This window comes from Duganella sp. OV510 (assembly GCF_900100205.1).
Lineage (GTDB): Bacteria > Pseudomonadota > Gammaproteobacteria > Burkholderiales > Burkholderiaceae_D > Rugamonas.
On record NZ_FNEQ01000004.1, the window covers coordinates 283,560 to 494,000 of the forward strand.

At 62.2% G+C, this 210,441-nt stretch carries 184 protein-coding genes, 2 tRNA genes and 2 pseudogenes (1 of these 188 cut by a window edge); 81 read left to right on the top strand and 107 right to left on the bottom strand.

The window, feature by feature from the left end:
* Window positions 1-1,443: the 5' portion of an alpha,alpha-trehalose-phosphate synthase (UDP-forming) gene (locus tag BLS51_RS13580; RefSeq protein WP_090189042.1), read on the bottom strand. The gene continues 825 nt to the left of window position 1, outside the view; the window shows 1,443 of its 2,268 coding nt (coding positions 1-1,443); the start codon lies at window positions 1,441-1,443; the stop codon falls past the left edge of the window.
* A gap of 211 nt (window positions 1,444-1,654) precedes the next feature.
* Here BLS51_RS13580 and BLS51_RS13585 point away from each other — a divergent pair, with 211 nt between their 5' ends.
* On the top strand, window positions 1,655-1,990 hold the full coding sequence (locus BLS51_RS13585) for a hypothetical protein (RefSeq protein WP_090189040.1): 336 nt from the start codon (window positions 1,655-1,657) through the stop codon (window positions 1,988-1,990).
* 53 nt (window positions 1,991-2,043) lie between these two features.
* Here BLS51_RS13585 and BLS51_RS13590 read toward each other — a convergent pair whose 3' ends face one another.
* A complete protein-coding gene (locus tag BLS51_RS13590; RefSeq protein WP_090189038.1) occupies window positions 2,044-3,111 on the bottom strand; it encodes an MBL fold metallo-hydrolase in 1,068 nt (355 codons plus the stop codon).
* A gap of 86 nt (window positions 3,112-3,197) precedes the next feature.
* On the opposite strand from BLS51_RS13590, the gene BLS51_RS13595 reads away from it, so the two are divergent.
* On the top strand, window positions 3,198-3,806 hold the full coding sequence (locus tag BLS51_RS13595; RefSeq protein ID WP_090189036.1) for a TetR/AcrR family transcriptional regulator: 609 nt from the start codon (window positions 3,198-3,200) through the stop codon (window positions 3,804-3,806).
* A gap of 7 nt (window positions 3,807-3,813) precedes the next feature.
* On the opposite strand, the gene BLS51_RS13600 is transcribed toward BLS51_RS13595, so the two are convergent.
* Together BLS51_RS13600 and BLS51_RS13605 are read right to left on the bottom strand one after the other, a co-directional pair.
* A complete protein-coding gene (locus BLS51_RS13600) occupies window positions 3,814-4,905 on the bottom strand; it encodes a WD40/YVTN/BNR-like repeat-containing protein (protein WP_090189034.1) in 1,092 nt (363 codons plus the stop codon).
* 2 nt (window positions 4,906-4,907) lie between these two features.
* Window positions 4,908-5,177, bottom strand: a complete 270-nt coding sequence (locus BLS51_RS13605) for a MoaD/ThiS family protein (protein WP_090189031.1) — start codon at window positions 5,175-5,177, stop codon at window positions 4,908-4,910.
* Window positions 5,178-5,238: 61 nt separating this feature from the next.
* Between BLS51_RS13605 and BLS51_RS13610 the strand changes: the two genes are divergently transcribed.
* On the top strand, window positions 5,239-5,544 hold the full coding sequence (locus BLS51_RS13610) for a hypothetical protein (protein ID WP_090189029.1): 306 nt from the start codon (window positions 5,239-5,241) through the stop codon (window positions 5,542-5,544).
* Here the strand turns inward: BLS51_RS13610 and BLS51_RS13615 are convergent.
* Window positions 5,541-6,077 (bottom strand): carboxymuconolactone decarboxylase family protein, encoded by a 537-nt coding sequence (locus tag BLS51_RS13615; protein WP_090189027.1) that lies wholly within the window; start codon window positions 6,075-6,077, stop codon window positions 5,541-5,543. The two genes, BLS51_RS13610 and BLS51_RS13615, sit on opposite strands and share 4 nt — an antisense overlap.
* 111 nt (window positions 6,078-6,188) lie before the next feature.
* On the opposite strand from BLS51_RS13615, the gene BLS51_RS13620 reads away from it, so the two are divergent.
* Both BLS51_RS13620 and BLS51_RS13625 read left to right on the top strand, forming a co-directional pair.
* Window positions 6,189-7,088, top strand: a complete 900-nt coding sequence (locus BLS51_RS13620; protein WP_090189024.1) for an AraC family transcriptional regulator — start codon at window positions 6,189-6,191, stop codon at window positions 7,086-7,088.
* Window positions 7,089-7,155: 67 nt separating this feature from the next.
* Complete coding sequence (locus BLS51_RS13625; RefSeq protein WP_090189021.1) at window positions 7,156-8,625, top strand: DUF4214 domain-containing protein; 1,470 nt, start codon at window positions 7,156-7,158, stop codon at window positions 8,623-8,625.
* On the opposite strand, the gene BLS51_RS13630 is transcribed toward BLS51_RS13625, so the two are convergent.
* Both BLS51_RS13630 and BLS51_RS13635 read right to left on the bottom strand, forming a co-directional pair.
* Window positions 8,622-8,909: a 2Fe-2S iron-sulfur cluster-binding protein gene (locus tag BLS51_RS13630; RefSeq protein ID WP_090189019.1), complete on the bottom strand. Its 288-nt coding sequence runs from the start codon at window positions 8,907-8,909 to the stop codon at window positions 8,622-8,624. The genes BLS51_RS13625 and BLS51_RS13630 overlap by 4 nt on opposite strands.
* Before the next feature lie 30 nt (window positions 8,910-8,939).
* Window positions 8,940-10,604, bottom strand: coding sequence for a methyl-accepting chemotaxis protein (locus BLS51_RS13635; RefSeq protein ID WP_090189016.1), 1,665 nt, complete (start codon window positions 10,602-10,604; stop codon window positions 8,940-8,942).
* Window positions 10,605-10,806: 202 nt separating this feature from the next.
* Between BLS51_RS13635 and BLS51_RS13640 the strand changes: the two genes are divergently transcribed.
* Together BLS51_RS13640 and BLS51_RS13645 are read left to right on the top strand one after the other, a co-directional pair.
* The gene (locus tag BLS51_RS13640) at window positions 10,807-11,658 is read left to right on the top strand and encodes an outer envelope protein (RefSeq protein WP_090189014.1); all 852 of its coding nucleotides are present in this window, start codon (window positions 10,807-10,809) and stop codon (window positions 11,656-11,658) included.
* Between the two features lie 112 nt (window positions 11,659-11,770).
* Entirely contained in the window at window positions 11,771-12,166 is a 396-nt protein-coding gene (locus tag BLS51_RS13645) for an EF-hand domain-containing protein (protein WP_229207694.1), read from the top strand.
* Here the strand turns inward: BLS51_RS13645 and BLS51_RS13650 are convergent.
* The 5 genes from BLS51_RS13650 to BLS51_RS13670 form a co-directional block, all read right to left on the bottom strand.
* Window positions 12,163-13,341 carry a hybrid sensor histidine kinase/response regulator gene (locus tag BLS51_RS13650; RefSeq protein ID WP_090189011.1) on the bottom strand — a complete coding sequence of 393 codons (1,179 nt, stop codon included), beginning with the start codon at window positions 13,339-13,341 and terminating at the stop codon, window positions 12,163-12,165. The genes BLS51_RS13645 and BLS51_RS13650 overlap by 4 nt on opposite strands.
* On the bottom strand, window positions 13,341-13,943 hold the full coding sequence (locus tag BLS51_RS13655) for a chemotaxis protein CheB (RefSeq protein WP_090189010.1): 603 nt from the start codon (window positions 13,941-13,943) through the stop codon (window positions 13,341-13,343). Before BLS51_RS13655 ends, BLS51_RS13650 begins: the two co-directional genes overlap by 1 nt.
* Before the next feature lie 2 nt (window positions 13,944-13,945).
* Entirely contained in the window at window positions 13,946-14,764 is an 819-nt protein-coding gene (locus tag BLS51_RS13660) for a CheR family methyltransferase (protein ID WP_090189009.1), read from the bottom strand.
* Between the two features lies 1 nt (window position 14,765).
* The gene (locus tag BLS51_RS13665) at window positions 14,766-18,269 is read right to left on the bottom strand and encodes a response regulator (protein ID WP_090189008.1); all 3,504 of its coding nucleotides are present in this window, start codon (window positions 18,267-18,269) and stop codon (window positions 14,766-14,768) included.
* Between the two features lie 113 nt (window positions 18,270-18,382).
* On the bottom strand, window positions 18,383-19,165 hold the full coding sequence (locus BLS51_RS13670; protein WP_090189007.1) for a TauD/TfdA dioxygenase family protein: 783 nt from the start codon (window positions 19,163-19,165) through the stop codon (window positions 18,383-18,385).
* A 102-nt stretch (window positions 19,166-19,267) separates the two neighbouring features.
* Between BLS51_RS13670 and BLS51_RS13675 the strand changes: the two genes are divergently transcribed.
* Window positions 19,268-20,221, top strand: a complete 954-nt coding sequence (locus tag BLS51_RS13675; RefSeq protein ID WP_090189006.1) for a LysR family transcriptional regulator — start codon at window positions 19,268-19,270, stop codon at window positions 20,219-20,221.
* A gap of 6 nt (window positions 20,222-20,227) precedes the next feature.
* Here BLS51_RS13675 and BLS51_RS13680 read toward each other — a convergent pair whose 3' ends face one another.
* From BLS51_RS13680 to BLS51_RS13715, 8 genes are all read right to left on the bottom strand, one after another.
* Window positions 20,228-21,574 (bottom strand): cytochrome c, encoded by a 1,347-nt coding sequence (locus tag BLS51_RS13680; RefSeq protein ID WP_090189005.1) that lies wholly within the window; start codon window positions 21,572-21,574, stop codon window positions 20,228-20,230.
* Between the two features lie 12 nt (window positions 21,575-21,586).
* Complete coding sequence (locus tag BLS51_RS13685) at window positions 21,587-23,362, bottom strand: GMC family oxidoreductase (protein WP_090189298.1); 1,776 nt, start codon at window positions 23,360-23,362, stop codon at window positions 21,587-21,589.
* Window positions 23,363-23,367: 5 nt separating this feature from the next.
* Entirely contained in the window at window positions 23,368-24,096 is a 729-nt protein-coding gene (locus BLS51_RS13690) for a gluconate 2-dehydrogenase subunit 3 family protein (protein WP_090189004.1), read from the bottom strand.
* 25 nt (window positions 24,097-24,121) lie between these two features.
* Window positions 24,122-24,802 carry a response regulator gene (locus BLS51_RS13695; RefSeq protein ID WP_090189003.1) on the bottom strand — a complete coding sequence of 227 codons (681 nt, stop codon included), beginning with the start codon at window positions 24,800-24,802 and terminating at the stop codon, window positions 24,122-24,124.
* Entirely contained in the window at window positions 24,802-26,208 is a 1,407-nt protein-coding gene (locus BLS51_RS13700; protein ID WP_090189002.1) for an ATP-binding protein, read from the bottom strand. The genes BLS51_RS13695 and BLS51_RS13700 overlap by 1 nt, the downstream gene beginning before the upstream one ends.
* Window positions 26,209-26,308: 100 nt before the next feature.
* Window positions 26,309-28,468, bottom strand: a complete 2,160-nt coding sequence (locus BLS51_RS13705) for an ATP-binding protein (protein WP_090189001.1) — start codon at window positions 28,466-28,468, stop codon at window positions 26,309-26,311.
* A 103-nt stretch (window positions 28,469-28,571) separates the two neighbouring features.
* Window positions 28,572-30,395, bottom strand: a complete 1,824-nt coding sequence (locus BLS51_RS13710) for a glycoside hydrolase family 28 protein (RefSeq protein WP_229207693.1) — start codon at window positions 30,393-30,395, stop codon at window positions 28,572-28,574.
* Between the two features lie 9 nt (window positions 30,396-30,404).
* Window positions 30,405-32,537 (bottom strand): glycoside hydrolase family 65 protein, encoded by a 2,133-nt coding sequence (locus tag BLS51_RS13715; RefSeq protein ID WP_217636479.1) that lies wholly within the window; start codon window positions 32,535-32,537, stop codon window positions 30,405-30,407.
* 185 nt (window positions 32,538-32,722) lie between these two features.
* On the opposite strand from BLS51_RS13715, the gene BLS51_RS13720 reads away from it, so the two are divergent.
* Window positions 32,723-35,788: a TonB-dependent receptor domain-containing protein gene (locus BLS51_RS13720; RefSeq protein ID WP_090188999.1), complete on the top strand. Its 3,066-nt coding sequence runs from the start codon at window positions 32,723-32,725 to the stop codon at window positions 35,786-35,788.
* Entirely contained in the window at window positions 35,785-37,422 is a 1,638-nt protein-coding gene (locus BLS51_RS13725; protein ID WP_090188998.1) for a glycoside hydrolase family 28 protein, read from the top strand. Before BLS51_RS13720 ends, BLS51_RS13725 begins: the two co-directional genes overlap by 4 nt.
* On the opposite strand, the gene BLS51_RS13730 is transcribed toward BLS51_RS13725, so the two are convergent.
* Both BLS51_RS13730 and BLS51_RS13735 read right to left on the bottom strand, forming a co-directional pair.
* Window positions 37,416-38,966, bottom strand: a complete 1,551-nt coding sequence (locus tag BLS51_RS13730; RefSeq protein WP_217636478.1) for a glycoside hydrolase family 43 protein — start codon at window positions 38,964-38,966, stop codon at window positions 37,416-37,418. The genes BLS51_RS13725 and BLS51_RS13730 overlap by 7 nt on opposite strands.
* A gap of 236 nt (window positions 38,967-39,202) precedes the next feature.
* Window positions 39,203-39,278, bottom strand: a tRNA-Arg gene (locus BLS51_RS13735).
* 203 nt (window positions 39,279-39,481) lie between these two features.
* Between BLS51_RS13735 and BLS51_RS13740 the strand changes: the two genes are divergently transcribed.
* Window positions 39,482-40,027, top strand: a complete 546-nt coding sequence (locus BLS51_RS13740) for a c-type cytochrome (RefSeq protein ID WP_090188995.1) — start codon at window positions 39,482-39,484, stop codon at window positions 40,025-40,027.
* A 49-nt stretch (window positions 40,028-40,076) separates the two neighbouring features.
* Here the strand turns inward: BLS51_RS13740 and BLS51_RS13745 are convergent, their stop codons facing one another.
* The 5 genes from BLS51_RS13745 to BLS51_RS13765 form a co-directional block, all read right to left on the bottom strand.
* Window positions 40,077-40,550, bottom strand: a complete 474-nt coding sequence (locus BLS51_RS13745; protein ID WP_229208063.1) for a hypothetical protein — start codon at window positions 40,548-40,550, stop codon at window positions 40,077-40,079.
* Window positions 40,551-40,738: 188 nt separating this feature from the next.
* Window positions 40,739-42,802 (bottom strand): M13 family metallopeptidase, encoded by a 2,064-nt coding sequence (locus BLS51_RS13750; protein ID WP_090188990.1) that lies wholly within the window; start codon window positions 42,800-42,802, stop codon window positions 40,739-40,741.
* Between the two features lie 66 nt (window positions 42,803-42,868).
* Window positions 42,869-44,890, bottom strand: a complete 2,022-nt coding sequence (locus BLS51_RS13755) for a M13 family metallopeptidase (RefSeq protein WP_090188987.1) — start codon at window positions 44,888-44,890, stop codon at window positions 42,869-42,871.
* A gap of 76 nt (window positions 44,891-44,966) precedes the next feature.
* Window positions 44,967-46,958 carry a M13 family metallopeptidase gene (locus tag BLS51_RS13760; protein WP_090189293.1) on the bottom strand — a complete coding sequence of 664 codons (1,992 nt, stop codon included), beginning with the start codon at window positions 46,956-46,958 and terminating at the stop codon, window positions 44,967-44,969.
* A 144-nt stretch (window positions 46,959-47,102) separates the two neighbouring features.
* Window positions 47,103-47,705, bottom strand: a complete 603-nt coding sequence (locus tag BLS51_RS13765; protein ID WP_090188985.1) for a hypothetical protein — start codon at window positions 47,703-47,705, stop codon at window positions 47,103-47,105.
* Window positions 47,706-48,049: 344 nt separating this feature from the next.
* Here BLS51_RS13765 and BLS51_RS13770 point away from each other — a divergent pair, with 344 nt between their 5' ends.
* The 4 genes from BLS51_RS13770 to BLS51_RS13785 all read left to right on the top strand — a co-directional run bounded on the left by BLS51_RS13770 (window position 48,050) and on the right by BLS51_RS13785 (window position 51,329).
* Entirely contained in the window at window positions 48,050-49,495 is a 1,446-nt protein-coding gene (locus BLS51_RS13770) for a S41 family peptidase (RefSeq protein WP_090188983.1), read from the top strand.
* Window positions 49,496-49,676: 181 nt separating this feature from the next.
* Window positions 49,677-50,798 (top strand): beta-ketoacyl-ACP synthase III, encoded by a 1,122-nt coding sequence (locus BLS51_RS13775; protein ID WP_090188980.1) that lies wholly within the window; start codon window positions 49,677-49,679, stop codon window positions 50,796-50,798.
* A gap of 10 nt (window positions 50,799-50,808) precedes the next feature.
* Window positions 50,809-51,045 (top strand): hypothetical protein, encoded by a 237-nt coding sequence (locus BLS51_RS13780; RefSeq protein ID WP_090188977.1) that lies wholly within the window; start codon window positions 50,809-50,811, stop codon window positions 51,043-51,045.
* Window positions 51,033-51,329 (top strand): type II toxin-antitoxin system RelE/ParE family toxin, encoded by a 297-nt coding sequence (locus BLS51_RS13785; RefSeq protein WP_229207691.1) that lies wholly within the window; start codon window positions 51,033-51,035, stop codon window positions 51,327-51,329. Before BLS51_RS13780 ends, BLS51_RS13785 begins: the two co-directional genes overlap by 13 nt.
* Here the strand turns inward: BLS51_RS13785 and BLS51_RS13790 are convergent.
* Together BLS51_RS13790 and BLS51_RS13795 are read right to left on the bottom strand one after the other, a co-directional pair.
* Complete coding sequence (locus tag BLS51_RS13790) at window positions 51,276-51,857, bottom strand: FMN-dependent NADH-azoreductase (RefSeq protein WP_090188975.1); 582 nt, start codon at window positions 51,855-51,857, stop codon at window positions 51,276-51,278. The genes BLS51_RS13785 and BLS51_RS13790 overlap by 54 nt on opposite strands.
* Window positions 51,854-52,273: a GNAT family N-acetyltransferase gene (locus tag BLS51_RS13795; RefSeq protein WP_229207690.1), complete on the bottom strand. Its 420-nt coding sequence runs from the start codon at window positions 52,271-52,273 to the stop codon at window positions 51,854-51,856. The genes BLS51_RS13790 and BLS51_RS13795 overlap by 4 nt, the downstream gene beginning before the upstream one ends.
* 80 nt (window positions 52,274-52,353) lie before the next feature.
* Between BLS51_RS13795 and BLS51_RS13800 the strand changes: the two genes are divergently transcribed.
* The 4 genes from BLS51_RS13800 to BLS51_RS13815 all read left to right on the top strand — a co-directional run bounded on the left by BLS51_RS13800 (window position 52,354) and on the right by BLS51_RS13815 (window position 56,855).
* Complete coding sequence (locus tag BLS51_RS13800) at window positions 52,354-53,757, top strand: MocR-like pyridoxine biosynthesis transcription factor PdxR (RefSeq protein WP_090188970.1); 1,404 nt, start codon at window positions 52,354-52,356, stop codon at window positions 53,755-53,757.
* A gap of 86 nt (window positions 53,758-53,843) precedes the next feature.
* On the top strand, window positions 53,844-54,293 hold the full coding sequence (locus BLS51_RS13805; RefSeq protein ID WP_090188968.1) for a carboxymuconolactone decarboxylase family protein: 450 nt from the start codon (window positions 53,844-53,846) through the stop codon (window positions 54,291-54,293).
* 70 nt (window positions 54,294-54,363) lie between these two features.
* Complete coding sequence (gene ybaL, locus BLS51_RS13810) at window positions 54,364-56,085, top strand: cation:proton antiporter domain-containing protein (protein WP_090188965.1); 1,722 nt, start codon at window positions 54,364-54,366, stop codon at window positions 56,083-56,085.
* Complete coding sequence (locus tag BLS51_RS13815) at window positions 56,085-56,855, top strand: substrate-binding periplasmic protein (RefSeq protein WP_090188963.1); 771 nt, start codon at window positions 56,085-56,087, stop codon at window positions 56,853-56,855. The genes ybaL and BLS51_RS13815 overlap by 1 nt, the downstream gene beginning before the upstream one ends.
* 3 nt (window positions 56,856-56,858) lie before the next feature.
* Here BLS51_RS13815 and BLS51_RS13820 read toward each other — a convergent pair whose 3' ends face one another.
* The gene (locus BLS51_RS13820; protein ID WP_090188960.1) at window positions 56,859-58,901 is read right to left on the bottom strand and encodes an NADPH-dependent 2,4-dienoyl-CoA reductase; all 2,043 of its coding nucleotides are present in this window, start codon (window positions 58,899-58,901) and stop codon (window positions 56,859-56,861) included.
* Between the two features lie 96 nt (window positions 58,902-58,997).
* On the opposite strand from BLS51_RS13820, the gene BLS51_RS13825 reads away from it, so the two are divergent.
* The gene (locus tag BLS51_RS13825; protein WP_307188152.1) at window positions 58,998-59,594 is read left to right on the top strand and encodes an SRPBCC family protein; all 597 of its coding nucleotides are present in this window, start codon (window positions 58,998-59,000) and stop codon (window positions 59,592-59,594) included.
* A 1-nt stretch (window position 59,595) separates the two neighbouring features.
* On the opposite strand, the gene BLS51_RS13830 is transcribed toward BLS51_RS13825, so the two are convergent.
* From BLS51_RS13830 to BLS51_RS13850, 5 genes are all read right to left on the bottom strand, one after another.
* Window positions 59,596-60,048, bottom strand: coding sequence for a hypothetical protein (locus tag BLS51_RS13830; RefSeq protein ID WP_090188955.1), 453 nt, complete (start codon window positions 60,046-60,048; stop codon window positions 59,596-59,598).
* Between the two features lie 21 nt (window positions 60,049-60,069).
* Window positions 60,070-60,510: a DUF2721 domain-containing protein gene (locus BLS51_RS13835; protein WP_090188952.1), complete on the bottom strand. Its 441-nt coding sequence runs from the start codon at window positions 60,508-60,510 to the stop codon at window positions 60,070-60,072.
* 70 nt (window positions 60,511-60,580) lie between these two features.
* Window positions 60,581-61,537: a prolyl aminopeptidase gene (gene pip, locus BLS51_RS13840; RefSeq protein ID WP_090188949.1), complete on the bottom strand. Its 957-nt coding sequence runs from the start codon at window positions 61,535-61,537 to the stop codon at window positions 60,581-60,583.
* 88 nt (window positions 61,538-61,625) lie between these two features.
* The gene (gene phbB, locus BLS51_RS13845; protein WP_090188946.1) at window positions 61,626-62,366 is read right to left on the bottom strand and encodes an acetoacetyl-CoA reductase; all 741 of its coding nucleotides are present in this window, start codon (window positions 62,364-62,366) and stop codon (window positions 61,626-61,628) included.
* A gap of 73 nt (window positions 62,367-62,439) precedes the next feature.
* Window positions 62,440-63,618: an acetyl-CoA C-acetyltransferase gene (locus BLS51_RS13850; RefSeq protein ID WP_090188943.1), complete on the bottom strand. Its 1,179-nt coding sequence runs from the start codon at window positions 63,616-63,618 to the stop codon at window positions 62,440-62,442.
* Window positions 63,619-63,653: 35 nt separating this feature from the next.
* Here BLS51_RS13850 and BLS51_RS29710 point away from each other — a divergent pair, with 35 nt between their 5' ends.
* Complete coding sequence (locus BLS51_RS29710) at window positions 63,654-63,812, top strand: hypothetical protein (protein ID WP_175472574.1); 159 nt, start codon at window positions 63,654-63,656, stop codon at window positions 63,810-63,812.
* Window positions 63,813-63,842: 30 nt separating this feature from the next.
* Here the strand turns inward: BLS51_RS29710 and BLS51_RS13860 are convergent, their stop codons facing one another.
* Window positions 63,843-64,751 carry a LysR family transcriptional regulator gene (locus BLS51_RS13860; protein WP_090188939.1) on the bottom strand — a complete coding sequence of 303 codons (909 nt, stop codon included), beginning with the start codon at window positions 64,749-64,751 and terminating at the stop codon, window positions 63,843-63,845.
* Window positions 64,752-64,999: 248 nt separating this feature from the next.
* Between BLS51_RS13860 and minC the strand changes: the two genes are divergently transcribed.
* The 3 genes from minC to minE are packed head-to-tail and all read left to right on the top strand — an operon-like array spanning window position 65,000 to window position 66,879.
* Window positions 65,000-65,782 (top strand): septum site-determining protein MinC, encoded by a 783-nt coding sequence (minC, locus tag BLS51_RS13865; RefSeq protein WP_090188937.1) that lies wholly within the window; start codon window positions 65,000-65,002, stop codon window positions 65,780-65,782.
* A 27-nt stretch (window positions 65,783-65,809) separates the two neighbouring features.
* Window positions 65,810-66,625, top strand: a complete 816-nt coding sequence (gene minD, locus BLS51_RS13870) for a septum site-determining protein MinD (RefSeq protein ID WP_090188934.1) — start codon at window positions 65,810-65,812, stop codon at window positions 66,623-66,625.
* Window positions 66,626-66,627: 2 nt separating this feature from the next.
* Complete coding sequence (gene minE / locus BLS51_RS13875; protein WP_072782712.1) at window positions 66,628-66,879, top strand: cell division topological specificity factor MinE; 252 nt, start codon at window positions 66,628-66,630, stop codon at window positions 66,877-66,879.
* Here the strand turns inward: minE and BLS51_RS13880 are convergent.
* Entirely contained in the window at window positions 66,876-67,397 is a 522-nt protein-coding gene (locus BLS51_RS13880) for a hypothetical protein (protein ID WP_090188932.1), read from the bottom strand. The genes minE and BLS51_RS13880 overlap by 4 nt on opposite strands.
* Window positions 67,398-67,634: 237 nt before the next feature.
* Here BLS51_RS13880 and BLS51_RS13885 point away from each other — a divergent pair, with 237 nt between their 5' ends.
* The 5 genes from BLS51_RS13885 to prmC all read left to right on the top strand — a co-directional run bounded on the left by BLS51_RS13885 (window position 67,635) and on the right by prmC (window position 72,210).
* A complete protein-coding gene (locus BLS51_RS13885) occupies window positions 67,635-68,324 on the top strand; it encodes a response regulator transcription factor (protein WP_090188929.1) in 690 nt (229 codons plus the stop codon).
* A 99-nt stretch (window positions 68,325-68,423) separates the two neighbouring features.
* A complete protein-coding gene (gene hemA, locus BLS51_RS13890; protein ID WP_090188927.1) occupies window positions 68,424-69,698 on the top strand; it encodes a glutamyl-tRNA reductase in 1,275 nt (424 codons plus the stop codon).
* An 84-nt stretch (window positions 69,699-69,782) separates the two neighbouring features.
* Window positions 69,783-70,859 (top strand): peptide chain release factor 1, encoded by a 1,077-nt coding sequence (gene prfA / locus BLS51_RS13895; protein WP_090188924.1) that lies wholly within the window; start codon window positions 69,783-69,785, stop codon window positions 70,857-70,859.
* 71 nt (window positions 70,860-70,930) lie between these two features.
* A complete protein-coding gene (locus BLS51_RS13900) occupies window positions 70,931-71,401 on the top strand; it encodes a disulfide bond formation protein B (protein WP_090188921.1) in 471 nt (156 codons plus the stop codon).
* Window positions 71,398-72,210 carry a peptide chain release factor N(5)-glutamine methyltransferase gene (prmC, locus tag BLS51_RS13905; RefSeq protein WP_090188918.1) on the top strand — a complete coding sequence of 271 codons (813 nt, stop codon included), beginning with the start codon at window positions 71,398-71,400 and terminating at the stop codon, window positions 72,208-72,210. The genes BLS51_RS13900 and prmC overlap by 4 nt, the downstream gene beginning before the upstream one ends.
* Here the strand turns inward: prmC and BLS51_RS13910 are convergent, their stop codons facing one another.
* The 3 genes from BLS51_RS13910 to BLS51_RS13920 form a co-directional block, all read right to left on the bottom strand.
* Window positions 72,211-73,128, bottom strand: a complete 918-nt coding sequence (locus BLS51_RS13910) for a histidine kinase (protein ID WP_090188916.1) — start codon at window positions 73,126-73,128, stop codon at window positions 72,211-72,213.
* On the bottom strand, window positions 73,125-73,910 hold the full coding sequence (locus tag BLS51_RS13915; protein WP_307188153.1) for a response regulator: 786 nt from the start codon (window positions 73,908-73,910) through the stop codon (window positions 73,125-73,127). Before BLS51_RS13915 ends, BLS51_RS13910 begins: the two co-directional genes overlap by 4 nt.
* A 117-nt stretch (window positions 73,911-74,027) precedes the next feature.
* Window positions 74,028-87,095 carry an Ig-like domain-containing protein gene (locus tag BLS51_RS13920; protein ID WP_175472575.1) on the bottom strand — a complete coding sequence of 4,356 codons (13,068 nt, stop codon included), beginning with the start codon at window positions 87,093-87,095 and terminating at the stop codon, window positions 74,028-74,030.
* 242 nt (window positions 87,096-87,337) lie between these two features.
* On the opposite strand from BLS51_RS13920, the gene gshA reads away from it, so the two are divergent.
* Window positions 87,338-88,939, top strand: a complete 1,602-nt coding sequence (gene gshA / locus BLS51_RS13925) for a glutamate--cysteine ligase (protein WP_090188905.1) — start codon at window positions 87,338-87,340, stop codon at window positions 88,937-88,939.
* A 14-nt stretch (window positions 88,940-88,953) separates the two neighbouring features.
* On the top strand, window positions 88,954-89,997 hold the full coding sequence (locus tag BLS51_RS13930; protein WP_090188901.1) for a histone deacetylase family protein: 1,044 nt from the start codon (window positions 88,954-88,956) through the stop codon (window positions 89,995-89,997).
* On the opposite strand, the gene BLS51_RS13935 is transcribed toward BLS51_RS13930, so the two are convergent.
* From BLS51_RS13935 to BLS51_RS13950, 4 genes are all read right to left on the bottom strand, one after another.
* Window positions 89,963-91,012 (bottom strand): serine hydrolase domain-containing protein, encoded by a 1,050-nt coding sequence (locus BLS51_RS13935; protein WP_217636477.1) that lies wholly within the window; start codon window positions 91,010-91,012, stop codon window positions 89,963-89,965. The two genes, BLS51_RS13930 and BLS51_RS13935, sit on opposite strands and share 35 nt — an antisense overlap.
* 72 nt (window positions 91,013-91,084) lie before the next feature.
* Window positions 91,085-93,484 (bottom strand): PepSY domain-containing protein, encoded by a 2,400-nt coding sequence (locus tag BLS51_RS13940; RefSeq protein ID WP_090188897.1) that lies wholly within the window; start codon window positions 93,482-93,484, stop codon window positions 91,085-91,087.
* On the bottom strand, window positions 93,481-95,571 hold the full coding sequence (locus BLS51_RS13945; protein ID WP_090189288.1) for a TonB-dependent siderophore receptor: 2,091 nt from the start codon (window positions 95,569-95,571) through the stop codon (window positions 93,481-93,483). The genes BLS51_RS13940 and BLS51_RS13945 overlap by 4 nt, the downstream gene beginning before the upstream one ends.
* Before the next feature lie 86 nt (window positions 95,572-95,657).
* Window positions 95,658-96,344 (bottom strand): hypothetical protein, encoded by a 687-nt coding sequence (locus BLS51_RS13950; protein ID WP_139168704.1) that lies wholly within the window; start codon window positions 96,342-96,344, stop codon window positions 95,658-95,660.
* Between the two features lie 39 nt (window positions 96,345-96,383).
* Here BLS51_RS13950 and BLS51_RS13955 point away from each other — a divergent pair, with 39 nt between their 5' ends.
* The gene (locus tag BLS51_RS13955) at window positions 96,384-96,809 is read left to right on the top strand and encodes an organic hydroperoxide resistance protein (RefSeq protein ID WP_090188889.1); all 426 of its coding nucleotides are present in this window, start codon (window positions 96,384-96,386) and stop codon (window positions 96,807-96,809) included.
* Window positions 96,810-96,899: 90 nt separating this feature from the next.
* The gene (locus BLS51_RS13960) at window positions 96,900-97,352 is read left to right on the top strand and encodes a GNAT family N-acetyltransferase (RefSeq protein WP_090188885.1); all 453 of its coding nucleotides are present in this window, start codon (window positions 96,900-96,902) and stop codon (window positions 97,350-97,352) included.
* Here BLS51_RS13960 and BLS51_RS13965 read toward each other — a convergent pair.
* Both BLS51_RS13965 and BLS51_RS13970 read right to left on the bottom strand, forming a co-directional pair.
* Window positions 97,349-98,575: a sensor histidine kinase gene (locus BLS51_RS13965; RefSeq protein ID WP_090188882.1), complete on the bottom strand. Its 1,227-nt coding sequence runs from the start codon at window positions 98,573-98,575 to the stop codon at window positions 97,349-97,351. The two genes, BLS51_RS13960 and BLS51_RS13965, sit on opposite strands and share 4 nt — an antisense overlap.
* Entirely contained in the window at window positions 98,565-99,935 is a 1,371-nt protein-coding gene (locus BLS51_RS13970) for a sigma-54-dependent transcriptional regulator (RefSeq protein ID WP_090188879.1), read from the bottom strand. Before BLS51_RS13970 ends, BLS51_RS13965 begins: the two co-directional genes overlap by 11 nt.
* Window positions 99,936-100,093: 158 nt before the next feature.
* Here BLS51_RS13970 and BLS51_RS13975 point away from each other — a divergent pair, with 158 nt between their 5' ends.
* Genes BLS51_RS13975 through BLS51_RS13985 form a run of 3 tightly spaced genes read left to right on the top strand, consistent with a single transcriptional unit; the run spans window position 100,094 to window position 104,516 of the window.
* Entirely contained in the window at window positions 100,094-101,398 is a 1,305-nt protein-coding gene (locus BLS51_RS13975) for an efflux RND transporter periplasmic adaptor subunit (RefSeq protein ID WP_229207689.1), read from the top strand.
* A gap of 32 nt (window positions 101,399-101,430) precedes the next feature.
* Window positions 101,431-102,111, top strand: a complete 681-nt coding sequence (locus tag BLS51_RS13980; RefSeq protein ID WP_090188875.1) for an ABC transporter ATP-binding protein — start codon at window positions 101,431-101,433, stop codon at window positions 102,109-102,111.
* The gene (locus tag BLS51_RS13985; RefSeq protein WP_229207688.1) at window positions 102,111-104,516 is read left to right on the top strand and encodes an ABC transporter permease; all 2,406 of its coding nucleotides are present in this window, start codon (window positions 102,111-102,113) and stop codon (window positions 104,514-104,516) included. The genes BLS51_RS13980 and BLS51_RS13985 overlap by 1 nt, the downstream gene beginning before the upstream one ends.
* A gap of 43 nt (window positions 104,517-104,559) precedes the next feature.
* Here the strand turns inward: BLS51_RS13985 and BLS51_RS13990 are convergent, their stop codons facing one another.
* Window positions 104,560-105,435 carry an FKBP-type peptidyl-prolyl cis-trans isomerase gene (locus BLS51_RS13990; RefSeq protein WP_229207687.1) on the bottom strand — a complete coding sequence of 292 codons (876 nt, stop codon included), beginning with the start codon at window positions 105,433-105,435 and terminating at the stop codon, window positions 104,560-104,562.
* A 113-nt stretch (window positions 105,436-105,548) separates the two neighbouring features.
* On the bottom strand, window positions 105,549-107,429 hold the full coding sequence (locus BLS51_RS13995) for a potassium transporter Kup (protein ID WP_090188866.1): 1,881 nt from the start codon (window positions 107,427-107,429) through the stop codon (window positions 105,549-105,551).
* Window positions 107,430-107,638: 209 nt separating this feature from the next.
* Here BLS51_RS13995 and rarD point away from each other — a divergent pair, with 209 nt between their 5' ends.
* From rarD to BLS51_RS14010, 3 genes are all read left to right on the top strand, one after another.
* Window positions 107,639-108,514, top strand: coding sequence for an EamA family transporter RarD (gene rarD / locus BLS51_RS14000; RefSeq protein WP_090189284.1), 876 nt, complete (start codon window positions 107,639-107,641; stop codon window positions 108,512-108,514).
* Window positions 108,515-108,588: 74 nt separating this feature from the next.
* Window positions 108,589-110,256 carry an energy-dependent translational throttle protein EttA gene (gene ettA / locus BLS51_RS14005; RefSeq protein ID WP_090188862.1) on the top strand — a complete coding sequence of 556 codons (1,668 nt, stop codon included), beginning with the start codon at window positions 108,589-108,591 and terminating at the stop codon, window positions 110,254-110,256.
* A gap of 4 nt (window positions 110,257-110,260) precedes the next feature.
* Window positions 110,261-110,788, top strand: coding sequence for a DUF2939 domain-containing protein (locus BLS51_RS14010; RefSeq protein ID WP_090188859.1), 528 nt, complete (start codon window positions 110,261-110,263; stop codon window positions 110,786-110,788).
* 50 nt (window positions 110,789-110,838) lie between these two features.
* Here BLS51_RS14010 and BLS51_RS14015 read toward each other — a convergent pair whose 3' ends face one another.
* From BLS51_RS14015 to BLS51_RS14025, 3 genes are all read right to left on the bottom strand, one after another.
* A complete protein-coding gene (locus BLS51_RS14015) occupies window positions 110,839-111,444 on the bottom strand; it encodes an outer membrane beta-barrel protein (RefSeq protein WP_090188856.1) in 606 nt (201 codons plus the stop codon).
* Window positions 111,445-111,632: 188 nt separating this feature from the next.
* Entirely contained in the window at window positions 111,633-113,318 is a 1,686-nt protein-coding gene (locus BLS51_RS30520; protein WP_304529051.1) for a methyl-accepting chemotaxis protein, read from the bottom strand.
* A gap of 74 nt (window positions 113,319-113,392) precedes the next feature.
* Entirely contained in the window at window positions 113,393-113,995 is a 603-nt protein-coding gene (locus BLS51_RS14025; protein WP_090188850.1) for an alpha-ketoglutarate-dependent dioxygenase AlkB family protein, read from the bottom strand.
* 43 nt (window positions 113,996-114,038) lie between these two features.
* Between BLS51_RS14025 and BLS51_RS14030 the strand changes: the two genes are divergently transcribed.
* The gene (locus tag BLS51_RS14030; RefSeq protein ID WP_090188848.1) at window positions 114,039-114,614 is read left to right on the top strand and encodes a putative pterin-binding protein; all 576 of its coding nucleotides are present in this window, start codon (window positions 114,039-114,041) and stop codon (window positions 114,612-114,614) included.
* A 100-nt stretch (window positions 114,615-114,714) separates the two neighbouring features.
* Here the strand turns inward: BLS51_RS14030 and BLS51_RS14035 are convergent, their stop codons facing one another.
* The 7 genes from BLS51_RS14035 to BLS51_RS14065 all read right to left on the bottom strand — a co-directional run bounded on the left by BLS51_RS14035 (window position 114,715) and on the right by BLS51_RS14065 (window position 120,339).
* A complete protein-coding gene (locus tag BLS51_RS14035; protein ID WP_090188843.1) occupies window positions 114,715-115,077 on the bottom strand; it encodes a hypothetical protein in 363 nt (120 codons plus the stop codon).
* A 227-nt stretch (window positions 115,078-115,304) separates the two neighbouring features.
* Window positions 115,305-116,132 (bottom strand): Rossmann-like and DUF2520 domain-containing protein, encoded by an 828-nt coding sequence (locus BLS51_RS14040; RefSeq protein ID WP_090188838.1) that lies wholly within the window; start codon window positions 116,130-116,132, stop codon window positions 115,305-115,307.
* Window positions 116,132-116,707, bottom strand: coding sequence for a DUF924 family protein (locus tag BLS51_RS14045; protein ID WP_090188835.1), 576 nt, complete (start codon window positions 116,705-116,707; stop codon window positions 116,132-116,134). Before BLS51_RS14045 ends, BLS51_RS14040 begins: the two co-directional genes overlap by 1 nt.
* A 1-nt stretch (window position 116,708) precedes the next feature.
* Window positions 116,709-117,455 (bottom strand): MgtC/SapB family protein, encoded by a 747-nt coding sequence (locus BLS51_RS14050; RefSeq protein ID WP_090188831.1) that lies wholly within the window; start codon window positions 117,453-117,455, stop codon window positions 116,709-116,711.
* Between the two features lie 9 nt (window positions 117,456-117,464).
* Window positions 117,465-117,716, bottom strand: a complete 252-nt coding sequence (locus BLS51_RS14055) for a hypothetical protein (RefSeq protein ID WP_090188827.1) — start codon at window positions 117,714-117,716, stop codon at window positions 117,465-117,467.
* Window positions 117,713-119,533 (bottom strand): aminopeptidase P family protein, encoded by a 1,821-nt coding sequence (locus BLS51_RS14060; RefSeq protein ID WP_175472582.1) that lies wholly within the window; start codon window positions 119,531-119,533, stop codon window positions 117,713-117,715. The genes BLS51_RS14055 and BLS51_RS14060 overlap by 4 nt, the downstream gene beginning before the upstream one ends.
* Window positions 119,534-119,562: 29 nt before the next feature.
* Complete coding sequence (locus tag BLS51_RS14065) at window positions 119,563-120,339, bottom strand: SDR family oxidoreductase (protein ID WP_090188819.1); 777 nt, start codon at window positions 120,337-120,339, stop codon at window positions 119,563-119,565.
* A gap of 104 nt (window positions 120,340-120,443) precedes the next feature.
* Between BLS51_RS14065 and BLS51_RS14070 the strand changes: the two genes are divergently transcribed.
* Window positions 120,444-121,346, top strand: a complete 903-nt coding sequence (locus BLS51_RS14070) for a LysR family transcriptional regulator (RefSeq protein WP_090188815.1) — start codon at window positions 120,444-120,446, stop codon at window positions 121,344-121,346.
* 25 nt (window positions 121,347-121,371) lie between these two features.
* On the opposite strand, the gene BLS51_RS14075 is transcribed toward BLS51_RS14070, so the two are convergent.
* Window positions 121,372-122,061 carry a Crp/Fnr family transcriptional regulator gene (locus tag BLS51_RS14075; protein ID WP_090188810.1) on the bottom strand — a complete coding sequence of 230 codons (690 nt, stop codon included), beginning with the start codon at window positions 122,059-122,061 and terminating at the stop codon, window positions 121,372-121,374.
* A gap of 110 nt (window positions 122,062-122,171) precedes the next feature.
* Between BLS51_RS14075 and BLS51_RS14080 the strand changes: the two genes are divergently transcribed.
* Genes BLS51_RS14080 through BLS51_RS14125 form a run of 10 tightly spaced genes read left to right on the top strand, consistent with a single transcriptional unit; the run spans window position 122,172 to window position 133,610 of the window.
* Complete coding sequence (locus BLS51_RS14080; RefSeq protein WP_373994354.1) at window positions 122,172-124,118, top strand: AMP-binding protein; 1,947 nt, start codon at window positions 122,172-122,174, stop codon at window positions 124,116-124,118.
* A gap of 14 nt (window positions 124,119-124,132) precedes the next feature.
* A complete protein-coding gene (locus BLS51_RS14085) occupies window positions 124,133-124,966 on the top strand; it encodes an ABC transporter ATP-binding protein (protein ID WP_229208064.1) in 834 nt (277 codons plus the stop codon).
* Entirely contained in the window at window positions 124,963-125,859 is an 897-nt protein-coding gene (locus BLS51_RS14090) for a branched-chain amino acid ABC transporter permease (RefSeq protein ID WP_175472576.1), read from the top strand. Before BLS51_RS14085 ends, BLS51_RS14090 begins: the two co-directional genes overlap by 4 nt.
* Window positions 125,859-126,917 (top strand): branched-chain amino acid ABC transporter permease, encoded by a 1,059-nt coding sequence (locus BLS51_RS14095; protein WP_090188800.1) that lies wholly within the window; start codon window positions 125,859-125,861, stop codon window positions 126,915-126,917. The genes BLS51_RS14090 and BLS51_RS14095 overlap by 1 nt, the downstream gene beginning before the upstream one ends.
* A gap of 19 nt (window positions 126,918-126,936) precedes the next feature.
* Window positions 126,937-128,241: an ABC transporter substrate-binding protein gene (locus tag BLS51_RS14100; RefSeq protein ID WP_090188796.1), complete on the top strand. Its 1,305-nt coding sequence runs from the start codon at window positions 126,937-126,939 to the stop codon at window positions 128,239-128,241.
* Window positions 128,238-129,050 carry an ABC transporter ATP-binding protein gene (locus tag BLS51_RS14105; protein ID WP_090188793.1) on the top strand — a complete coding sequence of 271 codons (813 nt, stop codon included), beginning with the start codon at window positions 128,238-128,240 and terminating at the stop codon, window positions 129,048-129,050. Before BLS51_RS14100 ends, BLS51_RS14105 begins: the two co-directional genes overlap by 4 nt.
* 8 nt (window positions 129,051-129,058) lie before the next feature.
* Window positions 129,059-130,312 carry a phenylacetate--CoA ligase family protein gene (locus BLS51_RS14110; protein ID WP_090188790.1) on the top strand — a complete coding sequence of 418 codons (1,254 nt, stop codon included), beginning with the start codon at window positions 129,059-129,061 and terminating at the stop codon, window positions 130,310-130,312.
* 44 nt (window positions 130,313-130,356) lie between these two features.
* Window positions 130,357-130,926, top strand: a complete 570-nt coding sequence (locus tag BLS51_RS14115) for a hypoxanthine-guanine phosphoribosyltransferase (RefSeq protein WP_090188787.1) — start codon at window positions 130,357-130,359, stop codon at window positions 130,924-130,926.
* 56 nt (window positions 130,927-130,982) lie between these two features.
* Complete coding sequence (locus BLS51_RS14120) at window positions 130,983-132,080, top strand: AraC family transcriptional regulator (protein WP_090188784.1); 1,098 nt, start codon at window positions 130,983-130,985, stop codon at window positions 132,078-132,080.
* Between the two features lie 60 nt (window positions 132,081-132,140).
* A complete protein-coding gene (locus tag BLS51_RS14125) occupies window positions 132,141-133,610 on the top strand; it encodes an amidohydrolase family protein (RefSeq protein ID WP_090188780.1) in 1,470 nt (489 codons plus the stop codon).
* On the opposite strand, the gene BLS51_RS14130 is transcribed toward BLS51_RS14125, so the two are convergent.
* From BLS51_RS14130 to BLS51_RS14140, 3 genes are all read right to left on the bottom strand, one after another.
* Window positions 133,607-134,560, bottom strand: a complete 954-nt coding sequence (locus BLS51_RS14130; protein ID WP_090188776.1) for an NAD(P)H-dependent flavin oxidoreductase — start codon at window positions 134,558-134,560, stop codon at window positions 133,607-133,609. The two genes, BLS51_RS14125 and BLS51_RS14130, sit on opposite strands and share 4 nt — an antisense overlap.
* Before the next feature lie 90 nt (window positions 134,561-134,650).
* A complete protein-coding gene (locus BLS51_RS14135; protein WP_090188773.1) occupies window positions 134,651-135,559 on the bottom strand; it encodes an MBL fold metallo-hydrolase in 909 nt (302 codons plus the stop codon).
* Complete coding sequence (locus BLS51_RS14140; protein WP_090188770.1) at window positions 135,556-135,771, bottom strand: DUF1289 domain-containing protein; 216 nt, start codon at window positions 135,769-135,771, stop codon at window positions 135,556-135,558. Before BLS51_RS14140 ends, BLS51_RS14135 begins: the two co-directional genes overlap by 4 nt.
* 87 nt (window positions 135,772-135,858) lie before the next feature.
* Here BLS51_RS14140 and BLS51_RS14145 point away from each other — a divergent pair, with 87 nt between their 5' ends.
* Window positions 135,859-136,248, top strand: coding sequence for a CopG family transcriptional regulator (locus tag BLS51_RS14145; RefSeq protein WP_090188767.1), 390 nt, complete (start codon window positions 135,859-135,861; stop codon window positions 136,246-136,248).
* Between the two features lie 9 nt (window positions 136,249-136,257).
* Window positions 136,258-137,322, top strand: a complete 1,065-nt coding sequence (locus BLS51_RS14150) for an extracellular catalytic domain type 1 short-chain-length polyhydroxyalkanoate depolymerase (RefSeq protein ID WP_090188764.1) — start codon at window positions 136,258-136,260, stop codon at window positions 137,320-137,322.
* A gap of 1 nt (window position 137,323) precedes the next feature.
* Here the strand turns inward: BLS51_RS14150 and BLS51_RS14155 are convergent, their stop codons facing one another.
* Window positions 137,324-137,659, bottom strand: a complete 336-nt coding sequence (locus tag BLS51_RS14155) for a hypothetical protein (RefSeq protein WP_090188759.1) — start codon at window positions 137,657-137,659, stop codon at window positions 137,324-137,326.
* Between the two features lie 21 nt (window positions 137,660-137,680).
* On the bottom strand, window positions 137,681-137,899 hold the full coding sequence (locus tag BLS51_RS30245; RefSeq protein WP_090188754.1) for a cysteine-rich CWC family protein: 219 nt from the start codon (window positions 137,897-137,899) through the stop codon (window positions 137,681-137,683).
* A gap of 113 nt (window positions 137,900-138,012) precedes the next feature.
* Here BLS51_RS30245 and argB point away from each other — a divergent pair, with 113 nt between their 5' ends.
* Both argB and BLS51_RS14170 read left to right on the top strand, forming a co-directional pair.
* On the top strand, window positions 138,013-138,939 hold the full coding sequence (gene argB / locus BLS51_RS14165) for an acetylglutamate kinase (RefSeq protein WP_090188749.1): 927 nt from the start codon (window positions 138,013-138,015) through the stop codon (window positions 138,937-138,939).
* Window positions 138,940-138,986: 47 nt separating this feature from the next.
* Window positions 138,987-139,061: transfer RNA gene (locus BLS51_RS14170), tRNA-Thr, on the top strand.
* Window positions 139,062-139,084: 23 nt separating this feature from the next.
* On the opposite strand, the gene BLS51_RS14175 is transcribed toward BLS51_RS14170, so the two are convergent.
* On the bottom strand, window positions 139,085-139,984 hold the full coding sequence (locus BLS51_RS14175; RefSeq protein ID WP_229207686.1) for a TraB/GumN family protein: 900 nt from the start codon (window positions 139,982-139,984) through the stop codon (window positions 139,085-139,087).
* Between the two features lie 35 nt (window positions 139,985-140,019).
* Here BLS51_RS14175 and BLS51_RS14180 point away from each other — a divergent pair, with 35 nt between their 5' ends.
* From BLS51_RS14180 to pabB, 3 genes are read left to right on the top strand one after another with little or no spacing between them, the layout of a single operon-like run.
* Complete coding sequence (locus BLS51_RS14180; RefSeq protein WP_229207685.1) at window positions 140,020-140,745, top strand: HAD-IA family hydrolase; 726 nt, start codon at window positions 140,020-140,022, stop codon at window positions 140,743-140,745.
* Between the two features lie 25 nt (window positions 140,746-140,770).
* A complete protein-coding gene (slmA, locus tag BLS51_RS14185; RefSeq protein ID WP_090188742.1) occupies window positions 140,771-141,346 on the top strand; it encodes a nucleoid occlusion factor SlmA in 576 nt (191 codons plus the stop codon).
* On the top strand, window positions 141,346-143,214 hold the full coding sequence (pabB, locus tag BLS51_RS14190; RefSeq protein ID WP_090188739.1) for an aminodeoxychorismate synthase component I: 1,869 nt from the start codon (window positions 141,346-141,348) through the stop codon (window positions 143,212-143,214). The genes slmA and pabB overlap by 1 nt, the downstream gene beginning before the upstream one ends.
* On the opposite strand, the gene BLS51_RS14195 is transcribed toward pabB, so the two are convergent.
* Entirely contained in the window at window positions 143,211-144,089 is an 879-nt protein-coding gene (locus tag BLS51_RS14195; protein WP_090188735.1) for an AraC family transcriptional regulator, read from the bottom strand. The two genes, pabB and BLS51_RS14195, sit on opposite strands and share 4 nt — an antisense overlap.
* Window positions 144,090-144,207: 118 nt before the next feature.
* Between BLS51_RS14195 and BLS51_RS14200 the strand changes: the two genes are divergently transcribed.
* Window positions 144,208-145,275 carry an aldo/keto reductase gene (locus BLS51_RS14200; RefSeq protein ID WP_090188732.1) on the top strand — a complete coding sequence of 356 codons (1,068 nt, stop codon included), beginning with the start codon at window positions 144,208-144,210 and terminating at the stop codon, window positions 145,273-145,275.
* Here the strand turns inward: BLS51_RS14200 and BLS51_RS14205 are convergent.
* Both BLS51_RS14205 and ftrA read right to left on the bottom strand, forming a co-directional pair.
* The gene (locus BLS51_RS14205) at window positions 145,270-145,629 is read right to left on the bottom strand and encodes a DUF1428 domain-containing protein (RefSeq protein ID WP_090188728.1); all 360 of its coding nucleotides are present in this window, start codon (window positions 145,627-145,629) and stop codon (window positions 145,270-145,272) included. The two genes, BLS51_RS14200 and BLS51_RS14205, sit on opposite strands and share 6 nt — an antisense overlap.
* Window positions 145,630-145,654: 25 nt before the next feature.
* Complete coding sequence (ftrA, locus tag BLS51_RS14210) at window positions 145,655-146,608, bottom strand: transcriptional regulator FtrA (RefSeq protein ID WP_090188723.1); 954 nt, start codon at window positions 146,606-146,608, stop codon at window positions 145,655-145,657.
* Window positions 146,609-146,699: 91 nt separating this feature from the next.
* On the opposite strand from ftrA, the gene BLS51_RS14215 reads away from it, so the two are divergent.
* Window positions 146,700-147,125 (top strand): rhodanese-like domain-containing protein, encoded by a 426-nt coding sequence (locus tag BLS51_RS14215; protein ID WP_090188720.1) that lies wholly within the window; start codon window positions 146,700-146,702, stop codon window positions 147,123-147,125.
* Window positions 147,126-147,161: 36 nt separating this feature from the next.
* Window positions 147,162-147,596 carry a hypothetical protein gene (locus BLS51_RS14220; protein ID WP_090188717.1) on the top strand — a complete coding sequence of 145 codons (435 nt, stop codon included), beginning with the start codon at window positions 147,162-147,164 and terminating at the stop codon, window positions 147,594-147,596.
* 1 nt (window position 147,597) lies between these two features.
* Here BLS51_RS14220 and BLS51_RS14225 read toward each other — a convergent pair whose 3' ends face one another.
* Window positions 147,598-148,203, bottom strand: a complete 606-nt coding sequence (locus tag BLS51_RS14225; protein WP_090188712.1) for a glutathione peroxidase — start codon at window positions 148,201-148,203, stop codon at window positions 147,598-147,600.
* Window positions 148,204-148,329: 126 nt separating this feature from the next.
* Between BLS51_RS14225 and BLS51_RS14230 the strand changes: the two genes are divergently transcribed.
* Window positions 148,330-149,367, top strand: a complete 1,038-nt coding sequence (locus BLS51_RS14230; protein WP_229207684.1) for an extracellular catalytic domain type 2 short-chain-length polyhydroxyalkanoate depolymerase — start codon at window positions 148,330-148,332, stop codon at window positions 149,365-149,367.
* On the opposite strand, the gene BLS51_RS14235 is transcribed toward BLS51_RS14230, so the two are convergent.
* The 4 genes from BLS51_RS14235 to BLS51_RS14250 are packed head-to-tail and all read right to left on the bottom strand — an operon-like array spanning window position 149,339 to window position 154,794.
* Window positions 149,339-150,793, bottom strand: coding sequence for an NAD-dependent succinate-semialdehyde dehydrogenase (locus tag BLS51_RS14235; RefSeq protein ID WP_090188708.1), 1,455 nt, complete (start codon window positions 150,791-150,793; stop codon window positions 149,339-149,341). The genes BLS51_RS14230 and BLS51_RS14235 overlap by 29 nt on opposite strands.
* 12 nt (window positions 150,794-150,805) lie before the next feature.
* Window positions 150,806-151,648 (bottom strand): polyphosphate kinase 2 family protein, encoded by an 843-nt coding sequence (locus BLS51_RS14240; protein WP_090188705.1) that lies wholly within the window; start codon window positions 151,646-151,648, stop codon window positions 150,806-150,808.
* A gap of 12 nt (window positions 151,649-151,660) precedes the next feature.
* The gene (locus tag BLS51_RS14245; RefSeq protein WP_090188700.1) at window positions 151,661-153,283 is read right to left on the bottom strand and encodes an NAD(P)-binding protein; all 1,623 of its coding nucleotides are present in this window, start codon (window positions 153,281-153,283) and stop codon (window positions 151,661-151,663) included.
* The gene (locus BLS51_RS14250) at window positions 153,283-154,794 is read right to left on the bottom strand and encodes a polyamine aminopropyltransferase (protein WP_090188695.1); all 1,512 of its coding nucleotides are present in this window, start codon (window positions 154,792-154,794) and stop codon (window positions 153,283-153,285) included. The genes BLS51_RS14245 and BLS51_RS14250 overlap by 1 nt, the downstream gene beginning before the upstream one ends.
* A 50-nt stretch (window positions 154,795-154,844) precedes the next feature.
* Here BLS51_RS14250 and BLS51_RS14255 point away from each other — a divergent pair, with 50 nt between their 5' ends.
* Genes BLS51_RS14255 through speD form a run of 5 tightly spaced genes read left to right on the top strand, consistent with a single transcriptional unit; the run spans window position 154,845 to window position 158,349 of the window.
* Window positions 154,845-155,231 (top strand): DUF350 domain-containing protein, encoded by a 387-nt coding sequence (locus BLS51_RS14255; protein WP_229207683.1) that lies wholly within the window; start codon window positions 154,845-154,847, stop codon window positions 155,229-155,231.
* Window positions 155,232-155,243: 12 nt separating this feature from the next.
* Complete coding sequence (locus BLS51_RS14260) at window positions 155,244-156,275, top strand: SPFH domain-containing protein (protein WP_090188692.1); 1,032 nt, start codon at window positions 155,244-155,246, stop codon at window positions 156,273-156,275.
* 6 nt (window positions 156,276-156,281) lie between these two features.
* Complete coding sequence (locus tag BLS51_RS14265) at window positions 156,282-157,751, top strand: DUF4178 domain-containing protein (protein ID WP_090188687.1); 1,470 nt, start codon at window positions 156,282-156,284, stop codon at window positions 157,749-157,751.
* Window positions 157,748-157,924 (top strand): hypothetical protein, encoded by a 177-nt coding sequence (locus BLS51_RS29715; protein ID WP_175472577.1) that lies wholly within the window; start codon window positions 157,748-157,750, stop codon window positions 157,922-157,924. The genes BLS51_RS14265 and BLS51_RS29715 overlap by 4 nt, the downstream gene beginning before the upstream one ends.
* On the top strand, window positions 157,921-158,349 hold the full coding sequence (speD, locus tag BLS51_RS14270) for an adenosylmethionine decarboxylase (protein WP_373994353.1): 429 nt from the start codon (window positions 157,921-157,923) through the stop codon (window positions 158,347-158,349). The genes BLS51_RS29715 and speD overlap by 4 nt, the downstream gene beginning before the upstream one ends.
* Here speD and BLS51_RS14275 read toward each other — a convergent pair.
* Window positions 158,282-158,989: a CPBP family intramembrane glutamic endopeptidase gene (locus BLS51_RS14275; RefSeq protein ID WP_090188682.1), complete on the bottom strand. Its 708-nt coding sequence runs from the start codon at window positions 158,987-158,989 to the stop codon at window positions 158,282-158,284. The genes speD and BLS51_RS14275 overlap by 68 nt on opposite strands.
* Window positions 158,986-159,612 carry a glutathione S-transferase family protein gene (locus tag BLS51_RS14280; RefSeq protein ID WP_090188679.1) on the bottom strand — a complete coding sequence of 209 codons (627 nt, stop codon included), beginning with the start codon at window positions 159,610-159,612 and terminating at the stop codon, window positions 158,986-158,988. Before BLS51_RS14280 ends, BLS51_RS14275 begins: the two co-directional genes overlap by 4 nt.
* Before the next feature lie 78 nt (window positions 159,613-159,690).
* Here BLS51_RS14280 and BLS51_RS14285 point away from each other — a divergent pair, with 78 nt between their 5' ends.
* Together BLS51_RS14285 and BLS51_RS14290 are read left to right on the top strand one after the other, a co-directional pair.
* Window positions 159,691-160,509 (top strand): AraC family transcriptional regulator, encoded by an 819-nt coding sequence (locus BLS51_RS14285; protein WP_090188675.1) that lies wholly within the window; start codon window positions 159,691-159,693, stop codon window positions 160,507-160,509.
* Entirely contained in the window at window positions 160,509-161,351 is an 843-nt protein-coding gene (locus BLS51_RS14290) for a PhzF family phenazine biosynthesis protein (RefSeq protein WP_090188670.1), read from the top strand. Before BLS51_RS14285 ends, BLS51_RS14290 begins: the two co-directional genes overlap by 1 nt.
* On the opposite strand, the pseudogene tet reads toward BLS51_RS14290, so the two are convergent.
* Window positions 161,340-162,521: pseudogene (tet, locus tag BLS51_RS14295) on the bottom strand (Tet(A)/Tet(B)/Tet(C) family tetracycline efflux MFS transporter); the annotation flags it as partial. The gene BLS51_RS14290 and the pseudogene tet sit on opposite strands and share 12 nt — an antisense overlap.
* A gap of 119 nt (window positions 162,522-162,640) precedes the next feature.
* Here tet and BLS51_RS14300 point away from each other — a divergent pair.
* Both BLS51_RS14300 and BLS51_RS30250 read left to right on the top strand, forming a co-directional pair.
* A complete protein-coding gene (locus BLS51_RS14300) occupies window positions 162,641-163,075 on the top strand; it encodes a helix-turn-helix domain-containing protein (protein ID WP_090188663.1) in 435 nt (144 codons plus the stop codon).
* Window position 163,076: 1 nt separating this feature from the next.
* Entirely contained in the window at window positions 163,077-163,505 is a 429-nt protein-coding gene (locus tag BLS51_RS30250) for a DUF433 domain-containing protein (protein WP_229207682.1), read from the top strand.
* Between the two features lie 47 nt (window positions 163,506-163,552).
* Here the strand turns inward: BLS51_RS30250 and BLS51_RS14310 are convergent, their stop codons facing one another.
* The 14 genes from BLS51_RS14310 to BLS51_RS14375 form a co-directional block, all read right to left on the bottom strand.
* Window positions 163,553-163,975: a F0F1 ATP synthase subunit epsilon gene (locus BLS51_RS14310; protein ID WP_090188658.1), complete on the bottom strand. Its 423-nt coding sequence runs from the start codon at window positions 163,973-163,975 to the stop codon at window positions 163,553-163,555.
* A gap of 58 nt (window positions 163,976-164,033) precedes the next feature.
* Window positions 164,034-165,434, bottom strand: a complete 1,401-nt coding sequence (atpD, locus tag BLS51_RS14315; RefSeq protein ID WP_090188654.1) for a F0F1 ATP synthase subunit beta — start codon at window positions 165,432-165,434, stop codon at window positions 164,034-164,036.
* Between the two features lie 30 nt (window positions 165,435-165,464).
* A complete protein-coding gene (atpG, locus tag BLS51_RS14320) occupies window positions 165,465-166,340 on the bottom strand; it encodes a F0F1 ATP synthase subunit gamma (RefSeq protein WP_090188650.1) in 876 nt (291 codons plus the stop codon).
* A 61-nt stretch (window positions 166,341-166,401) separates the two neighbouring features.
* Window positions 166,402-167,943: a F0F1 ATP synthase subunit alpha gene (gene atpA / locus BLS51_RS14325; protein WP_090188646.1), complete on the bottom strand. Its 1,542-nt coding sequence runs from the start codon at window positions 167,941-167,943 to the stop codon at window positions 166,402-166,404.
* A gap of 63 nt (window positions 167,944-168,006) precedes the next feature.
* A complete protein-coding gene (locus tag BLS51_RS14330) occupies window positions 168,007-168,552 on the bottom strand; it encodes a F0F1 ATP synthase subunit delta (protein ID WP_090188643.1) in 546 nt (181 codons plus the stop codon).
* A gap of 2 nt (window positions 168,553-168,554) precedes the next feature.
* Window positions 168,555-169,025 carry a F0F1 ATP synthase subunit B gene (locus BLS51_RS14335; RefSeq protein ID WP_090188640.1) on the bottom strand — a complete coding sequence of 157 codons (471 nt, stop codon included), beginning with the start codon at window positions 169,023-169,025 and terminating at the stop codon, window positions 168,555-168,557.
* A gap of 42 nt (window positions 169,026-169,067) precedes the next feature.
* Window positions 169,068-169,346, bottom strand: coding sequence for a F0F1 ATP synthase subunit C (gene atpE / locus BLS51_RS14340; protein ID WP_090188637.1), 279 nt, complete (start codon window positions 169,344-169,346; stop codon window positions 169,068-169,070).
* Between the two features lie 60 nt (window positions 169,347-169,406).
* A complete protein-coding gene (gene atpB / locus BLS51_RS14345; protein ID WP_090188634.1) occupies window positions 169,407-170,201 on the bottom strand; it encodes a F0F1 ATP synthase subunit A in 795 nt (264 codons plus the stop codon).
* A gap of 21 nt (window positions 170,202-170,222) precedes the next feature.
* A complete protein-coding gene (locus tag BLS51_RS14350; protein WP_090188630.1) occupies window positions 170,223-170,558 on the bottom strand; it encodes an ATP synthase subunit I in 336 nt (111 codons plus the stop codon).
* Between the two features lie 265 nt (window positions 170,559-170,823).
* Window positions 170,824-171,693 (bottom strand): ParB/RepB/Spo0J family partition protein, encoded by an 870-nt coding sequence (locus BLS51_RS14355; protein WP_090188626.1) that lies wholly within the window; start codon window positions 171,691-171,693, stop codon window positions 170,824-170,826.
* 9 nt (window positions 171,694-171,702) lie between these two features.
* Window positions 171,703-172,473: a ParA family protein gene (locus BLS51_RS14360; protein WP_090188621.1), complete on the bottom strand. Its 771-nt coding sequence runs from the start codon at window positions 172,471-172,473 to the stop codon at window positions 171,703-171,705.
* A 102-nt stretch (window positions 172,474-172,575) separates the two neighbouring features.
* Window positions 172,576-173,226, bottom strand: coding sequence for a 16S rRNA (guanine(527)-N(7))-methyltransferase RsmG (rsmG, locus tag BLS51_RS14365; protein WP_090188618.1), 651 nt, complete (start codon window positions 173,224-173,226; stop codon window positions 172,576-172,578).
* Window positions 173,223-175,148, bottom strand: a complete 1,926-nt coding sequence (gene mnmG / locus BLS51_RS14370) for a tRNA uridine-5-carboxymethylaminomethyl(34) synthesis enzyme MnmG (protein ID WP_090188614.1) — start codon at window positions 175,146-175,148, stop codon at window positions 173,223-173,225. Before mnmG ends, rsmG begins: the two co-directional genes overlap by 4 nt.
* Before the next feature lie 157 nt (window positions 175,149-175,305).
* On the bottom strand, window positions 175,306-176,070 hold the full coding sequence (locus BLS51_RS14375; protein ID WP_090188610.1) for a sulfite exporter TauE/SafE family protein: 765 nt from the start codon (window positions 176,068-176,070) through the stop codon (window positions 175,306-175,308).
* 124 nt (window positions 176,071-176,194) lie between these two features.
* Between BLS51_RS14375 and BLS51_RS14380 the strand changes: the two genes are divergently transcribed.
* Entirely contained in the window at window positions 176,195-177,361 is a 1,167-nt protein-coding gene (locus BLS51_RS14380) for an iron-containing alcohol dehydrogenase (protein ID WP_090188606.1), read from the top strand.
* Here the strand turns inward: BLS51_RS14380 and BLS51_RS14385 are convergent.
* The 8 genes from BLS51_RS14385 to BLS51_RS14420 form a co-directional block, all read right to left on the bottom strand.
* Complete coding sequence (locus tag BLS51_RS14385) at window positions 177,358-179,406, bottom strand: 3-hydroxybutyrate oligomer hydrolase family protein (RefSeq protein ID WP_090188600.1); 2,049 nt, start codon at window positions 179,404-179,406, stop codon at window positions 177,358-177,360. The genes BLS51_RS14380 and BLS51_RS14385 overlap by 4 nt on opposite strands.
* A gap of 7 nt (window positions 179,407-179,413) precedes the next feature.
* Window positions 179,414-180,388: a branched-chain amino acid ABC transporter permease gene (locus tag BLS51_RS14390; protein ID WP_090188596.1), complete on the bottom strand. Its 975-nt coding sequence runs from the start codon at window positions 180,386-180,388 to the stop codon at window positions 179,414-179,416.
* The gene (locus BLS51_RS14395; protein ID WP_090188592.1) at window positions 180,388-181,272 is read right to left on the bottom strand and encodes a branched-chain amino acid ABC transporter permease; all 885 of its coding nucleotides are present in this window, start codon (window positions 181,270-181,272) and stop codon (window positions 180,388-180,390) included. Before BLS51_RS14395 ends, BLS51_RS14390 begins: the two co-directional genes overlap by 1 nt.
* Window positions 181,273-181,328: 56 nt before the next feature.
* Window positions 181,329-182,525, bottom strand: a complete 1,197-nt coding sequence (locus BLS51_RS14400; RefSeq protein WP_090188587.1) for an ABC transporter substrate-binding protein — start codon at window positions 182,523-182,525, stop codon at window positions 181,329-181,331.
* Window positions 182,526-182,547: 22 nt separating this feature from the next.
* Window positions 182,548-183,255 (bottom strand): ABC transporter ATP-binding protein, encoded by a 708-nt coding sequence (locus tag BLS51_RS14405; RefSeq protein ID WP_090188581.1) that lies wholly within the window; start codon window positions 183,253-183,255, stop codon window positions 182,548-182,550.
* Window positions 183,255-184,025 carry an ABC transporter ATP-binding protein gene (locus tag BLS51_RS14410; RefSeq protein ID WP_090188577.1) on the bottom strand — a complete coding sequence of 257 codons (771 nt, stop codon included), beginning with the start codon at window positions 184,023-184,025 and terminating at the stop codon, window positions 183,255-183,257. Before BLS51_RS14410 ends, BLS51_RS14405 begins: the two co-directional genes overlap by 1 nt.
* A 106-nt stretch (window positions 184,026-184,131) precedes the next feature.
* Window positions 184,132-185,742, bottom strand: a complete 1,611-nt coding sequence (locus BLS51_RS14415) for a GMC family oxidoreductase (RefSeq protein WP_090188573.1) — start codon at window positions 185,740-185,742, stop codon at window positions 184,132-184,134.
* A gap of 14 nt (window positions 185,743-185,756) precedes the next feature.
* Complete coding sequence (locus tag BLS51_RS14420) at window positions 185,757-186,794, bottom strand: NAD(P)H-dependent flavin oxidoreductase (protein ID WP_090189273.1); 1,038 nt, start codon at window positions 186,792-186,794, stop codon at window positions 185,757-185,759.
* Window positions 186,795-187,197: 403 nt separating this feature from the next.
* On the opposite strand from BLS51_RS14420, the gene BLS51_RS14425 reads away from it, so the two are divergent.
* Together BLS51_RS14425 and BLS51_RS14430 are read left to right on the top strand one after the other, a co-directional pair.
* Window positions 187,198-189,783, top strand: a complete 2,586-nt coding sequence (locus BLS51_RS14425; RefSeq protein WP_229207681.1) for a bifunctional diguanylate cyclase/phosphodiesterase — start codon at window positions 187,198-187,200, stop codon at window positions 189,781-189,783.
* A 343-nt stretch (window positions 189,784-190,126) separates the two neighbouring features.
* Window positions 190,127-190,812, top strand: a pseudogene (locus BLS51_RS14430) (5'-methylthioadenosine/adenosylhomocysteine nucleosidase).
* Between the two features lie 34 nt (window positions 190,813-190,846).
* Here BLS51_RS14430 and putA read toward each other — a convergent pair.
* Window positions 190,847-194,500 carry a trifunctional transcriptional regulator/proline dehydrogenase/L-glutamate gamma-semialdehyde dehydrogenase gene (putA, locus tag BLS51_RS14435; RefSeq protein ID WP_090188570.1) on the bottom strand — a complete coding sequence of 1,218 codons (3,654 nt, stop codon included), beginning with the start codon at window positions 194,498-194,500 and terminating at the stop codon, window positions 190,847-190,849.
* A gap of 211 nt (window positions 194,501-194,711) precedes the next feature.
* Between putA and BLS51_RS14440 the strand changes: the two genes are divergently transcribed.
* Window positions 194,712-195,167: an Lrp/AsnC ligand binding domain-containing protein gene (locus BLS51_RS14440; protein WP_008443393.1), complete on the top strand. Its 456-nt coding sequence runs from the start codon at window positions 194,712-194,714 to the stop codon at window positions 195,165-195,167.
* 58 nt (window positions 195,168-195,225) lie between these two features.
* Window positions 195,226-196,779, top strand: a complete 1,554-nt coding sequence (locus tag BLS51_RS14445) for a methyl-accepting chemotaxis protein (protein ID WP_090188567.1) — start codon at window positions 195,226-195,228, stop codon at window positions 196,777-196,779.
* Here the strand turns inward: BLS51_RS14445 and BLS51_RS14450 are convergent.
* Window positions 196,776-197,756 (bottom strand): LysR family transcriptional regulator, encoded by a 981-nt coding sequence (locus BLS51_RS14450; protein WP_090188564.1) that lies wholly within the window; start codon window positions 197,754-197,756, stop codon window positions 196,776-196,778. The two genes, BLS51_RS14445 and BLS51_RS14450, sit on opposite strands and share 4 nt — an antisense overlap.
* Window positions 197,757-197,906: 150 nt before the next feature.
* Between BLS51_RS14450 and BLS51_RS14455 the strand changes: the two genes are divergently transcribed.
* Entirely contained in the window at window positions 197,907-198,092 is a 186-nt protein-coding gene (locus BLS51_RS14455; protein ID WP_090188560.1) for a hypothetical protein, read from the top strand.
* Between the two features lie 15 nt (window positions 198,093-198,107).
* On the opposite strand, the gene BLS51_RS14460 is transcribed toward BLS51_RS14455, so the two are convergent.
* The 5 genes from BLS51_RS14460 to BLS51_RS14480 all read right to left on the bottom strand — a co-directional run bounded on the left by BLS51_RS14460 (window position 198,108) and on the right by BLS51_RS14480 (window position 201,218).
* Window positions 198,108-198,698 (bottom strand): chalcone isomerase family protein, encoded by a 591-nt coding sequence (locus BLS51_RS14460; protein ID WP_090188556.1) that lies wholly within the window; start codon window positions 198,696-198,698, stop codon window positions 198,108-198,110.
* A 59-nt stretch (window positions 198,699-198,757) separates the two neighbouring features.
* Window positions 198,758-199,012 (bottom strand): YfhL family 4Fe-4S dicluster ferredoxin, encoded by a 255-nt coding sequence (locus tag BLS51_RS14465; RefSeq protein WP_090188553.1) that lies wholly within the window; start codon window positions 199,010-199,012, stop codon window positions 198,758-198,760.
* Between the two features lie 12 nt (window positions 199,013-199,024).
* The gene (coaD, locus tag BLS51_RS14470) at window positions 199,025-199,525 is read right to left on the bottom strand and encodes a pantetheine-phosphate adenylyltransferase (RefSeq protein ID WP_090188550.1); all 501 of its coding nucleotides are present in this window, start codon (window positions 199,523-199,525) and stop codon (window positions 199,025-199,027) included.
* Window positions 199,526-199,633: 108 nt separating this feature from the next.
* Window positions 199,634-200,284, bottom strand: coding sequence for a 16S rRNA (guanine(966)-N(2))-methyltransferase RsmD (rsmD, locus tag BLS51_RS14475; protein ID WP_090188547.1), 651 nt, complete (start codon window positions 200,282-200,284; stop codon window positions 199,634-199,636).
* Between the two features lie 52 nt (window positions 200,285-200,336).
* A complete protein-coding gene (locus tag BLS51_RS14480; protein WP_090188543.1) occupies window positions 200,337-201,218 on the bottom strand; it encodes a DUF6279 family lipoprotein in 882 nt (293 codons plus the stop codon).
* Window positions 201,219-201,261: 43 nt separating this feature from the next.
* On the opposite strand from BLS51_RS14480, the gene glmU reads away from it, so the two are divergent.
* The 3 genes from glmU (at window position 201,262) to BLS51_RS14495 (ending at window position 205,768) form a co-directional block, all read left to right on the top strand.
* Window positions 201,262-202,626, top strand: coding sequence for a bifunctional UDP-N-acetylglucosamine diphosphorylase/glucosamine-1-phosphate N-acetyltransferase GlmU (gene glmU / locus BLS51_RS14485; protein WP_090188539.1), 1,365 nt, complete (start codon window positions 201,262-201,264; stop codon window positions 202,624-202,626).
* A gap of 401 nt (window positions 202,627-203,027) precedes the next feature.
* Window positions 203,028-203,534, top strand: a complete 507-nt coding sequence (locus BLS51_RS14490) for a sigma-70 family RNA polymerase sigma factor (protein WP_229207680.1) — start codon at window positions 203,028-203,030, stop codon at window positions 203,532-203,534.
* A gap of 65 nt (window positions 203,535-203,599) precedes the next feature.
* Window positions 203,600-205,768 (top strand): TonB-dependent siderophore receptor, encoded by a 2,169-nt coding sequence (locus BLS51_RS14495; RefSeq protein WP_090188531.1) that lies wholly within the window; start codon window positions 203,600-203,602, stop codon window positions 205,766-205,768.
* Window positions 205,769-205,891: 123 nt separating this feature from the next.
* Here BLS51_RS14495 and BLS51_RS14500 read toward each other — a convergent pair whose 3' ends face one another.
* The gene (locus BLS51_RS14500) at window positions 205,892-206,344 is read right to left on the bottom strand and encodes an Lrp/AsnC family transcriptional regulator (protein ID WP_090188527.1); all 453 of its coding nucleotides are present in this window, start codon (window positions 206,342-206,344) and stop codon (window positions 205,892-205,894) included.
* A 131-nt stretch (window positions 206,345-206,475) separates the two neighbouring features.
* Here BLS51_RS14500 and glmS point away from each other — a divergent pair, with 131 nt between their 5' ends.
* Entirely contained in the window at window positions 206,476-208,305 is a 1,830-nt protein-coding gene (gene glmS, locus BLS51_RS14505; RefSeq protein ID WP_090188524.1) for a glutamine--fructose-6-phosphate transaminase (isomerizing), read from the top strand.
* Window positions 208,306-208,646: 341 nt separating this feature from the next.
* Here the strand turns inward: glmS and BLS51_RS14510 are convergent, their stop codons facing one another.
* Window positions 208,647-209,768, bottom strand: coding sequence for a protein kinase domain-containing protein (locus BLS51_RS14510; RefSeq protein WP_090188519.1), 1,122 nt, complete (start codon window positions 209,766-209,768; stop codon window positions 208,647-208,649).
* Window positions 209,769-210,441: the final 673 nt, after the last annotated feature.

The following is a 210,441-nucleotide window of genomic DNA, read 5'->3' on the forward strand; positions in this document are numbered from 1 at the left end:
CTCCAGGTAGCGGTCGACGGTGTCGAGGAAGTTCTTGCGGTGGAATGGGGTGTGGAAGCCGAGGATGGTGCTGCCCAGCATGCCGTCCAGGATCTCTTCGCGCCACGGGCAAATGCCGAACGATTCCGAGTTGGGCCAGGGAATGTGCCAGAAGGTGATGATGGTGGCTTTCGGCAGCGCTTCGCGCACCATGCGCGGCAGCAGGGCGAAGTGGTAGTCCTGCACCAGCACCACCGGGTTGTCGCTGCGCGCCTCGGCGATCACCGCGTCGGCGAAGCGACGGTTGACCTTGACGTATTCAGCCCAGTCGGCGCTGCGAAACACCGGCCGCACATGGGCGATATGGCACAGCGGCCACAATCCTTCGTTGGCGAAGCCATAGTAATAGCCCTGCTCTTCCTGCTTGGTCAGCCAGACGCGCCGCAGCGTGTAGCGCGGATTGTCCGGCGGCACCGGCACATGATCGTTGCGGTCGACGGTTTCCTTGTCGGCGCTGCCGGCGCCGTGGGCGATCCACGTGCCGGAGCAGGCCCGCATCACCGCTTCGACAGCGGTCACCAGGCCGCTGGCCGGACGGCGCACGCGGATGGTGCCGTCGGCTGCCGCGTCATGGATGTACGGTTCACGGTTGGATACCACCAGCACCTCATCGCCGGCCAGGTCTTGCTGCAGCAGCGACTTGAGTTTTTCCGGCGCCCAGTCGGCAGCACCGGACTCGCCGCTGCTGCGCTGGCGCTCCTCGTGATACTCCTCCATCAAGCCGCGCAGTTCGCCGATCAGCGGTTCCATCTCAGGCGACGGCGCAGCACTCGGCGCGCGCGCGCTGCGGCCCAGTTGGCCACGCAGCACATCCTTCACGCCAGCCAGCCAGCCGCGCCAGCTGAGATGCGACACCACCAGCGTCAGCACCGAGATGGCCACTGCCAGCAGCGCGAAAAAGCCCAGCACGTATTTCGTGGTTTCAGCGCTGCGGCGTTCGATGAAGCTCATATCGTGCACCAGGATCAGGCGGCCGAACACGCTGGCGTCGTCGCGGATTTGCGTTTCAGCCACATGCACCGGGCCGCGCGGCAAGCGCACCAGCGACCGGCGCTTGCTGCCGTCGGCCGGTTCGTTCCAGCAGCCCAGCGACGCCGGGTAGCTGGCGCTCTGGTACAGCAACTTCTCGTTGCTGTCGCAGTAGGCCAGTGCGAACAGGCGTTCGTCCTGGACCGCGCTGTCGAACAGACGCTTGATACGGACCCGGTCGTTGGCCTGCACGTATTCGCGCAGCGGCAGTTGCAGCGTGGATGCCAGCAACTGCGAGCGGTTGTCGAGGTCGCGCACCGACCAGCGCAGGGTCAGGCTGTCCATCAGTGGCACGAGGATGTAGGCGAACAGGCCGAGAAGAACGGCCAGTGGCAGGATGAAGCGGAGCGATAGTTTGAATGAGCGTGACAACATGACGGGCTTCCGTGACCTGGAAACCTTATTGTTTCATTCCAGGCACGTGCTTCAATGTTCGCCAACGCACGATGGCTGGCAATTTGCTGCATTGCAGCTAACTTTTATCGGTCGGCAATGCCCCAGCCCCGTGGTGAGCGCGCCGGCCTTGCGTTTTTTATTTTTATGGCCTAATCTGCAATAAATGCATCATCCTGCCTGAAGGATTGCCATGGCCACCTTGTCCGTCAACGCGTTGCAAGCATCGGTTGCACAAGCTGAAAGGCAGGTGCAGCAAGACCGTGTCCGCGTCAACCAGGATACCAGCCGGCTGGATGCCAGCCGCGATCAGCTGGCCAGGGACAAGCAAAAGCTGGCCGACAATCAGCGCGACAGCGACCAGGCCACCCAGGCGGCGGAAAAGCCACTGCCCACCGTCAACCTCAGCCGCGCGATCGAAAACCCGCCACGCGCGCAGCAGGTGCTGCCGGCCGATCTGACCGCGCCTAAGCCTCAGGTCAATACGCTGGGGCAGACCATCGGCAAGTTCATCAACGTTACCGCCTGAACCCACACCAACGTCATATAACGTGTGCTCACCAATTCAGCGTGGGTTCCTGCCTATGCGGGCACGACTGCGTCCTGGCCTACCAGCGCCTCCCACCATTTCACCTCCGCATGTGGCTGAAGAATATCCAGCGGCTGGCCGATTTCCGGCGTGGCGATCGGCAGGCGGCGCTCGGCCGCCAGCTGGGTGATGCGGTCGAACGGATCATGCCAGGCATGCAGCGACAAATCGAAGGTGCCGTTATGTATCGGTAGCAGTACCTTGCCGCGCAGGTCGATATGCGCCTGCAACGATTCTTCCGGCTGCATATGTACGTCCGGCCATTGCGGATCGTAGGCGCCGGTTTCCACCATGGTCAGGTCGAACGGGCCGTAGCGGCGGCCGATTTCCTTAAAGCCGTCGAAATAACCGCTATCTCCGCTGAAAAACAGCCGAACATCGCGGTCTTCTATGACAAACGACGCCCACAGCGTCTTGTTGCGGTCGCCCAGGCCACGGCCGGAGAAATGCTGCGCCGGCGTCGCCACCAGCTTCAGGCCTGCGACATAGGTCGATTGCCACCAGCCCAGCTGCTGCACCTTGGACGCCGGGATGCCCCAGGCAATCAGGCGGTCGCCGACGCCCAGCGTGGTGATGAAGTGCTCAGTCTTGGCCGCCAGCTTTTTCACGGCAGCGTAATCCAGGTGGTCGTAATGGTCGTGCGACAGGATCACGCCCTTGATCGGCGGCAGGTCGTCGATGCTGATCGGCGGCTGGTGGAAGCGCTGCGGACCGGCCCACTGCACCGGCGAGGCGCGCTCGGAAAATACCGGGTCGGTCAGCCAGAACTGGCCATTCAGTTTCAGCAGCACGGTCGAGTGGCCCAGGCGGAACAGGCTGCGATCCGGAGCATCCAATAACTGCTGCTGCGTGATCGCGTGAACGGGAATCGGGAGCGCCGGCACCGTGTCTTTCGGCTTGTCGAAAGCAAAGCGCAGCATGATGCCCAGCGTCTTGAAGAAGCCCATCTTGTGCATCCGCACCGGATTGCGGAAACGGCCATCGCGCGAGCGCGGCGCACTGGGGACGGACAAGCCGTCCAGGCTATCTACAGCAGACTCGGCGATAACAGATGGATTCATGGTGGCGCTCCAGTAATTTAAAATGTACACTACACAGTGTAGTTCTAATTTTTTGAAAAGTAAACTAGCCGGTGTAAAATAAAAGCATGAACGCGCCTATCAAACTGACCGACCGCAAGCGGCAAGCAATTGTCGAAGCCGCCATCGCCGAATTCCGCGCCAGCGGTTTCGAATCCACCAGCATGGACAAGATTGCCGCCACGGCCGGCGTTTCCAAGCGCACCGTCTACAACCATTTCCCAAGTAAAGACGAACTGTTCGCGCAAATATTGCATGAGCTGTGGTGCAGCATCGGCGCCATGCAGCCGCCGCCCTACGCGCCGGCGGTTCCGCTGCGCCAGCAATTGCTGGATTTACTGGGTAAAAAGATGGAGATGCTGCAGGATGGCTACTTCCTCGACCTGGCGCGCGTCGCCATTGCCGAGGCCATCCACTCACCCGAGCGGGCGCAGGAAATGGTAGCCCGCCTGAGCGTGAAGGAAGAAGCGGTCACCACCTGGCTGCGCGCCGCCCAGGCCGACGGCAAGCTGGTGCGCGCCGGTGATCCGGAACTGGCGTCGCAAATACTGCAAGGCCAGCTGAAAACCTTCGCCTTCTGGCCGCAAGTGACGATGAACCAGCCGCCGCTCAGCGCAGACATGCAGCGCAAGGTGGTGGAGGCGGCAGTCGAGATGTTCCTGGCCTACGCCGACTAGGCCGAACTCAGGCGAACGCCACCGCATAAATCGGCGGCAAGGTGGTGCTGATGGTCTGCCACTGGCCGCCGCCATCCTCCGACAGCCACGCCCCGCCGGTAGTCGAGCCCATCAGCAACACCTGGCCGTCATCGCTGACCGCCAGCCCATGCCGGTACACCAGGTCATAACAATGCTGATGCGGCAGGCCGCCGCGCCAGGCGACAAAGCTCTTGCCGCCATCGGTAGTGCGCGTCACCGCCAGCGAGGCGTGCGGCGGAATCCGCTTGCTGTCCGCCTCGGCCGGCACAAACCAGGCCGTCTCGCCATCCTGTGGATGCACGGCAGTGACAAAGCCGAAGTTGGGCACCGGCGCTGGCGGCCTCACCTCGGTCCACAGCGCGCCATTGTCGACGCTGCGCCAGATGCCGTTGTGATGCTGGCACCACAGCTTGTCCGGCTCGCCGGGACAGCGCACGATGCAATGCGGGTCCTGCACGGTTTCAGAACCGGCCAGTTCCGGCGGCATATAGGTAGCCAGCATGCCCTTGGCGCGCAAGGCCCAGCTGGCGCCGCCATCATTGGTCAGCCAGGCGCCGCCGCAGGAGATGCCCACCAACACCGAGTTGCTGTCGCGCGGATCGACGCAGATGCTATGGATGCCCGGCACATCATAGCCACCGCCCATCCACTGCGCGCGCTCCGGCACGTTCCACAAGGCCTCCACCAGCTGCCAGCTATCGCCGCGATCATCCGAGCGGAACAGGCCACCGGGCAAGGTGCCGGCCCACAGCACGCCCGGCTGGTCCGGGCCGCCTGCCGCCAGCGACCAGATCTGCCGCACCTTCCACTCCACCGGATCGTTGCTGTCTTCTGGCTTGAGCGGAAACGCCGGCGCCGCCACCTCCACCCAGTCCTTGCTACCGGCGTCGCGCCGGTGCAGCTTGGCGCCGAAGTGGCCGAGGTTCAGCGCCGCGTACAGCGTGCCGTCGCGCCGGTCCGGCAAGATCATCGACACCGGATCGCCCAGAAAATGTTGCCGGTCCAGCAGCCACGCCTCATGCGTGCGGGAGATTTCAAACAAACCTTTGCGCGTGGCGATATAGCCGCGATCGGACATGGTCAGCCTCCTGACAGAGCTTGCAAGATATACACCTGGGAATGGGGAGTGAGCGCATCATCAAGCCGCTGGCGTTCGCGGGTGCGCTGGCCATCGATGAAGATCACCACGTTCTCGCGCAGGTGTCCCTGCTCGTCGAGCACATAGCCGCGCAGCCGTGGATGATCGGCAAAGCACGCGTCCAGGGCAGCGCGTAGATCGGCCGCAGTGGTCTCCACCTGCGGCACGGTCATGAAGCGCCCTAATTGTTGTGTGAAGTTGAGCTGCGCCATGCGCACTGATTCTATGCCGATTAGCGCTAAAATGAAATCGCCTCAACCAACGGAGCCCTGCATGTCGATTACGCCGGAAGAACTGGAACTGCTGATGCAGGAAGTGGAGAAGGAAGACCCGATCGATTTCGCCGACCTGCCGTTTGACGAACACGATTTGCGCGGCCTGATCTCCAACCATCTGTGCGAGATGGCCGACGCCATGGAGAGCTTCAGCGAAGAAGACAAGCACCTGACGCTGCTGGCCGTGGCGGCCAAGCTGGTGCTGGAAAACATGGTGCTCAACATTCAGCTGCTGCGCCGCCATGGCGTGCCGCTGAGCGACACCACGGAGGCGCTGTTGCAGCGCCTCCGCAAGAAAGATTAGCCGGCGCGCGGGAAATCAATCTCGGTCACATTCACCCGGTTGAACAGATTGGTGAAGGTGATGGCGGTGATGGCCAGCAAAGTGTCGACGATCTGCGCGTCGCTGTAGCCGGCTTCCTTGACAGCAACCACCACATTGCCAGCGACATCGCCGCTGGTGGTGACCACGCTGTGCACAAACGCTGCCAGCGCATCCAGGCGTGCATCGCCACTCGGCTCGCCATGGCGCACGCCGAGGATGGCCTCACCGCTCAGCCCGGCCTTGCCGCCCATCAGCGTGTGCGCGGCCAGGCAATAATCACAGCCGGCATCCTGGCTGACGGCCAGCTTGACCACTTCGATTTCCTTGGCGCTCAAACTGCTTTTACGCAGCGCACCATCCAGATTCAGCGCGGCTTCCAGCGCCACCGGGCTGTTGCTGCCGATGCCCAGGTAGGCGTTCGGCACCTTGCCGATGGCGCCCTTGATGGCGGTGAACAGTTGGGCGGCGTGGCCGGTGGCTTCCGAAGCAGCTTGGGTGAATAAGCGGGACATGATCTGTTTCCTTTCAAAGTGAATTGGTATGGACACAGTGTAAGCAGCGCAGCTGCGATGGTGAATATCCCAAATGCTCTATAATTTGCTCTATCGTCTCATCTGCTGCTTATGGACCCGCTCAGCCACCTGCTCTCCCTGTATCCCGTGCGTACCGCGCTGGATGTCCGCTGCCACTTTGGCGCCCCCTGGGTACTCAACCACGCTGGCACGCCGCGCGGCGTCGCTCCCTACCACCTGATCGTGCGCGGCGAAGCCCAGGCCGACGGCCTGATGCTGCAAACCGGCGATATCATCGTCTTTCCGCATGGCGGCGCCCATCAGCTGCACATCGGCGACACGGCACACGCCACGCCGTCGCACAGCGCACCCGGCCTGCTGCGCCTGGAGACCAATGAAGGCGACGGCCCGCAGACCGACATCCTGTGCGGTGAATTCCATTTCGACGCTGACGGCAGCGCCGGCCTGCTGGCCGCCCTGCCGGAAGTGCTGGTGGTGCGCACCTCCGGCCGGCCGGACGCGCAAAGTCTGCGCTACTTGTTACGCATGCTGCAGGAAGAAGCGGAAACGCCGCGCGGCGGCTCGGAAGCCGTCATCCGCCAGCTCGCCTCGGCCCTGTTCACGCTATTGATACGCACCTGGCTGGAGCAAACGCTGGCGGTGCCCGGCCTGTTTGGCGTGCTGGCCGAACGCCGTCTGCAAGCGGCCATGAACGGCATGCTGACCGCGCCGGAAAAACCATGGACGCTGGAAGACCTGGCCGACACCAGCCACATGTCGCGCGCCACCTTCGCCCGCCTGTTCAAGCAGGCCGCCAACGCCACGCCGGCCGAGGTGCTGACGCAACTACGCATGGCGCGCGCCGCCCGCCTGCTGGACGACGGCCGCCAGGCCGGCGATGTGGCAGAAGCAGTCGGCTACCAGTCGGAAGCGGCGTTCAACCGCGCCTTCAAGCGCCTGTATGGGGTGGGGCCGGGAGCTTACAAACGCCACGCCAGACACAGTGGGTGACAATTGGTGATATTTACATAGGGTTACATATGTAAAAATTTAGCACCCTCATTCACCGCACCTCATCATGGCCATCATCGACATCAACCTCAGCAGCAAACTCGTCAACGGACTCGGCTCAAACAACGAACTGTCGACGACGATGGCTGAAGAGCTCGGCTTGTTTTTTCAGGCGGCCTATACTTTCTCGTCAACTCATCCCTACTATTCCACCTACTCGCTAGTGGGCAACAACCTGCGCTTGAACTATTCCGATGACGGATACAGCAGCTATAGCGGCGTTGCGTTAGCCGACCCGAATGCGCTTAGCGGCAGTGCTTCAGCGACCAACCTGGAACAATATTTCCCATCCTATTACCGTCTGACGGCAAGCGGCAATCTGAACTACCATTACGAGGCTACCGCCAACGGTCCCAACATACAGGGGACGGGCGGTACGCTGACAGCAGCCGCCATCCAGACCCTGCTCCCCTCCTACAGCCCCAATTACGACAGCAACCTTGGCAATGTAATCTTGGGGATACGCGGCAATGTCACGCTATCACCCAACAGTGACATCAGCGGCGTGGTCACCACACTGACCGGCTCTGCCGACCGACTACTGACATCGAGCACGCTGACCGGAAATTTCAACATCAGCGGCAACGCCACCAATATCGCCCAGAACCTTGGAACGCTGTCGGTGTCCGGCACCGCGACCTCGTACATCGAAAAATACGCCGACGGCAGCGGCGTCAGTCTGTCCAATATTGCGTTTGCAGTCACCGGCGACACCACCATCGATAACAAACTGCTGGCCAATCCAAACAATCTGCCAGCCGACGATGTCATCAACGTGACGCTGGGCGCAGCACCATTCAGCGCCTGGGTGATCGCCAGCGGCGCCGGCAACGATAAGATCAGCATCAAGGGCGGCGCGAGCAGCTTGTCGGTCAATGCTGGCACAGGCAACGATATGATCACGCTGGGCGACAGCAACCACGTCGTCGACGGCGGCGCCGGCACCGATACAGTGGTGTTCAACGGCGTCAGGTCCGCGTACAGTGTCAGCAAGACGGTCAATGGTTACGCGGTGCTCTCCAGCGGTGGCACCGACACGCTGAACGGCGTCGAGCGACTGCATTTCAGCGACACCACGCTTGCGCTGGACATCAACGGTAATGGCGGTCAAGTGTATCGCCTGTATCAGGCGGCCTTCAATCGAACGCCGGACAACGGCGGTCTGGGTTTTTGGATCAATGCCATGGACAGTGGGGCCACACTGAAAGACATCGCCCTTGAATTTACCAAGAGCGGCGAATTTCGATCCATGTACGGCGGCGCCAACCCAGACAATACGACCTTCCTGGACAAGCTGTACCACAACGTTCTGCATCGCGCCGGTGACCAGAGCGGCTTCGATTTCTGGCTGGGCCACCTGAACTCGGGCACGCTGACACAGGCAGCTGCGCTGGCGGAGTTTGGCGAAAGTGCGGAAAATCAAGCCACGCTGATCAGCGTGATCGGTAACGGCTTCACCTATACGCCTTACGGTTAAGCCAAGCTGGCAGCCGGTGCCTGCAGGATGAGGTCGGTCTCGGCAATGGCAACGCAGGGCAGGATGTAGCCTTCGCGCTTTTCGTCCGGGCTGAGGCCCGGCCAGTCGATCTGGTAGCGCACCGTGCCGCTGGTGGACAGGCAGATGCAGGTGCGGCAGGTGCCATTGCGGCAGGAGCTGGGCAGGCGGATGCCGGCCTTGTCGGCCGCCTGTAGCACCGTGTCCGGCGCCGTGGCGTCAAAACTCCATCCCTGCCCTGCCAGCGTTACCTTCATGCCCGCCATCCCATATTGCCTGTGAAAGGCAATATGATATCAATGCAGCTGCAATTGCGGCTTGCTGCTGACAGGCGGACGCGATGGCTGGCCGCCAACCGGGCGGTTGCGCAGCGCTGCGCTGGCGTTCTGCTGCAGCTTGAACACCGAAATCGCCTGGCACACAAAGCGCGCCTGCACCGCCAGGTTGCCAGCCGCTGCGGCGGCCTCCTCCACCAGCGCGGCGTTCTGCTGCGTGATGTCGTCGATCTTGATGACCGCCTCGTTGACCTGGCCGATGCCGTTGCTTTGCTCACGCGTCGAGTTGGAAATCTCCGTCATCACTTTCGACACGCGGCACACCGACTCGATCACCTCGTTCATGGTGACGCCAGCGCTGTTGGTCAGCGTGGTGCCGGCCTGCACCTTCTGGATCGAGGTGTCGATCAGTTCCTTGATTTCCTTGGCGGCCGTGGCAGAACGCTGCGCCAGCCCGCGCACCTCGGACGCCACCACCGCGAAGCCGCGTCCCTGCTCGCCGGCGCGCGCTGCTTCCACCGCCGCGTTCAAGGCCAGAATATTGGTCTGGAAGGCGATGCCGTCGATCAGGCCGATGATGTCCAGAATCTTGTTGGACGACGCGCTGATATCGCTCATCGTCGTCACCACCTGCGAGACAATGCTGCCACCTTGCGTCGCTACCTCGCGCGCGCGCTCGGCCAGTTCGTTGGCGCTGGCAACATTGGTGGCGCTCTGCTGCACTGTGGCCGTCAGCTGCTCCATGCTGGACGCGGTCTGCTGCAGGCTGGAGGCCTGCGATTCGGTGCGGCCTGACAAATCCATATTGCCATCGGCAATTTCATCGGTGGCCACCGAGATCTGGTCGAAGTTGGCGCGTACGTCGCCGATGATGCTGTGCAGGTTGATATTGGTCTGCCGCAGCGCCGCCAGCAGCTGGCCGACTTCATCGTCGCGCTGGATTTCAATCTTGGCGGTCAGGTCGCCGCCGGCCATCATGCGCGCTGCCTTGGTCGCCTGCCGCAACGGCAGCGCCACATTCACATACAGGTTGCGGCCAAACGCCAGCATGCCCAGCATGGCGACGATGGCGAGGCCGCCCAGCCAGTTGTGCGCCTTGGCCACGCTGGCATCGTCCATCAACATCAGCGCCAGCGCTACGACGGCGAGCACGCCGACCAGCAGCGTGGTGGCGGCGGCGATCTGCGTCGGCAGCGAGGTACGCGTCATTTCGCGGATGCGCGCCGGCAGGCCGGTTGACACCGCACGGCCCTTGACGATGCGCAGCTTGCGCGGATTGCCATTCTTGATTTCGCGATACACCGCATCGGTTTCGCGCACCTGCTCGCGTGACGGCTTGGTGCGCACCGACAGGTAGCCGACCGGCTTGCCGTTCTCGATCACCGGCGTCACATTCGCCAGCACCCAATAGAAATCACCGTTCTTGCAGCGATTCTTGACCAGGCCGGTCCACGGCATGCCGTCCTTGATGGTGCTCCACAAGTCCGCAAACGCTTCCACCGGCATGTCAGGATGGCGCACCACATTTTGCGGCGCGCCCATCAACTCTTCTTCAGTGAAGCCGCTGACTTCAATAAAGTAAGGATTGGCGTAATTGATGTTGCCCTGCAAATCAGTGGTGGAGACGATGGTCTTGCCATCCTCCATAATGTATTCATTCTGCGTGACCGGGGTGTTTACGCGCATGACCGCTCCTTTTTAACTGCTTACGGAAAGAGTAGGAGGCGAACCGGGGCTTTGGGGGCGCCACAGGCCGCAATGGCCTGTGTATGCAGAATAGGAGCAATACCGGTGAAAGATGTTCACCAATTGTCGCAACGCCGCAAATTTATCGAACTGATACAACAGCTATCCGGTCAGGTTTAGAATGCCGACAAAGGAGCCAGCCATGCCACGTTTCATCCGCCACACCAAGGTCTTCGTGGTCACCGTTGCCGCAGCTTGCAGCGCACAAGCCGCCGACTGGAGCGACACCGCGCTCAGCTACCGTTACGGCACCCGCTACGCCGAGCCTTTCAACAGCAAGGACATCGACAAGCACATCGTCAACCTCAGCTATGTGTCCGGCTACCAGTACGGGAAAAACTTCTTCAGCATCGACTGGCTGATGTCATCCACCGACGATCCCTCGTCGCCAAGCGGCGGCCGCGCGCGCGAAGCGTATGCGCTGTACCGCCACACGCTGGACCTGGGCAAGCTGACCGGCGCCAGCTACGCCTTCGGCCCGCTGCGCGGCATCGGCGTCACCGCCGGCTTCGACCTCAACCGCAAGAACGACGCCGGCTACAATTCACGCAAGCGCATGCTGGTGGCCGGCCCGACGCTGATGCTGGAGGTGCCCGGCTTCCTGGATATCAGCCTGCTGGCCATCTGGGAGTCCAACGCGCCGTACAACGACTTCACGCAACAGGGCACGGCGCGCTACCGTTACCGCACCCACCCGATGCTCAGCGCCGCCTGGTCGATTCCATTCACCGCCGGCCTGCCGCTGGAGTTCAATGGCTACGCCAACTACATCGCCGCCAAGGGACGCAACGAATTCGGCGGCGGCACCGCGCCGGAAACGAATATCGATGCGCAAGTCATGTACGACCTGAGCGCCCGCATCGGCGCACCGAAGAACCGCTTCAAGGTCGGCATCGCCTATCAGTACTGGCACAACAAGTTTGGCAATCCGACCAGAAACAATCCTGGCGCCACCGCCAGAACGCCGATGGTGCGCGCCGAATACCACTTCTGACGTTTCTGTGCGACAGCGCACGCAGCGCGCACCGAAGCCATTTGCCAAATCCGCGCATTCGCGGCAAAGTATCTCTCCACGCCATGCATCCTGCGATGCGGGGGAGACAATCATGAAGCTTTTGCAATGCGCCGTGATCGCCGCAGCTGGCGTGACGGCTTATGCCAGCGCGCAAACACCCGGCCAGGATCAAGGGGTGCCCACCGTGACGCGCGGCGCGCCCACCTATGAGCCGTATATCCCGCCGGCGCTGCGCAAGCCGCTGCGCGACGCCGGTGCCAGCGCGGTGCTGCTGCGCTACCAGCCGATGCAAAAGCTGAGGAAACGTTTTGACGCCGCCGACCTCGACGGTAACGGCATGCTGAGCCGCGACGAAGCGCGCAGCGCCGGCCTGGGCGTGGTCGACAAGAACTTCGACCACATCGACACCACCCGCCGAGGCAAAGTCAGCTTTGACGATTTACAGACCTACCTGATCCAGCGCCGCGAAGAAGCGCACTCGCGTTAAGCAGGCGGCGCGTCGCGTCGCGGCAGCGTCAGGCTGAACACCGCGCCCTCGCCCGGCGTGCTGTGCAGCGTCAGGCTGCCTTCGTGGACCTCCGCCAGCTGGCGCGAGATGTACAGGCCCAGGCCCAGACCGGCCGGCGCATCGCTGCCGACGCCGCGCTCGTACGGCTCAAAAATCTTCGCCTGGTTTTCCGGCGCGACACCGGGACCGCAATCGCGCACGTCCACGCGTGCCCAGTCCTGCTCCACCGTCAGGCTGACGCTGACCGGCTGCTGGCAGCCGTAGCGCATCGCATTGGTCAGCAGGTTGACCACGATCTGCTCGATACGGAACTCATCCCACCAGCCGCTGACCGGCGTGCTGGCCTCCAGCGTGATGCTGGTGCCGGCGGTGGTGGCTTGCGGCGTCAGATCATGCACCACCCGGCGCAACAGGCCGGACAGCTCCACCCAGCCCGGCCGCAGCGACAGCTTGCCGCTGCGGATGCGCGACACATCCAGCATGTCGTCGATCAGCCGGATGATGCTCTGGATCTGGCGGTCGTCACGCGCCACCATGCGCTGCAACTGTTCGGCGCCGAAGGCGGCCATATTGCCGCGCTCCAGCTGCATCTTGCGCAGCTGGGTTTCCAGGTACAGCGTATTCAGCGGCGTGCGCATCTCGTGCGACACCATCGACATGAATTCATCGCGCATCAGCAGCGCGCGCTCCAGCTGCGCCTGCATCTCGGCCTGCTGCTGGCGCGCCAGCTCCAGCGCCTCGACCTGGCGGCGCATCGCCTCGCGCGCCTCGTACAGCGCCACGAACACCTGCACCTTGCCCTTCACCGCACGTGGATCGAGCGGCTTGTACAGCACATCCACCGCGCCTGCCTCATAGCCCTTGAACGAATAGTTCAGCTCCTTGCCGGCCGCTGTTACGAAGACGATCGGGATCTGTCGTGTCTTCTCGGTGCCGCGCATCAGCTCGGCCAGCTCGAAACCATCCATGCCCGGCATCTGCACATCGAGGAAAGCCATGGCGAAGTCGTGTTGCAGCAACAGCGCCAGCGCCTCCTCGCCGGAGCCGGCCTGGAACACCTCGCGCCCGTCGCCGCGTATCAGGGCATTCAGCGCTTGCAGGTTCTCCGGCAGATCGTCGACGATCAGCAGTTTGGTGGGGGATGCGTCTTGCATTAATTGTTCTCCAGCATCATCAACAGGGTGTGTATCTCATCCAACGGCAAAATCAGGTCCGGCTGGCGCAGCCGGATGGCTTCCCGCGGCATGGTCGGCACTTCGGCCTCCTGCGGGTCCTGCACCACGGTCAGGCCGCCTGCCGCGCCAATCGCGGCCAGCCCGGCGGCGCCATCGTGATTGGCGCCAGTCAGCAGCACGCCGACCAGACCAGGGCCATAGGCATCGGCTGCGGATTCCATCAAATAGTCAATCGCCGGACGGGCAAAATGCAAGGGTGCTTCGCAGCTCAGCGAGAAACTGCGGTCGCGTTCCACCGACAGATGGTAGCCCGAACCAGCGAAGTATAGCGTTCCGGAAGACACTTCTTCCTTGTCGCGCGCTTCGCGTACAGGCAATTTCATGCGCTGCTGGAATACCCCGGCAAGGTGGCTCTGGCGTCCATCCGGAATGTGCAGCACCGCCACCATGGCGCAATGATAATCTGCCGGCAGGCCGGGCAGCAGGCGCAGCAGGGCGCCGACGCCGCCGGCCGAGGCGCCGATCACCACCGCCTCCACCTTGCGGTCTGCCAATGCTGCCTGGATATGCGAGGTGCTCATGATCAACGCTTGCGGAACAGGCGCTCGCGCTTGAGGACGGGCTCGAAGCTCGGTCCGTAGGCGGAAAAGTCGATGCTTTCCTTGCTGCCCAGGCCGAGGAAGCCGCGATGGCACAGCGATTCGTGGAACAGGCCGAAGGCGCGCTCCTGCAACTTCTTCTTGAAATAAATCATCACATTGCGGCAGCTGATCAGATGCGTTTCAGCAAACACCGCGTCGGTGGCCAGGCTGTGGTCGGCAAAGGTGACGTTCTCGCACAGCGCACTGTCGAACAGCGCGGCGTTGTAGGCGGCCGTGTAGTAGTCGGAAAAGCTGCGCGTGCCGCCGGCCTGCTGGTAGTTATGCGTGTACTCGCGCATCGCCTCCAGCGGAAACACGCCCTTGCGTGCCTTCTCCAGCGACTGCGGGTTGATGTCGGTGGCGTAGATCATGCTGCGTTCCAGCAGGCCTTCTTCCTTGAGCAGGATGGCCATCGAATACACTTCCTCGCCGGTGCTGCAGCCGGCGATCCAGATCTTCAGCGACGGATAGGTGCGCAACACCGGCACCACATGCTCGCGCAAGGCGGCAAAGTAGGTCGGGTCGCGGAACATCGAGGTTACCGGTATCGTCAGGTATTGCAGCAGCTGGCTGAAGGCGGCCGGTTCATGGATGATGCGCGCCTGGAGCGCCGAGATGCTGTCGCAGTCCATCTCGCGCATCGCGTGCAGCACGCGGCGCTTTTGCGAAGCGCCGGTGTAGTCGCGGAAATCGTAGCTGTACTTCATGTAGATCGCTTCGATCAACATCCTCAGCTCGATATCGGTGTCGCTGTGATGCATATCAGCTCCGTTCGGCGTTCGGCATCCAGACGCGCAGCAGCGAATACAGGCGTGACAGATCAATCGGCTTGGCCAGGTAGTCGCTGGCGCCGGCCGCCAGGCACTGCTCCTGGTCGTCCTTCATCGCCTTGGCGGTGATGGCGATCACCGGCAGGCGAGCGAAGCGCGGGTCGTCGCGCAGGCGGCGCGTGGCTTCCAGGCCGTCCATGCCCGGCATCATCACGTCCATCAGCACCAGGTCGATATCGGCCACGGTATCGAGTTTTTCCAGTGCTTCGTAACCGTTGCGGCCGACTTCCACCAGCGCACCTTTCTGTTCCAGCGCGCTGGTCAGGGCGAAGATGTTGCGCACATCGTCGTCCACCAGCAGGATGCGGCGGCCTTCAAATACGCGGTCGCGCGCACGCACCGTCTTCAGCATGCGCTGGCGTTCGCTGGACAGGTCGGCTTCCACCTTGTGCAGGAACAGCGTCACTTCATCCAGCAGGCGCTCCGGCGAACGGGCGCCCTTGATGATGATCGAGCGCGAGTATTTGTGCAGGTCGGCTTCCTCGGCGCGCGACAGGTTGCGGCCGGTGTAGACGATCACCGGCGGGAACGCCGCCAGCGATTCGCCCGCCATGCGTTGCAGCAGTTCGTTGCCCTGCATGTCCGGCAGCTTGAGGTCGATAATCATGCAGTCGTAGACGGTGGTGCGCAGCAGCGCCAGCGCTTCCTCGCCGCTGCCGACAGCGACGATTTCAACATCATCGTCAGAGATCAGCTGCACCACGCTGTCGCGCTGGCGGTCGTCATCTTCCACCAGCAGCACGCGCTTGATCTTCTGCGTCAGCTTGGTTTCGATGCGGCGGAACACTTCCATCAGCTGCTCGCGCGTGGTCGGCTTCAGCGCGTAGCCGATCGCGCCCAGGTGCAGCGCGGCTTCGCCGTTGTCGGAACCGGATACCACGTGCACCGGGATATGGCGGGTTTGCGCATCGTCCTTCAGCAGTTGCAGCACCGACAGGCCGGAGCGGTCCGGCAGGCGGATGTCCAGCATGATCGCGTCCGGCCGGTATTCGCGCGCCAGCGTCAGGCCTTCATCGGCGTCGAAAGCGACCAGGCAGAGGTACTGCTTCTCGTGCGCCAGGTCGTACAGGATGCGGGCAAACGTGGCGTCATCCTCCACTACCAATACCAGGCGGCCGCGCGGTTCTTCGCCGGCCTGCAACAGCAGGCGGTCATCGTCGAAGGCGCGCGGCACCGGCACGGTCGGCGCCGGCGTTGGCGCCGGGACGTCCGGCAGCGGCGCATGGATGATTTCCACTGCGGCGGCATTGTTGTCCGAGGTCGAACTGCCGGCACGCGGGCCCGGCTCCGGCGCGGTCCAAGCCAGCGGCAGCGTCAGCGTGAAGCAGCTGCCCTTGCCCGGCTCGCTGACCAGGCTGATGCTGCCGCCCAGCAGTTGCGCCAGGTCGCGCGAAATCGACAGGCCCAGGCCGGTGCCGCCATACTTGCGGCTGGTGGTGCCATCGGCCTGCTGGAAGGCGTTGAAGATGCCTTGCTGGTCTTCGGCACGGATGCCGATGCCGGTGTCCTGCACCGAAAACGCCACCTGGCCGGCGCCGGCCGGCTGCGCCGTCAGCGTGATCTGGCCGCTGCTGGTGAATTTCAGCGCGTTCGACAGCAGGTTTTTCAATATCTGCTCCAGGCGCTGGCGGTCGGTGACCATGTGCTCGTTCAGACCTTCGGCCACCTTCATCTGGAAGGCCAGCTTCTTTTGCTGCGCCAGCGGCTCGAACACCATGGCCATGCCTTCAACCACGTGGCGCACCGGCATATTCTCCGGCACCAGGTCCAGCTTGCCGGCTTCGACCTTGGAGATGTCGAGAATGTCGTTGATCAGGTTCAGCAGGTCGTTGCCGGCTGAATAGATGGTGTTGGCGAAGCGCACCTGTTCTTCGTTCAGGTTGCCCTGGCCGTTTTCCGCCAGCAGCTTGGCCAGGATCAGCGAGCTATTCAACGGCGTGCGCAGCTCGTGCGACATATTCGCCAGGAACTGCGATTTGTACTGGCTGGCGCGCTCCAGGTCGCGCGCGCGCTCTTCCAGGTCTTGCTGGGCCTTCAGCAGTTCGGCATTCTTCTGGTCCAGTGCCACGCCCTGCTCGTTCAGCTGTTCGTTGGTCTGCTCCAGTTCGGCCTTCTGGTTTTCCAGGCTGGCCTGGGATTCTTCCAGCACGCGCGACTGTTCTTCCAGCTCTTCGTTGGCGGTGCGCAGCTCTTCCTGCTGCACCTGCAATTCCTCGTTCAGCTGCTGGGTTTCGGCCAGCACTTCCTGCAGGCGCTGGCGCGAATGGCTGGCCTCGATGGCGCTGCCGATATTGCCTTTCACCAGCGTCAGCAGGTCGACATCGCGCTCGGTGATCGGGCGCAACAGGCCCAGCTCGATGACGCCGTTAATATCGCCATCGCTGTCGACCGGCGCCAGCAGCACGCTGGCCGGCGCGCCGCCGCCCAAGCCGGAGGCGACCTGGATGTAATCGGATGGCAGCGGCTCCAGGCGGATCACGCGGCGTTCCAGGGCCGCCTGTGCCACCAGGCTCTCGGCCGGCTTGAACTGCTGGTCGCGCTGCTCCCAGGCATCGCTGAAACCGTAGGACGCGACGCGGCGGAAGCTGCCGTCCGGCGCGCGCAGGTAGAGCGCACCGACCACCACGCCCATGTAGCGCGCCAGGAATTGCAGCAGCGTTTGCGACAGCTGCGGCAACGCCAGCTGGCCGATGCCCTGCTGCGCCAGCTCGCTCTGGCCGGTGCGCAGCCAGGCCTGCTGTTGCAACAGCTTGGCGTGCTCGGCGTGGTCGTCCAGCGCGCGCGTGTAGACGCGCGACAAGCCGGTCAGCTCGCGGCGGCCGAACCAGGCCAGCACGCCACCCACACCCAGCGTCAGCAGCAGATACACCACCGCCACCGTGGTGGTAACGGTACGCGATTCGTCATTGCGCTCCTGGCGCATGCGGACTTCGGTATTGACGAACAATTCCAGCTGGCGGCGGATCTCGTCAAACTGCGCCTTGCCGCGCGCGGTCTTGATCGGGCCGGTGACATCGCCGCTGGCGGCGCGCAAACGTATCATTTCCTGGGCATACAAGTCCCATTGCTGCTGCTGGTATTGAATCGTGCGCAGCCGGTCGACCTGGGTCGGATTGTCCTTGACCAGCACCATCAGGCCGTCGATATTGGCGGCCACACGCGGCTTGGAGACGATATACGGCTGCAGGAAGGACTCATCGCCGGCCAGCAGGTAGCCGCGCATGCCGGTTTCCATGTCGACCATTTCCTTGCCTATCTGATTGGCGTTGCCGATTACCCGTTCGCTGTGCTCGACCCAGTTCATCGTAGTTATCAGATAAGCAAGCAGGATAACAAACACGCCTGCGCTGACAACCCCTGCGGCCAGCGGCAAGGTAACGTTACGAACAAGGATGCGACGGAAACCGCGGTCGTCCATCATGGTGGAATTTGGCATGGTCTGGGCCAGATTAACTTGAGAATCGATAAGTTTATCTCAAACACAAGTCTTACCACGGCTGATTTCAATCGTGCGTGAGGGAAATAACATATCCCCCACGCAAATTTTCGCTAAGCGGCCTGTTTTTCACCGTTATCGTGCCAGATGACGCCGTCGGCACGGACGGTGGTGCGGTTGAGGATGCGGCGGGTGTTCGGCGTGATCGGCGTCGCCTTGTGAGCGACACGCAGGTTGTCGGCCACCACCACGTCGCCCGGCAGCCAGTGGTGGCGGTAAGTGGCGCCGTCACGCGAATAGTGCCGGTCGACCGCTTCCATCAGCGCGCGCGAGTGGTCGGGGCCGTGGCCCAGCACGCCGGCGGTGAGGCCGATGTTCAGGTACAGCGCCGGCACACCGGTTTTCGGATGCTTCAGCACCAGCGGATGCATCACGCCGTTGCGGTGCGCCGTGTGCAGGCCATCGAATTCCTGCTGGATGTCCGGCTGCAGCTCGGCATACGCCTGTTGCAAGTCGGTGAACAGCGTGTCGCCGCCCTCCTCGGACTGCACTTCCGAGTACCAGAAGCTGATCGGCGTCGGATCCTCGCGGAACGAACCATCCGAATGCCAGTAGCGGCCGACCTCGACGTGGCCATCCTCCGGACGGCTGGCGACGCGGAAGATCTCCGGCCAGCCCTGCAACTGGCCGCGCATCGTCGGGAAAGTCTCCAGGCTGCCAAACAGGCGGCTGGCAGCGATCTGTTCCGGCGGCGTGAACGACTGGTCGCGTATCACCAGCATGCCATATTGCAGTAGCGCGGCACGCAGCTGTTGCGCCATGCTGTCATCTGCCAAGCGCAAATCGGCACCGCTGATTTCAGCGCCAAAACCAACAGAAAGTGGGGTGATGTTCATACTAATCTCCTAAAGCATTTGAGTATGAAATGACTATAATCCCGCACCGATCTGCTGATAAGATAGTCAAATTCGCTTACACCTTTGCGCAGGACGCAACATATGGATAGATTCGCGGAATTGAAAGCTTTCTGTTTGGTCGCCAGCAATGGCGGCTTTTCGGCTGCCGCGCGCCAGCTGGGCGTGGCCACCTCGTCGGTGACGCGGCTGGTGGATGCGCTGGAACAGCGCCTCGATACGCCGCTGCTGAACCGCTCGACGCGCAGCATCACGCTGACCGACAGCGGCCGCAACTACTTCGATCACGCCACACACATCCTGGCGGCGCTGGACGAAGCCGATGACGCCGCCGCCGGCCGCGACGCCGAACCGGCCGGAACGTTGCGCATCGCCGCCCCGGTCACGCTGGCGATCCGCTACATCGCGCCCTTGCTGCCTGAACTGCGGCGCCTTTATCCACGGCTGGAACTTGATTTGCGCCTCAGCGACGCCATGAGCAATATGGTCGATGAGGCGATCGACGTCGCCATCCGTATCGGCAACCCGGAGCAGCAGCCCAACCTGATCGCCCGCAAGCTGGCAGGCCATAGGCGCCACATTGTCGCCAGCCCGGCCTACCTGGCGGAACACGGCGCGCCACCGGCGCCAGACGCGCTCAGCCAGCACAACTGCCTGCTGTTCGCCTACGGCGGCAATCGCGCCACCTGGCGCCTGCGCAATGCCGACCTGGCCACGGAGGTTGATGTCAGCGGCAGCCTGCAAGTCAACAATTCGGAGATGCTGCGACAGGCGGCGCTGGGAGGATTGGGCCTGGCACTGCTGCCGGGCTGGCTGGTGCAAGCCGACCTGGACGCCGGCAGGCTGGTGGCCGTGCTCGGCGAGTACCAGGCCAATCCTGGGGAGATGGATGTGGGAATTTATGCGGTGTACCCGGCCAACCGGCGTGGCGCATCGAAGATACGCGTGTTCACCGACCTGCTGGCCGAGTCCCTCAGCAACGCTCCCGCCCACGCGGGAGTCCATGCGGAGCATGGATTTCCGCGTGCGCCGGAATAACGGGCTTTAGTGCTTGCCCTCGGCGTCGATCTGCTTGCGGATCTTCGCTACCTGGCCGGCGTTGGCCGCCGATGCCTGGTTGCCCCAGTTTTGACGGACGAAGGTCACCAATTGCGCGGTTTCCTCATCCGACAAACGCCACGCGAAGCCCGGCATGCCCAGCTCCGACGGTGCGCCCTTGGTGGAAGGCAGCTTGCTGCCCGCCAGGATCAGGCGGATCAGCGAGGTCGGATCATCCGACAGCACTGATGGATTGCCCGCCAGCGCCGGGAACACCTTGGCGTTGGAGACAGCATCCGTGCGATGGCAGGCCGCGCAGTTGTCCAGATACAGCTGCGCCCCGCGATTTTCCTCGCGTCCGGCGCGCAGTGCCTTGGCGGTGACATCGCTAACCGCATAACGCGCCTTCTCGTCCGGTCCGGGCGTCAGCGACTTCAGGTAAGTCGCCATCGCCTTCAGATCCTCCGGCGTCATTGCCTGCGTGCTGTGCGCCACCACATCGGCCATCGGCGAACCGACCACGGCAGAGTGCGCGTTACGCGCCTTGCTCAGCGTATCGACGATATCCTGCTCGCTCCAGCGCCCCAGGCCACCGGCCGGATTGCCGCGCAGGTTGACCGCCAGCCAGCCATCGATGACCGGACCTCCGGACAGGAACAGCGGATTCGACTCGTCCTGCGCCAGTTCCTGCTGCGTCGCCGCGCGCGGCGTATGGCAAGCGCCACAGTGCCCCAGCGACTGCACCAGGTAAGCACCGCGCGCCAGTGCTTCGCTCTGGTACTTGCTCAGCACCAGCGGCTCGACAGCAGGTGCGTAGGTCTTGCGCCAGATCGCCAGCGGCCAGTTGATCGACAACGGCCAGGCAATCGCATGTCCCTTGTTGGCAGACGCTACCGGCTGCACGCCATGCATGAAGTAGGCGTAAAGCGCGCGCATGTCGTCATCGGTCACCTTGGCGTACGATGGATACGGCATGGCCGGATACAGCGTCGCCCCCGAAGGCGCAATGCCATGCCGCACGGCGCGGTCGAAGTCGTTCAGGCTGTAGTTGCCGATGCCGCTCGCCTTGTCCGGCGTGATGTTGGAACTGTAGATCGCGCCGATCGGCGTCGCCATCGACAGGCCACCGGCAAACTGCTTGCCGTTCGGCGCCGTGTGGCAGGCCACGCAGTCCGCCGCCACCGCCAGGTAACGGCCTTTCTCGATCAGCTGCGCATCCGGCGCCGATAGGTTGAACGTACCGGGGCCGATGTCCTTGGTGGCAGTTGCCTGCGAAGCGTAGATGAACGCACCCGCCACGCCAACCACCACCACACCGGCGACGACCAGCAAACCTTTTGTCATATTGTTCATGTCGTCGTCTCCTTACGCCTGCACCAGCGGGCCTGGGTTCTTCAGATACAGCTCGCGGACCGCCTTGGCGCACCAGTAGGTCAGCGCGCCAACCATGCCGGTCGGGTTGTAGCCGTTGTTTTGCGGGAAGGCGTTCGCGCCCGGTGCGAACACATTCGACACATCCCACGATTGCAGATAGCGGTTCAGCGCCGAGGTCTTCGGATCGCTGCCCATGATGGCGCCGCCGCAGGTGTGGGTCGACTGGTACTGCGTGACGTTGTAGTGGTCGCCGTCCTTCTTGGCGTCGCCCTTGATCGCTTTCGGGCCGAGCACCTTGCACATGTCCGACGCTTTCTCCACCAGGTACTGCGACGCCTTGATCTCGTTGTCATGCCAGTCGAAAGTCATGCGCAGCAGCGGACGGCCGAAGGCATCCTTGTAGGTCGGGTCCAGGCTCAGGTAGGCGTCCTGGTAGGCCATGCACGAACCCTGCACTTCGTAGTAGAACGAATGGCGGAAGGCTTCCTTGACGCCTTTCTTCCAGCCGCTGCCCCAGTTCGGCACGCCCGGCGCGGTGGCGATGCCACGCACCGGACCGCCGCCCGGCTGGCGTGCCCAGACGATGCCGCCGCCGATGAAGCCGGTCTTGGCGCTGTCGTTGCGGTTGCCGTTCAAATCGTCGATGGTGGTGCCGCCGCCGCCGATGCCCATGAACTGGTTGGCCTGCACGGTTTCATCGAAGAACAGCGAAACGCGGTTCAGGTTCTGGTACGAATAATTGCGGCCGATGGTGCCGGTGTTGCTGACCGGGTCATACGGCACGCCGATTCCCGACAACAGCATCAGGTGCACATTGAACAGCGAGAACGCACACAGCAGCACGATATCGGCCGGCTGCTCGGTTTCACGGCCCTGCGCGTCGAGGTAGGTAACGCCGGTGGCCTTCTTCTTGTCGGCGGTCAGGTTGACCTTCATCACTTGCGCCAGCGTGCGCAGCTCGAAGCCCTTGCGGCCACGCAGCACCGGCAGGATGCAGGCGTTCGGGCTGGCCTTCGAGTAGTTCAGGCAGCCATAGTCGGAACAGAAGCCGCAGAAATTACACGGCCCCATCTGGCAGCCGTACGGATTCACATACGGGCCGGATGCGTTCGACGCCGGAATCGGATACGGGTGATAGCCCATCTCGCGCGCCGCCTTGTAGAACAGTTCGCCACCGAGGTAATTTGGATTCGGCGGCAGCGCGAATTCACGTGCACGCGAACCTTCAAACGGATTGCCGCCTTCCACCACCTTGCCGTTGATGACGCCGGCCTTGCCCGAGGTGCCGCACACGTATTCAAAATGGTCGAAGTGCGGCTCCAGTTCTTCATAAGTGACCGGGAAGTCCTGGATGGTCATCTCTTTTGGAATGAACTTCTTGCCATAGCGCTGCTCGATATTGCTGCGCACCTTGAAGTCTTCCGGCAGTGCGCGGAAGTGGCAGCCGGACCAGTGGCTGCCGGCGCCGCCGACGCCGGTGCCGGGTTTGAACGAGCCCATCTGGCGATACGGCACGGCGGAGTCATTCACGCCATGACGGATGGTCACGGTTTCCTTGTTCAGCGATTGCAGGTATTTACGGTGCACCGAGCCTTCCAGCTCATCCACCACGCGCGGATAGGCGAAGTCCGGCTGCGTGTCGCGGTCCGGACCACGCTCCAGGCACACCACATTCAGGCCGGCGTCAGTCAGCTCCTTGGCCATGATGGCGCCAGTCCAGCCCATGCCGACAATCACGGCGTCTACTTTGTTTTTTACGATAGTCATAATCATTAACCCCTGCGTCCAGCCAGATCGACCGGGCCGATCGGATACGGTTTGTCACGAACTTCCACCCAGTCCAGATAGTCGGCGCGCATGCCGGGATAGCCGATCATCTTCCACGCGCCCATGTCCTTGTTGCCGCCGTGTTTAGGATCGGCGAAATAGCCGTTGCGCGTCTCGTTCAGCAGGTTGGTGAAGAACAGTTTGGCCGAAATATCTTCCAGCTTCAGCTTGCCGCCTTCGCAGCCCTTGAGGATTTCTTCCTGCTGCTTGCGGTCCAGGTCGGCAAACGCCTTGCCGCCGAACTGCGAGGCGCAATAGCCATCAACGTTCTTGATGCCGACGCGGAGGATGTCGCGCAGCGGCAGCTTGCCCTGGTAGCCGAACTCCGGCTTGGCGCTGACGTACGGGCCTTGCATATACCAGATATCGCCAGCCGCATAGGGCGTCTGCATATGGCGGTCGAGGAATTCCAGCACACCCAGCTCGATGGCGCCGGGACCGTGCTCGTCATGCGGAATCAAACGATCCACTGCGGCGCTGAGGAACTTCCACTCAGTTTGATTAAAGAACGCCGGCGTGTAAGTATTCGGCTTGCCCTCCGGTGCGTTGGCGTCGGCCGCCGTGGCCGGCTGCAGCGCGCGCACCACACCGGTGGCGGCAGCCGCGCCAATCGGCACGAACATCATGGTTTTGATCAGGCTCCGCCGCGACGGCGACTGTGTGTCGTCAGACATGTCTTTCTCCTCGGTTTATAAGACTTCAGGGTTGCTGCGCGCTGCGCGCTTCCCATCGGTAGCCGACCCCGTAGACGGCCGAAATCGCTTCGGCCAGGCCAGCTTCTTCCAGTTTCCGGCGCAGGTTCTTCACATGCGTATCGATCGTGCGGTCATGCACGATGCGCCGGTCCTCGTACACCCAGCTGCGCAAGTCATCACGTGACAAGGCCTTGCCGGGCGCATCGCGCAAACGTTTCAGCAAGCGCAGCTCCACCGGCGTCAGCGCCAGTTCCCTGCCATGCACGAAAGCGCGCATGCCCTGGTCGTCGATCTGCAAGCCCGGCTGCGGCGTGCCGGCCGGGCGGCGCCGCAGCACCGCCCTGACCCTGGCCACCACTTCGCGCGGGCTGAAGGGCTTGCAGATGTAATCGTCGGCGCCACTGTCGAGGCCGTCGAGACGGTCCTCTTCCTGCGCGCGCGCGGTCATCATGATGACCGGTATATCGCTGTTGGCGCGCAAGGCGCGGCACAGGCTCAGGCCATCCATGCCGGGCAGCATCCAGTCCAGCAGGATCAGGTCGACATCGCCGCCGGCCACCGTGGCCTGCACCGACAGGCCGTCGTGCAGGGCGCTGGCGCGATAGCCGGCCGCCTGCAAATAGCTGACCAGCAGGCGCGCCAGGCGCTGTTCATCTTCGACCACCAGTACGTGCTGCGGCTTCATCAGGATTCTCCCGCCAGCGGCAAGGTGATGCGGATCGACAGGCCGCGTGGCACGGCGGTGTGGGTATGCGTGGCGGTGATGCTGCCGCCATGCGCCTCGACGATGCTGCGGCAGATCGACAGGCCCAGGCCGCTGCCGCCGGTGGCGCGGCTGCGTGCGCGGTCGCCGCGCCAGAAGCGTTCGAACAGCATCGGCAGGCCGGCATCGCTGACGCCGACGCCGTTGTCGGACAAGGTCAGCACCGCCTGACTGCGCAAGGTGTGCAGACCGATGCCCAGCTGGGTGGCGCCATCGGCATGCCGCAGCGTGTTGTTGAACAGGTTGCGCAGCAGCTGGCGCAGGCGCACGGTATCGCCGTCGACCATCATCACCTCCGGGCTGTCGACGATGATTTCCATGCCGGCTTGCGCCAGCGGCTCGCCCCACTTGTGGATTTCATTGCGCAGCAGTGCGGCCAGGTCGAGCGGCTCGCGGCGGTAATTGAAGGCGCCCACTTCGGACAGCGTGATCTGGCGCATATCGTCCACCAGCCGGCTTAGTGTGGCGACCTCGTCCAACAATGCCTGCAGGCTGTCATTGTTGATCGGCTCGATGCCATCCTCCATCGCTTCCAGCTGCGCCTGCAAGACGGACAGCGGTGTGCGCAGCTCGTGCGAGATGTCGGCCATGAAGTGGCGGCGCAGCGCCTCGTTACTTTCCAGCGTGGCCACCATCAAATTGAAGTTGCGCGCCAGCGTGCCCAGCTCATCGCGTTGCGCGTGCGGCACACGCACGCCGTAATCGCCTTCGGCCACCTTCGACGCTGCGGCGATCAGGCGCCGCGTTGGCGCCACAAAGCTGCGCGCCAGCAGGATCGCTGCCAGCGCCGCCAGCACCAGTGTCGCCAGGCCGATGAACAGGCTGTCGCGCTGCTGCTGCGTCTGGAAAGTCAGTTCGGCTTCTTCCTGCAAGCCGCGTAGCGGCGCACCGGCCAGCGTGCCGACCGCCACGCCGTTGACCAGCACCGGCTGGTAGCGCAGGTCGTCGCCGGTTTGCAGGTTGCCGGCCAGATGGTTGCCCTGCATATCGTACAGACCCAAACGGCGCGGGGCTTTGTCGGGAACAGCGTAGTAGATGGAATCGCCGCCGGGACGCGGCGACGTCGCGCGCTCGCGGCCGATGGCGCCGGTGTAGCGCTCCCAGGCGGCGCGGTTGTGCCGGATGAAGTCCCAGTTGCCGTGCTCCTGGTAGGCCTGCGCGAACTCATAGGCCATCGCTTCCATGCGGCGCGCCTCGACTTCGTTCAGGTAACCCTGGAAGCCGCGCTTGAAACTCCAGCGCGTGCCCAGCCCTACCCCCACCGCCGTCAACACACTGACGATCAGCAAGGAAAGAAACAAGCGGGCAGTGATACCGATCTTGACCATCAGGCCATTTAGCCACGACGGCAGGCCGCCTTCAAGCGTGCTGGCGGAAACTACCGTAATTCTTCACAGAAACTCCACATTGTTGTGGAAGTGTATAGTGTCAGCCGCGCGGCAACGTTACAGCAAAGACAACGTGCGGCGCATCATAGCGGTAAACGATGTCGCCGCCGTGCTGCTGCACGATCTGCTGCGCGATGTGCAGGCCAAGACCCAGACCGCCACGGTTACGTACATTCCCGACCGAGGCGTGCTTTAGCGGACTGTACAGCGTGGGCAGCAGCTCGGCCGGTATCGCCGGCGCCACGTTGCGCACTTCCAGCAGTACCGCGTCGTCGCGCTCCGTCATCAGCACCTCGATCGTCTCGCCATGCGTGCCATGATGGCGGGCGTTGCTGACCAGGTTGCTCACCACCTGCATCATGCGGTCGCCGTCAACCTCGGCCACCAGCGCGGCCGGCAGGCTGGCGTCGATGCGCAATTCCGCGTAGGCGGTGCGCACTTCATCCAGCAAATCCTGCAGCAGCGGCACCAGGTCGACCTGGCTGCGCGCCAGGCCCAGGCCTAGGCCGCCGTTGATGCGGCTCATGTCCAGCACCTGGCTGATCAGGCGCTCCATGCGCGTGCTGGAGGCCTGGATGCGGCTGCTCATGGTGCTGGCGGCGCCGCCATGTTGCAGCACCGTGGCCGCCATATTGATCGAATGCAGCGGGCCGCGCAGGTCATGGCCCAGCATTGCCAGCAGCTGCGCGCGGGCGCGGTCCGTCTCTACATGTTTGGCGACGCTGGCGCGGTGCATCTCGCCCAGCAGCTGGCTGGCTGCCAGCTTTTCAGCTGCATCCCACGACACGGCGCGGCCACGCACCATTTCGCGCCACTCGTCGAAGGAACCGCGTGGCGTCAGGCGCGGGCCCAGCGGGCCGATGCGCACGACTTTTTCCGGACGACCGGCCCAGCAGATGGTGTGGATCTGTTCGCGGCGCAAAGCCAGCAACCAGCCCGAGGTGGCGGGATCGAAGCGCAATGCCAGCAAGCCGGCCCACGGCGCCAGCAGCGGCCGGATCTGCGGCGGCCAGTCACCAACGGCGGTGTACTCGACCAGGTCATGGCCCTCTGCCGGCAACGACGCCACGATGTGCGCGGCCAAATCAGCGCTGATATCGCCATGCACCACCAGCTTACCGTACTGGGTAACAATCAATGCCTCGGCCTGCAAGGACTCGCACAGCGCCGGCGCATGTTCCAGCAGCGCGCGGGCGGGCTCGTCGTGGTGCAGCAGGGTCTCCATGACGCGCGTGCGCACCTCGGCCGACCGCTCGACCAGCCTGGCATTCGCGCGCGCTTCCATCGACTGCACCAGCGAAGCAATCACCTGCGCCATCACATCGGCTGCCATGCGCACCGAGTACGGCACCTGCAACGGTGACATATGGTGACAGGCCAGCAAGCCCCACAGGCGACCAGCAACCACGATCGACACGCTCATCGATGCGCCTACGCCCATATTCTGCAAATACTCGATGTGGATCGGCGAGACGCTGCGCAGCACGCTATGGCTCAGGTCCAGCGGCACATCGCCGGGACGGCCCAGCAGCGGCGATGGCGTGTAGTTGATGTCGGCAATCAGCCGCAGCGTGTTGATGATGTACAGCCGACGCGCCTGCGCTGGAATGTCGCTGGCCGGATAGCGGCGGCCCAGGTAGGGTTCCAGGTCCTCGCGGCGCGACTCGGCAGTGACGTCGCCGCTGTCGTCCAGGTGGAAGCGGTAGGCCATCACGCGGTCGAAGCCGGTGATGGCGCGCACCTGGTCGGTTGCCAGCTGCAACAGCGCGTCGATGGATTTCTGTCGCTTCAAGCGATCGATGGCGGCGTGCGCCTTCAGTGCAAAGGCGGCGACGGTGTCGCTCGGCGTGTCGCGGCGCTCAAATTCGATGATCAGGCGGGCGTGGTAAACATGCACGATGCAATCAAACCGCACCGCGCCAACGCTGACTTCCAGCGCAGTGGCCGGCGCCTCGCCGTCCTCGACGCCATCCAGGCATTCGGCCACAGCCTGATGGACTTCGGCCGGCAGCGGCAGCGCAGCCAGTGGCGTGTTTAACACAAGTTTCAAATTCAACAACTGCGGGCTGTTGTCGCTCCAGCCCAACAGAATACCGTCGGCGTCGAAAGCCAGCAACGCGCCATGCGGCTGCACGCTGCCAGGAATGTGGATAGGCTCATCCGCACAATTGTCCAGCGTGACGGGATCGATCGCTTGCATTGCGCGGTATCGCTTTCAGAGGGTAGGACTATGATTTTATCACTCTGAAGTCAACACAGATAGGCCAACGCACGTTATGTTCGCTACCGTACTTATAGATGCTCTAGCGGGACAACGTAACATTGTAGGTTTTGCCGGAGATACGCACGTTCGACAGCTTCAGCCCTTGTACATTGTGGATGAACCATGGCTGGTTGCTGTTGCTCGGATCGCCGAAATCGCTGTCGCTGATGCTGACGTTGGTGATCGGCGCGATCGCCGCCTTGCCGGCGCCGTTGTAGCTGGTGGCCAGCGGTCCCAGTAGCACAAAGGCCTGGTAGCAAGAGTGCCGTGTGCCGCCCACTTGCACATTGGCAGCGCGGATGCCGCTGATGTGCACGTCCGACACTTGCGGTGGTCGGATGCGCATGACGTCATCCGCCGGCGCGTAATCGCAATCGAAGACAATCACCGCGCCGCCGCCAGCGGAAGCAATATCCGGCCCGACTTCGGAATCCGGCAGGCGCTTGCTGAACATCGGCTGCGTCTTCACGCCGTTCGGCAGCGTCAGCTTGCGCGCGTACAGATGGCGCAGATAGCCGCCACGGTTCATATTGGTCTTCAGCCGGATCGCCGACCACAGCGGATTGCTGGCCCAGTGCACGTTGCGGAACTCGACGTTCTGCACATACACGTTCTCGATGCCGGCCGCCATCTCGCTGCCCAGCGTGACGCCGCCGTGGCCGCTGTTCATCACGGAATCCTGGATGACGATGTTGCGGCTCGGGCCGAATTGCGTATCCAGGTTCTTGCCGGATTTGATAGCGATGCAGTCGTCGCCGGTGTTAAAGGTGCAGCCTTCGACCAGCACATGGTCGCAGCCATCCGGATCAAAGCCGTCGCTGTTCGGGCCGAGGCTGTTCATCTGCACATTGCGGAACCAGACATTGCGGCAGTTGACCGGATGATGCAGCCAGAACGGCGCGCCTTCCACGCGATAGCCCTGCAACTGCACGTTGGTGCAGCCGATGAACTGCACCATGCACGGCCGCAGGAAGTGGCCGATACCAAACACGCGCCGCGCCACCGGCACGCCCGCCTCCGACAGCGCCGGCAGGAAGTAGTGGTCCGAACGCCAGGTCTCGCGGCCACCTTCGATCTGCCGCCGCAGCGCCGGGTCCAGCGATGGCGCCAGCGCATCCAGCGTGGCCGGATTGCGCGGATTGACCACGCTCTGGCGATCATCGGGCGGTGCGCCGTCCGCCTTGTGGCCGGCCCAGCCCCACCAGCAATCCTTGCTGTCCTTGAACGGCACGCCGCCCATGCCATCGATGACGCTGCCTTCATCGCCAGTGAGGGCGATGTTCTGCTGGCCATACGCATAGACCAGCGGCGAATAGTTCAGGCAATCGTTGCTCTGCCAGCGCGAGATGGTCAGCTTGCCATTCGCTCCGCAATCGACGTCGCCATCGCGTGCGTAATCGAGCGGATTATTGTTGAAGTACAGATGTGCGCCAGCTGACAGGTGCACGTGCACATTCGAGCGCAGCACCATCGGGCCGCAGCACAGCCAGTTCCCCGCCGGGATCACCACCCTGCCGCCGCCCGCCGCATGACAGGCGTTGATGGCGGCCTTGATGGCGCTATGGCTGTCCGGCGCACCGTCCACCGGCGCGTTGACCTTGCCCGGCTTGCGATAGCCGGCAAAGCCGTCCACCTGCGCCACGTCGCAAGGCTTGGCGCCGTAAGCGGTGATGACAAAATCCTGCTGGAGGAAGGTGATCGGCTGCCTGCAGCGCGCGATGATCGCGTCTGCTTCGGCCCATGGATCACGCGCCGTGGTGGCAGCAGCCTGGACGACACCCAACGGCAAGCCGAAGCCGGCCATCACGCCGGCGCCTGCACGGACGAAATCACGCCGGCGCAGGTTGAAAACTGGTTCACGCAAGATAACTCCTTATGGCAATGGTTGTAAGCCTTCCGCCCGCACCGTCCAGCCCTGCTGCGGGAAACCGGGCGCTGGCAGCGATGGTGCGCCGTCCCAGCCGCCGGCCATCATGGCGACTGCGGCCAGCAGCGCGCCGTTACCGGGAAGGTAGACTGGCAGGCCGGTATTCGGATTATGCCCTGCGGCGGTGTAACTGTTGTTGGGACCGTCCGTCTTCAGCAGCACATCCACCGCCTGCTGCGGCGCGTCGAGGCGCGCGGCGGTCATCGCGATCATCGGATAGTCCCAGCCCCAGATTTTCTTGTGGAAGTCCCAGTCGCTCAGCACCGCATCCAGCGTGCGGCGCATGACGGCGCGGTCGACACCAGCGCCCGGCAACTGGCCAAGCGCCATCAGGAACGATGGATGATCGTGACGGCTTTCCACGTTATCCCAGGTATCCGGCGTGGACTCGATGGCGACATACTTGCCATCCTTCTGCGGCAAGGCGGACAGGTTCAGCCGCTGCTTTTCCCATTCCGCATCCAGCGGCAGGCCGAGGCGCACGCGCCATTGCTGCGCCAGCGCCAGGCCGGTGGCCCAGTAGCTCAACTCATAGCCGGGATTCATGCTAGTGGACTGGTCGTAGATTTCCTGCGCAATCCACAGTGGTGGCCCAAGCACATAACGCTGGCCGTCCCAGTGCAGCATCGACGACATGGCGTCGGCCGTGGCGAATACCAGTTCGCTATAGCGTTCCAGCGTGGCCCGCGATGGCGCGCCGCGATACAGCAGCTCGGCCAGGTGAATCATGTGCGGCTGGTTCCAGACGATCAGCGGATTGCCACCCGGGCTTTCACGGCCATAGGGGCCAGTCATCTTTGGCCAGCGCGCCCCCTTCAGGCCGCGTGACTGGGCGATCTGACGCGCCACCGGCAGCGTCTTCTGATACCAGCGCAGCGCGTTTTCCAGGTATTGCGGCCGGCCCCACAGCGCGAAGTGGGCGGTGTGCCACCAGATCATTTCGGTGTGGTGCTTGCCGAACCAGGTGGCGGTGGTCAAGCCGCTTTCCTGCGGCGGGAAGTCGCCGCCGAACTGGATCGCCGTCAGGTATTGCGACAGCACCACGCGCCGTTCCAGTTCGGCCGCGCGCGGATCGGTGCTGCCGCTGAAATCCACCGCCGCGCCGTTGCGCCAGAAGTCCTGCCAGTGTTGCGCACTTTGCGCGATGACGTCGCCCGTAGTGGCAGCCTTTGCCACGTCCAGTGCACCGCCCCCCGGCGCATAGCGCAAGGTGAAGTCCAGCGTCTCGCCTTGCACCGGCGCGATCTGGAAGGCATGCCGCGCCGGCAAAGTAATCCGCAGCGGCGCGGCGGCCTGCAAGCCCACCGCGTAGCGCGCAGCGTCGCGCGTGTGTTCCAGCACCAGCGAGCGCTCGCTCTGCGCCACCACGCGGGTGGTGTGCGATGCCGGCAACGTCCAGTCCAGCGGCGGATTGTGTTTCACTGTCAGGTCATAGCCGCGCGGCAGCGCCAGCCGCAGCGCCAGCTTGCCGCTGGCCAGTAGCGGCGACTGGATGCGCACCGCCAGCGTATCCTGCGCCGGACTCACCGCCGTCATCACACTGACCGGCTGGCCATCCACCGTGTAGCGGCTGATCAGCACGCCCTTCCACATATCCAGCTTCTGGTCGATATTGCGGATATCTGCCATGGACAAGGCTGAGCCATCGCCGCGCCGCAGACCGAGCTGGCCCAGCGGCCAGGCGTGCGGATTGGCGCGCAGCCAGAGTCCGGCCGGGCTGGTCGCCTGCGTCGGGTAGCCGACCGTCTTGCCATGCGCGGTGTAATCGCGGTTGGCGTCGGACAGCTTGTAGCCATGTGGATTGGCGTCCTCGTGCCAGGACCAGCGCGCCTGGGTTTCCAGCGCGATGCCTTTGCTGCCGTAGTGATCGGGGAAAGTCTGCAAGCCGGTGACGTCGGCGGTAAAACAGAACTGGCCGTTGCCTACGCTGAGCGGCGCCCAGGGATCTATCGCCTTCAACTGCGGATTGTGGCGCTGCACCAAAGCCGGCCTGTCGATCGGCGCCGCCAGCGCCACGCCGCTTGTCACGATGACTACCAGCGCCAGGATGCGCTTCGCATAGAGGTTCATATCGCTCATCAATCGCTCGGGAACGTCGATCATACCCACCAAACGCAACAGTTTTCGGCTCCAATTAATCAACTTGTTGACTATAGCGTTTTTTGTCGCGTGCAGGAATCGCCGGGCGATTGACGTGCGAATCGCAAGCTCCGACTATCGGCTGTGCCGCCTTGCGGTCACAACTAAAAACAGGAGACTCAATAATGAGAACGAAGCAAACCGCGATTACCCACGCCGTTCTGTTGTTTGTCACCAGCTTTGCCGCCAGCGCCCAGGAAGAGGCGCCTGTTCCACCACCACCGTCCGAAGAAAACAAGGTCGTCATCACCGGCTCGCGCCTGGTGAACCGCGGCTTCCTGGCGCCCACGCCCGTCACCGTGGTCGACGCCCAGGAGCTGAAAGTGTCCGGCACGCAGAATCTGGAAAATCTGCTGAACGACACGCCGCAGTTCACCGCCAACCAATTGAACAGCCCCACCGCCAACACCATGCAGGCGGGCCAGCCGTCCGGCACCTCGACGCTGAACTTGCGTAACCTGGGACCGACGCGCAACCTGGTGCTGGTCAACGGCCGCCGCTTCGCCATCACCGGGCCGGACTTCACCACCGACATCAACACCATCCCCACCGCGCTGGTGAAGCGGATTGAAACCGTCACCGGCGGCTCGTCCGCCGTCTACGGCTCGGACGCCATCTCCGGCGTGGTCAACTTCATCCTGCGCGATAACTTTGAAGGCGTGGAGATCGGTGTCCAGGGCAACTGGGACCAGCCGACACACACGCCGACCAAGAGCATCGACCTGACTGTCGGCGGCAACTTCGACAACAAAAAGGGCAACGCCGTCCTCTCCATCAACTACCAGGACCGCGAGGGAATGACGCGCGGCGACCTGGGTGGCTATTCGACACCGTCGCTGGGCGATGGCTGCGTCACCGCCGCCACGTGGTCGTCGACCCAGGCTGGCACGCCGCTCAGCGTGCCTTCCGGCCAGACCTGTCTGTCGGCCGGCGGCCGGCCGGGATTGGTGTACAGCGGCTCGTCCACCATTCCGAACGGCCGCATCGGCAACCTGCCGCTGTACGGTTCGTCCGGCTCCAACCCGGCACTCGATGCGGCCATGGCAGCCGCCGGGCTGCAAAGCATGAGCACATTGGGCGCGATGTTCGACGCCACCGGCAAGGTGATCCGCCCCTACACGACGGCGGACGCCTATGACCTCGCGCCGCTATCCTACATCGTCACGCCACAGAAGCGCTGGGTAGCCAACGGCTTCGCACACTACGACTTCAACGAACACGCCACCGGCTATACCGAAGTCCACTTCAGCACCAACACCGCCAATGTGCAGATCGCGCCCACCAGTGCCAGCGGCAACTTCCTGGTCAACACCAACAATCCCTACCTGAGCCCGCAGATGCAGGAGGTGCTGCGCCAGCTGGACCTGAAGGAATCCGGCACCACGCGCGTCACCAACGGCACGCAGACGCTGTCGACCACGGCAGGCGATGGCCTTGCGGTGCTGAACCTGAACCGCCGCCTGAACGATATCGGCACGCGCAGCGCTTCGACCGAACACCAGACCTTTCGCATCGCGCTCGGCGTCAAAGGTTATCTGAACGACCTGTCGGAAAAATACCTGACCGACCTGCGCTACGATGTCTACTACACCAACAGCCGCACCACCGAATCGCAATTCCAGGCCGGCTCGATTTCGCTGAGCCGCTTCCAGAATTCGATCCTGTCACAAAGTGGCGCGGCGCCGGTGCTGAATCCCTTCGGCCAGAACATCAACGAGACGGCGCGCAACGCGATTGCCATCTCGTCCAATTCCACCATCACCGCCGAGCAGCAAGGCCTGGCAGCCAACCTCTCCGGCAAGCTGCTGGAGCTGCCGATGGGGCCTGTGGACTTCTCCACTGGCGTCGAGCGCCGCCACGCGTACAGCCGCTACTCGCCTGACGCCTTCCTGTCGTCCGGCGACGTATCGGGCTGGAACGCAGCGCGGCCGACCGAAGGCGAATCGACCGTCAAGGAAATCTTCGGCGAGGCGCGCGTGCCGCTGCTGTCCAACCGTCCATTCGCCAAGAACCTCAGCCTGAGCGGCGCCTTCCGCCGCTCCGACTATGACATCGAATCGGTCGGCACCGTCTGGACCAATTCGGTCGGCACCGAATGGACGCCGGTGGAAAGCCTGACCTTCCGTGCGCAAAAGCAGAAATCGATCCGCGCGCCGAATGTCGGCGAACTGTTCGGCGGCCAGGGCACCAACGGCCCGACCGCCACCGATCCATGCTCCAGCCGCCAGCCCGCCGCGCAGCAGACCGCCGCCGTGCGCGCGCTGTGCCAGGCCACCGGCGTGCCGGCCAACCTGGTATTCGACCAGTCGGTGCAGCCGACCAACTTCATCACGCAAATCGTCGGCGGCAATCCGAATCTGAAAGCCGAAACTTCACACACCACCACCGTTGGCGCCGTATTCTCACCGCGCGTGGCGCCTGGTCTGCAAATGAGCCTGGACTACTACAAGATCACGCTGGACGATGCCATCTCGACGCTGGGCGGCGGTGGCATCCAGTCGGTGCTGAACCTGTGCTACAACACCATCCAGAACGCCAACAGCGTGTACTGCAAGGCCATCAACCGCGATCCGATCACTGGCCAGATCGCTGCGCCAACCTATGTGATGACCACGGCCGCCAACATCGGCGGCATCAAGACAGAGGGCTACGACTTTGCCGGCAACTACAACTTCAGGACCTCATGGGGCTTGATGGGCGGCGACACGCGCTGGAACTTCAGCACCAACTGGACTTATGTGAAAGAGCTGACCTTCACGCCGATCCAGGATCTGCCGAGCATTACCAACCAGTGCGTCGGCAGCTTCGGCCAGACTTGCGGCCAGCCGGTGCCGAAGTGGAAAGGCACTGCCCGCCTGACCATGAACACGGGCAAGCTGATGCTGTCGGCACGTGCGCGCTACATCGGCAATGTCACGGTGGATACCTATGTGCTGCCGCAAGGCCAGGGTGGAACGCCGCCGGCACTGGAGTCGCTGACCAATCCGAAGATCAAGGCGTACACCTATCTGGACCTGACGGCGGGCTGGGAGTTCAGCAAGAACGTCAATCTGACGGCCGGCATCCGTAACGTGCTGGACAAAGATCCGCCGGTGCTGGGTTCGTCGCAACTGCCGGCAAATAACACCATCGCCGCGACCTATGATCCGCTGGGGCGCAATCTGTTCTTCAGCCTGAACGTCAAGCTATGAGGGGCCGTGATCTGCAACGCCGGCGCGTGACGCTGGCACTGGGCGCCGGCCTACTCGGCGGCTGGGCTGCACAGCCAGCACGCGCGGCGCAGGCGTCCACCTCCTCAACCGCCAGCGCCGCGCCTGCCGCTGCCCCCGCGATGGCCGGCGCAGCGGCGGCTAGCGCAGCGGCGGCTAGCGCAGCGGCGGCTGGTGCAGCGGCGGCTGACGCTACTGCGGCCAGCGCCTGCCCCGCCGATGTTGGCTGGGCCGACACGCTGCGGCGCGACCTGGATGCCATGGCGACACAGCTGACGCAGACACTGACGCCGTGGCCGGTGCCGGCCCGCGTGTTCACCCCGGAGCAGCACGGCCTGGCGGCTGATGCACGTAGCGGTGCAGTCTCGCTGACTACCGCCGCCATCCAGCGCGCGGTGGACGCCTGCGCGGCAGCCGGCGGCGGCACCGTTCGACTATCGAAAGGCGACTACATCAGCGGCACCATCGTGCTGCGCTCCGGCGTCATGTTCGAAGTCGCCGAAGGCGCTCGCCTGCTGGCCAGCACCAATCTGAAGGACTATCCTGAACACCGCGCCAAGCGCCGCACGGTACAAGACACCAACATGGGCATGAACCAGTCGCTGATCTTCGCCGAAGGCTGCGAACGCATCGGCATCGGCGGCAAAGGCCTGATCGACGGACGCGGCACCAAGGCCAACTTCCCTGGCGAAGAAACCGTTGGCTCCACGCCGGGCCGGCCCTTCATCATCCGCATCATCGACTGCAAGCAGGTGGTGGTGCGCGATATCCACATGAAGGACTCCCCATGCTGGATGCAGAACTACCTGAACTGCGAAGACCTCATCGTTGACGGCATCCACGTCGAAAATCAGGCCAACCACAACAACGACGGTCTCGACATCGACAGCTGCCGCCGCGTTATCGTGCGCAATTGCTTCATCAACGCGCAGGACGATGCCATGTGCTTCAAGGGCGCAGGCCAGCGGCTGGCGGAAAACATCCTGATCGAGAATTGCCAGTTCTACAGCACCTGCAACGCGCTCAAGTTCGGCACCGACTCGCAGGATGTATTCCGCAATGTCCTGGTACGCAACATCACGCTGGGCGGGCCATCCGACGACATGCGCGCCATCAATCGCCGCAAGGCGGACGGTGGCATCTCATGGGAAATCGTCGACGGCGGCACGCTGGAACGCGTGCTGGTGCACGACGCCCGCATCGTCCGTGCTGAAAGTCCGCTGTTCCTGCGGCTGGGTGATCGCGGGCGCGTGCAGCCCGGCACGAAGCGTCCGGGACCGGGCGTGTTGCGCTACATAGTCTACGACCGCATCAGCGGCGATGACAACGGCGTCCGTGGCTCCTTCTTCACCGGCATCGAGCAAGCGCAGATCGAACACGTGCTGCTGCGTGATGTAGACCTGACCATGATGGCGACCAGCGAACCGGGCGCAGATCCTCGCACCATTCCCGATGCACCGGCCGAGTATCCCGATCCGCATATGTTTGAAAAAGTGATGCCGGCTTACGGACTGTGGGCGCGACACATCCGCCACCTGACCTTGCAACGGGTGCGCTTCCGCACCAGCGGCAAGGATGCGCGTCCGGAAGTGCTGGCGGCCGCCTGCCGTCAGTGAACGACGCGGAACCAGTCGACGTCGATATAGCCGGCCACATCGCCTTTCACATAAGTGAAAACGGCGGGCCGGCTGCCCTTCCACCATGAGAACTTCGCCAGCTCCGTGACCGGGCCGACCTTTGTGTACGGCCCTTGCTCATTCAGCGCGTAGGAGAACTGCACGGTCTGGTCCTCCCTGACCACAGCACGCAGGATCACGGCAGCCGCATCAATCTTCGCGCCGCGCGTTTCCACGCCGGCGTTGGAATACGTGATGTAGCTGGCACCAGCGTCGCGCACCACGCCGGCCCAGGGCACCTTCACGCCGAACAGCGCGAGGCCGGCGCGCTGCGTGTCCACCATGCTCCCCAGCTCGATGCGCGTGGTGATTTCCGATTGCGGCCCTTGTAGAATCTGCGTCAGCGTATTGCGCGCGCCAACCAGGTACTCTGACTTGCTGGCCTGGATGCGCATGAAGCCGGGCCGCTGCGTCAGGCTCCAACGCGCGTTGTCTGGATTGTGATTCCACGACCACTGCAATCCCAGCTGTGCAGACGAGAACTCATCGCTGTCCTGAAGCTTGTAGTCGCGCGACTGCTGCGTGGAGTCCGGATACGCGTGCGTCGACACCGGCACAGTCTCATTGCCCATGATCGGCCAGCCGTCCCGCCACACCACCGGCTGCAAATGCGTGATGCGGCCGAACGCGCCAGTGCTATTGAAATGCATGAACCAGCCCTGCCCCGACGGCGTCTCCACATATCCCCCCTGATGCGGCCCCTTCAAGCCATTGCCAGGCTTCAGCGCCAGGTGCATTTCAAACGGCCCCTCAATGCTGCGCGAACGCAGCACCGCCTGTGGCCCGGTGCCCACGCCACCGATCGGCGCGAATACGTAGTAGTAGCCGTTGCGCTTGTAGAGCTTGGGGCCTTCGAATACCGGCAGATTGACCTTGTCCTCAATGATGGTCTTGCCGGCGTCAAGCAAGGTCTTGCCGTCCGGGCTCATCGCGTGCAGGATGCCGGGGCCGGCGCCAACCTTCGAGTGAATCAGATAGGCCTTGCCGTCATCGTCCCAGAATGGACAGGGATCTTCATAGCCTGCTCCGGCCAGTACCATCACCGGCTCGCTCCACTGGCCGGCGGGATCGCCGGTGCTGCTCATGAAGATGCCCTCGTTTGGCGTGGCCCAGTAGACGTAGAACAGGCCCCTGTGAAAGCGGATCGCCGGGGCCCACACACCGCCGGCATAGCGCAAGCCATCACCGACCGGCTTCGACACCGCATCGGTCAGCGGATACGCAGGTGACATATCGTAGGAAGGATGGAAGCTCAGCCGGGGCAGCACATGGCCGATGATCTTCCAGTTCACCAGGTCCTTCGACTTCAGGATCGGAATGCCCGGCGAAAAGTGGAAGCTGGACGCTACCATGAAGTAATCGTTATCGACGCGGATCACATCGGGATCAGAATAGTCCGCATACAGAACCGGGTTGGCGTACTCCGCTGCACCCGCCGAGCTACCGATCAGCGCCAACGCCAGTATCACATTGCGTATCTTCACGAGCCATCTCCACCATTCCGATAGCTCCGCAGTAGACCACGAGCGCATCAGCGCAAGCAATCAACATGGTGAGCAAAGGCCGTCAAAAGTATCTCTAGCTTTTTTGATGCAAGTCAAAAATGTTGCAGAAAAATCAGATGGTGTTTTGACGCAGCGCAGCACGCGCCGCGCAAGCGCGCTTGCTGCTGCAACGCAGCATGAAAAATCAGCTAAGCGATTGATTTTATGGAAAAACTTGGTGCGGCTGGCGGGGATCGAACCCACGACCCTTGGCTTCGGAGGCCAATACTCTATCCACTGAGCTACAGCCGCGACAGGAGGATACGCGAACGCGTGCCGTAGGATACCGTTTTTATCGCTCCCCGTCCATGGGGCAGTGTCGTTTTCAACAAGTTTGCGTTTCCCTCGACGCATTGTTGTGTCTATAATCAGCCGTTTGGTGAAGGTTTTTACAAGGCAGCTGCTGATCAACTCTTCGCGCCACCCCGGCTTGAAATCAGTCTCTTAAGGAAATCATGAGCGACGCACACAACGAACACGAATCCGCAATCAGAACGCCCAAACAACTCGCCGTCGCCGTTATCGGCTTCTTCGTCGTAGTTATCTTTGGCATAGTCCTCCTGGTTAAGTTTGTCACCACCGATAAGTTGACCGGCGCCGGTTCCGGCAGCCAGGAGCCGGAAGCCATTGCCTCCCGCATCGCCCCTGTTGCTGACGACGGCTACACGCTGAAAGACGCCAGCGGCCCGAAAGTGCTGCAAACGGGCGAGGCCATCTACAACGTCACCTGCGCCGCCTGCCATGGCGCCGGCGTTGCGGGCGCACCGAAGTTCGGCGATGCCGGCTCGTGGAGCGGCCGTCTGGCACAAGGTTATGACACCGTTCTGAAGCACGCCGTGGAAGGCCTGCGTGCGATGCCTGCCAAAGGCGGCAATCCCGATCTGGACGATGTGGAAGTGGCGCGCGCCGTGGTCTACATGGCCAACGCTTCGGGCGGCAAGTTCAAGGAGCCGGAAGTGCCGGCGCCTGCCGCGCCTGCCGCTGCTGAGCCACCGAAGTAAACCGCCTGCGGGCGCACATGAAAACCGGCCTTCGTGGCCGGTTTTTTTATTAGCGGCACAGACCGTAGGCTTTACGGTCCGGGAAATAGCGGTAGGTGAAAGTGCGGACCGGGTATTTGTTCAGCGCGATCTCAAATGCCGGCGGGACGACATCGAAACGATCCGGCAGTTTCTGCGTGACGCGCAGGCGCACGCGCCAGATGGTTTCCGCGCCGGTGGCGCCGGCGATCAGCATATCCGGCACCTTAGGAATCGCCTCGACGATTTCAGCCGGCGAATTGGTGGTGCGCTGGTAGAACGTTACCAGCTCCGCCTTGGCGATGACCGGCCCTTGCGGCTCGGTGACGTGATAGTCGCGGGTAACAAACATCGCCCGCTCGCCGCGCGGCACCAGATACACAAAGGTGAACTCGGCACCGCCATCCGGCAGCGTGACCGGCGGCGTAGTCGAAATGCTCATCCCGCGCGGCAACTCAAAGCGCGAGCCCTCCTGCCAATCCTTGCACTCCGGCGTCTTCGCCATGTACACATCGACAGGCGTATAAGAATCGCCGCAAGCACTCAGCAGCAGTGGCAGAACAAAAGGAATGGAGTAACACAGACGCATGGCAATCGGACTTCAGGAAACCGGAAGCCCATAGTATAACCGGGGTCAGTTCTGCCAAACGTACATGAGTTCGTGTACGTTTGGCAGAACTGACCCCGGATTTATTACCACATGATTACGCGGTCTTTGGGGGCCAGGTACATCTTGTCGCCTGGCTTGATGCCGAAGGCGTCGTAGAAGCCTGGCTGGTTGCGCATCGGGCCGTTGGCGCGGAATTGGCCTGGCGAGTGCGGGTCGGTCTTGATCTGCTGGATCTGCGCCGCTTCACGCATCTTCATGCGCCATACTTGCGCGAAGCCCATGTAGAAGCGCTGGTCGCCGGTCAGGCCGTCCAGCACCGGGGCTTTCTTGCCTTTCAGCGACAGCTTGTAGGCTTTGTAGGCAATCGCTACGCCGCTGTTGTCGGCGATGTTTTCGCCCAGCGTCAGTTCGCCGTTGACGTGGTAGCCAGGCAGCGGGCTGAACTGGTTGTACTGCTCGACCAGCATCTTGGTTTTTGCCGAGAACGCTTTGTGGTCGGCGGCGGTCCACCAGTCACGCAGATTGCCATCGCCGTCGTACTGCGCACCCTGGTCGTCGAAGCCGTGGCTGATTTCGTGGCCGATCACGCCGCCGATGGCGCCGTAATTGACCGCGTCATCCGCATCGGCGTTGAAGAACGGCGCCTGCAGGATCGCTGCCGGGAAGACGATCTCGTTCATCTCCGGGTTGTAATAGGCGTTGACGGTTTGCGGCGTCATGCCCCATTCGTCGCGGTCGATCGGTTTGCCCAGCTTGTTCAGTTCCTTGTTGTAGTCGAACTGGCGCGAACGGATCACGTTGCCCACCAGGTCATCCTTGCTGATGGTCAGCGCGCTGTAGTCGCGCCATTTGTTCGGGTAGCCGATCTTGTAGGTGAACTTGGCCAGCTTGATTTGCGCCTGCTTCTTGGTCACCGGCGTCATCCAGTCCAGCTTGTCGATGCTGGTCTTGTACGAGGCCAGCAGGTTCTTCACCAGTTCTTCCATGCGTGCCTTGCGCTCGGCCGGGAAGTGTTCGCCGACGTACAGCTTGCCGACCGCTTCACCCAGCGCACCTTCGGTGACGGTGACGCCGCGCTTCCAGCGTGGGCGCTGCTCGGTCACGCCGCTCAGCACGGTGCCGTAGAAGGCGAAGTTTTCATCGACGAATTCTTTGCTCAGGTACGGCGCGTGCGCGCGCACCACTTGCCATTGGAAGTAGGCTTTCAGCGTTTCCAGCGGCGTGCTTTGCAGCAGCGCGGTCAGGCCTTTCAGGTAGCTCGGCTGGCTGACGATGACGTAGCTGACTTTGCCGGCAACGCCGGCGTCGCTCAGGTAGGCGTTCCAGTCGTAGCCTGGCGCCACCTCGCCCAGCTTGGCGATGTCGACCTTGTTGTAGGCCTTGATCGGGTCGCGCAACTCAACCTTGGTCCATTGCAGCTTGGCCAGTTCTTTCTCAAACTCGACCACCGCGTGCGCGGTGGTGGCGCCGTGCGCGTCACCAGCCATGGTCAGCATTTTGCCGACGTGCAGTTCATATTTGGCCAGCGTGTCGGCCAGTTTTTTGTCGTCCGCTTTCAGGTAGTAGTCGCGGTCCGGCAGGCCCAGGCCGTCCTGGTAGATGTCGGCCACGTACTTGGTCGAATCCTTGTTGTCCTGGTGCACAGCGTAGTTGTAAGGCACCGTGACGCCGATCTGGTTGAAGTGCGAAATCAGCGCCGGCAGCTGTTTCTTGTCACTCAGCGCGGCAACCTTGCCCAGCTCGGCTTTCAGCGGCGTAATGCCCAGTTGCTCCAGTTTGGCTTCATCCATGAAGCTGGCGTAGAAGTCGCCGATGCGCTGCGCTTCCGCACCGCCGGCCTTGTTGGCGGCCGCACCTTCGATAATCGCGCGCAGTTGCGGCTGGATGTCATCGCGCAGCTTGGCAAACGAGCCCCAGCTGGATTTGTCGGCCGGGATCTCGGTCGTCGCCAGCCACTTGCCGTTCATGTGGGTGAACAGGTCGTCCTGCACGCGCACCGCCGGATCGATGTATTCGACGGCGATGCCGGAGGTTGGCTTGCTTGCTACTTTAGCGCTGGCAGGAGCTGCGCTTTTGGCGCTGTCCGCGGCGCCGGCCAGGCCTGCGATCAGGCTCAGCATCAATGCACTTACGAGATGACGTTTCACGAGGATTTCCTTCTATGATTGAATAAAGGCCCATTGCTCACATGGGCCGTGCTGCTTTATATCACATCACCATATGATGACGCGGTCTTTGGGCGCAAGGTACATCTTGTCGCCCGGCTTGACGCCAAAGGCTTCGTAGAAGCCCGGCTGGTTGCGCACCGTGCCATTGGCACGGAACTGATCCGGTGAGTGCGGATCGGTTTTCAGATAAACGATTTGCTGCGCCTCACGGATCTTGGCGCGCCACACTTGGCCGAAGCCCATGTAGAAGCGCTGCTGCCCAGTCAGGCCATCGATCACCGGCGCCGGCTTGCCGTTCAGAGAGATCAGGTAGGCCTTGTAGGCAATCGCCGCACCGCTGTTGTCGGCGATGTTTTCGCCCAGCGTCAGTTCGCCGTTGACGAAGTAGCCCTTGAACGGACTGAAGGCGTTGTATTGCCTGACCAGTTGTTTGGTCTTGGCGGCAAAGGCTTTGTGGTCGGCCTTGGTCCACCAGTCGCGCAGATTGCCGTCACCGTCGTATTGCGCGCCCTGGTCGTCGAAGCCGTGGCTGATTTCGTGGCCGATCACCGCGCCGATAGCGCCGTAGTTGACCGCATCATCGGCGTCCGCATCGAAGAACGGCGGTTGCAGAATGGCGGCCGGGAACACGATCTCGTTCAGCTCCGGGTTGTAGTAGGCGTTGACGGTCTGCGGCGTCATGCCCCACTCGTCGCGGTCGATCGGCTTGCCGAGTTTGTTGACTTCCTTCTCGTAGGCAAAGGCCTGCGCGCGGCGCACGTTGCCGACCAGGTCACCCTTGCCCACCACCAGCGCGGAGTAATCGCGCCATTTGTTCGGATAGCCGATCTTGGTGGTGAATTTGGCCAGCTTTTCCTGCGCCTGCTTCTTGGTCTCCGGCCCCATCCAGTCCAGCGTGTTGATGCTTTCGCGGTAGGCTTCCAGCAGATTCTTCACCAGCGCTTCCATGCGCGCCTTGCGCTCCGGCGGGAAGTGCTGCTCGACGTACAGCTTGCCAAGCGCTTCGCCCAGCGCGTTATCGGTGGCGTTGACGCCGCGTTTCCAGCGCGGCTGCTGTTCATCGGTGCCGCTCAGCACCTTGCCGTAGAAGGCGAAGTTTTCCTGCACGAAGTCCCTGGACAGGTAAGGCGCGTTGGCATGCAATACCTGCCACTGGAAGTACACCTTCCATGTCGACAGCGGCGTCTTGTTCAGCAGCTTGTTGAAGCCGCTGATGTAGCTCGGCTGGCTGACGATCACGTAGTCGGTCTTGCCGCCAATGCCGGTGTCGTTGACCCAGGTGGTCCAGTCATAGCCCGCCGCCAGCTTCGGCAAGCGGTTCAGCGGCACCTTGTTGTACGCCTTGACCGGGTCGCGCAATTGCACCTTGGTCCATTGCAGCCTGGCCAGCTGGGTTTCCAGCGCCACGATGGCCTTGGCGTCGGCCGCCGGATGGGCGTTGCCGGCCAGCGTCAGCATCTTCGTCACGTGCTGCTCGTACTTGACCAGCGTGTCGGCCAGCTTCTTGTCCGACTTCTTCAGGTAGTAGTCGCGGTCGGGCAGGCTCAGGCCGTCCTGGTAGATGTCGGCCACATACCTGGTCGAATCCTTGTTGTCCTGGTGGATGACGAAGCCATACGGCGCGGTGTAGCCGTAGCGGTTGAAGTGGGCGATCAGGCCCGGTATCAGCTTCTTGTCATTGAGCGTGGCGATGCGGTCGAAGTCCTGCTTCAGCGGCAACAGGTGCAGTTCTTCCAGCCGCGCTTCATCCATATAGCTGGCGAAGAAATCGCCGATGCGCTGGCCTTCCGGGGCGCCGGATTTATTCGCTGCCGCCGCTTCGATAATCGCGCGCAGCTGCGGCTTGGTATCGTCATCCAGCTTCTCGAACGAGCCCCAGCTGGACTTGTCCGACGGGATCTCGGTCTTGGCCAGCCACTTGCCGTTCAGATGAAGGAAGAAGTCGTCCTGCAGCCGCACCGAGGGTTCGATGTTGGCCAGGTCCACGCCCGAGGTTTTCTGTTGTGCCTGCACGCCGGTGGACGCCAGCAACGCCGCCATCAGGGCGCTGAGCAGATATGCCTTCATATTGTTGTCTCTCCTATAATTCGAGCACAATAGCAAAAAAGCCACACGCGGTGGCTTTTTTGCTGGAGATAAACGCTTACCAGATGATGATGCGCTGTTCCGGCGCAACATACAGCTTGTCGCCCGGCTTGACGCCGAAGGCGTCGTAGAAGCCCGGCTGGTTCACCACCGGGCCGTTGGTGCGGTACTGGCCTGGCGAATGCGGGTCGGTCTTGATTTGCAGGATCTGCTGTTCTTCACGCATCTTCACGCGCCAGATCTGGCCAAAGCCCATGAAGAAGCGCTGGTCGCCGGTGAAGCCGTCAATCACCGGCGCCGGCTTGCCACCCAGCGACAGCTTGTAGGCCTTGTAGGCGATCGCCATGCCGCTGTTGTCAGCGATGTTCTCGCCCAGCGTCAGCGCACCGTTGACGTGGTAGCCAGGCAGCGGGCTGTAGCCGTCGTACTGCTTGACCAGCGCGTCGGCCTTGGCGCGGAAATTGGCCTTGTCTTCCTTGGTCCACCAGTCGCGCAGGTTGCCGTCGCCGTCGGACTGGCTGCCGCCGTCGTCGAAGCCGTGGCTGATCTCGTGGCCGATCACCGCGCCGATGGCGCCGTAGTTGACCGCGTCGTCGGCGCGCGCGTCAAAGAACGGCGGTTGCAGAATCGCCGCCGGGAAGACGATCTCGTTCATCGTCGAGCTGTAATAGGCGTTGATGGTTTGCGGCGTCATGCCCCATTCCTCGCGGTCGATCGGCTTGCCCAGCTTGGCAATCATGCGTGCGTGGCGGTAGTTCGAGGCACGCAGCACGTTGCCGATCAGGTCGCCCTTGATGACGGCCAGCGACGAGTAGTCGCGCCATTTGTTCGGGTAGCCGATCTTCGGCGTGAACTTGGCCAGCTTGGCCTGCGCTTCGATCTTGGTGGCCGGGCTCATCCAGTCCAGATTGTCGATGCTGGTCTTGTACGACGCCAGCAGGTTCTTCACCAGCTGGTCCATGCGCTCCTTGCGCTCAGGCGGGAAGTATTCGGCCACGTACAGCTTGCCGAGCGCTTCGCCCAGGCTGGCTTCCACCAGCGCCACACCAGTCTTCCAGCGCGGCGGCTTGACGGCCACGCCGGTCAGCACGGTGCTGTAGAAATCGAAATGCGCGTCAGCGAATTCTTTCGACAGGAACGGCGAGGCTTCACGCAGCAGTTGCCATTCCAGGTAGGCTTTCCAGGTCGCCAGGTCGGTCTTCTCCAGCACGCTGGCGAAGCCGGTCAGGTAGCTCGGCTGGTTGACGATCACATAGTCGACCTTGTTGGCGACGCCGGCCGAGGCCAGCGCATGGCCCCAGTCAAAGCCCGGCGCCACGTCGGCCAGCTGCTTGATCGGCATCTTGTTGTAGCGCTTGACCGGGTCGCGGTTCTGCACCTTGGTCCATTGCACTTCCGCCAGCTGGGTTTCCAGCGCGACGACTTTCCTGGCGTTGGCGGTGGCGTTGCGGTCGCCGGCCAGGCCGAGGATCTTGGCCACGTGCAGCTCATACTTGGCCAGCGCGGTAGCCAGCTTGGCGTCTTCTTTTTTCAGGTAGTAGTCGCGGTCCGGCAGGCCCAGGCCGCCCTGGCCGATATAGACCGCGTACTTGGTCGACTCGCGCGCATCCTGGCGCACGCTGACGCCGTAAGGCGCGCTGACGCCGATCTGGCCCAGGTGGGCAAACATCATCGGCAGGCCGTTCTTGTCCTTGATGGCGCGGATGCGGTTCAGTTCGCCGGTCAGCGGACGGATGCCGACCTCATTCAGCTTGGCCTCGTCCATGAAGCTGGCGTACAGGTCGGCGATTTTCTGCGCTTCGCTGCCGGCCTTGCGTTGCTTGTCGGCCTCGGCTTTTTCGATCAGGCCGCGCAGCTGCGGCAAGGTATCGTCGCGCAGCTTGGCGAAGGTGCCCCAGCTGGATTTGTCTGCCGGGATTTCGGTGGTCTTCAGCCAGCTGCCATTCAGGTAGGTGAAGAAGTCGTCTTGCGGACGCACGCTGGTGTCCATGTTGGGGAGGTCGATGCCGGAGATCGGCGCGGCATCGTGGGCCGAGGCAAAGGCGGTCATCAGGCTCAGGGTCAGAGCGGTCAGCAACAAGCGTTTTTTCACAGCGGGTCCTTATGGTGAGAACTTGGGTTTCCGAATTCTAACTTCAGGCCCGGCCACAGGGACGGTTGCCGTCCGCTTGTTACTTTACGATACACAAGATTGTCAGCCGCCACCACCCGGCAGGTTGACATTCAGACCACCGGCACCGACGCCGACGCCCATGCCGCCACCGCCCATGCCGCCGCGTCCGCCCTTGCCGCCGCGATGTTCGCCGCCCTCTTCCTTGCGTTCCGGACGCGCACCGCCACCGTTCTCCTGCACGCGCTGCAGTTGCTCGGCCAGCGTTTGCGCCACCGTCTGGCGCTGGCTTTCCGACAAGGCATCATTAACCGTCAACCACCATTCGCGCAGCAGTTTTTCTTCCCTGGCGCTGGCTTCGGATTCTTCATCGACCGCCTTGGCCAGCTCGCGCAGTTCGACATTCGCGGTTTGCGCGCCGGCCAGCGTGGCGGCTTGCAGCCGCTCGCGGCGTTCCTTGCGGGCGCGCAGCAGGTTGCGCGTCTTGCTTTCGGTCTGCGCCCACAGCGTCTGCTGGTTGGCGTTGAGGCTTAGCGATTTCTTCAGCTCGCCGGCCATCGGCAGATAGTCTTCAGCTTTCATCTCCATCAGCGGCAAGGCAAAAGCCGGCGACAGCAGGGCGGACAAGGCCAGCGCGGCACTGACGCGGCGCAAGACGGACGAGGATGAACGTGACAAGAATCGCATGAATGCTCCGTAGATAAAAAAAAGCCAGCGCTTGGGGCGCTGGCGAAAAACCACTTCAGGGTAGAGAGAAATACGAGCTCAGTGTAGGCTGCGAATTCGCGGCTTTCAGGGCTTCTTACAATTATTTACTGTCGTGAACGTCGGGGACACACTTCGTACAAAACAGTAAACTTGGTGTTTCGCCAAGCGGCGACTGGCGCGCTTTGAAAGTCAACGGCGAACGTTGTAAATCGACGTAAAGGTATAAATCAATTTCGCAAGGGCTACTACGTTTGCTCGAAATCAGGTTTATACTCGTTTCACGCAAGCTGCGATGTGCAGCGGCGAGCTTTGACAGGTGAAACATGGGCAAGAAATTAAAGAACACCGGCCTGATCGGTGTGGGTGTGGTGGCGGGCATCGCCATATCGCTGCAATTCTCCGCCATGGCGCAAAAGCCGATGGACCCGCCGCTGCCGCTGGAAGAATTGCGCCAGCTGGCCGATGTGTTCGGCCTGATCAAATCCGATTACGTCGAGCCGGTCGAGGACAAGAAGCTGCTGACCGAAGCCATCTCCGGCATGGTCGCCTCGCTTGACCCGCACTCCGCCTACCTGGACAAGAAAGCCTATGCCGAGCTGCGCGAAGGTTCGCAGGGCAAGTTCGTCGGCCTGGGCATCGAGATCGGCCAGAGCGAAGACGGCTACATCAAGATTGTTGCGCCGATCGAGGATTCGCCCGCCTGGCGCGCCGGCATCAAGCCCGGGGACCTGATCAGCCGGCTGGACAACCTGCAAGTCAAAGGCATGACGCTGGACGACTCGATCAAGAAGATGCGCGGCGAGCCCGGCAGCAGAGTCAGCATGACGATCCTGCGCAAGGGCGAGGACGAACCGCTGGTGTTCAACATCACGCGCGAAGAGATCCACCAGAAAAGCGTCAAGGGCAAGATCATCGAGCCGGGCTATGCCTGGTTGCGCATCTCGCAATTCCAGGAACCGACCGTGGATGACATGGCGGCCAAGATTATCGAACTGTACAAACAGGACCCGAACATCAAGGGCCTGGTGCTGGACCTGCGCAACGATCCGGGCGGCGTGCTGCAAGGCGCGATCGGCGTGGCTGCAGCCTTCCTGCCGAAGGATGCGCCGATCGTCTCGACCAACGGCCAGTTGCCGGACCAGAAGCAGATCTTCTACGGCCGTCCCGAATACTACGAGCTGCGCGCTGAAAGCGATGCGCTGGCCAAGCTGCCGGCCGCCATCAAGAAAGTGCCGATGGCGGTGCTGGTGAATACCGGCTCGGCGTCGGCCTCGGAAATCGTCGCCGGCGCGCTGCAGGATTACAAGCGCGCCGACATCATCGGCACGCAGACTTTCGGCAAGGGCTCGGTGCAGACCATCCGCCAGCTGACGGCCGATACCGCCGTCAAGCTGACCACGGCGCGCTACTACACGCCGAACGGCCGCTCGATCCAGGCCAAGGGCATCACGCCGGATGTGGCGGTGGATGAAAACGCCGACGGTGACGGCCTGAACGCGCTGCGCACCCGCGAAGCCGACCTCAGCAAGCACCTGAGCAACGACCGCGAGGCAGAGGGCGAAAAGAGCAAGCGTGACGAGCTGGAAGAACAGATCCGCATCCTGGCGCTGGAGAAAAACCGCAAGCCACTGGAATACGGTAGCGGCGAGGACTTCCAGCTGCAACAGGCGCTGAATCACCTGAAAGGCCTGCCGGTGCAACTGGCCAGGCCGGCCACCACGGTGGTGTCGACCGAAACCGGCCTGACGAAAGATCTGGCAAAAAAATAACCGGGGTCAGTTCTGCCAAACGTACACGAGCTCTACAGTAGTGGTCGCTACTGTAGAGCTCGTGTACGTTTGGCAGAACTGACCCCGGGGTTTCGAGGTTTTAGTTCGCCTAAGCAGCGGCCATTGTGTAGAATTTGCTTCATTATTGGCAGCTGCCATTGCTTAATTTGAAAGTTTAAACATGAAACAAGCCGTCATCAGCGCTACCGGCCTCTTTACGCCAGCGCAGTCGATCTCCAACGAAGAGCTGGTGGAGTGCTTTAATACCTACGTCGAACAGTTCAACGCCGACAATGCCGCCGCCATCGCGGAAGGCACGGTCACCGCGCTGGAAGCGTCCAGCGTGGCCTTCATTGAAAAAGCCTCCGGCATCAAGGCGCGCTATGTGATGGAGAAGGCAGGCATCCTCGATCCCAAACGCATGGTGTCGCACATCGCCGAGCGCGGCGACGAGGAACTGTCGCTGCAGGCGGAAATCGCTGTCGCTGCCGCCAAACAGGCGCTGGACCGCGCCGGAAAGACGCCGGCCGACATCGACATGGTGCTGGTGGCCTGCTCGAATATGCAGCGCGCCTATCCGGCCATGGCGGTTGAGGTGCAGGGCGCGCTGGGCATCGACGGCTATGGCTTCGACATGAACGTGGCCTGCTCGTCGGCTACCTTTGGCATCCAGCAGGCGGTGGCGGCGGTGCAAAGCGGCCAGGCGCGCGCGGTGCTGGTGCTGAATCCGGAAATCACCTCGGGCCACCTGAACTGGCGCGACCGCGACAGCCACTTCATCTTCGGCGACGCTTGCACCGCCATCGTGGTCGAAGCGAAAGACACCGCCACCAGCGCGCACCAGTGGGAAATCGTCGACAGCAAGGCCAAGACCAGCTTCTCCAACAACATCCGCAACAACTTCGGCTTCCTCAACCGCTTCGACGAAGACGGCGTCGGCCAGGCCGACAAGCTGTTCCGCCAGCAGGGCCGCAAGGTGTTCAAGGACGTGTGCCCGATGGCCGCCGAAATGATCAAGGACACCATCGCTGGCGCCGGCCTGGAAGTGCCGCAGGTGAAGCGCTACTGGCTGCACCAGGCCAACCTGAACATGAATCTGCTGATCAGCCGCCTGGTGCTGGGCCGCGACGCCGAACCGGGCGAAGCGCCGGTGATCCTGGACGAATACGCCAACACCTCGTCGGCCGGCTCGGTGATCGCCTTCCACAAGCACTCGGAAGACATGGCCAAGGGCGACCTCGGCGTCATCTGCTCCTTCGGCGCCGGCTACTCGATCGGCTGCGTGGTGGTAAAGCGCATCTAAGGATACAACCATGCTGACCGTGACCCTTCCTGATGAGCTTGAAGCAGAAATGCTGGCAGCGGCCAGCCGCAAGGGCTTGTCGGTTGAGGAGTATCTGGCGGTGATTTGCAAGGAAGCGCTGTCGCTGGAAGTAGATCGCGAACGCTTGCAGTCCTACCAGAGCGGCAGGCCAGGTGTGTCGCAGGATCGCGCCGACGCCTGGCTGTCAGATTTGGCAGCCGGGAAGTGGAGCGAATGCCCGCGTTAATCTGGCATCCGGATGCGTTGGCAGACGTTGCCAGGCTCCACCAATTCCTTGCTCAGAGCAGCCCAGCTGCTGCCCGCCGAGGCGCAGCAGCCATCATCAAGACTGCTAATAAAATCATTAAGCATCCCCATCTTGGCGCGCCGCACGCTGAATTCCGGAATGGCCGGCCAGATTTGGCAAGCGCGCGTATGTACTACGCTACTTCATCCTCGACAACGGTGATGTACTGCTTACCCGCGTTTGGCATAGTCGGGAGCAACGCTGATCGCAGTTCCCTCCAATGAGGTGAAGTGCAGGTCTTTCAGGCCGATGGTGGGCAGGATGGCGCGCAGGTAGGGCTCCAGGAAGTCCGGTTGGCGGGCGCGTTCGCCGGTGCGCCAGCCGCCGGAACTGACGGCGATGTAGACAGGGCGGTCAGCCAGCGTACCGATCTTGCCTTCGGGCGTGGCGTTGAAGGTGACGCCGATGCGCACCACGTGGTCCAGCCAGGCTTTCAGCACCGACGGCACCGTGAAGTTGTGCATCGGCGTGGCGATCACCACCGCGTCCGCCGCGCGCAGTTCTTCGATCAGCAGGTCCGACCACTCCAGCGACGACAGGCCGCGCGCATGCGGCGCCCCGCCCTGCTGGCGCGACAGCGCATTGGAATACTGGAAGTCCACGTGCGGCAGCGGCTCGGCCCACAAATCACGCGACACTAGCTGTGCATCCGGGTGCGCCTTGCGCAATTGCGCGATGACCTGCAGCGACAAGCGGTAGCTGGCGGAATCTTCGGCGCGCGAACTGGCGCTGATGTGCAAAATGTTTGTCATGTGAGGTTCTTCCCAAAACGTAAAGCGCCGGGCAGCAGCCCTTCGCGGAAATAGAAACGCTGCGCCAGTCCGTTGGTCAGCCCCGTGTCGAGCACCAGCCGCGCGCACTGCGCCTGCTCGGCAAACACCGTCAGCTTGCCCAGCAACAGCGCGCCCCAGCGACGGCTGCGATGCTGCTCCGCCGTCACCAGGTCGTCGACATAAAGGAAGCGCCCGTACACCGTGTTCTCCTGATAGCGATAGCCAGCCAGCGCCACTACCTCATCGCGCTCCCACACCGCGAGGAGGTGGTAATCCTGTTCGCGCTGGCGCAGCATCTGCGCCACAAACGCATCCTCCGACGCCAGGTGCGGACGCAGCTCCCTCATCACCGGATAGCAGGCACGCAGCTCCTGCTCCGTCTCCACGATTTTCATGGCATGTCCTTTCAAAGACGCCATCGTAGGCCGCCAATGGCATAATCCCCAGAGCCATAAACAGACATTTGGAGTAGGCCATGGATTTTCTCCAGCTGGACACCAGCGCCGCCGAGCCGCTATACCGGCAAATATACACGCGCTTCCGCAGCGCCATCGCTGAAGGCACCTTGCAGCCAGGCGACCGCATTCCCGCCGCCCGCGCGCTGGCGCTGGAACTGGGCCTGGCGCGCGGTACGGTGGAATCAGCCTACGCGCTGCTGACGGCGGAAGGCTATGTGGAAGCGCGCGGCCAGGCCGGCACTGTGGTCACGCCAGCGCTGGCGCGTCACGCGCCAGTGGCGCCGACGCCGCGCCGCGCCAGCACCCACGACAACCTGGGTGAGGCCGACTCCTCGACCCGGCCGTTCCAGATGGGCATACCGGCGCTGGATGCCTTCCCGCGCAAGGTGTGGGCGCGGCTGGCGGCACGCGCCGTGCGCGCCACGCAGCCGGCCGACATGATCTATCCGCCATGGGCCGGGCTGCCCGGGCTGCGCATCGCCATCGCCGCCTATCTGCAACTGTCGCGCGGCATTGAGTGCACGCCGTCGCAGGTGTTCATCACCAATGGCTACCGCAACTCGCTGGAACTGGTGACACGCGCGCTGCTGCAACCCGGCGACGGCGTGTGGGTTGAAGATCCCGGCTACCCGCCCACCAGCGCGCTGCTGGGCGACGCCGGCATGCGGGTGGCACCGGTGCAGGTGGATGGCGAAGGACTGATGGTGTCGCACGGTGTCGCCACCGCACCAGGTGCCAAAGCCGCCATCGTCACGCCGGCGCACCAAAGCCCGCTGTGCGTGTCGCTGTCGCTGCCGCGCCGGCTGGCATTGCTGGACTGGGCCGCCAGGGCCGGCGCCTGGATCGTCGAAGACGACTACGACGGCGAATACCGCTATGTCAGCCGCCCGCTGCCGGCACTGCAAAGCCTGGACCGCGACGGCCGCGTGCTGTACTCCGGCACCTTCAGCAAGGTACTGTTCCCGGCGATACGGCTGGCCTATCTGGTGGTGCCGCCGGCGCAGGTGGAGCGCTTTGAACACATCAGCCGCACCTTTGCCACCGGTGGCCCGACACTGATGCAAAGCGTGGTGGCCGACTTCATGAACGAAGGCCATTTCGCGCGCCACATCCAGCGCATGCGCCGCCTGTACGCCGAGCGCCGTGAATTCGCGGCGGATGGCTTGTCGTCGGTGCTGGGCAAGTATATGCAGGTGGAGCCGCAGCCAGGCGGCATGCACCTGGTGCTGCGCATGAAGGGCTATCACACCGACCGCGCGCTGGCGGCGCGCATGCGCGAAAACCGCATGTCGGCGCTGGCGCTGTCCGAGCGCGGCGTGCTGCCGCATATTCCGTCGGCGCTGCTGCTGGCCTTCACCAACATCGACACGCAGGCCAGAGCGCAGGAGCTGGGCAAACGCATACTGAAAATCATGGCCTAGTCCAAAGCGCTATTCTTGGCCCTTCAAGAATAGGCCATCGTGGCGCACAATGGCTTCATCGTCACCAACCAAACCAAGGAGTCATCATGAGCAAGCGTCTGGAAATCTTCAAATTCGCCCCTGTGGCCTACAAAGGCTTCGGCGCCGTCAAGGACTATGTCGCCGCCGCGCTGCCGGCCGAGCTGCTTGAACTGGTCTACCTGCGCATCTCGCTGATCAACGGCTGCGCCTATTGCATCGATATGCATACCCGCGACCTGCTGAAGCAAGGCGTACGCGCCGACAAGATCGCACTGGTGCCGGTGTGGGACGAAGCCGCCGCGCTGTTCAGCGACAAAGAACAGGCCGCGCTGGCCTGGGCCGAGGTGGTCACCCGCGTCGAACAGACCAAGGTGCCGGACGCCGATTATCAGGCCGCGCTGAAGGTACTGAGCGAGCAGGAACTGGCCGACATCACCGTCGCCGTCGCGCTGATGAACGCCTTCAACCGCTTTGGCGTCAGCATGCGCATGCAGCCGGCGGCCCTGTCGGTTTAAGCTGGTTTCAGTTGTGGGTGTGTTACGCTGAGGGTTTCCCGTAGTTTTTTTCTCAAGGAGCCCCCAACGCATGCCCCACAACATCAGCCTGATTACCACGATCGCCGCCGCACTGGGAGCTGGTCTCCTGTTCGGCTATATAGCAACGCGCCTCAAGCTGCCGGCGCTGGTGGGATATCTCGCTGCGGGCATTATTATCGGACCGGCGACGCCGGGCTATGTGGCGGATGCCGCGCTGGCCGGCCAGTTGGCTGAAATCGGCGTGATGCTGATGATGTTCGGTGTCGGCCTGCACTTCTCGCTGGAAGATCTGTGGGATGTGCGCAAGGTGGCGCTGCCAGGGGCGATCCTGCAGATCGCGGTCGCCACCGCGCTTGGCATGGCGCTGGCACACTACTGGGGCTGGACCATCGGCGGCGGGCTGGTGTTCGGCCTGGCGCTGTCGGTCGCCAGTACCGTGGTGCTGCTGCGCGCCCTTGAGGAACGCGGCATACTCGATAGCTTCAACGGCCGCATCGCGGTCGGCTGGCTGGTGGTGGAAGACCTGGTCACGGTGCTGATGCTGGTGCTGTTGCCGGCGCTGGCCAGCTCCCTTGGCGGTGCGCCGCTGGACGGAGCGCACGGCAGCGACGACGGAAATATCTGGCTGACGCTGGCGCTGACGCTGGGCCAGGTCGGCGCCTTCATCGTGCTGATGCTGGTGGTTGGCCGCAAGCTGTTCCCGTGGATTTTGTGGCAAGTGGCGCGCACCGGCTCGCGCGAGCTGTTCACGCTGTGCGTAATCGCCGCCGCCGTCGGTATCGCCTACGCTTCCACCCACTACTTCGGCGTGTCGTTCGCGCTGGGCTCCTTCTTTGCCGGCATGGTGCTGCGCGAATCGGCGCTGGCGCATCGCGCCGCCGAGGAATCGCTGCCGCTGCGCGATGCGTTCGCGGTGCTGTTCTTCGTTTCGGTCGGCATGCTGTTCGAACCGTCGGTGCTGACCGAACAGCCACTCAAGCTGCTGGCGGTGGTAGCGATCGTCGTAGTTGGTAAATCGGTGGCCGCCTTCCTGCTGGTGCTGCTGCTGCGCTACCCGGCCAAGACCGCGCTGATGGTCTCCGCCAGCCTGGCGCAGATCGGCGAGTTCTCCTTCATCCTGGCAGCGCTGGGCATATCGCTGAAACTGATGCCGGAAGAAGGCCAGAGCCTGATCCTGGCCGGCGCCATCATCTCGATCGCGCTCAATCCGGTGGTCTTCCTTGTCACCAAACCGCTGGAGCGCTGGCTGAGCAAGAACCTCGACCTGGCGGCCAGGTTCGACCGCTCGCCCGACCCGCTGGCGGAGCTGCCGATGACCACGCCGCACGAACATCTGCGCGGCCAGGTGGTGCTGGTCGGCTATGGCCGCGTGGGCCGCAAGATCGCTGCGGTGCTGAAGGAAAAAGGCATCTCCTACGTGGTGGCGGAGCAGAACCGCGAAGTGGTCGACCAGCTGCGCAAGGATGGCGTGCCAGCGGTGGCAGGCAATGCCGGCGAGCCGGCGGTGCTGATCCAGGCCCACATCGCCCATGCCGCCATGCTGGTCATCGCCACGCCGGACACCTTCCACGTGCGCGCCATGATCGAAACCGCACGCGCGCTGAACCCTGGCATCAAGACCGTGGTACGCACCCACAACGACGCCGAAGCCGACCTGCTGCGCAACGAGCGCGCCGGCGAAATCTTCATGGGCGAGCAGGAGCTGGCCAAGGGCATGACCGCCTATGTTCTGGATAACCTGGACAAGTCCCACAAGAGCCACGCACACTGATGATGAAACGTGCTTTCGCCGCCTGGACGCTGGCCATGCTGCTGCCGGCGGCGCCGATCCACGCCGCCGACAAGGATGAGGAAATCGCGGTGCTGATCGCCGAAGCGGTCGACGCGCGCGGCCACCCGCAGCCGACGCCGCCCATCATCGCCGCCGTCATCGGCCAGCTGGCGGCCGAGTCGGGCCTGAACCTGGTGGTGCATGCCTATCCGTGGCGGCGCGCACAGGTGATGGCGGAGAATGGCGAAGGCCTGCTGTACGGCGCTGCCATCACGCCGGAGCGGCTGCACGTGTTCAACTTCACCCGGCCGGTGTACGACGCCAATCAATGGCTGGTATCGTCGACGCAGGCGCCGTTGAAATTCCGCCGTTGGGCGGACCTGCGCGACAAGGTGATCTCGATCGCCGCCGGAGGCAAGTACGGCCCGGAATTCGAGACGCGGCGCGACCAGCTGTTCAAGGTTGAGGAGAACGCCGTCTCCACCGAAAGCCGCCTGAAGATGCTGAGCGCGCACCATGTGGACGCGGTGCTGATCGACAGCTTCCGCAATGCCCGGCAGCTCAGCGCCAGCCTGAATTGCCTGTTCCCCAGCGACCATTGGTCCGTTGCCGAAAAATCGGTCGGCTTCGAGCCGCTGCTGATCGCCGTGCCGAAAGGCGAGCCGCTGGGCAAAGTGCTGCCGGCGCTGAACCAGGCCATCGTCCGGCTGCACAAGTCGGGCCGCATACAGAAGGCGGTGGACAGCGTCGCCAACGTCTCCGGCTGCTGAAGACTACAGGCGCGCAGCCAGCTCCGCGCCTTCCTTGATGGCGCGCTTGGCGTCCAGCTCCGCCGCCAGCGCAGCGCCGCCGATCTTGTGGAAGCGCGGCATGCCTGCCGCCTTGGCTTCCTCCTCGGACGGCATCAACTCCACCAGGCTGTCCTGACCCGCGCAGATCACCACGTTATCGACCGACAGCAAGCGCTGTTCGCCACCGACGGTGATGTGCAGACCCTGGTCGTCGATGCGGTCGTACTGCACGCCGGCCAGCATCACCACGCCGTTGCGCGCCAATACCGCGCGATGCACCCAGCCCGAAGTCTTGCCCAGGCCAGCGCCAGGACGCGAGGTCTTGCGCTGCAACAGATAAAGCTGGCGCACCGGCTCCGCCGGTTCCGGCGGCACCAGGCCGCCCGGCGTCCCGACCTGCATGTCGACGCCCCATTCCCTGGCCCAGACATCCAGCGCCAGCGGCAAAGGATGGCGCGTGTCATGCAGCAGGAACTCGCCCATGTCGAAACCGATGCCGCCGGCGCCGATGATGGCCACGCGCTTGCCGACCGGCGCCTTGTCACGCAACACGTCCACATACGACAGCACCTTCGGATGACCGATGCCTTCGATTGGCGGCTTGCGCACCTTGATGCCGGTGGCGACGATCACGTCGTCATAACCATCCGCCAGCAGCTGCGCGCGCGTGACGCGCACATTCAATTGCAGCTTCACGCCGGTCAGGTCGATCTTGCGCGCGAAGTAGCGGATGGTCTCGGCGAATTCCTCCTTGCCCGGCACCTGCATGGCGATCTTGAACTGGCCGCCGATACTGTCCGACGCATCGAACAGCGTCACGTCGTGGCCGCATTCCGCCGCCACTGTCGCCGCCGACAAGCCGGCCGGCCCGGCGCCAACCACCGCCACGCGGCGTTGCTTCATCGTCGGCGCATACACCAGTTCCGTCTCATGGCAGGCGCGCGGATTCACCAGGCAGCTGGCGCGTTTATTCGAGAAGGTGTGATCCAGGCAGGCCTGATTGCAGCCGATGCAGGTATTGATTTCATCAGCGCGGCCGGCTGCCGCCTTGGCGACGAAATGCGCGTCGGCCAGGAAGGGACGCGCCATCGAAATCATGTCCGCCTCGCCGCGCTGAAGGATGCCTTCCGCCTCGGCCGGCATATTGATGCGGTTGGACGCCACCACCGGTATCGACACCTCCAGCCGCAGACGTCCGGCCAGCGACGCAAAGGCGGCGCGCGGCACCGAGGTGACGATGGTGGGCACGCGCGCCTCATGCCAGCCGTAGCCGGTGTTGAGGATGGTCACGCCAGCCTGCTGCAAGGCCTTGGCAACCGTCACCACCTCATCCCAGGTATTACCGCCTTCGACCAGGTCCAGCAGCGAGTGGCGATACATGATGATGAAGTCATTGCCCACTTCGGCGCGGATACGCTTGACGATTTCCAGCGACAGGCGCATGCGGTTCTCGATGCTGCCGCCCCACTGGTCGGTGCGCAGATTGGTGCGCGCGCACAGGAACTGGTTCAGCAGATAGCCTTCGCTGCCCATCACCTCGACGCCGTCATAGCCGGCGTCGCGCGCCAGTTTCGCACAGCGGGCGTAATCGCGGATAGTCTGCTCGATGCCGGCCTCGCTCAAGGCGCGTGGCTTGAACGGCGAGATCGGTGATTTCTTATCGGAGGCCGACACCACCAGCGGCTGATAGCCATAGCGGCCGGCATGCAGGATCTGCATCAGGATCTTGCCGCCCTCCTCGTGCACCGCGCTGGTGACGCGCCGGTGGTTGGCCACGTCGCCCTTGAAGTTGAGCGTCCCCCCAAAGGGTAACAGCCAGCCGGACCGGTTAGGAGAGATGCCGCCTGTAACAATTAAACCTACGCCACCACGCGCGCGTTCACGATAGAATGCGGCGAGCTTGCCGTAATTGTAGAAACGGTCTTCCAGGCCGGTGTGCATCGATCCCATGATGACGCGATTGCGCAGCGTCGTGTAACCGAGATCCAGGGGCGCCAGCAAGTGTGGGTATGGTGTAGTTTTCATAATGCCCGCATTTAATCCCAAATCTCTAGACCTGGGCTTCTAAAGTCCCCGCGTGCTGCTCTTGTATTCTGCCACCCTTTACCTTACGCTGGACAAATGATGCGATTCCTTGTGTTTTTGTTGTTGGGTGTAGGCGCCCCGCTGGCGACAGCGCAAGCACCCAAGGCTGAACTGCCGAAGCTGGAGGTGTCCGTCAACCGCGTGGACCAGGACTCCCAGCACATGTATGAAGTGGACGCCACCGGCTCGGTGAACGCGCCGTTGCCGAAGGTATGGCGCATCCTCACCAACTACGAGCGCATGACGGAGTTCGTGCCGGACATGGAGTCGTGCAAGGTCCTGTCCCGCAATGGGAATGAAGTGATCATCGAACAATTCGGCGTGGCCCGTTTCCTGTTCATGAACCGGACCATCCATTTGATTGTGCGCGCCACAGAGCAACCGATGTCGGCGATCGACATCGCACTGATTTCCGGCGACATGAAGCATTATGAATCGCGCTGGGAGCTGGTGCCGATCCCGGAAACGGGCGGCACCAAAATCATCTACCACGGCAAGCTGTTGCCGAGCTTCTACGTCCCCGGCCTGATTGGTTCCAAGATGATACGCAGCGACATCGAGCGCATGATGAGCGCCGTGCTGGCCCGCCTCGACCGCCGCGACGATGCGCGCGTCGAAGCTATCGCCAAATAATTCAGGCGAGGTAGGCGTCGCGCGAGCGCAGTTCGGCGAAGTTTTCCAGGCTGCCGATCTTGATCAGCACCGGATTCAGGCTCAGCTGCGCCTGCATCGCGCGCCAGGCGAATTGCCACTCCTGTTCCTGCGCTTCGGCCGCCGTCTTGGTGAAAGCCGCGCCCAAGGCGGCGCGCGTGCCGTATTCGACCGCGCCATCGATGCCGGCCCAGCTTGGCAGCGCGCGCTGCACGGCGCGGTGCACGCGCTCGCCGAATTCTTCGGAATTGTGGATGATCAGACAGGCGTCGGCGGCAAACAGTTCGAACAGGCTGCTGTCCCAGACCTGGGAAAAGCTCAGCGTCAGGCAGTTGGAGGCCGGACGCAGGATGAACTGGCCCTGGGTCAGCGCCAGTTCCAGATCTTCGCGCACGCCGTAGCGGTACAGGGTGGGCGGGCGTTGGTAGTCGTGCATGATGTTTCTCACATAAAAAGTTTAACGCTTGCGGCGGACATGGCGCTGGGAACGCATCCAGTTCGACGCAATATAGATTTCGCGCAGCAACGAGACAAAGCTGCCAACCAGACAGATCACCGCCACCACGAACATGCCGGCAATATACTTGTCCAGGCCAAGGTTGGTGATATCACCCAGGAACAGCATCGCCACGATCACGCAAACGAACAGGCCGCAGGCAGTCGACAGGAAGATCGACATATTGATCAGGTGCGAGCGGCGGTACAGCACATCCAGTTCATTCAGGTAGGGATCGCTGTAGGCGACGTCCAGCCGGTCTTCCAGCACGCGCGAGCGGTCGATGATGCGCGCCAGCCGGTTGGTCAGCACGATCAGGTTGGTGCAGACGCCCGACAGCAGGAATACCGGCGCAATCGCCAGCTGAATGATGTGACCGATGTCAGCGGTCTGCAAAGTCATGAGTGCCATTACGCTTTGTTCTTATCGATTAGTTCACAGTGTAGCAGCCCGCGTCTCCCACGGGCCTTTTTCAGGCAAACGCGCGGTTGCGCTTGAACTGCTCGGTGGCGGCGACCAGTGCCTGGGCGATACCTTTTTCCATCGCGCCATGGCCGGCGTCCGGAATCATTTGCAGCACCGAACCAGGCCAGGCCTGGTGCAGCCGCCAGGCCGATACCGGCGGGCAGATGACATCGTAGCGGCCCTGCACGATCACCGCCGGCAGGTGGGCGATGCGGCTGACCTCACGCACCAGCTGGTCGTCGCTGAAGAAGCCGAGCTTGGCCATGTAGTGCGATTCGAGACGGCCAACGCCCAGGTCCAGCGTATCCGACGGCGGGTCCTCGGCCTGCGGCAGCAGGAACACGCGGCGCCCTTCGAAGCGGCTCCAGGCGCGCACCGCAGGCCAGTGCACGTCCGGGTCGTCACTCATGATCCGTTGGACGTAGGCTTGCAGCAGGTCGCCGCGTTCTGCCTCGGGTATCGGTGCGATGAATTCCGCATGCACTTCAGGATGGAACCATTGGGCGCCATCGAGGAACCAGTCGATCTCCCTCTGCGTGCAGAGGAAAATGCCGCGCAGCACGAAGCCGAGGCAGCGTTCCGGATGCGCCTCGCCGTAGGCCAGCGCCAGCGTCGAGCCCCACGAGCCGCCAAACACCAGCCATTGCTCGATGCCGGCCATCACGCGCAGGCGCTCGATGTCTTCGATCAGCAGCTGGGTGGTGTTGTTGCGGCACTCGCCCAGCGGCGTCGACTTGCCGGCGCCGCGCTGGTCGAACAGGATCACGCGATATTGTTGCGGATCGAAGAAGCGGCGGTGCTGCGGCGACAGGCCGGCGCCAGGGCCGCCATGCAGAAAGATCACCGGGATGCCGTCCGGGTTGCCTACTTCCTCCCAGTAAATGGTGTGCAGCTCGTCCACCGCCAGCATGCCGTGGCGGGTGGGTACGATCGGTGGGAACAGGGGCGAGGCGGCATCGAACATGGCTATCCTTTGAGCATTGATAGCAGATTGTACGAAAAAAAAGCCGGGATCGCGAACGAACCCGGCTCTTGCGTGGCAGCGTTGCCGCTCAGGACATGTGCTGGCCGCCGTTGATGGCAATATTGGCGCCGGTAACAAATGCCGCTTCGTCGGACGCCAGGTAGGCCACCAGGCCCGCCACTTCGTCCGGCTTGCCCAGGCGGCCCATCGGGATTTGCGGAATGATTTTGCTATCCAGCACGTCCTGCGGGATCTCCATCACCATCTTGGTGCCGATGTAGCCCGGCGAGATGGTGTTGACGGTTACGCCCTTCTTCGCCACTTCCAGCGCCAGCGCCTTGGTGAAGCCGTGCATGCCGGCCTTGGCGGCCGAATAGTTGGTCTGGCCGAACGCGCCCTTCTGGCCGTTGACCGACGAGATATTGATGATGCGCCCCCAGCCGCGCTCGATCATGCCGTCGCACACCGGCTTGGTCATGTTGAACACCGAGTCCAGGTTGGTCTTCATGACCGCATCCCAGTTGACCTTGTCCATTTTCTTGAAGGTCATGTCGCGCGTGATGCCGGCGTTGTTGACCAGCACGTCCACCGGACCGATGTCTTTTTCGATGGCGGCGATGCAGGCCAGCGCCGAATCGTAGTCCGACACGTCGCAGGGGTAGGCGCGGAAGTTATAACCCTGGTCACGGGTCGTGGCCAGCCATTGTTCCACCTTGGGATTACCCGGCGAATACGTGGTGACCACGCAATAGCCCAGTGCGGACAGCTTGTAGCTGATCGCTTCGCCCAGACCACCCATGCCACCGGTTACCAATGCTACTCTTGCCATGTTCTTGTCTCCTTGCTGTTGATGCCAAAAATCGAAGTAGCCCGGCGATTAGCCAGGCCCTTGGTTTTATTGGTTATGCACGCTCAATCGCCAGCGCCACGCCCATGCCGCCGCCGATGCACAGCGAGGCCAGGCCTTTCTTGGCGTCACGACGGATCATTTCGTGGATCAGCGTCACCAGCACGCGGGCGCCGGATGCGCCGATCGGGTGACCGATGGCGATCGCGCCACCATTGACGTTGATCTTGCTGGTATCCCAGCCCATTTCCTTGTTGACCGCCACCGCCTGCGCGGCAAACGCTTCGTTGATTTCCAGCAGGTCCAGATCGTCAGGCGTCCAGCCGGCTTTTTTCAGGCACAGCCTGGTGGCCGAGACCGGGCCCATGCCCATATAGGCCGGGTCCAGGCCGGACGAGGCGTAGGCCTTGATCCTGGCCAGCACCGGCAGGCCCAGTTCCTTGGCTTTCGACGCGGTGGTCATGATGACGGCGGCGGCGCCATCGTTCAGGCCGGAGGCGTTGCCGGCGGTGACGGTGCCGTCCTTGGCGAAAGCTGGACGCAGGCCGGCCAGCGCTTCCAGGGTCGAGCCTGGTTTGACGTATTCATCGGTATCAAAGACGATGCTGCCCTTCTTCTGCACGATTTCCAGCGGCAGGATCTCGTCCTTGAACTTGCCGGCCTTTTGCGCAGCTTCGGCCTTCAGCTGCGACTGCAGCGCGAATTCGTCCTGCTCGGCGCGCGAGATCTCGTATTTCTTGGCGACGTTCTCGGCGGTGGTGCCCATATGGTACTGGTTATAGGCATCCCACAGGCCATCGACGATCATCGAATCGACCGCCTTGAAATCGCCCATGCGGAAGCCGTCGCGCGAGCCGTTGATCACGTGCGGCGAAGCGCTCATGTTTTCCTGGCCGCCGGCGATGACGATCTGCGCGTCGCCTGCCTTCAGCGCCTGCGCCGCCAGGTGGGTGGCTTTCAGGCCGGAACCGCAAACGTGGTTGATGGTGAAGCCGGGAATCGTGTTCGGCAGGCCGGACTTGATGACGGCTTGGCGCGCCGGGTTCTGGCCGACGCCGGCGGTCAGCACCTGGCCGAGGATGGCTTCGCTGATCAGGTTGGGATCGATGCCGATCTTGGCAATCAGGCCTTTGATGACATGGGCGCCCAGTTCCGACGCCGGCACTTTTGCCAGGCTGCCGCCGAATTTGCCCACACCGGTACGGCCGGCAGCAACGATAACTACATCATCCATTTGATTCTCCAATGCGCCAGCCGGAGCCGGCTAAGTTGAGCGACAACGCGAACTTTGATGATACGCCGTCCACCGGCATGCCGTGGCAGGTTTCAATGCTGCGCTGCCGCGAGAAATTCCCGCAGCGCCACCGTTGGGCACTCATCGTATGCGCCAGTTTCAGCGCACGCCTTGATATGCATCAAACCATCTAAGTTGTATTTTGAAGAAACAATAACTTTTTTTCAAGATAATAATTTGATACCGTCCAGTGAAGACGCGCATTGCTCGCGTATCACGTTGACGAAATCCAGCACATAGGCTTTGTGCTGCTGCGCCGGGGGCACCGAGACGTACAGTTCGCTCCACAGGCCGTGCTCGCCAACCGGGCGGGCGATCACGTAGTCGTACTCGATATAGTTCTTGATGGCCCAGTTGGGCAGCGCGGCAATGCCGCGCCGGCTGGCCACCAGCTGTAACACCGCCACCGTCAGCTCGGCGCTGCGGCGCTGGAAATGGATGTTGGCGGGCGCCAGCACTTCGCGGATCAGGTCGACGCGCTGCGCCGGCATCGGGTAGGTGATCAGGGTTTCGCCTTCGAAGTCGGCGGCCTGCAGGCGGCGCTGCGCGGCCAGCCGATGCTTTTGCGCCATCACCACCAGGGTTTCGTAGCGGAACAGCGGGAAGGTGGTGAAATCGGCGCCGCAGGACGCGCCGATCGCCAGGTCGGCTTCGCCGCTGCGCAGCAATTCTTCCGGTTCGCCATGGAAGCCGGACACCAGGTCGATCTCGACCTCCGGCCAGCGCTTGCGGAATTCGTCCAGCACCGGCATCAGCCAGTCGAAGCAGGTAGGGCATTCCAGCGCCACGCGCAGCTGGCCGGTGTCGCCCTGCGTCAGGCGCGCCACCTCGCGTTCGGCGGTTTCGATTTCCGGCAGCAGCAGGTCGGCCAGCTTGAGCAGCCGCGCGCCGGTGGCGGTAAACCCGATCGGCACCGATTTGCGCTCAAATAGCGGCCCGCCGTAGCGATCCTCCAGTAACTTGATCTGATGCGACAGGGCGGACTGTGTCAGGTTCAGCAGTTGCGCGGCGCGCACCAGGCTGCCGGCCGAGCGCAGTGCGCTCAAAGTGCGTAGATGGCGGATCTCAAGCATGGTCTATTACTTATATTACTTATTTTCACGTGAAGCAAAAAAGTCTTTCATTTTAATGATAGACCGGTTGCCGCACACTTTAGCGCACCAATATGAAATGCAGATGACAGCCGGAATCGCTGCAGGCCGCCTGGCAGGCCGCCAATTTACCGGGCCGCACGCTTGCCGGGCCTCCCCTTTCCTGATTTTCCACAGTAGAATGCTGGTGCCTGCGCATGCGCGCGAGGCTAACCCTGATACTGTCGCCCATGTCCAAGAGCCTGTTTCAAAAGCCCATAGAAATCAAGATTTCCACCGTCGTCGCCGTCTCCGCCATCCTGGCCACGGCCGACCGCATCGCTCTCGACGCCGCGCTGGCTGAAATGACCGGCGGCACCGCCGACTTTTTCGAAGACGATCTGACCGTGATCGATGTCGCCGCACTGCCGGCCAACTGCGAACCCGTCGACTGGGGCGGCCTGATCGCCCTGCTGAAAAAATACCGCCTGAACCCGGTCGCCGTGCGCAACGCGCCGCCGGAAATGGCGGCCGACATCGCCGCCCACGGCCTCAGCCTGGAAACCGCCAGCGCCAAGCCGAAGGAAGAGACACCGGCCGAGCCTAGGCCAACCGCAGCGCCGGCGCCAACGCCGGTGGCGGTGGCCGCCGCACAATCGCAGCCGCCGGCCGCCGCCAGCAACGGCACCGACGTGATGATCATCGACACGCCGGTGCGCGCCGGCCAGCGCATCTACGCGCGCGGCTGCGACCTGGTGGTGACCGCCGTGGTCAACAACGGCGCCGAAATCATCGCCGACGGCAGCATCCACGTGTACAACACGCTCAACGGCCGCGCGCTGGCGGGCGCCTCCGGCAATGCCCAGGCACGCATTTTTGCCTTGAACATGGCGCCGGAACTGGTCTCCATCGCCGGCGTCTACAGCACGTTCGAAGACGGCTTCCCGACCGAATATGCACGCGCGCCGACGCAAATTCGCCTGGTTGGTGACAGAATCGATATATCATCTGTCAATACGGCCAACCGCGCTTAAAGCACACCACTCTGAAAAGGATTATTCGTGGCAAGAATTATTGTTGTAACGTCCGGCAAGGGCGGTGTAGGTAAAACCACCTCCAGCGCCAGCTTCTCCACTGGCCTGGCCATGCGCGGCCACAAGACCGCCGTAATCGACTTCGACGTCGGCCTGCGTAACCTCGACCTGATCATGGGCTGCGAACGCCGCGTGGTGTACGACCTGATCAATGTCATCAACAAGGAAGCAACGCTGACCCAGGCGCTGATCAAGGACAAGCATTGCGACAACCTGTTCATCCTGCCGGCCTCGCAGACGCGCGATAAGGATGCGCTGTCCGAAGACGGCGTGGAAGTAGTGCTGCACGAACTGATCAACATGGGCTTCGAGTTCATCATCTGCGATTCGCCGGCCGGCATCGAGCACGGCGCGCTGATGGCGCTGACCTTTGCCGATGAAGCGATCATCGTCACCAACCCGGAAGTATCGTCGGTGCGCGATTCCGACCGCATTCTCGGCATCATCCAGGCCAAGTCGCGCCGCGCCCAGACCGGCGGCGAACCGGTCAAGGAGCACCTGCTGATCACCCGTTACTCGCCGAAGCGCGTGGAAGCGGACGAGATGCTGTCGTATGAAGACGTGAAAGAGATTTTGCGCATTCCTCTGATCGGCATCATCCCGGAATCGGAATCGGTGCTGCATGCTTCGAACCAGGGTAATCCGGCAATTCACTTCAAGGGCACCGATGTGGCGGAAGCCTATGAAGACGTGGTGTCGCGCTTCCTCGGCCAGGACCTGCCACTGCGCTTTACCAACTATGAAAAGCCTGGCCTGTTGCAGCGTATCTTCGGGAGCAAGTAATCATGGCCCTGCTGTCCTTCCTGTTTCCACCCAAGCCGAAAACCGCGACTGCGGCCAAGGAACGCTTGCAGATCATCATCGCGCGCGAGCGCAGCGGCCGCGCCGGCCCGGACTTCCTGCCGGCGCTGCATAAAGAGCTGATCGAAGTGATCTCCAAGTACACCAAGGTCAACGCCGACGACATCAAGATCTCGCTGGACCGCCAGGGCAACCTGGAAGTGCTCGACGTCAACGTCGTCCTGCCGGACGCCTAAGCTGACGCCGGCTGGCGGTGCACGCCAGCCGCCAGCAGTTCCTGCGCCACCCTGGCGCAGGCGTCCACATGCTGGTAGCCGATCTGGCGGAAGGCGTAGAAGCCGATGCCGGCCGACGCCAGCTGACCGGCCAGCGGCACCAGCTTGCTGGCCTGCTGCGCCACCGTCTTGAAACCGGTCTTGCGCAACACCTGCTTCACCACTTCCCGCGTCACCAGTTTCCCCACCAGCATGCCGCCGACGCCGATCGCCGCTTCATAGGCGATCAGCCGGAACTTCGGCTGCAGGCGCTCGATTTGCTGTTCGGACAGACCGAATTCCTGATTGATATCGTCAATTAACAACGAAAACAGGCGCAGATCGGAGACGATGTCGAGCCCCGGAACCGGCACCGCAGCCATGCCGGCAGACACCATCGCACGCCGCCGCACCAGCTGCCGGCAGCGTTCCCTCACTATGGAAATATCGCTTTGCGACGCTGGCAGCAGCGTCCAATTTGTGTCTTTTTTGCTGCGCATGCGCCCTCCTCAACCGCGTAGTACGTTCTTGCCATTTTTCAACTTCTGCATTGAATTTGACATTTTTCCAGTGTACCGTGTAATGCAAATGCGGCCTGCCACGATGAAAAACAAGCATTGCCATAAAATCATTGATAGTGTCCTTAGAAAATATTTTTAGCCTTTTTGCTAATTTAATTGTAAATCTCTGTTATATTTGGCGTGACTTCTCTTTAACATTTCCCAGCAGGCAACAGCATGAGAATTGCCGTACTCGACAATGACCGCAGCCAGGCAGAACTGATTTGCCAGGTGCTGACCTCGGCAGGCCACATCTGCCATAGCTTCCAGACCGCCAAGGATGTGCTGGCACAGCTGCGCAAAGACAGTTACGACATGCTGATACTCGACTGGCAGGTGGTCGACCTGGGCGGCGCCGAAGTACTGCGCCGCGCCCGCGAAAAGCTGCCGGACAACGCTCCGGTACTGTTCCTCACCACCAGTTCCGGCGAGGACGACATCGTTGCCGGCCTGACAGCAGGCGCCGACGACTACATGATCAAGCCGCTGCGCCGCAGCGAGATGGTGGCGCGCGTGCAGGCGTTGCTGCGGCGTGCCTATCCGGCGCAGAACGGCGCCGAATCGCTGCAATTCGGCCAATATGTGTTTGAAACCCGCCCTGGCCGGCTGCTGATGGACGGCATCGTGCTGGACGTCACGCACAAGGAGTTCTACCTGGCGCTGCTGTTTTTCCGCAACATCGGCCGTCCGCTGTCGCGCGCCTACATCCACGAAGCGGTGTGGATACGCGAAACCGTGGTGCCTTCGCGTACCATGGACACCCACGTCTCGCGCGTGCGCAACAAATTGCAATTAAAGCCAGAAAACGGCTTCCGCCTGGTGCCGGTCTACAGCTACGGCTACCGCCTGGAAAAACTCGGCGCCTGATCCAGGGCAAGGCAACTGCTCATGCTTTGGGCAGTCCTGCGGGCAACATACTGGCAGTAGGGGTATAATGTCCGCATATATTATCTGTCTGGACCCGAAATGCAGCTGCTTGCCGTCGGCCTCAATCACACCACCGCACCGGTCTCGCTTCGCGAGCAGCTGGCGTTCGCCCCTGACCAGCTCGGCCAGGCGGTGATGGCGGCGCGTTCGTGGTTCGAGCGCATCGACCACCGTGGCGGCGATGAGGCGGCCATCCTGTCGACCTGCAACCGCACCGAGTTGTATGCCGCCAGCACCGTGCCCGACCCGCTCGACGCCGGCGCGCATTTCCTCGCCGACTTCCACCAGCTGAACTACAGCGAACTGCGCCCGCACCTGTACATGCTGCCGCAGCATGACGCCGTCCGCCACACCTTCCGCGTCGCCTCCGGGCTTGATTCGATGGTGCTGGGCGAAACCCAGATCCTCGGCCAGATCAAGGACGCCATCCGCACCGCCGATGAAGCAGGCGGCCTCGGCACCTATCTGCACCAGCTGTTCCAGCGTTCGTTCTCGGTGGCCAAGGAAGTGCGCAGCACCACCGAAATCGGCGCCCACAGCGTGTCGATGGCGGCTGCCGCCGTGCGCCTGTCGCAGCGCATCTTCGACAAGATCTCCGAGCAGAACGTGCTGTTCATCGGCGCCGGCGAGATGATCGAGCTGTGCGCCACGCACTTCGCGGCGCAGAATCCGAAAACCATCACCATCGCCAACCGCACGCTGGAACGCGGCGAACTGCTGGCGCACCGCTACGGCGGCCGCGCCATCCGCCTGGCTGATTTGCAGGACAAGCTGCACCAGTACGACATCGTGATTTCCTGCACCGCCTCGTCGCTGCCGCTGATCGGCCTCGGCATGGTGGAGCGCGCCATCAAGGCCCGTCGCCACAAGCCGATGTTCATGGTCGACCTGGCGGTGCCGCGCGATATCGAGCCGGAAGTGGCGCGCCTGAACGACGCCTTCCTGTACACCGTCGACGACCTCGGCAAGGTGGTGCAGACCGGCCTGGAAAACCGCCAGGCGGCCGTGGCACAGGCTGAGGCCATCATCGAAACCCGCGTGCAGTCGTTTATGCACTGGATCGACGACCGCGCCGTGGTGCCGGTGATCCAGAGCCTGCAGGAAAACAGCGAGGCGCTGCGCCTGATGGAACTGGAACGCGCACGCAAGATGCTGGCCAAGGGCGAAGATATCGACACCGTGCTGGAAGCGCTGTCGAAGGGACTGACCGCCAAGTTCATGCACGGTCCGCAACAAGCGCTGCGCCACGCCCACGGCGACGAACGCGCGCAACTGGCAGAAATCCTGCCGCAGATGTTCCGCGGCCGCCGTTAGCGCCCCCCGCTGGCGGCCCACAGCGCCGCCGCCCTCTCCTCGCCGCCACTGCGCGGCGCCTGCTTTACTCTCTAAGAATACGCTATGAAACCATCCATGCTGGGCAAGCTCGATCAACTGGCAAACCGCCTGGTCGAACTCGATGAATTGCTGATGTCCGAAGGCGCCACCGACAATATGGACGCCTACCGCAAGATGACCCGCGAGCACGCCGAAATCGGCCCGCTGGTGGCGGTCTACAAGTCCTACCAGGAAGCGCTGGGCGACATCGCCGCCGCCGAGGACATGCTGGCCGATCCGGACATGAAGGAATTCGCCCAGGAGGAAATCGAAGCAGCCAAGGTGCGCACCGCCGAGCTGGACCTCGAACTGCAAAAAATGCTGCTGCCGAAGGACGCCAACGACGAGCGCAACATCTTCCTGGAAATCCGCGCCGGCACCGGTGGCGACGAGTCGGCGCTGTTTGCCGGCGACCTGCTGCGCATGTACACCCGCTACGCCGAACGCAACCGCTGGCAGGTGGAGATGGTGTCGGAATCCGCGTCCGACCTGGGCGGCTACCGCGAGGTCATCGTGCGCCTGGTCGGCAACGGCGTCTACTCGAAGCTGAAGTTCGAATCCGGCGGCCACCGCGTGCAGCGCGTGCCAGCCACCGAAACCCAGGGCCGCATCCACACCTCGGCCTGCACGGTGGCGGTGATGCCGGAGGCGGACGAGGTCGAAGACGTCAACATCAATCCATCCGAGCTGCGCATCGACACCTACCGCGCGTCCGGCGCCGGCGGCCAGCACATCAACAAGACCGATTCCGCCGTCCGCATCACCCACCTGCCGACCGGCATCGTGGTCGAGTGCCAGGACGACCGCTCCCAACACAAGAACAAGGCGCAGGCGATGAAGGTGCTGGCCACCCGCATCAAGGACGTGCAGCTGCGCGAGGCGCAGGCCAAGGAAGCGGCTACCCGCAAGAGCCTGATCGGTTCCGGCGACCGCAGCGAGCGCATCCGCACCTACAACTACCCGCAAGGGCGCATGACCGACCACCGCATCAACCTGACCTTGTACAAGCTGGACTTCATCATGGACGGCGATCTGAACGAACTGGTCAACGCGCTGGTGGCCGAGCACCAGGCCGAGCTGCTGGCCGCGCTGGGTGATTAAGAACGGGCTAAGGCTGAAATAGCAACTTTGTGCGAAAATCAGCCGCTATACCTCACTCACCGGACCACCCCATGCTACATACCCGCTCCCTGCTATTGTCCATCGCTGTCGGCGCTTTCGGCCTGATCGGCGTCGCCCTGTACCTGCAGCACGGGCTGGACATGCTGCCCTGCCCGCTGTGCGTGATCCAGCGCTACCTGTTCCTCGCCGTCGGCATCCTGGCGCTGATCGGCGCCTACACCAGCCAGCCCAAGGCCTTCGCCGGCCTCGGCCTGCTGGCCGCGCTGGGCGGCCTCGGCACCGCCGGCAAGCACCTGTGGGTGCTGGCCCATCCCGGCCTGTCGTGCGGCATCGACCCGATGGAGACCTTCCTCAACAAGATCCCCACTGCCACTTACCTGCCGTTCCTGTTCAAGGCCGACGGCCTGTGCGAGGACGCGCTGGCGCCATGGTTCGGCCTGTCGATTCCGCAGTGGTCGTTCCTGTGGTTCGGCCTGTTCTCGCTGTCGCTGGCCTGGCTGCTGATCCGCCGCACCAAATGAGCCAGACCATCGCCGCCCTGCAACGGCAGTCCGCACTGGACGCGCTGGATAACCGCGTGCTGCTGTGCCACGCACTGGGCGTCAACCGCATCGCCCTGATCACCCAGTCGGAACGCGTGCTGAGCGACGCAGAAATGCAGCGCTACAGCGCCCTGGTGCAGCGCCGCCTCGATGGCGAGCCGATCGCCTACATCGTCGGCCAGCGCGAATTCTTCGGCCTGCCGTTTGAAGTCAGCAACGCGGTGCTGATACCGCGTCCCGACACCGAGCTGCTGGTCGAGCTGACGCTGGACCGCCTGCCGCGCGACGGCCGCGTGCTGGACATGGGCACCGGCAGCGGCGCCATCGCCGTCTCGCTGGCGCACACCCGCAAGGACGCCGACGTCACCGCGCTGGACGTCAGCGCCGACGCGCTGGCCATCGCCCGCCGCAACGCCGACAGCAACGGCGCGCGCGTCACCTTCCTGCAAAGCGACTGGTATGCCGCGCTGCAAGACGCGCCGCGCTTCGATGTGATTGCCTCCAATCCGCCCTACATCGCCAGCGGCGACCGCCACCTGTCCGAAGGCGACCTGCGCTTCGAGCCAAGCGGCGCGCTGACCGACCACGCCGACGGCCTGTCGGCGCTGCGCACCATCATCGCCGGCGCGCCGCAACACCTGCACCCGCAAGGCTGGCTGCTGATGGAACACGGCTACGATCAGGCGCAAGCGGTGCGCGCGCTGCTCAGCGCAGCCGGCTATACGGAAGTGCAAAGCTGGCGCGACCTGGCCGATATCGAACGCGTCAGCGGCGGCCGGATCGGCTGATCACAGCCGGATTTCCAGCCGCCGGCGCAAGGCCGACAGCAGCATCGCCGGCGGCGCCGGCTTGTACAGCACCTCGATAAAATCGTCCGGCCGCGCCGGTGGCAGCAGCGCGTGCAGCAGCACCGGCGGCGCCTCCTCGCGCGGCCAGATGTCCCACACGCTCTCGTCGGCGCACAGGATCAGCGCCGGCGCCCGGTCTTCCGGCGCGTACTGCACATCGAACTCGGCGCTCTCCAGGATCTCGCTCAGGTAATCCTGCATCGGCTGGTGCGGCTCCAGCAGCAGGACGGCGTGGCCGGCGCCAAACGGTTCCGGCCAGTCGAAATGCGGCGTCGGCGGCATGGCGTCCTGTTCGGCCGCCAGCGCCACGCGGATGTCAAAGCGCAAGCCGCCACCGCTCTGCTGCAAACTGCCACCCATGGCACGCACCAGGTGCGCCGCCACCATCAGCCCCGGCAAGATGCGTTCATCGGCCAGCGAGCCTGCAACGTCGTGCCACAGGCCATCCGGCTCACCGGCGGCGAATTGCAATCGCACCTCGTCATCCACACACTGCGCCTGTACCGCCAGCAGGCCGCCGCTGTGGGCGCGCAGCCGCGCCAGCACCTGCGTCAGCCGGCGCGCATCCAGCACGGCCAGCGCCGGCAGTTCGCCGCCGTCGTAACGCAGATGGCGCATCAGCGCGTGCAGATAGGCCGGCGCCACCGCCAGCTCGGGCGGCTGCAACTCGAAACGCGCGCATTCCTGCAAGTCGGACAGCCACTCCAGCTGGCGCCGCACTTCACCTTCCAGCATCGCCAGATCGGCCCAGCCGCTGCCCACCTGCGTGGCGATGCGCGCCAGCGGCGCGCGCAGGTCATGGTTGAGTGCCGCCAGCAGGCGGGCACGGATGCGGGCGGCGTCCGGCGCGCCGCTCACGACAGCGCGCCCTGCCGGCGCATCGCCTGGCGGTAGGCGGTGGGCGTGGTGTCGGTCTGCTCACGGAAGGCGGTGGCGAAGTTGGCTGCGCTGCTGAAGCCGGTCTGCTCGGCGATCTGCTGCACGGTCAGGTCGGTATCACTCAACAGCTGGCGGCCGCGGCGGATGCGCGCCTCGCCCAGGTAGCCGAACACGGTGACGCCTGCATGCCGGCGGAAGACCTGCGACAGCCTTTTTTCATAGGTGCCCAGCGAACGGGCGATGCTGGCCAGCGTCAGCGCTGCGCCCAGGTTGTCGTCGATCAGGCGCATGGCGGCGTTGGCCACCACCTCGTCAGGATCATGCGGCGCCGGCATGACAGGCAAACTGGGCGGGGCTTGGGCGCGACGCAAGCCGGCCAGTTCCAGGTGGATGCGCACCCGCGCAAACACCTCGGCCGGATGGTAGGGCTTGGCCACGAAGTCGACTCCGCCCATGGCCAGGCCGGCCACGCGCTCGTCCGGTTCGTCCAGCGCGCTGAGGAAAATCACCGGAATATGCCGGGTGACCGGATTGGCCTTCAGCAGACGGCAGGCGGCAAAGCCGTCCAGGCCGGGCATGCGCACGTCAAGCAGGATCAGGTCGGGAGGCGAGGCCAGCGCCGCCTGGTAGCCTTCCATGCCGTCGCAGGCGGTGCGTACATGGTAGAGCTGGCGGCGCAGCAAATCAGTCAAAAAGCGCAACTCCTCCCGCTCGTCGTCGACGATCAGGATACCCGGCCGTGCTTGCTCGGTTGTGGTCAAGGCGAGGATGGCGCACTCCTTTTCAGGAACATCGCGAACGATTATGCGCGCATTTTCTTTCCCGTTGTCACCTCCGCCATCTGGCAAAAGCTTTTTCTCTTTTGCCATAATGGCATGTTACAAGCTACCGATGAGGCTCAGGCTGCCACTGTCATACTGGCTACCCACCAGCGTGACATCGGTGGCCAGCTGCACCACCAGGTCGGCGCGGCTGTGCGTATCAAGATAGGCGTCCCACTGCGCCAGCGTGCCGGCCGACGGCGCCTGTGCCAGCGTGTGCTGGTACAGCATGGTGATGAATTCGGCGTCACCCAGGCCGTTGTACTGCTGCTGGAACTCCGCTGCGGCCATGAAGCTGCTGGCCAACGCGCTGCCGTGCAGGCCGCTGTTGACCCAGAACTGGAAGCCGGGGAAGTCGCCCGAGCGGCCCAGCGTCAGGTGGTACAGCATGCCGATTTCCTGCAAGGTGGCCGCACCGGCCTGGGTGAAGCCGAGGTCCAGCGTGACGCCGTTGAACTCGCCCCGCTCGATTTGCAGGATGGTGTCCAATGCGCCGTCCGGCTCGCCGATCATCACCTCGCCGTTGGTGTTCAGCGCCAGCTTGTAGCCGGCCGCCGCGCCGCTGTAGATCACGGTATCGATGCCGTCGCCGCCCACCAGCCGGTCGGAGCCGGCGCCACCGTCCAGGCGATCATCGCCGGAATTGCCGATCCAGCCCTGCTCCTGGTTCAGCAGTTCGCCGCCCAGCGCCATGCCGTCGCTGCCGCTGGTCCAGGCGGCGCGGTGCTCGCTGGTGACGGCGATCTCGGCCAGCACGCCGGCGCGCGCCGACAGGTCGCCCGGCGCCGCCGCGTCCAGCTTGGCCACCCATGCGCTCAACGCCGATTCGGCCGGCTTGACGCCCAGCGCATTCTCCAGCAGCGTCGCCACATAGTCGTGGTTGCTCATCTTCATCAGTCCCTGGGCGGCTTCCGGCACCACCAGGAAGCCGGCCGCCAGTTGCTGCGTGCTCAGTTGCGTCAGGCCAGCCCAGAAGTTCAGGCCGACCAAGTCCGGCGCGCGCTCGAAGGCGGCGTGGTACAGCAGCGACAGCGTCTCCAGCCGCGCCGTATCGGTGGCGGCAAACTTCAGGATCGCCTCACTGCCATTCAGTTCGGCAGCGGTGACGGTTTCCATCACCGTGGCGCCAGCCAGCGCCAGCTGGTGCTGCGCTACCACCTTGCCATCCTTGAGGAAGAACTGCCACTGGCCGACATCGCTGCGACCGCCTTGCAGCACATCGTTGCCGGCGCCGCCCAGCAGCTGGTCGTTGCCGCCGCCGCCGGCCAGCCAGTCAAGGCCATCACCGCCGTTCAGGTAATCGTTGCCGCCGGCCGTGCCGAGGATGTCGTCGCCGCCGTTGCCGTACAGCGTGTCGTTGTCGGCGCCGGTGCTCAGCACGATGCGCTGCGCCTCGCCGTCGCCGATGACAAAGTTCTCGCCGGCGCCACCCTGCACGCTGGCGGCGCCGATGATGGCGGCGAAATGCACATCGTCCAGTTGCAGGCCGATGCCTTGCGGCAGCGTGCTGGCGTCGATCACCAGTGCGATGGCGGTATCGTCGCCCGGCACGGTGTCGTGCTGGGTGTTGCCGCCACCAGTGCCTCCCTCGGTCAGCATGTCGGCACCATCGACCATCACCACCGCATTGGCGGTGCCGGTCACGCCGTTCAATTTCAGCGTGGCGTGCTGCAGCTGGACGTCGCTGTCCAGCCCGGCCAGGAATTCGCGCGCCTGTGCTTCCATGGCCGCGCGGGTGGCCTGGCCGGCCGCCGTATGGTCGTCGATGCGGCCGATCAGGTCGGTCAGGGCCATGGCGCCGCTAAGCAGCGACGCCGGCCCGCTGGCCTCGAAGCCGACGCCGACCGGCACGCTGACCACCAGGCTGGTGCCCGGATTGCCGCCGCTGGCAGCAATGCCGATCGGGATGTCGGCCAGATTGGCGTGCTCGGTATTGCTGTCTTCCGGCCGGCTGCTGGTCACGGTCGGCACGCTGACCGTGCGCATGGCCAGGCCGGTGCTGGCATCGACCCAGGTTTGTGTCTGCACCTGCACGCCGTCCACCGTCGATGGCGTGCCAGGATTGGCCGGCACCGCATTGGTATTCACCGGCACCGTCAGCGTCGCGTTGCTGGTATTGGTGTTGCCGGCGGCGTCACTGAACAAGCCGCTGCCCAGCACCACCGTGATCGGCGTGGTGCTGTTGGCGGGCGGCGTCACCTTCAGCGTGTAGGTGGTGCCGCTGCCGCTGAAACCGCTCACGGTGCCGCCGCTGACGATCAGGTCGGCCAACGTCAGCGCCGCCGCATCGCTCAGCGTCAGCGTGATGGTGGCGACGCCCCCCTGGCCGACTGTGCCGACATTGCTGCTGAAGCTGGCTGTCGGCGGCGTGGTGTCGATGGTGTACGGCGCCGAATAGGCGGTGCTGAAATTGCCGGCAGCGTCGGCCACCCGCACCACCACGCGGCTGCTGCCGCTGAGCGTCTTGGTCACGCTCCAGCTGCTGTCGCCGATATTGCTTGACAGGTTCTGCCAGGTCACACCATTGTCGACCGAAATCTGCACCACGTCGCCGGCGGCCAGCGGCGCACTCAGGTTGCCGCTCAAGAGCTGCGTCCCGGTGTTGGTGATCAGGTCGCCCCCGGTGCCGTTATCGGCGGAGAACGTCACACCGCCGGCGGCGGCGCTTGGCGCCAAGGTATCGATCTGCAGCGACGGGATGGCGCCACTATTGCCAGTGTTGTCGGCCTTGTCGCGGTAGTTAGCCACGTTGATCGAGGCGTTGCCGGACGCCACGCCGGTGGTCGGCGTGAAGTAGGCGGTAAACACCTTCGGATCGTTGGTGGCGGTCACCGGCCCCAGCGTTCCGCCACCAACGTTGACATGAGTATTGTCGAACGCGGCCGGCGCTTCCGAGAAGGTAAAGGTGATCAGCGTCGGCGCCGTTCCGTTCGCCACCGTGACTGCGCCGCTGCTGACGGTCACCGACGGCGGCGACTGGTCCAGCGTATACGGTGTAAAGGTCTCGGCGCTGTGATTGCCGGCCGTATCGGCCACGCGCACGCGCAGCACGCCGCTGCCCAACAGCGTTTTCGCGATGCTCCAGCTGTTGCCGGTCACGGTCGCCTGGCTCCAGGTAGCACCATCGTCAAACGACACCTGGACCATCTCATTGCCGCCCAGCGTTGCCGACAGCGTGCCGGTGACCACCTGCGAGGGATTGGACGTGATCAGGTCGCCAATGACGCCGCTGTCGTTGGAGAACGACGGCGTGCCGGTGGCCATTGGAACGGGGATTTGCGTGGCCAGCGAGATGGCCGCCATGGTGCCGCCCAGGCCGCCGTTACCGGCCAGGTCGCTGTACAGATTGGGCGCCACGCTGATGCTGGCGGTGCCGCTGGCGACGCCCGAAGTCGGCGTGAATACGGCGCTGTAAACCAGCGGGTTGGCGGTCTGGCCAAAGGCGCTCAGCGTGCCGCCCGAGACGCTGACGTCGCCGACCGCAAAGCCCACCGGCGCTTCGCTGAAAGTGAAGCTAATCAGCGCGGTCTCGCCCACCTTCAGCATGGGAACGCTGCTGTTGATGAGCAATGACGGCGGCAGCGCATCGATATTCGCCGCCACCACCACTGCACCACTGACACCGAGGTTGCCTGCCAGGTCGTTATAGCTGGTGCCGGCCAAGGTCACCGTGCCCTGCCCGGTGTAGCCCGGCTGCGGCGTAAACGTCGCGGTGTAAACCAGGGGATTGGCGGTCTGGACGAGGCCGCTGACGCTGCCGCCGGTCACTGCCACGTCGCCGGCGACGAAGTTGTAAGGCACTTCGCTGAAAGTGAACGTCAGCGTGGCGGTATCGGCGGCCTTCATGCTGGCGCCGGCGTTGGAGGTGATGGACACCGTCGGCGGCGTCAGGTCCAGCACATAGGCGGTGGCGCTGGCGGGACCATGATTGCCGGCGCCGTCGACCACGCGTACCTGCAGCACGCCGCTGCCGCCCAGCGGCGTCAGGCCGATCGACCAGGCATCGCTGCCAGGTGAAGCGGCGGCAGGGAGCCAGCTAAGGCCATTGTCCAGCGACACCTCAACCGTTTCGGCCCCCTGCAGGTTGGCGGTCAGCGTACCGCTGATGGTCTGCAGCGCAGAATTGACCACCAGGTTGTGGTCTGGATCGTTGGAGAACACAACAGTGGCGCCGGTGGTGCCGGGCGCCTGGGTGCTGTAGCCGATCGGCGTCAGCGGCGTGACGGTGCCGGCGTTGCCAGCCGAGTCGGAGAAGCTGCCGGGCGCCACCGTGATGACGCCGCTGCCCGACAGCACCCCGGCCGTCGGCGTAAACACCGCCGTGTAGACCAGCGGATTGGCGGTCTGGCCGAAGCCGCTCAGCGTGCCGCCGCTGATGCTGATGTCGCCCAGCGTAAAGCCAACCGGCAGTTCACTGAAGCTGAAGGTGATGGTGGCCGATTCGCCGATCTTCAGCGCCGGGCTGCTGCTGGTGATGGTCAGCGCCGGTACCGACGTGTCGATGATGATCAGCGGCGAACTGACCGCCGCGCCCGGGTTGCCGGCAATATCGGTGTAGCGGCCGGCTACCATGCTGACACCGGCGCCGACGCCGGACAGGCTGGCGGTTGGCGTCAGCACCACCGTGTAGACCAGCGCGCTGACCTTGGTAAAGCTGCTCAGCGCGCCATTCACCGGGCTCAGGTCGTTCAAGGCGAAGCCATCCGGCTCCTCGCTGAAGGTAAAGGTCAGCGTCGCCGTTTCGCCAGCCTTCAGCGTGGTGGCGCTGCTGCTGACGCTCAGCGTCGGCGCCACCAGGTCCAGCACATATCCCTTCGAAAATGCCGGCCCGGCATTGCCGGCATCGTCGACCACGCGCACCTGCAACGTGCCGCTGCCGGCCAGCGCCTGCGGTGTGAGTGCCCAGGAACTGGCACCGGTCGCCAGTGCGGTGAGCCAGGTGGCGCCGTTGTTCAGTGAAACCTGCACCGTTTCCCCCAGCACCAGCGGGGCATCCAGCGTGCCACTGATCAGTTGCGTCGCGGCATTGGTCACCAGGTCGACCTGGCTGGCGCCATTGTCCGCCGAGAAGCTGACGGAGGCGCCGGTGGTGGTTGGCGCCAGCGTGTCGATGCTGATCGCCGGGCTGCTGGCGTTGCTGCCCGCATTGCCGGCCAGGTCGGCGTACACAGTGCCGTTCACGCTGATCAGGCCGCTGACATTCTCGACGCCTGCGGTGGGCGTGAAGGTGGCGGTGTACACCAGCGGATTGCTGGTGACGCTCAGCCCGCTTAGCGTGCCGTTGGCGGCACTGATATCGCCCAGCGCAAAGCTGGATGGCGCATCGCTGAAGGTGAAGGTGATGGTGGCGCTGCCGCCGGTTGTCAGTGCATTGGTGCTGCTGGTGATCTGCAGCGTCGGCGCCAGCGTGTCGATGGAGATCGATGGCGAGCTGCCGCCGCTGCCGCTGTTGCCCGCCACATCGGTGTACAGATTATTCAGCAGCGTGACGCTGGCGCTGCCGTTGAGACCCGGCGTCGGTGTCAGCACCACCGTGTAGACCAGCGGGTTGGCAGTGCTGGCAAAGCCGCTCAGCGTGCCGCCGCTGGCAGTCAGGTCGCCGATGGAGAAACCGGACACCGACTCGCTGAAGGTGAAGCTGATGATGGCGCTCTGGCCGGCGCGCAGCGTGCTGCTGTCGCTGCTGATGCTGACGGTCGGCGCCGTGGTGTCCAGCACATAGCCGAAGCTGGCGACCGCGCCATGGTTGCCAGCGCCATCGGTGACGCGCACCTGTACCATCTTGCCGCTACCGGCGCTCAGCGTCTGATTGCTCAGGCTCCAGCTGTTGCCGCCAACCGAGGTGCTGGCGCTGACCCAGGTGACGCCGTTGTTGAGCGACACCTCGACCACGTCGCCAGACACCAGCGTGCCGCCGTTCAGCGTGCCGGTGATCAGTTGCGTGGCGGTCCTGGTCATCAGGTCGGTGCTGCTGCTGCCGGTATCGGCGCTGAACAACACGGCGCCGCCGATCAGCGCCGGCGCCAGCGTATCGACATTGATCGATGGGCCGGCGGCGCCGCCGCCGCCGTTGCCGGCCGCATCGGCATAGGCGCCGGCCGCCACGCTGACCACCGCTGTGCCGCTTGTCACGTTGGCGGCTGGCGTCAGCACCGCCGTGTACACCAGCGGATTGGCGGTTTGCACCAGATTGCTGATGGTGCCGTTGCTGGCGCTGATGTCGCCCAGCGTGAACACCGGCGGCGCTTCGCTGAAGCTGAAGGTGATCAGCGCCGTACCGCTGCTGTTGAGCGAGGTGACGTTGCTGGTGATGCTCAGCGTCGGCGCCAGCGTGTCGATCGCGATGGCGGCCATGACGCCGCCCACGCCGGGGTTGTTCGAAACATCGTGGAAGGAACCGCTGGCGACGCTGATGGTGCCGCTGCCACTGGCGATGCCATTGCTGGCGGTAAATACTGCCGTGTAGATCAGCGGATTGGCGGAAACGGCCAGGCCCGACAGCACGCCACCGCTGAAGCTGATGTCGCTCATGTCGAAATCGGTCGGTTCGCTGCTGAACTTGAAGGTGATGTTGGCGACGTCGCCCGCTTTCAAGGTGCTGATATCGCTGGTGATCGACACGCCCGGCGCCACCGTCGCATAGGTGATGGTGGGCACGGCCGCGCCCGCGCCATTGTTGCCGGCCAGGTCGGTATAAGCGCCCGGTGCCACCGAGATCGCACCGATGCCAGCCACCTGCCCGGCCGTCGGCGTAAACACTGCGGTGTACACCAGCGGATTGGCGGTGGCGCTAAACCCGCTCAGCGTACCGCCGCTGGCGCTGATGCTGCTGCCGCTGAAGCCGACCGGCGCTTCGCTGAAGGTGAAGGTGATCAGCGGCGTGTCGGCACTGTTGAGCGCCGCCTTGCTGGAGCTGATCACCAGTGTCGGCGGCGTCTGATCCAGCGTGTAGGCGGCGCTGTAAACGCTGCCGTGATTGCCGGCGTCGTCGCTGACGCGCACCTGCACGCTGCGGCCGGCGCCGCTGGACAGCGTCTGCCCGTTCAGCGACCAGCTATCCGCGCCGGTCAGCGTCGCGCTGACCCAGGTCGTGCCATTGTTGAGCGAGACTTCCACTGTCTCGCCGGGCTGCAGATTGGCGCTGAGGGTGCCGCTGATGTTTTGCGCGGCAACATTGGTCACCAGGTCGGCGGCGCCGCTGTCGCTGGAGAAAATGACGGAATCGCCGCTGTTGGCGGGCGCCTGGGTGTCGACCTGGATGCCGGGCGAGCTGGCGTTGCTGCCGCTGTTGCCGGCCTTGTCGATAAAGCCGCTGCCGGTGACGCTGATGTTGTCGCCGACGTTGTCGACGCCGTCGTTTGGCGTGTACAGCGCGGTGTACACCAGCGGATTGGCGGTTGCCACCAGGTTGCTCAGCGCGCCGCTGCCGGCGCTGATATCGCTCAGATCGAAGCCAGCCACCGCCTCGCTGAAGACGAAGCTGATGATGGCCGTCTCGCCAGCCTTGAGCGCGTTGACGTTGCTGCTGATGACGACCGTCGGCGCCGTGCTGTCCAGCACATAGCTGGTCGCATACACCGGGCCAAAATTGCCGGCACTATCGCCGACGCGCACTTTCAGCGTGTCGCTGGCGCTCAGCGTCACGCCTGACAGGCTCCAGCCGTTACCGGAGCCTACGGCGGTACTCCAGTTCAGACCGTTATCCAGCGACACCTGCACGAATTCACCGTTGCCCAGCGGCGTGGCCAGCGTGCCGGTGATATCCTGGATGGTGAGGCTGGTCACCAGGTCGGTGGCGCTGACCCCGTTGTCATGCGAGAAGCTGACCGTGTTGGCGACGGCGGCTGGCGGCTGCGTGTCGATGCTGATCGGCGGCGTCGGCGTGGCGCCGGCATTGGCATTGCCGGCGGCATCAGTGAAGGCGCCGGCGCCGATGGTGATGCTGGCATTGCTGCCCTGGATGCCGGCGGTCGGCGTAAAGGTGGCGGTGTACACCAGCGGATTGGCGCTCTGCACCAGGCCGTTCAGCGTGCCGCCGGTGGTGACCACGTCGCTGGCGGTGAAGCCGGTCGGCGCTTCGCTGAAGGTGAAGGTGATCAGCGCCGTTTCGCCGGCCTTGACCGCCGTCACATTGCTGTTGATTGTCACGCTCGGCGCCAGCGTGTCGATGCTGATGGTGGGGCCGCTGGCGCCACCGCCGGGATTGCCGAAGGCGTCGGCATACGCGCCGGCGGCGACGCTGATGCCGGTGCTACCGGCGCCCAGCCCGGCGGTCGGCGTGAACTGCGCCGTGTATACCAGCGGATTGGCGGTGACGGCAAAGCCGCTCAGCGTGCCGTTGCTGTAGCTGATGTCGGCGGCGGTGAAGTCGGTCGGCGGCGTGGTGAAGGTGAACGTCAGGTGGGCCACCTCGCCGGCCTTCAGCGCGGTGTCATCGGCGCTGATGACCAGCGATGGCAAGCTGGTGTTGATGACGATCGGCGTGGCCAGGCTGGCCTGGCCGGCATTGCCGGCGGTGTCGATGTAACCATTGGCCTTGACCTGCACGGTGGCGGTCACGCCGGTCTGGCCGGTGGCTGGCGTGAACACCGCCGTATAGACCAATGGATTGGCGGTGGCCGCCAGCGCGCTGACGCTGCCACCGGTGACAGTCAGCGACGCGGCGCTGAAGTTGCTTGGCGCTTCGCTGAAGGTGAAGGTCAGGTTGGCCGTTTCGCCAGCCTTGAGCGCGCCCAGGTTGCTGCCGACCACCACGGTTGGCGCGGTGGTGTCCAGCACATAGGCCGCGCTGAAGGCGCTGCCGTGATTGCCGACGACATCGTTGACGCGTACCTGCAAGGTGTCGCTGGCGGTCAGCGTGCGGCCGTTCAAGGTCCAGCTGGCGCTGCCGGCACTGGCGCTGGCGTTCAACCAGGTACTGCCATTGTCCAGCGATACCTGCACGGTTTCGCCACTGACCAGCGCCGCGCTCAGCGTGCCGCTGATATTTTGCGCGGCGGTTTTGGTAATCAGGTCGGTGCTGCTGGCGCCGGTATCGGCCGAGAAGCTGAATGTGGCACCGGTGGTGGTGGGCGCCACGGTATCGATGCTGACCGAAGGCGAAGTACCGGCGCCGCCGTTGTTGCCGGCCTGATCAGTATAGGCGCCGCCGGCCACGGTGATGCTGACCGAACCGCTGGCCACGCCCGGAGCCGGCGTCAGCGTCGCTGTATACACCAGCGGATTGACGGTAGCAGTCAAGCCGCTGAGTGTGCCATTGGTGACCACCACATCGGTATCGATGAAGCCCAGCGGCGCTTCGCTGAAGGTGAAGGTGACCGTGGCGCTGTCGCCAATCTTCAGCGACGACAGGTTGCTGGTAATCGCCAGCGTCGGCGCCTTGGTATCGACCAGGATCACCGGCGAGACGCCGGCACCGCCGAGGCCGTTGCCATCGTAGTAGCTGCCGCCGGTCACCGTGATCGAGGCTGCACCGGTCACGTTGGCGCCGGGGGTGAACAACGCCGTATAAATGCCGCTGCCCTGGTTGGTCAGGCCGGTGAGAACGCCACCGCTGGTGACGATGTCGGCAGCGGTGAAATCACTGGGCACGGAACTGAAGGTGAAGGTGATATTTGCCGTTTCGCCGCCTTTCAGCGTGGCGGTATCACTGGTGATCACTACGCTCGGCCCGCGCGTGTTGATGGTGATGGCGGCGGAACTGGCGCCGCCGCCGTTGTTGCCGGCCAGGTCGGTGTAGCTGTTGGCCGCCAGCGAGACGCCGCCCACCAGGCCGAGCACGCCGCTATCCGGCGTGAATTGCACCGTGTAGACGCGCGGATTGGCAGTTGCCACCAGGTTGCCCAAGGTGCCGCCGATTGCGCTCAGGTCGGTCAGCGTCAGGCCATCCACCGCTTCGCTGAAGGTCAGCGTGATGGTGGCGGCTTCGCCGCTCTTCAATATGCTGACATTGCTGCTCAGCGAGGCGGTCGGGCCGGTGGTGTCCAGCACATAGGCGCTGCTGCTGGCCGCGCCGATATTGCCGGCGGTATCGACCACCCGCACCTGCAAGGTGTTGCTCCCGGTCAGGGTCTGGCTGGACAGCGACCAGTTGGCGCTGCCGGCGCTGGTATTGGCGGTCACCCAGGTGCTGCCGTTGTTGAGCGACACTTCGACCCGCTCATCGGACGCCAGTGCCGTGGTCAGCGTGCCGGAGATGGTGTTCTGCGCGGCGGTCCTGGTGATCAGGTCGGTCGAGCTGGCGCCGGTGTCGGCCGAGAACGACACGGTGCTGCCGGTGTTGGTCGGCAGGCTGGTGTCGAGCGTGTAACTGAGACTCAGCGGCGTGCTGCTGCCGCCGGGATTGCTGACGCGCACCTGCACAACATCGCTGCCGGTCAGCGTTTGTCCGGCCAGCGTCCAGTTGCTGCTGCCGGTGCTGGCGGTGGCGGTGGCCCAGCTGTTGCCGTTGTCCAGCGACACTTCCACCTTCTCGCCGCTGGCCAGGCCGGCGCTCAGCGTGCCGCTGATGGTCTGGGCGGCGGTCTTGGTAATCAGGTCGGTGCTGCTGATGCCGGTATCGGCCGAGAACTTCACCGTCAGCGCGGTGGTACTGCTTGGCGTCGCCGACACCACCGTGGTGGCGCTGTTGCTGACGATGACGCTGCCATCGTTGATGCTGATGGTAAACGTGGTGGTGGCGCTCATGCCGGCCGTGCTCTGGAACACCAGTTGCTGCAACGCCGCCTGCGCCGCGCCGGGGGCGGCCGCCGACAGCGTATAGGTAACACCGCCGTCGATGGTAACGAAGCCGGACGCGCTCAGCGAAGCCGGCGTGAACCCGCCCTTGGTCGAACTGTCCGGCGTGACCGTGACAATGACCTGGGCGCCAACATCGGGATCGCTCAGCGTGATGGCGGAGAACGGATGCAGCGTACCGCCGGCCGTGACGTTCTGCGCTGCCGCCGTGCCGGTCAGCACCGGCGCATCATTGACCGAGGTGGCGGTGATGACGGTCGAGGTATTGGTGGTGCTGGCGCCGTTGGCGTCGGTCGCGGTCAGCGTGAAGGTGGTGTTGATGCCAACGCCTACGGCCGCCTGGTTGCTGGTTGGCGTGAAGGTCAGCGCCTTCAGCGCCGTGGTCAGCGCAGCCGGCGTGACCGCGCTCAGCGTGTAGCTGCCATTGCTGCCGGACAAGCCGGTGCCGCTCAGCGTGCCATTGGCGCTGTTGAAGGCGATCGTCATGCTGACGTTGTCGCCGTTGATGTCGGCCACGGTCACATTGGCAAACGGCTTGACGGTGGCGTTGTCGTTGACGCCACCGGTGGCGGCGCCGGTAATGGTCGGCGCGCTGTTGCTGGTGTTGTTCACCACCAACAGTGCGGCGCTGACCGAGGTGTTGGCATTACCGATGACACTGTTCCAGTCATCCAGCGCCGACAGCGCATACGTGGTGCCGCCGGCCGAGGTGGTGCCGTTCTTGTTCAGCAAGGCCTCGACCGCCGCAATGTCGGCACCCGACAAGGTCACCGAGAACGAGGTCGCGCTGGTCACCTCGACGTTGCCGCTGGTGCTCAGCTGGCGCGTGACGCCGCCCTCGCCCTTCAGTCCCAGCTTGGCCACCGTGACGTCGTTGCCGGCGCCGGAAACACTGACCAGGTTGGTGCCGGTGACGGTCAGCACATGGGTGGTGGCGTTGTAGCTGGCCGAGGTGATGGTTGGCAGCTGCACATTGCTGACCGTAATCGGCGTGCTGGCGTCAACACCGTTGCTGAGATTGGCATTCCAGTTGGCGGCGGCAGCAATATTGAACGTGGTGCCGTCAACGCTGGCTGCGCCGTTGTTGTTCAGCAAGCCACTGATGGCCAGTTTGTCGGCCGCGTTCAGCGTGATCGACGCCGCCGTGGTACTGCTGGCACTGCCGGTCGGCGTGGTCAGCGTGTACGTGACGCCATTGGCGCCCTTGATGGTCAGCTTGGTCGGATCGATGGCGTCGCCGGCGCGGATGCCCACCGCAGTCAGGTTCAGCACGCCGCTGTTGGCGTTATAGGCAGCCGAACTGATGCTGTGCGCGGCACGCGAATTGGCGATGGTGAAATCGTCGATGGCCACCTCGAAGCCGAGCGGGTTGACGATACGGATGCCGTAGATGCCCTTGAAGTCCGCCATCGCGGCGAAATTCAGCAAGCCATATTCATTGATGATCAGGCTGGTCAGCGAGACGCCGACGCCGGTCGGCTGGTAATTGGCGTCCAGCGCATACACGGTGTAGATGACCGTACCCAGCAGGTTGCCCAACAGGCTGCCGCTGCCAAGATTGATGCTGACAGCGTCGAACACGCCGCTGTTGGCACGCAGGTCGACATAGCTGACCGGCGACAGCAGCGAGCCGTTGACGGTCAGACGGTCGTCGCTGAGCGGAATGCCGATCAGGTTGCTGCCGTTGACATTCACCACCTGCACGCCGCCGCCGTTGGTGCTCTGGGTGTACAGATCCAGCCCGGTGCCGAGGATGTTGGTGGCGCTGACAATGGCGCCGGCGGCCAGGCCGCTGCTGTTAATCAGCGTGACATTGGCATTGGTGGAAAAGGTCAGCGTGCCATTGGCGCCGGCGTTGACCAGCGCCAGCGTGTCCGCATACGCTTCCTGTGCCTGCGCCGACAGCAGGCTGGCAGCCTCGATGCTGCCGGTGCTTTGCTCCAGGTCCCAGTTGGCGCCCAGCAGCGTGCTGCCGGTAGTGTCGGTGGAGGCAGCCACGTCGGCGCTGGTGGCCAGCGCCAGATTGTCGATGAAGGACAGGCCGGTATTGCCGGCGGCAACGTCGCAACCGTACAACAGCAGGTCGCCGCTATCGCTCAGCGCGGCGCCCCACTCATGCAGCGCGTCAAGATAAGCATCCAGATTGGCGGCGCTCAGCACGGTGTTGCCCAGTTGCAGCTGGCCCTGCGCGCCGTGCGACACAATCTGCACGCTGTCCAGATCCTGATGCTGGCGCAGCACGGTGGCGATCTGTTCCACGCCGTCGCGCCATGAAACCAGTTTCACCACCAATACATCATCGCCCGCGCCAGCTACGAGTGCGGCGGCGTTGGCCACGCCAGCATCAATGAACAGAACCGAACGGTAGGTATGCAATTGCTTATTCATGTTGCTGCTCCGCATCTTTACGGGGGGTTTCCCGATTATGAGTAGCTTCAAAAGGAACGCAAAATTTTCCCGTTTGCCAAACGTTCTGTACCGGATAGCAAATGCCGGAGTCCGCTGCCGCACGCAGGAAAACCGCCGGCATTTGTTAAAATGCTCTTCTTGCCGCCCTTTCGGCGAGTTCAGCCAATTTCGGTTACTCTCTGCACCAATAATTTATTTGCTGCACCAGAAAGGATTTAAAATTGCCAACTCTTTTGACACGACGCCTGGCCTTGCTGGCCGAAGAAAAACACCGCGCCGTGCTGGCTGGCGGGCTGCGAGGCATTGAGCGGGAGACGCTGCGCGTAGACGGTGCGGGTCATCTGGCGCACACGCCGCACCCGGCTGCCATGGGTTCGGCGCTGACGCATCCACAAATCACCACCGACTACGCTGAGACGCTGCTGGAGTTCATCACGCCGGCCGAGCAGGATATCGCCACCACCCTTGCCAAGCTGGATGGCATCCACCGCTACGCCTACAGCAAGCTGGGCAACGAGCTGCTGTGGAGCCAGTCGATGCCATGTCAGCTGCCAGCCGAAGAAGACATCGAGATCGCCTGGTATGGCACCTCCAACCTGGGCACGCTGAAGCATGTCTATCGTCGCGGCCTGGCGCTGCGTTATGGCAAGGCCATGCAATGCATCGCCGGCATCCACTACAACTACTCGCTGGACGAGCGCCTGTGGCGTGTGCTGGCCGAGCAGGAGCCCGGCGATAAACGCCTGACCGCGCGCTCCTACCAGTCGGAAGCCTACCTGGCCACCATCCGCAATTTCCGCCGCTACAGCTGGCTGCTGATGTATCTGTTCGGCGCCTCGCCGGTGCTGTCGTCCGGCTTCCTGCGCGGCCGTCCGCACAAGTTGCAAACGCTGTCGGCCGACACGCTGTACCTGCCTTACGCCACCAGTCTGCGCATGAGCGACCTGGGCTACCAGAACGATGCCCAGTCCGGCCTGAGTCCGCATGAAAACTGTCTCGACAGCTACGTCGCGGCGCTGACCCGCGCGGTCAACCAGCCTTATGCGCCGTATGCCGAACTGGGCACCAAGCGCGATGGCGAATGGATACAGCTGAGCACCAATGTGCTGCAGATCGAAAACGAGTACTACTCGACCATCCGTCCGAAACGCGTGATCCAGACCGGCGAGCGGCCGATCCAGGCGCTGTGCGCGCGCGGCGTGCAGTACATCGAAGTGCGCTGCATGGACGTCGACCCATTCGAGCCGGTCGGCATCAGCGAGCAGGCCGGCCGTTTCCTCGACGCCTTCCTGCTGTTCTGCGCGCTGGAAGACAGCCCGCAGATCACGCCGGAACACAGCGCGCGCTACACCGAAAACTTCGCGCGCACCGTCAAGGAAGGCCGCCGTCCGGGCCTGACGCTGCACAACGGCGACGCCGAAGTGCCGTTGCCGGCCTGGGGCGCCGAACTGCTGGAGCGCATCCGCCCGGTGGCCGAGCTGCTGGATACACTGCGCGGCGACACGGCGCACGGCAACGCACTGGCAGCACAGTCGCTAAAGCTACAGGACGCCACGCTGACGCCGTCGGCCCAGGTGCTGCGTGCACTGGAAGCACATGGCAATTCGTTCAGCGCCTTCGCGCTGGCGCAAAGCGAGCAGCACGCGGCCTACTTCCGCAGCCATCCGCCGACTGCCGAAGAAGCAAGCTACTTCGATGCCCTGGCCGCCACCTCGCTGGCCGAGCAAGGCGAGATGGAAGCGGCGCCGCAGTCGAACTTTGACGATTACGTCGCCGCCTACCGCGCCAGCAACCTGTGCCAGTCGCGCCAGGACTGCGATTAAGTACCATCAAGCCAATGCTCACCTTCTACAACGAACTGCACGCGCAGCACAAAGGCCGCCACGAATTCTTCCGTGGCGAGCTGGTGCCCTGCTTTGAAAAGCCGGAGCGTGCGGATTCGGTGCTGGCGGAGCTGGGGCGGCGCGGCCTGGGCCGCATTGTCACACCGCATGGCGTGCCGCTGATGTCGCTGGAGCGCGTCCACACGCCGCGCTATCTGCACTTCCTGCGCAACGCCTGGAGCGAATGGGTGGCGCTGGACCCGGCCAATGCGAAGAAGGACGCCTTGCCGTCGGTATGGCCGGTGCGCACGCTGCGCAGCGATATCGAGCCGGAGGATTTCTCCGCCCGCATGGGACTGTACTCGATGGACAGCGGCACGCCGCTGACCGCCGGCACCTGGACCGCCGCCAAGACCGGCGCCGATTGCGCCGTCAACGCCGCGCACGCGCTGCGCCTCGGCGAACGCGGCGCTTTTGTGCTGAGCCGCCCGCCCGGCCACCATGCCGGCGCCGATTTCTTTGGCGGCTACTGCTTCCTCAACAATGCCGCGCTGGCGGCGCAGCACATGCTGGATGATGGCGCGCGCAAGGTCGCCATCATCGACATCGACTACCACCACGGCAACGGCACGCAAAGCATCTTCTACCAGCGCGACGATGTGCTGTTCATCTCCATCCACGCCGACCCGCGCAGCGAATACCCGTTCTATCTGGGCCACGCCGACGAGCGCGGCGAAGGTGCAGGCCACGGTTTCAATCTGAACTTGCCGCTGGCGGCCGGCAGCAGCCCGCAGGCCTGGTTCTCGGCGCTGGAAACCGCCTGCATCCGCATCGGCAGCTTCGCGCCGGATGCGCTGGTGGTGTCGCTCGGCGTCGATACCTTTGCCGGCGATCCGCTGTCGCGCTTTGCGCTACAAAGCGCGGACTACCTGAAGATCGGCGAACGCCTCGCCTGGCTCAACCTGCCCACCGCCTTCATCTTCGAAGGCGGCTACGCGGTCAAGGAATTGGGCGTCAATGTGGTCAACGTGCTTGAGGGCTTCGAGACAGCGCTGTAAACACGTAATCGGTCAGCAGCTTCTCGCTGATCGCATGCGGCTGGCGCACCTGGAAGTTGGTGGTGGTGATGACCACCACCGCGCGCAGTTCAGGTATCAGCACCACCTTGTTGCCGCCGCTGCCCGACATCATCGCCACACTGATAGTCTGGTCGCCCTGTTTAAATTTTTTCAACCACCACAGATAGCCGTACCCGGTGTTCTCATCGACCTGCGCGTGCGGCGACAACGATTGCTTGACCCAGTTGGCCGACACCACGCGCTTGCCCTGCCATGCGCCGCCGTTCAGGTATAGCTCGCCCAGCTTCAGCAGGTCGAGGCTGCGCAAGGCGACCCCGCCGCCGGTCATCGCAGGGCCGGTGGGCGTGTACTGCCACTTCACTTTCGTGATGCCTATTGGTCCGAACAGGGAGCGTGCCGCAAACTGATCGATTTTTTCGCCGGTGGCGCGTTCCAGCACAGGCCCCAGCATGGTCGGACCGGCGGTGCAGTAGGAGAACGCGCGGCCATATGGCGAATCCTGCGGCTTGGGCACCCAGTCGGCAAAACCGCGCACTGGCAAGTCGAGCGCGAACTGCGTCCAGTCCTCGACCAGGTACATCGATTCCTCGTTGCCGCGCGAGATCTGGTTCTGGTCATCGCACTCCAGCAGAGAACTCATGGTGAGGAAATCCTCGACGCTGATCTTTTCCTTGCGCGGGTCCGGGTAGCGTACCGGATGCTTCTCGGGGAAGAAGGGGAACACTGGCGTGGCTGCCGTCAGCTTGCCCTGGTCGATGGCGATCCCGACCAGCATGCCGGTGATGCTCTTGCCGACCGAGCGCGTGTTGCGCAAGCTTTCGGCGCCGTCCTTGTCGTAATACGCCTCGTGTACCAGCTTGCCGTCCTGCGCAACCAGGACGCTGGTGATCTGTTTGAAATCGCCTTTGCGGATGGCTGCGTCCATGTCTGCCAGCGGGGATGCGGCAGCGATGCAGCTTGAGGCGAACAACAACAGGAATAAAGTACGTTTCATATAGCGCTCCGTGGTGAAGGACAGCACTCATGATATGCCAGCGTCAGGCCGCTGGTCTTGTACGCAGCAAACCTAGTAGACGTCGCGCCGGTAGCGGCCCTCCTCCGCCAGTTGATCCAGCTGCGTGCGGCCGATGATGTCGGCCAGCGCCGCGTCGACGCCGCCGGCCATGCCTTGCAGGCTGCCGCAGACGAAGATCACCGCGCCGTCGTTGATCCAGGCGCGCAGTTCGGCGGCGCGTTCGCGCATCACGTCCTGCACATAGCCGCCGCCGGTGATGTCGCGCGAGTAGACCAGGTCCAGCTCAGGCAGATAACCGTCGCCACGCAGTGTCTGGATCTCTGTGGCGCAGATGGCGTCATGTTCCTGCTGGCGCTCCCCGAAGATCAGCCAGTTGCGCTGCGCGCCTTCCAGCACGCGGTCACGCAGATGCGAGCGCAGGCCAGCCAGGCCGGAGCCGTTGCCGATATAGATGGCCGGCGCCGGGAACTGGTAGGCGTCAAACGATGGGTTGGCGATCAGGCGCACGCGCACCTCGTCACCGATCGCCGCCTGCCCGGTCAGCCAGCCGGACGCCAGGCCCAGGCCTTTCTCGTCACGCACCTGGCGCACGATCAGCTGCATGCTGCCATCCTGCGGCACCGAGGCCAGCGAGTAGCGGCGCGGTGCGGCGTCGATGCCGTAATGGCCCGGCCAGATATCCACCAGCGCGCCCGGACGCCAGCCGGCGCCGATATCGCCGCCCAGCGTAATCTCGTACAACGGGAAGCCGATGCTGCCCGGATTCAGCAGCACGCGTTTCTCCAGGCGCCAGCTGGCATAGTCTTCGTCGCCGGCGGCAGCAGTCAGCGACACCTCGGCCGCATCGGCGGCGCCGTCGCCCATCAGGCCGCGCAGCGCATTGCCCCAGCGCGCCAGCGCGCCGGTGTCACCATTATCGACTTCAATCACCGGATGCAGCGGCTGCGCCCCCATGAAGGCCAGGCGCTGATCCAGCGTGTGGCCAAAGCCGCAGAACTGCGCATAATTGCGATCGCCCAGCGCCAGCACCGCGTACTGCACGTGCTTGAGTTCTTCCTTGGCGGCGTTCAGCAGACGCGCAAAACGGCGTGCGCTGTCCGGCGGTTCGCCTTCACCAAAGCTGCTGGCAACGAACAAGGCGCGACGGTATTTACCCAGCTGCGGCGGCGTCAGTTTTTCCAGCGAATGCACGTGCACCGCCACGCCGGCCTTTTGCAGCGCGGCCGCGCTTTGAAGTGCCAGGCGTTCAGCCTGGCCGGTCTGGCTGGCGTAGGCCATCAGCACCGGATCGTCTGCCGCCCCCACTGGCAACGCGCCAGCGGCAAACTGTGCGCGCTCGGCGCGGGCGATGCGTTTCTGCTTGCGGCGGTCCAGGTAAAGCATCCAGCCGGTGATGCCGAAGCCCGGCAGCGCCAGCGCGGCAATGAAGACGATGATCTGGCCCACCACGCCGAAGTAGGTGCCGATATGCAGCGGATAAATGGTCGACTGGATGCGCGCGCCAACCGGCTTGTCGGCATACAGTTCGTTCTTCACCAGCTCACCGGTCTGCTGGTTGATGGTCATGCTGCTGCGCGCGCGCACGTGCGGCGCATCCTTGGCTACCCACAGGATCGGTAGCGGTGCGCTGGCGCGCTCCGGCGGACGCAGGAAAGCCATCTGCCAGTTCGGTGCGTTCTTCTGGAAGGTTTCCCAGCTGGCGGTCAGGTCGGCCGGTGCGGATTTCGGCGGCTTGGCGCCTTTTGGTTTTGGCGCCGCCGCTTCGCGCGGTGGACGCAGGGTACCCATCCAGCCGTCCGCCATGTTGCGGATCGGGTCAAACGCCCAGTACACGCCGGATAGCGTGAACATCACGAACACCACCATCACCCAGGTGCCAACCACCGAATGCAAGCCCCACAGGAAGGAGCGGCCTTTCATGCGCGTGTCGAAGGTCAGCCAAGTGCGCCAGTCCCACACGCGGCGCGGCCAGCGCAGGTACAGGCCGGTCAGCGTCAGGCCCAATAGCATGAAGGCCAGCGTGCCGCTGAACATCTTGCCAGTATCACGCTCCATCAGCAGGAAGCGGTGCATGCGCTCGTTCCATTCGAAGAAGCCCTCGTATTCCAGCTCCGGCAGCAGCGCGCCGGTGTAGGGATTCAAATAGATCGTTTCGCCGCGACGCTCGCCCGGTGCCGGCGCCAGGCCGATGCGCGCGCTGGAACCCGGCGTGTCATACAGGATGATGCTGGTGACGCGTTCGTGCGGCTTGACCAGCCGCGCGGCCTCGGCAAACCGCTGCGGCGACAGCACCGGCGCGTTCTGCACGGCGACATTGCGCACGCCTGGATTCAGCGCATCGAGTATCTGCTCGCGGAAAGCGAGGATGGCGCCGGTCAGGCCGATCACCATCAGCACGGTGCCGGCGGTGATGCCGACAAACCAATGCAGCTGGAACCAGAGCTTTTTCACAGGTCCACCTTCACGCTCAGTTTAATCAGGCGCGGCGCGCCGGAAGCCAAGCGGGTGCCGGCGCCGGCCCAGTATTGCTTGTCGGCCGCGTTGTCGATGTTCGCCTGCCACACGGTGTTCTTGCCCATGATGGCGGTGGCGTAGCGCGCACCGGCGCTGAACAGCGTAACGCCGCCAAGGAAGGCCTGATTCAGATCGTTGACCGGACGGCGGCCGGTGTAGTACGCGCCGCCGTTGAACGACAGGCCAGGCACGCCATCCAGTTCATACGACAGGAAGGTGCTGGCGGTCTGCTTCGAGGCGTTCTCCGGCAGCTTGCCGTTGTAGTCGGCATTGATGTGGCGGAATTCAGGGTCCAGCAACTGCGCCGACGATTGCCACGACAACTGGCGCGTCAGCTTGCCCTGCGCCGACAGTTCCAGGCCGCGATAGCGCTGCTGGCCATCGGCGGTGAAAATGTTGGCGGTGTTGGTGTAATAGCCAGGGCGGCTGATATCGAACAGCGCCGCCTGCAGCAGTGTGCCGCCTGGCACACGCCAGCGTGCGCCCAGTTCCTTCTGGCGGCTGACGCCCGGCGCCATGCGCGTGCCAACGTTGGCGCTGCCGGTCGGTGCGGTCTCGCCTTCCTCCAGGCCCTGCGACGACGAGGCGTAGAACGACATATCGTTACTGACCTTGTAGATCAGCGCCGCCATCGGCGTCGTCTTGCTGACGTCATAGTGGCTGGCGCCCTGGTCGCTGCGGTACTGCACATGGCGCACGCCGGCCACGGCTTGCCAGTGCTGCGAGAACGTCAAACGATCCAGCGCATACACGCCCGAATCGCGCGAATCCAGCGCCGCCGTGGTCGGCGAGGTTGGCGTCGGGTTGATGGTGTAGCTGGTGATCGGCACCGGGTTGTACAGGTTCTGCGACGCGATGGTGTAGTTGGTCTGGTAGATCGGGTCCTGGCCCTTGTCGGTGCGCGTGACGCCGAGCGTCAGCTCGTGCTGGACCGGACCGGTCATCACCGTGCCGGCCAGCTCGGCGCGCAGCATGTCGGAATCGACTACGCTGTGTTGAAGGTTGCCGGTGATGCGGCCGGCGCCAGTCAGCAGCGCCGCCGCATTGTTCAAGCGGAAGATGGCCAGCGAGCGGTCGCGCGCGGTTTCCGAATGGCCGGCTTCCACCGTCAGCGCCCAGTCATCGCCCAGTGCGTAGTCGGCGCGCAGCAGGACATTTTTGGTTTCCGCTTCAAAGCGCGCCCAGTCCGGGCCGATCAGACGCTTTGGATCAACCGCCGGCGGCAGCGTGATCGCGCCATTCACTGCGGTCGGCAACTGGATGCCCGCCTGCTCGGTGACGCGGCGCTTGTCGTATTCCAGATCGGCCTTCAGCAGCAGGCGCGAATTGACGCGCCAGTCCAGCGCCGCCGAAGCGAACTTGCGGTTGCCATTGCCCACATCGTCCATGAAGGACCCGAGCGTGCCGCCAGCCAGGTTGACGCGCACGCCCACCTGCTGCGTCTCGCCGAAGCGGCGCGCCACATCGGCGGTGGCGACCGCCGTGCCATTCTGATCGACCGTCATGCCCACCGTGCTGACCGGCGTGGCGCCGGCACGCTTGGTGACGAAGTTGACCACGCCGGCGGGCGACGTAAAGCCGTAGTACAGGGCAGTGGCGCCTTTCAGCACTTCCACGCGTTCCTTGTCTTCCATCGGCACCTGCGAGAAGTTCATGATCGGCAGCGAGCCGTTCAGGCGATAGTTGGTGCGGTTCTCGACAGCGATGCCACGGATGACCAGCTGGTCCCAGGTCTCGCCGCCGTTCTGCTGGCGCGTAACGCCGGCGGTATTGCGCACCGCGTCGTACAAGCCACCGGCAGCCTGCAACTCCAGCACCTCACGCGTGATGACGTTGACCGTGGCTGGCACGTCCATGATGTCGGCGCCACGGAAGCTGCCCGCCTCCACCGTTTTCGGCGCGAAGCCGTCCGCCCGCGCAGCGGTCACTTTGACGGCTTGCAGGACTTGGTCATCGGTCTGCTCGGCATAAGCATCAGCAGGGAATACGGCGGCGAGCGCCAGATAGACAGGAAGGAGACGCATTGGAATGGGCAAATTAAAGAATGCGAACATTCTATACGTAATGGGAATCATTATCAATTACGTGTTTGCCACAGGTAGCAGGATTCCTATCGCACCTTTTTTTTGCTTGCTCTAAATTTTTCTTGAGCTTTGCCCACCCATAAGAGGAATACATAAAGCGCGATAAATCCGAAGGTGTAGCTGACCACATGATGTTCCACAGAGCGCTGCGGGACGCTTACCGTCTCGTTTCCGGGAAGATAGGTGATGAAGACCTGCTCGCCAACCTTCAGATTCCCACAAGCCTGGTTGCCTTTCCCAAGGCGGCCAGAGCCAAGAAATTTCTTCTCGCCCACGAGGAAGTCATAATCGACGTACTGCTTGTTTTTCACTTCGCAGTGGATGTTGGTCACTACACCTGTCTGCTGCGCCCCGCGTTTGGAAAGCAAATAGTCTTGTCGAATCGACGGGAGAAATAAGAGAACTGCCAGCGCTACGATGAGAAGGGCAATAAGCGGACGATAGGATCCCTTGATCGGAATCGCAATATAAGCCAACAAAATTATTGGAAGACTGATCAACGGTAGCATAGAAGCGCAGACGTGACGTAGAGATGCTTCGGATGAGGTCCAGTATAGATTGATTTGACCTGGATACATTTTCTTACAAATATAGCTTGCTATTGTATCGCGCACTATGTATAGTACGTACATGGGCGCTGCAAACAGCGCAAGTTGTAGTAGATTAGCAAGCTGTTCTCCCAACAGGTAGATAGTAAGCGATTGAATAGACAACTAAACTTTTGAAGTATTCACTCACTGAAAGGAATCATCATGTCGCTCGATAAAGTTCTGTACACCGCACACGCTAAAACCACCGGCGGCCGCGAAGGCCAATCCGCTTCGACCGACGGCAAACTGACCGTCAAGCTGAGCACCCCGAAAGAACTGGGCGGCGCCGGCGGCGATGGCACCAACCCTGAACAACTGTTCGCTTCGGGCTACGCAGCCTGCTTCATCGGCGCGATGAAATTCGTCGGCGGCCGCGACAAGATCGCCGTGCCGGCTGATCTGTCGGTGGAAACCTCGGTCGGTATCGGCCCGGTCCCAACCGGCTTCGCCATCCAGGTTGAGCACAAAATCTCGCTGCCAGGCCTGGACCGCGAAACCGCGCAGAAACTGGTCGATGCAGCGCACATCGTGTGCCCATACTCGAACGCCACGCGTGGCAACATCGACGTGACCCTGACCATCGTGTAAACCAGTCAGCTGAGTCCAAGGCCGGCCCCTCTCTGAGGCGCCGGCCTTTTTCACATACAATCAATGTTTTGATCCTGAACGAGACAAGCAATGATTGAGTGGCACTGGCTGGCTTTTGACGATATTCCGCGCGCGGACTGGTATGAGGTGCTGCGCCAGCGGCAGGCGGTCTTCATCCTGGAACAAACCTGTTTGTATCCGGACATTGACGGCGCCGATCCGCTGTGCCATCACCTGATGGGCTGGAGCGAGGTCGATGGCCAGCGCACGCTAATCGCTTATCTGCGCTGCGTGCCGCCGGGCGTGAAGTTTGACGAGATGTCGCTGGGCCGCGTGCTGACCACGCCGGCTGGCCGTGGCACCGGCGTCGGCCGCGAACTGCTGGCCAAGGCGATTCCACTGGCGGAGAAGCTGCACCCTGGCCAGCGCTTCCGCATCGGCGCGCAAGCCCACCTGGAAAAATTCTACGGCAGCTTCGGCTTCCAGACCGTGACCGAGCCGTATGACGAAGACGGCATCATGCACGTTGATATGGTGCGTTAAAAAGTCAGGATGAAGCGCGCGCCGGCGCCGACCGGACGCGCGTAGCGCACCGTGCCGCCGTTGGCGTGCACCAGGTGCCGCACCATCGCCAGGCCGATGCCCCTGCCCTGCTTCTTGGTCGAGAAAAATGGCGTGAAGATGTGTGCGGCAAGCGCTTCCGGCACGCCAGGCCCATTGTCCGATACTTCGATGCGCAGGCGGCCGCCCCGGCTCAGGCGCGCACTGACTTGCGCTTGCGTGCCCGCTTCCCCCGCGTTCTTCAACAGATTAATCAGCGCCTGTTCCAGCTGGCCCGGATCGACCATCACTTCCAGCGATGCCGGTTCGACCGAGAACGCCAGCCTGCCTTGCCATTGCGGTTCCAGCAGAGCCGCCAGGCGTTCAAACAACGCTTCCAGCAGCACGCGCTGCGGCTGCGCCTGCGGCACGGTCGACAGGCTACGGTAGCTGCCGACAAAGTCGACCAGGCTGGCGGCGCGACGGGCAATGGCGTCCAGCGCGGTGTTCAGATCCGCGTGGATGTCGGCCGGGAGGTCGTGCTGCGCTTCTTCCAGCAGGCCGCAGGCGGTGCGCGATAGCGAGGCCACCGGCGTCAGGGAATTCATGATTTCGTGGGTGAGTACCTGCACCAGTTCGCGCCAGGCGTTGAGGGCTTCGGCTTCCAGTTCGCTTTCCACCGGCATCAGCGCGGCCAGGCGCTGTGCGGCGCCTTGTACGGTGAGCGCTGAGATGGCGACCATTGCGCGTTCGGCACCGCGTTCGGTGTTGAAACTGACCAGTTGGCGTTGGCCTACCGCTTGCGCGGCCAGCAGTTGATGCAGTTCCTGCGGCGCGATGGCGCGGCCTGGCGCCAGCAGGCGGCGTGCACTGGCGTTTAGTGGCGCGACTGCGCCGACGCCGGCCGCGTGCTCGATGCGGAACAGCGCAATGGGGGCGTGTTCAAGGCGGGCTTCCAGCATGAGGATGGTGTCGTTGAGCGCTTGCGGCGGTGCGTCTGCCGTAGCGGGTGGCGAAAGACTGGCTTGCTCCATGCGCGGTATGCGAGGCACGAGGCGGCGCAAGCATTGCCACAGCAGGCTTGCAGGCAAGAAGGCGAGCAAGGCGCACAGCACGATGCGGCGTGGCTCCGGTGTCGGCGAAAGCCCATCCGCAGCGATGGCAAGCGCTATCAGGCCCGCTGCGCCTGCGGCCACACCGAGCTTGAGCACGCGCTCAGATGCCATGCTTGCCCAGCTTGCGATACAGCGCGGCGCGGCTGATGCCCAGCGTCTTGGCGGCGTGGCTGATGTTGCCGTTGAATTGCGCCAGCGTCGATGCGATCGCCGCGCGTTCAATGGCGTCCAGCGTAGTGTCGCTGACAGTTGCTGCGGCAGCCAGCGCGGAAACTGGCGATATGCCTGCAGCCGATGTCGTAGTTGCGACGCCTGGGCTGGTGGCGAGGCCGAAATCGGCGACCGCGTATTCCACGCCCTGGCCAAGGATGACCGCGCGCTCGCAGGCGTGGCGCAAGGCGCGTACGTTGCCCGGCCAGTCGTGCCGCACCAATGTATCCAATGCACTGGCGGCGACGTTACGCACCGGCCGCTGATACTGCGCCTCATACATCGTCAGATAATGCCGCAACAGCAGCGGCACATCCTCACGCCGCTCACGTAATGATGGCACCCGCAGCACGATGGTATTCAGCCGGAACAGCAAGTCCGCGCGAAACACCGATGGATCGAACAGCCGCGCCTCATCCAGATTGGTCGCGCTGATGATGCGCACATCGATCGCCTCCGGCTTGTCGGCGCCAATCGGCGTCACTTCACGCCGTTCGAGCGCGGTCAACAACTTGGCCTGTGCCGCCAACGGCATATTGCCTATCTCATCGAGGAACAGTGAGCCTCCACGCGCCGCCTGGAAGCGCCCTGCCCGATCCGCCTTCGCATCGGTGAACGAACCTTTGCGATGGCCGAACAACTCGCTTTCAAACGTCGATTCCGGCAGCGCTCCCATATCCACCGCCAGCAACGTACCCGCCGCACGGCGCGACGCCGCATGGATCGCACGCGCCACCAACTCCTTGCCGACGCCGTTCTCGCCCAACACCATCACGTTGGCCTCAGTCGGCGCCACGCTGGCAATCAAGGCTTTCAACTCGCGCATGGCCTGCGACTCGCCCATCAGCTCGGGCGAGCCGGCGCCGCCGCCACGTGCCACCGCGCGTCGCGCTAACGCCTGATCCACTGCGGCGACCAGACGCGCGTTATCCCATGGCTTGGTGATGAAATCATTGGCACCGCGCTTCAGCGCCTCCACCGCCAACGGCACGTCGGCATACGCGGTCATCGCAATCACTGCCGGTGGCTGCGCCTGCGCACGCAGCAAGTCCAGCAGCGCCAGCCCTTCCGCACCATTGATGCGGCCCGGCGTGAAGTTCAGGTCCAGCAGCACCACATCCGGCACGCCACGCACCAGCAGCGCTGGCAAGCCAGCCGGGTCGTTCAGCGTCGCCACCTGTCCATGACGGCGGCGCAGCAGCAACTGCGCGGCGGTGGCGACATCGGCATCGTCATCAAGAATCAGGATATAAGCGGACATGCAAACATTCTAACAGCCGTTTTAGCGCTGTAAACGGTCGCTTCCAAAGGCTGTCCACTTGCGAACAGCGACCACTGTCCGGAAATGAACACCTGGTGCTCGATGCAGACCAAAAACCGCGATTTCCGGCATGGCACAACCTTTGCAGTAAGGCCGCTATGCACATCAAAAAAAAATTTGAAGCAGCCGCGCCGCAGCTACCCGCCAGCGGTGCAGCGATGGACAGCGTGGTGCCACGCCGGCGCGGAAAACGCATCGCCATCATCGCCGGTGTGGTGCTGGCGGTCGCTATGGCGATGTACGCACTATGGACGTGGATGCCGCGCGGCCTGCAAATCGACGGCGCCGACCTGCGCATCGGCCACGCTGCGCGCGGCGTCTTTGTCGATGAAGTGATCGTACGCGCCAGCGCCGAGCCGCTGAATTCCGTCATCCTCGACGCGGTCGAATCCGGCCGGGTCGAAGAAATATTCGCTGCCGACGGCGCGCTGGTGAAAAAAGGCCAACTGCTATTCCGTATCTCCAACCCGCAGCGCAATCTGGAACTGCTGGCACGCCAGTACGAACACTCGGTCAGCATCTTCAACCTGTCGAATCTGCGCGTATCGCAGCAGGCCAGTGCCAGCGACCACCAGCGCCGCCTGGACGACCTGCAATTCGCGCTCGACCAGGCACGCAAGCAGCATGCACGTAGCGCCAGGCTGGCGGCGCAAGGCTTCATCTCTGCCGTGGCGCTGGAAGAATCCGCAGACCGTCTCGCGCAGCAGGAGCGTGCGTTCACGCAGGAACAGCGGGCCAACGCTGCCGAAGCCCAGGTGCGGCAAAGCGCTGAACAGCAGCTGGAAAGCTCGATTCAGGGACTAAACTCGGGCCTCAAGCTGGTCTCCGCCACAGTCGATGCGCTGGCTGTGCGCGCGCCAGTCGAAGGACGGCTGACCAACTTCCGCCTGCAAATCGGCGAATCCATCGCCACCGGCAAGAACATCGGCCGCATTGACGATCCGTCGCGCTTCAAGCTCACCGCCAGCGTCGACGAGTATTACCTGAACCGCATGGCGGTCGGCCGCCACGGCAGCGTGAAACAGGATGAGCGCAACTATGCCGCCGATATCAGCATCATCTACCCGCAGATCAAGGATGGCCGCTTCACCGTCGAAATGGTGTTCACCAGGGAGCAGCCGCCGGTGCTCAATCCCGGCCAGAGCCTGGACGCGCGCATCACGCTGGGCGAGCCATCCAGCGCGCTGCTGCTGCCGAACGGCGCCTTCATCAACGACAGCGGTGGCGCCTGGGTGTATGTGCTGGATGACGGCGGCCAGGGCGCCCTGCGTCGCGCAGTGCGCACCGGCCGCCGCAACAACAGCCAGATCGAAGTGCTGGAAGGCCTGAAGGCCGGCGACAAGGTGATCCTGTCCAGCTACGCCGCCTACGGAAATTCACCACGGCTGCACATTACGCAGTAACCTCTTATCCATTCCACATAAGGCACACGCATATGCTCAAACTCGTCGGCGTCAGCAAAGTTCACCAAGCGGGAGAAATCCAGACCACGGCCCTGGACCGCATCGACCTGGAAATCGAGGCGGGCGAGTATGTCGCCATCACCGGCCCTTCCGGCTGCGGCAAGTCGACCATGCTCGGCATCCTCGGCCTGCTGGATGTGCCGACGCGCGGCGAATACTGGTTTGAAGGACAAAACATCGCTGGCTGGAGCGAAGCGCAATTGAACAAGCTGCGGCGCGGCCGCATCGGCTTCATCTTCCAGAGCTTCAACCTGATCGAAGAACTGACGGTGTTCGAGAATGTGGAACTGGCGCTGGAGTACAATGGCACGCCGACGCGAGAGCGGCGCGAGCGTGTGACGGCGATGCTGAACAAGCTGGGTGTCGGCCACCGCGCCAGCCATCGCCCTTCGCAGCTGTCCGGCGGCCAGCAGCAGCGCGTGGCGATCGCCCGTGCGCTGGTTTCCGGCCCCGCCATGCTGCTGGCCGACGAACCAACCGGCAACCTGGATAGCGCCCATGGCGATGAAGTCATGCGCCTGCTGCGCGACATCAACGCCGAGGGCACCACGGTAGTCATGGTCACCCACTCGCCCGATCATGCGGCGCAAGCGTCGCGCACCCTGAACCTGCTGGACGGCCGCATCATGGTGGATGCGTTGCAGGCTGCCTGATGCTGCGCGATTTCCGTATTGCCTGGCGCCTGCTGCTGCGCCATCCGCTGAACACCGCAGTCGAATTGCTTGGCCTGGCGTTCGGCTTCGCGGTGTGTTTCCTGCTGATCGGTTTCGTTCACTACTCGTTCAGCTACGACGACGACGTACCGCAACGCGAGCAGGTCTATCTGATCAAGCATCGCTTGAATTTCATCCCGCAGCCGCAGTGGATGGAGTACACGCCGTTTGCGCTGCGCGAGGTTGCCCTGCAAAGTGGCCTGCCGTTGCAGGCCAGCGTCTGGTGGCCAAGCAAGGCGATGCTGAATCAGAACGGCATGCTGCGCGAGATCGACATCACCGCAGTCGATCCATCGTTTGAGCAGATCGCCGGCCTGCAAGCGCTGCGCGGGGATCTGCATCAGGCGCTTGTTCTGCCTGATGGACTGGCTCTGACGCAACAGGCGGCGAAGCAACTGTTCGGCACCGGGGAGGCGCTGGGCCGCACGCTCGTCGTCAATCAACAAACGCTGCAAGTGCGCGCGGTGCTGCCGGACCGGCCATCCAACAGCACGCTGCAATTCGGTGTGCTGGTTGGCATCGGCAGCACCTTGTGGACGGAGCAGGAACGCCAGCAGGTGCTGTCCAACTGGATGGGCATCGCCGGACGCATTTACGTGAAGACCAGCGCCAGCCCACAAACGCTGCAAAACACGCTGCAAGACGTGATCGACAAGGCGCCGTGGGCCAGCCTGGCCACACCGGAAATGAAGGCCGCGCTGAGCGGCCGCAAAATGGTGGACGTGGCACTCGGCCCGCTGGCCGACGCTTACTTCGACCTCACAGTGGCCAACACCATGGGTGTCGGCCAGCGCGGCGACATGCGCATGGTGCTGGCGCTCGGCGCGGCCGGCCTGCTGATACTGCTGCTGGCGGTGGTCAACTACATTAACCTTTCGACGATACGTGCGCTGCGCCGTCAGCGCGAAATCGCCGTGCGCCGCGTGATGGGTGCTGGCACGCGCCAGCTACTGGCGCAGTTCATGAGCGAAGCGATGCTGCTGTCGCTGAGCGCAGCTGCGTTGGGCGTATTGCTGGCATGGCTGTTGCTGCCGCTGACGTCCGAATTGCTGCAACGCCGCTTGGACAATGTGTTCACGCCGCTGTCGGTGACCGGCTGCCTGGCGTTCGGCGCGCTGGTGGGCGCGCTGGCCGGCATCTATCCCGGCTGGCTGGCGCGCGGCGTCGACATGCGCGCCACGCTGTCGCAGCGTAGCGGCGAGACGCCCGGCGGCGCGTGGTTGCGGCGCGCTTTGACAGCGGTACAGTTCAGCGCTGCCATCGGTATGGGCAGCGTAGCGCTGGCGATCCTGTGGCAAACGCAGTTTGCCTCCGCCGCGCCGCCCGGCTTCGATCCCGCGCCGCTGCTGGCGGTGGAGGTGCAAACGCTGATCGACCCATCGCGCGCGGATGCGCTGCATGACGCGGTGGCGCAGTTGCCCGGCGTAGCTGGCGTCACCTGGAGCCGCAAGATCCCAGGCCGTGACGACCACACCGGCACGCGCGGCAGCACCACCGTCCAGCGCAATGACGGTAGCAGCGTGGCGCTGGCGGTACAGATGGTGGGGCGGGACTTCTTCAAGGTTTATGGCGTGCAGGCGCTGGCCGGCAGGATCTTCGACGTGCGTGAGCATCAGGCGGCGGAAGGCGAGCAAAGCGTGATGCTCAACCAGGCGGCTGTCAAGGCGCTGGGATGGACTTCGGCGCAGCAGGCGCTGGGCCAGCGCATCAACGGCAGCCAGTTGCGCGTGGTGGGCGTGGCCCCGGACCTGCGCTGGGAAACACTGCGCGATCCGGTGCGGCCAATGATGTATCAACTGCTAAACGACAGCGGCCTGATGACAGTGCGCCTGGACGGCGCCCGCGCAAGGGCCGAGGTGGAAGCAGCCATCGCCGCCATCTGGCAGCGATACTATCCGGCGCAGCCGGTAGCGATACAGCCACTGGCCAGCTATTACGCGCAAGCCTATGCCGACGATATGCGCCTGGCGCGCTTGCTGGCTTGCGCCACGGCGATGGTGCTGGTGCTGGCCTCGTTCGGCATCTATGTACTGGCGGCGCATAGCGTGCAACGCCGTGCGCGCGAAATCGTGCTGCGCAAGCTGCACGGCGCCGGCCGCGCCGCGATCGGGCTGCTGGTCGGCCGTGAATTCGTGCTGCTGGCTGGCGTGGCCGCCTTGATCGCGCTGCCACCGGCCTGGCTGGCGATCGCGCGCTACCTGGCGCCATTTGCCGAGCGCTCGCCATTGGGCGTGTGGGCGCCGCTGGCGGCGCTGGCGCTGGCCCTGCTGGTAGTCATCGCCGCCAGCGCGCGCCATACCTGGTCGGCGATGCGCATCGCGCCAGTGCGCGCGCTACGGGAATAAAAAAAGGCAGCCCGCAGGCTGCCTTCTGTTACGTCTGCCGCGCTTACTTCACTGCGGTCAGCGCCACGTCGAACACCAGGGTGGAGTTCGCAGGGATCTTGACGTTGCCGTTGGCGTCGTACTGGGCAGAGGCACCGTAAGCCAGATCAGGCGGAATGGTCAGGGTGCGGACACCGCCAACTTTCATGTCCACCAGGCCCTGGTCCCAGCCCTTGATGACCGTGCCGGCGCCCAGCGTGAAGGTGTAGGTGCCGCTTTCCTTCAGCGCGCTGCGCAGCGTTACCGAACCAGCATCGTACACGTACAGGCTGTAGGCCACGGTCAGCGACTTGCCTGCAACGGCGGTATCGCCGGTGCCAACGGTGCTGTCCTTGATCACCAGCGTGGTCGGCGGCGGCACTGGCGTCACCACGACAGCCTTGGTGATGTTGACCATTTCAAAGTCGAACACCATCGGCGAGTTGGCCGGGATAGCCGGATATGTGATGCTGTCGACTTTGAACTCCTTGTACGCGGTGCTGCCCAGCGCCAGGCTGGCCGGCAGGATCGCGGTACGGGTGCCGCCGACACGCATGCCGACCAGCGCAACGTCCCAGCCAGGGCCAAGGGTAGACATGCCCGGTGCAGCCCCCGCCACGCCCACGCCCACGGTAAAGGTGAAGGTGGTGTTGCTGTCGTAGGTACTGCGCACCTTGGTGCCACGGTAGCCATTGGCGGCGGCGTTGCCGTCGTACAGATAGCCGTTGTACTTGATGGTCACGGTGTCGCCGGCGACGGCCACCAGGTCACCGGTGCCGACCTTGGTCTCGGTCAGCTTGTAGTCCGGCTGTACCACGACCACTTCCTTCGGAGTTTTATCGCCGCCGCCACAGGCGACCAGGGTTACTGCGCAAGCCGCAGCAACGATAAGTTGCAACATCGCTTTCATATTTACCTTTGATGAGTATTCGTATTCGGTAGTCCCGGCGCAGAAGTTTAGCAGACGTGCACGTTTCCGCTCCCGGCACTACATTCAGTTACATATTTTTGTCTTCAAATTTCCACTTGCGTACCAAGTTCGATCACACGGTTGGGCGGAATCTGGTAGTAGTCGGCGGCGCCGCGCGCATTGCGCGACATCGCCACAAACAGGTGCTCGCGCCAGGTCGCCATGCCCTGCCCCGGCGCCGAGATCACTGTCTGGCGGGCGATGAAGAACGAAGTCTCCATCATCTCGAACGGCAGTCCCAGGCATTCGCATTGCTGCAGCGCGCGCGGGATGTCCGGTTCATCCTTGAAACCATAGTAGATGTTCAGCTGGTAGCACTGGTGGCCCAGGTCGGTGACCTTGACCTGCTCGGCCGCCGCCACATACGGTTCCTCGACAATGTGCACGGTGACGAACACCACCCGCTCGTGCAGCACCTTGTTGTGCGACAGATTATGCAGCAGCGCGTGCGGCACGCCATCGCTCTCGCCGCGCATGAAGATGGCGGTGCCGTAGACTCGGGTCGGCGGTGCCACGAACAGCGAGGACAGGAACTCTTCCAGTGGAATCGCGTGCTTCTGCAAATTCTCGAACACCAGCTGGCGGCCGCGCTTCCAGGTCAGCATGACGGTAAACAGCACCACGCCCAGCAGCAGCGGGAACCAGCCGCCGTGGAACAGCTTCAGCGTGCTGGCCGAGAACAGCGCGATGTCCAGCGTCAGGAACAGGCCGGTGGCGCCGATGCACAGCGCAAGCGGCAGGTGCCAGCGGTAGCGGATCACGAAGAAGGTCAGCACAGTGGTGGCCAGCATGGTGGCAGTAACGGCGATGCCGTAAGCGCCAGCCAGCTTGTCGGACGAACCGAAGCCGATCACCGCCAGCAGCACCACAATCAGCTGCAGCCAGTTGACCGCCGGGATGTAGATCTGGCCGATTTCAGTGACCGACGTGTGCAGAATACGCATGCGCGGTAGCAGGCCCAGTGCGATGGCCTGCTTGGTCATCGAGAAGGTGCCGGAAATAGTGGCTTGCGAGGCGATCACCGCCGCCGCAGTCGACAGCACCACCAGCGGGTAGACCGCCCACTCGCCCAGCTGGTGGAAAAAGGGATTGTCCACCGTGTCCGGGTGCATCAGCAGCAGCGCGCCCTGGCCCAGATAGTTCAGCGCCAGCGCCGGGAAGACGATCATGAACCAGGCGGCGCGGATCGGTTTCTTGCCGAAGTGGCCCATGTCGGCGTACAGCGCCTCGGCGCCGGTCAGCGCCAGCACCACGGCACCCAGCGCGACGAAGGCGATCATGCGGTTTTCGTACATGAAGCGCAGCGCGTGGAGGGGATTCAGCGCGGCCAGGATCTGCGGCGCCTCGACGATGTTGATCACGCCCATGATAGCCAGCGCGGCAAACCACAGCACCATCACCGGCCCGAAGAAACGGCCGATGCCGGCGGTGCCATGGCGCTGCATCGCATACAGCGAAATCAGCACGATGATGGTCAGCGGCACGATCCACTGTTCCAGGCCCGGCGCAGCCACTTCCAGGCCCTCGATCGCGCCCAGCACCGAAATGGCCGGGGTGATGACGCTATCGCCATAGAACATGGTGGCGCCGAACACGCCCAGCAGCATCAGCGGGAAGTGCCAGCGCGGCGCCGCCTTGGACACCGAATTCAGCGCCAGCGCCATCAGCGCCATGATGCCGCCTTCGCCGCGATTGTCGGCGCGCAGCACCAGCGTCACGTACTTGAGGGAGACGATGATGGTCAGCCCCCAGAAAATCAGCGAAATGATGCCCAGCAGGTTGGCTTCGCTCAGCGCCAGGCCGTGCTCGGGGTCGAAGATGGTTTTGAGAGTATAGAGGGGGCTGGTACCGATGTCGCCATAGACGATGCCGACAGCCGCCAGCGTCAACGCCGCGAGACTGCTTTTCTTGTGTTGCTCGGTCAAGATTGCACCTGTTGTTGTTTTGGTGCATTGCACAATAGGTGATGTTTATGCAAAAGGCAAGGATATTTTGGCATTGTGGATGCGGTCCAAACTGTCAATAAACGAGAGTGTACGCCGCCAGCCCCACCAGCGCGAGCACCGCCGCAAGCGGAGTGTGCACGGATGAGAGATAATGTCAGACCGTCCATATCTTTTTGCAGATCTTCCCGATGAATTCCGGTATTTTGTACGCCACGCTGGCCTTCCTGTGCTGGGGCTTGTTCCCCTTGTATTTCCACGCCATCAAGGAAGTGCCGCCGCAGGAAATCCTGGCGCACCGGATGCTGTGGTCGCTGCTGTTCCTGGTGGTGGTGCTGACGGTGCGACAGCAATGGAAATGGTTCCCCAAAGTGTTGCGGCAACCGCGCGTGCTGGCCAGCTTTGTCGCCAGTGCATTGCTGCTGACGGCAAACTGGGGCGTGTATATCTGGGCGGTCAACAATGGCCACGTCATCGACGGCAGCCTGGGCTATTTCATCAACCCGCTGGTCAACGTGCTGCTGGGCGTGGTGGTGCTGAATGAGCGATTGCGCCGTGGCCAGTGGATCGCCATCGCCGTGGCCGCCAGCGGCGTCGCCTGGCTGACCTGGCAAGCCGGCCACCTGCCGTGGATTGCCTTAATTTTAGGCATCACCTTCGGCGGCTACGGCCTGCTGCGCAAGACCGCCGCGCTGGCGGCGCTGGAGGGCCTGTCGCTGGAAACCATGATTTTGTTCCCGCTGGCGCTGGCCTATGTCGGCTGGTTGACCTGGCACGGCCACAACACCTTCCTCAACACGCCCTACGACAGCACCCGCTGGCTGCTGGCGGCGGCCGGCCCGATCACCGCGATTCCGCTGCTGCTGTTTGCCGCCGGCGCGCGCAAGATCCCGATGGCGGTGCTGGGACTGATCCAATACCTGTCGCCGACCATGCAGGCGATGCTGGGCGTCTGGTTCTTCCACGAAGCATTCCCTGCGGAAAGGCTGACCGGCTTCCTGATCATCTGGTCGGCACTGATCCTGTTCGTCGCCGAGGGCCTGTGGGTAAGCCGGCGCGCTAAATAGTGGGAAGATGGCAGGATTTATCGTATCCTGTCGTCCTTCCCTGCATTTCTACCAATAATTCACAGAGATTCTCAATGGCAAATTACGTCTACACCATGAACCGCGTGGGCAAAATCGTCCCGCCCAAGCGCCAGATCCTGAAAGATATTTCGCTGTCCTTCTTCCCGGGCGCAAAGATCGGCGTGCTGGGCCTGAACGGCTCCGGTAAGTCGACCTTGCTGAAAATTATGGCAGGCATCGATACCGACATCCAGGGCGAAGCGCGCCCGATGCCGGGCCTGAACATCGGCTACCTGCCGCAGGAACCGCAGCTGGACCCGGAAAAAACCGTGCGCCAGGAAGTTGAATCCGGCCTCGGCGAAGCCTTTGAGGCACAAGCCAAGCTGGACGCCGTGTACGCCGCCTACGCCGAGGAAGACGCCGACTTCGACGCGCTGGCCGCCGAACAGGCGCGCCTGGAAGCGATCATCTCGTCGTCCGACGGCGGCAACCTGAACCTGCAACTGGAAATGGCCGCCGACGCGCTGCGCCTGCCGCCATGGGACGCCAAGATCGGCGTGCTGTCCGGCGGCGAGAAGCGCCGCGTGGCGCTGTGCAAGCTGCTGCTGTCCAAGCCGGACATGCTGCTGCTCGATGAACCAACCAATCACCTGGACGCGGAATCGGTCGAGTGGCTGGAGCAGTTCCTGCTGCGCTTCCCAGGCACCGTGGTCGGCATCACCCACGATCGCTACTTCCTCGACAACGCCGCCGAGTGGATCCTGGAACTGGACCGTGGCCATGGCATTCCATGGAAAGGCAATTACTCGTCGTGGCTGGACCAGAAGCAGGACCGCCTGAAGCAGGAAGAAGCTACCGAATCGGCCCGCCAGCGCGCGCTGCAAAAAGAACTGGAATGGTCGCGTCAGAATCCGAAGGCCCGTCAGGCCAAGTCGAAAGCCCGCCTGGCCCGCTTCAACGAGCTGAGCGAGTACGAATACCAGAAACGCAACGAGACCCAGGAGATCTTCATCCCTGTGGCCGAGCGTCTGGGCAATGAAGTGATCGAATTCAAGAACGTGTCGAAAGGCTTCGGCGACCGCCTGCTGCTGGACAACGTCTCCTTCACGATTCCACCGGGCGCCATCGTCGGCATCATCGGTCCGAACGGCGCCGGTAAATCGACGCTGTTCAAGATGATCGCCGGCATCGACCAGCCGGACAGCGGCGAAGTAGTGATCGGCAAGACCGCGCGCATTTCGCTGGTCGATCAAAGCCGCGATGCCCTGGCCGACAGCAAGACCGTCTTCGAAGACGTATCGGGCGGCGCCGACGTACTGAGCGTGGGCCGCTTCGAAATGCCATCGCGCGCCTACCTGGGCCGTTTCAACTTCAAGGGCGGCGACCAGCAGAAGATCGTCGGCAACCTGTCCGGTGGTGAACGCGGCCGCCTGCACCTGGCCAAAACGCTGCTCAAGGGCGGCAACGTGCTGCTGCTGGATGAACCGTCAAACGATCTGGACGTGGAAACCCTGCGCGCGCTGGAAGATGCGCTGCTGGAGTTCGCCGGCTCGGTGATGGTGATCTCGCACGATCGCTGGTTCCTCGACCGTATCGCCACCCACATCCTGGCATTCGAAGGCAACTCGCAAGTCACCTTCTTCGACGGTAACTACCAGGAGTACGAAGCCGACAAGAAGAAACGCCTGGGTGAAGAAGGCGCCAAGCCAAAACGCATCCGCTACAAGCCGCTGACCAACTGACCGGATGAACAGGAACCGGCTTTACGTTGCGCTGATCCTGTCGGCAGTCGCCGGCTACTGGTACTTCTCGCCGTATCTGACGGTGTACCAGTTGCAGGCGGCGGCGCAAGCGGGCGATGCAGCGGCCTTCAACAAGCATGTCGATTATCCGCAGCTGCGCGACAGCGTGAAGCAGCAGCTGGTCGCCATGACCACCGGCCCATCTGCCAGCGAAGACAGCCTGGCCGCCAAGCTGGGGCAGCTTGTGATCGACAAACTGGTGAATGCCTTCGTGCGGCCAGAAGCTGTCATGCTGGCGATGCAGAAAGGCGTGTTCAAGCCGCAGCAAAAACACGCCGGCGTGCCGGACCAGACAGCGGCGCAAAAGCCGCAGTGGACCTCATCGCATGACGGTGTCAATCGCTTCATCGTGCAGGCCAGCGATGCCAAAGGCGGCGCCAGCCAGACGCTGGCGCTGGTGCTGGAACGGAATGGATTCGCCGATTGGAAGCTAGCGGAAATACGCTTGCCCGCCGATGTCCGCCAGCCATAAAAAAGGGCCGGGCCTGCGTTAGCAGACCCGGCCCTTTCTACATGCTGCGCTTAGAAGTTGTAGCGCAGGCCAGCGGTGACGGCGCCAGCTTTACGGCCGGTGTCGATATCGCTCTTGCCGTAGTTTTCATACTCCAGCGACACTTTCACGTTCTTGTTGATGGCGTACTCGCCACCCACCGACGCGTACAGCGCGGTTTTGTTTTCGCTGCCGTAAGCGGTGGCGATGCCGGTGGTGTTCACTTCATTGTGGTTGCGTGCCACGCCCAGCTTGCCGAACAACGCGAAGTCCCGCGCCACTGGCCAGGTGCCTTTACCGGCAACATAGTACGAGTGCGCGTCGGTGTTGATGCCGCCGGCGGCGCCGCCTTGGGTGTAGTTATAGCTGCGTTTGCCGAAGTCGGTATAACCGGCCTCTACCGCCCAGGTGCTGTCAATATTGTAGCCACCGTAGATTTTGCCAGCGGCCTTGGTGCCGCTCTTGTTGTCGCTGCTCAGCGAGCCGGCGCCAGCGTTGTCGAAGTCATAGCGGCTGCCCACGACACCCGCACCGATGTAACCGGTGCCGGCGGCGTCTTGCGTGTTCGATTGGGCATAAGCGGCGGTACCGCTCAGGGCGGCTGCGGAAGCAACTAAGGCAAAGATAATTTTTTTCATGATTTTGATCTTTCAGCAAATGGTTATACAAGTGGTCTTGCTTGGGATCGCAGTTACTATTGAATTGCGATGAGTTCAAGATAGCACTCCAACCATCACCCGTCACGACCGAATTAGTAAGAAGTGTGACGAGATGTAAGCCAAACGATCATTGGCAAATTTCAAGATGCGCCAAACTTAAGAGCAGCTTAAAATTCCTCCCAGTCCGTTGCCGATTCTTTAACGGATACCTTGCGCGCCGCCGGCTTGGGCAATTTCGGCGCCGGTTTTGGCGTGATTTTCGGCGCCGCGCGCATTGCTGGCGCAACGACAATAGCCTTCGTCCCCTGCTCTACACGGAACACGCTGACGATTTCCGCCAGCTTGCGCGCCTGATCCTGCATCGCTTCCGACGCCGCCGCCGATTCCTCCACCAGCGCGGCATTCTGCTGCGTCACCTGATCCATCTGCACGATGGCCTGGTTGATCTGCTCGATGCCGGTGGTCTGTTCGCCGCTGGCCGCCTGGATATCCGCCATGATGTCGGCCACGCGCTGGATGCTGGTGACGATTTCACGCATTGTCACGCCGGCCTCGTCCACCTGGCGCGCGCCGGCGCCCACTTTGTCGACCGACTCATCGATCAGCTGCTTGATTTCCTTGGCTGCCGTTGCCGAGCGCTGCGCCAGCGTCCGCACTTCAGACGCCACCACGGCGAAGCCGCGTCCCTGCTCGCCGGCGCGGGCCGCTTCCACCGCAGCGTTCAGCGCCAGGATGTTGGTCTGGAAAGCGATGCCGTCGATCACGCCGATGATGTCGGCGATCTTGCTGGACGAGGCGTTGATCGCGCCCATGGTGCCGATCACCTCCTCCACCACCGCACCGCCCTTCTGCGCCACCGTCGATGCGGAGCGGGCCAGCTCGTTGGCCTGGCGCGCGTGATCGGCGTTGGCTTTCACGGTCGAGGTCAGCTCCTCCATCGACGATGCGGTTTCCTCCAGCGCACCAGCCTGCTGTTCGGTGCGCGCTGACAGGTCCTGCGTGCCGCTGGCGATCTGCGCCGATGCGGTGGCGATGGTGTCGGTGCCGCTGCGGACCTGGCCGACGATGCCGCCCAGGCTGTCGCGCATCGACTTCATCGCGAACAGCACGCTGCGGTTGTCGTTGTGGCGCAGGTCGACGTCCACCGTCAGATCGCCATCGGCGATCTTGCCGGCCACCTGGGCCACCTCGGCCGGTTCGCCGCCCAGCTGGCGCGTCAGCGCGCGGGTAATCAGTACGCCCAGCGCCAGCCCGGCCGCCAGGCTGCCCAGCACCAGCGCGATCATCAGCGTCAGGCTGAAGTGGTACAGCTGTGCGGTGTCGTGCGCCTTGCCGGCGGCGAGCGTTTCCTTCAGCTCGGTCAGCGCATCGAGCCGCTTGTCGAGGTCGTCCGCCTGGGTACGGGCCAGCAGGTGCGCGCGGTTGGTTTCCTCCGAGCGCTGCACCAGCGGCTCCTTGCCGGTGGCGTCCAGTGCCGCAGCGATCACGCGCCGGTATTCATTGGCCGGCGCCACGTAGTCGTTCAGCAATTGCTTGCCGCGCTCGGTGACAAACAGCGGTCTGGCCTTGGCCAGGTAGTCGTCCATGGCGTCGAGGTATTTGCTGACATCGCCCTGGATCCTGGCGCGTTCCTCGGCCGAGGTGGCGGCCAGGAAGGTGGTGCGCGAACGGCCGGCGTAGATCAGGTTGATGTTGGCTTCCTTGATGTAGGAAACGCCCAGCAGGTCTTCCTCGTACATCGATTCCGCCGCGCTGTTGAGCTTGCTCATGCTGACGATGCCGATACAGGCAACGATGGCGCCGACCACCGCCACAAAGCTGAAGCCACTGATGAGTTTGGTACCGACTTTCATGTTGCTAAACATATGTCCTCCCATGGTGAGAAGACTACGATAGCAGCACGCGCCGCATGGCGGCGTGGCGTAGTTCACACAATCAGGCGGAAGGTCAGGTTGATGCGCGGTCCGCGCGGCGTGCGTTCCTTGTTGATGCCGTGCAGCCAATGCTGCTGCAAGGCGCCGGCCATCAGCAGCAGGCAACCGTCACCCAGCGCCAGCTTGATGGTCTTGGGCAAAGTGCGATGCTTGAAGATAAAAGTGCGCGGTGCGCCGAAGCTGACCGAGGCGATGGCTGGCTCCGGTCCCAGCTCGCGCTCATCGTCGGCATGGAAGCCCATGCTGTCGCGCTCGTCGCGGTAGTAGTTGAGCAGCACGCTGTTGAAGCGGCGGCCGGTGGCCTGCTCCACCGCCTGCTTGATGTGGCGCTGCAAGGCGGTGAACGGCGCCGGATGAAAAGTCTTGCCCGAGTAACGATAGCTGGCCTCGCCATGCCAGGCCGACAGGCGCGGCTGCCTATGCAGTTTTCCCCAGACCTGGATTTCTTCGTGGCGCCAGCCGGTTTCCTCCAGCAGACGACGCATCACTTCGTCCGGCCGCAGGTCAAGCGCCAGCCGCTGCTGGAACCACAGTTCGCCGTCTTCAATCAGTATCGGCTTCAAAGCGGTGGCGGTGTCGTCGGCAAATAAGTCCATGCGCGGTATGATACCGCCACGACGAAATGGAGGAGTATCCCGCATGAAGAAACGCCAGTTCCTGGGCACGGCCGCATTGGCTGGCCTGTCTGCAGCGCTGCCGGCCCACGCCGCAGCGCCAGCCGGCCCGGCCTTGCTGACCGTCACCGGCGCGATCAACAAGCCCAACCGTGGCAAGTTCGATGCAACGCGCGATGTGATGATGTCCAAGCAGAAGATCAGCTTTGAGCAGGCGCATGCGTTTGATTACGCCACGCTGGCGGCGCTGCCGGCGGTCACCATCCGGCCGACGCTGGAATACGATGCGCAACCGCATACGCTGCGCGGCCCGCTACTGCTGGACGTGGTGCAGGCGGCCGGCGCGCAACTGCGCGATGACACCAAGCTAATCTTGCGTGCGGTGGATGGCTATGCGGCTGCGGTCACGGTAGCGCAAGCGCGCACGCAGCGCTGGATCGTCGCCACGCAGATGGATGGGGCGGCGATGGCGCTGGGCGGACTCGGCCCGTTATGGGCGCTGTGCGATGCGGACAAAGTGCCCGAGCTGGCCGCCATCCCGCTGGCGGGACGGTTCGGCGGCGCGCCGTGGGCGTTGTACCACATCGAGGTGAGGGCTTAGAGCTTGCTTCAAAATGGCCGCAGCGAGGCGCGGCGACGAAGACAGTGCACCTGCACGGCAAGGAGCCGAAACGACGCCGCAGTCTCTTCGAAGCGGCCTTTTAGGCGTAAGCTTCGGCCAGGCTCATTACACGTGGCGCGATGGTGATGCCGATGCCGCTGAACAGCGCGGTGATGGCCGCCATATTGGCTTCCTGCTCTTCAGCCTTCCAGCCTTCGAACAGGTCGGTGCCGGCTTTCTGGAAGTGCAGGTCCAGCACCTTGCCGCGGTCCTTGTGGGTGTAGCCGCCGCTGTAGGTCTGCTTGAAACCGAGTGCGGCCAGCTGGGCCAGCACGTCGGTTGGAGGATTGTCTGGATCGGTGGCCAGGAACACGCCGAACGTCTTCCCTGGCGGTTTGGCTGCGATGTCCACGTCGTAAATGCCAGGCGCTTTCGTGACGGTCGTACTCTTCAGAAATAACATGTTCTTACCCCTACTAAATTTGGCGCCGGTTAGCTTGCAGATTGATTCTTATAGAAAACATTCTAAGAAACAAGCTTATTGCTAATTCCGGGGTTTGTCGACTAATCCCGTACTTATTTTGTGAATTCGTCGCATTACAACTGCAAAGTGTTGTCCCGGACAAGCACTACTTCTACTTAAAATATAGTTGTTAAGTAGTAATTTGCAAGGAGATAAGCGCTGAAGGGCTATTTCTGCTGTTTGCGCTGGGCCAGCGCTGCCGTCGGTGCGACAAGCGCCTGATACAACGCTCCGCTGTCCGCATCCCATTCTGTCACCGCCTGCTGCTGGCGCGCCACGGTGGCCATGTCACCACGCGCGATAGGCCCACTGAGCGCGGCGGCCGCGCCAAGACGAAACACATTCGCCATCGATTCGCTCGCCAGCGGTTGCGCCAGCTGGCGCGCTACCGGTTCCGGAATGCCCGCAGCCTGGTAGGCGCGCAGCGCGGCGTCCAGGACGGTCACCAGGTAGTTGCTGGCGAAGACCGCCGCCGCGTGGTACACCGTTTTGGCAGCGGCGTTGATCGGCACCGGCTGCGCGCCGATCGCCTGCAAGGCCGGCGTCAGCACCGCCAGCGCGCCAGCATCGCCTTCGATGCCGCAGAAAGTGCCTGTAAATTGTGCAGCCACCGCCGCCGGATCGGCAAAGCTGCGGATCGGGTGAACGCTGGCCACCAGCGCCCCGGCATCGCGCACCGCCTGCAAACGGTCCGACGCGAGCGCGCCACTGCAATGGAAAACGATGCTGTCCTTCAGCGGCAAGGTACGCGCCAGCGCCTCGCTGGCCGCGCCGATCTGATCGTCGCCAACCGCCAGCATGTACACCGCCGCCGGCTGCAATGCTTCGTAGGCCGTGGCCACGCCGCCGGCGCCGATGAAGTCTACCGCCTGCTGTGCGCTGCCGGCGGACCGCGTCAGCACCTGCTGGATCGTGAAAACGCCCGTCTGCGCAAACAAGCGGCCAAGAACGCGGCCCACATGGCCGGCGCCGATCAGGTTCATTGAAGCGGCCATCAGAACTTCGATCCCGGCTGCTTGAGGAATTCCAGCTCGGCCGCCGTCGAGGCGCGCTGCAGAATCGCGTTACGGTGCGGGAAGCGGCCGAAACGCTCGATCACATCGCGATGGCGTTTGGCGTAATCCAGCATGCCGGCCAGGCCCTGATTATCCGGCTGCGCTTCTGCCAGGCGCGTGAACAGGGTAACCGCCTGCTGCTGCATCGCCAGATCTTCCGCGTGCTCCAGTGGCAGGTAGACGAAGGCGCGCTGGAACGGCGCCAGCTTCTGGTCTTCGCCGGCGTCGAGCATGTCCAGTGCCGCCGACAGCGCCTGATGGTCGCCGGCAAACGCCAGCGGCGTGTCGCGGTAAACATTGCGGCAGAACTGGTCCAGCACCAGGATGCGCGCCAGCGCCGCCTGCGGGCCTTCCGCATCCCACGCATGCAGGCCGCCTTCCAGCGCCAGCTCTATCTGCGCGCCGAAGCGCTGCGCGATGTCCTGGTCGAAGGCCTCGCTCTTCTGGAACCACTCCTTGCGCGGCAACTCGCCGCCGAACCAGAAATCCAGTATTGCCTGTGCTTGTGCATTCATATCAGTTACGTGCGTGTGTCAGTTGGAAGCTGTGGATGCCCTCGAATTCGGCCAGCTCCGCCGACAGCACCGACATCGGCGCGCCGCTGCGCTTGCTGAAGGCGATGGCGACAAAACGCCACTCCTGCATGCCGCCATCGCTGCCGATCATCAGCGAGCCGCCGGCGATTTCATAGCCGCGCTGCGCCGCCATGGTTCTTAGCGCCTGTTCCTGCGGCTTGTAGCCGGCCTTGAAGCGCATGGTGATGGCGATCGCATGGCGCGACGGCAGCCAGGCTTCCACCTTGGTCAGGAAAATCATCGAGCTGGCGCACAGCAGGGCCAGACCCATCGCGCCGAGGTAGAAGCCAACGCCCACCATCACGCCGATCACCGACGAGGCCCAGATCGACGCGGCCGTGGTCAGGCCGCTGATGTTGAAGCCCTCGCGCATAATGACGCCGGCGCCAAGGAAACCGATGCCGGTGACGATGCCCTGCACGATGCGCGTCGGATCGGAGTTCACCAGATAAGTCGACACATGACCGCCAAACCAGTGGCCCGGATAGCCGCCGATCACCGTCAGCGCAGCGGACGCCATGCATACCAGCCCATAGGTGCGCATGCCGGCCGCGCGGCCGTGATAGGAACGCTCGTAGCCGACCAACAGCCCCAGTAGCAAGGCGCCCAGCAGATTCAGCAAGATCACCGCATTGGTGGCCAGTTCGGAATGCGACCAATAGGCCTGCAGGAATTCAATCGCGGGCATAACGACCCTTTATTTTTTAGTGAGCTGCTTTTCGAAGGCGATATCCAGTTTGCTGACCCGCTTCGGTGCGGGCGGCGCGATGCTGTTGACGAAGGCGACGAATTCGTCGAGTTCCATCGGCGCGTTCAGCGGCGGATTGCCGGCGCCTTCGGACAAGAAGAAATGGCCGCTGCCGGTCACCGACATCGAGTATTTCTGATTGCCGGTGCGGTTCTTCAGGCGATCAATCGCCGTGGTGGCGCGGGTGGCGCGTCCGCTCATAAAGCCTCCGTTCGTTGGTGCAGCCAGGCCAGCGCAGCGCCGCTCAATAGCGGCGACAGGCGCTTGCGCACGGTCGCGTGATAGTCGTTGAGCCAGCGCTTCTCATCGTCGCGCAGCAGCGTAGGTTCGATGCAGCGCGTGTCGATCGGGCACATGGTCAGGGTTTCAAAATTGAGGAACTCGCCGAACTCGGTCTGGCCGGCGGCGCGGTTCAGCACCAGGTTTTCGATGCGGATGCCCCAGCGGCCGGTGCGGTACAGGCCCGGTTCGATCGAGGTGATCATGCCCGGCTCCATGGCCGTCTGCGGCTCCGGCATGGCCGACGGCGAAATCGACTGCGGCCCTTCGTGCACATTCAGGAAGTAGCCGACGCCGTGGCCTGTGCCGTGGCCAAAGTCCAGGCCCTCGGCCCACAGCGGTGCGCGGGCGATGGCGTCCAGCATCGGCGACCTGGTCCCGCGCGGGAAGCGGGTGGCCGACAAGGCGATCATCCCTTTCAGCACCAGCGTGAAATCGCGGCGATGCTCATCAGTGATGCGGCCGACTGCCACCACGCGCGTGATGTCGGTGGTGCCGCCGAGGTACTGGCCGCCCGAGTCGATCAGCAGCAGGCCATTGCCTTCAATGGTGGCGTGGCGCGCGGCGGTGGCGCGGTAATGCATGATCGCGCCGTTGGCGCCGAAGCCGGCAATCGTCGCGAAGCTGGGGCTGATGAAGCCGGGGCGGCGCGCGCGGACGACGGTGATCTGCTGGTCGATATCGACTTCGGTGAGCGGCGTGCGGTCGGCGTCGGCCAGCGTCTGTTCCAGCCAGGTGAAGAATTCGCACAGCGCGGCGCCATCCTGGTCCATCGTGGCGCGTACGTGGATGGCATCCTGCTCGCTCTTGCGCGACTTGGCCAGCGTGGTCGGATTGATCGCCTCGATGACCTTGACCTTGGCCGGTATCCACTGGCGGGTGCCGTGGGTGATGCGGCGCGGGTCGAGCAGCAAGGTGGTGTCGGCCGGTAGCGCGTTGAGTGCGGCGGCGGCGGTGTTGTAGGGCGCGACATCAATACCTTCATCGGCCAGCGCAGAACGCAGGTCGGCCGAGATTTTGCCGTCGGCGACGTAAATCGTCGCGCGCGTAGGCGTGATCAACGCATGCGACAGGAAAATCGGATTGAAGTTGACGTCGGCGCCGCGCAGATTGAACAGATAGGCAATGTCGTCCAGCGTCGACATCAGGTGGCGGCTGGCGCCGGCCTGCTGCATCGCCGAGCGCAGATCGGCCAGCTTGCCGCTGCGGCTTTTCGACGCATAGGGCGGCAGATGCTCGTAGATCGGCGCATCCGGCAGCGCTGGACGGTCTTGCCACACCTGCTCCAGCAGGTCGAGGCCGGTGTTCAGCTTGACGTCCTTGGCATCCAGCGCGGTCTGCAACAGGCGGGCGATGGCCAGGCCCAGCACCGCACCATCGACGGCCAGCGTCTGGCCCGATTTCAGGTGGCTGGCCAGCCAGTCGACATATTGCACGCTGGCGCCGGAAGTCAGCTTCATCAGCTGGATGCCGGTTTCGGCCAGTTGCTGCTCCGCCTGTATCCAGTAGCGGGCATCGGTCCACAGGCCGGCGAATTCCGGCGTGATGATGAACGTGCCGACCGAGCCGGTGAATCCAGACGCCCAGACGCGGCCTTGCCAGCGTTCCGGCAGGTATTCGGACAGGTGCGGATCGGCGGACGGTATCATCAGTGCGTCGATGTGATGCTGACGCATCGCCGTCCGAAGCAGCGCCAGGCGCTCGGCGACTTGGGATGGGGTGGGAGTATCCATATGAATATGATACCCCGATTACCCATGATTACCCACTAAGCCACAGGGATCGTCCCCCCATCGATGATGTATTCCTGGCCGGTCAGCCCGGAGGCCTGGGAAGATGCCAGGAAGGCGATCAGGTCGGCGACTTCGCGCGGCTTGGCGGGGCGGCCAAGCGGGATGCCGCCCAGCGCCTGCATCACGCTCTGGCGCGCCTCTTCGTAGCCGGTGCCGGCCTTGGCTGCCAGGTCGTTGACGAAAGCAGTGGCCGCATCCGTCTCGATCCAGCCGGGCGACACGCGCACCACCCGCACGCCCTGCGGGCTGACTTCTTTCGACAGGCTTTTGCTGTAGGTCGACAGCGCCGCCTTGGCTGCGGCGTAGGCGGTGGTCGAAGCCGGCAGCGGCAAACGGCTCTGGATCGACGTTACATGAATGATAACACCCGCGCCCTGCGCCAGCATCCCCGGCAACAGCGCGCGGTCCAGCCGCACCGATGGCATCAGGTTGAAATTCAACGCGCGCTCCCATTCCTCGTCGTTCAGCGCCGCAAAGCCGCCGGCCGGCGCCTGCGAACCGCCGGCCACGTGTACGATCACGTCGATGCCGCCCAGTTGTTGATGCACGGCTTCGGCCACCGTCGCGCAACCTGCCGCCGTGGTCAGGTCGGAAGCAACAAAGATCACCTCCGCCGGCAATGCCTCGACCAGGCTGCGCGCCGTGGTCAGCACGCGTGCGCCTGCTTCATGCAAACGCGCGACCACTTCGCGCCCCACGCCCTTGGTGCCGCCGGTAACCAGCACCCGCTTGCCTTGGAATTCATTCGACATATCGTCCTCCGTTGATGAAAAAGCCCATCTTACGGCGCTTGATTGTGATCTTAAATAGCCATAACTGATATGCTCTGTGAATTATTAGTTCACAATAAACTGCAATGAAAACTGCTTCCCTCGATGGCGTGCGCACCTTTCTGGCGGTGGCCGAACAGCGCAGCTTCAGTGCTGCTGCTGCGCAATTAGGCATGACCACGACCGCCGCCAGCAAAGCGATCAAGATGCTGGAGCAGCGGCACGGCGTTATTTTGTTCAAAAGAACTACGCGCAGCGTGGCGTTGACCGAAGCCGGCGCGGAGTTATTTGCGCAATTACGTTCAGCAACGTCGCAAATAGACGACGCTTTTTCCGCATTGGCCGCCCACCGCGACCGGCCGATGGGTACGCTGCGATTAACCGCGCCCCGAGCTTTAGGCGGTTTGCTATTAAAAAAATTTATTCCGCAGTTTCACCGCCAATATCCCGATATAACCATTGATATCTCCCTCGACGATGGCGCCATCGATCTGGTGGCGTCCGGATTTGACGCCGGCATCCGCCTGGGACAAGCGGTTGCCGAAGATATGGTCATGGTGAAATTGACGCCTGAATTAATCTGGCATGTCGTCGGTGCTCCGGCTTATCTTTCCCGCGCCGGCCGGCCAATAACACCTGATGAATTAATTCATCATCAAACCATCCGTTATCGCTTTTCCAGTTCAGGCGCGTTGCATCGGTGGCGGTTTAATGACTGTGAAGTAGAAACCAAAGGCGGATTAATCGTCAACGACACCACTTTGATAGCCGAATTCGCCCGTCAGGAACAAGGCCTGGCATATCTACCTGAAATAGAAATCAAAGATGATTTGGCCCAGGGCCGATTGGAGGCCGTCCTATCGGATTATGTGCCCCGCACTTCGGGACTATATCTGTACTTCCCGGCGCGCACCCAGCAGCAGCCCAAGCTACGCGTGCTGATCGATGCAGCACGCGCCGGAAATTGGCTGGAACATGCTGATAATTAGCATAATCCAGACGAAAAAAAGCCCGCTAAGCCTCATATCGCCGTAAACCATCCAGATCCAGGATGCGGATGCCGCCGTAATCCAGGGTGAGCAAGCCCTGCTTCTCCAGCAGATGCAAAGCCTGGTTTGCGCGCTGGCGGGAGGCGCCGGATAATAATCCCAATTCCTCCTGCGAGATATGCACGATTTTCTCCAGGCTAGGATATAAATGCGAATGGTATAAAGAAGCCAGGCAACGTGCCACGCGCGTATCGGGATTCAATAGGCGGTCATTTTCCACTGTGCCGATAAACTGTCCAAGGCGCTCATTCAATTGCATCAGCAAAAACCGGCTGAATGGCAGGCTATTATCCAGCAGCCACATAAACGTGGCGGCTGGCATGCGCGCGATGCGGCTATCGCGCAAAGCCATTGCATCATATTTAAGAATCTCGTTTTTTAAAACCGTACCCTCGCCAAACCAGCCACCGGACGGCACGCCGGTAAAAGTCACGCTTTTACCACTGGAAGAGAAATTATTCATCTTCACCATGCCGTCGATAATGCCCAGCCAATTCTCCACCATCTCGCCCTTGCGGCAGACATAAGCGCCTTTCGGCACGAAGGTTTCAAAGGTATCAGCCTCCACGCGGGCCATTTGCTCCGCCGTCAGGTCTTTAGCCCAAATCGCCGAACGCAATGCTTCCTTCAAAGTAATTTGATCTCGATCAGACATTTTTGCGATGCACCATAGAAAAGTCAGTCAATTGTCATCGAAAAGACAACCTGCGCTCGCGCGGCACGCTAATATCATCACACAAAAAAACAAAACAGCAACAGGAGACACTGGTGCAAAAAGAACACGAGACTTTTCCTCGGCGGCTGCTCGCGCATGGTCAGGTCAGGCCGGGCAAAACCGCGTTTCGCGAAAAGTATCTGGGCATCTGGCAAAGCTGGAACTGGGCCCAGGTCAACGACGAAGTGCGGGCCCTCGCCTGCGGCCTGGCCGCGCTCGGCTTCCAGCGCGGCATGAACCTGGCCATCATCGGCGACAACCGCCCGCGCCTGTACTGGTCCATGCTGGCCGCGCAATGCCTGGGCGGCGTGCCGGTGCCGCTATATCAGGACGCTCCCGCCGCCGACATGGCCTATGTGCTGGAAAACGCCGACATCCAGTTCGCCATCGTCGAAGACCAGGAACAGGTCGACAAGTTGCTCGAATTGCAATCGCTCTACCCGCATGTCCGTCACATCGCCTACGACGACGAGCGCGGCATGCGCCATTATCGCCAGCAAGGTTTGCTGTCCTTCGCCAGCTTGCAGCAAATGGGCCGCGCCTGGGACCAGGCCCATCCCGGCTTCTTCGACGCCCAGCTGGCCGAAGGGCGCGGCAGCGATAACGCCATCATCCTCTACACCTCCGGCACCACCGGCAAGCCCAAGGGCGTGTGCCAGACCCACGCCGCATTGCTGGCGGCCGGCGACGGCGGTGCCGGCTTCGAACAGCTGACCGACAGGGAAGACATCCTGTCCTACCTGCCGATGGCCTGGGTCGGCGACTGCCTGTTCTCCTTCGCGCAGGCGATGAGCGCCGGTTTCACCGTCAACTGCCCGGAATCCGGCGAAACCGTGATGACCGACATGCGCGAAATCGGCCCGACCTATTATTTCGCCCCGCCACGCGTGTTCGAGAACATGCTGACCACCGTGATGATACGAATGGAAGACGCCAGCGCCATCAAGCGCCGCCTGTTCCACTGCTTCATGGACGTGGCGCGACGCTGCGGTGCTCAAATTTTAGACAACAAGCCAGTGCCGCTGGCCGACCGCCTGCGTTACGCCGCTGGCAAGCTGCTGGTGTATGGGCCACTGAAAAATGTGCTGGGCATGTCGCGCATCCGTGTCGCCTACACCGCAGGCGCCGCGATAGGACCGGACCTGTTCCGCTTCTACCGCTCCATCGGCGTCAATCTGAAGCAGTTCTACGGCTCGACCGAAACCTGCGCCTATATCTGTTTGCAGCCGGATGGCCAGATCAAGTTCGACAGCGTCGGCCTGCCGGCGCCCGGCGTCGAGGTCAAGCTGGCCGACAACGGCGAAGTGCTGGTGAAATCGCCAACGCTGATGGACTGCTACTACAAGCGTCCCGACGCCACCAGCGAAGCGATCGATGCGCAAGGCTATTTCCACACCGGCGACGCCGGCCTGTTCGATGCGGACGGCCACCTGAAGATCATTGACCGCGCTGCTGATGTCGGCCGCATGAACAGCGGCGCCATCTTCGCGCCCAACTACATCGAGAACAAGCTGAAGTTCTTCCCCTTCATCAAGGAAGCGGTGGTGTTCGGCCATCAGCGCGACGAGGTATGCGCCTTCATCAACATCGACATGGAAGCGGTGGGCAACTGGGCGGAACGGCGCAGCATCGCCTATTCCGGCTACACCGACCTGGCCGCACATCCCGCCGTGTATGGCCTGGTGCGTGACTGCATTGAGCAGGTCAACGCCGACCTGGCCGCCGAACCGGCGATGAGCGATACACAGATCCACCGCTACCTGGTGCTGCACAAGGAACTCGATCCGGACGACGATGAACTGACCCGCACGCGCAAGGTGCGCCGCAAGTTCATCGCCGAAAAGTACGCCGTGCTGATTGCGGCGCTCTACGAAGGCAAGGCCTCGCAGTACATCGAAACGCAGGTGAAGTTTGAGGATGGCCGCAGCGGCGTGGTGGCCGCCGATCTGAAAATTGAGGCTTGCAAGACTTACCCTGCCGTGCAGGCAGCGGCATGACGGAGGATGCGCAGATGCAGATGAATGAACCGGAAGCGCATTTCGGCGCGGTGTCGACAGATGGCCGGCGGCCTACGGGGCCGGTCATCCTCGATCTGAAGAACATCTCCTTGTCCTTCGGCGGCGTGCGCGCGCTGACCGACATTTCCTTCGACGTGCGCCAGCACGAAATTCGCGCCATCATCGGCCCGAACGGCGCCGGCAAAAGCTCGATGCTCAACGTGATCAACGGCGTCTACCGCCCGCAGCAAGGGCAGATCGCCTATCGCGGCGAAGTGCGCAAGAATATGGACTGCCACGCCGCCGCCAAATCCGGCATCGCCCGCACCTTCCAGAACATCGCGCTGTTCAAGGGTATGACGGTACTGGACAACATCATGACCGGCCGTAACCTCAAGATGAAATCCAATTTCCTGATGCAGGCCTTGTACTGGGGACCAGCACGGCGCGAGGAAATCGCTCACCGCATCAAGGCCGAGGAAATCATCGACTTCCTGGAAATACAGGCAATCCGCAAGACGCCGGTGGGCCGCCTGCCCTACGGCCTGCAAAAGCGCGTGGAACTGGGCCGTGCACTGGCCGCCGAGCCGGAGATCCTGCTGCTGGACGAGCCCATGGCCGGTATGAACGTCGAGGAAAAACAGGACATGTGCCGCTTCATCCTCGACGTCAACGACCAATTCGGCACAACGATCGTGCTGATCGAGCATGACATGGGCGTGGTGATGGACATCTCCGATCGCGTGGTGGTACTCGACTATGGCAAGAAGATCGGCGATGGCACGCCGGACGAAGTGCGCTGCAATCAGGACGTGATCAACGCCTACCTCGGAGTGGCCTGCGCATGAACTTCTTCTTCGAAGTGCTGATAGGCGGCCTGCTGTCGGGTGTGATGTACGCGCTGGTGGCAATTGGCTTTGTGCTGATCTACAAGGCGTCCGGCGTATTCAATTTCGCCCAGGGAGCGATGGTGTACTTCGCCGCGCTGACCTGCGTGGGCGTGATGGACAAGCTGGGCGTGTCGCTGTGGATCGCGCTGCCGATCACCGTGGCGGTGATGATCGTGCTGGGGCTGGCGATAGAGCGCGTCGTGCTGCGCCCGCTGGTCAACCAGCCGGAGATTACGCTGTTCATGGCGACCATCGGTCTGGCCTTCTTCATCGAGGGCCTGGCGCAGCTGATGTTCGGCGCGCAGGTGCGCAAGCTGGAACTGCCGATCGAGGACGTGCCTTCGCAGTACCTGATGGACAACTACAACATCCTCGTCTCGCAATTCGACATCATGGCCGCAGCGGTATGCGGCCTGCTGGTCACCACGCTGGCCCTGCTGTTCTCGAAAACGCGCGTGGGCCGGGCGCTGCGCGCCGTCGCTGACGATCACCAGGCCGCGCTGGCGGTCGGCATTCCCTTGCAGCGCATCTGGGCCGTGTTGTGGGCAGTGGCCGGCATCGTCGCGCTGGTGGCAGGCCTGTTGTGGGGCGCCCGCAATGGCGTGCAGTTCGCGCTGACCTTTGTGGCGCTGAAGGCGCTGCCGGTGCTGATACTGGGCGGCTTCACCTCCATGCCGGGCGCGATTGTCGGCGGCCTGGTGATAGGCGCATCGGAAAAACTGGCCGAGGTGTATATCGGCCCGCTGGTCGGCGGCGGCATCGAAGGCTGGTTCCCTTACGTGCTGGCCCTGCTGTTCCTGCTGGTGCGGCCGGAAGGGCTGTTCGGCGAAAAAATCATCCGGAGAATCTGATGCTCTACCGCGAAGCAGGACAGTTCAAGACCAGCTACCAGGCCGACGGCCAGATATTCCCCATCCTGCAGGACCGTATCGCCCTGCTGGCGATGCTGGCTGTCGCGGTGGTCGCCGTGCCGCTGCTGGCATCGCCCTACGTGCTGTCGGCGATCCTGATCCCGTTCCTGATTTTTTCACTGGCCGCGCTGGGCCTGAATATCCTGACCGGCTATGCCGGCCAGCTGTCGCTCGGTACCGCCGCTTTCATGGCGGTTGGTGCGTTCGCCTCGTATAACTTCATCCTGCGCATTCCCGGCTTGCCGGTACTACTGGCGTTTGTGCTGGGCGGCTTGAGCGCGGCGCTGGTGGGTATCGCCTTCGGCCTGCCGTCGCTGCGCATCCGTGGTTTCTATCTCGCCGCAGCCACGCTAGCGACGCAGTTCTTCGTCGTCTGGTGCCTGACCAAGATTCCCTACCTGACCAACTACAGCACTTCCGGCGTCATCACCGCGCAGCCCATCGTCATTCTCGGCTACGCCTTCGACACACCGGACCGCAAATACCTGCTGGTGCTGGCCGTGGTGGCCGTCATGGCGCTGCTGGCCAAGAACATGATCCGCTCCAACGTTGGCCGCTCGTGGATGGCGGTGCGCGACATGGACGTAGCGGCCGAAGTGATCGGCTTCCGCCTGATGCGCACCAAGCTGCTGGCGTTTGCCGTCAGTTCCTTCTATTGCGGCGTGGCCGGCGCGCTGTATGCGTATGCCTATCTGGGCACAGTGGAGCCGGAGGCGTATAACCTCGACCTGTCGTTCCGCATCCTGTTCATGATTATCATCGGTGGCGTCGGCTCGGTGCTGGGCTCCTTCCTCGGCGCGGCCTTCATTGTGCTGCTGCCGGTGCTGTTGAACGTGGTGGCGCACAGCCTTGCGTTGCCAACCAGCGTAGCGTCCAACCTGGAGCTGATGGTGTTTGGCGCGCTGATTATATTTTTCCTGATCGTCGAGCCTCACGGCCTGGCGCGCCTGTGGCAAATTGGTAAAGAGAAGTTGCGTCTGTGGCCGTTCCCCCATTAAAAAACAGAGGAGACACCCTATGAAACGCTTAGCATCCATCATCGCCTGCATCACCCTGGCCGCCAGCGGCGCTGCCATCGCACAGCCTGCGGACCAGTACATCGCCCTGCCCTCATATCGCGTCGGCCCTTACGCGGCCGGCGGTTCCGGCTTTTATGGCGGAATTATCGACTACTTCAACCTGGTGAATCTGTCCGGCGGCGTCAATGGCGTGAAGATTTCGTGGGAAGAGTGCGAAACCGAATACAACCCGTCGCGCGGCGTCGAATGCTACGAGCGCCTGAAGACCAAAAATGGCGGCGCCACACTGGTCGAGCCGCTATCCACCGGCGTCGCCTATGGCATCCTGGACCGCCTGGCAGTCGATAAAATCCCGATGACGATGATCGGCTACGGCCGTTCGGACGCCGCCAACGGCAAGGTCTTCCCCTACGTTTTCCCGCTGATTACCAGCTACTGGAACCAGGCCGCCGCCATGATCAAATACCTCGGCGACAAGGAAGGCGGCATGGCCAAGCTGAAAGGCAAGAAGATCGTCCACCTGTACCACGACTCGGCGTTCGGCAAGGAACCCTTGCCAGTGCTGGAGGCGCTGGCCAAGCAGCATGGTTTTGAACTGATCAAGATTCCGGTCACGCCGCCGGGCAGCGAGCAGCAGTCGCAATGGCTGCAGATCCGCCAGGCGCGTCCCGACCATGTGATCCTGTGGGGCTGGGGCTCGATGAACGCGGTGGCCATCAAGACCGCCCAGCGCAACGGCTTCCCGCGCGAGAAAATCCTCGGCGTCTGGTGGGCTGGCTCGGAGGAAGACACCGTGCCAACCGGCGATGCGGCCAAAGGCTACAGCGCGATGACCTTCAACACGCCCGGTAACTACCCGGTGCTGGATGAGATTCGCAAAAAACTTTATGACGCCGGCAAAGGCAATATGTCTGATCCGGCGCGCATCGGCAGCGTGTACCACATGCGTGGCGTCAGCGCGGCCATTCTGTGGGTGGAAGCGATCCGCACCGCGCAGGAGAAATTCGGCAAAGGCAAACGTATCACCGGCGAGCAAATGCGCTGGGGCCTGGAGAACCTGGATGTTGACGAAGCGCGGCAAAAAACCATCGGCGCCTTCGGCATGCTGCCGATGGTGAAGACCAGTTGTGACGACCACGAAGGTTCCGGCGCGGTGAAAGTCCAGCAATGGGATGGCAAGAAATGGAATGCCATCACGCCGAACTGGATCGTCGGCGACAAGGCATTGACCCGCAAGCTGCTGGAAGAAAGTTCCGCTGCCTATGCGGCCGAGAAGAAAATCACACCGGCGTGCGCGAAATGACAGCCACCGCTCCTTACCTGTCTGTGAATAACGTCGAAGTGATCTACGACCATGTGATCCTGGTGCTGAAAGGCGTGTCGCTGCAAGTCCCGCAGGGGAAAATCGTCGCCCTGCTGGGCGCCAACGGCGCGGGCAAATCAACCACGCTGAAGACCATCTCCACGCTGCTGCGCGGTGAGCGCGGTGACGTCACCAAAGGCGAAGTCCAGTTCAAGGGCGAACGCATCGACCAGCTGACGCCCAATGAACTGGTGCGGCGCGGCCTGTCGCAAGTGATGGAAGGCCGTCACTGCTTCGGCCACCTGACCATCGAGGAAAACCTGCTCACCGGCGCCTACACACGCAGCGCCTCGCGGGCGGAGCTGAAGGAATCGCTGGACAAGGTCTATCACTACTTCCCGCGCCTGAAAGAACGGCGTGCCAGCCAGGCCGGCTATACCTCGGGCGGCGAACAACAGATGTGCGCCATCGGCCGTGCGTTGATGGCGCGGCCATCGATGATTTTGCTGGACGAGCCATCGATGGGGATCGCACCGCAAATCGTCGAAGAGATCTTCGGCATCGTCAAAGATTTGAACAGCAGGGAAAACGTCTCTTTCCTGCTGGCGGAGCAAAACACCAGCATCGCCCTGCGCTACGCGGACTTTGGCTACATTCTTGAAAATGGCCGCGTGGTGATGGAAGGTGCGGCCAGCGAACTAGCGTGCAATGAAGACGTCAAAGAGTTCTACCTCGGCGTCTCCGGCGCAGGCCGCAAAAGCTTCCGTGACATGAAATTCTACCGCCGCCGCAAGCGCTGGCTGGCATAAGGACGACGATGGCCGATACACTGGACAGCCTGGAAACCCGCCCGGCAGAACAACGCGAACGCGAACTGATGGCACGCCTGCCGCAGTTGATCGCGCGCGCCAAGGCCGCCGCCGGATGGTCGCGCATCCTCGCCGACGTCAACGCCACCAGCATCAACAGCCGCGCGGCGCTGGCCACGCTGCCGGTGACGCGCAAGTCCGACCTGCATGCGCTACAAACGCAGCAAACGCCGTTTGGCGGCTTGAACACCACGCCGGTCGGTCAGCTGGCGCGCGTGTACATGTCACCCGGTCCCATCTTCGATCCCGAAGGACGCGGCCAGGACTGGTGGCGTTTCGCCCGTCCGATGTACGCGGCAGGCGTGCGTGCCGGCGGCTTGCTGCAAAACTGCTTCGCTTATCACTTTACGCCGGCCGCCTTCATGGTCGAAGGCGGTGCCGCGTGCATTGGCTGCGCGGTGATCCCGGCCGGCAGCGGCCAGACCGAGATGCAGGTGCAGGCCATCCACGCACTGCGGCCGGACACCTATATCGGCACGCCGTCCTTCCTGAAGATCATCATCGAGAAAGCGCAGGAGATGGGTGTGGATATCAGCAGCATCCAGCGCGCGCTGGTCAGCGCCGAGGCGCTGCCGGAATCGCTGCGCGCCTGGTTCGGCGAACATGGCGTGCCGTCGGTGTTGCAGGTGTATGCGTCCGCCGATATCGGCAACATCGCCTACGAAACCCGCAGCGGCGCGGTACGCGATCCGGGCATGGTGCTGGACGAGGAGGTGATACTGGAAATCGTCCGCCCCGGCAGCGGCGAACCGGTGCCGGCGGGTGAAGTGGGCGAGGTGGTGGTCACCGTGTTCAATCCTGACTATCCGCTGATCCGTTTTGCTACCGGCGATCTGTCGGCGGTGCTGACCGACGCGCCGCCGTCGCCATGCGGCCGCACCAACACTCGCATCAAAGGCTGGCTGGGACGCGCCGACCAGACTACCAAGATACGCGGCATGTTCGTCCATCCATCGCAGGTGCATGACATCGCGCGCCGTCATCCGCACATCCTGAAGGCGCGGCTGGTGGTGTCTGGCCGCATCGCGCAGGAGATCATGACGCTGCATTGCGAGGTTGCCGATCCCGCCAGCGCTCAAGGCGCCGACATCATCGAGTCGATCCGCACGCTGACCAAGCTGCGCGGCGAGGTGCTGTTTGTCGCCGCCGGCAGCCTGCCGAACGATGGCAAGGTGATCGCAGACGTGCGCGACTATCAATAATTGGGGATAATATCGTCCTTCACACGTTTGCTTATAAAAAGATCATGCAAGACTTCCACCACAACCGCGCCCGCGCCCTGATGAAGAGCGCCGAAGAACTCTACTCCAAGCAGGACGTCGACACCGCCGTCACCGCCATGGCCAACACCATCAACGCTCGCTTCGATCAGCCGGACAGCGAAGAATTCCCGCTGGTGCTGGGCGTGATGGGCGGCGCCGTGGTCTTCACCGGCAACCTGCTGCCGCAACTGACCTTTCCGCTCGAATTCGACTACATCCACGTCAGCCGCTATGGCGACGAAGACCGTGGCGGCGAAGTGGTATGGAAAGTGGTGCCGCGCTCGAACGTCAGCGGCCGCGTTGTGATCGTACTGGACGACATCCTGGACGAAGGCGAAACGCTGGCCCACGTCAAGCAACGCCTGCTGGACATGGGCGCCAAGGAAGTCATCCTGGCCGTGTTCTGCGACAAGGCAATCGGCAAGGCCAAGCCGGTGCAGGCGGACATCGTCGGCATCACCATCCCGAACCGCTTCGTGGTCGGCTTCGGCATGGACGCCTACGGCTACTGGCGCAACCTGCCGGGCCTGTGGGCGATTAACACCGAGAACTGATGTTGGCAGCTTCCGCCGCGATTGCCATCTGCGGCGGATGATGGCAGGATGGACTGATGATTAACACGATCATCTCCTGGCTCTTTCTTGCCGCCATCGCGCAAGCGGTGTTCCTCAGCATCGCCTTGCTGAACCCTCGTCAGCCGGAGATGCGCACCGCCAACCGGCTGCTGTCCGCACTGCTGCTCATTTTTTCAGCAATCATCGGCCATGCCTGGCTGGGGCTGAATCATCTGTACCAGGCTTATCCACATAGCGCGCTGGCGATTGTCACGCTTGGGCTGGCGGTGGGGCCGCTGCTTTATCTCTACCTGCACGCCATGCTGTCGGACCAGCCGCTGGGCCGGGGCGCCACGCTGCATTTCCTGCCATTTGCCGTCGCCACACTCGCGATGCTGCCGTTCTACTTGCGCCCGGCAGACGAAAAACTGGCCTGGATGCGCGCCTATGACGGCTGGCCTTGGTATCTGGCCTTGTTCGCGGTGGTCAAAATGGCCATCCTCTTCTTTTACCTGCGCGCCAGCCACCGGCTGGTGCAACGCGTACCGAGCGATTCCGCACTGGTGACCGATCTGCGCCGGCTGATGCGCATCTGGCTGTTCAGCGCCGGTCTCAGCGTGCTGGCGGTGGCCATGGCGGCTGTCGATGCCGACTTGCCGCTGTCGGTGGAAGCGGTGGACGGCGGCGCGCTGATGCTGTTCGTCTTCGCCACCGCCTACACGGCGATGCGCCTGCCGCTGGGCTATCGTCCTCAAACTTTGCCGCCGCCCAAGCCACGCTACGCCGACAAGCAGCTATCCACCACTGACCTCGACGCCTTTCTGGCACGACTTGGCACTTGCATGGAACAGGAACAGCCTTATCGCAATGGCGAACTCAAGCTGGAAGATCTGGCGGTGCAGGTAGCGATGACGCCACATGAACTATCGCAGCTGCTGAACCAGCATTGCGGCGCCAATTTCACCGATTTCCTCAATCGCTACCGTGTCGATGCGCTGAAAACCGCTCTCCACGACCCGCAACAAGCCAGCGTCAGCATTCTCGACCTGTCTTTGATCGCGGGATTTAATAGCAAAAGCGCGATGAACCGCGCATTTAAAAAATATACAGGCCTGACGCCGGGCGAATTTCGCGTAGCACGTGCCAAATCATGATGTGAGACGCCAAACGCGTCCCGCATCGCCACACTGGCTCCATCACCACACGGAGCCGCCATGAAAATTGCCCAATTTATCGCCAGCTTGCTGGTTTGCGCACCAGCCATTGCTGGCCAGACCTGGATCACCAACGTCAAGCTGGTATCGCCAGAAAAAATCGATCGCATTGAAACCGGCAGCGTGCTGATCGACAATGAGCGCATCGTCCGGGTCGAACGTGGCTTGGGTAGCAAAGCGCCAGCCGGCGCCACCCGCGTCGACGGCAAAGGCTATTACCTGACGCCCGGCCTGATTGACTCCCACGTACACTTGTTCGCCGTGCCGGGCATGAGTTTCGCACAATCCGCGCAGATGACGGCGATGGCGGATGCGTACTTCGCGCAAATGCCGCGATCTTACCTCTATTACGGCTATACAACAGTGATTGATCTGGCTGCCGGCAGCCGCGAATTCATCGACCGCGTGAAAGCCATGCCGCTGCATCCGGACATTTATGATTGCGGCGCACCGCTGGTGATCGCAAACGGTTACCCGTCTGCCTTCATTGCGCCGGAAAAGCGTTTTCAGATGTTCTCCAACTTCATTTATGATCCGGCGCAAAAGGACCGCATCCCGGCCAAGTACAAAGCGGAAGACTATACCGTTGCGAAAGGCGTGGCGCGGGTCAAGGCCGACCATGCGATCTGCCTCAAGACCCATTACGAGCGCGGCTTCGGCAACCAGCGCAACCTGCCGGTGATGAGCACGGCAATGTATGGAGAAGTGCGTCAGCTGTCCAGGCAGGCCAACCTGGTGCTGGTCACCCATGGCAATTCGCTGGAATCGCAGACTTTTGCCGTCAACGGTGGTGCTGATGTACTGGCGCACGGCATGTGGCACTGGGGAGCGCTGAATAATTCGAAGGAGTTGCCCGACGAAGTGCGGCAGTTGCTCGACAAAGTCGTCGACAACAACATCGGCTACCAGCCGACCATGCAAGTGCTGTTTGGTCTGCGCGCCTACGTCGATCCTGACTACCTGAATACTCCGGCGCTGGCAAAACTGCTGCCACCAGCCATGCTGGCCTGGCTGAAAACGCCGGAAGGCAACTGGTTCAAGGAAGAAGTAGCGGAAGAGGGAGAAACCGACGAAGCCGTGCGCCAAGGCATGGAAGCGCCGCTACGCCGCCAGCGCCAGGTAGTTGCCTATCTGGCGAGCAGAAACGCCAACTTCCTGTTCGGCACCGACACACCATCGTCGCCCACCTACGGCAACATACCCGGCTTGAACGGCTACCTGGAAATGCAAAACCTGCGCAACGCCGGCCTGTCGCTGGAACAGATCTTCAAGGCCGCCACCATCAACAACGCGCGCGCCTTCCATCTGGACAAGGACCTGGGCACCATCGAACCGGGCAAAGTGGCCAACCTCGTGCTGATGAAAGAATCGCCCCTAAAAGACATCCGCGCCTACGACACGGTAGACACCATCTGGATACGCGGCAAGCCAGCGCCGCGCGCCACCCTGGCAGTGGACCGCAGTAATTAAAGCGCCAGGCGCGCGCGAGCGGCGTCGTATTCGCGTTTCAGGCGCTCGACCATCTCTGCGGTGGTTGGGATGTCGTTCATCAGGCCGACGCCTTGGCCGGCGCCCCAGATGTCGCGCCAGGCTTTGGCGCTGCTGGAGCCGAAGTTCATTGCGGTCTTGTCGGCAGTTGGCAGCGCGTCCGGGTCCAGGCCGGCGGCGACAATCGATTTCTTCAGGTAGTTACCGTGAACGCCGGTGAACAGGTTGGAATACACAATATCCGCCGCAGTCGATTCCACGATCGCTTCACGGTAACCGTCACTGACATTGGATTCCTGCGTCGCCAGCCAGCGCGAGCCGATGTAGGCGAAGTCGGCCCCCATCGCTTGCGCCGCCAGAATCGCATCACCGGTGGCGATCGAGCCCGACAGGGCAATCGGTCCCTTGAAGAACTTGCGCACCTCGCCCACCAGTGCAAACGGCGACAGCGGGCCGGCATGTCCGCCAGCACCGGCAGCCACCAGGATCAGGCCGTCCACGCCAGCTTCCAGCGCCTTCTCAGCGTGACGGATGGAAATCACATCGTGCAGCACGATGCCGCCGTAGCTGTGGATGGCGTCCAGCATCTCTTTCGGCGGCGCACGCAGCGAGGAAATGATGATCGGAATCTGGTGTTTGACGCACACTTCGACGTCATGCGCCAGGCGGTCGTTCGACTGGTGGACGATCTGGTTGACGGCGATCGGGCCGACGCGCTTGTCCGGGTTGGCCGCCTGGAAGTCTGCCAGTTCCTTCTGCAAATCGGTCAGCCACACATCCAGCAACTCGGCCGGGCGCGCGTTCAGCGCCGGGAAGGAGCCGACGATGCCAGCCTTGCACTGGGCCGCCACCAGCTTGGGACCGCTGGCAATAAACATCGGCGAAGCGATGACGGGAAGGGTGAGGTTTTGCAGGACTGCAGGCAAGGTCATGGCGTGCTCGCTGACGTGAGTTGATCGGTTCAACCGATTATAGATCGAAAATAGTACGACCGTGCCAGAACTAGGGCAATCCCTCTACAATTACTCGTTAAGTAAGTACTCACCCTCGATGCGTGCAGCGGCCGCACGTACCAGCTGGCTGCTGGCCCAACGTCCCAGTTCTTCCGGCGACTGCTTCAGATAGTTGTTGTTAGCCGCCGCAAACACCGGCATTGAGGTCAACAACGCCGGCACATCCGCCAGGGCGATACGCTGGCGTTCCAGCAACAGAAACTTGAGCAGCACCTTCAATGCGTTCTGCGCGTTGCGTACCGGATCGGCGGACAGGTAGTCCAGTCGTGACCGCGCACGGGCCAGCGCGCCGGCCACATCGGTGAACGGCGCGCCGTGACCAGGAATGACGACCTCCACATCCAGCCCTGCGATCAGGTCCAGCGTGGCGCGTTCCTCGGCAAAACCGGACTGGCCGTCCAGCTCGGGGAAGATCACGCCAAAGCCGTTTTCCCACAAAGCGTCGGCGGAAAGCAACACCTTTACTTCAGGACAGTAAAACATCACGGAATGCGGATCATGGCCGGGAGCGCCCAGCGCCTGCCATTCCATGTCCGCCAGCCGCAACACGTCGCCGGGCGACACGGTGGCGTCAAAGGTGAAGCGGTCGCAACGCTGGCCGGTGGCCTTGAAACTGAGCGCATCCACGTCCCAATGCCGCACCTTGTCGGCCTCGGCCACCGGGATCGAGGTCTGGCAGCCGAAGTGGGCCTGCAATATGGCGTTGCCGCCGCAATGGTCGGAATGCAGGTGCGTGTTGAGTATCTGGTCCAGGTGGCGGCCATGCAACACATGGCGCACCAGCGCCAGCGTCTGCGGCGCGTGGCTGACATAGCCGGTATCGATAATAGCCGTGTCATGGCGGCCCAGCAGCATGATGTTGTTGGATGACAACCAACCGCGCTCAAGCACCTGTATCGTATCCGGCAGCAGGCTCATCGTTCCTCGTCGTCGAAGTGGATGGTTGCACGCCGCTGCGGCAACTCGGCCCAGACGGCGCGTTTGTAATCATCGTTGGCCTTGCCCCAGGCGACGATTTCCTCGATGGTGCGCAGGCAGCCCATGCAATAGCGCCGCTCCATGTCCATCTTGCACAGGCTGACGCACGGCGATGGCACCGGCGACGGCAGTATGTTAGTTACTTCGCTCATGACGCTATTATGCCGCGAAGTCCCTTGACTTGCTTCGATTCAGTTCTAAACTACCATCCATACAGATGGTTATCAGATGGGGAATCCATGGCGGCCGAATCAGAAAAAATTACCATCAATCTTGGTCCTATCGATTTAGGCCAGATTGACTTGCTGGTGCAGGAAGGGTTTTACTCTAACCGTACCGATTTGATACGCACGGCGATCCGCAATCAGCTGAACCTGCATGCCGATGTGGTGCGGCAGACTGTGGCGCGCAAAAGCCTGGTGCTAGGCATGCAACATTATTCGCGCGCCGACCTGGAAGCGTTGCAGACAGCCGGCCAGCGGCTGCAAATCCAGGTGCTCGGCATGGCCAGCATCGCCAGCGATGTATCGGTGGAACTGGCGCTGGCCACCATCGAATCCATCGTTGTACTCGGTACGCTGCACGCCAGCGCCGTCCTCAAGGCGGCATTGGCGCCGCGCATCCATTAAAGGAATGCCATGAAACTCAATTTTCTAAAGCAGATGCGCGAGGCGGCGCAGCATTTTATCGACAAGAATATGCATCTCCAGAAGCACGCGCAGCAGCAGGTGCAGCGGCCGGAGGAATTTGCCCAGGACATGCTGAACCGCATGGGCATCAAGCTCGATTTGCAGGCCAACCTGGACCGGGCCATCGACATCGGCTCGGTGCTGCATCCGGCGCCGGCGCATCCGCTGCCGGCCGGTGCGCAGTTTGTCGCCGGCAGCTATAGCAACCATGCGGGCACGCGCAACTACAAGCTGTACATTCCGGCCAGCTATCACGGCCAGGCGATGCCGCTGCTGGTGATGCTGCACGGCTGCACGCAGAATCCGGACGATTTCGCCGCCGGCACGCAGATGAATCAGCTGGCGGAGGAAATGGGCTGGCTGGTGGTGTATCCGGAACAGACCGCGCAGGCCAACCATTCGAAGTGCTGGAACTGGTTCAATGCGATCGATCAGCAGCGCGGCCAGGGCGAGCCGTCCATCATTGCCGGCATTGCGCGGCAGGTGATCGACGAATATCCGGTGATTGAGCGGCAGGTGTATGTGGCGGGCTTGTCGGCAGGCGGCGCGATGGCGGTGATAGCCGGCACGCTGTATCCGGAACTGTTTGCGGCAGTGGGCGTGCATTCGGGCTTGCCGTTTGCGTCGGCGCAGGATTTGCCGTCGGCCTTGTCGGCGATGAAGCGTGGTGTGAATACGGCGGCCAAGGCGGGCAATGGTTCGCAGCCCATTATCGTATTCCATGGCGATAGCGATACGACGGTGAATCCGCGCAATGGCGAGCAGGTGATGGCGCAGCGGCTGCATCACCATCGCGGCGTGCGGCCGAAGGTGCAATCCGGCGCGGTGCCGAACGGCTATCGCTACACGCAGACCACGCATACCACGGCGGATGGCGCACCGGTGGGCGAGCATTGGGTGGTGCACGGCGCCGGCCACGCCTGGTCCGGCGGCAGCGAACTCGGCACCTACACCGACGCCAAAGGGCCGGACGCCAGCCGTGAAATGCTGCGCTTCTTCCGCACGGTGAGCTGAGCTAGATCGCGCCAGCCACTCTCAGGATCAAGCCGATCATTGTCAGCAGATTGGTGATCGTCAGGCCGGCCATCCAGTACACCAGTCTGTCGATGCGCTTGTCCAGACGCTCTTCCGCGCGGTCCTGCCGATCGATCAGGTAGCGCTGGACGTCATCGATCTTGTTGCGCAGCGATTCGAATCCAGCCAGCATCGCCTGGTGATGCATTTCTTGCGTGCGCTGCAGGGCCAGCAGCGCACCGGCAACGTTATCCATTTGAGTCTCCAGCCGCACGATGCGAACGATGTGGTCATCGTCCGCCGCGCCGCTTTGCTTGTCAAGCGAGGTCGGGTGCATTTCAGCGCTCCCAGCGATGGGTTATGCGCTATTGTCGGGCGGTGTATTGGCTGCCGTTTGAGGATGGTCAATGATGTGCTGCGTCAGGCACGCCGGGCACCAGCAGCTGGCGCCGGCGACGGACGGGACCGGCAGCGCGGGCGGCAAAAACGTGCACCAGCACGGCTCTGCCGGAGCGGCCGGATCGGCGTCCTTCATTGCGCAGGAGAACTGCGTGCCGCAGCGGGAACAGGTACTCATCGCCGCAGCGTATCGGAGCTTCCGGGAAAATACAACCGGATGGCCCTATAATGCGTGCTTGAGTGCAGCCACAGGCTGTAAAATGCGCCCAAAATCTTTCTACCGGAATCGCCATGACCCAACTGACCAATCTGAACCTAGGCAATGACGCCGACGACCTGACTTCCGTTGAACCACGGATCAAGGCGCAAATTCTGGCTGAAGCGCTCCCCTACATCCGTAATTACCACGGCAAAACCATCGTCATCAAATACGGCGGCAACGCCATGACCGACGAACGCCTGAAACACGGCTTCGCCCGCGATGTCATTTTGCTCAAACTGGTTGGCATGAACCCGGTAGTCGTGCACGGCGGCGGTCCGCAGATCGACAACGCGCTGAAGAAAATCGGCAAGCAAGGCACTTTCGTGCAAGGCATGCGCATCACCGACGAAGAAACCATGGAAGTCGTCGAATGGGTGCTGGGCGGCGAAGTCCAGCAGGACATCGTGATGTTGATCAATCACTACGGTGGCCAGGCAGTCGGCCTGACCGGCAAGGACGGCGGCCTGATCCGCGCCCGCAAGATGGCCATGCCGGACAAGGAAAATCCAGGCCGGACGCTGGACATCGGCTTCGTCGGCGAAATCGAAGCGATCAATCCGGCCGTGGTTAAAGCACTGCAGGACGACGCCTTCATCCCGATCATCTCGCCAATCGGCTTTGGCCAGGATGGCCAGGCCTACAATATCAACGCCGACGTGGTGGCCGGCAAGATCGCCGAAATCCTCAAAGCCGAAAAGCTGATCATGATGACCAACATCGCCGGCGTGCAGGACAAGCAGGGCAATCTGGTGACCGACCTGTCGGCGCGCGAGATCGACGAGATGTTCGCAGACGGCACGATTTCCGGCGGCATGCTGCCTAAAATCTCATCAGCCCTGGATGCAGCAAAGTCCGGCGTCAACACGGTGCACATCATCGATGGCCGGATTGAGCATTCTTTGTTGCTCGAAGTCTTGACCGAACAAGCTTTTGGCACTATGATCCGGTCTCACTGAAAAAAAGGCGGTATCGCCGGACATCGGTGAAACCGCCACATTTGTATGCCCTTTTAGCTCAGTGGTAGAGCACTCCCTTGGTAAGGGAGAGGCCACGTGTTCAATCCACGTAAAGGGCACCACTTCTCGCAGCACCCTCCCCCACTTAGTAAATTCGTTCGACAGTCAGCCCGCGTTTGCGCAGCAGCTCCGGTACGCTTGTTTTGCCCACCAGGTGCAGCACGCCGATCGCCGCCACACTGTTGTTGGCACGCGCCATCAGCTTGACCATGCCATCGGCCAGCGCCGGATTGCGGCCATCCAGCAACACCTTCTGCACGAAGCGGCCGGAGAAGGTGTCGTCCTGCTCCGCCTTCAGCGCCAATGCCTCCAGCGCCTTCGCGTCGGCGGTGCGCCAGGCATCGGCGATCTCGCGCGCCTGCGCGCTCTGCTCCTTGTCCTCGATGCCGTTGATGGCCTCCTGCAGGAAGGTCAGTTGCTCGGCCGGCGTCATCTTGTCGAACAGTGCCATCTGACCATCGGCCGATTCCAGTTCGAGGATTTTCTGGCCGGCGGCATGCGCCTGTTTCGACAGGTGCGCATCCACCGCCAGACCAGCCTCATAGCCTTGCGCGGCAAATTCGCTCACCGTCAGCAGGCTGGCCAGCAGCCAGGGCTTCATCATCGCCACCGACTCCGGCTCGATGTTGTACTGCTTGAGCAAGCGATCAAGGCGCTGGCGCCAGGCGGGCGTCAGGCCGGTGATGCCCTTGCTGTTCAAGCCGTGCTTCTGCACCGCGCGCGCCAGCTTTTGCGGATCGCCAAGCGGATCGATTTCCAGCGCCAGCACCGGCGCCTGTTGCAGCAGGCCGGCCAGGCGCGGCTCCAGCGGATAGAAATCCTTGGAGCCGACGTGGATGGTGCCGAACAAATACAGCGTATGGCCGTTCTGCTGCACCTTGAACAGCGCGCCGCGATTCGGCGCCGCAGCCGGCTCCGCCGCCCAGGCGGGACCGAAGGCAAACAAGAACAAACTGCAGAACATCACTATAATCTGGCGCTGCATGATTTCCTTTATTGGTAGAGATGACGTGAACTGACGTGAATATTACCCGCTCCTCGCCCGTGTGGCTGTTTGATCTCGATAACACGCTGCACAACGCCTCGCACGCCATCTTCCCCGCGATCATGGCTGGCATGAACACCTATCTCGCGCGCCTGCTGGGAGACGGCGTCACGCCCGCCAGCGACGAACTGGTGAACGCGACGCGCACGCTGTACTGGCAGCGCTACGGCGCCACCACACTGGGCGTGGTCAAGCACCATGGCGTCAAGGCCGCGCACTTTCTTGATGAAACCCACCGCTTCGACGACCTGCATGCGATGATCCGCGCCGAGCGCGGACTGCGCCAGCTGCTGCGCCGCCTGCCCGGCCGCAAAATCCTGCTGACCAATGCGCCACACCGCTACTCGACACAAGTGCTGAAGCACCTGGGCTTGCAGCGCCACTTCCACCAGCACATCGCGGTGGAAGCGATGACGGTGCACCGCCACATGCGTCCCAAGCCATCGAAGCTGATGCTGCGCAAGCTGATGCGCCGCCACCAGCTGACGCCGGCCCGCTGTGTGCTGGTCGAAGACACGCTGGCCAACCTGCGCAGCGCGCGCCAGCTCGGCATGCGCACCGCCTGGGTCACGCAGTACCTGACCATCGGCGACACCGCCGGCCTGGCGCATCCGCAAAAAAGGCTGATTCGCCCCGCTTATGTCGATGTCAAAGTAAAATCTGTCAGGAACCTGCCGTCACGCCTGCACCAGCTGCGCTGACCAACACTTTTAATCGCGAGATCATATGGCAAGCACACCGCCAGGCCAGCGCCGTTTGCAGATACTGCAGGCGCTGGCGGAGATGCTGGAACAACCCAAGGGCGACAAGATCACCACCGCTGCGCTGGCGCGCAAGCTGGAGTTTTCCGAAGCCGCGCTGTACCGGCACTTCGCCAGCAAGGCGCAGATGTTCGAGGGACTGATCGAGTTCATCGAATCGACGGTGTTCGGCCTGATTAACCAGATCGCCGAGCGCCAGAGCGACGGCCTGGCGCAGACACGCGATATCGTCGGCATGCTGCTCAACTTCGCCAGCCAGAATCCCGGCATGGCGCGGGTGCTGATCGGCGACGCGCTGGTCAACGAGGACGAGCGCCTGCAACTGCGCATGAACCAGTTTTATGACCGCGTCGAGCTGGCGCTGAAACAGGCCTTGCGCCTGGCCGCCAGCGAAGGGCAGGCACACGAAGCGGATAGCACCGCGCGCGCGGCGATGCTGACCAGCTTCGTCATCGGCCGCTGGCACCGTTATGCCAAGAGCGGCTTCAAGCACAATCCGTCGCAGGACGCGGCGCTGCACATCACGTTACTGCTCTCGTAATGAACACCGAAGTCTTCGCCCTGCTGGACGACGCCAGCCCGGAAGCCGCGCTGTCAGGCGGCCGTTCGCGCCTGTACACCGGCCACACCGGCACGCTGCGCTGCGACGACATCGCCGCCTGGCCGCAACTGCTGGAGCAGATGCAGGCGGCATTGGCGCGCGGCGAATACGCGGTCACCGTGTGCGCGTACGAACTTGGCGAAGCGCTGCTGGCACTGACACCGCCAGCCGCCGCGCCGCGCAGCGCATCAGCGCCCGCCAGTGCGCCGATGCCACCGCTGGCGCGGGTGCTGCTGTTCCGCGACTGCGCGCTGCTGTCGTCCACCGAAGTCGGCGACTGGCTGGCCGCCCGCTCCTTCCCGATCGACCGGCCGGCCGGTGTGGCCAACATTCAGCCGAACATCGATCAGGAAGCGTTTAGCGCCGCCCTGGCGCGCATCCACGACTACATTGCGGCTGGCGACACCTACCAGGTCAATTACACCTTCAGGCTGCGTTTTGACACGTTTGGCGGCATCCATGCCTTGTATGCCCGCTTGCGTGGCCGCCAGCCGGTCCCTTACGGCGCGCTGATCGCGCTGGACGACGGCAGCGCCGTGCTGTCGCTGTCGCCCGAGCTGTTCGTGCGCCATGCAGACGGTGAACTGACCGCGCGCCCGATGAAAGGCACAGCCCCGGCCGCGCCGCCGAAGCAGCAGGCGGAAAACATCCTGCGCGCCACCAACCTCGCCGCCGATCCCAAGAACCGCGCCGAGAACCTGATGATCGTCGACCTGCTGCGCAACGACATCGCCCGCGTCGCCGTCACCGGCAGCGTCGACGTGCCCGCGCTGTTCGAGGTGCACCGCTATGCCAGCGTGCTGCAGATGACCTCCACCATCACCGCGCGGCAGCGCGACGACGTCACACTGGCCGACATCTTCGATGCGCTCTACCCGTGCGGCTCAATCACCGGCGCACCGAAACGCCGCACCATGGAAATCATCCGCGAGCTGGAACCGGATGCGCGCGGCATCTACACCGGCGCCATCGGCTGGTTCGATCCACGCGCTGATGGCAAGGTTGGTAACTTCTGCATGTCGGTGCCGATCCGCACGCTGACCTTGCAGCCTCCCGGCGCGGACGGCGTGCAGCGCGGCGAGATGGGCGTCGGCGCCGGCATCGTCTTCGACAGCGACGCCAGCGCCGAATACGCCGAGTGCCAGCTCAAGGCGCGCTTCCTCACCGGCCTGCAACACGATTTTGAACTCTTCGAAACGATGCGCGCCACGCCGGCCGGCGGCGTGCGCCATCGCGCGCGCCACCTGAAACGGCTGGCGGCATCAGCGGCCTACTTCGGCTTCCCCTGGGATGAGAACGCTGCTGCTGCTTATCTGGACACCGCCTGCGCCATGCTGGAGCCGCAGCACGCCGCCTACCGCCTGCGGCTCGCACTCAGCGACGCCGGCGCGTTCTCGGTGCAGCACGCGCCGCTGACGCCATTGGCCGAGCCGGTACGCGTGCTGCTGGCCGAAGACCACAGCAGCAGCGCCGACCTGTTCCTGCGTCACAAAACCAGCATTCGCCAGCGCTACGACGCCGCCTGGCGCGACGCCGAAGCGCAAGGCGCGTTCGACACCCTGTTCTTCAATGAACGCGGTGAATTGACCGAGGGCGGCCGCAGCAACGTCTTCGTCCGCATCAACGGCCAATGGCTTACGCCACCGCTGAGCGCCGGCGTGCTGCCGGGCGTGATGCGCGGCGTGCTGCTGGACGATCCGGACTGGCACGCCAGCGAAGCCGTCATCACCCGCGCGATGCTGGACAGCGCCGACGAGATCATCCTCTGCAACGCGCTGCGCGGCGCGCTGCGGGCGACGCTCGCCTAACTGGCCAGGCGCAGCCGGCTGGCATCCTTTGCCGGCGATGCGCCGAACAGGCGCGAATAGTCACGGCTGAACTGCGACGGACTATCGTAACCAACGTGATAGCCGGCGTTGGCGGCATCCAGACCATCGCTGACCATCAACCGGCGCGCTTCCTGCATCCGCAGCTGGGTGCGGAATTCCAGCGGACTCATTGCCGTCATGGCCTTGAAGTGTTCATGGAATGCCGACCGGCTCATGCCGGCGATGCCGGCCAGGTCATCAATGCGCCAGCCATCCTTGAAGTGCGCGCGTATCCACAGGATGGCGCGGGCGATCTGGCTCTGGCGGCTATCGGCCTGCGTCAGCGCGTAGATCGCGCCGCCATTCGGACCGGTCAGCAGCCGGTAGAGGATTTCGCGCACCGCCAGCGGCGCCAGTGCGGCAATATCGTCCGGCGTATCCAGCAGCCCGACCAGCCGCGTGGCCGCATCCAACAGTCCAGGCGTCATCTGATTCAGCGTCAGGCCGGCCGCCGGCACGCTTTCCGCAGGCTGTGGATAGTTAAGCGCCAGCTCCCCGAGGTCGGCCGCATCGAGATCCAGCTGGATGCTCATGTAGGGATGCGTCACGCTGGCCTCGATCACCGTGCCCATGACAGGCAGGCCGACCGACGCCACCAGATAGCTGCTCGGATCGTAATGGAATACGCTGGCGCCCAGCGTGGCGCGCTTGCGGCCCTGCGCCACAAAGCAGGCAGTCGGTTCGTACACCACCGGCATCGGCAAGGTCGGCGCGGAGCATCGGATAAGCTTCAGGCCGGGAATGGCGCAGGCAAACGTGCCATCCTCCGGCGCGTGCCGGGCAATTGCGTCGCGGAATGATGGAAGTTGGGTCATCCGCCATTATGTGCACGTGCGGAGGATCGTGCAAGCTTTGCGGAAGATCCTGCTACCGCTGCCAGGCCCGCAAGCACGAAAATGGTCGTCATCAACACCCACCCTGAGGAGATTTCTGATGACGACCAAACTTGACCAATACCGCCTGCTCGGCCGTTCCGGCCTGCGTGTTTCGCCGCTGTCGCTGGGCACCATGACCTTCGGCTCCGACTGGGGCTGGGGCGCCGATGACGCCGAAGCGCGGCGCATCTTCGATGCCTATGTCGACCGTGGCGGCAACTTCATCGACACGTCGGTCAACTACACCAATGGCGCCTCCGAGCGGATACTCGGCAGCTTTGTCAAAGACCAGCGGGACCGCCTGGTGCTGGCCACCAAGTTCACCATGGCGCGTGATCCGTCCAACATCAACTCCGGCGGCAATCATCGTTACAACATGGTGCGCTCGGTGGAAACCAGCCTGCGCCAGCTGGACACCGACCGCATCGACCTGCTGTATGTGCACGCATGGGATTTCACCACCCGTCCCGATGAAGTGATGCGCGCACTGGATGATCTGGTACGCGCCGGCAAAGTGCTGTATCTGGGCATCTGCAACACGCCGGCGTGGCGCGTGGCCGAGCTGCAAACGCTGGCGGACCTGCGTGGCTGGTCACCTCTGGTGGCGCTGCAAATCGAATACAGCCTGGTCGAACGCACGGTCGAACATGAGCTGCTACCGATGGCGCAGTCCATGGGTCTCGGTGTGTTGCCGTGGTCGCCATTGGGCGGCGGCATCCTGACCGGCAAGTACAGCCGCAAGGATCTGTCCGATGACAACGGTGCCGATGTCGCCAATGACCGCAAGGGCGTGATTGCCTCCACCGGCCATCTGAACCAGCGCTCGCTGGATATCGCCGAGGTGGTGGGCCAGGTCGCCGCAGAGCTGGGCGTTTCGCCCTCGCAGGTCGCCATCGCCTGGACGCTGACGCATCCGGCCATCGTCTCGCCGCTGATCGGCGCCCGCACGGTTGCCCAGGCCGAAGACAATCTCGGCGCGCTGGACGTGGTGCTCAGCGAAGACCAGCTGGCGCGCCTGAACGCCGCCAGCGCACCGGCGCCGATCTTCCCGGACCGCTTCATCGGCCGCCCGATGGCGCAGCAGCTGATCTTTGGCACGTCCCAGGTAAGCCAGCGCCGCCTATAAGTCGACGATCATCTCGAAACCGCCGTAAATCATGCGCTTGCCGTCGAAGGGCATGTTGGCGGGATCCATGAAGGCAAGGACGCGTGGATCTTTCATGACCTTGTCGTTGATTTCGTCCCGCTTGGCGCGTGATTCGTAAGTGATCCAGGAGAACACCACCAGCTCGCCTTCCTGCAGCTGCACGCTGAGCGGGAAGGATGTCAGCTTGCCGGGCGGAACGTCGTCGCCGATAGTTTCGCGGAATTCCAGCGCGCCGTATTCCTTCCACACCGGGCCGCATGCAAGCGACATTTTCTTGTACGCCTCAAGCTTATCCTTGGGTACCGGAACCACAAACCCGTCTACGTATGCCATGGCCGTCTCCTTGATGGTGAGGCGCCTAGCGTAGCACGAAGCGTTTCCGGTAAGCGCCCGGTGTGGTGGCGGTGAGACGACGGAAATGGTGGCGCAGCGTTTCCTCGGAGCCGAAGCCGGCACGCTCGGCAATCTGCGCCAGCGGCACATCCGGTTCCTCCAGCAAATCCTTGACGATGGCCACGCGCTCGCGGATCAGCCACTCTACCGGGCCGAGGCCGGTGGCCTGCTGGAACTGGCGCTGCAAGGTGCGCGGACTCATCGCCGCGCGTTCGGCCATGCTGGCCACCGTATGCGGCTGCGCCGGATGGCTGCGCAGCCAGTCCATCAGGCGCGACAGCCGGCCCTGCTCGCCCTGCGCCATCGGACGCGGCAGGAATTGCGCCTGGCCGCCCTCACGATGTGGCGCCACGACCAGCCGTTGCGCCACCAGGTTGCCGATCCTGGCGCCATGGTCGCGCCGCACCAGATGCAGCAGCATATCCAGTCCGGCGGCCGAGCCGGCGGCGGTGATAACTTGTCCGTTATCCACATACAGATGGTCGGGCTGTACCTCGATGTGCGGATAACGTTGCGCCAGGCGTTCGGCATAGCGCCAGTGGGTGGTGGCACGCTGGCCGTCCAGCACGCCGGCGGCAGCCAGCACGAACACGCCCGAGCAAATCGAACACAGCCGCGTGCCGCGTGCGTGGGCAGCGCGTAACCACGCCAGCAATTGCGGCGGCGGTGCTTCATCCGCATCGCGCCAGCCGGGGATGACGATGGTGTCGGCGCGCGCCAGCAAATCCGGCGCGTAAGGCGCCTGCACAGTGATGCCGCCGGCCGCACGGATCGGACCTTCCTCCACCGCGCAGACCGCAAATTCGTACCAATCCACGCCCAGCTCCGGACGCTCCAGCGCGAACAGTTCGACCGTGCAGCCGAACTCGAAAGTGCACAGACGGTCGTAGGCTAGCGCCACAACGAGATGTTTTTTCATGGCGCAATCTTACCGTAGATTGGCATTCGCGCCACTTCTTGCCATGAAGGGGCGGCAGCACAATGAGCGCTCAACCTCAAAGGAGTATCCGATGTCACTCGTTACCACCATTACTGCCGCCGACAGCGCCGCCGCGCTGGCCCATTTTGAAGCCAGCTTCCGCTACGAAACCGATTGCTGGGACGTGCACGACGCCCTGCATAACGGCCAGCAGGATTTTGTGCTGCTCGATGTGCGTGGAACGGAAAAATACGCCGCCGGCCACGTGCCCGGCGCGCTGGATCTGGCGCATCGCAAGATTATCGGCTCGAAGATCGCCGAATTTCCAGCCGACACGCTGTTCGTGGTGTACTGCGCCGGCCCGCATTGCAATGGCGCCGCACGCGCCGCCGTCCGGCTGGCGCAGCTGGGACGCCCGGTCAAGGTCATGCCGGGTGGAATTACCGGCTGGCTGGATGAAGGCTTTGCCCTGAGCGCCCCGGCAAACGGGCGCGACAATCAGACTGCGGCGCTATAGACTGCGGCTGTTTGTCACCGAAGGGAAGGATACGCAATGCAAAAGATACGTCACCGATGGACCGCCTTCGCCATGCTGATGGCCATGGCCGGCATCGCCGCAGCCAGTGCCGACACGACGCCCAAGCCGGGCGGTGTGTATCGACTGAAGCCTGGCATCTATGTCGCGGAAGGTTCGGAATGCAGCGCCCCGGCCAACGCCGCCATCCGCCGCTACGACGGCAAGGGGATCTCGACTGCGCATACCCACGCCTGCAAGGCCAGGGTGAGCAAGCGCCGGGGCAATCAATATACGGTGGATCAGTCCTGCATCGATGCTGGCACCGGCACAGCGCCGCGCCAGATCCAGCATCAACAGGTGACGGTGGAAAATGCGCTGACCTTCAAGCAAAACATCGCCGGCAATGTCACCTCCTATCGCTACTGCCCGATCAGGGAGTTGCCGGCCGACTTGCGCAAGGCCGCGCGCTGAATCAGGAGCCCAGCGCTTTTTCGATGGCGCCAACCAGCTGCTTGTCGTTTGGCGTGACCTTGCTGCCGAAGTTGTTGACCACATTGCCATGGCGGTCGATCAGGTATTTATGGAAGTTCCAGGCCGGCGCCTTGCCGGTCACCTTGATCAGGTTGGCGAACAGCGGATTAGGCTCCTTGCCCGACACCACCGACTTGGCAAACATCGGGAACTTCACGCCGTAGGTGTTGTAGCAGAAATCGGCGATTTCCTTGCTGCTGCCTGGCTCCTGCTGGCCGAAATCGTTCGATGGGAAGCCCAGCACCACCAGGCCCTTGCCGCTGTACTTGGCGTACAGGCTTTCCAGACCCTCGTACTGGTTGGTGAAACCGCAGTAGCTGGCGGTGTTAACCACCAGAATCACCTTGCCCGAGTACTGGCACAGGTCTTGCGGCGCATCGTCCTGCAAACGCTTGAAATTTTGCTTGAGGATGGCCGGGCAGCTTGCTGGCGCCGACGTCGCCGCAGCGGCAGCCGGCGTGGCGGCTGGGGCTTGCGCGAACGCCGAGGCGCTGGCCAGCATGGTCAGCGAGGAAACGAAGCACAGTTGGGCGAAGGTCTTGGACATGGTGTCGGGCCAGAAAGAATAGGAAAAAAACCATTCTAGTCCAATTTAGTTCCCCTCGCACGATTGATCCAGATTAAGCAAAATGCGCGGCTGCGCGATATCGTCATCCCACGTCGCGGAGGCGGTATGCGTATCCTGTTGTCTTGGCTGTTGCTATGGTTCACCGGCGTCGCGCAGGCGCAGGTGATCCCCTTGCCGGCGCTGCGTGCCGGGCAGGTCAGCGTGTCCGGGCTGTCCTCCGGCGCCTATATGGCGGTGCAATTCCAGGTGGCGTTCTCGCGCACGGTCATCGGCGCCGGCATCGTCGCTGGCGGGCCTTACTTTTGCGCGCAAGGAAACGCCCTGATCGCCACCACAGTTTGCAGCTGCAGCGAAGGCCTCCCCTGCCGCGTGCGTCCCGGCGGCACCGGCGTGCCGGCGCTGATCGCCCTCACCGACTGGTTTGCCGCCTCGCGCACCATCGATCCCCCCAGCGCGCTGGGGGGCCACCGCATCTGGATGTTTTCCGGCAGCCTGGACACTGTCGTGCCGCAAGCAGTCAGCAACGACCTGCTGAGCTACTACCGCCATTACATCGACGCCAGCCGCATCGCCTACAAGCGCAACCTCGCCGCCGAACATGCGATCCCCACCGACAGCTACGGCAATGCCTGTTCAGCGCTTGGCACGCCCTACATCAACAACTGCAACTACGACGCGGCCGGCGAAATGCTGAACTGGATCTATGGCCCGCTGGCGGCGCGCAGCAGCACGCTGTCCGGCCGTTTCATCGCCTTCGACCAGTCGGAATTCATCGCCGTGCCGGCGTGGCACGGCATGGCGGACGTCGGCTACCTGTACATCCCGCCATCCTGTGAAAGCGGCGGATGCCGGCTACATGTGGCTTTCCACGGCTGCCAGCAAAGCCCGGCCAATATCGGCACACTGTTCGTGCGCCACGCCGGTTACAACGCCTGGGCCGACAACAATCGGTTGCTGGTGCTGTATCCGCAAACCTCGGCCACCGCCGCCAATCCCAAGGCATGCTGGGACTGGTGGGGGCATGACGACACGCGCTACGCGCAAAAAAATGGCCGCCAGATGGCAGCCATCAAACACATGGTGGACCGCCTGACCGGCAGCCCCGCCCTCGTGCTTATATGCCGCCGAGGCAGATGTACTTGACCACCAGGTAGTCTTCGATGCCCAGGTGCGAACCTTCGCGCCCCAGGCCCGACTGCTTGACGCCGCCGAACGGCGCCACCTCGGTGGAAATCAGGCCGGTGTTGACGCCCACCATGCCGCTCTCCAGTCCTTCCGCCACGCGCCAGATGCGGCCGACGTCGCGCGAATAAAAATAGCTGGCCAGGCCAAACTCGGTGTTATTGGCCAGCGCGATGGCTTCCTCATCGGTCTTGAAGCGGAACAGCGGCGCCAGCGGGCCAAAGGTTTCTTCTTTCGCCACCAGCATGTCATCATTGATATCGGCGATCACGGTCGGCTGGAAGAAGCTGTGCCCCAGCGCGTGACGCTTGCCGCCCAACAGCAGCCGGCCGCCCTTGGACAGCGCATCGGCAACATGCTGCTCGACTTTCTTCACCGCCTTCTCGTCGATCAGCGGACCTTGCGTGACGCCCTCCTCCACGCCGTTGCCGACCTTGAGTTTTTCCACCGCCGCCACCAGCTTTTGCGCAAACACTTCGTACACGCCATACTGCACATAGATACGGTTGGCGCACACGCAGGTCTGGCCGGCGTTGCGGTACTTGGAGGCGATCGCCCCCTCCACCGCCGCATCGAGATCGGCGTCATCAAACACAATGAACGGCGCATTGCCGCCCAGCTCCAGCGACAGTTTCTTGATGGTCGGCGCGCTCTGCGCCATCAACAGCCGGCCCACCTCGGTGGAGCCGGTGAAACTCAGCTTGCGCACGAGCGGATTGGAAGTCATCTCGCCGCCGATGTCCTTCGACTTCCCGGTCAGCACGCTGAACACGCCCGGCGGCACGCCGGCACGTTCAGCCAATACCGCCAGCGCCAGCGCGCAGTACGGCGTGGCCTCGGCCGGCTTCAACACCATCGGACAGCCCGCCGCCAGCGCAGGGCCGGCCTTGCGGGTAATCATCGCAATCGGGAAGTTCCATGGCGTGATGGCAGCGCACACGCCGATCGGCTCCTTGCTGACCAGGATGCGGCGGTCCTGCCATGGCGACGCCAGCGACTCGCCGGCCACCCGCTTGGCTTCCTCGCCGAACCATTCGATGAAGGAAGCGCCATACGCCACCTCGCCGCGCGACTCGCTCAGCGGCTTGCCCTGCTCCGCCGTCATCAGCAGCGCCAGGTCGTCGGTGTTTTCCAGGATCAGATCATTCCACTTGCGCAGGATCAGCGCGCGCTCCCTGGCGGTCTTCTTGCGCCATGCCGGCCAGGCGGCGTTGGCGGCGTCGATGGCGCGCCTGGTCTCGGCGACGCCCATCACCGGCACGGTGCCGATTTGCTCGCCGGTGGCAGGATTGGTGACGGCCAGCGTGGTGCCGCTGTCAGCGTCGGTCCACTCGCCGTTGATGTAGGCCTGCTGGCGCAGCAGGCTGGGATCTTTCAGTTGCAGCATAAGGCATCCTCCTTACTCCACGGTGAAGGACGACAGGTCGGGATGCGGTGGCGGATAGTGCAAGTCCATGCCTTCCAGCGTCTCCAGCAGCAGGCTGGCGATCACCAGGTTGCGATGGGTCTTGGAATTGGCCGGCACCACATACCACGGCGCGTGCGGCGCATCCGTTTCGCGGATCGCCTTTTCATAGGCACGCTGATAGTCGTCCCATTTTTCACGTTGCTTGATATCTTCCGGATTGAACTTCCACTGCTTGTCCGGATCGTCCAGTCGTTCCTGCAAGCGCTCGCGCTGTTCTTCCTTCGAGATATGCAGGAACACCTTGATGATGACCGTGCCGGTTTCCGCCAGCATGCGCTCGAAATCGCGGATCTGTGCGTAGCGGCGCTTACACTCGTCGTCATCGATCCAGCCCTGTACCTTGGTGATCAGCACATCTTCGTAGTGGCTGCGATTGAAGATGGCGATTTCGCCCAGCACAGGCACATGCTGATGCACGCGCCACAGATAGTCGTGCGCCAGTTCGTTGTCGGTCGGTCCCTTGAAGGACACGGCGCGCAGCCCCATCGGATTGATGCCCTTGAATAGCGCGCGCACCGTGCCGTCCTTGCCGCCCGTATCTGTGGCCTGCAAGACCAGCAGCACTTTCTGCTTGCGCTGCGCGTACAGCTTGTCCTGTAGCGCAGCGATGCGCTCGATCAGCGCTGCGGTGCGTTCCAGATCCAGCGTCTTGGCGCGCGACTTGCCAAGCTTGGGATTGGCGGCGCGCGTCGAAAAGGTGGTGTCGTCGGCATCCTTGTCGCGCAGCTTGAGTTTTGGAGTGGCGCGGAAGCGCTCGCGGGCATTATGGGTCATGGTTTTAGCATATCACTTTGCCGCCAGCTGTGCCGCGCGGATGCCCCACCAGGCAGCTTCCTCGAATACCGAGAAGCCGGACAGGTCGGCGTGCGCGAACAGGATCGGCCCATCCACTTCGCGCAGCGCTTTCATGCCGGCGTTGCTGCGGAAGTTAGGCCAGGGGACGGCCATCGCGTGGCCGCGCAGCGTGATGTCGACGCGCTCGACGCATGATGCGAACTGGCCGCCGTAGGCGCTCTTCAAATCAGCGCTGGCCAGCGCCAGCAACTCCTCCGGCTTGGCCGACGCCATCCAGCCACGCGCGCTGCTAGCCTTCCGGTCCGACAGCGCGACGTAGGCGCTGAACACCGTCTTGGCCGGCGGCTGCACGCGAATATCCTGGTGCGTGGAGACGACATAACCCAGCCCCGGCTCGCCATACACCACGTTATCCCATGACAGCGGCTGCGGGTTGGCACCGCCCTGCAATTCTTCCGGGAAGCGCTTGAGCAGGAAATTCGCCACCATCCATGGCGCATATTCGGGCGCATGCTTCGCCGCGTCGAAACCGTATTCGCTGATGTTATCCACAACGCGCGCAGCAACGTAAGTCGGCATCGCGCAAATGGCTTTGCGGGCGCGTACCAGATACGTGCCTGGCTTGCCATTCGTCAGCGTGAAGCACAGCGCCTCGACGCCGTCCTCCGTCTTCTTCAGCGACACCGCCGTGCCAGCCATGCGCTTGACCGCCGCCAGCTTCTCGATGCCAGAGGCAAGTGGCTGCAAGCCGCCCGGCCATGTCAGCCAGGCGCCGTCGCCAGAGTTGGCCGCCTGCCCCCAGCGGCTGCAATAATAGTGCAGGCCTGCCCACGCGGACACCTTGTCGTAGCGCGTGCCGTAGTCATCGCGGCAGCAGTAGTTCAGATACCAGTGCAGCGTCGGCGACTTGTAGCCGTTCTGCTCCATCCACTGCTTCAGCGTGATGCGATCCAGCGCCTGCCACTCAGGATCTTCCGACGACATCACCGTCGGGAAAACAAAGACGCGGCGCCCATCCTTGCCATGCAACTGCCGCAACCGGCGCACCTCATCAAAGAAGCGCTTGTGCTCAGCCAGTTCCCATTGCGGCACGCCGTCGGTGGGAATGAAGCCCTCCTGCCACTGGCCGTTGTACAGCAGGCGTTCTTCCGGCGCGTGCAGGATGAAACGCTCGTCGTAGTAAGGCTTCTCGCCATACGGATCTTTCTGGATGATGCCCAGGTCCGCCAGGATTTCACGCACATGCGTCGACTCCGGCGACGGCAGCGGCAGATAGTGGGCACCGGTCGGATACTCGTACTCGCCGAAAGCGCCACCTGCCGCGTTACCGTAAGGTTGCGGGCCATCGATCATCAGCACATCGGTCTTGCCCAGCTTTTTCAGCTTCCACGCGGCGGTGAGGCCGGCCGCGCCCGAGCCCAGTATCACGACATCGGTGTGGATAACTTGCGATGGCGGCGGCAGCGCACGCTTGTCGCGCAAGAAGTGGCCTTCATCGCGGCCGACATAATGCAAGGTCGGCGTAATCTCCTGCCAGCGCTGGAACGCCAGCCCGCTGCCGGCGGCAGTCACGCCGGTGGCCCCGGCCCAGACGAGGAAAGAGCGGCGCAGCATCAGCGTATCACCCGGCGCCAGTCCTGCTCGAATTCATGCACGAGCGACTGGGTATTGAGACGGTTTGGTTCCATCGGCAGCGGCTTCATATCCGGCGGGAAGATGAACATTTCGCGCGTGGTGTCGGCGTTCAGATAACGCATCGGCAAACGGTAGCTGGTCGGCGGCGTGTACGCTGCCTGTGGCGACGCCAGGATAAAGCCCCATTCGCCAAACGATGGCACATAGGCGTGATACGGCCAGGTCTTCATGCCGACATCGCGCAGCGTGGCGTCGATGGTCCAGTAGGCGTGCGGCGCAAAGAACGGCGATGTCGATTGCACCGTCATCAGCCCGTTCGCCGCCAGGTGCTTGCGCACCATGCCGTAGAACGGTACCGAGTACAGCTTGCCCAGCGCGAAGCTCGAAGGATCGGGGAAGTCGACAATCACTGCATCGAACATATCGTCGTTATGCTGCAGCCAGATGGCCGCATCGGCGTTGATCACGCGCACGCGCTTGTCGCTGAACGACGCATTATTCAGCTTGACCAGTTCCGCGCGCTGCGTGAAGGCGGTGGTCATGGCCGGGTCCAGGTCGACCAGCGTGACATGCTCGATGTTCTTGTAGCGCAGGATCTCGCGCAGCGCCAGGCCATCGCCGCCGCCCAGTACCAGCACGCGTTTGGCCCACGGCAGCGCCTCCAGCACCGGATGCACCAGCGCTTCGTGATAGCGGTACTCGTCGCGCGACGAGAATTGCAGGTTGCCGTTGATGTACAGGCGCGTATCGTCCTTCCAGCGCGTGATGACCAGGCGCTGATACGGCGTGGTGGTGGCATAGACGATTTCATCGCCAAACAGGCCATGCTCGCCCCAGTGCGTCAGCTTGTCGGCAAAGGCAAAGCCAAACACCAGCACGCACATCACGGCGCTGGCGCGCAGCATGCGGCCGGTGACGTTTTTCAGCTCTGTGCGAAACACGCTGATTGTCCACAGGGCCACGCCCACATTCAGCATGCCGAACATGAAGCCGGTACGCACCAGCCCCAGGTACGGCGCCAGCACCAGCGGGAACAGCACCGACACCGCCAGCGCCCCCAGATAGTCGAAGGTCAGCACCTTGCTGACCAGTTCATTGAATTCCGTCTGGCGCGCATTCAGCGCGCGCATCACCAGCGGCACCTCCATGCCGACAAAAGCGCCGACCAGGAACACCATCGTGTACAGCATGGTGCGGAACGGCGCTGTCATCCACGTGAAGGTCAGGAACAGCACCGCCGCCGAAATACCGCCGATCAGGCCGACCGCCAGTTCGATATCGACAAAGCGCGCCAGCACGTCTTCATCTTTCACGTACTTGGAAAAGTGCGCGCCCACGCCCATCGCAAACAGGTAGCATCCAATAATCGTGGAGAATTGCAGCACCGAATCGCCCAGCAGATAGCTGGACAAGGCGCCGGCGATCAGCTCATACGCCAGGCCGCAGGACGCCACCACGAAGACGGACAGTATCAGAATCTTTTTGTTCATTGAGCTCGTTTGCATTATTATCAAGTAATAACTTTACCTGAAGGTGCGCCGTGCCCGCCATCCTAAACTATCTGATCCACCTGCTGCTGGCAGCAGTGTTGTTGGCCGCGTTCTTCAAAGCCTACACCTGGATGACGCCGTTCGACGAGGTGAAGCTGATACGCGAAGGGAATCAGGCCGCCGCGCTATCGCTGGGCGGGGCGCTGATAGGTTTTTCCATCACTATCGGTTCCGCGCTGATGCATACTCTCGATTACCAGCAGTTTTTCGCCTGGGCCTTCGGCGCCATGGTGATTCAGGGACTGGCGTATGCGATCGCCACGCGCGTGCTGAATATGTCCAAAGACCAGATTGAAGCGAACAACACCGCTTTCGGCGGCCTGCTGGGCGCGATTTCCATTTCCATCGGCGTCATCAACGGCGCCTGCATTTCCTAAGCGAGGACCATCATGGGTATCGGCAGCTTTATCAAGAAGCAGTTTATCGATGTACTGCAATGGAACGAGGACACCGAAGGCGTGCTGGCCTGGCGCTATCCGATGGCCGACCAGGAGATCCAGAACGGCGGCCAGCTGGTGGTGCGCGAATCGCAGGTGGCGGTGTTCGTCAACGAAGGCCAGGTGGCCGACGTGTTCGGCCCCGGCACCCACACGCTGACCACGCGCACGCTGCCGGTGCTGACCAACCTGAAAAACTGGGACAAGCTGTTTGATTCGCCGTTCAAGTCGGACGTGTACTTCTTCAGCACCCGCGTGCAGACCGGCCGCAAATGGGGCACGGCGCAGCCGATCACCATCCGCGACAAGGATTTCGACATGGTGCGCGTGCGCGCCTTCGGCATGTATTCGTATCGCGTGACCAATGCGCACGCCTTCTTCACCGAAATCAGCGGCACGCGCGAGATCTACACCCGCGACGAGGTGGAAGACCAGCTGCGCGGCATCCTGATGGCGACCATGGCCAGTTCGCTGGGTGCATCGCAAGTGCCCTTCCTCGACATGGCGGCCAACCAGGCGCTGATGGCGCAGCAGGTCAAGGGCGACCTGACCACCGCCTTCGCCCGCTACGGTATCGCGCTGGATGAATTCAACGTCGCCAGCGTCAGCCTGCCGGAAGAACTGCAAGCGGCGCTGGACGAGCGCATCTCGGCCGGCATGAAAGGCGGCATGAGCGCGGACAAGATGGCCGGCTTCACCAAATATCAGGTGGCCAGCGCGATTCCGCTGGCAGCCGGCAATGAAGGCGGCCTGGCCGGCATCGGCGCTGGCCTGGGCGCCGGCATGACGGTGGGCCAGGTGATCGGCCAGACGCTGGGCAGCACGCTGGCGCCACAAGCTGCGGCCCCTGCCGCCGCCGCACCGGCCGAAGACTCCATCGAAGCGCGCCTGGAAAAACTCAAAGGCCTGCTGGACAAAGGCCTGATCTCGGCCGCCGACTACGACAGCAGCAAGGCCGAACTCCTGAAAAAACTGATCGGCTAACACTGCATGCAAATTGTTTCCTGTCCCAGCTGCGGCGCGGAAGTCAAATTCCGCTCGCACGCCTCGGTCATGGCGGTCTGCGAATACTGCAGCACGCGCGTGCTCAAGGACGCCGACGCCGTCAAGGACCTGGGCAAGATGTCGTCCGTGCTGGAGGACTACTCGCCAATCCAGATCGGCACCGCCGGCGTGCTGGGTGGCCGCCCGTTCACGGTGGTCGGCCGCATCCAGCTGCGCTATTCGGCTGGCATGTGGAACGAGTGGTTCCTGTTCTTTGACGACGGCAAAACCTCATGGCTGGGCGATTCGTCCGGCATGTACACCATCACCGCCGAATACCAGGGCGAGACGCACACGCAGGCCTTCGAGGACCTGACGCCCGGCCGCAACCACCAGATCGGCAATGGAATGTACACGGCCGCCGAGGTGCGCGTGGCCGATTGCGTCGGCGGCCAGGGCGAACTGCCGTTCAAGGTGGGCGATGGCTACCAGGCGCGCGTGGCGGATTTCCGCCGCGGCGCCGAATTCATCACGCTGGATTACTCGGACGGCCCGCAGCCGGTGGTCTACACCGGCATCGCAGTCACGCTGGACAGCCTGCAATGCCAGCTGCTGCGCGACGACGACACCATCCAGCGCGCCGCCGGCCGCTATCGTGGCAAGCTTGACGCACTGGATTGCCCATCCTGCGGCAGCCCGATCAAATACCTGCCCGGCGTGACGGCCAACCTGGTGTGCCCGGCCTGCGCCACGCAGATCGACGCCGCCAGCCCAGAAGCGCTGGTGGTGGCCGCCGGCGAGCGCGTGGCGGCCGTGCCGCTGACGCTGGAGCTGGGCGCCACGGCCAAAATCAACAATCAGGACTTCACCATCATCGGCATGATGCGCCGCGCCGACGACGAAGGCACGCAGTGGAACGAATACCTGATGTACGGCCCGCGCGCCGGTTTCTCATGGCTGGTGGAGACGGATGAAGGCTGGTCCGGCGCCAATGTGCTGGCCGAATGGCCGCTGAACTACACACCGGGTGCCGCCAAGGTGCTTGTGGATAAAGTCAGTTTTTCCCGCCTGTACGATTACGGCGCAGTAGTGACGTATGCGGTGGGCGCCTTCAACTGGCGCGTTAGCGTCGGCGACAAGACGCAGGTGGAGGAATTCCAGGCCGGCCAGTTGCGGCTGTCGTCCGAAACCACCGCGCAAGAGATGACATGGTCGCGCTCCGCGCCGGTATCGGCCGACCAGCTGGCGTTGTGGTTTGGCAGCGCCTTCAAGGGCCGCGTGAAATCGCCGTCCAAGACCAAGCCGTTTGCCAACAACCGCCATCGCACCACGGCCAAATACATCATCTGGTTCATGCTGGCGGTGAATGCGATACCGTTGCTGTCCAACTTTGGCGACACCTGGTTCCTCAGCGCGATTGCCGCGCTGGCGATCTACCTGCCGGCGACCTTCCTCGATAATAATGACCAAGCATGAGTAAATTCTTCATCTACGCGATCATCGTGGTGCTGTTCAGCGCCGGCAGCAGCTGGAGCCGGATGGGCGGTGGTTCCGGCACCGGCGCCGCGCGTGGCAGCGCCTGGAGTTCGCACACCGGCGGCGGTGGCGGCAGCTGGGGCGGTGGTTCCGGCGGCGGAGGCCACAAGTGAAGCGCGAGACGCTGCCATCGATGGCGCCTGGCGCTGCAAGCAGCCCGCCCGCGACCGTCGCGGCGCTGGCACATGCGCCAACCGGCACGCATGTACTGGCCGACCTGAATGGTATCGCTGCCGAAAAATTAAGCAACTGTGCGGCGCTGGAAACGCTGCTGCGCGGCGCCGCCGAAGCGGCCGGCGCACGTGTGCTGTTCAGCCATTTCCACGCTTTCGGCGAAGGCCAGGGCGTGACCGGCGTGGTGCTGCTGGCGGAATCGCACATTACCATCCACACCTGGCCGGAATGCGGCTTTGCCGCCGCCGACATCTTCATGTGCGGCAAATCTCAACCGGAGTTAGCGCTCGCTCTCATCAAGAAGGCTTTGCAGCCTCGGTCTGCTCACGTTCATACCGCGCGGCGCGGGCCGCCAGTTTTTTAAGCAGCGCCGGCAGGAAGATGATCAGCGAGTCGATCAATACGTGGGCGATCATGCAGGCGATCAGGTCGCGCTGCCACAGGTAAAGGCCGGTCAGCAGCCCACCGCCGAACAACACGCCCACCAGATGTCCCCAAGACCAGCCGCCCAGGTGGGCCAGCGTGAACACCGTCAACGGGACCAGCGCGGCAATCCACAGGCTGCCAGTCAATTCGTACAGGCGCTCGATCGGATAGCCGCGAAACATGATTTCCTCGGTAATGCCGGCGGTAATGACCACCGCCCAGCGGAACCACGCCGGCGTGGCGACCAGCCGGTTCAAGCCCTCTGCGGAATCCTCCGGCAGCGCCGCCTTGCCGCCTTTGCTGGCCTGGATCACCGAAATCACCGACGTCGTCAGGATAGTCAGCCCCAGCGCGGCGCCGATCATCCAGGCCAGGTAATTGCCTGGCACGATGCCGATGCTGGCCAGTGTGCGCTGTTCCCACAGCAGCAATACCGCCAGCACGGCCAGGCAGGCGCCCCAGGTCTTGGCCAGGTGAGGCCACTGTTCGATCGGGCCGCTTTTATCGCCATGCTTGAGAAAGGCAAACAGCGACGGCAAGCCCATCGCCAATATCAAGCCGACGATGGTTGCTGTCATGCGGCCTGATCCGCAGCCAATGCCTCGTCTTTCTCACGGGCGGCGATGGCAGCCGGACGGCTGTTCACGCGTTCCACATACTGTTCGATAACCGGCAGCTTGGGCACGATGCCAAACATCAGCATCCAGCCGAAGGCCGTGCCCCACAGCACATCCAGCGCGCTGAACTGCTCGCCCAGCAGGTAAGGGCCTTTGCCCAGCTGCTCGACCAGCGTGTTGAACATGGTGTCGAAATCGCCGTAGTGGCAGGCCTGCTTGTCGGCCGGCTTGTTCTTCATCCACTGGTCGACGATGGCCGGCTCGAAGCAGCTGCCATAGAAAGCCATCCAGCGCAGATAAGGGCCACGCAGCGGATCGCCCAGCGGCGGCGCCATGTTCGCTTGCGGGAACAGGTCGGCCAGGTACAAATAGATGGCCACTTGCTCGGTGACGACAGCGTCGCCATGGCGGATCGCCGGCACCTTGCCCATCGGATTGACGGCCAGATAAGCGGCTTCGCGGTTCTCGCCCTTCCTCATGTTCATCACATGCAATTCGTAAGGTGCGTGCAGTTCCTCCAGCAAGGTCAGCACGCCGGTCGAGCGCGAGTGCGGGCAATGGAACAAAGTCAGTTGCTGATTCATGCGTTTCTCCTGGATAGTGGTGGAAAACTCACGATAACGCTTGATAAGATGAGGGTCTTGTAAAAACGCGAACGCCTTATGACAACGCTGCAAAGTGTACCCCGTCCTACCCGTGGTGTGGTGAATCCGGCGGCTGGGGAGAAGATATTCCGGCTGGAACGCTATCTGCCGGAAGCCGATCTCGCTCCTTTTGTAGAGCACTTCTGGCTGGTGGCGTGGACGCTGCCGGAAGGCGTGGTGCATGTGCAGCGCACCCTGCCCTCGCCGTGCATCCACGTGGTGTTTGATGCCGGCCGCACGGCAGTGTTCGGCGTGATGACCGGCGCGTTTGAGTACACGCTGCGCGGCACCGGCCGCGTGCTGGGCCTGCGTTTCCGGCCGGGCGCGTTTCGTGGTTTCCTGCGGCAGCCGGTGCAATCGGCAACCGACCGCGAGCTGCCGTTATCCGCCGTGTTTGCTTGCGATGACGCCGAGGCCGAACAGCGCGTGCTCGGCGCGATGGATGACGCCGCCATGGTGGCTGCCGCCAGCGCCATCATCCGCACAGCCCTGCCGCCGGTAGATCCGGTGACTGCGCGCATTGCCGAGATTCTGCAAGCCATCGAGCACAACGCCGACATCACCCAGGTGCAGCAGCTGGCAGACCATGTCGGCATCAGCGTGCGCAAGTTGCAGATGCTGTTCAAGGACTACGTCGGCGCCACGCCGAAATGGGTCATCCGCCGCAACCGCCTGCTGGACGCCTCCGACCTGCTCGCCAAAGGCAGCGAGGTCGACCTCGCCGCGCTAGCGCAACAACTGGGCTACTACGACCAATCCCACTTCACCACCGACTTCGAAAAGCTGGTCGGCAAACCACCCGCCGACTATCGCCGCAGCTGCAAGGAACCGACATAATGCGCCGCTTCAAACAAACAGATGTTTTTACCTCCACACCATTCAAGGGCAATCCGCTGGCCGTGATCCTCGATAGCGAGGGCTTGGACAGTACGCAGATGCAGGCCATCGCCCGCTGGACCAATCTGTCGGAGACCACCTTTGTATTCCCAGCCACCGATCCCGCTGCCGATTACCGCGTGCGCATCTTCACCACGCAGGAGGAATTTCCGTTCGCTGGCCATCCGACGCTGGGCACCGCCCATGCGCTGCTGGAAGCCGGCCTGCAACCGAAAACGCCGGGCGTGCTGGTGCAGGAATGCGGCATCGGCCTGGTGACGGTGCGAATCGCGGATGACGGTAGCCTGGCGTTCGGCGCGCCGCCCGTAGAGCTGACGCCGATGGACAACAGCCTGCTGCCGCTGCTGCATGCAACACTGCAATCGCACACGCCGGCGGCAGGCCATCCGCCAGTGGTAGCCAATATGGGAATCTGCTGGCTGGTGGTGCGCCTGCCTTCGGCTGATGATTGCCTGGCCATGACACCAGATGCTGCCGCGCTGGCGGAACTGATGCAACGCAGCGGCAGCAGCGGCATCGCTGTGTACGGCCCACATGCCGCCGGCGGTCCTGCTGACTACGAGGTGCGTGTGCTATTGCTGGAAAACGGTATTCTGCTGGAAGATCCAGTAACGGGCAGCGCCAACGCCTGCATCGCGCGCCTGCTACCGGCACATGACTACCGTGCCCGCCAGGGGACGGCACTTGGCCGCGACGGCCGCATCAGCGTCACGTATGTCGACGGCGAGCCCTGGATAGGCGGCCACACGGTCACCATCATCGATGGCAGCTTACGCAGCTGAAGTCATCGGCTTACGCAACAACACCGGCAAGCACAGCGTGTACAGGCCAGCACCGACCAGCCATACCAGGCCAGGGAACGTGCCGCGCGAAGCGAAATAAAGCGTGCTGATGCCAACCGGGCCGATCACCGAGGCAATGCTGGCGGAGCTGGCCAGCACGCCCTGCAACTTGCCTTGCTGGTCCGGACCGACATTGCCCGATACCAGCGACTGCAAGGCCGGCAAGCCGATGCCGCCAACGCAGAACAAGGGCATCAACGCAAACGCCACCCAGCCGCTGGTGGCCAATGCCAGCAGCACATACGCCGTGCCATCGGAGACGATGCCGATCAACATCGCCTTGCGCTCGCCCCAACGTTCGGCGATCGGTCCGGCAACGAAGGCTTGCGCCAGCGCGTGAAACGCGCCAAAGCCGGCCAGCGAAATGCCGATGGTCAGCGCATCCCAGGCGAACTTGTCTTCGCCATACAGCACCCAGATGGTGCCGCCGATTTCGCCCACCAACACCAGCACCAGATAGACGCCGATCAGCGGCAGCAGCGTCTTGAAGCTGGCCGCCCAGCGCAGGTTGGCCAACGGATTGAAAGAGATCGGCGCCGCCGCTTCCTTGCTCGTGTGCGATTCCTTCACCAGCCACAAGGTCAGCAGCAGGTTGATTGCGTTCATCGCAGCGGCAGCCAGGAACGGCGCGCGCACCCAGTACGCGCCCAGCAGGCCGCCGATCACCGGACCAATGATGAAGCCGATGCCAAAGCAAGCGCCCAGCTGGCCATAGCGGCGCGAGCGCTGCTCTTCCGGCGTGACGTCAGCGATGTAGGCCGAGGTAACAGCCATGCTGGCGCCTGTAATGCCGGCAATCGCGCGGCCGACAAACAGCAACGCCAACGACGGCGCCATCGCCATGAACAGATAATCCACCACCGCGCCGGCCAGCGACAGCAGCAGTATCGGCCGGCGGCCAAAGCGATCGCTCAGCACGCCGAGTATCGGTGAAAAAATAAACTGCATCAGCGCGTACAAGCCGGTGAACGCACCGAACTTCCAGCCCAGCTCCGTGGTGTGACCGACATCGCGCATCAGCTGCGGAATGATCGGCATCGTCAGCCCGATCCCCACCGCACTGAGCACAACCGTCGACAAAATAATGACCAGCGCTCGATTCATCTTCTTATTCTTCTGATTAACGGAGGCCGATTATAGAAGCGCCGCTTTTCTGAAGATGTGCCAGCGGTCACAGTCACGATATTTGCGCAAAATCAAAGCGACTGAAATTCATAGCAGTAGATTCCATGGATGCACACCATCGTCGCACATGCTCGCAGCAAAATCCTTTTGCTGGTTTAGTGTCAGCAGAGATCGTCCTGATCACCATCTACGCAAGGATTTACGCTATGACTACGAATAAATCCCTACCGTTCAGCGATGAAGAACTGGAGAAGTACGAGGCGACTCGCGATCTTTATGCAGAGCTGAAACAAGGCGCAAAAGATATAGCGGCCGGGAGAGGCAGGATTGTCTACTCGCCCCTTATTGCAGCAAGAAAAAACGCCGGTTTGTCGCAAGCAGAGTTTGCCGAATACCTGGGCGTGACCGCGTCCACATTGGAAGAATGGGAACAGCAGCGAACCATACCAGACGCAACTACCCTAATTTTGATCAATACTGCACGCGACGATCCCGCAGCGTTTTGGACCCAAATGCGCGCCCTCTCCGAAGGGGACTGACATGAGCAAGAAGAAACCAACAGCTTTCCGGGCCACGCATACCCTGGAAGGGCTACTACTTCAGGCTGCCGCAGAAATGGAAGCGCAGAATGCATGGAAACAAAACGGTGAAAGGCCAACCGACGTTGCGCGTGCTTTTGTCGCCTTGCTGTTTGAAGGACAAGGGCAGCCAATCAAAGATGACTTTACTGAAGAAATGGAAGCCAAAGCGTACCACAGCGCCCCGGAGATCATGGGCGGGACGCCAGTCTTCCGTGGCACACGTGTCCCTGTCGCCTGTCTATTTGACTATCTGGAGGCGGGAGAGTCGATTGATGTATTTCTGGATCAATATCCCACAGTAGCCAAAGAGGCTGCCATCGACTCGCTGCAAGCGGCAAAACGGCTGCTTGAGGAAGATGCGCATTTTATCGCCGAGTTAGCGCGATAAAAAAGGCAGCCGAAGCTGCCTTTTTGCTGATGCTGCTGTTGCGTTGCTTAGCGCTTGTCGCGCAGCTTGGCGATTGCTGCCAGCTGGCCGATGGCCGCTGCCAGTTCGGCTTGCGCTTTCGCGTAGTCGATGCCGGAGCTGTTGTTGGCCAGCGTTTCTTCAGCGCGTTTCTTGGCCGCTGCCGCTTTGGCTTCGTCCAGGTCCGCACCGCGAATCGCGGTATCCGCCAACACCGTGACCGTGCCCGGCTGCACTTCCAGCAGGCCGCCGGCAACGAAGACGAACTCTTCTTCCGACTTGCCTGGGATCTGGATGCGCACCGCGCCCGGACGGATACGGGTAATCAGCGGCGTGTGCTTAGGGTAGATACCCAGCTCGCCCTGCTCACCCGGCAACGCGACGAATTCGGCTTCGCCAGAGTAGATCAACTCCTCTGCCGAGACCACGTCAACGTGAATAGTGTTTGCCATGTGTGTCCTATCGGGTGGAACGATCCCGCCTTGCAGCGGGATCGAACAACTCAACTAATTAGTTGAGCTTCTTGGCTTTTTCGATAGCTTCTTCGATCGTGCCGACCATGTAGAACGCTTGCTCTGGCAGGTGATCCAGTTCGCCCGAGGCGATCATCTTGAAGCCCTTGATGGTGTCTTTCAGCGACACGTACTTACCAGGCGCGCCGGTGAACACTTCAGCCACGTGGAATGGCTGCGACAGGAAACGCTGCATCTTACGTGCACGTGCGACCAGCAGTTTGTCTTCCGGAGCCAGCTCGTCCATACCCAGAATCGCGATAATGTCACGCAGTTCCTTGTAGCGCTGCAGGGTGCCCTGAACAGCGCGCGCGGTGTCGTAGTGCTCTTGGCCGACGACCAGCGGGTCCAGCTGACGCGAGGTCGAGTCCAGTGGATCGACCGCAGGGTAGATACCCAGCGAGGCGATGTCACGCGACAGAACGACGGTCGAATCCAGGTGACCGAAGGTGGTGGCTGGCGACGGGTCGGTCAAGTCATCCGCTGGCACGTAGACGGCCTGGATCGAGGTGATCGAACCGGTTTTGGTCGAGGTGATGCGCTCTTGCAGACGGCCCATTTCTTCGGCCAGCGTCGGCTGGTAACCCACTGCGGAAGGCATACGGCCCAGCAGTGCGGATACTTCGGTACCGGCCAGCGTGAAGCGGTAGATGTTGTCGACGAAGAACAGAACGTCTTTGCCTTCATCACGGAACGCTTCCGCCATGGTCAGACCGGTCAGCGCGACGCGCAGACGGTTGCCTGGTGGTTCATTCATCTGACCGTAAACCATCGCGACTTTGGAGTTCTCCGGGTTTTCCAGATCGACCACTTTCGCATCAGCCATCTCGTGGTAGAAGTCGTTACCTTCACGGGTACGCTCACCCACACCAGCAAACACGGACAGACCCGAGTGTGCTTTAGCGATGTTGTTGATCAGTTCCATCATGTTCACGGTCTTGCCGACGCCGGCGCCACCGAACAGGCCAACCTTACCGCCTTTGGCGAACGGGCAGACCAGGTCAATCACCTTGATGCCGGTTTCCAGCAGGTCTTGCGATGGCGACAGCTCATCGTAAGCTGGTGGAGCGCGGTGGATCGAAGCGATCTGGTCGTGAGCGACCGGGCCGCATTCGTCGATCGGGTTGCCCAGCACGTCCATGATACGACCCAGGGTCGCTTTGCCCACTGGCACCATGATTGGTTTGCCGGTGTTCTGGATTTGCATGCCGCGACGCAGACCGTCCGACGAACCCAGAGCGATGGTACGCACGATACCGTCACCCAGTTGTTGTTGTACTTCCAGCGTCAGCTCGGAGCCTTCCATCTTCAAGGCATCAAATACCTTGGGCATCGCGTTGCGTGGAAACTCAACGTCAACCACCGCGCCGATACACTGAACGATTTTGCCATCAGCCATGTTCGTTCCTTCAAATATAGTTAAATTCGTTTAAACCGCTGCCGCACCGGCGACGATTTCGGAGAGTTCTTTGGTAATCGCGGCTTGGCGGGTCTTGTTGTAGATCAGTTTCAATTCACCGATCACACTACCTGCGTTGTCGCTTGCCGCCTTCATCGCCACCATCCGCGCCGATTGCTCGGACGCCAGGTTTTCCGCCACCGACTGGTACACCAGCGCTTCTACATAGCGCTCCAGCAGTTCGTCGATGACAGTTGCTGCATCCGGCTCGTAGATGTAATCCCAGTTGTGATTACCTGCGTCAGCCTGTTTGGTTGCAGCTGGCAGCGGCAGCAATTGCTGCACTACCGGTTCCTGTTTCATCGTGTTGATGAACTTGGTGTAGCAGATGTAAACCGCATCGACCTCGCCACTCTGGAATTTTTCCAGCATGACCTTGACGGGACCGATCAGTTTTTCCAGGTGCGGGGTGTCGCCGATCTGGGTGACTTGCGCCACCACTGGAACGCCAACGCGATTCAGGAAACCCAAACCTTTATTACCAATCGCAACGGCGGCAATCTTGTTGCCGGCTGCTTCCAGCTCGCGCGATTTGTTCGTCACCATACGCAGGATATTGGTGTTCATGCCGCCGCACAGACCCTTGTCGGTCGTGACCACGATGAAACCAATCGCCTTGGCCGTTTCCTTGGCTTCATCAGCCAGGAACGGGTGCGTGTATTCTGGATTTGCATTGGCCAGATTAGCAGCGATGTTGCGAATCTTTTCACTGTAGGGACGGGCGGCGCGCATGCGATCCTGCGCTTTGCGCATTTTCGATGCGGCGACCATTTCCATCGCCTTGGTGATCTTCTTCGTATTTTCTACGCTTTTGATCTTGCCACGTATCTCTTTGCCTACTGCCATGAGTCCTTACTCCTTCTGCGCAGATGGCGACCCCGGTGTGTAACCTTGGTCGCCGTTATGCTTAAAATGCGCCGGATTTCTTGAAGTCAGCAACAGCGGCCGACAGCGCAGCTTCGCCGTCTTTGTCCAGTTGCTTCGACGACTCAATCTTCGACAGCAGATCAGCTTGCTTGGTTTTCAGGTAAGCATGCAGGCCGGCTTCGAACGACAGCACTTTCTTGACTTCGACATCATCCAGGAAGCCCTTGTTCACTGCGAACAGCGAAGCGGCCATCAGGGAGATCGACAGTGGCGAATACTGTTTCTGTTTCAGCAGTTCGGTCACGCGGGCGCCGCGGTCCAGCTGCTTACGGGTCGATTCGTCCAGGTCCGAAGCGAACTGCGCGAACGCAGCCAGTTCACGGTACTGTGCCAGGTCGGTACGGATACCGCCGGACAGGTTTTTGATGACCTTGGTCTGGGCAGCACCACCAACGCGCGACACCGAGATACCGGCGTTAATCGCAGGACGGATACCAGCGTTGAACAGCGAAGTTTCCAGGAAGATCTGACCGTCGGTAATCGAAATCACGTTGGTCGGCACGAAGGCCGAGACGTCACCCGCTTGGGTTTCGATGATCGGCAGCGCGGTCAGCGAGCCGGTTTTGCCGGTCACAGCGCCGTTGGTGAAGGCCGACACATAGTCAGCGTTAACGCGGGCTGCGCGTTCCAGCAGACGGCTGTGCAGGTAGAACACGTCGCCTGGGTAAGCTTCGCGGCCTGGTGGACGGCGCAGCAGCAGCGAGATCTGACGATAAGCAACAGCTTGCTTCGACAGGTCATCGTAGACGATCAGCGCATCTTCACCGCGGTCGCGGAAGTATTCGCCCATGGTGCAGCCCGAGTAGGCCGAAATGTACTGCATCGCAGCCGATTCCGATGCCGAGGCGGCCACCACGATGGTGTACTCCAGCGCGCCGTGCTCTTCCAGCGAGCGCACGATGTTCTTGATGGTCGAAGCTTTTTGGCCGATTGCAACGTAGATGCACGTCATGCCCTGGCCTTTTTGGTTGATGATCGCATCAACCGCAACTGCCGATTTACCGGTTTGACGGTCGCCAATGATCAGCTCACGCTGGCCACGGCCAATTGGTACCATCGCGTCGATCGATTTCAGGCCGGTCTGCATCGGTTGCGATACGGACTCACGGGCGATAACGCCTGGCGCGATTTTTTCGATAGGCGAGGTCAGCTTGGCGTCGATGGCGCCTTTGCCGTCGATAGGCTGGCCCAGTGCGTTGACCACGCGGCCACGCAGTTCAGGACCGACTGGAACTTCCAGGATGCGGCCGGTGGTCTTGACGGTGTCGCCTTCCGAGATGTGCTCGTAAGCACCCAGAATAACGGAACCGACCGAGTCACGCTCCAGGTTCATTGCCAGGCCAAAGGTGTTGCCTGGGAATTCCAGCATCTCGCCTTGCATCACGTCCGACAGACCGTGGATGCGGACGATACCGTCGGCGACGGAAATGACCGTGCCTTGGTTACGTACTTCAGCGCCACCATCAAGGCCTTCGATACGGCTCTTGATCAGCTCGCTGATTTCAGATGGGTTGAGTTGCATACTAACTCCTAAAAGTGTTTCTCTCAGCTTGCGCGAGATGAAGAATCTGTTCTAAGCGCGCAGTTACGCGACCAGTGCAACACGCATTTGCTGCAGCTTGGCGCGGACCGAAGTGTCCAGCACTTCATCGCCAACCACCACGCGCACGCCACCGATCAACGCTGGGTCCACGGTCACGACCGGGTTCAGCTTGCGGCTGAATTTCTTTTCCAACGTAGCGACCAGTTCGCTCACTTGCGCGGCGCTCAGCTCAAAGGCGCTGGTAACTTCCGCGTCTGCCGCGCCTTCCGTGGCGTTTTTCAACGCGTGGAATTGCGCGCCGATTTCCGGCAGCAGACTGATACGGCCGTTTTCGACCAGCATCGACAGGAAGTTTTTCGCTTCCGTGTTCAACGGCGATTTCACCAGGGCCGTGATGGCGGCGACGATATCGCTGGCCGACGCTTTCGGGTTGCGGGCGAATGCTTGCACCTCGGGGTGGGCACCGATCTGCGCCAGTTCGGCGACCAGCTCGGACCACGCCGCGAGGGTGAACGATTCCTTACCTGCTTGGGCTACGCGGAACAAAGCTTCCGCGTAGGGACGGGCGACGGTTGCGTTTTCTGCCATGATTACAGCTCGACAGACAGGCGCGACAACAGTTCGGCGTGGGCCGAAGCGTTGACTTCGCGCTTGAGGATTTGCTCGGCGCCCTTCACAGCCAGGTCAGCCACCTGAGCGCGCAGCGCTTCGCGCGCCGTCGCCAGTTGCTGCTCGGCTTCAGCTTTAGCTTGCGCAATGATGCGACCGGCTTCTGCTTGTGCATTCGCTTTGATTTCTTCCGCTACCAGTTGCGCGCGCTTTTCAGCGTCGGCAACGCGTTGCGAAGCTTCTTCGCGTGCACCGGACAGCGCTTCGGCGGCACGCTTCTCAGCGACCACCATGGCTTGCTGGCCCTGGTCGGCAGCGGCCAGACCATCGGCGATGCGCTTGGCACGCTCATCCAGCGCTGCGTTCAGCGATGGAAATACGAACTTCATCGAGACCCAGACCAACACCGCGAAGGTGATCATCTGGCCGAGAAGAGACATATTGATGTCCATACCTATGCTCCTAACTAAAAGTTTCTCCTAGGGTGGAGCAGATTACTGAGCGACGGTTTGCAGAGCGGCCAGGAATGGGTTGCTGAAGGTGTACAGCAGAGCGATACCAACGCCGATCATCGAGATCGCATCCAGCAGACCAGCGATAACGAACAGTTTGGTTTGCAGTTGTGGCATCAGTTCTGGTTGACGAGCCGAAGCTTCCAGGAATTTACCGCCCAGAATGGCGAAACCCAGAGCGGTACCGATAGCGGCCAGGCCGATGATGATAGCGGCTGCCAGAACGGTCATGCTTTGTACTTGTGCGATCAGAGCTTGCATTGAAATTTCTCCTAAGATTTAAAAAAGACTACAGATACTAAAAAGTTAAAAACGAAAGAATTAGTGCTTCTCAACCGCAATGGCCAGATACACAACCGTCAGCGCCATGAACACAAACGCTTGCAGGGTCACCACCAGAATGTGGAAGATCACCCACGGACCACCGAGCAGCCACTGTGCCCACCATGGCAGCAGAGCGATCAGGATGAACAGCAGTTCGCCGGCATACATATTGCCGAACAAACGCAGCGACAGCGACAGTGGCTTGGCCAGCAACTCGATCAACTGGAAAGCCAGGTTGACCGGCGCCAGGATGATGGCCATGAAGCCATGCGCGTGGAACGGCGCGGTCAGCAGCTCTTTACCCCAGCCGCCCAGACCCTTGGCTTTGATCGAGAAACCAATAATGCACAGCATGACGCCAAACGACATGCCGAAAGTGTGGTTGACGTCGGCGGTCGGCACGACGCGCAGCTTGTGGACGCCAAAGAAGCTCAGGATTTTAGGCAGCAGGTCGACCGGCAGGAAGTCCATCGCGTTCAGCAGCCAGACCCAGCAGAAAATGGTGATCGCCAGCGGCGCGATGACCTTGCTCTTGGCGTGGAAAGCCGAATTCACCACGTCGTTGACCAGTTCCATCACGGCTTCGACGAAGTTTTGCAGCTTGCCTGGCACGCCAGCGGTGGCGCGGCGCGAGGCCATGTAGAACACGCCGAGGAAAACCAGGCCCAGAATGGCCGAAACCCAGAACGTGTCCAGGTTAAACATGCCGTCAGCCGATTTCAGGTGGCTTAAGTGGTGCTGAATGTATTCGATATTAGTGGGCGCTTCGTGCCCGACGTTTTCAGTGGTCATAAAAATATAAGATTTTGGTGATTAAATTGCGAGCAGTGAAAACCAGTAAGCCAAGGTTGCCACCGCGAAACCCAAGATCAGCCATAACCATGAGGCCGACTGAAACATCACAAGTGCTAAAACAAACAGCACAATCGTGATAAAAATCTTTGTCGCTTCTGCACGCACGTGCGCGCGAAAAACTTTCTTGGCGTCATTTGATCCGCGCGCAACAATCATCGCGTACATCAGGCTCCCGATGACTGCGATTGCTCCGCCATAGGCGGCCGACCAAGCTTGGTTAACTCCGCCAATATTCCAGGCGAGCAAGGCAAATCCAGTGCAGATAGCGAACTGGAGGGCGACGACTCGGAACATCGGCTTCACGGCGCTCGTCGAACTACTCACTGTCGAGCCCCCTTAAAAACCGATTAAACTCCAAAGACGCGTGATTATATGTGTCTTTCATGTATCACGTCAAACATGCTGCACCGCAGCAGAGCATTTAGTGCACGAATGAGACGCTTTTAGAAACATTTCCGCCGTCTTTGCACCAAGTTGGAATCAGATAGAAATCCGGGGTCAGTTCTGCCAAACGTACACGAGCTCATGTACATTTGGCAGAACTGACCCCGGATTGGGGTTAGGCGCGGAGGCGGGCGAGGACGCCGTCGAGGATGTCGAGGTCGGCGAAGTCGATGATCATCTGGCCACGGCCTTTGGCGCCCATCTTGAAGACGACCGGGGTGGCCAGCTTGTCCGACAGTTCTTCTTCCAGACGCGTGATGTCACCGGACTTTTCCTTGGCGCGCGCTTCTTTCGGCGACGATTTCAGTTCTTCCAGGGTTTTTGTCACCAGTTTCTCGGTTTCGCGTACCGATAACCTTTTTGCAACCACCGTGTTGGCCAGGTTGATCTGGTTTGCGGCGTCCACCGCCAGCAGCGCGCGCGCGTGGCCCATGTCGATATCGCCGGCCATCAGCATGGTTTGTACCGTGCTTGCCAGATTCATCAGACGCAGCAGGTTCGACACTGCGCTGCGCGAACGGCCGACCGCGTTGGCCGCCTGTTCATGCGTGAAGGCGAAGTCGGTGATCAGGCGATGGATGCCTTGCGCTTCCTCCAGCGGATTCAGATCCTCGCGCTGCATGTTTTCGATCAGCGCCATCGCGGCGGCGGCCTGGTCGTCAACATCCCGCACCAGTACCGGCAGCACCTCTAATCCAGCCAGCTGTGCGGCGCGGAAGCGGCGCTCGCCGGCAATGATTTCGTATTTGTCCTTGCCGACCGGGCGCACCAGGATGGGCTGCATGATGCCCTGGGTCTTGATCGATGCGGCCAGCTCCTGCAGGCCGCCCTCGTCCATGCGGGTGCGCGGCTGGTATTTACCAGCCTGCATCTGCGTGACCTTCAGTTCCGATGGCGTGTTTGCATCCGCCGTGTTCATGTCGCCGTCGCCGCCCAGCAGCGCGTCCAGGCCGCGACCCAGGCCTTTGAGTTTTTTGGTTGCCATGTGATTGCCTTACATTTTCTTGATGCGCTTGACCATCTCGGCGCCGAAGGCGATATACGCCTGCGCACCCTTGGAGGTCGGATCGAAGGTGACACCCGGCACGCCATACGATGGCGCTTCGGCCAGGCGTACGTTGCGCGGGATGATGGTCTTGAAGACTTTGTCGCCGAAGTGCTGCTCCAGTTGCGCCGACACCTGCTGCGACAGCGTCATACGCGGATCGAACATCACGCGCAGCAGGCCGATGATCTTCAGGTCCGGGTTCAGATTGGCGTGCACCTTCTTGATGGTGTTGACCAGGTCGGACAGGCCTTCCAGCGCGTAGTACTCGCACTGCATCGGGATGATCACGCCGTGCGCGGCGCACAGGCCGTTCAGCGTCAGCATCGACAGCGCCGGCGGGCAGTCGATCAGGATGAAATCGTACTCCTTATCCACCAGCGCGAGCGCTTCCTTCAGGCGGCGCTCGCGGTTGTCCAGTTCCACCATCTCGACTTCGGCGCCGGCCAATTCACGGTTGGATGGCAGCACGTCGAACTGTCCCGGCTCGGAACGCTGACGCGCCGCAGCCACATCGGCTGTGCCCAGCATCACCTCATAGGTCGAGGACTTCAGCCCGGCCTTGTTGATGCCTGCGCCCATCGTGGCGTTGCCCTGCGGGTCAAGATCGACCAGCAGCACGCGCTGGTTCAGTTTTGCCAGACCGGCTGCGAGATTAACGGTGGTGGTGGTTTTGCCTACGCCGCCCTTTTGATTTGCTACGCAAAAAATTTTTGCCATGTAATTCTTATGTGTGTTGTTGCTTTTGATTTATACGGTATAAACGATATAAACGATTTATACTATTTATATGATATAAACCATTTATACCGTATAAACCGTTTATTCTGTTTCTGCCTGGATAAATACCAGATGGCGCTCTGCGTCCAGCCCCGGAACCGTCAAAGGCTCCAGTTTCTGCACTTTCCATGGTGCTGGCAGTCGCTCTCGCTCCTCTGCTGGCGCCGTACCTTTCAAGGCGATGTATTGCCCGCCCTCTGCCAGCAGGTGCCCGGACCAGTTGACGAAGTCCGACAGGTCTGCGAACGCCCTGGAGGTGATGACGTCGAATTTCGTCTTCACTTCCAGCTCCTGCACCTTCTTCGTGTACACCGTCACATTGCTCAATCCCAGCTCCGCCTTCACCTGATTGAGGAAGGCGGTCTTCTTGTGCACCGTATCGATCATCGACACTTTCATGTCCGGGCGGCTGATCGCCAGCACCATGCCCGGCAGTCCGCCCCCTGCCCCTACGTCCAGCACATTGGCTGCACCGGCAAAGGCCGGTACTGCCGCCAATGAATCCAGCAGGTGCAGCCTCACCATTTCCAGTGGATCGCGCACCGAGGTCAGGTTGTAGACCGAATTCCACTTGTTCAGCAGGGCCAGGTAGTCCAGCAGCTTTTCTACCTGTGCCTCGCTCAGCGCCAGCGGCAGCTGATTGATGCCTTGTTTCAAAACATCCGCGATTACGCCACGGTCAAACACCTTCATGCCGCCTCATCTTTCTGTACAAATCCACCGAAACCGGCTTTCTTCAGATGCACCAGCAGCAGCGAAATCGCCGCTGGCGTGACGCCCGAAATACGCGATGCCTGACCCAGCGTTTCCGGGCGCTGCGCATGCAGCTTTTGCCGCACCTCCACCGACAACGCGGTGATGTCCAGGTAGTTGTAATTCTCCGGCAGTTTCAGGTTTTCATAGTGCTCGTGACGCTCGACTTCGCGCGTCTGACGATCGATATAGCCTGAATACTTGAGCTGGATTTCGATCTGTTCCTTGACTGCTTCATCAGTCTCGCCAGGGCCAGCCAACTCGCGGCCGTCGGCGCCTTTCAGCGTCATCAGCTTGTCGTACTCGACGCCTGGACGACGCAGCAGATCGGCCAGCGAATACTCCCGCTCGATGGCCTGGCCAATCACACGCTCCGATTCGGCAGCTTCCAGGATGCGTGGATGCACCCACGTGGAACGCAGACGCTCCAGTTCGCGCGCCACCGATTCGCGTTTGCGGTCGAAGGCTTCCCACTGCGCGTCGCCGATCACGCCCAGCTTGCGGCCGATCTCGGTCAGGCGCATGTCGGCATTGTCTTCGCGCAGGCTCAGACGATACTCGGCACGGCTGGTGAACATGCGGTACGGCTCCATCACGCCTTGCGTGACGAGGTCGTCCACCATCACGCCCAGATAGGCTTCCGAGCGCGCTGGCGTCCAGGCTTCCTTGCCCTGGGTTTGCAGCGCGGCGTTGACGCCGGCCAGCAGACCTTGCGCCGCCGCCTCTTCGTAACCAGTGGTGCCATTGATCTGGCCGGCGAAGAACAGGCCGCTGATGGCCTTGGTTTCCAGCGATGCCTTCAGGCCGCGCGGGTCGAAATAATCGTATTCAATAGCGTAGCCCGGACGCAGGATGTGCGCGTTTTCCAGGCCTTTCATCGAGCGGACCAGTTCGATCTGCACATCAAATGGCAGGCTGGTGGAGATGCCGTTTGGATAGAATTCGTGCGTCGTCAAGCCTTCCGGTTCCAGGAAAATCTGGTGCGATTCCTTGGACGAGAAGCGATGAATCTTGTCTTCAATCGACGGGCAGTAACGCGGCCCGACACCTTCAATCACGCCTGTGTACATCGGGCTGCGGTCCAGGCCGCCACGGATGATGTCGTGGGTTTTCTGGTTGGTGTGCGTCACCCAGCAAGGCATCTGCTCAGGATGCATGGCAGTGTTGCCCATTACCGAGAACACTGGCACCGGGTCCAGATCGCCCGGCTGTTCGGCCATTTGCGTGAAGTCGATGCTGCGGCCATCGATGCGCGGCGGCGTGCCAGTCTTCAGGCGGCCTTGCGGCAGCTTCAGTTCTTTCAGGCGCGCGGACAGCGACACGGCTGGCGGATCGCCTGCACGGCCACCCGAGTAATTGTTCAGGCCAACGTGGATCTTCCCGTCGAGGAAAGTACCAGCAGTCAGCACCACGGCTGGCGCCAGGAACTTCAGACCGATCTGGGTGACAGCGCCGACGACGCGCTCGCCCTCCACCATCAGGTCGTCAACAGCCTGCTGGAACAGCCACAGGTTGGGCTGGTTTTCCAGGCGCGAACGGATCGCGGCTTTGTACAGGATACGGTCGGCCTGGGCGCGGGTCGCGCGCACGGCAGGGCCTTTGGAGGAATTCAGAATGCGGAACTGGATACCCGATTCATCGGTGGCGATCGCCATGGCGCCGCCCAGCGCATCGACTTCTTTGACCAGATGGCCTTTGCCGATACCGCCGATGGAGGGATTGCACGACATCTGACCCAGCGTCTCAATATTGTGGGTGAGCAGCAGCGTCTTCTGGCCCATACGAGCAGAAGCAAGCGCTGCTTCGGTGCCGGCATGACCGCCGCCAACAACGATGACGTCGAATTTGGTAGGGAATAACATGGTGGAGAACTTTAAAGCGAAGGGATCAAGGTCAAATTATAGAGTTTTTTTGGTGCTGCGACTTTTTTAGGCAAAAATATTCTTTGTTGTGTTCCACGTGAAACAATAAAAAAAGGACACCGAAGTGCCCTTTCCGCATTGTTTCACGTGGAACAGTTCACCAACGCAACCATGCGTCGTAGCCAGTTTTGACAATCAGCACCGACACCACAACCAGGAACAACTTCCGTACGAAGCCGCTGCCATGCTTCATTGCCATCCGCGAGCCGATCAACGAGCCGGCAATCTGACACACAGCCATGGTCAGTCCAAGCTGCCAGATCAGGTGGCCGGCGTAGCCGAACCACACCAGCCCGGCAAAGTTACACGCGACGTTGACGATCTTGGCCACCGCCGATGCACCGAGAAAGTCGAAGCCAAACACGCGCACAAACAGGAACACCAAGAAGCTGCCAGTGCCTGGGCCGAAGAAGCCGTCATAGAAACCGATGGCCGCGCCGACCACCAGCGCCAGCGACTGCTCCCTGGCCCCGGTATGGATAGGCGCGTGGACGCTGCCGAAGTCCTTTTTGGCGAAGGTGTAGATGGCCACCAGCACCAGCACCACGGGCAGCGCGGTACGCATGAAATCGGCAGATACATGCGTGACGGTATAAGCACCGAGAAAGGCGAAGACCAGCGCCGCCATCGCTGCCGGTGTCGCCACCGACCAGGCAATCGCCACCCGCCGCGCATAGCTGACCGCCGCCACGCTGGTGCCGAAGATACTGGCCAGCTTGTTGGTGCCGATCAGCGTGGCCGGCGCCATATTGGGAAACACTGTGAACATGGTCGGTAGCTGGATCAGCCCTCCTCCGCCCACCACTGCATCGACCAGCCCTGCGCCAAACGCAGCAATTCCTAACACCCAAAAGTCCACCATGATCCCGCCATCCCCAACGTGCAAAGGCTCTATTGTACGGAAGAAATGTGAGCTAGCTTATGCGCATCCGGCATGGGTTGCGGTAAGCTTATCGGAGAATTCACTACCGAACGGATGCCGCGTCATGACTGATTTCCCTGCCTTTGCTTTCAGCACCGTCGCAAATATAGTCTCCGAACTGGGCGCTGCCGGGCGCCTCGGCGAGCATATCGCGCAGCGCTTTCCAGCCGCCAGGCGTGCCCTGCTGGTCACCGATCCCGGCTTTCTGAAGACCGGCCTGGTGGATGGGCCGGCCGCCAGCCTGCGGGCGGCCGGCCTCGCGGTCGAGGTGTATTCCAAGGTCGTGGCGGATCCGCCAGAGTCGGTAGTGCTGGAAGCGGTCGACGCCGCCCGCAAGTTCAGCACCGACATCGTCATCGGCCTCGGCGGCGGCAGTTCGATGGATGTGGCCAAGCTGATCGCGGTGCTGGCCGGCAGCGAGCAGCCTATCAGCGCCATCTACGGCATCGGCAATGTGAAGGGCGCGAGGCTACCGCTGGTACAGATTCCAACCACCGCCGGCACCGGCTCCGAAGTCACCAACATCGCCATCGTCACCACCGGCGCTACCACAAAGATGGGCGTGGTCGCGCCGCAGCTTTATGCCGATTTGGCATTGCTGGACGCGGAACTGACGCTGGACTTGCCGCCGCAAGTCACCGCCGCCACCGGCATCGACGCCATGGTGCATGCGATCGAAGCCTACACCAGCAAGCACAAGAAGAACCCGCTGTCGGATATCCTGGCGTGCAAGGCGTTACAGCTGCTGTCGGCCAACCTGATTACGGTCTGCGAAAACGGCAAGGACTTGGCGGCCCGCCAAGCCATGCTGCTGGGCGCGATGCTGGCCGGCCAGGCATTCTCCAACGCGCCGGTAGCGGCCGTGCATGCGCTGGCCTACCCGATAGGCGGAATATTTCACGTGCCACATGGATTATCAAACTCGCTGGTACTGCCGCACGTGTTGCGCTTCAATGCGCCCGAGGCGGCCGGGCTGTATGCCGAGCTGGCGGAGATCGTCGTGCCGGCGGCCAGCGGTTCGGTGGAGGCACGCGCGGAAGCATTGGCGATGGCGATGCAACAAATCGCCACGGTCACCGGCATCGAGCGCACGCTGCAACAGGTAGGCATCAAGGAATCGGACCTGGACCGGCTGGCGGATGACGCCATGCTGCAAACCCGCCTGCTGGGCAACAACCCTCGGATCGTCACACGCGACGACGCGAGGGCAATCTACGCAGCTGCGCTTTAGTCCGGCACCGCCACGGTGGTACCGCTGACCGAGATCACATTAGCGGCGGCTGGCGCACTGGCGAGCGGCGGCAGGTTGGCGACGGTGATCGGTGTGGTGTTATCCACCCGGGTCACCGTCCGTACCACTTGCGATGGCGGCAGCGGTGTGGCGCTGCTGCGCAGGTTGGCCAGCATGGCGTCCAGCGCGCGGAACAGATACAGATGCAGCGGCACCACACTGGCCGGCAGCGCATTGGCAAACGAATCGAAATGGTTGGCGTTGCTTACTTCGATGTAGCGCAGCTTGCTGGCGCTGCCTTCGACCGACGCGTTCAGTCCCAGATAAGCACGCGAAGCAAAGTTCACCGGGATCAGCGTATCGCTGCGCCCATGCACAATGATGGCTGGCTTGCCCTTCAAGTTGCCACTTGCCGCCACCTCGGCCACACCCGCGCGGACGCGTGCGCTTTGCGTTGCGAGCGCGCCGCTCAGCGCAGCGCCGGTCACGGCATCCACGCCAGTCGCCAGCGAGCGCAAGCACAGGAATCCATCCAGCGACTGATCCGCCTGGCTATTGCTTGGCGATACGCCAAACGGATAAGCTTTTGCGCCGCCAACCGAATCCTCATACACCACGCTGCCGATAATGCCGTTCTGCGTGGCGAAGCTGGCCGCCTTCTGCGCTGCCGTGAGCGCGACTGGCGCACCTGTGGCATCAGTCTGCGCAAATGTAAAACCACATACTTTGTCTGTCACAGAAAATTTGCCGTAAGCGTAGGCATACGTGACGGCGACCAGGATGTTGGTGCCGGCGTGCGCGGCTTGCAGCACATCGGCGTCGGCCAGCCAGCCGTAGGCTTTGAGGCGCGCTTTGGCGTCGGTCTGCTGCGCGGTCAGGTCGCCGCCGTTGAGCAAGCCTTTGGCGACCAGCGCCGAGCATCGGCCAGGCGCGGCAGCGGTGGCAGCGATACATGGCTGGTACAGCGCCGCATACGTTGAATAGTCGAACAACGACTTGCCCTGCCCTGTCACCGCCGCCGCGCCCTGCCGCACGGTGTAGCCGCTAGCGGATTTGGGCTGGATCTGCGGCTCGCTGGCGGCCACGCCGGTGATCAGGCCCTTGGTGTCCTGCTCGGCGGCCAGCAAGGCAGAGCCGGCGCCATTGGAGATGCTGGAGGCAATGGTGATGGTGTTCTTTGGCGTCAGCACAATAATATGGCTTTTGTTGTCGCGCGCCAGCGTGCCGTACTTTTCGTTCAGCACGTAGAAGGCAAACTCCACCGCTTGCAGCGTCGCCTTGCCCCAATCCTTTTCCGGATTCTGCTGCGAGTGCGCGTGCTTGAAGGCGACGCGGCCCGGATAGGCAGAGGCAAATGCATTCCGCTCGGCATCGCTCAGCGTGGGTGCGAAAATGGCGTTCTGGCCGGCTGCCGCGCGGGTAGAGCGCAAACCGCTCTGCAAGTTCACGCTGTCGTCGTCAAAGGTGTACAGGCCGGTGCCGCTGCCCTTGTCGGCGTAGGCGACTGCGCAATTGTTCTTCAGGCCCCATTCGCCCGCGCTGCCGATGGCGCCATAAATGCCGCGCGAGCCGCTAGACGTGCCGGTGACGATGCAGGGATTTTTCACGTCGAACCCGGCCGGCACTTGCACCATCAACGTCACGTTGCCATCGCCATAGGCCAGATATTCGCTGCCGGCGATCCTGCCCTCGCCCGCACCGGCGACGCCCTTCGCGTCCACATTCGGGCCGTACAGCGTGCCGTAGCCGCTGTTGGCGGAGATATCCAGCACGGCGCGGTAATTGGCGTGGATGGCGTTACGGCGCAGTTCCGCAGCGGTCGGACTGGCGGGATCGGCATAGGCCGGCACGGCGCCTGCCAGACCGGTCTTGCCCAGGCCGGCGGTCAGCAGGTCGTCGCTGGCGCCGTCGTAAGTTTTGCTGCTGATGTCGCCGAGGTAGCCCGGCTTGATGTTCAGCTCTTCCGGAGCGTCGTTCTCGTGCCGCGCGCCACAGGCGGCGATGGTGATGCCGGCCAGCGCCAGCAGAATGATGTTGGTTTGCATAGCGTCCTCACACTGGTTTCTTCTTTCCCGCCAGCGCGATGAACTCACCGATAATCCCGCGCCGGAACGACAGCACACAAATAATGAAGATCAGGCCAACCACCATGTTGACCGCTTCCCCGATGGTGTTAAACCACTCCACGCCGGTGACATTGGCCAACAGCGTGCCCCAGTCGCCCAGCTTGTTTTCCAGCGCGATGATGATGATGGCGCCAAGCATCGGCCCGGCCAGCGTGCCCATGCCGCCAACCAGCGTCATCAGGATAACCAGGCCGGACATCGTCCAATGGACATCGGTCAAGGTTTCAAACCCTAGCACCACGGTCTTGGTGGCGCCGGCCAGCGCCGCCAGCGCCGCCGACAATACGAAGGCCAGCAGCTTGTACTTGTCGACGTCATAGCCGAGCGAGATCGCGCGCGGTTCGTTTTCCTTGATCGCCTTCAGTACCTGGCCGAACGGCGAATGCACGGTGCGCACAATCAGCGCAAACGCCAGCACGCAGATGCCGAGTACGACGAAATACAAGGTGGTATCGTTGCTGAGGTCGACCATGCCGAGCAACCTTCCACGTGGAACGCCTTGCAGGCCGTCCTCACCGCCGGTGAACTCCCCTGCCCGCAGCGCGCCGAAATAGACCATCTGCGCCAGCGCCAGCGTAATCATCGAGAAGTAAATACCCTGGCGGCGAATCGCCAGCGCTCCCATCAGCAGCCCGATCAGCGCGCCGGCGGCCACGCCCACCAGCAAGCCCAGCTCGAACGGCAGGCCCCAGTTCTTCAGCGCGTTGCCGGCAAAGTAACCGGCCATGCCGAAGAAGGCCGCGTGGCCGAACGACAGCAAGCCAGTAAAACCGATCAGCAGGTTGAAGGCGCAGGCAAACAGCGCGAAGCACAGCAGCTTGGACAGGAACACCGGGTAGCCGACAAACGGCGCCGCCACGGCAATCGCAAAGGCAATCAGGTAGCCGATTTTCTTGTTCATCATTTTTCCTTACCGAACAGGCCAGCCGGGCGCAGCAACAGTACGACTACCATCACCAGGAACACCACGGTCGACGAAAACTCCGGATAGAACACCTTGGTCAGCCCCTCGATGACACCCAGCGCCAGCCCGGTCAGGATCGAGCCCATGATCGAGCCCATGCCACCGATCACGACAACGGCGAATACGACGATAATCAGGTTCTGACCCATCAGGGGCTGCACCTGGATGATTGGGGCCGCCAAAACGCCTGCAAAGCCCGCCAAAGCGACGCCGAAGCCATAGGTCAGCGTCACCATCAGCGGCACGTTGATGCCGAACGCTTCCACCAGCTTGGGATTCTCGGTGCCGGCGCGCAGATAAGCGCCCAGTTTGGTCTTCTCGATCACGAACCAGGTGGACAGGCAAACCACCAGCGAAGCCAGCACCACCCAGCCGCGATAATTCGGCATCACCATGAAACCGAGGTCGGTGGCGCCGGCCAGCGCCTCGGGCACCTGGAACGGCTGGCCGGAGACGCCATAAAACGAGCGGAACACGCCTTCCACCAGCAATGTGATGCCGAAGGTCAGCAGCAGCCCGTACAGGTGGTCCAGCTTGTACAGGTGGCGCAGCATGGTCTTCTCGATGACGACGCCGAACACGCCGACGATCAGCGGCGCCAGCACCAGCATCGCCCAGTAGTTCAGGCCGCAATATTCGATGCCCATCCACGCCAGGAACGCGCCCATCATGTACAGCGCGCCGTGGGAAAAATTAATCACGTTCAGCAGGCCGAAGATGACCGCCAGGCCGAGCGACAACATCGCGTAGAACGAGCCGTTGACCAGGCCCAGCAGCAGCTGGCTCATAATCATGGGCAAGGGATAGCCGAAGATTTCCATGCGCATCCTCAAATAGCCGCTCCCGCCCGCGCGGGAGCGATGGTGGATAACTTAGATTATTTCCACAGGCTGCACTTGGTTTCCGCCTTGGTGGCGTATGCCTGGTCGCCCGGAATGGTGGCCACCACCTTGTAGTAATCCCATGGATATTTCGACTCCGACGGCTTCTTCACTTCCATCAGATACATATCGTGCACCATGCGGCCGTCCGGACGGATTACGCCGTTCTTGGCGAACATATCGTTGATCTTGTTCGCCTTCAGGTGCGCCATCACCTTGTCCGAATCATCGCTGCCGACGGCTTTCACCGCCTTCAGGTAATTGCCGGCGGCCGAGTAATCGGCGGCCTGCAACATCGACGGCTCCTTCTTCATTTTAGCGAAGTAGCGTTTCGACCAGGCGCGCGTGTCTTCATTGGCGTCCCAGTACCAGCCGTCGGTCAGGTACATGCCCTGCGTCAGGTTCAAGCCCAGCGAGTGCACGTCGTTGATGAAGATCAGCAGCCCGGCCAGCTTCATCTTCTTGGTGACGCCAAATTCGTTGGCGGCCTTGATGGAATTGATCGCATCGCCGCCGGCATTCGCCAGGCCGAGAATCTGCGCACCCGACGCTTGCGCCTGCAGCAGGAAGGACGAGAAGTCCGACGCCGACAGCGGATGCTTGACCGAGCCCAGCACCTTGCCGCCGGCCGATTTCACCAGGTCCGAGGTATCTTTTTCCAGCGACTGGCCGAACGCATAATCGGCGGTCATGAAATACCAGTTCTTGCCGCCCTGCTTGACAATCGCGCCGCCGGTGCCGCGCGCCAGCGCGATGGTGTCGTAGGCGTAGTGCACGGTGTACGGCGTGCATTCCTCGTTGGTCAGGCGGGCCGAGCCGGCACCGATCGAGATGAAGATTTTTTTCTTCTCCGCCGCCACCTTGGCCATCGCCAGATTGGCGCCGGAGTTGGTGCCGCCGATCAGCATGTCGACACCCTGCTGGTCAAACCATTCGCGCGCCTTGGAGGCGGCGATGTCGGCCTTGTTCTGGTGATCGGCGGAGATGAATTCGATCTTCTTGCCGTTGAGGTTGCCGCCCGCGTCGGCAATCGCCATCTTGATGGCTTCAGCGCCGCCGGCGCCGTCGATGTCGGTGTACAGGCCGGACATATCGGTGATGAAACCGATCTTCACAGTGTCACCGGAAATCTGTGCGTGCGCCGAGAAAGATGCGCAAGCGGCTACTGCAAGGGTGATGGATTTGATTTTCATTTTTTCGTCTCCCTACCAAGGTTTAAACACCCAATAGCTCGGTCAATACCGGCATCTTGGCGCTCAACTCCGATGCAACAAAGGTCTCCACGATTTGCCCGTGTTCCATCACATAAAACCGGTCAGCCAACGGTGCGGCAAACCGGAAATTCTGTTCCACCATGACGATGGTGTAACCCTTGGCTTTAAGGGTGGTAATCATGCGCGCCAGTCCCTGCACAATCACCGGCGCCAGGCCTTCGGAAATTTCATCCAGCAGCAGCAGGCGCGCACCGGTGCGCAGGATGCGCGCCACCGCCAGCATCTGCTGCTCGCCGCCGGACAGCCGTGTGCCCTGGCTGTGCCGGCGTTCCTGCAAATTGGGAAACATCGCATAGATTTCCTGCACCGGCATGCCCTGGTCGGCGCCGCGCAGCTGCGGCGGCAGCATCAGGTTTTCCTCCGCCGACAGCGAGGAAAAAATCCCCCGCTCCTCCGGGCAATAGCCGATACCGAGGTGGGCGATCTTGTGCGTCGGCAGGCCGATGGCTTCCGCGCCATGCACCTTGATCGAACCCTTGCGCGCACCGGTCAGGCCCATGATGGCGCGCAGCGTGGTGGTGCGGCCGGCGCCATTGCGGCCAAGCAGCGTCACCACTTCACCCGGCTCCACCGTCATGTTGACGTTGTGCAGAATGTGCGACTCGCCATACCAGGCTTGCAGGTTCGAGATTTCCAGGGCGGCCGTCATCAGTGCGCTCCTTCCAGCACTGCCGCTTCCGTTCCCATATACGCTTCCATCACCTGCGGATTGGTCGACACCTGCGCATACGAACCTTCGGCCAGCATGGCGCCGCGCTGTAGCACGGAGATCTTGTCGCAGATGCCGGACACCACTTTCATATTGTGTTCAACCATCAGAATGGTGCGGCCGGCCGACACTTTTTTGATCAGCTCGGTAACGCGGTGTACATCTTCATGGCCCATGCCCTGCGTCGGTTCGTCCAGCAGCATCAGCTCCGGTTCCATCGCCAGCGTGGTGGCGATTTCCAGCGCGCGCTTGCGGCCGTAGGGCATGTCGACGGTGATGGTATCGGCAAATTCGGTCAGGTCGACCTCTTCCAGCAATTGCATGGCGCGCTCGTTGAGCTGGTCCAGCGCGCGTTCGCTTTGCCAGAAAAAGAAGCTGCTGCCGAGCTGGCGCTGCAAGCCGATGCGGACGTTCTGCAACACCGTCAGGTGCGGAAAGACGGCGGAAATCTGAAACGAACGGATCACGCCCATGCGGGCGATCTGCGCCGGCCTGGCGGCGGTGATGTCATTGCCGTTGAACAGAATCTGGCCCGAGGTCGGCACCAGGAACTTGGTCAGCAAATTGAAGCATGTGGTTTTACCTGCCCCGTTGGGGCCGATCAGCGCGTGGATGTGGCCGCGCTGTACTTTGAGATTCACGTCGTTGACCGCAGTAAAACCCTTGAATTCCTTGGTCAAATGCTTTGTTTCCAAGATAACGTCGGACATCCTGTCTCCTTGTTATTCTTTTCAAAGTACCAATTTTTTCTAGATCATACACAGTAACAAATTCGCTAACAATACAGTATAAATACGATGGTTTTTTGATCTGGATTTAAGCGCTGCGGATTAATTGCGCCGCTTTTTCAGCAATCATGATCGTGGGGGAATTGGTGTTTCCTGAGGTGATGAAAGGCATGACGGACGCATCCACCACACGCAGCCGCGCCACGCCCTTCACGCGCAACTGGCTGTCGACCACCGCGCCGGGATCATCATCGCGCCCCATCTTGCAGGTGCCAACCGGATGGAAAATTGTTGTGCCGATCGCACCTGCTGCTTCGGCCAATTCCTCGTCCGTGCGGTAATGAATACCTGGCTTGTATTCTTCCGGTGCGTACTTTTTCAGCGCCGGCGCGGCGACGATGTTGCGCGTCAGCGTCAGTGCCTCGGCGGCGACCTTGCGGTCCTCCGGCGTGCTCAAGTACATCGGCGAAATTTTGGGCGGTGCATACGGATCGGCGCTAGCGATGCGCACATGGCCGCGCGAGGTCGGCCGCAGATTGCACACGCTGGCGGTGAACGCCGGGAAAACATGCAGCGGATCGCCGAACTTTTCCAGCGACAGCGGCTGTACATGGTATTGCAGATTCGGCGTCTGCTCGCTGGCGCTGGAGCGCGCAAACGCGCCCAGCTGCGACGGCGCCATCGACATCGGCCCGCTCTGGAACATTGCGTACTCCAGGCCGATACGCATTTTTCCAAACCAGTTCGACGCCATCGTATTCAAGGTGCGGGCGTTTTTCCCCAGCTTGTAAATCATGCGCAGTTGCAAATGGTCTTGCAGGTTTTCACCCACGCCTGGCAAGTCAGCGACCGGCGTGATGCCAAGCTCGTGCAAGCGCGCGGCGGGACCGATGCCGGAGCATTGCAAAATCTGCGGACTGCCAACGGCGCCTGCCGCCAGCAGGGTTTCTTTGTCTGCGGTGGCGCTGAATAAGGTGCCGCCGCCGGTAAAAATCACGCCGCTGCAGACGCCATTTTCGATCTGCAACCGCTCCACGTGGCAGCCGGTCATCACCGTCAGATTAGGCCGGCGTGCAGCGGGTTTTAAAAATGCCTTGGCCGTATTCCAGCGAATGCCGCGCTTTTGATTGACGTCGAAATAGCCGCAACCGGCATTGTCGCCGCGATTGAAATCGTCGACTTTTTTGATGCCGGTCTGTTCGGCGGCGTCGCGGAACGCGTCCAGTATCTGCCACGACAAACGCTGTTTTTCCACGCGCCACAAGCCGCCTTCGGCGTGGAATTCGGAAGCGCCGCCGTAGTAGTCCTCGCTCTTTTTGAATAGCGGCAGCACCGCCTCCCAGCGCCAGCTGTCGTCGCCGGTCAGCGCCGCCCAGCGATCATAGTCGCCGGCCTGGCCACGCATGTAGATCATGCCGTTGATCGAGGAACTGCCGCCCAGCACTTTGCCGCGCGGGTACAACAGGCTGCGGCCGCCGAGGCCGGGGTCGGCTTCGGTGCGGAATTTCCAGTCGGTACGGGGATTATCGATGCAATGCAAATAGCCGACCGGGATGTGTATCCACACATAATCGTCGCGGCCGCCTGCTTCGATCAGCAGGACTTCCTTGTCTTTATCGGCGCTGAGCCGGTTGGCCAAAACACAGCCGGCAGAGCCGGCGCCTATGATGATGTAATCGTAGCTGCCTGCTGATTCCAAACTGCCTCCTGATTCTATGTCGCGCTGATCTCCGCCAGCAAAGTCTCCACCAGTTTCGCCGCCGGCATGGGCCGCACACGCGCGACACCGGTGCCGCACCACAGCGACATCAATTCAGTCTCGCCACGCCTGGCCGCCTCCGCTCTGATTGGCGAAGTTAAGGCATTTTGGACCGGATATGGCGGCAAAAGAAGTTCGTTGGCAGCCATTAGCTGCATGAACCGGTTTTCCAGTCCGCGCGCATAACGGCCTGAAAAAGTCCGCGTCAACCGGGTCGGATGATTGCCGGCCGCCAGCAGACGCTGCTTGTACGCCGGATGAATGCCCGATTCATCACTGACCAAAAACGCCGTGCCCATCTGCACCGCCTGCGCGCCGCCATCGAGCGCCCGCTTGATATCGGCGCCATCCATGATGCCGCCGGCGGAAATCACCGGTATCGTCACCGCCGCAACCACCAGCGGCAGCAATTCAAACGTCGTCAGCGTCGCCTCTTCCTGCGCGCCGATGAACGTGCCGCGATGCCCGCCCGACTCCACGCCGGAAGCGATCACCGCATCAGCGCCGCGACGCTCCCAGGCCAGCGCTTCTTCGACATGCGTGATCGTGCCGATGACAAAAACGCCGGCATCGTGCAGCCGGCGGATCTGCTCCGCGCTGAGTATGCCGAAAGTAAAGCTGGCCACGGCCGGCCGCAGCGCCAGCAATGTTTCAAACTGCGCGGAAAAGTCCTCGCACCACTTGGCCGGCGTCGGCAATTCCGCCCATCCCAACGATGACCAGACGGGTTGCAGCCATGCTTTGGCCTGTTCCACCTCTTCCGGCGATGGATCTGGCGTCTGCAAAACGAAAAAATTCAGGCAAAAAGGATGGTCGGTCAGGGCGCGGATTTGCGCGGTTTGCTCGCGTATCGCCGTTGGCGACAACAAAGAACAGGCCAGCGAACCCAGCGCGCCGGCATTGGAGACAGCAGCCACCTGCGCCGGCGTGTTATTGCCGCCAGCCGTGGGCCCCTGGATGATGGGATGCGGAAAAACAGATGCTAAGGTCATCAATTCCCTTGTTTCACCCTGTGGATAAGCATATGGATATCCACAGGTGCGAAATGTGAGTAAACAAATAAATTTTTGGGACGAGTTTTTTTATCCCAAAACAGTTCTTCGCTCATACACGGTTTACGCATCCGCTTATGCAGCGCGTAAACGCCTGATTCTAATTCAGATTGATCACTTATCCACAGAAAACAGTGGTTGTTAACAACTATCACTATTTTTATATCTACATCCTTAGGGTAAACCATAAAACCTCCGATATACTGGACTTGCCAAAGAAACACCTTCAACCGGAGATGTTTTGTCCTCTTCGCACAAAAAACCCCGGTCGCCTGCGTACCTGCGGTTTCGGCGACGTTTGCTTACCGGCCTGTTGTCGATGGCGGTACTTGCCATTGCAGTTGTGGTCAGCCAATTTCGTACTTCCTACCTGGAACGCGAACGTTCCATCCAGAGCCAGACCGAGCACTACGTGAAAGCGATGGAAGCGCATGTCACGTACTCGATTCAATCGGTGGATTTGTCGCTGATTGGCTTTGCCAACGCCATCAAGGTTTTACCTGGCAAACAGAGCCGTTCACCGGAAACGATGACCGACCTGCTCTCTTCGCGCGAATCGAGTTTCAACAGCGATTACTGGATTACCTTTATCGATCCGAAAGGCAACGCAGTTGCTACTTCGATCGGCAACAGCGTGATCGGCGCCAACTATGCCGACCGCGACTATTTCAAAGTCCACGTCAACAACGATGCCAAGGGCAAGCTGTTCATCGGTGAACCTTCAGTTGGCAGAGTCAGCAAGAAAAAGCTGTTGTTCCTGAGCCGGAGAGTGGAAACTGCCAAAGGCGAGTTCCTGGGTGTGGTCGCAGCGCCATTGAATGTCGACCGCTACGCCAAAGTGTTTGAAAATTCACGCTTCAATTCGGACATTTCCATCGCACTGGTGCACGCCGGCGGCAAGGTGATTGCCCGCGTGCCGAATTTTGAACAGGCTTTCGCACGTAACCTGAGGATATCGCCGCTATTCGACAATGTGCGCAAGTCACCGTCCGGCACCTACAAAAACATCAGCGTGATCGACAATATCAGCCGGATTTTCAGCTATCGCGTGATTGACGGACTGCCGCTGATTATCGTTGTTGGCAGCAGCGACGCTGAAACCACGCGGTTTTTGCAGCAAAACTACCTGATCGCCGGTAGCGGACTGACGATCTTGCTGCTGCTGATGTTGAGCGCCGGCCATTTTTCGCTGCGCACGTACAGCCTGCAGGAAGAGCGCGAACTTCGCTATCGTGCGCTGTACAGCGCCAGCAGGGAAATGGAACAACGCCTGCTGGCCAGCGAAGAATCGATGAAACAAGCGTCGCTGATGTTTCAGCATAGTGGCGAAGGCATGATGGTGACAGATGGAAAAGGCAAGATACTCACCGTCAATCCAGCTTTTTCCGTCTTGAGTGGCTATACCGAAAAAGAACTGCTTGGCCATCATGCCTACAAACTGGCTTCCAGCCGCAATGACAAGGAATTTGTTGCCCGGCTGTTCGACAGCGTCACTGAAACCGGCTACTGGAAAGGTGAACTCTGGCACAACAGCAAGGATGGCGAAGAACTGCTGATCGCCATGATCGTCAACACTGTCTACGATGAACAGGGCAATCCCTTCCGCTACGTCGCACTGATGAGCGACATCACGCAGAAAAAAGCTTCAGAAGAAATCGTCTGGCGCCAGGCCAACTTCGATGCACTGACAGGATTGCCGAACCGCCGGCGTTTCCACGAACATCTACGCCAGGAAATGAAAAAGACCGACCGCTCGCAGTTGCCGATGGCGCTGGTGTTTGTCGATCTGGACTACTTCAAGGAAATCAACGACACGCTCGGCCATGACAAGGGCGACTTGCTGCTGAAAAAAGTGGCAACCCGTTTGCTTAGCTGCGTGCGCAGCACCGATACCGTGGCCAGGCTGGGCGGTGACGAATTCACCGTCATCCTCAGCGAGCTGCGCAACGCCAGCGATGTGGTCCGCACGGCGCAGGAAATCCTGAAGAAAATGAGCACGCCCTTCCATCTGGGCGAAAACATTGCCCATATTTCGAGCAGCATCGGCATCACGCTCTACCCGGAAGACGCCAGCGATGCTGAAACTTTAATCAAAAACGCCGACCAGGCGATGTACACGGCCAAGCAACAGGGCCGTAACCGCTTCAACTATTTCGCGCCCTTCATGCAGGAAGCTACCCGCGCGCGTATCAACCTGGTCAACGACCTGCGGGTGGCGGTCAGTCACGACCAGTTGCGCATCATGTACCAGCCGATCGTCAACCTGGCCAACGGCGCCATCGTCAAGGCGGAAGCCCTGGTGCGCTGGCAACATCCGGTGCGTGGATTGCTGAATCCGGCTGAATTCATCAGCGTTGCGGAAAGTAGCGGCATGATTATTGGCATCGGCGACTGGGTTTTTCAGCAGGCAGCGCGCCAGGCACGGCAGCTGCAGACCATCGCTTCGACGGATTTCCAGGTATGTGTGAACAAATCGGCGTCGCAATTCCGTGACGACGGCAGCAACTACCAGCAATGGCTGGATTTTTTGCACGAACTGAAGCTCAAGCCAAACAGCATCATCATCGAAGTCACCGACAGCCTGCTATTGGACGCGGCCAACAACAATGTCGGACTGGGCCACGAGCATATGCAGATCTGCCTGGATGATTTCGGCGCCGGCTGCGCGCTGACCTTCCTCAAACGGTTCGAAGTGGACTACATCAAGATCAATCCGGCGGACGGATTGCTGATTTGCGAGGCAATTATCGCCCTGGCGCACAAGCTGAACATCAAAGTCATCGCCGAAGGTATAGAAACTCAACAACAACTAAGCGATTTAAGTGCTGCCGGATGCGATTTTGGCCAGGGATACCTGCTCTCCAAGCCAATTTCAGGCGAAGAATTACAGGAAAAACTACAAAAACAGGTCGAGCCTGTGAATAAGTGATTGGATATCCACAGGACGAGATGTGGCTAAGCACCCCATTTGACCACAGGCCATCATTTTATCCAAAAACTGTTCCTGAACTGATACAACGCTTATGCAGCATGTTGTTTACGCTGTAAGCAAATGATTTGTAAACGTATACAGAGGTTATCCACAGTTAACTGCACGTTTACTACTACCACTATGTTTATATAAAACCTTTGTAAACTACATTAAACGGCTACTCGTCTTCAGAAAGCCATCTGCACAGCAAGAAACGCCTTAAAATCCACTTTTTTTCGCTACGCGTTGTGGAAAAAGCGCTGGAACTCCACAGGCTCTATTCAAAAATCAAAGGAAAAGTATGCGTTTAGGCATCATCAGCGCGTTGGCTGAAGAACAGCATGGCCTTCTGGAAGCCCTTCAGAGCCCCGCCAGGCACGTTCACGGCATGAGGGAGTACACGACCGGGAAACTCTGGGAAATCGACGCTGTGTGCGTTTTATCGCGTATAGGCAAGGTTGCCGCAGCAATGACAGCTGCAATCCTTGTGGAGAAGTTCGGAGTTACCCACATAATTTTTACCGGCGTGGCAGGTAGCGGGGATAAAAACGTCAAAGTCGGGGACATCGTGGTCGCTGAATCGCTGATACAGCACGATTTCGATGCCAGCCCCTTGTTTCCAAAATTTGAAATTCCGCTGACTGGCCTCTCCAGCTTTGCCACGGACCTCGCCTTGACCGACAGATTGCTGCCGCAGCCACGCCAATCACACGCGTTCATCGCGGATTAATCGCCAGTGGTGATCAATTTATAGGCAAACTGACGCAAATTCAGGCGCTGAAGGCCGCCTTGCCTACCGTTTTGGCGGTGGAGATGGAAGGTGCGGCAGTCGCCCAGGTGTGTTTCGAGCTGGGCATACCGTTTGCGGTGATCAGAACGATCTCCGACAACGCCAACGACGATGCCGCCGTCGACTTCATGCATTTCATCAAAACGGTCGCCTCGCGCTACGCGTTTGATCTGATTCAAAACTTCTGCAAGACGTAAAAAAAGCCGGGCGAACCCGGCTTTTGATCAAAACTTACGCAGTTTCCAGCGTCATCAGGCTGGCGTTGCCGCCTGCTGCGGTCGTATTCACGCATAGAGCGCGCTCAGCAAGCAAACGCCACAGCGGGATGCTCCCCTCCTCGGTGGTGCTGATCAGGCCCACCAGCGCCCCGTTACGGGCCGCCAAGGTGCCGTACTGGCTCTTGGCCAGCATGTCTTCCACCAGCGCGATCTGGAATTCGCAATCGTCCAGGCTGGAAACGCTCTGGATGCGGTCCTTGACCGCCGCCGGCAGGTCGGCTGGCAGCAGCGCCGCGCCCGGGCCGGTGACCAGCGCCACGTTGCCGGTCGCCAGTACAGCGGCGATCTGATTCAGTAAGCCGTCCAGCGTGCCGGAGACGCAGGCAACCGCGCCACGGGCCACCAGCGCCAGCGTGTTGCGCTCTCCGGTAGGGCCTGGCAGTGTGGTCAGACTGCCCAGCATGGTCGAACGGCTGTATTGCTCGGCCAGTCCGGCTGCGCGGTCGTGGCCATGCTGTTTCGCCCAGCCGATCAGTGCATCCAGCGATGGCGAGGTCTGGCGTTCATGCACCGGCGCCGTGGTGGCGCTGCGTTGCAGGCGTTTCAGGTACAGCGGGCCGCCGGCCTTCGGACCGGTGCCGGATTTGCCTTCGCCACCGAATGGCTGCACGCCCACCACCGCGCCAACGATGTTGCGGTTGATGTAGATGTTGCCAACGTGCGCGCGGCTGGCGATATAGTCGATGGTTTCATCGATGCGCGAATGCACACCCAGCGTCAGGCCAAAGCCGCTGCTGTTAATTTGTTCCACCACTTTCGGCAGGTCCGAACGCTTGTAGCGGATCACGTGCATCACCGGGCCGAATACTTCCTGGGTCAGCTCGGCCAGCGAGCGGATTTCCAGAACGGTTGGCGGCACAAAGGTGCCGGCGCTGGTCACTTCCGACGGCAGGTCCAGCGAGTAGTAATCCACCGCCGTCGCCTTCAGTTTGTTGATATGGGCCAGCAGGTTTTGTTGCGCTTCGGCGTCGATCACCGGGCCGATATCGGTCACCAGGCGGTCCGGCGAGCCGACTTTCAGCTCCTGCATCGCGCCCTTGAGCATTTTGATGGTCTTGTCGGCGATATCTTCCTGCAGGAACAGCACGCGCAGCGCCGAGCAGCGCTGGCCGGCGCTGTCGAAGGCCGACGAAATCGCATCCTGCACCACCTGTTCCGGCAAGGCCGACGAATCGACGATCATGGCGTTCTGGCCACCGGTTTCGGCGATCAGCGGAATATCGGCGTTTTCGGCGGTGGCGCGCTTGGCCAGCGTGCGGTTGATCAGCTGCGCCACTTCGGTCGAGCCGGTGAAGATCACGCCCTTGACGCGGCTGTCAGCGGTCAGCGCGGCGCCGACCACTTCGCCGCGGCCCGGCAGGAATTGCAGCGCGGCGCGCGGAATGCCGGCTTCGTGCAGCAGTTCGACCGCGCGATGGGCGATCAGGGGCGTCTGCTCTGCCGGCTTGGCCAGCACCACGTTGCCGGCGGCCAGCGAGGCGGCCACCTGGCCGGTGAAGATCGCCAGCGGGAAGTTCCACGGGCTGATGCAAGTTACCGGGCCCAGCGACAGCGTGTTGATGGCACTGCTGACTTCGGCCGCGTAGTAGCGCAGGAAGTCGACCGCTTCGCGCAGTTCGGCAATCGCGTTCGGCAGCGATTTGCCGGCTTCGCGGATGGCCAGCGTCATCAGTTCCATGGCGTTGGCCTCGAACAGGTCGGCGGCTTTCATCAGCGCGGCAGCGCGCACCGACGGTTCGGTGGTCTGCCAGTCCATGGCGTAGCTGCTGGCGCTGGCCAGCGCGATGTCGACGTCTGTGGCGCTGGCTTCCACCAGTTGGCCGACGATGTCGCTGCGTTGCGCTGGATTGGTGATGTTTTGCACTGGCTGGCCGGCGCTGACGCCGCCAGCGATCAGCGGTGCCGCGTGCCAGCTGCGTGGTGCGGCCAGCGCTTCCGAAATCTCGCGCAGCACGTTTTCATTGGCCAGGTCGAAGCCGGACGAGTTCTTGCGCTCGGCGCCGAACATGTCCAGCGGCAGGGCGATGCCAGGATGCGGCAGGCCACCCTGTTCGCGTGCGGCGGCGACCGGATCGCGCAGCAGCGACTCGATCGGGATCGCTTCGTCGACGATCTGGTTGACGAAGGACGAGTTGGCGCCGTTTTCCAGCAGGCGGCGCACCAGGTAGGCCAGCAGCGTTTCGTGGGTGCCTACCGGCGCATAGATGCGGCACGGCTTGTCCAGGTTGTCCTTGCCGACCACCTGGTCGTACAGCGACTCGCCCATGCCGTGCAGGCACTGGAATTCGTAGTCGGTGACGCCATCGCGCTTGGCCCAGGTGTAAATGGTCGACAGCGTCTGCGCGTTGTGGGTGGCGAATTGCGGATAGATCAGGCCGTTGGCGCCCAGCAGCTTTTGCGCGCACACCAGGTAGGAAACGTCGGTATAGACCTTGCGCGTGTAGACCGGATAGCCGCTCATGCCGTCCACCTGGGCGCGCTTGATTTCCGCATCCCAATAAGCACCCTTGACCAGGCGCACCATGAATTTGCGGCCGCTGCGCTTGGCCAGATCGATCAGGTAGTCGATAACGAACGGGCAGCGCTTCTGGTAAGCCTGGACGACGAAGCCGATGCCTTCGAAGCCTTCCAGATCAGGATCATGCGCCAGCGCTTCCATCAGGTCCAGCGACAGTTCCAGGCGGTCGGCCTCTTCCGCATCGATGTTCAGGCCGATGTTGTAGTGTTTGGCCAGCAGCACCAGTTCGCGCACGCGCGGCAGCAACTCGTCCATCACGCGGCTGCGCTGGGCGCGGCTGTAGCGCGGGTGCAGCGCCGAGAGCTTGACCGAAATGCCAGGGCCGTTGCGGATGCCGCGGCCGTTCGAGGCCTTGCCGATCGCGTGGATTGCGGTTTCATAGGAGGCGTAGTAGTTGCGCGCGTCCGCTTCGGTCAGCGCCGCCTCGCCCAGCATGTCGTAGGAATAGCGGTAGCCGCGTGCCTCGTTGGCCTGGCCGTTCTTGATCGCCTCATCGATGGTCTGGCCGGTGACGAACTGGTTGCCCAGCATGCGCATCGCCAGGTCCACGCCTTTGCGGATCAGCGGCTCGCCGCCCTTGGAAATCAGCTTGGTCAGCGCTGAGCCCAAGCCGGCCTCGCTCGACGTCGACACCAGCTTGCCGGTGATCAGCAGGCCCCAGGTGGCGGCATTGACAAACAGCGACGGCGATTCGCCCAGGTGTTTGCGCCAGTCGCCCTTGCTGATTTTGTCGGCGATCAGGCGGTCGGCGGTGGCATTGTCGGGAATACGCAACAGTGCTTCAGCCAGACACATCAGCGCCACACCCTCGTCCGAGGACAGCGAAAATTCATGCATCAGCGCGTCCACGCCGGAGGCGCGGGTACGTTCCGTGCGCACCGAGCTGACCAGTTTATGCGCCAGTTGTTGCGCTTGCTGGAGGCTGGCGTCGTCGTGGTTTTGCAGTTGGCCGATCAGCCATTGAACGGCGCTGATTTCATCCTTGCGATAGGCGGCCGTGACTGCGGCGCGCAGTGGAATCGGGTCGCGCAGGATCTCAGCCTGCAGGGCGGCGAACGGGGTAAAACCGGAACTGGTGACTGCTTGCATGGGGAACTCTCAGAAGAATAGTTTTGAGCCGGTCCACGTACAAAAACACGCCCGTCAGCGAGGCTGGCGAGCGTGATTTTTCGTGAACTGCTAATGATTCGATTGTACGAGGGATTCTTCTGGATTAATTCTGGTAATGCAGGGGGCTAGCAATAGATTGTTTTTAGTGAGACAATTTAACCAAATAATATTTATTTGGGAGTTCCCGGAAATGTTAGACAAGATCAGCAAAAAAATCTTGATGGAATTGCAGAGCGATGGCCGCATCTCCAACGTGGAGCTTGCCGCACGGGTGAATCTGTCGCCCGCCGCCTGCCTGGAACGTGTGCGCAAGCTGCACGAGTCCGGCTATATCATGGGTTACACCGCGCAGCTGAATCCGCAACTGCTCGACGTATCCCTGCTGGTCTTTATCGAGGTGGTGCTGGATCGCACCACGCCCGAGGTATTTGATGCCTTCAAACACAGCGTGCAGGTCATCCCGGAGGTGCTGGAATGCCACATGGTTGCCGGCGGCTTCGACTATCTGGTCAAAGCCCGCGTCAAGGACATGGCGGCTTACCGCGAGTTCCTGGGTAAAACCCTGCTACAGAAAGGTGTCCGCGAGACCCACACCTATGCTGTGATGGAAGAAGTTAAGAATACCACCAAGTTGCCCATAAAATAGCATCACAGAAATAAAATTTGGAGACGCCCAAGGCGCCTGTTGTTTAAACGGGGGACAGATGAAGCTTTTGCAGCATAAGTTGGTGCAACGTGGATTGTGGATTTTGGGTGCGACGGCAGGTGGGACCTGCCTCGCTTACTTGTTCAACCTGGCTGGGGCGGGGCCGGTAGCGGCTGCGATTCCAGCGGCGCTGGGCGGCGCCGGCATCGCTTGGTGGGCGTCGCGCCAGAGCAGCGACGAGGGTGGCGTACGCCAGTTCGCCCACACCGTCGGCGATGAAATCGACGCCATCATGATCGGCGCTGCGGAAACCTCGTACTTCGTCGATTCCGTTAAAAAGAAAATCGAGCTGGATGTCAGCACGGCCGGTGGCATCGTCCACAGCTCTGCACAAAATGCCGACACCACCGAGCGCATCGCCGCCAATGCCGAGCGCGCGGCAAAAATCGCCGCCCAGGTGCGTGGCGAAACCGTCGCCGGGCGCGCCGAGGCGGACCACGGCCTGCAACGCATCCGCACCGCGCGCGAAGACGCACAAACCGCAGCCTCGGTGATGACGGCGCTGCAAACCAATTCCCGCAAAATCTATGGCTTTACCGAGGCCATCAGCGAAATCTCCGCGCGCACCAATTTGCTGGCGCTGAATGCCGCCATCGAGGCGGCGCGCGCCGGCGAACAGGGCCGTGGTTTTGCCGTGGTCGCCAGCGAAGTGCGTCAGCTGGCGCTGCGCACCAAGGAAGCCACCGATGAAATCAGCGCCATGGTGCGCGAGATTAACCAGCAGGCGGAGAAGGCCGCCACTGGCATGAATTCGCTGGCGGTCAAGGTCAGCGAGGCGGCTGGCAATGTGGAAACCGTACACGGTCTGCTGGGGAATATCGAACAGTCATCGGGCGTGTCGGAAGATGAGATCGGCCAGATCGCACGGGCCTCGCGCGAGCACGTCGCCACGACCGAGGAAATCGCCCAGGCCATCGCCAGCATCCGCGACAGCCTGTTATCCACCGAGAAGGAATTGCCGCGCGCGGCAAGCTCGGCGATGGCCTTGGCGGAACGGGCGGAGATCATCACCGGCGCGCTGGGCGAGTCGTCGATCGAGACTTCGCATGACGCTATCCGCATGGCCGCGCAGCGGGCGGCGGCGGAAGTCGGCAAGATCTTCGAGCGCGCCATCGCCAGCGGCCAGATTTCAGCGGAAGCGCTGTGGGATCGGAAGTACACGCCGATACCGAACACCGATCCGCCCAAGCATAAAACCCGCTTCGATGATTTCACCGACCGCGTGCTGCCGGCCTTGCAGGAAAGCTTGCTGCAGGCGATGCCGCAGCTGGCCTACGCCGGCGCTGTGGATAACAACGGCTATTTCCCCACCCACAACAAGAAGTTTTCGCAGCCGCTGACCGGGAACTACGATGTCGACATCGTCAACAACCGTACCAAGCGCATCTTCAGCGACCGCACCGGCAAGCGCTGCGGCTCGAATACCAAGCCCTTCCTGCTACAGACGTATAAACGGGATACCGGCGAGGTGATGCACGACCTGTCCGCGCCGATTTATGTGGATGGCAAGCACTGGGGCGGTTTCCGTATCGGCTACCGCTCCAGCCATTAACGGGCGGAGGCTGGCGCCTGGGTAGGCGCCGGCGCGGTGTTCACCGCGCGCTGCGTCTGCGTGTTCATTTTTTCCAGATGGGAGCGCAGCCATTTGTGCGCCGGGCTGCGTGCATCGCGTTCGTGCCACAGCATGTCCAGGTGGACCGCCGGCAGCGGGAACGGCAGTTCCTTGTGTACCAGCGCATCGGTCATGCCGGTTGCTGCGATCAGGTGGCGCGGCAGCACCGTCACCAGGTCCGAATTGGCTACCACGCGGCCGGCGGTGAAGAACTGGTTCACTGTCAGCAGAATGCGGCGTTCGCGTTGCAACTGCGCCAGCGCCTCGTCGACCAGACCGTGCGCGCGGCCGGAGAAGCTCACCAGCAGGTGATTGGCGGCGCAATAGTTATCCAGATTCAGCTCGACCTTGGCCAGCGGATGATCGCGGCGCATCACGCACACGTATTTGCCGGAGTACAGGCGCTCGTGGCGGATCGGCGAGCCGGTTTCGTAGGACAGCTGCGCCGCCACGCCGGGGAAGAAGCCGACCGCCAGGTCGATATCGCCGCGCAGCAGCATCGGCCGCGGTTCGCGCGTGGTCAGCGGCACCATGCGCACATTGATGCCTGGCGCCTCGCTCTCGATCGAACGCATCAGCGACGGCAGCCACATGGCGGCGGTGGCGTCGGCCATGGCCATCCGGAAGGTGGCGTGGGCGGCCGAAACGTCAAAGGTTTCCGGCGCTACCGCTGCTTCCAGGCTGGCCAGCGCACTGCGCACGGATGGCCACAGCGATTCGGCGCGCGGCGTCGGCTTGACGCCGTAGGCGGTGCGGATCAGCAGTTCGTCGCCCAGGCTTTCGCGCAGGCGCTTGATGGCGTTGGAAACGGCAGGCTGGGTCATGGCCAGGTGGCCGGCGGCACGTGTCAGATTTTGCTCTGTCATGACCGCGTCGAAAACGCGCAGCAAGTTCAGGTCCAGCGTCAGAAAGCTCATGGCGGCTCAGGGAAAAAAGTTGGTGAAATAACGATAGCACACTCCATTCACGAAACGCATAATTGTTATGGAGAATCGCAATTGGATAGTTATGTTGCGGCGCACTATAGTGAGATCAGATTCTAAAGCTACCGCTAAACTGTGTCCATCATGATTTCCGCATTACAAGATTTTTCTCTGTTCACCGCCATCAAGCTGGCGCTGCTGATCGCTGTCAGTGGTGGTTTGATTGTGCTGTTCAAGCCGCTGCTGCTGGGCTGTGCGCGCGCTGCCGTACTGGTGGTCAAGCCCAAAATGACGCGTGAACAGCGCCGCCAGCTGGCGACGCGTAGCTGATACTGCGACGCAGCATTACTTTTCGCCGAGCAGCGCCGGTTTGAGCGAACTGTCGGCCGGCTTATCACCCAGCCAGATACGCAGCACGGCGTTATAAAACGCCACATCCGGCATCAATTCCCCGATTTTCTTTCCATTCAGATAGCACTGGGTGCCCTCGTTCGGCGTCCAGTCCAGCGATAGCTGGTCGCCCTTCTTCAGCACCGGCGTCTGCGCGAACACTTCTCCGAATTTCATAATCTGCGGCAGGATCTTGTTGCGGTCTTCCTTGCTGGTGTTGGCGTTGATGCCATCGGTGAAGGCCTTGCCGAAGTCTTCCGAGCTGACTTCGCGCAGCATGGTGATGGCCACGCGGCGCGGGCCCGGCACTGTCAGCACGTCGGCCACCGTGGTTTTCTTTTCCGTCAGGTACAGGGCGGCCGCATAGACCTTGAAGATGACCTTGGTGCGCACGCCGGCGCCGTTCAGTTTGAGCTGCTGGCCGGCCACGGTAACCGTTTCGTCGAATTTGACGCCCGCCACGTCAACGGCGGCAAAGGCGAAGGAAGGCATGGCCGCACACAGGGCGGCCGCAGCCAGGACGTGCAGGGTGGTTCTACGGTTCATGAAGGTCTCCGGTATCGATGTGATCCGACTATACCACCGTGGAGACGCTACAGCGCTGCTCAGGCCTTGGCTACCTGCAGCAGTTCGAATTTGGCAAACAGCTGGTCCTTGGTTTCGCGGAATTCCGGATTGAAAGGGATGCAGCTGACCGGGCACACCTGCTGGCATTGCGGCTCGTCGAAGTGGCCGACGCACTCGGTGCATTTGTCCGGATTGATTTCGTAAATTTCCGCGCCCATGTAGATCGCGTCGTTCGGGCACTCAGGCTCGCACACATCGCAATTGATACAGTCGTCGGTAATCATTAAGGCCATGATTCAGCTCACTTACTTTGCCTGGTCAGTGTTGTTGGCGGCGATTTTCTTCTGCAACCAACGGTCCACCGATGGGAATACAAACTTGGACACATCCCCGCCCAGCATAGCGATTTCGCGCACGATGGTGCCGGAGATAAATTGATACTGGTCGGATGGCGTCAGGAACATGGTTTCGACATCCGGCAGCAGGTAGCGGTTCATGCCCGCCATCTGGAACTCGTACTCAAAGTCGGACACGGCGCGCAGGCCGCGCACGATCACGCGTGCATCGTGCGCACGCACGAAGTCTTTCAGCAGGCCGGAAAAACTCTCCACCTTCACATTCGGATAATGGCCGAGCACTTCGTTGGCGATTTCCAGGCGCTCCGCCAGCGAGAAGAACGGTTTCTTGTTCTGGCTGTCAGCGACGCCGACCACCAGCGTGTCGAACAGACCTGATGCGCGACGCACCAGATCTTCGTGACCACGGGTCAGCGGATCGAAAGTTCCTGGATAAACAGCTACTACCATTGCGGCTCCCTGCAGATGCACCAATATAGAACGCGCATTATGCCTGAAAATCGTGTTTTGCTTAAAAATGCCTTAATTTGAGGCGGTTTTAGCAGCAAATACTGCCGATTAGGGTTTGTATTTTAATAAATGATAGAACACCATCCCGGCTTTGTCAGCCCGGATGACTTCCCAGTTGGCCAGCCATTCAGGCACTGCCTCGCCGTCGGCAAATTCCAGCGCCAGCCCGGATTCGGCATACACCAGGCCGCCCTCTTTCAGCAGCTTGCCGCACAGTGGCAGCGTCTTTTCCAGGAAGCTTTGCTGGTAAGGCGGATCGAGGAAGATCAGGTCGTACTTCTGGCCGCGCGTGGCCGCCGACTGTGCCACCGACAGCGCGTCGCCGCGCATGATCTGCACATTGTCGGCCTTCAGCTTGGCCTTGATCTCTTCCAGCTGGCGCGTGACTTGCGCATTGCTGTCGATCATGGTGACTGAAAGCGCGCCACGGCTGGCCGCTTCAAAGCCCAGTGCGCCGCTACCGGCAAACAGGTCCAGCACTTGCGCGTCTGCCCAGTAGCCATCGCGCTGGTGGTTGATCCAGTTGAACGCCGTCTCACGCACGCGGTCCGGTGTCGGCCGCAAGCCAAGCGCGCTCAGCACCGGTAGCGGCGTGCGCTTCCATTGTCCACCGATGATGCGCACCTGGTTGCTGTGCTGCGGGCCGTGGACCGGGACTTTGGCAGGTTTGGCGGGCTTGCTGAGAGGCTTTCTAGGCATGAGGCTGTGTTCTAAGTCATTGATTCAACAGGCCATCATACCATAGAGCCACTTATCGCTGGTCTGCCGCCAGACTGCGGAAGTCGTCAATCCAGCCCTGCATGCGGCGCTGCGCATGGGCTTTCTGGGTAGGCGTGGCCAGGTTGATCACGGTCAGCACCAGCTGGATATTGGCTTCCTCGGCAGCGTCGAAGAAAGCCTTGCGCTCGGAGTTGTCGAGACGGCGGAAGCCGTCCTTGATCAGCTTCTGTATCTCCGCCTGCGTCGCCTCCTTGCTCAGCTTTTCACTCTGTACCTTGCGCACCAGCGCCAGGATGCTGTTCTGCCGGCGCGTGCGTTCGTCCAGCCAGATCTCGTTATTCAGCGGGCGGGCGTCGGAGGCTTTGCGGATCTGCGCTTCCTGCTCGTCGGTGAAGTTGCCGAACCACAGTTCGAACTGCTCCATCGATTTCTTGAAACGGAAGCGTTGCTGCGCCTCCTTGTCGCCGCGCATATTCTTCTTGCGGAAATCGTTGGTGTTGGCGGCGAACTTGCGCTCCAGTGCTGCGATCTGGTCCGGTTGCAGCGAGCGCGCCAGCTCGGTCAGCTCCGGCGTCGCCTTCAATAGCAGCGACTCGGTGCGTTTCTTGATTTCATCGTAGTCGTTTTGCAGATCGGCCTGCGTCGCCCCGGCGGCCAGCTGGCGCTGCGCCGTTTGCAGGATTTGCACATAGTCCTGCAGCTGGGTCTTGCGGTGCCACTGGAACAGGCGGTCGATATCCTCCTGTACCCAGCTCTTTTGCTCGCTGTTCAGGTCGACATAACCGTCCAGCCACCAGTACAGCAGCGTGTCGCCGTTGTTATAGGCCAGCCGCAGCGAACTGCAACCGGCCACGACGACCATGAGCACGATCAGGAACAGGCCGTATAGCGTCCGGCGGCTTGGCAGGGGCATGTTAGACTTTTGCATTTACACACTCACTTGATTTGGCACCTCTATGAACGTCGTTATCCTCGCTGCCGGCATGGGCAAGCGCATGCAATCCGCGCTGCCAAAAGTTTTACACCCACTGGCGGGTAAGCCGCTGCTGCAGCATGTGCTGGACACGGCACGTAGCTTGTCCGCCAGCCGATTATGCGTGATTTATGGTCACGGCGCCGCAGCTGTACAGGAGTTGCTTGCTAAACAGCCAGTCAAGGTCGGCGCCGCGCTACAGGAACAGCAGCTGGGCACCGGCCACGCCGTCATGCAGGGCTTGCCTGAGCTGGACGACAATGTCCCTACCCTGATTCTCTACGGCGACGTGCCGCTGACCACCAGCGCCTCGCTGCAGGCGCTGATTGACGCCGCCGGCAACGACAAGCTGGGCATTCTGACTGTCGAACAAGACGATCCTACCGGTTTGGGCAGAATTGTTCGTGAGAATGGCCACATTGTGCGCATCGTCGAACAAAAAGATGCCAATGAAGCCGAACGCGCGATCAAGGAAATCAACAGCGGCATCATGGTGGCGCCGACCAAACGCCTGAAGCAATGGCTGGCGGCGGTGAAGAACAACAACGCCCAGGGCGAGTATTACCTGACCGATATCGTCGCGCTGGCCGTGGCGGATGGCGTGCCGGTGGTGTCGGCCCAGCCGTCGGCGCAGTGGGAAGTGGCTGGCGTCAACAGCAAGGTGCAGCTGGCCGAGCTGGAACGCATTCACCAACGCAACATCGCCAACAATCTGCTGGAACAGGGCGTCACGCTGCTGGACCCGTCGCGGATTGACGTGCGCGGCGAACTGGTTTGCGGCCGCGATGTCACCATCGACGTTGGTTGCGTGTTTGAAGGCAAGGTGGAAATCGGCGACGGCGTGCATATCGCCGCCCACAACGTCATCGTCAACGCCCGCATCCTGGCCGGCGCGCAGATCAAGCCGTTCTGCCATATCGAGGAAGCGGTGGTCGGCGAGGCCTCGCTGATCGGCCCGTATGCACGCCTGCGTCCGGGCACCGTGCTGGCGGAAGATGTTCATGTGGGTAACTTCGTCGAAATCAAGAATGGCCAGGTGGCCGCGCACAGCAAGGCCAATCACCTTGCTTACATCGGTGACGCCACCATCGGTTCGCGCGTCAACATCGGCGCCGGCGTCATCACCTGCAACTACGACGGCGCCAACAAGTCCCGCACCGTCATCGAAGACGATGCCTTCATCGGCAGCGACAGCCAACTGGTGGCCCCGGTCACGGTTGGCAAAGGCGCGACGCTGGGCGCCGGCACCACGCTGACCAAGGATGCGCCAGCCGGCAAGCTGACCGTGTCGCGTCCGCGCCAGGTGACCATTGAAAACTGGACCCGTCCGGTCAAGATCAAAAAATAAGCGGGCGGCTTGCCCGGTTGCCGATCGGCGCCTGCGGGCGCCGTTTTTGTTTGTGGATAAATATGTGAGTAAGCGCTGATTAGGGGCGGGAAAACAGGTGGGCAAGTGCACCATTTACTCGCAAGCGAGGTATACAGCGACTGCCTGTTGTTGTTGAAGCGCGTCTCCAGCACGCTTTTTCAGCAAATGTGCATAACTCTGTGCGTAAGCCCCTGAGCAAGTGTTGAATAAGCGGCGGATAAGTGGCGGATAACTTTTTTCCTTGGAAAACCGCTGTGTATAAAGCTGGGGAAAAGCCATGGAATATCCCTCGGATAACCATGGGATAAGACAACAGACATGGCCAGCAGATGCCAAAAATGCTACGATGAGAATAATTCTCATTCAATAAATGGCAAATTGTGCATCAGATTGCGCCCCGTTCCGAAGTTGGCAGCCTGTACGCCGCTCACCACAGCTGGCTGGTGGGCTGGCTGCGCCGCAAGGTCAACGGCGCCGACCATGCGGCCGATCTGGCGCAGGAAACCTTCGTGCGCATCCTGTGCCAGCCCGATCACTGCTGCAAGGAGATGCGCGAGCCGCGCGCCTATCTGGCCACCGTCGCCCACCGTCTGCTGATCAACTACGCCGAGCGGCAATCGCTGGAGCGCGCCTACCTCGAAGTGCTGGCGCAACTGCCTCCCTGCCACACGCCCTCGCCGGAAGAACGCGTGCTGATCCTCGAATCGCTGCACGACATCGACCGCATGCTGGATGGCTTGCCGCCCAAGGCGCGTGAAGCTTTCCTGCTGTCGCAGCTGGAAGGCCTGGGCTATAGCGACATCAGCGCCCGCCTCGGCGTCACCGTACGCACAGTCAAGCGCTACATGGCGGCGGCTTTCATGCAATGTTTGATGGCCACCGCATAAAACCTGTCCCTTTTTGTGATCTCGCCGGTCTTACTGGTATCAATCACAACAAAAGGGAATGAAAGATGCATCACAAGCTGCACATCACCGCACTGGCGCTGGCGCTGAGCGCCGCCTATCCGGCCTTCGCTGCCGACGAAGAAGAACAGATCACCAAGGTGGAAGTCAAAGGCCAGAACGGCAAGGACGACTCCTATTCGGCCGGCTCGGCCCACACCGCCACCCGCATGGAAATGTCGATCCGCGACACGCCGCAATCGGTCAGCGTGGTCACCCGCGCCTTCATGGACGACCTCGGCCTGACCCGCATCGACGAAGCGCTGGGCCTGACCACCGGCGTCATGATCGGCCAGGCCGACACCGAGCGCACCAACTTCTACGCGCGCGGCTTCTCGATCAATAATTTCCAGATCGACGGCATGCCGCAGGGCTCCAATTCGCCGCTGTCGGACACCATCCTGTACGACCGTATCGAAGTGGTGCGCGGCGCCAGCGGTCTGATGGGCGGCACCGGCGATCCGTCGGCCGCCGTCAACATGGTGCGCAAGCGTCCTGGCAAGACGCTGACCGGCAGCGCCAGCGTCGCCTTCCGCCGCTGGGACGACCGCCGCGTCGAAGTCGACCTGACCGTGCCGCTGACTTCGGACGGCTCGGTGCGCAGCCGCGTCGCCGTCGCCCATCAGGACCGCGATTCCTACATGGACATGTACCACGAGCGCAAAACCGTTGGCATGGCCATCGTCGAGGCCGACCTGACGCCGGGCACGCTGCTGACCGCCGGCATCGACTTCCAGCGCAACACGCCGACCGGCGCCACCTGGGGCGCTGTGCCCTACTGGAACTTCGACGGCACGGTGGCCAACCTGCCGCGCAACTTCACGCTGACCACGCCGTGGAGCACCTGGGCCAACAAGCAGCACACGGCCTTCGCCTCGGTCGACCAGCGCTTTGGCAATGGCTGGAAGCTGCACCTAGGCTACGCCCGTACTGACAGTCGCAACAACACCACCGTCGCCAACGGTGGCGCCGGCTATCCGAACCCGACCACCGGCACTGGCATGCGCCTGTGGAGCGGCGTATGGGGCGAAGGCAAAGGCATCAACGATAACTACGATCTGTACCTGACCGGCCCGTTCACTCTGCTTGGCCGCCAGCACACGCTGATCGCCGGCTGGAACGGCGGCAAGGTCGTCAACAGCAGCCAGGGCGGCACCGCCAACGTCCTGTATCCGGCGGCGATCCCGGATTACCGCAACTGGACCGGCAACATTCCCAAGCCGACCTTCACGCCGGACGGCTCGCACACCGAAACCGAAGTCAAACTCGGCGGCGCCTATGTGGCTGGCCGCTTCAGCCTGAGCGAACCGCTGACGGTGGTGCTGGGTTCGCGCATCAGCAACTACCGCACCGAAGACTCGGCCTTCGACACCAGCGGTAAGTTCACCGGCAACAGCAACCTGCAAAAAACCAGCGATGAAATCACGCCGTATGTCGGCTTCGTCTACGACCTGAACCAGCAGATGTCGGCCTACGCCAGCTACACCACGCTGTTCAATCCGCAAACAGCCAAGGACAAGAACAACCGCCTGCTGGAACCGGAAACCGGCACCAACAGCGAGCTCGGTATCAAGGGCGAATTCTTCGACAAGAAGCTGAATGCCTCGGCCGCCGTGTTCCGCACGCTGAAGAAAAACCTGGCCGTGCTGGACCGCACCGTGCCGCCCGGCTTTGAACTGCCGGGTGGCGCCCAGGCCTATGTGGCTGACGGCAAGGGCCTGACCGCGAAAGGCATTGAATTCGACGTCTCCGGCAAGATCTCGCCGAACTGGAATGTCAGCGGCGGCTACACCTATCTGCACGTCGCCACCGCCGAAGGCGAGCGTGGCGAGCCGAACCAGCCGCGCCACCTGTTGCGCCTGACCAGTTCCTACAAGCTCGACAGCGTGGCGCCCGGCCTGAAAGTCGGCGGCAGCCTGCAGATGCAAAGCTCGACCTGGAGCGAATCCTGGTACGGCCGTCCGACCGCGCCAGCCGGCGAGATTTCGAAGATCGCCCAAGGCGGCTACAGTTTGCTGGGTGTATTTGCCGGCTATGAAATCAACCGCAACCTGCGTGCCCAATTAAACATCAGCAACCTGACCGACAAGAAGTACTACCGCAATATCGGCTTCTATGATGGCGTGTTCTGGGGCGAGCCGCGCAATGTCAGCCTGACCTTGACGGCCAGGTTCTGACATCCCCTGTGGATAAAGTTGTGATTACCATGTGCAAAGTACCGGGATAAGCAGGTGCATAAGCCCTGTATAAGCGCGCGGATAAGCTGTTTTTATCCTTGGGATAAACGTGTATAACTTTGTTCACACAGCAATGCGGGTTTCAAACTTGCTGCGGAATGTGGAGAAATAAGCCTTCACATTCCGCACATTCGCATGACTGGCAAACAGGCGGTGCGCCAGCGCATGATAGGCCGGCATATCCGCCACCTGCACCACCAGCACAAAATCCGGCCCCGGCGCCACGCGATAGCATTGCAGCACCGCCGCCTCGCCGGCGACCAGCGCTTCAAACTCGGCCATGCGCTCGGCGGCTTGGATATCCAAGGAGATTTCCACAAGCGCCGTCAGGCTGGCGCCCACTTTCTCCGGCGCCACGATGGCGACCTGGCGTTGAATGACGCCCGATTCCCGCAGTTGCTTGACGCGGCGCAAGCAAGTTGGCGGCGAAACATGGACGGCCGCAGCCAATTCCGCATTGGTTTGCGAAGCATCAAGCTGTAGTGCATTCAAGATGCGACGATCTATTTCATCCATAAGGTTTTTACGAAATATTATTTCATAGGGTTGAGGTGATGAAATTTTATGCCAAATATGCCTTGAATGAGAAAGCATATTTCACCAACCCTGCTCTACGATGGGTCCTAACTTAATTCGCGAGGTAATCTATGTGCGGCATCGTCGGCGCGGTAGCGCAACGTAACATCACCCCTATCCTGGTCGAAGGCCTGAAGCGTCTGGAATACCGTGGCTACGACTCGTGCGGCGTGGCCCTGCATGTAGACGGCCAGCTGCAACGCTCGCGCAGCACCTCGCGCGTGGCGGACCTGGAACAGCAGATCAACGAAGCCCACCTGCAAGGCTTCACCGGCATCGCCCACACCCGCTGGGCCACGCACGGCGCACCAGCGTCGCACAACGCTCACCCGCACTTCTCGCCATCGGCGGACGCCGCGCGCATCGCGTTGGTCCACAACGGCATCATTGAAAACCACGACGAGCTGCGCGCCGAACTGACCGCGCTCGGCTACGTCTTCCAGAGCCAGACCGACACCGAAGTCATCGCCCACCTGGTCGACCACATGTACAACGGCGACCTGTTCGACACCGTACAGCAAGCCGTCAAGCGCCTGACCGGCGCCTACGCCATCGCCGTGTTCTGCCGCGAAGAGCCGCACCGCGTGGTCGCCGCGCGCCAGGGTTCGCCGCTGATCGTCGGCATCGGCAACGGCGAAAACTTCGTCGCCTCCGACGCCATGGCGCTGGCCGGCACCACCGACCAGATCATCTACCTGGAAGAAGGCGACGTGGTCGACCTGCAACTGGGCCGCGTGTGGATCGTCGACAGCAACGGCAAGCCAGTACAGCGCGACGTCAAAACCGTGCAGGCGCACACCGGCGCGGCCGAGCTGGGCCCGTACCGCCACTACATGCAGAAAGAAATCTTCGAGCAGCCGCGCGTTATTGGCGACACGCTGGAAGGCGTCACTGGCATCATGCCGGAGCTGTTCGGCGATGGCGCCTACAACGTCTTCAAGCAGATCGACCGCGTGCTGATCCTCGCTTGCGGCACCAGCTACTACTCGGGCCTGACCGCCAAGTACTGGATCGAATCGGTGGCCAGGATTCCGGTCAACGTCGAGATCGCCTCCGAATACCGCTACCGCGACAGCGTGCCGCACCCGAACACGCTGGTGGTCACCATCTCGCAAAGCGGCGAAACAGCCGACACGCTGGCCGCGCTGAAACACGCGCGTTCGCTGGGCATGGAGCACACGCTGACCATCTGCAACGTCGCCACCAGCGCCATGGTGCGCGAGTGCAAACTGGCCTACATCACCCGCGCCGGCGTGGAAGTGGGCGTGGCATCGACCAAAGCCTTCACCACCCAGCTGGCCGGCCTGTTCCTGCTGACCTTGTCGCTGGCGCAAATCAACGGCCGCCTGACCGACGCCGAAGAAGCCGAGCATCTGAAAGCCATGCGTCACCTGCCGGTGGCAATCGCCTCGGTGCTGGCGCTGGAGCCGCAGATCATCGCCTGGGCGGAAGACTTCGCGCGCAAGGAAAATGCGCTGTTCCTCGGTCGTGGCATGCACTACCCGATCGCGCTGGAAGGCGCGCTGAAGCTGAAAGAGATTTCCTACATCCACGCCGAAGCCTATCCGGCAGGCGAACTGAAGCACGGCCCGCTGGCGCTGGTGACGGAAGAAATGCCGGTGGTGACAGTGGCACCGAACGACGCGCTGATCGAAAAGCTGAAATCGAATATGCAGGAAGTGCGCGCGCGGGGCGGCCAGCTGTACGTCTTTGCCGACGTCGACTCGCGCATCACATCAGGCGAAGGCGTGCACGTCATCCGCCTGCCGGAACACTACGGCCTGCTGTCGCCCATCCTGCACGTCGTCTCGCTGCAACTGCTGGCCTACCACGCAGCCGTAGCGCGCGGCACCGATGTGGACAAGCCACGTAACCTGGCCAAGTCGGTGACGGTGGAGTAAGGCTATTTCTACGCCAGACCTAATTGACACTAAATAATAAAGTCTGACACTAAATAATAAAGTTTGACACTAAATAATAAAGTTTGACACTGGCCGCCGAGCGAGTAACCTACGGTGCAAGCTATGGTGAAGGCATAGTCCAGGGAGTGGCGAAAGTCACACAAACCAGAATCCGCTGGTGCCGTGTTCGACTCACGGGAAGCCTACCAAACAACGAAAAAACCAGCCCTGCGGGGTTGGCTTTTTTTCGACTAAAGTTTGGAAGCATCGCTCAAAAGGGCGGGAAGCGTGCTGTGCCGCTTGCTTCTGTGCCACCTTTTGAACCTGTAGACTTTCCGGCGCTATGCGTCCTGCAGAAGTAATACCGGCGAGCAGCGCTCCCTAGGTCGACCTGCGGCAATGCTAAAGTTTATACGCTGACCAACCTGCGGTTTTACTTCTGCTCCGAAGAAATCACTAATATGGAAGAATGCTTTGCCGCCACTATCCATTGCAATGAAACCAGCAGTGGCAGTTCCACCATTTGGGTACTTGTGGGGGTAGATCTCTATCACTCCTGTCTGTCTTGGGGCTGCTGAGTAGCAGAGGGCTTCGCACTTTTGCACGATCTCATCTGCCTTTGGCCGAAGTGCGGGGTTTATTTGCAGGCAGCTCTGCACTAGCGTCCATAGCTCCTGCTCAAGCACCGCAGTTTCTAGATGCTTACCGAACCATTGGGGGGCATTCAATTCGACTTTCCCGGCGAGCTGTGCTTGTGCCATTTTCATGATAGCTCCTTTGCCTCCGCCAAACGGTGGTTTGCCGAGCAGCAAGTGGCAAGCGATTGAGCCGAGTGCCCAAATATCTGCTGGCTGACCGGCATTTGGCCAATCACTCCAACATTCCGGCGCTAAGTACGGGACAGCGCCGAGAAGTGTGCTTGATGAGGTCAGTGTGTTCTCATCTTGTTCAAATTTCTCAATTTCGACCTCCAGTTCCATCTCGGCCAGCTTTGCTATGCCAAAGTCGGTCAATTTAATGATATCCATGTGCCCATCGGCAGACGTCATGATGTTACTCGGTTTAAGATCACGGTGGCAGATGCCAACACTATGAGCAGCCTGAAGTCCCTTTGCTATATTGTGGACCACCCAAGCTGAGAGAGATGGATCGAGAAAGACGAAATCGCTCGCGAGTCGCCTGCCAAGATCTTTACCGTCGATAAACTCTTCAATCAAACACCGATGTGAATCTTCCTCGACGTAATCTAAAGTCGCTGCCACATTCGGGTGCACGACGCGGGCTCCCATCTGCGCGCCCCTACTAAAGCGCTTATCCACGATTCCATCACGTGGAGTCTTAAGCGCCACAATTCGATCCAGCGCAAGGTCGGAGCATCGATAGACTTCTTGCATACCACCTTCAAGATGGAAAGCGTCAATCCTATACCGTCCTGCAATGACCTCGCCAGCATTAAACTTCATAACACAACCTCCGGATGCGACGAAAAGAACGTGACCCATTGCCTACCTGATCCTAGGGTGGAATCGCCAAATCCAAGGACGCACGCGTCTTGAAGTACGTGCCCAAGTTCGGCCGGTATATTGTTGATACTAACCGAACCCTCCAGTTCTGCGATTGAGAATCGAAGGCCGTCATAGGTAACTTTTAGTCCCCCCAACGTACCGATCTTTAACGAGACAGATGTATGGTTCGCGGACAACTCATAAACTTTGGTCATGCCTTGCACAAATAGGCCTCGGTGCTTGTTCCGGCTGAGGTGCCTACCCAACAGCACGCTGATCTGGTCTGCTGAGGGGCGATTATTTGGATCTGGATCAAGGCACGCATCAAGAATGTCGATAACTTCGCTGTGGAGGCCATCAGCTTGTTTGGCAGTGGTGGGTATCAGTTTTCAATCGCTGAGGTGTATCGGTTTACAACCGCTGCTGACATGAACTGCTGCTTCTATCGTCACCACCGCATCACGTGTACGCACTACTGAGATTTCACCAACTGCCTGCGGAATTCTAAAATTTGCCATGTGATTCCAATTCAAAACTGTAGTGGTTTAATGTACCCGGACACCAATTTAGGCGAGAATGCTCGCCATGGAGAGGTGTTTGATGAGCAAGCAAAGACGTACATTTTCCCCTG

Excerpts from the sequence above, each read along its gene's own strand:
- ettA (WP_090188862.1), top strand. The coding sequence starts at position 108,589 with ATGGCAAATTACGTCTACACCATGAACCGCGTGGGCAAAATCGTCCCG.
- BLS51_RS14510 (WP_090188519.1), bottom strand. The coding sequence starts at position 209,768 with ATGAAGTTTAATGCTGGCGAGGTCATTGCAGGACGGTATAGGATTGAC.
- BLS51_RS13625 (WP_090189021.1), top strand. The coding sequence starts at position 7,156 with ATGGCCATCATCGACATCAACCTCAGCAGCAAACTCGTCAACGGACTC.
- slmA (WP_090188742.1), top strand. The coding sequence starts at position 140,771 with ATGGCAAGCACACCGCCAGGCCAGCGCCGTTTGCAGATACTGCAGGCG.
- BLS51_RS14140 (WP_090188770.1), bottom strand. The coding sequence starts at position 135,771 with ATGAGCGAAGTAACTAACATACTGCCGTCGCCGGTGCCATCGCCGTGC.
- BLS51_RS13960 (WP_090188885.1), top strand. The coding sequence starts at position 96,900 with ATGATTGAGTGGCACTGGCTGGCTTTTGACGATATTCCGCGCGCGGAC.
- BLS51_RS14135 (WP_090188773.1), bottom strand. The coding sequence starts at position 135,559 with ATGAGCCTGCTGCCGGATACGATACAGGTGCTTGAGCGCGGTTGGTTG.
- BLS51_RS14200 (WP_090188732.1), top strand. The coding sequence starts at position 144,208 with ATGACGACCAAACTTGACCAATACCGCCTGCTCGGCCGTTCCGGCCTG.
- BLS51_RS13630 (WP_090189019.1), bottom strand. The coding sequence starts at position 8,909 with ATGGCGGGCATGAAGGTAACGCTGGCAGGGCAGGGATGGAGTTTTGAC.
- prfA (WP_090188924.1), top strand. The coding sequence starts at position 69,783 with ATGAAACCATCCATGCTGGGCAAGCTCGATCAACTGGCAAACCGCCTG.
- BLS51_RS14100 (WP_090188796.1), top strand. The coding sequence starts at position 126,937 with ATGAAACGCTTAGCATCCATCATCGCCTGCATCACCCTGGCCGCCAGC.
- BLS51_RS14215 (WP_090188720.1), top strand. The coding sequence starts at position 146,700 with ATGTCACTCGTTACCACCATTACTGCCGCCGACAGCGCCGCCGCGCTG.
- BLS51_RS14145 (WP_090188767.1), top strand. The coding sequence starts at position 135,859 with ATGGCGGCCGAATCAGAAAAAATTACCATCAATCTTGGTCCTATCGAT.
- pip (WP_090188949.1), bottom strand. The coding sequence starts at position 61,537 with ATGTTCGATGCCGCCTCGCCCCTGTTCCCACCGATCGTACCCACCCGC.
- minE (WP_072782712.1), top strand. The coding sequence starts at position 66,628 with ATGGCCCTGCTGTCCTTCCTGTTTCCACCCAAGCCGAAAACCGCGACT.
- BLS51_RS14290 (WP_090188670.1), top strand. The coding sequence starts at position 160,509 with ATGCGCCGCTTCAAACAAACAGATGTTTTTACCTCCACACCATTCAAG.
- BLS51_RS14085 (WP_229208064.1), top strand. The coding sequence starts at position 124,133 with ATGCAGATGAATGAACCGGAAGCGCATTTCGGCGCGGTGTCGACAGAT.
- BLS51_RS13930 (WP_090188901.1), top strand. The coding sequence starts at position 88,954 with ATGCTCACCTTCTACAACGAACTGCACGCGCAGCACAAAGGCCGCCAC.
- BLS51_RS14025 (WP_090188850.1), bottom strand. The coding sequence starts at position 113,995 with ATGGACTTATTTGCCGACGACACCGCCACCGCTTTGAAGCCGATACTG.
- BLS51_RS14235 (WP_090188708.1), bottom strand. The coding sequence starts at position 150,793 with ATGCTGCAACTGAAAGATCCCAGCCTGCTGCGCCAGCAGGCCTACATC.
- BLS51_RS13785 (WP_229207691.1), top strand. The coding sequence starts at position 51,033 with ATGCCCGCGTTAATCTGGCATCCGGATGCGTTGGCAGACGTTGCCAGG.
- BLS51_RS13715 (WP_217636479.1), bottom strand. The coding sequence starts at position 32,537 with ATGAGCGATATGAACCTCTATGCGAAGCGCATCCTGGCGCTGGTAGTC.
- minC (WP_090188937.1), top strand. The coding sequence starts at position 65,000 with ATGTCCAAGAGCCTGTTTCAAAAGCCCATAGAAATCAAGATTTCCACC.
- BLS51_RS13610 (WP_090189029.1), top strand. The coding sequence starts at position 5,239 with ATGTCGATTACGCCGGAAGAACTGGAACTGCTGATGCAGGAAGTGGAG.
- prmC (WP_090188918.1), top strand. The coding sequence starts at position 71,398 with ATGAGCCAGACCATCGCCGCCCTGCAACGGCAGTCCGCACTGGACGCG.
- BLS51_RS14355 (WP_090188626.1), bottom strand. The coding sequence starts at position 171,693 with ATGGCAACCAAAAAACTCAAAGGCCTGGGTCGCGGCCTGGACGCGCTG.
- glmS (WP_090188524.1), top strand. The coding sequence starts at position 206,476 with ATGTGCGGCATCGTCGGCGCGGTAGCGCAACGTAACATCACCCCTATC.
- BLS51_RS14300 (WP_090188663.1), top strand. The coding sequence starts at position 162,641 with ATGGATGCACACCATCGTCGCACATGCTCGCAGCAAAATCCTTTTGCT.
- atpG (WP_090188650.1), bottom strand. The coding sequence starts at position 166,340 with ATGGCAGTAGGCAAAGAGATACGTGGCAAGATCAAAAGCGTAGAAAAT.
- BLS51_RS14350 (WP_090188630.1), bottom strand. The coding sequence starts at position 170,558 with ATGTTCCGAGTCGTCGCCCTCCAGTTCGCTATCTGCACTGGATTTGCC.
- putA (WP_090188570.1), bottom strand. The coding sequence starts at position 194,500 with ATGCAAGCAGTCACCAGTTCCGGTTTTACCCCGTTCGCCGCCCTGCAG.
- BLS51_RS13805 (WP_090188968.1), top strand. The coding sequence starts at position 53,844 with ATGAGCAAGCGTCTGGAAATCTTCAAATTCGCCCCTGTGGCCTACAAA.
- BLS51_RS14480 (WP_090188543.1), bottom strand. The coding sequence starts at position 201,218 with ATGCCCCTGCCAAGCCGCCGGACGCTATACGGCCTGTTCCTGATCGTG.
- BLS51_RS14500 (WP_090188527.1), bottom strand. The coding sequence starts at position 206,344 with ATGGATGAAATAGATCGTCGCATCTTGAATGCACTACAGCTTGATGCT.
- BLS51_RS14205 (WP_090188728.1), bottom strand. The coding sequence starts at position 145,629 with ATGGCATACGTAGACGGGTTTGTGGTTCCGGTACCCAAGGATAAGCTT.
- BLS51_RS14225 (WP_090188712.1), bottom strand. The coding sequence starts at position 148,203 with ATGTCCAAGACCTTCGCCCAACTGTGCTTCGTTTCCTCGCTGACCATG.
- BLS51_RS30245 (WP_090188754.1), bottom strand. The coding sequence starts at position 137,899 with ATGAGTACCTGTTCCCGCTGCGGCACGCAGTTCTCCTGCGCAATGAAG.
- atpB (WP_090188634.1), bottom strand. The coding sequence starts at position 170,201 with ATGACCACTGAAAACGTCGGGCACGAAGCGCCCACTAATATCGAATAC.
- BLS51_RS14445 (WP_090188567.1), top strand. The coding sequence starts at position 195,226 with ATGAAGCTTTTGCAGCATAAGTTGGTGCAACGTGGATTGTGGATTTTG.
- BLS51_RS13965 (WP_090188882.1), bottom strand. The coding sequence starts at position 98,575 with ATGGCATCTGAGCGCGTGCTCAAGCTCGGTGTGGCCGCAGGCGCAGCG.
- BLS51_RS13590 (WP_090189038.1), bottom strand. The coding sequence starts at position 3,111 with ATGAATCCATCTGTTATCGCCGAGTCTGCTGTAGATAGCCTGGACGGC.
- BLS51_RS14220 (WP_090188717.1), top strand. The coding sequence starts at position 147,162 with ATGCAAAAGATACGTCACCGATGGACCGCCTTCGCCATGCTGATGGCC.
- BLS51_RS14075 (WP_090188810.1), bottom strand. The coding sequence starts at position 122,061 with ATGTCTGATCGAGATCAAATTACTTTGAAGGAAGCATTGCGTTCGGCG.
- BLS51_RS14460 (WP_090188556.1), bottom strand. The coding sequence starts at position 198,698 with ATGAACCGTAGAACCACCCTGCACGTCCTGGCTGCGGCCGCCCTGTGT.
- BLS51_RS13595 (WP_090189036.1), top strand. The coding sequence starts at position 3,198 with ATGAACGCGCCTATCAAACTGACCGACCGCAAGCGGCAAGCAATTGTC.
- BLS51_RS13860 (WP_090188939.1), bottom strand. The coding sequence starts at position 64,751 with ATGCTTGAGATCCGCCATCTACGCACTTTGAGCGCACTGCGCTCGGCC.
- BLS51_RS14360 (WP_090188621.1), bottom strand. The coding sequence starts at position 172,473 with ATGGCAAAAATTTTTTGCGTAGCAAATCAAAAGGGCGGCGTAGGCAAA.
- BLS51_RS13830 (WP_090188955.1), bottom strand. The coding sequence starts at position 60,048 with ATGCACGACTACCAACGCCCGCCCACCCTGTACCGCTACGGCGTGCGC.
- rsmD (WP_090188547.1), bottom strand. The coding sequence starts at position 200,284 with ATGCCTAGAAAGCCTCTCAGCAAGCCCGCCAAACCTGCCAAAGTCCCG.
- BLS51_RS13920 (WP_175472575.1), bottom strand. The coding sequence starts at position 87,095 with ATGAATAAGCAATTGCATACCTACCGTTCGGTTCTGTTCATTGATGCT.
- BLS51_RS13650 (WP_090189011.1), bottom strand. The coding sequence starts at position 13,341 with ATGCAAGACGCATCCCCCACCAAACTGCTGATCGTCGACGATCTGCCG.
- BLS51_RS14495 (WP_090188531.1), top strand. The coding sequence starts at position 203,600 with ATGCATCACAAGCTGCACATCACCGCACTGGCGCTGGCGCTGAGCGCC.
- BLS51_RS14385 (WP_090188600.1), bottom strand. The coding sequence starts at position 179,406 with ATGCAAACCAACATCATTCTGCTGGCGCTGGCCGGCATCACCATCGCC.
- BLS51_RS13585 (WP_090189040.1), top strand. The coding sequence starts at position 1,655 with ATGGCCACCTTGTCCGTCAACGCGTTGCAAGCATCGGTTGCACAAGCT.
- BLS51_RS14450 (WP_090188564.1), bottom strand. The coding sequence starts at position 197,756 with ATGAGCTTTCTGACGCTGGACCTGAACTTGCTGCGCGTTTTCGACGCG.
- BLS51_RS13955 (WP_090188889.1), top strand. The coding sequence starts at position 96,384 with ATGTCGCTCGATAAAGTTCTGTACACCGCACACGCTAAAACCACCGGC.
- BLS51_RS13795 (WP_229207690.1), bottom strand. The coding sequence starts at position 52,273 with ATGAAAATCGTGGAGACGGAGCAGGAGCTGCGTGCCTGCTATCCGGTG.
- BLS51_RS14070 (WP_090188815.1), top strand. The coding sequence starts at position 120,444 with ATGAAAACTGCTTCCCTCGATGGCGTGCGCACCTTTCTGGCGGTGGCC.
- BLS51_RS13700 (WP_090189002.1), bottom strand. The coding sequence starts at position 26,208 with ATGGTCAAGATCGGTATCACTGCCCGCTTGTTTCTTTCCTTGCTGATC.
- BLS51_RS13755 (WP_090188987.1), bottom strand. The coding sequence starts at position 44,890 with ATGAAGGCATATCTGCTCAGCGCCCTGATGGCGGCGTTGCTGGCGTCC.
- BLS51_RS13600 (WP_090189034.1), bottom strand. The coding sequence starts at position 4,905 with ATGTCCGATCGCGGCTATATCGCCACGCGCAAAGGTTTGTTTGAAATC.
- BLS51_RS13770 (WP_090188983.1), top strand. The coding sequence starts at position 48,050 with ATGGGCAAGAAATTAAAGAACACCGGCCTGATCGGTGTGGGTGTGGTG.
- BLS51_RS13970 (WP_090188879.1), bottom strand. The coding sequence starts at position 99,935 with ATGTCCGCTTATATCCTGATTCTTGATGACGATGCCGATGTCGCCACC.
- atpE (WP_090188637.1), bottom strand. The coding sequence starts at position 169,346 with ATGCAAGCTCTGATCGCACAAGTACAAAGCATGACCGTTCTGGCAGCC.
- BLS51_RS14280 (WP_090188679.1), bottom strand. The coding sequence starts at position 159,612 with ATGAATCAGCAACTGACTTTGTTCCATTGCCCGCACTCGCGCTCGACC.
- BLS51_RS13835 (WP_090188952.1), bottom strand. The coding sequence starts at position 60,510 with ATGACTTTGCAGACCGCTGACATCGGTCACATCATTCAGCTGGCGATT.
- BLS51_RS13765 (WP_090188985.1), bottom strand. The coding sequence starts at position 47,705 with ATGCGATTCTTGTCACGTTCATCCTCGTCCGTCTTGCGCCGCGTCAGT.
- BLS51_RS13815 (WP_090188963.1), top strand. The coding sequence starts at position 56,085 with ATGATGAAACGTGCTTTCGCCGCCTGGACGCTGGCCATGCTGCTGCCG.
- BLS51_RS14065 (WP_090188819.1), bottom strand. The coding sequence starts at position 120,339 with ATGTCGAATGAATTCCAAGGCAAGCGGGTGCTGGTTACCGGCGGCACC.
- BLS51_RS14120 (WP_090188784.1), top strand. The coding sequence starts at position 130,983 with ATGATTAACACGATCATCTCCTGGCTCTTTCTTGCCGCCATCGCGCAA.
- BLS51_RS14035 (WP_090188843.1), bottom strand. The coding sequence starts at position 115,077 with ATGTTATTTCTGAAGAGTACGACCGTCACGAAAGCGCCTGGCATTTAC.
- BLS51_RS14110 (WP_090188790.1), top strand. The coding sequence starts at position 129,059 with ATGGCCGATACACTGGACAGCCTGGAAACCCGCCCGGCAGAACAACGC.
- BLS51_RS14115 (WP_090188787.1), top strand. The coding sequence starts at position 130,357 with ATGCAAGACTTCCACCACAACCGCGCCCGCGCCCTGATGAAGAGCGCC.
- BLS51_RS14395 (WP_090188592.1), bottom strand. The coding sequence starts at position 181,272 with ATGGAAATCTTCGGCTATCCCTTGCCCATGATTATGAGCCAGCTGCTG.
- BLS51_RS14440 (WP_008443393.1), top strand. The coding sequence starts at position 194,712 with ATGTTAGACAAGATCAGCAAAAAAATCTTGATGGAATTGCAGAGCGAT.
- BLS51_RS13675 (WP_090189006.1), top strand. The coding sequence starts at position 19,268 with ATGGATAGATTCGCGGAATTGAAAGCTTTCTGTTTGGTCGCCAGCAAT.
- BLS51_RS14090 (WP_175472576.1), top strand. The coding sequence starts at position 124,963 with ATGAACTTCTTCTTCGAAGTGCTGATAGGCGGCCTGCTGTCGGGTGTG.
- BLS51_RS13885 (WP_090188929.1), top strand. The coding sequence starts at position 67,635 with ATGAGAATTGCCGTACTCGACAATGACCGCAGCCAGGCAGAACTGATT.
- BLS51_RS14250 (WP_090188695.1), bottom strand. The coding sequence starts at position 154,794 with ATGAACAAAAAGATTCTGATACTGTCCGTCTTCGTGGTGGCGTCCTGC.
- BLS51_RS13615 (WP_090189027.1), bottom strand. The coding sequence starts at position 6,077 with ATGTCCCGCTTATTCACCCAAGCTGCTTCGGAAGCCACCGGCCACGCC.
- BLS51_RS14095 (WP_090188800.1), top strand. The coding sequence starts at position 125,859 with ATGCTCTACCGCGAAGCAGGACAGTTCAAGACCAGCTACCAGGCCGAC.
- BLS51_RS13900 (WP_090188921.1), top strand. The coding sequence starts at position 70,931 with ATGCTACATACCCGCTCCCTGCTATTGTCCATCGCTGTCGGCGCTTTC.
- argB (WP_090188749.1), top strand. The coding sequence starts at position 138,013 with ATGACCCAACTGACCAATCTGAACCTAGGCAATGACGCCGACGACCTG.
- BLS51_RS13685 (WP_090189298.1), bottom strand. The coding sequence starts at position 23,362 with ATGACTATCGTAAAAAACAAAGTAGACGCCGTGATTGTCGGCATGGGC.
- BLS51_RS14195 (WP_090188735.1), bottom strand. The coding sequence starts at position 144,089 with ATGACCCAACTTCCATCATTCCGCGACGCAATTGCCCGGCACGCGCCG.
- BLS51_RS13780 (WP_090188977.1), top strand. The coding sequence starts at position 50,809 with ATGCTGACCGTGACCCTTCCTGATGAGCTTGAAGCAGAAATGCTGGCA.
- ybaL (WP_090188965.1), top strand. The coding sequence starts at position 54,364 with ATGCCCCACAACATCAGCCTGATTACCACGATCGCCGCCGCACTGGGA.
- BLS51_RS14285 (WP_090188675.1), top strand. The coding sequence starts at position 159,691 with ATGACAACGCTGCAAAGTGTACCCCGTCCTACCCGTGGTGTGGTGAAT.
- BLS51_RS13740 (WP_090188995.1), top strand. The coding sequence starts at position 39,482 with ATGAGCGACGCACACAACGAACACGAATCCGCAATCAGAACGCCCAAA.
- BLS51_RS13705 (WP_090189001.1), bottom strand. The coding sequence starts at position 28,468 with ATGCAAGCGATCGATCCCGTCACGCTGGACAATTGTGCGGATGAGCCT.
- hemA (WP_090188927.1), top strand. The coding sequence starts at position 68,424 with ATGCAGCTGCTTGCCGTCGGCCTCAATCACACCACCGCACCGGTCTCG.
- BLS51_RS14410 (WP_090188577.1), bottom strand. The coding sequence starts at position 184,025 with ATGTCCGACGTTATCTTGGAAACAAAGCATTTGACCAAGGAATTCAAG.
- BLS51_RS13620 (WP_090189024.1), top strand. The coding sequence starts at position 6,189 with ATGGACCCGCTCAGCCACCTGCTCTCCCTGTATCCCGTGCGTACCGCG.
- atpA (WP_090188646.1), bottom strand. The coding sequence starts at position 167,943 with ATGCAACTCAACCCATCTGAAATCAGCGAGCTGATCAAGAGCCGTATC.
- BLS51_RS13760 (WP_090189293.1), bottom strand. The coding sequence starts at position 46,958 with ATGACCGCCTTTGCCTCGGCCCACGATGCCGCGCCGATCTCCGGCATC.
- BLS51_RS13645 (WP_229207694.1), top strand. The coding sequence starts at position 11,771 with ATGAAGCTTTTGCAATGCGCCGTGATCGCCGCAGCTGGCGTGACGGCT.
- ftrA (WP_090188723.1), bottom strand. The coding sequence starts at position 146,608 with ATGAAAAAACATCTCGTTGTGGCGCTAGCCTACGACCGTCTGTGCACT.
- BLS51_RS13985 (WP_229207688.1), top strand. The coding sequence starts at position 102,111 with ATGCTGCGCGATTTCCGTATTGCCTGGCGCCTGCTGCTGCGCCATCCG.
- pabB (WP_090188739.1), top strand. The coding sequence starts at position 141,346 with ATGAACACCGAAGTCTTCGCCCTGCTGGACGACGCCAGCCCGGAAGCC.
- BLS51_RS13670 (WP_090189007.1), bottom strand. The coding sequence starts at position 19,165 with ATGAACATCACCCCACTTTCTGTTGGTTTTGGCGCTGAAATCAGCGGT.
- BLS51_RS14420 (WP_090189273.1), bottom strand. The coding sequence starts at position 186,794 with ATGACCTTAGCATCTGTTTTTCCGCATCCCATCATCCAGGGGCCCACG.
- BLS51_RS13665 (WP_090189008.1), bottom strand. The coding sequence starts at position 18,269 with ATGCCAAATTCCACCATGATGGACGACCGCGGTTTCCGTCGCATCCTT.
- BLS51_RS13800 (WP_090188970.1), top strand. The coding sequence starts at position 52,354 with ATGGATTTTCTCCAGCTGGACACCAGCGCCGCCGAGCCGCTATACCGG.
- BLS51_RS13880 (WP_090188932.1), bottom strand. The coding sequence starts at position 67,397 with ATGCGCAGCAAAAAAGACACAAATTGGACGCTGCTGCCAGCGTCGCAA.
- BLS51_RS14105 (WP_090188793.1), top strand. The coding sequence starts at position 128,238 with ATGACAGCCACCGCTCCTTACCTGTCTGTGAATAACGTCGAAGTGATC.
- BLS51_RS14240 (WP_090188705.1), bottom strand. The coding sequence starts at position 151,648 with ATGACCCATAATGCCCGCGAGCGCTTCCGCGCCACTCCAAAACTCAAG.
- BLS51_RS14040 (WP_090188838.1), bottom strand. The coding sequence starts at position 116,132 with ATGGCCGCTTCAATGAACCTGATCGGCGCCGGCCATGTGGGCCGCGTT.
- mnmG (WP_090188614.1), bottom strand. The coding sequence starts at position 175,148 with ATGTTATTCCCTACCAAATTCGACGTCATCGTTGTTGGCGGCGGTCAT.
- BLS51_RS14390 (WP_090188596.1), bottom strand. The coding sequence starts at position 180,388 with ATGAACAAGAAAATCGGCTACCTGATTGCCTTTGCGATTGCCGTGGCG.
- BLS51_RS14155 (WP_090188759.1), bottom strand. The coding sequence starts at position 137,659 with ATGCACCCGACCTCGCTTGACAAGCAAAGCGGCGCGGCGGACGATGAC.
- BLS51_RS13990 (WP_229207687.1), bottom strand. The coding sequence starts at position 105,435 with ATGTTGCAACTTATCGTTGCTGCGGCTTGCGCAGTAACCCTGGTCGCC.
- BLS51_RS14050 (WP_090188831.1), bottom strand. The coding sequence starts at position 117,455 with ATGCCCGCGATTGAATTCCTGCAGGCCTATTGGTCGCATTCCGAACTG.
- BLS51_RS13935 (WP_217636477.1), bottom strand. The coding sequence starts at position 91,012 with ATGAAACGTACTTTATTCCTGTTGTTGTTCGCCTCAAGCTGCATCGCT.
- BLS51_RS14465 (WP_090188553.1), bottom strand. The coding sequence starts at position 199,012 with ATGGCCTTAATGATTACCGACGACTGTATCAATTGCGATGTGTGCGAG.
- BLS51_RS29715 (WP_175472577.1), top strand. The coding sequence starts at position 157,748 with ATGAGTAAATTCTTCATCTACGCGATCATCGTGGTGCTGTTCAGCGCC.
- atpD (WP_090188654.1), bottom strand. The coding sequence starts at position 165,434 with ATGGCTGATGGCAAAATCGTTCAGTGTATCGGCGCGGTGGTTGACGTT.
- BLS51_RS13725 (WP_090188998.1), top strand. The coding sequence starts at position 35,785 with ATGAGGGGCCGTGATCTGCAACGCCGGCGCGTGACGCTGGCACTGGGC.
- rsmG (WP_090188618.1), bottom strand. The coding sequence starts at position 173,226 with ATGAAGGTGTTTGACCGTGGCGTAATCGCGGATGTTTTGAAACAAGGC.
- BLS51_RS14335 (WP_090188640.1), bottom strand. The coding sequence starts at position 169,025 with ATGGACATCAATATGTCTCTTCTCGGCCAGATGATCACCTTCGCGGTG.
- BLS51_RS14260 (WP_090188692.1), top strand. The coding sequence starts at position 155,244 with ATGGGTATCGGCAGCTTTATCAAGAAGCAGTTTATCGATGTACTGCAA.
- BLS51_RS13980 (WP_090188875.1), top strand. The coding sequence starts at position 101,431 with ATGCTCAAACTCGTCGGCGTCAGCAAAGTTCACCAAGCGGGAGAAATC.
- BLS51_RS14150 (WP_090188764.1), top strand. The coding sequence starts at position 136,258 with ATGAAACTCAATTTTCTAAAGCAGATGCGCGAGGCGGCGCAGCATTTT.
- BLS51_RS14030 (WP_090188848.1), top strand. The coding sequence starts at position 114,039 with ATGAAGAAACGCCAGTTCCTGGGCACGGCCGCATTGGCTGGCCTGTCT.
- BLS51_RS14265 (WP_090188687.1), top strand. The coding sequence starts at position 156,282 with ATGCAAATTGTTTCCTGTCCCAGCTGCGGCGCGGAAGTCAAATTCCGC.
- BLS51_RS13975 (WP_229207689.1), top strand. The coding sequence starts at position 100,094 with ATGCACATCAAAAAAAAATTTGAAGCAGCCGCGCCGCAGCTACCCGCC.
- BLS51_RS13850 (WP_090188943.1), bottom strand. The coding sequence starts at position 63,618 with ATGGATGATGTAGTTATCGTTGCTGCCGGCCGTACCGGTGTGGGCAAA.
- BLS51_RS14275 (WP_090188682.1), bottom strand. The coding sequence starts at position 158,989 with ATGACAGCAACCATCGTCGGCTTGATATTGGCGATGGGCTTGCCGTCG.
- BLS51_RS13635 (WP_090189016.1), bottom strand. The coding sequence starts at position 10,604 with ATGCGCGTAAACACCCCGGTCACGCAGAATGAATACATTATGGAGGAT.
- BLS51_RS14055 (WP_090188827.1), bottom strand. The coding sequence starts at position 117,716 with ATGAGCGGACGCGCCACCCGCGCCACCACGGCGATTGATCGCCTGAAG.
- glmU (WP_090188539.1), top strand. The coding sequence starts at position 201,262 with ATGAACGTCGTTATCCTCGCTGCCGGCATGGGCAAGCGCATGCAATCC.
- BLS51_RS14175 (WP_229207686.1), bottom strand. The coding sequence starts at position 139,984 with ATGCAGCGCCAGATTATAGTGATGTTCTGCAGTTTGTTCTTGTTTGCC.
- BLS51_RS14015 (WP_090188856.1), bottom strand. The coding sequence starts at position 111,444 with ATGAAAAAAATTATCTTTGCCTTAGTTGCTTCCGCAGCCGCCCTGAGC.
- BLS51_RS14125 (WP_090188780.1), top strand. The coding sequence starts at position 132,141 with ATGAAAATTGCCCAATTTATCGCCAGCTTGCTGGTTTGCGCACCAGCC.
- BLS51_RS14245 (WP_090188700.1), bottom strand. The coding sequence starts at position 153,283 with ATGCTGCGCCGCTCTTTCCTCGTCTGGGCCGGGGCCACCGGCGTGACT.
- BLS51_RS13695 (WP_090189003.1), bottom strand. The coding sequence starts at position 24,802 with ATGAAGCCGCAGCACGTACTGGTGGTCGAAGATGAACAGCGCCTGGCG.
- BLS51_RS13825 (WP_307188152.1), top strand. The coding sequence starts at position 58,998 with ATGATGCGATTCCTTGTGTTTTTGTTGTTGGGTGTAGGCGCCCCGCTG.
- BLS51_RS13680 (WP_090189005.1), bottom strand. The coding sequence starts at position 21,574 with ATGAACAATATGACAAAAGGTTTGCTGGTCGTCGCCGGTGTGGTGGTG.
- BLS51_RS14375 (WP_090188610.1), bottom strand. The coding sequence starts at position 176,070 with ATGGTGGACTTTTGGGTGTTAGGAATTGCTGCGTTTGGCGCAGGGCTG.
- phbB (WP_090188946.1), bottom strand. The coding sequence starts at position 62,366 with ATGGCAAGAGTAGCATTGGTAACCGGTGGCATGGGTGGTCTGGGCGAA.
- BLS51_RS13745 (WP_229208063.1), bottom strand. The coding sequence starts at position 40,550 with ATGGCGAAGACGCCGGAGTGCAAGGATTGGCAGGAGGGCTCGCGCTTT.
- BLS51_RS14380 (WP_090188606.1), top strand. The coding sequence starts at position 176,195 with ATGACTGATTTCCCTGCCTTTGCTTTCAGCACCGTCGCAAATATAGTC.
- BLS51_RS13690 (WP_090189004.1), bottom strand. The coding sequence starts at position 24,096 with ATGTCTGACGACACACAGTCGCCGTCGCGGCGGAGCCTGATCAAAACC.
- BLS51_RS30250 (WP_229207682.1), top strand. The coding sequence starts at position 163,077 with ATGAGCAAGAAGAAACCAACAGCTTTCCGGGCCACGCATACCCTGGAA.
- BLS51_RS13820 (WP_090188960.1), bottom strand. The coding sequence starts at position 58,901 with ATGAAAACTACACCATACCCACACTTGCTGGCGCCCCTGGATCTCGGT.
- BLS51_RS14045 (WP_090188835.1), bottom strand. The coding sequence starts at position 116,707 with ATGAATGCACAAGCACAGGCAATACTGGATTTCTGGTTCGGCGGCGAG.
- BLS51_RS14310 (WP_090188658.1), bottom strand. The coding sequence starts at position 163,975 with ATGGCAAACACTATTCACGTTGACGTGGTCTCGGCAGAGGAGTTGATC.
- BLS51_RS13790 (WP_090188975.1), bottom strand. The coding sequence starts at position 51,857 with ATGACAAACATTTTGCACATCAGCGCCAGTTCGCGCGCCGAAGATTCC.
- BLS51_RS13660 (WP_090189009.1), bottom strand. The coding sequence starts at position 14,764 with ATGCATCACAGCGACACCGATATCGAGCTGAGGATGTTGATCGAAGCG.
- BLS51_RS30520 (WP_304529051.1), bottom strand. The coding sequence starts at position 113,318 with ATGAAAGTCGGTACCAAACTCATCAGTGGCTTCAGCTTTGTGGCGGTG.
- coaD (WP_090188550.1), bottom strand. The coding sequence starts at position 199,525 with ATGGTAGTAGCTGTTTATCCAGGAACTTTCGATCCGCTGACCCGTGGT.
- BLS51_RS14455 (WP_090188560.1), top strand. The coding sequence starts at position 197,907 with ATGATTTCCGCATTACAAGATTTTTCTCTGTTCACCGCCATCAAGCTG.
- BLS51_RS13655 (WP_090189010.1), bottom strand. The coding sequence starts at position 13,943 with ATGAGCACCTCGCATATCCAGGCAGCATTGGCAGACCGCAAGGTGGAG.
- BLS51_RS14010 (WP_090188859.1), top strand. The coding sequence starts at position 110,261 with ATGAACAGGAACCGGCTTTACGTTGCGCTGATCCTGTCGGCAGTCGCC.
- BLS51_RS13720 (WP_090188999.1), top strand. The coding sequence starts at position 32,723 with ATGAGAACGAAGCAAACCGCGATTACCCACGCCGTTCTGTTGTTTGTC.
- BLS51_RS14330 (WP_090188643.1), bottom strand. The coding sequence starts at position 168,552 with ATGGCAGAAAACGCAACCGTCGCCCGTCCCTACGCGGAAGCTTTGTTC.
- BLS51_RS13605 (WP_090189031.1), bottom strand. The coding sequence starts at position 5,177 with ATGGCGCAGCTCAACTTCACACAACAATTAGGGCGCTTCATGACCGTG.
- BLS51_RS14130 (WP_090188776.1), bottom strand. The coding sequence starts at position 134,560 with ATGACCTTGCCTGCAGTCCTGCAAAACCTCACCCTTCCCGTCATCGCT.
- BLS51_RS13945 (WP_090189288.1), bottom strand. The coding sequence starts at position 95,571 with ATGCGTCTCCTTCCTGTCTATCTGGCGCTCGCCGCCGTATTCCCTGCT.
- BLS51_RS14400 (WP_090188587.1), bottom strand. The coding sequence starts at position 182,525 with ATGAAAATCAAATCCATCACCCTTGCAGTAGCCGCTTGCGCATCTTTC.
- BLS51_RS13640 (WP_090189014.1), top strand. The coding sequence starts at position 10,807 with ATGCCACGTTTCATCCGCCACACCAAGGTCTTCGTGGTCACCGTTGCC.
- BLS51_RS14405 (WP_090188581.1), bottom strand. The coding sequence starts at position 183,255 with ATGACGGCCGCCCTGGAAATCTCGAACCTGCAAGCCTGGTATGGCGAG.
- BLS51_RS13775 (WP_090188980.1), top strand. The coding sequence starts at position 49,677 with ATGAAACAAGCCGTCATCAGCGCTACCGGCCTCTTTACGCCAGCGCAG.
- rarD (WP_090189284.1), top strand. The coding sequence starts at position 107,639 with ATGAATTCCGGTATTTTGTACGCCACGCTGGCCTTCCTGTGCTGGGGC.
- BLS51_RS14230 (WP_229207684.1), top strand. The coding sequence starts at position 148,330 with ATGCGTATCCTGTTGTCTTGGCTGTTGCTATGGTTCACCGGCGTCGCG.